Below are 224,204 nucleotides of genomic sequence, written 5' to 3'. Positions count from 1 at the left end.
GAACAATAATGTGGCAGACCGCGCCCGCCCGCGCAATCGGCTTGGTCCGGGGCGGCGAAGCAATGCGAAACGCGCCCGTTTTCCGCAGCTTTTCGAGGAACCGAAACGGTCGCCGAAACGTATGCAGAAAGACCCCACCATATGTAAGAAAGGCGACCGCGCCATGGCCAACAAGGTTCCCCCCACCACCACCGACGCCGGCATTCCGGTGCAGAGCGACGAGCATTCGCTGACGCTGGGACCGGACGGCCCGATCGTCCTCAACGATCATTACCTGATCGAGCAGATGGCGAACTTCAACCGCGAGCGGATTGCCGAGCGGCAGCCGCATGCCAAGGGTTCGGGCGCGTTCGGCCATTTCGAAGTCACCAATGACGTTTCGAAGTACACCAAGGCCAAGTTTTTGCAGCCAGGTGCGAAGACCGAAACGGCCATGCGCTTCTCCACCGTGGCGGGCGAGCGGGGCAGCCCCGACACTTGGCGCGATCCGCGCGGCTTTTCGGTGAAGTTCTACACCGATGACGGCAATTTCGACATGGTCGGCAACAATACGCCGATCTTCTTCATTCGCGATCCGTTGAAGTTCCAGCACTTCATCCGCTCGCAGAAGCGCCGTGCGGACAACGGCCTGCGCGATCACGACATGATGTGGGACTTTTGGACGCTGAGCCCGGAAAGCGCGCATCAGGTGACCTATCTGATGGGAGATCGCGGCGTGCCGAAGAACTGGCGCGAGATGAATGGCTATTCCAGCCACACCTATATGCTGATCAACGAAGACGGCGAGAAGTTCTGGGTGAAGTGGCACTTCCACACCAATGTGGGCGATGAAGGCGGCAACGCGCATTTCACGCAGGATGAGGCGGTCGAGATGGCGGGCAAGGACAGCGACTATCACCGCCGCGATTTGTTCAACGCGATTGCCGAGGGCAATGGGCCGAGCTGGACGCTGAAGTTCCAGATCATGCCGTTCGAGGATGCGAAAACCTATCGCATCAATCCGTTCGACCTGACGAAGACCTGGCCGCATTCCGATTATCCGCTGATCGAGGTCGGCAAGCTGACGCTGAACGAAAACCCGGTCGACTGGGATACGCAGATCGAGCAGCTGGCGTTCGAGCCGAACAATATGGTGCCGGGCATCGGCCTGTCGCCAGACAAGATGCTGCTCGCCCGCGGCTTCTCCTATTCAGACGCGCACCGTGCGCGCCTGGGGGTCAATTATAAGCAGATCCCCGTCAACAAGCCGAAGACGGAAGTGCATAGCTACTCGCGTGCCGGGCATATGCGCGTCGAGAACGCGGTTGATCCGGTCTATGCGCCGAACAGCTATGGCGGCCCCGCCGCGCAGCCCGAAGTGGGCGGCGAGGCGACCTGGTATGCCGATGGCGATATGGTGCGTCAAGCCTATACCCTGCGCGAGGATGACGACGACTGGAGCCAGGCCGCCGCGCTGATCAACGACGTGATGGACGATGCCCAGCGCGACCGGTTCGTCTCCAACGTCTCGGGCCATCTGGCCGACGGCGTCAGCGAAAAGGTGCTCACCCGCGCCTTCGAATATTGGCGCAATGTCGATGCGAAGATCGGAGAGCGGATCGAGAAATCGGTGCGCGACATGATCGGCGGCACATCGGAAGAGCCCGGCATGGCATCTGCCAAGGCGACGACGCCGGAAATGGAACCGGCCGAATAAGGCCCGCTTCCGGTTTGTAGATCACGAAAGGCCCCGCAGCGATGCGGGGCCTTTTCTTTACGGGCTGCCTGTCAACTTTCGTCCTATTTCCGATTTGGTCATCCGGGGCACTTTTCCGTCCACCGTTGGTTTGGATCATCACACCGATCGTGCTGTCCGGGGCAAACCAATTGGTAGCGCGCGAAGCCCATGATCTAGGAGAACATTGCCATGGCCAGGACCATGCACGACGCCCGATCTTTCATTCATCCTCTACACGCCATGTTGCTGGCCTTTCCGCTGGCGCTGTATAGCTCAGCACTGCTGTCGGACATTACCTATCTCAACACTGCCGTCGTCCAGTGGACCAACTTCTCCTCCTGGCTGATCGCGGGTGCGGATGTGTTCGCCGGCCTGGTGCTTGCATGGGCTTTGATTGGGCTGTTCGTCGGCCGCACCAGCAAGGCGCGCGGACGCGGTCTGATCTATCTGGCGCTCGTGGCGCTGATGTTCGTAACGGGCCTGATCAACGCATTCCAGCATGCGCGCGATGGCTGGGATTCGGTTGGAACGCTGGGTGTGACGCTGTCTGCGCTGTCCACCCTGTTCGCGCTTGCCGCCGCGTGGATCGCTTTTTCAGGATATGTGCACAAGGAGGTCCGCTCGTGATCCGCCAGGCCGCTTTTTCGCTCACCCTCGTTCTGGCGCTTGCCGCCTGTCAGAAGGACAGCAATCCCTCGCTCGATCAGACGGGGGAGCAGCCGCAGCTGCCCACCCAGAATGATGCGCTGATCCCGGCGATGACCATTCCCACGCCCGCAGGGTGGGACGGCGAACTGCCGACGGTGCCCGATGGCTTCACCATTGCGCCAATCGCCAAGGACCTCAAGATTCCGCGCCAGATGCTGGTGCTGCCCAATGGAGACATCCTCGTCGCCGAAGGGCGCGGGGGTCATGCTTCGCCGGTGCGACCGAAGGATGTGATCGCCGGGATCATCAAGAAGCAGGGCACCAGTGCGGTAAAGGGCGGCAACCGCATCACGCTGCTGCGCGATGCCGATGGTGACGGAAAGACCGATCTGCAGACCACCTTCATCAGCGGGCTCGATGCGCCTTATGGCATGGCACTCGTGGACGGCACGCTTTACGTCGCCAATCAGGGCAATGTGGTTAGCTTTCCCTACACCGACGGCGCCACGAGCATCGCCGGGCCGGGACGCGAGCTGACGAAGTTGCCGTCGCGGATCAACCATCATTGGACAAAGTCCATGACCGCAAGTCCCGACGGCTCCAAGCTCTATGTCGGCATCGGTTCCAACAGCAATGTCGGCGAGCGTGGTATGGATGTGGAAGAAGACCGCGCGGTGATCTGGGAGATCGACCGGGCCACGGGTGCCAGCCGCATTTATGCTTCCGGTGTGCGCAACCCCACGGCGCTCGCCATCAATCCGGCGACGAACCAGCTGTGGACAGTCGCGAACGAGAGGGATGAGTTGGGGCCGCAGCTGGTGCCCGACTATCTCACCTCGGTGAAGGAGGGCGCGTTCTATGGCTGGCCGTACAGCTATTACGGCCAGCACGTGGATCCGCGCATTCAGCCGCAGCGGCCCGATCTCGTTCGCAAGGCGATTGCGCCCGATTACGCGCTGGGCTCCCACGTCGCCGCGCTGGGGCTGGATTTCGCAAAGCAAGGAGGGTTCGGCGGCGCGATGAGCGAAGGTGCGTTCGTCGGCGAGCATGGAAGCTGGAACCGCCGCGATCCTTCGGGCTATAAGGTTGTGTTCGTGCCGTTTCGTGGTGGCCGCCCTTCGGGCAAGCCAATCGATGTGGTGGGTGGTTTCCTGAAGGGCGATCATGCGCGCGGCCGCCCGGTCGGCGTTGCGTTCGATCCAACAAGGCGCGCGCTGTACGTGGCGGATGATGTATCGAACACCGTGTGGCGGGTGGCGCCAAAGGCGGCGGCTCGTGCAGAGGCGGTGGCAAAGGGCGCTCGGGAACCTTCCTGAGCGCGTTTGCGCCGATCAGAACTGCTTGCGGAAATCGATCTCGATAAAGCGGCCCACGGGATCGACGAAGCCGGGCTGGTAGCGCAGCGGCGTGTTGCCGTCCGCGTCGCGCACATTCTGGATGCCGCCGAACAGATTGTCGACGCGGAGCGAAACGCGAGTACCCTTGAAGAAGCCCTTCTTCTTCTTCAGCACCTGCTCCAGATTGGCAAACAGCCGCAGATCGAAGGTCGCGAGATCGCCGAAGAACAGATCGCTCGAGCCGGTCAACGGATCGCCGTTGACGCGGGTCGCAGAGGCGTAGTTGCCGCGCAGGAACATGCCCATGCCCTTGTAGAAGATGCCGCCCTGCAGCTCTACCTTGTGACGCGGGCTGCCGCTCGCGCCGATCGCGTCTCCGTTCAGAAGGTCGAGCGGGGGCAGTTCGGGCCGGATCACGACTTCGTCCTGCAGCGTGTAGGTGTGGTATAGCGAGACGTTCCAGCGCGCCTTGCCGTCGTTGCCGCGGCCGAACATGCCCCCGCCGCGACGCCCGCCGCCCCGCTGCTGCCGCTGCTGGGGCCGCTCGGCCTGTTTCTCGCCGCCTTCACCCTCCGCCTTTTCGCCGTTCGCCGGTTTGCCCTCGGACTGTCCTTCGGCGCGTCCATTTCGTTCGCCGGACGGGGTGCTTCCCTGCTGTGCCACGCGCTTCGGAGAGGCCCGCCGCTCGCCGCCCGGTCCGCCGCGCCGCTCCTCGCCTTCATCCTTGTTGCCGCCGAATTCGCCGCGATAGTTGAGGCCCCAGCGGATACGCTCGGCATTCACTTCGCTGAAGGTGACGGGCCGGGCATCGAGCGCCAGCAGCGTCCCGTCCGGCCCGCGCGTCACGCGGTCCGGGAATGCGCCTTCGATGGCGGGAGTGAGCAGCGGAAAGGCGTTGGTCACATCGCGCGAGCGGTTGCGGTTATACTCCGCCTCGATCCGGAAATCGTCGAGGAAGGGCGGCTCCCAACCGATGTTGAACTTGATGTCATTGCGGCGCTCGGCGAGCAGCAGCGGGTTGCCGCCCGTCGTCCGGTCGATCAACACGGACTGGCCGGTGGTGAAATCGAATATCGGCACATTGGGCGTGACGATGATCGGCGCGCCTAGATCGGAAATGCCCGGCGCGCTTTCCTCGCCGATATAGCTGAACAGGATGCTGAGCCGCTCGGCCGGGGACCAGTTGAAGCCACCGCCGTAGCTGGCGATGCCGCCGAAATCGGTCAGCTGCCTGTAACCCGCATTGGCGTTCAGTGTGAGATCGCCGATTGCGTCCCACACGCCTTCGCGCCGGCTGCTGATGGGCAGCGAGACGTTGCCGCCCACGCTGGCCGTGCCGCGGCCGAGATCGGTGGCGAACGCCTCGCCCGATCGCAGCGCGGTTCCGCGGATATCCTCACGCGTGTAGCCGCCGTTGAGGTTCAGTTGCACCCCGCCGGCAGGCAGAGCGAACAGCTCGCGCGATCCCTCGGCAATCAGCGAAGCGGTGCTCGACAGGCTGGTGCTGCGATCGGGATAGGCGAAGGACAGGCCGCGCCCGATGTCCGCGCCGAAGGGATCGACGGCGCCGGCGGCCACCATGGCCTCCAGCGCTGCGCTGTCCAGCGCGCGGTTGGTGGTGATGTCGGTCTGATTTTCCGAATAATTGCCGTTCACCGACCAGCGGAAGCCTGAAGAGTCGCTGTTGAGCCCCGCGCTGGCCGACCGGGTCTGCACGGTCGAGTATCCGGCGAGGGGGCGGGGATCGGTGAAGGCGCGCGTCAGGACGGCGTCCTGCCCGGTCTGCGAAAAGGGGCTGGTGCCCGGCACGAACAAATCCACCGTGCCAAGGCCGTTGAGCGAATTGGAATCGGTCAGCTCGTAAGCGGCGTTGAGCGAGAGCTGGATCTTTTCGGTCAGGCTTTTGCTGTAGCTGCCGTTCAGTGAGAACTGGTCGCTTTGTGGCAGCAGGGTGCGGAAACGGCCGAGATCCACGCCGTCCGGCACCACGATATTGGTGGCCGCGCGCGCAATGCCGCGCTCCGCCTCGGTCAGCGAGGACTGGCTCGTATATTCGCCGTTGATGTTGAAGCGGAAATCGTCGCCGATGCGGGTGAGGCCTCCCTGCGTCTCCCATTTTGCGCGCCCGCCTTGCGAAGGCTGGCCATATTCCAGCTCCGCCGTCACGGACTTGAAATTATCGACCAGGATCATGTTGATGACGCGCTGATCGGGGCGATAGCCATATTGCAGCGCCAGCTCTTCGGGGAACACCTGCACCCGCTCGATCGCCTCGGGCGGAAGATCGCGCAGTTCGCGGAAGCTGGAGATGCGCCGTCCGTTCAGGAGGATCACCGGCCGCCCGCCGCCGCGCCCGCGCGCCGATCCGGTCTGCGGGCCCAGAAGATCGATCAGATCGCCGATCGAAGACGCGCCATAGCCTGCGATTTCCTCCGCACCGATCTCGTCCAGCACGGGAATGTCGGTATCCACCTCGCCGCGCAGCCGCGTGGCGCGCACCACTATATCCCCGCCGCTATAGATGCTTTGATCGGAAGCGTCCTGCTCATCCCCGCTATCTTGCTGCTCGCCTTGGGCGGGCACGGCATCGTCCTGCTCCTGCGCGGCGAGGGGGCCTGCCATCATAAGCGCGAACGGTGCCGCGGAGCAGATGAGGAGCCCCTTGGGCATAATGGAGGGCGCGGCTTGCGTCATGATCGGGAGAACTCTGCTGGCGTGGGGCGGGGATGGCCCGCCTGTTATTGTCTGCCCCGTTGGCCCATGGCTTAACCCGGCAATGATCGAAAAGTCGCGCGATATTCTGTAACCAATTGTCGCTGGTGGCTTCTCATCCCATGTTCATCGAATAGTGGCCCGCTTCCCTTTTGTTCCCAAGGCGGCTAGGGGGGCGAGCGAAACCGACGGCGCCGCCAAGCGGGGCCGCAAGCGATCAGGACAAGAATGGCGAAAGAAGAACTTCTCGAAATGCGCGGCGTGGTCCGTGAACTCCTTCCCAACGCGATGTTCCGCGTGGAGCTGGAGAACGGCCATGAAGTGCTCGGCCACACCGCCGGCAAGATGCGCAAGAACCGCATCCGCGTGCTGGTGGGCGACGAGGTGCTGTGCGAGATGACCCCGTACGATCTCACCAAGGCGCGCATCACCTATCGCTTCATGCCGGGACGCGGCGGCCCGGCACCGCGATAAGTTCCGGTGGGTGAAACAGCGCCCACGCTGATCCTCGCCAGCTCCAGCCCGCGCCGCCGCGAATTGCTGGGGCGTCTGGGCGTGACGCCGGACAGGATCGCCTCCCCCGATATCGATGAGACGCCGCTGAAGGGCGAGCTGCCGCGCGTCTATGCGCTGCGCATGGCCGAGGAAAAGGCCCGCGCCGTCGCGCGCTCCGATGGCGAGATGGTGCTGGCCGGCGATACCGCCGTGGCGCCCGGACGGCGCATTCTGCAGCAGGCCGAAGATGAGGCGATGAACCGGCGCTTCCTGGAGCTGCTCTCGGGCCGCCGCCACCGCGTCTACAGCGCGGTCAGCGTGATCGCGCCAGACGGCACGCAGCGCACCAAGGTTTCGGAAAATATCGTCAAGTTCAAACCGCTCCATGCCGACGAAATCGCCGCTTATGTGGAAAGCGGGGAGGGGATCGGGAAGGCCGGCGGCTATGCCATCCAGGGCCGCGCCGAATCGTTGATAACATGGATGTCGGGCAGCCACTCGGCGATCATGGGCCTGCCGCTTTATGAGACCCGGTTGCTGCTGAAGCAGGGAGGATATCCCCTTGGCTGAGTGGCTTTATGAAGACGGGATCGGCGAAGCGCGCGCTCTGATGCTGGAAGGGGGCCGTCCGGTCGAGATGCGGATCGAACGCCCAAGCCCCGCGCGGGCCGGTGCGGTGCGCGATCATGCCAAGCTGGTGAAGAAACTGGGCGCACGCGGTCTTGTCGAAATGGAATGCGGCCAGCAGATGCTGCTCGCCCCGCTGCCTAAAGGCGCAAGCGAGGGGCAGCAGCTGCGGGTCGAGGTGACGCGCGAATTGATGCGTGAACGGGGAAGGCTGAAGCTCGGTCTCGTACGCCCGACCGAAGAGCCGCGTCGCGACGGCCCGACATTGCGTGAACGCATCATGGGCGATCATGCAGTGCGCGTCGTGCGCGCTGCGGGGGCCGAGACGCTGGACGATCATGGCTGGCACGATCTGTTCGAGCAGGCCCGCCAGGGACTAGTTCCTTTTGCCGGCGGATCGCTTCGAATCGAGAGCACCTCCGCCTTCATCGCGATCGATATCGATGGCGATCTCTCCCCGCGTGAACTTGCCTTTGCCGCAGCGCCTGAGGTGGCCCGCGCGATTCGCCTGTTCGATCTGCAGGGCAGCATCGCGGTTGATTTTCCGACGCTCCCGGCCAAGGCGGACCGTGCCCGCATCGTCGAGCTGTTTGACGAGGCCGCCGCGTTCGACTGCGAACGGACGGCGGTGAACGGCTTCGGCCTGCTCCAGATCGTACGCCGCCGGGTGCGCCCTTCCGTGGTCGAGGAGCTTCAGGGCAATGACGTCGCTTCCGCAGCGCTGGCGCTGCTGCGCATCGGTGAGCGATCCGGTGGACGCGGGCAATTGATGTTGTCGGCCGCTCCCGCGGTCATTGATCGGCTCGAGCGTCGTTTCCATCTGGTGGAGGAACTGGCTCAGCGCATCGGCCGTCCGGTGGTGATGGAAAGCGATCCCGCCCGCGGACTGTGGCAAGGCGAGGCGGTGAACGAGGTGGAAACATGAGCGAACCCAAATGTCCCAATTGCGGCAAGCCGGTTGACCCGGATCACGCGCCTTTCTGCGGGCGCGGCTGTAAGGATCGCGATCTTCTGAACTGGCTTGGCGACGGCTATCGCATCCCGGGCCCCGCCGTTCCGCCGGAAAGCCTGCGCGCAGGAGAAGAAGAGGTTTAATCGGGGCTGGACAAGCCCCGGTACCCACGCCTATAGGCCCATCTCCCGCTCGCCGGCCGGCCCCGCGCCCGCCGAGTTCGAACGGATATGCCCGGGTAGCTCAGTTGGTAGAGCATACGACTGAAAATCGTAGTGTCGGTGGTTCGATCCCGCCCCCGGGCACCATAATTCTCCAATAAATCAACAGGTCCGCGTCCGCAGCGAGATTCGCGCAGCGCGCGGACGCACATGCGTTTCAGCCGCCTCTTCGAAGCAGCCGGTCTATTCGGAATGTCTGGGAAGTCGGCGCAGCGCCGGAAAGTGGAGGCCCGAGCCGGAATCGAACCGGCGTGCAAGGATTTGCAGTCCTCTGCGTAACCACTCCGCCATCGGGCCCCGGAGCTTGCGAGCGCCCGCCATTGTGGAAATGGCGCATGCTTGTCAAGCGCTGCTGCGGCACGCGATGGCTTCCGCGGCGTTTGCCCCCGCGCGGCGTACGTTCGTCCAAAAGCGGCTTGGCGCTGCCCGGACCCCTCGTTATGACAAAACAGGGATTAGCTGTATTGCAATACTAACACAGCTGTTGTAGGGCTTCGGATCATGACCAACGATAAGAGTTTTCAGGCGATGCGCGACGCGATGGTGGATAGCCAGCTGCGCCCCTCAGGTGTCAACGACCGCGATGTGATCCGTGCGATGGCCAGCGTGCCGCGCGAGGAGTTCGTTCCGGAGGTGCGGGCCTCGGTGGCTTATGCGGATCGCTCCGTGCCGCTGGGCAATGATCGTTATCTGGCACCGCCCGTCGCGCTTGGCCGCATGCTGGTGGTCGCCGAACCGCAGCGTAGCGACATCGCACTGATCGTAGGGGCGGGCACGGGCTATTCCGCCGCGGTTCTGGCGCGGCTGGCGGGCCCCGTTACCGCGCTGGAATCGGACGCAGAGCTGGCCGCTATTGCGCGCCCACGCCTGGAGGGCGGAAATTTCGATGATGCGAGCCTGATCCAGCTGGTCGAGGGCGACCTGACTGAGGGACATCCTGACGGCGCACCTTATGATCTCATCCTCATAGACGGCGCGGTCGAGACCGTGCCCGATGCGATTGCCGATCAGCTGGCCGAAGGCGGGCGGCTGGTCTGCGGCATCGCCGACAAGGGCCTGACGCGCCTCGCCATCGCGCGCAAGCGTGGCGGCGTGGTAAGTCCGGTGCCGTTCGAGGATAGCGAAGTGCCGGTGCTGCCCGGTTTCGAGCGCGCGAAAGCGTTCCGGTTCTAATCATGCGCAAGCGCAGCCGACTGCTCCTCGCCGCTTCCGCCGCGACGCTGCTTGCTGCGCCTGCAGCGGCCGACACGCTGCGCGAGGCGCTGGCCCAGGCCTATCTGAACAATCCGACGATCACCGGGCAGCGCGCCCAGCTGCGCGCGACCGACGAGACCGTGCCGATCACGAAGGCGGATGGCCGCCCGCAGCTCGGCGGGCAGGGCACCTATCAGGAGAGCGTCGACAATTCGAACCCGTTCTCCAACCGACAGGCGGTGGCGGCGATCGATCTGAGCGTACCGGTCTATTCCGGCGGCGCGGTGAAATATGGCGTGAAGGCTGCGGACAAGCGCGTGGAGGCGGGACGCGCCACACTGCGCGGGACCGAGAGCAGCATCTTCAGCCAGACCGTCGCGGCCTATATGAACGTGATTCGCGACGAGGCGATCGTGCGGCTCAACCGCGCCAATGTCGGCGTGCTGACGGTGAACCGGGAGGCGACAGGCGATCGGTTCCAGATCGGCGATCTCACCCGAACCGACGTGGCGCAGGCCGAAGCGCGTCTTGCCATCGCGACGAGCGATCTGGAGACCGCGCGGTCGAACCTGATCCAGTCCAAGGAAAATTACGTCCAGCTGGTGGGCGAGGCGCCCGATGCTTTGGAGCCGCCGCCGCCGCTGCCGAACCTGCCGGAAACGGCCAGCGCCGCCGTAGAAATTGCGCTCGATTCCAATCCGGATCTGATTGCCGCCCATGAACGGCGCAAGGCCGCTGCTTATGATGTGCGCGTGGCGCAAGCCGGGCGGTTGCCGAGGGTTTCCGCGTTTACGCAAGGCTCCTACGCCAATTTCCTGGGATCGGTGATCACGCCCGATTTCACTCCGATCGGCCCGCAAAATCCGGGCCAGCCGAATATTACGATCCCGGCCATCCCCAACTCGCAGCAGAATCTCGCCGTCGGCGTGCGCGCCAACCTTCCGCTTTATCAGGGTGGGCGCGTGCCCGCGCAGGTGCGCCGCGCGCAGGCGCTGCTGGGACAGGCCGAAGAGCAGGAGATCGAGGTCGAGCGATCGGTGATCGCGCAGGTCCGTGCTTCCTATGCCAGCTGGCGCGCCTCGCAGGAGGTCATTCAGGCTAGCCAGATCGCGGTCGAATCGAACCAGCTCGCGCTGGAAGGCGTGCGGGCCGAAAACAGCGTGGGAAACCGCACCATCCTCGACATTCTGAATGCCGAGCAGGAGCTTCTGAACGCGCAGGTTCAGCTCGTCGCGGCGCGGCGCAACGCCTATGTCGCTGGCTTTTCGTTGCTGGCGGCAATGGGGCGCGCGGAGGCGGCGGATCTCGGCCTCGACGGCGGCATCTTCTACGATCCGCTCGATTATTATGAGGATGTGCGCGGGCGGCGCAGTGACTGGACGTCGCGCCCCGATCCGGTGCCGTCTGCCACGCGCACCGTTGACACCGAGCCCCAGGCGGCTCCAATAGAACCGCTTCCGGAAACGATCGGGCCGGAAGCAGCCGCGCGCAACCTGTATGGGCCGCGCCAGCCGATCGATTGAGGGCCGATGGTCTCCGGGGGCGGGGCCTGGTTGACAGGGGATAAGGCGTGAGCGAGCACGAACCTTCGATGGAAGAAATTCTCTCCTCGATCAAACGCATCATCGCCGAAGATAATCGCCGCGAAAGCGCCGCGCGCTCATCGTCCGCGGCGCCAACGTCCAACGACTCGGTGCTTGAGCTGACCGAAGGCGACAGCGTCGAGGATTTCGATCGCGACGAAGCGGGCGACGACGATCTGCTCGACACAGCCAATGCGGAAGCGCTCAGCGCGTCTCTCAGCGCGCTGGCTACCTTGGCGGAACCCAGCGCGAAGCCGAAAATCGTGCGCTCGGGCGAAACGTCCATTGAGCAGCTGCTGCGCGAAATGCTGCGGCCCATGCTGAAAGAATGGCTCAACCAGAACCTGCCGCCGCTGGTCGAATCCATGGTGCGCAAGGAAATCCAGCGGATCACCCGTAAAGGCTGATGACCCTGGTCGCCGTCCTTTTCGGCGTATTCCTCATCCTCAAGGCTGCGCCCGATACGGCGATGGCGCGCTTTCTAAATCGCTGGTTGGTGCGCCAGCCCGCCGATGCGCTCAACCGCGTCTCTCGAGGCCAAGTGCTTGTAACATTGGCATTGGTAATCGTGGCAGGGCTGCTCATCTACGCCGAGTCGGGTGAGGGGCTGCGGCTGTTGGGGCTGGCAACGCCCGAATTGATGGGCTGGATCGCCGCCTTCGATATCGCCACCACCGCCGATCTGGCGATGGCTGGCTTCCTCGCATTTTCGGCGCGGTCGCGCGGCATGATGCGCGCATGGATCGGTGCGATCCGTCCGGCGCGGCGCGCAAAGCCACGAGCGAAGCGCAGGCAGTTGCGCACGCCGCCGAAACATGCCGCAAATGACGATGAGGACCGAAGACTGGCGACGCTTGCCGCCTGACCGTTCGAACCGGCTTGCCCGCCTGCCTGGCCCGGCTTAGCGTGGGCCCCCATGAAAACGCTTCTTCTGTCCGCCGCTGCCGCCGCGATCGCGATCGCCGCCGCACCGTCCCCCGCCGCCGCCCGGTCGATGACCGCAATCGACCTTAACGAAATGAAACGCCTCGGCGCGCCTGCGGTCAATCCGGACGGTACGGTGGCGGTGTATCAGGTGACGAGCACCGACATCTCGGAAAATAGCCGCTCGACGCAGCTCTACATGCTCGATCTGACCCGCCCGGAATCGCAGCCGGTGCTGATCGCGGACATGGACGGCGCTTCGGAAAGCGCGCCTGCCTTTGCGCCGGACGGATCGCTCTGGTTCATCAGCGACAAATCGGGCAGCGACCAGCTCTGGCGCGTGGCCATGCCGGGCGGCACGCCTGTGCAGGCGAGCGACTTCTCGGTCGGCGTTGCCGGGTTCAAGCTAGCGCCAACCGGAAACCGTGTAGCGGTTTGGAGCGCGATCCCGCGCGATTGCGCCGAATTCGGTTGCCCCGCACCCACCGCGTCTCCCGAGGAAGCCAAGGCGACGGGCCGCGAATATGACGAATATTTCGTGCGGCACTGGACCAGCTGGCGCGAGCCCGGCGTCTACAACCGCATCTTCGCCTTCGACGTGGCGAATGGGAAGGTCTCCGGCCTCGGCACCCCGCTGGACGGAAGCATCACCGGCAATGCGCCGACCGATCCCTTCGGCGGCGGCGAGGAGCTGAACTGGAGCACGGACGGCAACACGCTGTACTATACGCTGCGCGAGGCGAACGCGATGGAGCCGCGCTCCACCGATCTCGATATTTATTCCGCCGCGGCGGACGGCAGCCGGGTGGACAACCTCACCGATGCCAATCAGGCCACCGACACCATGCCCACGCCTTCGCCGGACGGGCGCTATCTGGCCTATGCCGCGATGGCGCGACCGGGCTATGAGAGCGACCGGCTGGTGCTGATGCTGCGCGATCTGGCGAGCGGCGAAACGCAGGCACTGACGCAGGGGTGGGACCGCTCGGTCGGCTCCATCGCCTGGGCGCCGGACAGCAGCCACCTGATCGTCACCGCGGGCGACACCCTGGACCATCCGGCTTACATGATCGCGTTGGACGGCACGGTCAGCCGCCTTACGCAGCGCGGCAATGTGGGCGATGTGATCCCCATGGCGGACGGATCGATGCTCTACACCAAAAACTCGATTCAGGCGCCGAACGACCTGTATCGTATGCTGCCCGGCGGCAACGAACGGCAGCTGACGGCGGTGAACGCCGATCTGTTCGCCGAGATCGACCCGGTTGTGGTCGAGCGGTTCAGCTTCAAGGGCGCGAACGGCGACACGGTGTGGGGCCAGGTGGTGAAGCCCGAAGGCGCGCCCAAGGGCACGCCGACGGCGTTTCTGGTGCATGGCGGGCCGCAGGGCAGCTTCGGCGACAGCTGGAGCTTCCGCTGGAACCCGAAGATCTTCGCCAGCCACGGCATGAGCGTGGTGACGATCGATTTCCACGGCAGCACCGGATACGGCCAGGCCTTCACCGATTCGATCAACAAGGATTGGGGCGGCAAACCGCTGACGGACCTGAAACTCGGCCTAGCCGCCGCGGCGAAATTCGACGGCGCGGTGACGCCGGACAATGCCTGCGCGCTGGGCGCCAGCTATGGCGGCTATATGATGAACTGGATTGAGGGCAATTGGCCCGATCAGTTCAAATGCATCGTCAACCATGCCGGTATTTTCGATACGCGCGCCTTCTATTATTCCACCGAGGAACTGTGGTTCCCCGAATGGGATTTCGGCGGGCCTTATTACGCGCAGCGCGAGCTGTATGAGAAATGGAACCCGGTGAACTTCGTCACCAACTGGAAGACGCCCGTCCTGTTCACCCATGGCGAGAAGGACTTCCGCATCCCCTACACCCAGTCGCTGATGGGCTTCACCGCCGCGCAGCGCCAGGGCATCCCGTCCAGCCTGCTGGTGTTTCCGGAGGAAAGCCACTGGATCAACAAACCGCAGAACTCCATCCAATGGCACCGCGACGTGTTCGACTGGCTGGACAAGTGGACGGGGCGGGGGACGCCTGCGCAGTAAGAATTCGTTATTGCGGACGGAGTGCAGCAATCCAGGGGTGCACACAGCGCTGTAACCGCCCTGGATTGCCGCGTCGCCTGCGGTTCCACGCAAAGACGACGATCTTCGACGGCTAATCACCGTTGCGATGGCGCGGGCGCGCTGCCATTGCTGCGGGCATGACCGACCAGACCCTGCCCAAAACCTTCGATCCCGCCGAGCTGGAAACGCGCTGGTACGCGCATTGGGAAAAGAACGGCCTGTTCCGCCCGCAGCGTGGCGACGCCGAGCCGTTCACCATCGTCAACCCGCCGCCGAACGTTACCGGCGTGCTGCACATCGGCCATGCGCTCGATAACACACTGCAGGACATCATGGTCCGCTATGAGCGGCTGCGCGGCAAGGACGCTTTGTGGGTGGTCGGCACCGATCATGCCGGCATCGCCACGCAGATGGTGGTCGAGCGCAATATGGCCGCGCAAGGGGAGAAGCGCACCGATTTGAGCCGCGAGGATTTCCTCGCGCGCGTCTGGGCATGGAAGGACGATAGCGGCGGCCAGATTACCCGACAGCTGCGTCGCCTGGGCTGCTCGATGGACTGGAGCCGTGAGCAGTTCACGATGGACCCGCATTTTTCCAAGGCGGTGACCCATGTGTTTGTGGAGCTGCACAAGCGCGGGCTGATCTACCGGGACAAGCGGCTGGTGAACTGGGATCCGGCGCTGAAAACCGCGATCAGCGACCTGGAGGTCGAGCAGCGCGAGGTGCAGGGCAAGTTCTGGCATTTCCGCTATCCGCTGGCGGACGGCGCGAAAACGGCCGCCGGCGCGGACCATATCGTGGTGGCGACGACGCGGCCCGAAACCATGCTGGCCGATATGGCGGTGGCGGTGCACCCCGAGGACGAACGCTATGCCTCGCTGGTGGCCGCAGGGGCCGAGGTCGAGCTACCGATCACCGGGCGTCGTGTGCGGATCGTGCCGGACGAACATGCGGATCCGGAGCTGGGATCGGGCGCGGTGAAGATCACGCCGGGGCACGATTTCAACGATTTCGAGGTGGGTCGGCGCGCCGGTATAGCGGCGGGCGACATGCTCAACATGCTGGATGCCGAAGCGCGCGTGGTTCAGGTGAGCGACGGCAAGATTCCCGATGATTATCTCGGCATGGATCGGTTCGACGCGCGCAAGAAAGTCGTCGCGGCGATGGACGAACTCGGCCTGCTCGGCGAGGTCGAGGACCGCGTGATCCAGACGCCCTTCGGCGATCGCGGCGGCGTCGTGATTGAGCCGTGGTTGACCGATCAATGGTATGTCGATGCCGAAAAGCTCGCCGCCCCCGCGATGGACGCGGTCCGCTCCGGCGCGGTGGAAATCGTGCCCAAGAGCTGGGAGAAGACCTACTTCAACTGGATGGAGAACATCCAGCCCTGGTGCGTCAGCCGTCAGCTCTGGTGGGGGCACCGGATTCCGGCTTGGTTCGATGCCGACGGCAACGTCTTTGTCGCGGAGACTGAGGAAGAAGCGCGGGCGCAGGCGGGCGAAGGGGCCGAACTCACGCGCGACGAGGACGTGCTCGACACCTGGTTCAGCTCGGCCCTCTGGCCGTTCGCGACGCTGGGTTGGCCCGAGGATGGCGCGCCGCTCGTCCAGAAACATTATCCCAACGACCTGCTCATCTCCGGCTTCGACATCCTGTTTTTCTGGGATGCGCGGATGTTGATGCAGGGCATCGAGTTCATGGGCACGCCGCCTTGGAAGCGGCTCTATCTGCACGGGCTGGTGCGCGCCGCAGACGGTTCGAAAATGTCCAAGTCCAAGGGCAATACGGTCGATCCACTGGGCTTGATCGATCAATATGGTGCGGATGCGCTGCGCTTCTTCATGGCGGCGATGGAGAGCCAGGGCCGCGACATCAAGATGGATGAGGGCCGCGTCGAGGGTTACCGCAACTTCGCGACCAAACTGTGGAACGCAGCGCGGTTCGCGCAGGCGAACGGCATCGGTGCGAGCGACAGCGTGGCGGCGCCCGAGGCAAAGCTGGCGGTCAATCGCTGGATCATCGGCGAGGTGGCGGAGACGGTGGCAAAGCTGGACCGTGCGCTTGCCGACTTGCGCTTCGATGCGGCGGCGGATGCGATCTATCACTTCGTGTGGGATCGTTATTGCGACTGGTATCTGGAGCTGATCAAGCCGGTGCTGGCCGGCAATGCGGGCGGTGCTGACGAAACCCGCCGCGTCGCCGGTTGGGCGTTCGATCAGATCCTGGTCATGCTGCACCCGTTCATGCCGTTCGTCACCGAGGAGCTGTGGCACGCCATGGGGGACCGGGGCGATCATCCGCTGATCACCGCGCGCTGGTGCGATCCGAAGGCGAGCGTGGATGCAGAGGCCAAGCGCGAGGTCGAATGGCTGATCGCGCTCGTGCGCGAACTGCGCGGTGCGAAGTCCGAACTCGGCATCCCGCCCGGCACGCGCATGACGGCTTATGCCGCGGAAGCGGACGAGCGTGTGCGCGCGCTGGTGGAGCGGCAGCAGCCGACGATCGACCGGCTTGCGCGGCTCGATGCGGTGCGCTTCGAGGCGCCGCCGGAGGGCGCGGCGGTGCAGATCCTGGTGGACGGCACCACCTTTGCGCTGCCGCTGGAAGGCGTGATCGATCTGGATGCGGAGCGCGCGCGTCTGGCCAAGGCGCGCGATGCGGCGATCAAGGAACGCGATTCCCTCGCCAAGCGGCTGGACAATCCGCAGTTCGTCGAGAAGGCGAAGCCGGAAGCAGTGGAAAAGGCCCGCGCGGACCATGCCGAAAAGGCGGGCGAGGCGGAGCGGCTGGAAGCGGCGCTGGCAAGGCTGAGTTGACCAACCCGGCCTAGCGGAGGATCGGCCTTAGCGGCCTTGGCTGCGCCAGCGTTTGACGATGCGCGGCATCATCTCTTCCTCGCCGCCGGACTGCTGCCAGAGAGCCGAGAAGATCGGATCTTCGGAGGCGGGGCGCTTTTCCTCCGCGAGCGTGTCGAGCGAGACGCGGATCGGAATCGCGACGCCTTCGCCGCAGACGATGCACTCACGGTTGCGCAGCGCCGGGATCGAATCGAGGAACCCGCGCGATCCTTCGGGCATGGCCGCGCGCACGAAGGCCTGATCGCGATCATTGTTGAGGCGCATCGAAATGATGGTGCCGCACTGGGAAAGTACGCCTTCGGACAGATCCGACGGCCGCTGCGTGATCAGCCCCAAGGATACGCCATATTTACGGCCTTCCTTGGCGATCCGGCTCAGCACATCCCGCACGGCGCTATGTTCCATCTTGCTGTCGGACGGGATGTAGCGATGCGCTTCCTCACACATCAGCAGGATCGGGCGTTGCGGCTCGTTGCGCGACCAGATGGCGTAATCGAACACCAGGCGGCTAAGCACGGCGACCACCGTTGAGGTGATATCGGAGGGCACGCCGGACACGTCGATGATGGAGATGGGCCTGCCTTCGCTCGGCAGGCGGAAGATCTTGGCGATGAACTGCGCCATCGTGTCGCCGACGAGCATGCCGGAAAACATGAAGTTGTAGCGCGGATCGTTCTTCATCTCCTCGATCTTGGACTTCAACCGCATATAGGGCGCGCTGGAGGTCGCTTTGTCGAGCTTGCCCATCTCGTTCTGCAGAATATTGATCAGATCGGACACGAGGTAGGGTACGGGGCTGTCGACCGTCAGCTTGCCGATGGTCTCGGCAATACGGTTCTTCGCGCGCGCCTGGATGAGGCAGCGGGCAAGAATATCCATATCTGTCTGCCGCTCATTGCCGCGTGTGGTGACGAACACCTCGCAATGCTCTTCGAAGTTCATCAGCCAATAGGGCATGGCGAGATTGTTCACGTCGAAGATCTTGCCATTACCCTTGAAGGCGGCCGAATATTCGCCGTGGGGATCGACCATGACGATATGGCCCTGAGGCGCCAGATCGCAGATGCGGTGAAGGATCAGTGCGGCGGCGGTCGATTTGCCGGTACCGGTGGAGCCGAGCAGCGCAAAATGCTTGCCCAGCATGGCGTCGACATACAGCGCGCCGCGGATATTGCTGGTGGGGAAGACGGTGCCGATCTCGATATGCGCGCGCGTATCGGCGGCATAGACCTGCTTCATATCGCCGGAGGTGACAGCAAATACCTCGCTTCCGGGCACGGGATAGCGGGTGACGCCGCGGCGAAACTTGTAGATGCGGCCTGTGAGCTTTTCCTCTTCGCCCTCACCGAGAAAATCGACCTTGGCGATGATCGCGCCGTCGCTTTCATGATCGAGCTTTTGCGTACGGATGCTGGCCAGCAGCCAACTATCGCCCACGCGAACCTTCACCTGGCTGCCGACCTGGCCGGCCATCGCGATGCTGCTATCGCTGTTTCTGGCAAGTTTCTTCAGCATATCGCCATCCAGCAGGATCGATGAACCCGATCCGGCGATTTCGATGACGTAGCCGATATGGACATCGGTTATCGGCCGCGCGCCTTGCGGTTTCTTGGTAGAGGCGGGCGCATCGGGGTGGAGCACTGGCCCACGGACCGGCTCAGCATTCTCGAAATTGCGACCGCTCATGTCCATCCTGCACATCCTGAATACCCAGATATGCGGCACGCTATATTGTGTTAGCGTAAATAAAGGCTTTAGCGCCCTTGGGACGCGCCAGCACAGCCCCGCTTGGCGGCGTCAGCGGCGGTGGAAGAGGGCACCCGCCGCCCAGCCAAGGCCGAGCGAGATCAACACCGCGACCAGCCCGTAGGCAAAGCCGTAACGGGCCGCCACGATCGAAACGAACTGTTCGAACCCGCGCTTGCCCACCACCACTTCGGTTTCCGCCACCGACACCACCTTTCCGTTCCGGATCAGGTAGGTGCTGGCATCATAGGTGCCCACCGGCACACTGGCCGGAATTTCTATGCGCGCCTGATAAAGCAGCTTGCGCGTGATTTGGACGCTTCCGGAGGATTGCGAATAGCTTCCGTCCTCCACATTGGTGGCGATCAGGCCGTCGCGGAAACGCAATTGCTCGCGCGTATCGCCCACTTGGATCGGCGATAGCTGGAGATGCTTCAGCCCGATTTCGTATACATAAGCCTCCCGCTCATCGATGATATCGGCGATCGGGCGGCTGGAGGCGACGGCGTAGAAGCTGGGTGCGGTGCGATAGCTGTTCGATTCCGCATTTACCCAGATGAGGCCTCCCAGCTTCGCTTTCTCGCGCACGGTGATGGGTTTGCGCGGCCCCTCGATTACCACGGCGATGTCGATCTGTCCTTCCGGAATACGGCCGCCGGGATAGGCGATGGCGCCGAACAACAGCAGCTCGGCGCCGGTAAAGCCCGATTGCAGATCGATCCGGTGCTGGCTGACGTCGGGTACCAGAAGGGGCGCGTTCTGCGCCGCGGCGGGCGCTGCCGCCAATAGAGCGAGCGCGAGGAACAGTAGGCGCTTCATAGCGGCACCACCGTGAAAATCTCTGACGGACGCCAGGTGAGGCCAATCGCCATGCGGATCGCCACCAGCAGCACGATGCAGGACAAGGCGAGGCGCAGATATTCGGGCGGCAACTTCTGCGCGAACCGCGCGCCGATCTGCGCGCCCGTAACGCTGCCGATCAGAAGCAGGATTGCCAGCACGATGTCCACCGCATGGGTGGTGAGACTGTGCATCATCGTAGAGGTCATGGTGACGAACAGGATCTGGAACAGCGAGGTGCCCACCACCACACGCGCTCCCATCCCCAGAATATAGAGCATAGCGGGCACCATGATGAATCCGCCGCCCACGCCTAGCAGCATGGTAAGGATGCCGGTCGCAAAGCCCAGTAGCAGCGGCGCGATCGGCGATATGTAGAGGCCCGAGCGATAGAAGCGCCAGCGCCAGGGCAGGTTCGCCACCAGCGGGTGGTGACGCCGTTTGCGCGCGGGCAGGGGCTTGCCGCCGCGAAGGGCGCGCACGCTGCGAAAGCTTTCCACCGCCATCGATCCGCCGATACTGCCCAGCATCACGACATAGACGATGTTGATCACCGTATCGATCTGCCCCAGCCGAGTGAGCAGCGCGAACAGCCATGCGCCCGCGCCCGTGCCGAAGATACCGCCGCAGACCAGCACAGCGCCCATGCGGAAATCCACGCCCCCCCGCTTCAGATGCGCGAACACGCCGGAGACGCTGGCCCCGGTCACCTGCGTAGAGGCGGACGCGGCGGCGACGGTGGGCGGAATGCCGTAGAAGATGAGGAGCGGCGTGGTCAGAAACCCACCGCCCACGCCGAACATACCCGACAAAAAGCCGACCAGTCCGCCCAGCAGGATGATCACCAGTCCGTTCACGGACAGGTTCGCGATCGGCAGGTAGATGTCCAAGGGGGCCGTCCTTCCAAGGACCGACTAGCCGTGTTTTGCGGCGCGATAAAGCGGGGAAGATGCTTAGGGGATCGCGTTGAACGGGAAGTGCCGCGAGGGCAGGGGACCGTTCTCCTAAAACCCCGCCGATAGCGTCAGCGTGGGGCCGTTGGCCGGTTCGGCGTTGCCCGCGATGCGCAGGCGGTAGTCGGCGGCGATGGTGATGCGGGTGTCGCCCAGCGGTGCGCTGGCGGACAGGCGAGGGCCGATGTCGAGGCGCCGGGTTTTATCGGTGCCGCCGGCCCAGCTTCCGGCGCCCGCTTCCAGCGCGAGGCCGCCGATATCCGCGATCGGGCGTGTGGCAGTAAGTTGGGCGTCCGCGAAGACGTGCGTACCCGCTTCGGCTCGTGCCCCGTCCTGCCGGTAAAAGCCTGCCTGACCAAAAGCGGCGAGGGTGAAGCCTCCGGGGAGCGCGGCCTGCGTGCTGCCCGCGGTATAAGCAATCGCGGTGCCTGTCCCGTCGGCGCGTCGGCGATATTCGGCTGCGACCGAGAGGTTTTGCCGCGGCGACCAGCGCAGGCCGGCGCCCGCCTCTAGCGAGCGGGGATCGTCTGGGGCGTAGTTCAGCCGCGCCAGCGCATCGATTTGCCCGGCGCGGGTCTGCACAAGGCGGCGATAGGCAATCGCGCCGATCTGCGAGCCGCCATAGCGGGTTTGGGCCAGATCGGCTGGGCTTCTGGCAAAGCGCAAAAAGGCGTAGGAATAGACCGACCAGTCATCCGTTTTCCGAGCCTCTCCAATGATGACCGGCAGCGGCGGCGGCGCGACGTTGCTGGGCTCTAACGGCAAGGCAGGGCGCTCTCCAGACGATACCGCGGTGCCGGAAAGAAGTGGCATTCGATCCGCTTCTCTGGGTGAGAAAGCACGAAACAGCGCGGCGGGTGCTGGCTTCGGGTTTAAACGGTCTGCAGCAGGTAGGGTATGCTGCCACGGGACGGTGATGATCGCCATCGCGGGAACAGCGCGATAAGCTTTCGGCTGCGGTGTCGCCGTCACTTCGAGAAGCTCCGTCGCCGCGACCGGCGCATCGCCCGGCCCCCAGAGCAGATAGATCCGCGCGCCGATCCACAGGGTCATGAGCAGGAATAGAAAGCGCAGCGCACGTCCGCGCTGCATTCTCATCGCACGTCCTGGGGATCAGGGGGGAAATGGTGCGTGGTCTTATCCCAGCGCAGCACGCCGCCGAAGCAATAAGAAATGTAGTTTTGCAGTGCCTTGGTTGCCGCGACGATCGCGATCAGATTGCCCATCAGCAGGCGTGGACCGCACCATAAGGCGGCGCGGAGGCCATAAACTCTCGCCACCATGATCGATCGGACCAGCAGCCGCCAGAGAAGCGCCGAAAAGGTGATGCCGGTTAGAACCAAAAGCTGGTCGCTCACCCCGATCGAAGGCTGGTTCGGTACGATCAGTCTCGTCAGCAGAAGTATCAGCGTGAGAAGGCCCGCTACATAGGCTGCCAGCAGCAAATAGGCGGCGAATATCGCGCGCCGATCACGGATGCGCATCCAGAGCTCCGAAGGATGGGCGCTCCAGCCCAGCCTGTCCCAACCGGCGAGCGCAATACCAGTGAGCCAGCGAGCCTTTTGCCGTGCGCTGGCGCGGAAATTGTCGGGGAAGCAGGAGCGGGTGCAGATCAGGCTGCCGTCGCGGCCCCGAATATGGGCGATGGTCTGCCGGCCACCCAAAGCGCGGACCTTGAGGCCAAGCTCATAGTCCTCGGTCAGACTCTCCGCGCAGAAAGGATCGCCGCCTTCCCGCATGGCGATTGTCTCCAGCATGCTGCGCGAGAAGGCGCAGCCGACCCCGGCAGCGGGAAGCCCTGCGCCCAGCCAGCTGCGCACCACAAGGACCTTGTCATGGGCCTCCACGAACTCATCGCAATAATGGCCGCTGACGAGCGGGGAACCGGGAACCGCTATCGCGCGGACCGGAAGCTGGACGAGGTCGAACCGCTCGATCAGAGTATCATAGAGCGCAATCTCATCCGGATGGACCAGATCCTCGGCGTCATGGAGCGCAACGGCCTTGGCAGTCTCGCCCGCGATCCGCTCCCGCCGGAGCAGCTCTTTCCAAAGGCTGTTCAGGCAATCGGCCTTCGTGGTGGGGCCGAGGCGGGCGTTGACGACGCCGACAATGCGCGGGTTTGATCGGCCAGCTGCGTCGACAGCGGCCAGCGTGGCGAAATCATTCGGGTAGCAGCCCACCAGCAGGAGGTAGTTCGCACCTGCCCAACGCTCGCTACAACGCGCGAGCATTTGTGCTGCGACGGCTCCCTCGTCCCACATCGGAATGAAGATGGCGATCAGCCCCGGATCGCGCGGCGGCTCCAGCTGGTGAAGATGCTGCGCCGGCTTCGTGCCGCGACACGCAAACCATGCGCGCCGCGTGAGCCACAGCACATCGATCGCCAGATCGTCGGCCGCGCCGACCAGAAACCAAATGCCGCAGAACAGCAGCAATTCGTGCTGCGCGGCCTCGGCCCAGAAGAGCCATTCCCCCATTTCGATTCCCCCCGGAATGGACAGAAAATTCACGCCGTTTCGGAGGGAATGTCAATCGGGTTAACGCTCGTGGCCCGGAAATCTGGACATCGTTTCGCCAGCGATTAAGGAGAGGGAATGGAAGATGGCCCCGACAAGATCACCACACCCGAACTCCAACAAGCCGAAGTGGTGCCGGATAAGGTAATTTCGGCGCTGCGCCAGTTTCTGCGCAGCGAGGCATCGGGCGGTGTGCTGCTGATGCTGGCGGCTGCGCTGGCGATGCTGATCGCCAATATCGGGCTCTACCGCGATTATCACGAGATCCTGCACGGTACGCTGCCCTGGACGCCGATCCAGAAGCTCGACACGCTGCATCTTTGGATCAACGACGGCCTGATGGCGATCTTCTTCTGCTATGTGGGGCTGGAGATCAAACGCGAGTTCGTCGACGGGCGCCTGTCCACCTGGGAGAAGCGGCGTCTGCCCGTGATCGCAGCCTTTGCGGGCATGGTGGCACCGGCGGTGATCTATCTCGTCATTGCGACCGGCAATCCGGAGATAGTCAATGGCTGGGCCATTCCCGCGGCCACCGATATTGCCTTCGCCATCGGTGTCCTTGCTCTTCTGGGTAAGCGCGCGCCGACATCGTTGAAGCTGTTCCTGCTCACCGTTGCGATTGTCGACGATATGGGCGCGGTTGCGATCATTGCCATCGCTTATACCGCCAATCTGAAGACCATCTTCCTGTTCTTCGCCGCTGCCACGATGGCGGTGATGTATTTCATCAACCGGATGAAGGTGCACGTTCTGTGGCCGTACATTATCCTGGGCGTGGTCCTGTGGTTTTTCGTGCTGCTGTCGGGTGTCCATGCGACCATCGCCGGTGTTCTTGCAGCGCTGATGATCCCGATCATCGTCACGCCCGGCGCGCCCGATTCAGAGGTTAGCCCGGTTCACCGGCTGGAACATTATCTCTCACCGTGGAGCGCCTATGTCATCATCCCGATCTTCGGTTTTGCCAATGCGGGCGTGGAACTTGGCGGCCTGACTTTGAAGGAAATCTTCGCGCCGCTGCCGCTCGGCATCGCCGCGGGGCTGTTCTTCGGCAAGCAACTGGGCATTTTTGCCTCGATATGGCTGTCGGTGAAGGTTGGCTTGGCGCACAAGCTGCGCGGGGCAACCTGGCCGCAGATCTACGGCGTTTCGATGCTCTGCGGTATCGGCTTCACGATGAGCCTGTTCATCAGCGAACTGGCGTTCGCGGGCAGCTCGTTGCTGCGCGAAGAAGCGAAGGTGGGCATCCTGATGGGCTCGATCCTGTCTGCCCTGGTAGGCTATGCGATCCTGCGCTTCACCCCACTGCATGAGAAGCATGACGAGATCGAGGCGCAGGAAGCGGCGGAGCAGGACGCGGATGGCGACGTAGCCGACACCAGTGAACCCGCTCCCGCGCGCGCGTGACCCGATCGGCCGGGCTGCGGTTGTCCCGCAGTCCGGCTGGCTCCCGCCGTCAGTTCGATTTTAGCTCGGCATTTCGAAACGGACGGTGCTGATAAAGTAGCCCGCCATGGCATTGCCGTCTGCGTCTAGCGCGGGTTCGAAGCGAGCGCGCTTGGTAATGCCGGAACAAACGGCTTCCTTGAATCCGTCGCCTGCGGTTGCCCCCTTGGATATGGCAATCGCTTACCCGCCCTTCTGCGTCGACCGACAGCCGGAAGTGGATGACTGCTTGTTGGCCGCTGCGCAACGCCTCGCTTGGATAGTCTTTTGAGACCACCCATTTGCCGGGACTGTTCACTGGCTTTGGATTTCGGATCCGGGCTTTATAACGATCGACGTCGACGCCCCAATGATGGACGAGTTCGTCCATACATTTGTTGAAAGCCGCAAACGGCTTGTCCAGCGGCCCAGTTTCCATCCGGATCGGCTTGATGAAAGATGCATCGACCTCGATCCATTGCATTGAGGCAAAGCGCGCAGCATTGCTGGCTTCGTCCTCTACAGAAGGTATGCCTTCGTCTTGAGCCGCTTCGCGGCGTTTTTCTTCCTCTTCGCTCAGCTTCCAGGGCGCGAAGGTGCCGAGGACCAGCATCATCGGTCGATCGCCAAGCTCACCGCGCACAAAATCGCGCTCCAGGGTTTCTTCCTGCGGGCCGAAGGTAATGTCCGCCTCGCTGCGGTCTTGGATAGGGCGCAGCGGCTTTCCGCTCAGCAACATTTCGGCCTCCACACCCGGATCGTAGCGGGTGAGAACCATCAGAACCTCGTCGTCGCCCTCGCCATATTGGCGGGCGAGGCGGCAGCTGTCGGGGGAATAATCGAGGTGCCACTTCGAAGACGGCTTGAGAACCAGGGGGTCAGCCTTGGCAAGCGCCGGTGTTCCTGAAAAACCTGCCGCGACGGTGGCAAGGCCCGCAGCCGTAAGCCAGCATCGGTTCTGAAATAGTCCCATGAAATCGCCCCCCTGATGATTGCTTCAGGATAGCCGGAGAAAGGCGGCGTGCAAGCCTATGCAGGGGGCGATGCGGCTATTGAAGCGCCCGCCTGCGTCTCAGTTGTTGGTTCCGCAAGCCTGGCAGTTCGGGTCCTTCGGCAAACGCATGGTGTACATCGAGGGCTTGAGGCCATCGATTACGTGCAGCTTGCCGCGCGCATCCTCCCCGAACCCGGCGACGGCGCGGATCGCTTCCATCGCGCCCATGCCGCCGACCATGCCGCACATCGCGCCGAGAACGCCTTGGTCCGCGCAAGTATCGCAATCGTCCGCGTCATGCGCATCGCCCACAAAGCAGCGATAACAGGGCGCCTCCGCTTCATGGCCGTAGAAGCTGCCGACCTGGCCCTGAAACATGCCGATTGCGGCGGACACCAGCGGGATGCGCGCGGCCACACAGGCGTCGGAAACCACCAGGCGCGTGGCGAAATTGTCGGTGCCGTCGAGCACGATGTCGGGCGCGGCTTCGGCGAGCAGGGTGGCGGCGTTTTCGGTGGTGATGGCTTCGGTAATGGCCGTAACGGAAACGTCCGGGTTGAGCTGGCGAACAGCGTCTGCGGCGCGCCCTGCTTTTGGCGCATCGACGTCTTGCTCGCCATAAAGGGGCTGGCGCTGGAGGTTGGAGAGGGAGACCGTATCCGGATCGACGATGGTCAGCCTGCCGATGCCTGCCGCCGCCAGATACTGGATCGCCGGACAGCCGATACCGCCCGCGCCGACGATCAGAATATGTGTGCCGAGCAGCTTCTTCTGCCCGGAACCGCCGATCTCGCGCAGCACGATGTGGCGGGCGTAGCGGTCCAGCTGGTTGTCGGTGAGGGTGATCATGCTGCGGGAGATAGGGTAAGACGCTTACCGATCACACCCCGGTCGATCCGAATCCGCCGTCGCCGCGAGCGGTATCGTCCAGATTTTCCACCTCGCGCATGATCCCGCGCTGCACCGGCGCGACGACGAGCTGGGCGATCCGGTCTCCCTTGCGGATGGCGAAATCGTCCTCGCCCAGATTGGCGAGCAGCACCTTCACCTCACCGCGATAGTCGCTGTCGATGGTGCCTGGCGTGTTGAGCACGCTGATACCTTGCTTGAAGGCGAGGCCGGAGCGTGGGCGCACCTGAATCTCATACCCTGGCGGGATGGCGACAGCGAACCCGGTGGCGACCAGCGCGCGGGCGCTTGGGCGGATGGTAAGGCTCTCGGCGGCGCAGACGTCCATGCCCGCCGCGCCGTCCGTAGCATATCCCGGCAGGTCCAGGCCTGCGCCATTGGGCAGGCGTTTGACCGCGATCTCAATCGGTTCGAAGCGCATCGGCGATCCTTTCCATCAGCTTGCGCGCAACCACGCCTTTGGGCGCGTTATCCCAGCTCTCGACGCCGCTGGATGTGACCAGATGCACGGCGTTGTTTTCGCCGCCCATCACGTCACCGGATACGTCATTTGCGACGATCCAGTCGCATCCCTTTGTTTCCAGCTTCGCGCGGGCGTGATCGATCACGTCGTTGGTTTCTGCCGCGAAGCCGACGAGCAGGGCAGGGCGCTGCTCGCTTCTCGCTAGCCCGGCCAGAATGTCCGGATTTTCGGTCAGCGCCAGCGGGGCGGGGCCGGTGCCCGATTTCTTGATCTTGCGATCGGCCTCTTCGGCAGCGCGCCAGTCGGCCACCGCGGCGACGAGGATCGCGGTATCGGCAGGCAGGGCGTCATCGACCGCCGCCTGCATCTCGCGCGCGGTATCCACATCGATCCGGATCACGCCGGGCGGCGTAGGGAGAGAGACCGGGCCTGCCACCAGGGTGACGTCCGCGCCCAGCGCCGCCGCTGCTTCGGCAATCGCGAAGCCCTGACGGCCCGAGCTTCGATTGGCGATGTAGCGCACCGGATCGATCGGCTCATGCGTCGGTCCGGCGGTAACGAGCACGCGCTTGCCGTGGAGGGGACGGTGCGCATCAGGCGCGAAGGCGGGCTGGTCCGCCAGCGGATCGGCGGGCTCCGTCGTCGGCGAGCGGGGCTGCGCCAGCGCGGGATCGAACGGATGGTTTAGCATCCGGCAAATCGTCTTGGCGATGTCCGGCGGTTCGGGCAGGCGGCCGGGGCCATATTCGCCGCAAGCCATGGATCCGCTGTCGGGCTCCATCACGCTGACGCCGTCGGCGCGCAGCTGCGCGATATTGCGCTGCGTGGCGGGATGCTGCCACATGCGCACGTTCATCGCGGGCACGGCCAGCACCGGCTTGTCGGTGGCCAGAAGTACGGTGGTCGCCAGATCGTCGCACAGGCCTGCCGCCATTTTGGACAGCAGATTGGCGGTGGCCGGGCAGACGACGATCAGGTCCGTCTGTCGCGAGAGCTGAATATGGCCGATCTCTCGCTCGTCCTTCAGATCGAACATGTCCGAATAGACATGATCCTCGGTCATTACGCCCAGCGAGAGCGGCGTCACGAATTCATGCGCGGACCGCGTCATCACCGCGCGAACGGCGATGCCCTGCCGCTTCAGGAAGCGCGTGAGTTCCAGCGACTTGTAGGCAGCAATGCCGCCGCCGACGATCAGGAGGATGGAGGGGCTGCTCATCCCGATCAGCCCAGCCAGGCCATGCCCGCCGCGCCAGCGGCTGCGGCGATGATCGCCGTGACGGTGAACGCGAGCGCGGTGCTGCGCGGACGATCGCGGTCCCAGATCAGCTTGACCTCGGGTAGCGGCGGGGCGGGCGGGGCGCCGCCTTCACGCGGCAATTGCGCATCGAGCCGCCGGACGAGATCGGGCAGCAGCGCCAGCGTTTCGAACTGCCGCCGGATTCCGTCCGCCGCCTTCGCTTCGGGGCCCAGCTCGGTGCGGATCCATTCGCGCACGAACGGGGCGGCGGTGTCCCACATGTTGATGCCGGGATCGAGCGAGGTCGCCACGCCCTCCACCATCACCATCGTCTTCTGCAGGAGCAGGAGATGCGGCTGCGTCTGCATGTCGAAATCACGGGTGATGGCGAACAGGCCGTCCAGCATCATGCCGACCGACAATTCGCTTACCGGCTTGCCGCGCATTGGCTCGCCCACCGCGCGCAGCGCCGTGGCGAACTCCTCCATATTATGGTGCGCGGGCACATATTGCGCCTCGAAATGAATTTCGGCGACGCGGCGGTAATTGCCGGTGATGAGGCCATAGAGAATTTCGGCCAGCCAGACCCGCGCCTTGCGGTCGATGCGGCCCATGATGCCGAAATCGATCGCGACGATCGTGCCGTCGGAACGCACAAGCAGATTGCCCTGGTGCATGTCGGCGTGGAAGAAGCCTTCCGAAATTGCCTGGCGGAGGAAGGCGTGGACCAGCCGGTTGGCCAGCACATGCGGATCATGGCCGGCGGCCAGAATGCCCTCGCGGTCGGCGATCTTGATGCCGTCGATCCAGTCGAGCGTCAGCACTTTGCCCGCCGTCCGGTCCCAATCGATTTCGGGCACCTCGTAAAACGGCTCGGACTGCATGGCGTCCTTGAGCTCGCTCGCCGAAGCGGCCTCGCGCCGCAGGTCAAGCTCGCGCAGCGTCCAGCGCTTGAAGTTGGCAATGGTGAGGCGCGGGCGAAGGCGCGCGGCCTCTCCGCCGAACGCCTCCAGATGCGCGGCGGCCCATTCATAAGTTTCGATATCGCGCAGGAAGCGTTTGTCGATGCCCGGGCGCTGTACCTTTACGGCCACGGTGCGCCCGTCGGTTGTTACAGCCTTGTGGACCTGCGCGATCGATGCGGAACCGATAGGTTCGGGGTCGATCGACTGGAAAAACTTGCCCCACGGCGCATCGAGCGCGCGCTCGATCTGCTCGCAAATCTTGTCGAAGGGTTCGGGCGGTAGGGCATCCTGAAGCCCTAAAAGATTATGCGTCGCATCTTCGCCGACCAGATCGGGCCGGGTGGCCAGCGTTTGACCAAGCTTGATCGCCGCCGGGCCGATCTCACGGAAAGCCGCGGCGTAATCTGGATGTTTGGGCTGGATCGTGCCGAACCGCGCGATGCGGCACAGGCGCCTGACCGGCAGCGGCGTCTGGCGTGCGTTCTCGATATCGCGCAGCGCCCCGTGGCGTGCGAGAATGCGGCCCCATTTCAGAAGCCGGAAGATATGGGTGCGGGCGGCGGTCATGCTGGCGCGCGGCCCCCTGTCACGCTTTCCAGCCGCTGTGGATCGCGACCAGTCCGCCAAGGATCGGCTCGGCCTTCACCTGAGTGAAACCGGCATCCTGGATCATGCCCTTGAAACGCTCCATGTCCGGAAAGCGGCGGATGGATTCGACGAGATAACGATAGCTGTCCTCATCGCGCGCGATCGCCTTTCCGATCTTGGGTACGAGGTTCATCGAATACCAGTCATAGACATCGGCAAAGCCCGGCCACAACGTGGTCGAGAATTCCAGGCAGAAAAAGCGTCCGCCGAAGCGCAGCACGCGGTGCGCCTCTGCCAGCGCGGCGGGAATGTCGGTGACGTTCCGGATGCCGAAGGCGATGGTGTAGGCATCGAAATGCCGGTCCGGAAAGGTCAGCGTCTCGGCATTCTGTTCGGTCCAGACCAGGCCGTCGCGTCCGCGCTTCATTGCGCGTTCCATGCCCACGGCCAGCATTTCCGGGTTGATGTCCGCCACCGTCACGTTCGCGCCGCGGTCTTGCAGGCGGAAGGCAATATCGCCGGTGCCGCCCGCCATATCCAGAATATCCTCGCCCTCGCGCGGTTTGACGAGGCGCACGAACCGGTCCTTCCACAGACGGTGCATGCCGCCCGACATCGCATCGTTCATTACATCGTAGCTGGAGGCGACGTTGGAAAAGACCCCGCCGACGCGCCGGGTCTTTTCTTCGGGCGCGACCTCTTCATAGCCGAAGGAGACGGTGTCGGTCATGGCGTGGTCCTCGAGTAAAAGCGGTGGATAGCGCCTTAGGGAGGCGGGCGCGCTTTTGCTAGATGGGTGGGACGAGCTTTGTGAACAATGCCGTCGTCGATGCGGGCGATGGAATTGATCGCCGTGAGGTCTATATCGCTTGCATGCCGGAATTACCCGAAGTCGAAACCACCGTGCGCGGGCTCGCTGCCGTAATGGAGGGGAAGCGTATCGCAGGCGTCGAGGCGCGCCGTGCGGATCTGCGGCGGCCTTTTCCTGAGGACCTGCGCCAGCGCCTCACCGGCGCCACCGTGTCCGCGCTCGGCCGCCGCGCCAAATATGGGCTGATCGAAACCGACCGCGGCGATACGATGATCTTCCATCTCGGCATGTCCGGGCGCTGGCGGATCGATCCGGAAGAACTGGGCACGCATGATCATCTGATCGTCGGTGTCGACAGTGGCCACATCCTCAGCCTCAACGATCCGCGCCGTTTTGGCTCGGTCGACCTATTGCCCACGGACGATATCGACGCCTGGCCGCCCTTTGCCGCCATGGGGCCGGAGCCGCTAGGACCGGACTTTACCGCAAGGCATCTGCAACAGGCGCTGGCAGGCCGCATTGCGTCCATCAAGCTGCTGCTGCTCGATCAGCGCATCGTGGCGGGGCTCGGCAACATCTATGTCTGCGAGGCGCTGAACATGGCCGGCATCGCCCCCGGGCGGCAGGGGGGCAGGATCGGCCTCAAGCGGCTGGAGCGGCTGGTAGAGGCGATCCGCACCGTCCTGCTGGCGGCGATCGACGCGGGCGGCAGCACCTTGCGCGATTATGCCCGGCCGGATGGCGAGCTTGGGTATTTCGCCAAGCAGTGGCGCGTTTACGGACGCGAGGGCCTGGAATGCCCCTGCGGCGGCATCGTGCGGCGGCGGACGGAGGGCGGCCGATCGACCTTCTATTGCGCCGATTGCCAGCGCTGACGCCATTTTCTTGCGTCGAAGGGTAGGCCCCGCCTTGCCTATTGCGGCCCGGTGCGTCAGGACGACGCGCATCGAATCCACACGCACCAAGAAGGCCCTCCCATGACCAGTATCGCCAAGATCGTCGGACGTGAAATCCTCGACAGCCGGGGCAATCCCACGGTGGAAGCGGAGGTGCATCTCTACGACGGCACGGTGGGCCGCGCCGCAGTGCCTTCGGGCGCATCGACCGGGAAATATGAAGCGATCGAGCTGCGTGACGGCGACAAGAGCCGCTACGGCGGCAAGGGCGTGCTGAAAGCGGTTGAGGCAATCAACGGCCCGATCGGCGATGCGCTGATCGATCAGGATGCGACGGATCAGGTGGGCATCGACCGCGCGCTGCTCGCGCTCGACGGTACGGAGAACAAGTCGAAACTGGGCGCGAACGCCATTCTCGGCGCTTCGCTCGCCACCGCGCATGCGGCGACCAATTTCCTCGGGCTTCCGCTCTACCGCTATGTCGGCGGGGCGAATGCCAAAACCATGCCGGTACCGATGATGAACATCGTCAACGGCGGCGCGCATGCCGACAATCGCCTGGACTTCCAAGAATTCATGATCATGCCGGTGAAGGCGGACAGCTTTGCCGAGGCGCTGCGGATGGGCACCGAGGTGTTTCACGGGCTGAAGTCTGCGCTGTCCAAGAAGGGGCAGAACACCGCGGTGGGAGATGAAGGCGGTTTCGCGCCCAATCTTGCTTCTGCCGAGGAAGCTCTCGATTTCATCATGGGCGCGATGAGCGATGCCGGTTTCGAGGCGGGCAAGGACATGGTGATTGCGCTCGACGTCGCGGCCAGCGAGTTCTTCAAGGACGGCGCTTATGTCTATGAAGGCGAAGGCGTGACCCGCTCGATCGACGAACAGGTGGCGTATCTGGAAAAACTGCAGGGCGCCTATCCGATCCTGTCCATCGAGGACGGGATGGATGAGGACGATTTCGACGGCTGGAAGAAGCTGACCGACCGCATCGGCGCGAAATGCCAGCTGGTCGGCGACGATCTGTTCGTGACGCAGGAAAAACGCCTGCGCGACGGCATCGATCGCGGCCTTGCCAACTCCATCCTGATCAAGGTGAACCAGGTCGGCTCCCTCACCGAGACGCTGGAGACGGTCGATATCGCGCATCGCCACGGCTACAGCGCCGTGATGAGCCACCGCTCGGGCGAGACCGAGGACACGACGATCGCGGACCTCGCCGTCGCCACCAATTGCGGGCTCATCAAGACCGGCTCGCTCAGCCGTTCGGACCGGACGGCCAAGTACAACCAGCTGCTGCGGATAGAGGAGCAATTGGGTGGTCACGCGCATTTTGCGGGCGCGGACTTCATGCGCCGTATGGGCCAGACCGGATAAAGGACAGACATCATGATCGAACGGGCAGGCCTTCAGGTCGACGAGCAGCTGGCGGACTTCATCGAAGGGCAGGCGCTGCCCGGAAGCGGCGTGGAAGCCCAGGCTTTCTGGGAGGGCCTGGCTGGATTGTACGAGCGTTTTGCAGGGCAGAATCGCGATCTCCTCGCCAAACGCGAAGAGCTGCAGCGTCAGATCGATGACTGGCACCGCGAACATGATGTGCGCAGCGAAGGCGAGGCCTATCGCGCGTTCCTGAGCGAGATCGGCTATCTGGTCGATGAGCCGGCTGCGTTCGACATCGGCACGGCGAATGTCGATCCGGAAATCGCGACGCTGGCCGGTCCGCAGCTGGTGGTGCCCGCACTGAACGCCCGCTTCGTGCTCAACGCCGCCAATGCGCGTTGGGGCAGCCTGTACGATGCGCTCTACGGCACCGACGCGATCCCCGGTGAGGCCGAAGGGCGCGGTTACGATCCCAAACGCGGCGCGAAGGTGGTGGCCTGGGCCAAGTCCTTCCTGGACGAAGCCGTGCCGCTTGCCGGCGGCAGCTGGGCGGATTTGACCGAAGGCGACATCGCGCTGGCCGACGACAGCCAGTTCGTCGGTACCAGCGAAGACGGCAAGGGCCGCCTGTTCCGCCATAACGGCCTGCATATCGAAGCGCGGTTCGACCGCGACCATCCGGTCGGCAAGGACGATCCGGCCGGCATCGCCGACGTCATCCTGGAATCGGCGCTGTCGACGATCGTGGACCTGGAGGATTCGGTCGCCGCGGTGGACGCGGAAGACAAGGTGCTCGGTTACACCAACTGGCTCGGCCTGATGACGGGCGAACTCAGCGAGACGTTCGAAAAAGGCGGCGAGCGCATGACGCGCACGCTGAACCCGGACCGGCGCTATACCGCGCCCGACGGCAGCGAGTTCACGCTGCCCGGCCGCAGCCTGCTGCTGGTGCGTAATGTCGGCCATCTGATGACGACGCCCGCGGTGCAGCTGCCGGATGGTAGCGAGGCGCCGGAGGGCATTCTCGACGCTGCCGTCACCGCGTTGATCGGCAAGCGCGACGGCACCGGCTCGGTGACGAACAGCCGCGCGGGCTCCATCTATATCGTGAAGCCCAAAATGCATGGGCCGGAGGAAGTGGCCTTCGCCGATGCGCTGTTCGCGGCTGTGGAGGACATGCTGGGGCTGGGTCGCAACAGGATTAAGATGGGCGTGATGGACGAGGAACGGCGCACGTCCGCCAACCTTGCCTCCTGCATCCAAGCTGTGAAGGACCGCATCTTCTTCATCAACACCGGCTTCCTCGACCGAACGGGCGATGAGATGCACACCAGTATGGTGGCGGGCGCTGTGGTGCCCAAGGGCGAGATGAAGTCCAGCGCGTGGATCTCGGCCTATGAGGACCGCAACGTCCAGATCGGCCTAGCCCACGGTTTCTCGGGCAAGGCGCAGATCGGCAAGGGCATGTGGGCCGCGCCCGATCGCATGGCCGAGATGCTGGAACAGAAGATCGGCCATCCGAAAACGGGCGCCAACACCGCCTGGGTGCCGAGCCCGACCGCCGCGACGCTGCATGCCGTCCACTATCATCGCGTGAACGTTTTCGACGTGCAGAAAGAGGTGGCGGGCCGGGAAACGCCGGGGCTCGACAAGTTGTTGACCGTGCCGCTCGCTACCGACACGAACTTCCCCGAAGAGGCGGTGGAGCACGAGCTGGAGAACAATATCCAGGGTATTCTCGGCTACGTCGTCCGCTGGATCGATCAGGGCGTAGGCTGTTCCAAGGTGCCGGACATCCATGATGTCGGCCTGATGGAAGACCGCGCGACGCTGCGCATTTCATCCCAGCATGTCGCCAACTGGCTGAAGCATGGCGTTGCCAGCCGAGAGCAGGTAGATGCGGTGTTCGGCCGCATGGCCGAAAAGGTCGACATGCAGAATGAGGGCGATCCCAGTTATCGTCCGATGGCGCCGGGGCTGGACGGTATCGCCTATCAGGCCGCCCGTGCGCTGGTATTCGAGGGCGAGGAACAGCCCAGCGGTTATACGGAGCCTCTGCTGCACGAATATCGCCGCAAGAAGAAGGCGGAGGGGTGAGCCTTCCTCATCTGGGGGCCGAAGCCCTGAGCTTGTCGAAGGGCGTCTGTCGGGTGAGCGCGGCCGGTAGTTGGCGCTGTATCTCGAAACGTGCTTCGGAGTCGAAGACGGCGCATGGCGCCACCGGCTCAGCACTTACGGGATTGGAACGGTTGGCGACTAACCCACGCTCGCATCAGGCTGGCGATCGGGATGCGCTGCCGCGATGCGTTCGTCCGCTAATACGCGCTCCGTTAACGCGCGCAGGCGTGGATAGGGCGTAATGTCCACCTCGAACCGCTCTGCGGCGTAGACCTGCGGGAGGAGATAGCATTCGACTAGGCCGGGCTCGTCCCCGAAGGCGAAGCCGCCGCCATGTTGGCGCACCATCACCTCCAGCGCGGCGAAACCGTCGCCGATCCATCGCGCGATCCAGGCTTTGATCGCTTCCGGCGGCGCATCCAGTTCGCCCTTCAGATATTGCAGGATGCGCAGATTGCCGAGCGGATGGACGTCGCAGCCAATCACCGCCGCCATGGCGCGCACCACGGCGCGCTGCTCCAGATCGGCGGGCAGCAGCGCGGGTTCCGGCCAGCGTTCCTCCAGATACTCGATGATCGCCGGGCTCTGCGTCAGCACATGCCCATCCACCTCCAGCGCAGGCACGAGACCCTGCGGCTGGAGCGAGCGATAGGCATGGCCGCGCTGCTCGCCTGCCAGTAGGTTCACGGCCCGATATTCGTACGCCAAACCTTTCAGCCCCAGCGCAATGCGCGTGCGATAGCTGGTGCCCGAGCGCCAATAGCCGTGGAGGATCAGATCGGTCATCGGCGCTCTCCTGTCTGAAAAGCGCTTTACGCGCGCGCCGGCATCACAACCGCGCGGCATTCGCCGAAGCCGATAGGCACTGCCCCGTCCGCCCGCGCAGTGGCTTTCAGGATGATCTCATCGCCATCCTCCAGGAAGCTGCGCGTTTCGCCATTCGGAAGCGTGATCGGCGTTTTGCCGCCCTGCGAGATTTCCATCAGGCTGCCCAGGCTCTCATCATTCGGGCCGGAAATCGTGCCGGTACCGAGAAGATCGCCGGGCCTCAGATCGCAGCCATTGGAGGCGTGGTGCGTCACGATCTGCGCGACCGTCCAGTACATATGTTCCGCCGCACTCTTGCTCAGGCGATGCGGCTCGTCACCCGCTTCGCGCATTTTGGCGGTGAGCAGGAAAGTGTCGAGCTCCAGTGCCAGCGCGCCGCGCGCCTGATCGTCCGCGTCGTTCAGATAATCCAGCGGTGCCGGATCGCCTTCGGGGCGCGGCGCCTGGGCTTTCCGGAACGGTTCCATCGCCTCCGCCGTCACCACCCAAGGCGAGACTGTGCTGTGGAAATTCTTGGCGAGGAACGGCCCCAGCGGCTGATATTCCCAACCCTGCAGATCGCGCGCCGACCAGTCATTGAGCAGGCCGAAGCCCGCGACATGATCGCCTGCATCGGCGATGGCGATCGGATGGCCCAGTTCGTTGCCCGGGCCGATCCAGACGCCCAATTCCAGCTCGTAATCGAGGCGGCGGGAGGGGCCGCGCGTCGGTGCATCCTCGTCCGGAGCCTTGCGCTGGCCGAGCGGGCGTACGACGGGTTCGCCCGACACGCGCACCGAGCTGGCCCGGCCGTGATAGCCGATCGGCACATATTTATAGTTCGGCAGCAGCGGGTTATCCGGGCGGAACTGCTTGCCGATGTTCATGGCATGATGAATGCCGACATAGAAATCGGTGTAATCGCCGATCCGCGCTGGCAGATGCAGCGTGCAGTCCGCCGCCTCGTGCAGCAGCGGCTCGACCTGATCGCGATGCTGTTCGTCGCTCAGAAGCTCGGACAGGCGCGCGCGGAAGGCGACGCGCGTTTCCTTCGGCAGCGCGAAAAAAGCGTTCAGCGTCGGGTCTTCCAGCGGCACTACATCGGCGCGCGGCAGCAGGCCGAGTTCGGCAACCGCCCAGAGATCGAGAACTTTGTCGCCAATCGCTGTGCCGGCGCGGGGACCTTCGCTGCCGACGCTGAAAATGCCGAGCGGCAGGTTCTGGATCGGGAAATCCGCATGGCCGTTGGCGCTTTTCACCCAGCTGGTGAGGTCGGGGCTGTGGGTCTGATCGGTCATGATAGCCTTTCCAGAGTAATTCAGGGGAGCTGCGCCTTGGGGAAGTCGGCCCAGGCCTCGTCATAATCGGGCTGCGCATGCTCCATGGCGTGAGGCGTCGGGCGATAGGGCCAGCAGCTTTCGACCATGAACGCCATTGTGCCGTCGATTTTCACGGGCTTCAGGTCGGCAGCGCTGGCTTTTTCCCAGCTCGCCTTGTCTGGGCCGTGGCCGGCGAGGAGATTGTGAAGCGAAAGGCCGCCCGGCTGGAAGCCGCCGCCTTCCTTCGCGTCATATTCGCCGTGGATCAGGCCCATCGCCTCGCTCATCACATTGCGGTGGAACCAGGGGGGGCGGAAGGTCTTTTCGGCCACCATCCAGCGCGGCGGGAAGATCACGAAGTCCGCATTGGCGCGGCCCGGCGTCTCGCTGGGGCTGGTCAGCACCGTGAAAATGCTGGGATCGGGATGATCGAAGCTGACCGTGTTGATCGTGTTGAACCGCGACAGATCATAGCGGAAAGGCGCGAGATTGCCGTGCCAGGCGACCACGTCGAGCGGACTGTGATCGAGCGTGGTGGTCCACAGGCTGCCCAGATATTTCTGGACGAGCTCGATTTCCTCGTCGCGGTCCTCATACCAGGCGACCGGCGTCTCGAAATCGCGCGGATTGGCGAGGCCGTTGGCGCCGATCGGCCCCAGATCCGGCAGGCGGAAAAGCGCGCCGTGATTTTCGGCGACATAGCCTTTGGCTGTGCCGTCCGGCAGCAGCGCGCGGAACCGCACGCCGCGCGGGATCAACGCGATCTCGCCAGGGCCTATCACCATGCGACCGAGTTCGGTCAACAGTTCGAGCCGACCTTCTTGCGGAATGAACAGAAGTTCGCCGTCGGCGTCCACGAACACGCGGGTCTCCATGTCCGCGCTCGCGGCGTAGAGATGCACTGCGACACCGGTCAGTTCGGAGGGATCGCGGTTGGTGAGCATGGTGGTCATGCCGTCGATCAGATCGACACCCGCCGCCGCTTCCGCCTGCGGGTCCCAGCGCAGGCGATTGGGCGCCAGCGGTTCGTTCGGAGAGGTGGCGCTGAAACGGCGAGCACTTTCATAGCGCACGAACGGCGGATGCTCCGCGCTGGGGCGCATCCGGTAAAGCCAGCTGCGGTGGTTTTCATGGCGCGGCGCAGTGAACGCGGTGCCGGAAAGCTGTTCGGCATAAAGGCCGTAAGGCGGCTGCTGAGGGCTGTTCTGGCCCTGGGGCAATGCGCCGGGAACGGCCTCGGTCGCGAAATGCGATCCGAAGCCGGTCATATAATCGGCCTCGCGCGACTTGGCGGCGATGGTGCGTTCGACGTTCATGATCCTCTCCGCAGTATTTTACGCCATCCCCCGGACCCGTTCGGGCTGAGCCTGTCGAAGCGCTGTCTTTTTCCATCGCACCGCGCTTTTCCAAGAAAAGTACGGCCCTTCGACAGGCTCAGGGCGAACGGTTCCGAGGGGCTAAGCCGTCAGCCTCAGGCCTCCGCTTTCTCGCCTTTGCCTTTCAGCTTGCCGCGCTGCATCTGATCGCGCTCGATGCTCTCGAAAAGGGCCTTGAAGTTGCCCTCGCCGAAGCCTTCGTCCTTCTTGCGCTGGATGATCTCGAAGAACACCGGGCCGAACATGTTGCCTGTGAAAATCTGCAGGAGCAGGCGCGGATCGCCCTCTTCGGTGGAACCGTCGAGCAGCAGGCCGCGGGCCTTCATCTCGTCCACCGGCTCGCCATGGCCGGGCAGGCGTTCCGCCAGCATCTCGTAATAGGTGTCGGGCGGCGGGTCCATGAAGGGCAGGCCGTTGGCGCGCAGCTGGTCGATGGTTTTGTAGATATCGGGCGTGGACATCGCGATGTGCTGGATGCCTTCGCCATTGAAATCGACCAGATATTCTTCGATCTGCCCGCCGCCGCCTTCGGCTTCCTCGTTCAGCGGAATGCGGATCTTGCCGTCCGGCGCGGTCATCGCCTTGCTGGTGAGGCCGGTATATTCGCCCTTGATGTCGAAATAACGAATTTCGGTGAAGTTGAAGAGGCGTTCGTAGAACTCCGCCCAGAACTTCATGCGGCCGCGATAGACATTGTGGGTGAGATGATCGACGATGGCGAGGCCGGCACCTTCCGGGTTCTTGTCGACGCCGTCGAAAAATTTGAAATCGATGTCGTAGATGTCCGCGCTGCCGTCCTGGCCGTAGCGGTCCACGAAATAGATGAGGCTGCCGCCGATGCCGCGGATGGCGGGGATCTTCAGCTCCATCCACCCGAGATCGCCGGTGACGGGTTCCGCACCGTTATCGACGGCGTGCTTGAATGCCGCGGCAGCGTCTTTCACGCGCCAGCCCATCGCGCACGCGCCGCCGGTGTGGTGTTCGCGCACAAAGTGCTGCGCCTGACTGCCGGGCTCATTGTTCAACAGGAAGTTGATGCCGTTCTGACGATAGAGCGTCACATCCTTGGAGCGGTGCTTCGCTACGGGCACGAAACCCATCTGCGTGAACACCTTGTCGATCTGCTTCGGATCGCCTGCAAATTCGAGGAACTCGAAGCCGTCGAGACCGGCGACATTCTCGGGGAGCTGCGTTACATCGGTTGGCATGGGTCGAGACTCCAATATCGTTACATTTGCAACTATCTTATCGCAATGAGCACCGAAGATCAATCCGGGGACGCTGCGGCGGACGAATTGCGGCTGGACCAGTTCCTGCCCTATCGGCTGTCGCTTGCGTCCAATCTCGTCAGTGAAACGATCGCTGCGACCTATCGATCCCATTTCGGGCTGACGATACCGGAATGGCGGATCGTGGCGGTGATTGCCGAAGGCGAGGGGATGACCCAACGTGACATCGTCCACCGCACGCGCATGGACAAAGTGACGGTCAGCCGAGCTGCCAAAGTGCTGGTAGGCCGCGGGCTAGTGGCGCGGCAGGTTCGTGAGGAGGACAGGCGCAGTCACGCACTGGTACTGACCGATCAGGGTAAAGAACTGCACCGGCGAATCGGGGCACAGGCGCGCGCGATGGAGCGCGCCATCTTCGGCCGGTTCGAAGCGGAGGAACTGGCGGCGTTCGAAGCGATGCTGCGCCGGATCGATGCCGCGGCGCTGGAGGTGCTGGAAGGGAAGGGGTGAAGAACCAATCCAGGGCGGTTGCGGCGTTGCAGCCACTCTAGATTGGTTCGTTGCCCTTCGGGTGCCTCGCAGTGACGGTGGTCTGTAGGCTTACCGGCCCTTCCAGTTTCCGTCGCGCTTCTCGATGAACGCCTTCATCCCTTCCACCTTGTCTTCGGTGGCGGTGAGGATCTGGAACAGGCGGCGTTCGTGCAGCAGGCCCTGGTCGAGCGTGGTTTCATAGGCCGCGTTCACCATCTCCTTGTTCACCATCGCGGCGAGCGGGGGCATGGCGGCGATCGTCGCAGCGCTTTTCATCGCCTCGTCCATCAGGTCAGCGGCGGGGATCACGCGGGCGACAAGGCCGGCGCGCTCGGCCTCTTCGGCGTCCATCATGCGGCCCGTCAGGCACATTTCCATCGCCTTCGACTTGCCGACCGCACGGGTAAGGCGCTGCGATCCGCCCATGCCGGGCGCAACACCCAGCTTGATTTCGGGCTGGCCGAATTTCGCGCTGTCGCTCGCCAGAATGAAATCCGCCATCATGGCAAGCTCGCACCCGCCGCCGAGCGCGAACCCGTTTACCGCAGCGATCCAGGGCTTGCGCACCGCCTTCACAATGTGGCTGGTCCACTTGGCGAAGAAGTCCTGCGAGTAGAATTCTGCGCTCGGCTTGTCGGCCATTTCCTTGATATCCGCACCGGCGGCAAAGGCCTTTTCGCCCGACCCCGTCAGCACCGCGCAGCGCTGGCTGTCGTCCGACTGATAGGCGGAGAAAGCGTCGATCAGCTCCTCCAGCACCTGCGTGTTGAGCGCATTCAGCGCCTTGGGGCGGTTGAGCGTGATCAACGTTACCGCATCGCGGGTTTCGGTCGTGATGGTTTCGTAGGTCATCGGGTTTCTCCGGATCAGTCTTCCAGCGGGTGCCATTCCTCGCCCGCAGGCATGGGCGCGAAAATCTCGTCGATGATAGCATCGGTGACGCCTTCGGGCGTTGGCGGATCCCATTTCGGGTGATTGTCTTTGTCGATGATCAGCGCGCGCACGCCTTCCAGAAAATCGTGCCGCCCGACGACATGCGCACCGATGGCATATTCCTGTTTCATCTGGCTGGCGAAGTCGGGCATCTCGGCGCCTTCCTTCAGCTGGCGCAGCGCTACCTTACAAGTCTGGGGGCTCTTGGTGCCGAGTGTATCGCGTTCCTTCTGCGCCCAATCGCTGTCGTCTTTTTCCAGCGCCTCGAGGATATCTTCATAGCGATCGCTGGCGAACAGGCGATTGATCTTGTCGATGTTCGCAGTGATGCGCGCGTCCGGCGCGGTGACCGAAAGATCGCCAAGAATTCCGGCGATGCGGCCCGGCCGCTCGGCAATGCGCTCCTTGGCTTCTTCCAGCTTTTCGGCAGGCAGATAATGGGTGGCGAGGCCGAGCGCGAGGCATTCCGCGCCATCGATGCGCGCGCCGGTGAGCGCGAGAAATTGGCCGACGCGGCCTTCCAGGCGCGGCAGATACCAGCCGCCGCCCACGTCCGGGAAAAGGCCGATGCCGGTTTCAGGCATGGCGAAACGGGTGTTCTCGGTTGCCACGCGAAAGCGCGCAGGCTGCGAAATACCCACGCCGCCGCCCATGGTGATGCCGTCCATGAACGCAACCACGGGCTTGTCATAGGTAAACAGCTGGTGGTTCAGGCGATACTCGTTCCAGAAGAACTCGCGTGCATCCTTGCCGTCTTTAGCACCGCTTTCCGCGAGCATGCGGATGTCACCACCCGCGCAAAAGCCGCGGCCTTCGCTGTGGTCAATGAGGATCGCCTGGACGGCGTCGTCATGTTCCCAAGCCTTGAGGGCCTCGGTCATACCAAAGCACATTTCGGTGGTGAGCGCATGGATCGCGGCCGGGCGGTTCAGGCTGATGCGGCCTGCGAACCCCTCGGTGCGGATGATGAGTTGGTCGGTCATGTCACTTTTCCAAATGCCGTGAGCCCTAGAACTTACGGAGATGATTACTGTCGCAGCAGATCGCGCGAGACGATCAGCCGCATGATCTGGTTGGTGCCTTCCAGGATCGAGTGCACGCGCAGGTCGCGCCAAAAACGCTCGATCGGATAGTCCATCAGATAACCGTAGCCACCGAACAGCTGCAGCGCGTCGTTGACGATCTTCGAGCCGCTGTCTGTGGAGAGACGCTTGGCCATGGCGGCGAAGCGGGTCTTGTCCGGCGCACCCTCGGTCACCTTGGCGGCGGCGAGGTAAAGCAGCGCACGCGCGGCTTCCAGATCGGTCGCCATATCGGCGAGCATGAACTGGGTGTTCTGGAATTCTGCGACGGGCTTTCCGAACTGCTGGCGATCCTTGGTATAGGCGATCGCCTCATCCAGGCAGCGCTGCGCCCCGCCGAGCGAGCAGGCGCCGATATTCAGGCGGCCGCCGTCGAGGCCCTGCATTGCGATCGAAAAGCCTTGGCCCTCTGCGCCGACGAGGTTTTCCACCGGCACGCGGACATCGTCGAACATCACCTGCGCGGTGGGCTGCGAATGCCAGCCGAGTTTCTTTTCCGGCGCGCCGAAGCTGACGCCTTCCATGTCTTTCTCGACCACGAGGCAGCTGATGCCCTTGGGGCCCGCATCGCCGGTGCGGACCATGCAGACATAAACCTCGTTCTCGCCGCCGCCCGAGATGAACTGCTTGGAGCCGTTCAACACATAATGATTGCCGTCCAGCCGTGCCGTGGTCTTCAACGCCGCGGCGTCCGAACCGGAGCCGGGCTCGGTGAGGCAATAGCTGGCGATCTTGTCCATCGTGACGAGCGAAGGGAGATATTTGTCCTTCACCGTCTGGCTGCCGAACGCATCGATCATCCAGCTCGCCATATTGTGGATCGAGATGAACGCGCTGGTGGAAGGGCAGCCATAGGCCATCGCCTCCATAATCAGGGCCGCGTCCAGCCGGCCGAGGCCGATGCCGCCCGATTCTTCGGAGACGTAGATCGAGGCGAAGCCGAGCTCGGCCGCCTTCACGATCGTCTCGCGCGGGAAGATATGCTCTTCGTCCCACTTGCCCGCATGGGGCGTAATTTCGTCGGCGGTGAATTTGCGCGCCATCTCCTGGATGGCGCGCTGCTCTTCAGTCAGATCGAATTGGGTCATGGCGACGCTTCTATTCAGATGCGCCGCCGCGTCCAGCCCCAACCGGGCAGGAAACCAGCGCGCGTCAGAGCGAGAGACGCAGGCTCACCCGGAAATCACGCCCAGCCAGCGGCGCATAGTCTTTGAGGAAACTCGCCGCACGGCGGGCCGTCACGTCGAAGATGTTGTTCGCCGACACAATGAGTTGTGTGCGGTTGCTGTCGAACGGACGGAAGGCGAGCGAGGCGTTGACCAGCGTGAAATCGTCGGTCGGCGTCTCGATCGGGGCCACGCGGGTCTGTTTTGCGTTATACTCAGCCTCGATGCGGCCGGTCAGCCGGTCAGACTGCGCTTCGATGCCGCCGAGGAGGCGGAGCGGAGGAATGCGCGGCGCGGGGCCGACATCGACGATGGTGGCGTGCACATAATCGGCAATACCGTCGACATTGATCGCATAATCGCCGAACTGCGCGAGACGCGCGGACGCATCGACTTCGAAGCCGTAATAGCGCGCCTCGGCCTGCATGAACTGGTAGACGGGCAGGCCGTCCTCCAGCTCGCCGGTCTGCTGATCGTAGATGAAGTTATCGAACCAGTTGTAGAAGCCGGAAACCGACAGATTATAGCCGTCGCCCTTGCCACGCAGCGAGGCTTCCAGCCCCTTGCTGCGTTCCTTGTCGAAATTCGGGTTGCCGATTTCGAAGGCCTGCGTGCCGGCGTGCGGCCCGTTGGGGAATAGCTCCTCGGCAGCCGGTGCGCGTTCCGTATAAGTGCCGCTTAGGCCCAGGCGCCATGCATCGGAAAGGCCGTAGCTCGCACCGAGTGATCCGGAGAATGCGTCAAATCGCCGCTCGATGAAGGGATTGCCGAGGTCCGTGTCGGGGAAAGCGTTGAGGATGCTATGTTCATAGCGCCCACCCGCTTCGGCGCGTAGCGGGCCGAGATCGAAGCTTTGCAGCGTGAAGATGCCATATTGCTGGGTGCGGTTGCGCGGCAGGAATTTCTCTTCGCCCACCACGTTGAAGTCGCGGATCAGCATCTGGCCGCCGATGGCACCTTCCCAGTTGCCGCGACGGGCCTGGACAAGCTCCAGACGCGCCTCGATGCCCTGATTGTAGAAGGTGGTGCCGACTTCGCCGGTATCCTCGATCTCGCTATGCTCGTAATCGGCGAAGCCCGCACGCAGCTTGATCTGCCGCAGGAAACCACCGCCGGTATCGACTTCGGCGCGCAGGTCCGCGCGGGTCTGCTTGACGTCCAGACGCACGGCTTCGGCATCTTCGCCGGGCTGCAAAGCATAACGGATCGGAACGCCGTAGAGGCTGTCATACTGGTTGACCGAGAAGCCGATCGAACCGCCTTCGTCGATAAAGGCAAGGCCGGCAGCCAGATCGGACGTTTCCGCCGCGCTGTTGGGCAACTTGCCTTCGAGGTCCGCCAGTGCGCGGATTTCGGGGTCGGCGCTAGCCGCAGCCTCGGCGCGCAAGGCGGGGGCCAGAATATAGCCGCCGGTCTCCAGATCGCCCGTTTTGGTGTAGCTCGCATCGGCATGGGCCACGAATTTGCCGCCGAAGGGCACGTCGACCGCACCGGAAACGGCGCGCTCGTCCGCCGCGCTGCCATAGGTGGCAAGGCCCTCCGCGTGCAGCGGCGATTCCGGTACGCGGCGCGGGATGCGCGAATCGATAACGTTAACGACGCCGCCGATGGCGGAGGAACCATAGAGCAGGGCCGACGGACCGCGCAGCACCTCGATCCGGTCCGCGGTTAGCGGGTTAATAACGACGGCATGATCCACGCTGGTGTTCGATACGTCGAAGCTGCCGATGCCGTCGGTCAGGATACGCACGCGGTCTCCCTGGAAGCCGCGCAATACCGGACGCGAGGCGTTGGGGCCGAAGGAGGTGGCCGAAACGCCCGGCTGCTTTGCCAGCGTATCACCAATAGTCGGGCGCAACTCGCGCGTCAGCTCGGTGCCGGTAAGGACCGAGGTGCCCGAAAGCACGTCGAGTCGGTTACGCTGGAACGGCGCGGTGACGATGATCTCGGTCGACGGTTCGTCATGATAAGCGTCTTGCGTCTGCGCGGTCGTACCGGCCTGCGGGGCAGGGACAGGAGCCGGCGCGGCGGCGTCCGGGGCTGCGGCGGGAACGTCGGGCGCCTTTTCGGCGGCGGCAAGCGGAGACGTGAGGACGGTTCCTGCAAGCAGGAAATAAGCGAATTTCATGTAGGATCGACCGTTCTTAGGGTGGAAGGATTGATCCGGCAGCCGTTACGCAATGATACATCATTACCATAATGCTGCGCGATGAACCGACGCCGAGGTGCGACGAACGGATTAGTTGTGTTCGGTGACCGCAGCCGGTGTTTGCGTGGTGGGGGGAGTGGTCATGCCGCGCACCTCCAGCTCTCGGTCCATCACCTGCATCTGCTCGTTCATTTTCGCGTCGAGCTTCCGGGCGCGCGCTTCGATTTCCTTGGCGGTGTTATCGTACTGCGTATCGAAGTCGGGCTCCTTCTCCTTGCAGCCTGCAAGGAGGACCAAGAGCAGCAATCCAGACGCCGCGGCGCGCATCAATAGTCCTTCTTGTAGCGCACGTTGACATTGGACTGGCCGAAATTGCCGAAGCTGCTCAGCACCGAGAGGGCGGGGGTGAGCGTCACTTCCAGCTGCGTCGCGGTGAAGCCACGCGCATCAGTGATGATCTCGATATAGACATCGTCCGTCAGATATTTGCCTGCCGCCAGCGCGGTACCGCGGCCTGAATTGTTGTCCGCGCCAAGGATGCGCAGGCGATCGATGCCGGTTGCCGCCTGAAGCTCACCCAGCGGATTGAACCCGCCCCCGCTGCCGCGCAGGCTGTTAAGCGAAGAAGCGAGCTGAACCGCCTGAATGGCCGAGAGATTGGCAACCGAACTGCCGAAAAGAATGCGGCTGATAATCTCGTCCTGCGGCAGAGCGGGCGTCGAGGTGAAGGAAATCTGCGGGTTCTGCGCGCGGCCGGTGACGTTCAAGATCGCGGTGACACCGCTGACATCGGCGGAGGCGGCTATCTTGATCGTCGGATTGGTAAGCTGGCCGCCATTGAAGGTGATCAGGCCCTCGGTCAGCGTGAAGCTGTTGCCGGCAAAGCCATAGGTGCCGCGAACAAGCGACACATCACCTGAAATGACCGGATTGGCGGTAGTACCGGTGATCCGCAGGTCGGTCGCCCATTCGGACTCCAGCCCCATGCCGGAAATGTAGATCTGGTCGTCCGCTTTGATCGTGACAGCCAGGTCGAACACCGTCGGCAGCGCGGCGCCGGGCTCCGGATCACCGGTTACCTTCTTCCGGCCGGTGGGCGGCATGCGGCGCACACCTGTCAGCTTGGGCACTTCAGGGCCGCCCTGGCGGATGATGCGATACCGTGTCTGCGGCAGACGGATGGTGCCTGCGATCTTCGCGTTCGATCCCGGCTGGTTGGTGATCCGGATATTACCGGTGGCAGTCGAACTGATATTGTCGCTGCGTGCCAAGCGGGCATCGTTCAGGTTCAGCTGCAGATCGAGCGGGAAACCCTTATCCGAACTCAGGCTGACGAAGCCCGATCCTTCGACGGTGCCATTGCCGGCCACCGCGCGAAGCGTATCGAGCTGGAAGCGATCATTGCTGAAGCTGCCCGCCAGCTTCATCTGGCTGAGGCGCGTGCCGTAGACCTCATTCTCATAAGTAAGATCGTTGGCGCGCACGAGGCCGTTGAGCTGCGGGCTCTGCACCCGGCCTGCGAAATCGGCGGCGAGGCCGATCGTGCCTTTAAGCGTCTGGTTCGGCACCGCGGCGAAGCTGAACAGCGTGCTCGCAGGGCCATTATAGCGGATGCCTCCGCCAAGTGGCGCAGCCAACAGACGCGTGGTCCAGCTGCCCGCACCGGGGGGCAGCGGATTGAGCGTGGCCACCATGCGGCCGATCACGGTGGAACCCTGCCGCAGCACCGCGCGCGCATCGCCTCCATCGGGCAGCAGCTTGCCGACGAAGTTGATGTCGACCGGTGTGGAAACCGCGGACAGGCTGGTGCGCGTGAAATTGTCGATGCTGAGCCGCGCATCGGCGCTGGGGAAGCTGGCACCGGAAGGCTGGCTGAAATCAAGGCTGCCGTTCGCTTTGCCGCCCAGACCCAGGCCGGGGCTGATGGTGTTGGCAATAGACAGGTCCACCCCGTTGAGGCGGCTCTGGATCTTCAGTCCGTCGCCATACTGACCCGCGAGTTGCAGCGATCCGCTCGACAGGAGCACGGTGACGGGCTGCAGCTGATAGCCACTCTTGTCCGGAATGATGCGTGCCGGATTCTTCGTTTTGAAATCGATGCCGTTGGCGCGCCCGTCCAGCGCAACGCGCCACAGATCGGGGCGCAGATCCGCATTGGCGCCAATCCGGAACGGGACGCCATTGCGCCCTTCGGCATAAAGCTGCGCCTGTCCGTTGCCGCCTTGATAGTTCACCTTGGCGCGCGCGGCGTTAATATCCAGTTCGCCATAACTGGTGTTCGCAAACTGCACGTCGGCGACCACCGATGGCTGGGCATAAAGCGTGACGGTGGCATCGATGATCGCCCTGCCGATCGACACATTATTTTGGCCGGGCAGCCGGGCATTGTTGGCGCGCGCATTGATGACGGCCTGCTGGACGCCGGAAACCGATGCCAGCCGTACAACGCCGTTGATACCCGATCCATTAGCGTTGAGCTGTCCCGCGAACGGACCCGCGGCGGTCTGCTGCACCCGCCCGTCGAAGGCGATGCCCGCGAAGTTTGCCCGGGCAATATCGATTGTCAGCGCATTACCGGTGATGACGTTGAGGTCTGCGTCAAACGGGCCGTAATCGGTGTCACCTTTGGCCAGCACGGCATAGCCTGCATTGCTACCCTTCACCTGTGCCCGGAAGTTGGCGAGGCCGATACCGAAACCTGGGCGGTCTGCGGTCAGCACGGCCGTCGGGTTGGTGAGCGTGCCGGTAAGCTGGAGGCCCAGCGGACCATATTGGCGGGACACACCCTGACCGCTGAAGCTGATCTGGCCGTCGGGCGAATAGCTGCCCGATCCGCCGGTCAGGCGGAAGGACGGGGAGGCGATATTGAGGTTGCGTACCCGCGCCACGCCGTCGCTGCCAAAGGCGAAATCGGTGGAAACCAGCGTGTTGCCGCCCAGGAAGTCGCGCGCGCTCTGGTTGAAGATCTGCGTGGATTGCACGCGGACCTTGCCGCCCAGCGTGAAGCCGCCCTGATTGTTCGCCTTCAGATCGGCATCGGTCCTGATGTTGAAGATGCCGACGCTGTCGATCCGGTAATTGTTGAGCTGACCCTGCAGCGCGCCGGTGTAGAGTCCGGTCTCCAGGTTCGCGAGGATCAGCGCGGTGGCCTGCAGACGATCGGACCGGATGCGCAGATTGTCGCTGAGAATGCGCGGCCCATCAATCGCGATGTCGCCGTTCAGGCGTACATTGGTGAGCAGTTCACCCGCCGTGGCGTTCAGCCCCGTGATCCGCGCAGCACTGGCATTGACCGGCACAAGAATGCGGTTCGAGTCCACCTTTGCCGAGCCTTCGGCAGAGAGGCGCTCAACCACGATATCGTTGAAGCCAAGCGCGGCGGCATTGAGTTTGTAGGCGACGGCGGGCGTCCGGAAATCGCCGTCGAGCACCAGATTGGCGCGAATGCCGCGGCCATTCAGATTGGGCGCCAGCGTGGAAGGTTTGTTCAGCAGGAAATCAAGCTTGAGGCCGTCGAACGCGTTCTTTCCAAGGTCGATCACGCCAGTGGTGGCAAGCGCAAAATTTTCGGACGACAGCGTGCCCTTCAGATCGTAGCGACTGTTATCGACAGCGGTTGTCAGATCGATCCGCGTGACGGGGGAGAGCAGGGCCTGGGTCGGCCCGGTCATGATCAGGCCGGGATTGGTATCGCCGCGCACGCGGAAGGTGCCGTTTCGCGCGGCAAGGTCCAGCGCCGCGATGCGGTCTCCACCCAGATTGGCAAGCAGACGCCCATTCCAGCGCTGCCAATCGCCTGCACCTTTCAGCTGCGCGGTGATCGGCTGCGCGATATTGGTATAGCTGGCGACGAGACCATCCGCCGGGGCGCTCAGATCGAGCGCGATATCCAGCTTGTTCTGTTCAGGCGCAGCGTCGAGGTTCACCATCAATCGGTCACCGCCGGCAAGCCCTTCCTTGCGCAGCGTCCGCGCGTTCAGGGCAAGCTTGGCCACCTGGTTGCGGATATTCACGCTACCATCGAGCGCGGCGATACTCCGCTTGCCGGCAATCGGTTGTTCCAGGATCAACTCATCGACCTTGAGCTTGTCGACCGTGATGTCGAAGCCCGGCAGCAGCGGGCCGCTTTTGTCTTCGGAGGGAATAAGCTCTGGCAGACGCAGCAGGCGGACCTGCGGCGATTCCAGCGCGTGGATGTCGAGCAGGTTTTGCGTGACGAAATGGAACGGGCTCCAGTCGACACGGACGCGCGGTGAAGTGGCGAACACGCCCTTGGGATCGCGCAGCGTCAGGCCGACCAGCGTCATATCGCCGTAAAGCGAGCCGTCGATCTTATCGACATGGATATCGAGGCCGGAGGCGAGCTCAAGATTGTTAATTTTGTTCACCGCAAAATCGCGGCCAGGCTGGGTGTTGAGCGCAAAAATAGCGGCCACCACCAGCAGGATGAGAGCGGCCACGATGATGCCGAGCCATTTCGCAGCTTTCAGCGCTCGGCGGCGTCCGCGATGGGCGCGCGGCTCATCATATTCGGTGACGGTCTCGGTCACTTCGACCGGTTCGCCTTCGGGCGCTCCGGGTTCCATCTCGTTTTCCTCGGCCATCAGAAGGCCTGCCCGATCGAAACATAGACGGATACGATGCTTTCACCCGGCTGGCGATTGATCGGGGTTGCGACATCCAGACGGAAGGGGCCGAAATTGGTATAGAACCGCCCGCCGATGCCCGCGCCGTAGCGCAGGTCCTTGCCCTTCGGCAGAACGCTTTCATAGACCTGACCCGCGTCGACGAAGGCGACAATGCCGTAATTGCCGAACCGATAGCGTCCTTCGATCGAGGCTTCATTGAGGCTGCGTCCCCCGATCGGGCGACCGTTCGGATCTTTGGGACCAAGCTGCTGATAACCATATCCGCGCACCGATCCGCCGCCGCCCGCATAATAACGGCGTGAGGGTGCAAGGTCGTTGCGATCGATCCCGGCAATCGCGCCTGCACGCACCCGGCCCGCCAGCACGAAACTTTCGCCGAACGGCTGATAAGCGGTCGCCTCCAGCAGCGTGCGCGCATAGGTGCGCGTTCCGTCGTTCAGCGCGACTTCGGGCGAAAGGCGTGCGGTGAGGCGATAGCCCTTGGTGGGGTTCAGCAGATCGTTCGACTGATCGAATGTCACCTGGCCCGGCAGCGCGCCGATGAAGTATAGCTCCTTCTCACGTGCGCCAAGCGCTTCGTTATAACCCTCTTCATAGGAGCCGACGAGTTCGAAGCCATAGCCATAGGTCAGCGGCTTCTGCCAGATCGGCGTGCTGTCATAGCTGATCCGTCCGGCAAGGCGGCCGGTGAGCGCGTTATAGGCGTCGAAGTCGTTGCGCAGGGCGTTCAGCGTTAGCTCGACCGTCCGGTCCCGCTTGCCCGCATTGGAGCGTCGGAAGGTGACGCCCGCGCCCTGTTCCTGCGTTCCCGCCACCGCATGGGCGATGAGCGCGCCCTCCGGTGGGAAGAGATTGCGGTGCTGCCAGCTGCCTTCCACTCGGAAGCCCTGGCCGGTGCCGTAGCCCGCGCTTCCCGCGATGGTGCGCGGCGGCCCCGCGTTCTGCACGACATCCAGCGTCACATATTCGGTGCCATCGGGCGCGGTTTCGCCGGTTTGCTTCGGCTCCACCGTGACGGTGTTGAACAGCCCGGTCGCGACCAGCGCCTGGCGCAGATCGTCGGTCTTGCGGCTATCGTACAGGTCTCCGCGCTCGAACCGGGCGAGCAGCGCGACATGTTCGGCATCAAAAGCCAGATCGCCGCTGGTTTCGAACCCGCCGAAGCTGGAACGGGCCCCGGGCGTGATGGGAAGCGTGTAGGCACCGGTCGCGGGCACGGAATCCAGCAGGATATCGCGCTGGCCGATCTCGAAGAAAGGATAGCCGTTTTGCGGCGCGATGACCGAGAGATTGGCCTCGGCCGCCAGGACGTTGGCCGCAATAATCGGATTGCCGACCTTCAGTCCGAAATTGCTGGTGAGCAAATTCGGCGGCACGATCGGCGGCGAATCCAGCGTGATCGAACCGAAAGTGTAACGCTCGCCTGGCTGCACGTTCAGGATGGCGGTGGCTTCGCCTCCTGCCTGCTGCGGAAGCTCGATCCCGCCGGTCACGCTGGCATCGTAATAGCCTTCGCTCTCCAAGATCGTGACCATCAGCTGCTGGTCGCTGGTGAGGCGCGCCTGCACCTGCGCGGCATTGGCGGCGGTGCCGTCGCCGTCCTTCAGCGCCGAAAGCTCGGCAAAGGTATCGCGGACATTGTTGTCTTCCACCGCCTTTTCGACCGGCTCCAGCCCTTCGATGCGGTAGGCATATTTGATTTCGACGTCTTGATTGTCGGGCGTCTCACCCTCAATCGTTACCGGCTCGACCTGGAAGTCGGCCAGCGCGGGGAGGGGGTCGTCGATCGCGGGATCGGTGATCGGCGCATCGGCAAGCTGCTCTTCGGCATCGCCGTCCTGCGCGGCGGGCAGCGCCTCGGCATTGCCGGCATCGGCTGCCTTGCGGTTCTGCTCCGCCTCGGCATCGAGCGCGTCCTGGCGCGCGGTGAAATCTTCCATCGATTCGAGCGGCGCATCCATCGTGGGATCAAGCTCGGGCACCACCTTTTCGAACTCCTCGTTCGAAATGATCGGGTCGGCCGGCTGCTGCCCGGAAGGATTTTCCGGCTGCTGCGCTGTACTGTCGGTGGATGCGCTAGCACCGCCGTCCTGCTGCGCCAGAAGCGCTGATGGCGCGGTGGCAATCGCACAGGCAAGAAGCAATTTTATGGAGCGACCTGCTCCCTCGCCGTCATACACCGGCCACAACCTCACCCCTGCTTGCATGGAACTTAGGCTCTTAGCATGGGGTTTCGTAAGCAACTACGCAAAAAAACGGGGAATTGTGAATGGAAGAAGCTGCGGCGCCGGAAGGCAACAATCGGGAGAGGGCGCAGCTTGAATATGGCATGGAAGCGCGCACGCCCTGGCAGTTGCCGATGCGCGCATGGTGGCAAATTCTGAAGCGCTGTTTCGTCATGAACGGCTTTCATAATCTTCCGCTACTGGCGGCGGGCGTCGCATTTTATACCTTCCTTTCCGTTACTCCTCTCCTTGCCTCCACTGTCCTGCTTTACGGCCTGATCGGTAATGCTCAGACGGTGGAAAAATCGATGCAGGCGATCATTCAGGTGGTTCCCAGCGATGCCGCGCGGCTGATCCAGGAACAGTTGAGCTCTGCGGTGGAAACCAGCGGCGGCGTGGCAGGCCTTGCCCTTGGCGTCAGTCTTTTCCTGGCGATTTTTGGAGCATCGCGCGCGTCGAAGGGGCTGATCGGCGCGCTCAACATCATCAACGAAGAGCATGAGACCCGCTCCATCATCCGCTTTAATCTCACCGCACTGGGATTAACCGTTGCGGCGATTTTCGTCGCGGTCGTCGGCATCGGTTCGGCATCGGTTTTCGCGGTCTTGCGCACTATCGATATCGGCGTGGCGGACAGGGCCATTTCTGGCCTGATCCAGGTCCTCACCTGGGTATTCGCGTTGCTGCTGGGAAGCTTCGGCTTCGGTCTCATCAACCGATTCGGGCCGGATCGGCGCGCGGCAAAGTGGCAGTGGCTGACGCCGGGATCGCTGATGTCCACGCTGCTCTGGATCGTGGTGAGCTTCGGTTTCAGCCTCTATGTCGCATTCATTTCCGACTACAACGCCACCTATGGTTCGCTCTCGGGCATCGTGGTGTTCCTGATGTGGCTCTTCCTCTCCTGCTATTCGCTGCTGCTGGGCGCGCTGCTGAATGCCGAAGCGGAACGGCAGACCGCGTTTGACAGCACAATCGGGCCGGCGCGGCCTGCGGGCGATCGCGGGGCGGTGCTGGCTGACCTGCATCTGGCCGACGAGGTTGATGCCAAGGTGCTCGAAAAGCGCCGGGTGCGCCGGGCGAACCGCGCTGCGCGAAAGGCCTCGCGCGATGGTGCAGACCTGGGGGATGAGGCACAGCCAAGCTGAATGGCTATTTCCTTCTGCGGGTGGGCGCGTGGAAATCGGGCGGTTTCCGAGCGATCCAGCACAGGAATTTCGCGATATCCGGGTGCGCGCGTAGCTTGTCCGGTTCGCTGAACTGCCGCTCCAGCTCTGCATTTGAGAACGTGGCATGCAGCGTCCGGTGGCAGATCGGGTGCACCGGGACGGTGGCCCGTCCGCCGCGGCTTTTGGGCACGGGGTGGTGATATTCCACCTTGCGGCCCAGTGGGCGCCCGCACAGCCAGCAGATCAGGCCTTCTTCTTCGATGCCTTCCGCTCCTCGGGCGATAAGGTTTTGGGTTTATAGCGGCAAAGGTCCGCGATGTGGCAGCGCCAGCATTCGGGCGTGCGCGCTTTGCAGACGTAGCGGCCATGCAGGATCAGCCAGTGATGCGCGTGAACGCGGAAGGGCGCGGGCACCGCCTTGTCGAGCTTCTTCTCCACCGCCAGCACCGTCTTGCCGGGCGCCAGGCCGGTGCGATTGCATACGCGGAAGATGTGCGTATCGACGGCGAAGGTTTCCGCCCCGAAGGCCGAATTCATCACCACATTCGCGGTCTTGCGCCCGACCCCAGGCAGGGCGGTGAGCGCGTCGCGGTCCTCCGGCACTTCGCCGTCATGATCGGCCACCAGCGCCTCGGACAGCGCAACAACGTTCTTCGCCTTGTTGTTATAAAGCCCGATGGTCTTGATGTGCTCTTTCAGCCCGTCGACGCCGAGATCGATCATCGCCTGCGGGGTCTTCACCTCCTCGAACAGCTTTCGCGTGGCCTTGTTGACGCCGACATCGGTGGACTGGGCGGACAGGGTGACCGCGACCAGAAGCTGGTAATCATTGCCATATTCCAGCTCGGTCACCGGCTCCGGATTGTCCTCGGCCAGCCGGGAGAAGAGATCGACGATATCGGCTTTTTTCATGCTGTTATTGTTTCACCCTGTTGCATTCGCCCGAAGCCCGATTGGCATCGCGAGTAGCACAAGCCCTCAAATCCCCAGCACATTGGTCATGTCATAGCGTCCGGCATCGCGGCCGGGCAGCCAGAGCGCGCCCTTCACGGCGCCGCGGGCGAAGATGACGCGGTCCTCCGCGATGTGGGCCAGTTCGATGCGCTCGTCCTGCCCTGCAAAGATTACCCGGTGGTCGCCCGCCACCGATCCGCCGCGTAAGGACGCAAAGCCGATCGCTCCGTCCGCGCGGGGTCCGGTAAGGCCTGCACGGCCTTCCTCGGTAACCTCGGCCAGCGAAACGCCGCGGCCTTCCGCCGCCGCCTCGCCCAGAAGGCGCGCGGTGCCGGATGGTGCGTCCACCTTGTGGCGATGGTGCATTTCCAGGATTTCGATGTCCCAATCTTCGCCCAGTCGCTCCGCTGTATCGCGCACGAGCGCGGCGAGCATTGTGACGCCCAGCGAGGTGTTGCCGGTCTGGATAATGGCGATATCGCGCGCGGCGTCGTCGATCAGATAGTGATGGCGCTCGGCCAGCCCGGTGGTGCCGATCAGGATCGGCGTGCCCGCAGCGGCGCAGGCGTCCAGCGTCACCTCCAGCGCATCGGGGGAAGAGAAATCGACCAAAACGTCTGCCGTCTTGGTGAGCGCCGCGACATCGCCTTCATGATCGACCCCGCCCGCCAGTTCGGCGCCTTGCGTTTCCTTGATGGCGGCGGCGATGGCGCGGCCCATGCGGCCTTGGCTGCCGACGATTCCAATGGCGGTCATGCGGTAATGTCCTTCAAGCTTCGGCGGGCTTGGCGCCGGGTGCGCTGTCGCGCAGGGTTTGCGTCTTCAGCGTCGGTTTTTCGGTCAGCCCGCCGCTCTCCATAATCTGACGCCGGTACTGATCGCGCTTGTCATGGATTGATGCGATCACCGGACCCATCGGCACGCCCAAGTCCACCAGCACCGCCTCCGACAATTGCAACGAGGATTCCAGCGTCTCGGGTACCGCGTCCGTCGCCCCGGCGCGATATAGCTCTGCGGCGTGATCGACATCGCGCGCGCGGGCGATGATCGGCAGGTCGGGTACCCAGCCGCGCACACGCTTCACCACCGCATTGGCCAGCACGGGCTCATCCATGGTAATGATGAGCGCGCGGGCATGACCCAGCTTCAGCCGGTCCACCATTTCGGGCCGGGCGACATCGCCGAAGATGATCGGATAGCCTTCCCGCCGGCCACCAGCCACGCAATCGATGTCCGAATCGACGCACAGAAAGGGCTGTTTGTGCGTTTTCAGCATGTCGGCCACCAGCCGCCCGACCCGTCCAAAGCCAATGACGATGGTGCGTGGTTCGTCCTCCGGCACTTCGTCCGGCTGATCATGCTGCTTCAGTTCGATCCGGCGGGACACGTCGTGGCCGACGCGCGCGAGGATCGGCGTGATGGTGAGGCCGATGGCGGTAACGATGGTCCAGAAAGCAGCGGTTTCGGGCTGGATCAGCGCGGCTTCGGCAGCGGCGGTAAGCACGATCAACGTGGTTTCTGACGGGCTGGACATCAACAGACCCGCTTCTGCCGAAGTGCCGGTGCGCGCGCCCGAGATTTTCAGAAGCGCGCCGGTGACGATCGTCTTCACCACCACCACGCCTATGACCGCGGTGACCAGCGACACCCAGTTGTCGGCGATGACCGCGAGATCGATCTGCATGCCGACGGTGATGAGGAACACGCCGAGTGCCAGGCCCTTGAACGGCTCGGTAATCACCTCGACTTCGCTGCGATATTCGGTTTCCGCGATCAGCAGGCCCGCGATCAGCGCGCCCACGATGGGCGAAAGGCCGACCGCGCTCGTGGCGAGGCTGGCGACGATCACGACAAGCAGCGATGCGGCGAGGAACAGCTCCGGGCTTTTGGTGCGCGCCGCCTGGCCGAACAACTTGGGCAGGATGAAGCGCCCCAGCACCAGCATGGCGGCGATGACGGCGGCGCCCATCCACACGGTCGTCATCAGCCCTTCGAGGCCGTCGGCGGATGCATAAGGTGCTAGCGCGCCGAGCATGAAGATGATCGGCACGATGGCGACATCTTCAAAGAGCAACATGGCGAGCGCCGAGCGCCCGACCTGACTGGTGGTGCCCGAAATCGGCAGCACCAGCGCAGTCGAGGAGAGGGCGAGCGCGAGGCCAAGGCCCAGCGCGCCGGCTGCGTTCTGGCCCATGGCGAACAGCGCCAGGCCGATGATCAAGCCCGATCCGATCAGCTCCGCCGCGCCGACGCCGAAAACGAGCGCGCGCATCTCCCACAATCGCTTGAAACTTAGCTCCAGACCGATGGTGAAGAGCAGAAGGATAATCCCGAACTCGGCGAACGGGGCGATCGCCTCACGGTCCGTGATCGTGATGTAATAGAGCCATGGTGCCTGATCGGTCAGGGAGCCCAGTCCTGCCGGGCCGACGAGCACACCGACCAGGATGAAGCCGATAATCGGCGTGATCCGGAACCGCGCGAACAGGGGAATAACGATCCCGGCCGCGCCCAAAATCACCAAGGCATCGCTGACCTGGTCGCTTAATCCACCGTGCATCATGGGGCTTGTTTACCCGCGCAGGCCGAATGCGCAACGCCCGCGGGACGTTTTCGGGAAAGCTGCCAAAGGTCGCACGGGTCCGGGGACATCCCCCTCGCAATTCCGGTGAGACGAGGGCCTGTGTCGGCGAATGGAATAGCGGGGAGGGCGGGCGGCTGGATTGTCACGCCGCCATATTACCCGTCGCGCGGCCTGTAGGACAGCGCGCCGGTTTGCCGCTCAGCCGCCGCCGGGGGTGGCCGGTCCGATCGGCTCGCGCCCGGTACGCGGGCGGCGTTCCTTGCCCACGCTCTTGTCCCATTCGATATGATAAAGGTCGAACCGGCGGTCGGTCAGGTTGCGCACCGTGCCTTCGCTGCGTGCCCAGGCAAGATCGGCCAAGTTCACATCGCTGATTGTCAGCGTCTCCACATTTTCGGTGGCTTCGGCGGCAATGCCGTCGCGCGCGAAGGGGAAGTCGCAGGGCGTCAGGATGCAGCTTTGCGCGTACTGGATGTCCATATTGTGCACGTTCGGCAGATTGCCGACATTGCCGCTCATCACGACGAAGCACTGGTTCTCGATGGCGCGGGCTTGGCAGCAATAGCGCACGCGCAGATAGCCCTGGCGGCTGTCGGTGCAGAAGGGCGTGAAGATGATCCGCGCGCCTTCGTCCACCAGGCGGCGGGCAAGTTCGGGGAATTCGCTGTCATAGCAGATCAGCACGCCGATCGGGCCGCAATCGGTCTGGATCACGTCGATGCTGTCGCCGCCCTTGATGTTCCACCAGTAACGCTCGTTCGGCGTGGGGTGGATCTTCTCCTGCTCGTGGATCGCGCCGTCGCGCAGGCAGATATAGGCGACGTTCTGGATTTCGCCGTCATCGGTACGCGTGGGGTGCGATCCGCCGATGATGTTGATGTTGTAGTTCATCGCCATGCGCGACAGTTCTTCGCGGATACGCGGCGTCCAGCGCGACAGGGCCTCGATCGCCTCCTGCGGCGAAAGCTCCTTCTCCTCGGAGGAAAGTAGCATCAGCGTGAACAGCTCCGGGAAAACGACGAAATCGCTTTCATAGTCGGCGGCAACGTCCACGAAATATTCGATATTCCCGATGAAATCCTCGAAATCCTTCACCGCGCGCGCCTGCAGTTGCACGGTGGCGAGGCGCACCTGCTCCACGTCGCGCGGCACGCGGAACTGCTTGGGGCTGTCATGGTCCACATAGGGGTTCTTCCAGACCATGTGCGCGGCATTGGCCTTGGACGCCTTGTCCTCGGGCAGATAGTTTTTCAGGACGCCCATCGGCTCGAACCCGTTGGCGAGCTGGAAGCCGATCACCGGATCGCGCAGCTTCTTGGCCTGCACCTGTTCGATATAGTCTTCCGGGCTTTCCACCTTCTTCAGGCGCTTGGCGCGGGCATAGCCGGGCATGCGGCCGCCGAAGACGATGCCGCGCAGCTCCAACCGCTCGGCCAGCGTGCGGCGCTCTTCGTACAGGCGCTTGCCGATGCGGGTGCCGCGCGTTTTGGGATCGACGCACATCTCATAGCCGTAAAGCCAGTCGCCCGCCGGATTGTGGCGCGAGCCGAAGCCGTTGCCGCTGATCTCTTCCCAGTCATGCGGTTGCAGCGCGATCGAGCCGGAGATGCGGGAGGACGCGCAATAGCCCACCAATTCGTCATCCAGAACCGCGACGAACTGCCCTTCGCGGAAATTGTTCATCTGCCCGCGCAGCTCGCCATGGGTATAGGGCGGCATGTCCTTGTACACCCGCCGGATCAGCTGCGCGATCGCGGGGATATCGGAGATCTTGGCCTGCCGGACTTCGAGCCGGGCCTTGGCGGTGCTGGACATGGGGCGTTCCTATATCAGAAATTCGAAAGCCCCGAGCGTGCCGGAAGGTGTCTCCGTGATAGAGAAGCGACCTTCGACGCGCTCGGGGCCATGATCATGGCTTAACTGGCAGCGGGCGAGAGATCAGGCCCAGTTGCCCATCTTGTCTTCCAGGCGCTTGCGGACGGCTTCGAAGAACTGCTCCGATGTCATCCAGCTCTGGTCTGGGCCGATCAGGATGGCGAGGTCCTTGGTCATCTCGCCATTTTCCACGGCTTCGACGCAGCAGGCTTCCAGCGTGTCGGCGAACTTCGAAACCTCGGGCGTCTCGTCGAAGATGCCGCGATAGCGCAGGCCGCCCGTCCAAGCGAAGATCGACGCGATCGGGTTGGTCGAGGTGGCCTTGCCCTGCTCATGCATGCGGTAATGGCGGGTCACGGTGCCGTGCGCGGCTTCCGATTCCACGGTCTTGCCGTCGGGCGCCATGAGGAGCGAGGTCATCAGGCCGAGCGAGCCGAAACCCTGCGCCAGCGTGTCGGACTGCACGTCGCCGTCATAGTTCTTGCAGGCCCAGACGAACTTGCCGGACCATTTCAGCGCGCTGGCGACCATATCGTCGATCAGGCGGTGTTCGTAGACGATGCCGAGCTTGTCGAACTTCTCCTTGAAGCCCTCTTCCTCGAACACCTGCTGGAACAGGTCTTTGAAGCGGCCGTCATATTTCTTCATGATGGTGTTCTTGGTGGAAAGATACACCGGCCATTCGCGCTGCAGACCGTAGTTGAAGCTGGCGCGGGCGAAATCGCGGATCGAATCGTCCAGATTGTACATCGCCATGGCGACGCCCGAGCTCGGGAACTGGAACACCTCTTCGTCCTGCACGCTGCCGTCTTCGCCTTCATAGACGAGGCGCAGCTTGCCCGGGCCGGGGATCAGCATGTCGGTGGCGCGGTACTGGTCTCCGAAGGCATGGCGGCCGATCACGATCGGGTCGGTCCAGCCGGGCACCAGGCGCGGCACATTGTCGATCACGATCGGTTCGCGGAAGACCACGCCGCCCAGGATGTTACGGATGGTGCCGTTGGGGCTCTTCCACATCTTCTTGAGGTCGAACTCCTCGACGCGCGCTTCGTCCGGCGTGATGGTGGCGCACTTCACGCCCACGCCATGCTCCTTGATGGCGTTGGCGGCATCGACCGTGATCTGGTCGTTGGTCTCGTCGCGCTTCTGCACGGAGAGGTCGTAATATTTCAGATCGATATCGAGATAGGGGAGGATCAGCTTTTCGCGGATCCATTCCCAGATGATCCGCGTCATCTCGTCGCCATCGAGTTCGACGACGGGGTTCTTTACCTTGATCTTCGCCATGTGCTGCTATCTTCCGCTGGAATGGGGCGTGCGAGCCGGGCTCACGCGCTGGATTTCGGGTTGCTGCGGGCTCTATGCAAGCGCCTCGCCATTTTCAACCATTTGAGCGGGCGGACGATCCATCGGGACGTGCGCGCTAACGTAGCGGAAGGCGATGACGCGGTTGCAGGCTTGGCGGGGGGCGTTTAGAACCCGATCGATGAAAGACCGTATGTTGACGAACCGGGGCGATGGCGATGCCAAATGGTCCTTCCCCCCGATCCATCCCGAGGGCCGCAAGTTCGGTCTGATCGCCGCGGCCATTACCGCGCTGTTCTTCATCTTGCTGCCCGACATCTTCGGCTGGCTGATGGTAGGCGTGACGGTGTGGACGGTCGCCTTTTTTCGCGATCCGGTGCGCGTAACCGCGCAGGGCGACCATCTGGTGACGAGCCCGGCCGATGGCCTGGTGACGCTGATCATCGAAGTGCCGCCACCGCCGGAAATGCGCGGGGCCGATGGGCTGGGCGAGGAGCCCATGATCCGCGTCTCCATCTTTATGAGCGTGTTCGACGTTCATGTGAACCGCGCGCCGATCGGCGGGACGGTGAAGCGCGTTGCCTATATCGCGGGCAAGTTCGTGAACGCCGATCTCGACAAGGCGAGCGAAGAGAATGAGCGTCAGCATGTTCTGATCGAGCGTGCTGACGGCACGCGGATCGGCATGACGCAGATTGCCGGGCTCGTGGCGCGGCGGATCGTCACCTATATCAAAGATGGCGACACGCTGGCGGCTGGCCAGCGCATCGGGCTGATCCGATTCGGGAGCCGGGTCGACGTGTATCTCCCCGCAGGCACGACGCCGCGCATCGTAAAGGGGCAGCGCGCGGTGGCGGGCGAAACAGTCATCGCCGAACTGGGGCAGAACAAGTTGATCGAGGGCATCGCCCAGTGATTCGGCAGGTCGCCGAACGGGGCAGGGGGGCAAACTGACATGGTCAAAGGTACGGCCTTTACGAATGCCATTCCGCTGCGGGCGCTCGTTCCCAACGCGGTAACGGCGCTGGCGCTCTGCACCGGTCTGTCCGGCGTCTGGTTCGCCATCTCGGAGCGCTGGGACATGGCGGTGGGCGCTATTATCGTCGCCGGTATTCTGGACGGGATGGATGGCCGCATCGCGCGGCTTCTGAATGGGCAGAGCAAATTCGGTGCCGAGCTCGATTCGCTTTCGGACAATATCGCTTTCGGGGTCAGCCCTGCACTCATCACCTATTTGTGGTCGCTCCAATATATGCCGAAATTCGGCTGGACAATTGCGCTGTTCTATGCGGTTTCCTGCGCCTTGCGCCTCGCACGCTTTAATGCGCGGATCGATATGGAAGCCCATCCGCGCAAGGAGATGGGGTTTTTGACCGGTGTGCCGGCACCCGCCGGTGCGGGATTGGCGCTCTTGCCGATCTTTATCTGGCTGGCTTTTGGCGTTGAAGAATCCAGAAGCTGGGTTGTTACCGGGCCTTGGCTACTTGCTTCAGCCGCGCTCATGGTATCGAGTTTGCCGACATTCAGCTGGGGCTCGCTGCGCTTGCGCCGGAGCATCCGGTTCGAGGCAATTGCAGTGTTCGTGCTTTTGGTAGCCGCGCTGATCGGCGCGCCCTTCATCACTTTGAGTGTAATCTGCGTCGTATATCTGGCGCTCGTTCCGCTAGCGTATCTCAGCTACAAAAAAGCTATGCGGCGGCGCGATGCGAAGCCGGGCGAAGCGGGGTAACCTTTACTGGCCGACGCACGTCGTTGACGCGCCGTGCCTTCATCGAAAGAGCCGGAACACTGGACTGCTTGCCGTAGAGCGCGGCAATCTGACCAGCATGGGTGCGCAACGTGTGAGCAATTGTCCAGACGGCCAGTGAAATGGCGGTGAGGAACAGGGCGGCAGCGATTGTCGAGACCATTTCCGTATCTTTCAAACGTGTCTGCTGTGTTACAGACCTGTGGATAATATGTGGAACGGCTGTTGGTTCCGGTCCAACTTACGGCTCGTCGAACTTAACCAACGATTTACCGACGATTTCGGCAATGTTCCGCAAACGTTCCGCGCCGTCAAGCTTGAAGTTTCTATTTTGTTCCATATTTAGCGCTTGCCAAGACGGCAGTGGCCCGATAACGGCCCGCACCATTCCACATGGGACGCACCATATCCGGTGCCGGCCCCGGCCTTTCAGGCGGGATCGTCGGTTCTTCAGCGGCCCAGAGGTATAACCGGTAAGGAGAAAGATTATGGCGACCCCTGTCGTCACGCTACAGCAATTGATTGAGGCCGGCGCGCATTTCGGCCACCAGACCCACCGCTGGAATCCGCGGATGAAGCCGTATATCTTCGGCGACCGCAACGGTGTTCACATCATCGACCTGTCGCAGACCGTGCCGCTGTTCGCGCGTGCGCTCGCTTTTGTGCAGCAGACCGTTGCCGCAGGCGGCAAGATTCTGTTCGTCGGCACCAAGCGCCAGGCGCAGCAGCCGATCGCCGACACCGCGCGCGCCTGCAACCAGCATTTCGTCAACCATCGCTGGCTGGGCGGCATGCTCACCAACTGGAAGACCGTGTCCGGTTCCATCAAGCGCCTGAAGACCCTGGAAGAGCAGCTTTCGGGCGACACCTCGGGCCTTACCAAGAAGGAAGTCCTGCAGCGCACGCGTGAGCGTGACAAGCTGGAGCTTTCGCTCGGCGGCATCCGCGACATGAACGGCATTCCCGATGTCATGTTCGTGATCGACGCGAACAAGGAAGAGCTCGCCATCAAGGAAGCCAATGTGCTCGGCATTCCGGTGGTCGCGATCCTCGACACCAATGTCGATCCCTCGAACATCGCCTTCCCGGTTCCGGCGAACGATGACGCCGCGCGCGCCATCCGGCTGTATTGCGAAGCGATCGCTCAGGCCGCCCAGGGCGGCAAGCAGGGCCAGATGGAAACGTCCGGCCAGGACTTCGGCGCTATGGCCGAGCCGCCGGCAGAGCCCGCGACCGCTGCCGAGCGTTATGCCGCCGAGGAAGCTGCCCAGAAGATCGAGGCGCTGGCCAAGAAGAACGAAGGCAACGCCCAGCAGGCTGCGCCCGCTCCTTCTGCCGTGCCCGAAGGCGAGAAGCCTTCCGCCGAGCATCCGGCCACCGAGACCGAGCCCAAGGCGGAATCCGCCGAGGAAGCGGCCAAGGTGCTGGAAAACGCGCCCAAGAGCGAAGGTTGAGCCGAACGTAACGGCATCGTTCGTGCGGCCCTTTCAAACCGTCGCACGAATGACCAGATAACCGCCTAACAGGGCGCGCGGGGTGACGATCCTTGGATCTCCCCCGCGCGCCATTTTCCGTATCGACAGATGAAGAAGGATGTAACAGCCATGGCCATTACCGCCGCCACCGTTAAAGAGCTGCGCGACCGTTCGGGCGCGGGCATGATGGATTGCAAGAAGGCGCTCGCCCAGACCGACGGTGACGTCGAAGCGGCGGTCGACTGGCTGCGCACGCAGGGTCTTGCCGCCGCGCAGAAGAAGTCCAGCCGCACCGCGGCCGAGGGCCTCGTTGGCGTCGCCACCGAAGGCACCAAGGGCACCGCTCTGGAAGTGAACAGCGAAACCGACTTCGTCGCCAAGAACGACAAGTTCCAGGAATTCGTGCGTAACGCCACCGAGATCGCGCTGAAGAAGGGCGCGAACGACGTCGATGCGCTGAAGGACGAAGGCTATCCCGGCGGCGGCACGCTGTCCGAGAAGCTGACCGACAACATCGCCACCATCGGCGAAAACCAGACGCTGCGCCGCGTTCAGACCATTTCGGTCGAGAAGGGGGCGGTGGTTTCCTACGTGCATAACGCCGCTGCGCCGAACCTCGGCAAGATCGGCGTGCTCGTGGCGCTGGAAAGCGAAGCCGGCGAAGACGTGCTGGAGCCGCTCGGCAAGCAGCTTGCCATGCACATCGCCGCGGCTTTCCCGCTGGCGCTGAATGCAGAAGGCCTCGACAAGGACACGATGGACCGCGAAGCGCAGATCGCGCGCGAAAAGGCTGCCGAGAGCGGCAAGCCCGCCGACATCGTGGAAAAGATGGTCGAAGGCTCGATGAAGAAGTTCGCGAAGGAAAACGCGCTTCTGAGCCAGGTGTTCGTGATCGACAACAAGACCGCGATCGCGGATGTTGTCGCGCAGGCCGGCAAGGAAGCCGGCAAGCCGATCACGCTGACCGACTATGTCCGCTTCCAGCTCGGTGAAGGCATCGAGAAGGAAGAGAGCGATTTCGCCGCCGAAGTAGCTGCCGCGGTAGGCAACTGATCGGGCGAATCGATCGCATACAATCAAGCGGTGAATTTTCCACCGCGGCCACTTGGCCTGAAGGCGCGTGCCCCCTAAGGTGCGCGCCTTCATCATGTCCGGGGTAGGGGCGCGTCATTGGCGCGGCGCCGCTGCGGAACGCGTAACACGAGGGGATCTCATGGGCGGCTTCAACCGCATCCTGCTGAAATTGTCGGGCGAAGCATTGATGGGGGACGGGCAGTTCGGCATCGATCCCGAAACCGTTGCCGCCATTGCCAAGGAGGTGAAGGCCGCCAAGGACAATGGCAGTGAGATCTGCCTCGTCATCGGCGGCGGCAATATCTTTCGCGGCATGGCAGGCGCCGCCAAGGGCATGGACCGCGCGCAGGCCGATTATATGGGCATGCTGGCAACGGTGATGAACGCGCTCGCCATGCAGAACGCGCTGGAGCAGCTGGGCGTGGGCACGCGCGTGCAGTCCGCCATCGAGATGGACCAGGTGTGTGAGCCGGTGATCCGCCGCCGCGCGCTGCGCCATCTGGAAAAGGGCCGCATCGTGATCTTTGCCGCGGGCGTCGGCAGCCCTTATTTCACCACCGATAGCGGGGCGGCTCTGCGCGCGGCCGAGATGAAGTGCGACGCGCTGTTCAAGGGCACCAGCGTCGACGGCGTCTACAATGACGATCCCAAGAAAAATCCCGATGCGGTGCGTTTCGAATCCGTGGGTTACGATCAGGTGCTGAGCGATAACCTGAAGGTTATGGACGCCAGCGCCGTCGCGCTGTGCCGCGATAACGACATTCCGATCGTTGTGTTCTCGATCCGCGAACGCGGAAATCTCGCCAAAGTACTGGCGGGCGAGGGGACGGCGACGATCGTCAGAAGCAAGGAGACCAACTGATGGCGCAATATGACAAGGCCGATCTCGAGCGGCGCATGAATGGGGCGGTCGAATCGCTCAAAGGCGATCTCGCTGGCCTGCGCACGGGCCGTGCCAATACCGCGCTCCTCGATCCGGTGACCGTGGAAGTCTACGGCTCCAACATGCCGCTCAATCAGGTGGCCACCGTTTCGGTGCCCGAGCCGCGCATGCTTTCGGTGCAGGTGTGGGACAAGTCGAACGTGACCCCGGTGGAAAAGGCGATCCGCTCCGCCGGGCTTGGCCTCAACCCGATCAACGACGGCACCACCATCCGCCTGCCGATCCCGGATCTGACGGAGGAGCGCCGCAAGGAACTGGCCAAGCTCGCCAGCAGCTATGCCGAAAAGGCGCGTATCGCGATCCGCAATGTGCGCCGCGATGGCATGGACATGATCAAGGCGGACGAGAACAAGAAAGAAATCGGCGAGGACGACGCCAAGCGTCTCGAGACCGAGGTTCAGAAAATGACCGACGATCACATCGCCGAGGCCGATGCCGCCGCCGAGCACAAGGAAAAGGAAATCCTGACCCAGTAAGCGCTGGAGGGGGTAGCCGGGCGAAGCCATTGGAACAGGGTGCATCAGCGACCGAAAGGGGCGGCGGAGACGCGGGCCCGAGGCACGTCGCCATCATCATGGACGGCAATGGCCGCTGGGCCAAGAAACGCCATTTGCCGCGGGTGATGGGCCATCGCCGCGGTGTGGAGGCGGTGCGCGAGATTGTCCGCGCGGCGGGCGATCTGGGGCTGGAAGCGCTCACCCTCTACGCCTTTTCCTCGGAAAACTGGAAACGGCCGCCCGACGAGGTCGGCGATCTGATGGGGCTGTTGAAGCGCTTCATCATCGCCGATCTGGAAGAATTCCGCGCCAATGGCGTGCGGCTGAAGGTGATCGGCCGCTACAAGGACTTGGCGCCCGACATCGTGGCGCTGATCGACGATGCCATCGAAAAGACCGCGCACAACACGCGCACCACGCTGGCCGTCGCGCTCAACTATGGCGGGCAGGACGAGCTGGTGCGCGCCGCCAAGGCGATGGCGCAGCGCATCGCGGATGGTTCGCTTTCGCCCGAGAACGCGGACGCCGATGCTTTGGCTGCAGGGCTCGATACCGCGGACATGCCGCCGCTCGACCTCTTGATCCGTACATCGGGGGAGCAGCGGCTTTCCAACTTTCTCCTCTGGCAGTGCGCCTATGCGGAGCTGTGGTTCACCGAAACGCTGTGGCCCGATTTCACGCCGGCGCATCTGGCCGAGGCCATGGCCGATTTCGCCGCCCGCGAACGGCGGTTCGGAGGGCGATGAGCCTGGCCGCCCATATCCGTCCGCGCTTCCAGCGCGAACTGACCCGGCGGATCACCGTCGGCATTGCGCTGATTGCGCTGGCACTGGGCGATATCTGGCTGGGCTGGCTGTATTTCTGGGCGCTGGTGTCGCTCGGCTCCATCCTGATGATGGGCGAATGGTCGGACCTGGTGAAGGAGGGCTATAAGCGCCGTCTTGCGCAGGCCGCCATTACCGTGCCATTGATCCTGCTGGCACCGCAGGCACCGTTTCCGGGGCCGTCGATCATCGTGATCCTTGTCTTCGCCGGCATGGCAGGCGCGCTCGCCATCGGGGCGCAATCGATCCGCCTGGCCCTCGGCATCTTTTACGCGGGCCTGCCAGCCGTGGCGCTGGTGTTCCTGAGAGAGCTCGATTTCGGGCATGAGATCGCGATGTGGGCGCTCTCGCTCGTCTGGGCGACGGACATCGGCGCTTTCTTCGTCGGCAAGTCGCTTGGCGGACCCAAGATATGGCCCGCAATCAGCCCGAAAAAAACCTGGTCCGGCGGCATCGGCGGCGTTCTGGCGGCGATCGGCGCGGGGCTGCTCTTTCACTATTTCGGTCGGCTACCGCTGGAGCTGGCGCTGGCGAGCGGCCTGCTTTCCGTTGTGGCACAGGCCGGTGATTTCTTCGAAAGCTTCCTGAAGCGCCGGGCAGGGGTGAAGGACAGCGGCGATCTGCTGCCCGGCCATGGCGGGGTGATGGACCGGCTCGACGGGCTGGTGCCGGTGGCCCCGCTCGTGGCATTGCTTTGGCTATGGTGGATGATGTGAACAAGCGGACGATCAGCATTTTCGGGGCGACCGGTTCGGTCGGTACCTCGACGCTGGACCTCGTCCGGCGTGACCGCGATGCCTATGACGTGCAGGCGCTGACGGCGCATCGCGATGTCGAGGGGCTCGCGAAGCTGGCGCGCGAGTTCGAGGCGCGCTTCGTCGTGATCGGCGATGAGGATTGCTTCGGCGCGCTGAAGGACGCGCTGAGCGATACCAATATCGGGGTGGCCGCGGGCACTCAGGCGCTGGTCGATGCGGCCGATCTCGATCCGGACTGGACGATGGCCGCGATCGTCGGCTGTGCCGGGCTGGAGCCGGTGATGGCGGCGATCGAAAAGGGCCGCACGGTCGCGCTCGCCAACAAGGAATCGCTGGTGTCGGCAGGCGCGCTGATGATGGCCGCAGTGGAGCGCAGCGGCGCGACGCTGCTGCCGGTCGATTCGGAGCATAATGCGCTGTTCCAGTGCCTCGCGGGCGGGCGCATCGAAGAGGTGCGCCGCCTGATCCTGACCGCCAGCGGCGGGCCGTTCCGCACGAAAAGCCTGGACGAAATGCGCGGCATGACGCCGGCGCAAGCGGTGGCCCATCCCAACTGGTCGATGGGCGCAAAAATCTCGGTCGACAGCGCGACGATGATGAACAAGGGGCTCGAGCTGATCGAAGCCTATCATCTCTTTCCGGTGGGCGAGGAGCGGATCGACATTCTGGTCCACCCGCAATCGGTCGTCCACTCGATGGTCGAGTATAAGGACTGCTCTACGCTGGCGCAGATGGGGCCGACGGACATGAAGGTGCCGATCGCCAGCGCGCTGGCTTGGCCGCGCCGGATCGAAACCGGCTGCGGTCCGCTCGATCTGGCCGCGATCGGGCGGCTCGATTTCGAAGCGCCGGATGAAAAGCGCTTTCCCGCGCTCCGGCTTGCCCGCGCGGCGCTCCGGCGTGGGGGGACGGCGCCCGCAACGCTGAACGCGGCCAACGAGATCGCAGTCGCAGCCTTCCTGGAAGAGCGCATCGGGTTTCTGGATATCGCCGCGCTGGTCGAGCGGGTGCTTGACGAAGCAGACATTGCCGAGCCGCGCGACCTTCAGGACATATTCACGGTGGACCGGGCAGTCAGGGCGCGTGCTTCTGAAATGATTGGAGAGTTTGCGCGTGGTGACTGAAGGCCCCGGCCTGCTGTTGACGCTGTTCGCCTTTGCGGTGGTGATCGGCTCGCTCGTGTTCGTGCACGAATATGGGCATTATTGGGCGGGGCGGCTGTTCGGGGTGAAGGCGGATGCCTTTTCGATCGGCTTCGGCAAGGAACTGACCGGCTGGACGGACAAACGCGGTACCCGCTGGAAGATCGCGATGCTGCCGCTGGGCGGTTATGTTCAGTTCGCCGGCGATATGGGTGCGGCGAGCCAGCCCGATCCGGAGTTCGAGCGTCTACCTGAGGCCGAGCGATCGCAGATGTTCCAGTCCAAGCCCTTATGGCAACGCGCGATCATCGTCGCGGCGGGGCCGGTCACGAATTTCGCCGTGGCGATCGCCATCTTTGCAGGCTTCTTCATCGCCTTCGGCCAGCCGGTAACGCCCAGCGTGGTACCGGAAGTCCCCGCCAACACCGCGGCCGCCGAAATCGGTCTTCAGCCGGGCGATGAGATCCTCGCCATCAACGGCAACCGCACCGAAACCTTTGGCGCGATGGCGCGCGAGGTCTCGATCCATCCTGCCGAGCCGGTGACGATCGCCGTCGAGCGGGCAGGGCGCGAGTTGCAATTGCAGGGTACGCTGGGCGTGCGCATCGAGCAGGACCGGTTCGGCAACCAATACAAGCTGGGCCTTCTGGGTATTCCCTGGCCGCAGCAGGTGATGCGCGATGTGCCGCTGTGGGAGGCCCCGATCGCAGCGACGAAGCAGACCGGCGATGTCGTTCGTCTGATGGTGACCACACTCGGCCAGGTTTTCACCGGGCGCCGTTCGGTCAAGGAGCTGGGCGGGCCGCTGAAGATCGCGCAGGTTTCGGGCGAACAACTGAGCCTTGGTCTTTACGCTTTCATCGGTTTTATCGCGCTGATCTCGATTAACTTGGGGTTCATTAACCTGCTGCCAATTCCGATGCTCGATGGAGGGCACCTCCTGATGTATGCGGTGGAGGCCGTGCGGCGAAAGCCCGTCGGTCCGCAGGCCATGGAATGGGCCTACAGGACGGGTTTTGCCGTCGTCATCGCCTTCATGCTGCTGGTGACCTTCAACGATCTGTCGTCCTTCGGCCTCTTCTAAGGCGAAGCTTTCTTGATCGGACCGCCTGCTTCGTGCAAGGCGGCGCCCGATTGAATAGGAGCCGGCCCCCATGCCGGCGGAATTGGGACCGGCGCGCGCCGCCGGTAAGGGAACGGGATTGATCCAGGTGACAGCACGTCATTGCACGAACGGTCGCACGCGCTTCGCTGCGGCGCTCCTCAGCGGCACCATCCTGGCGGGCATTGCCGCGCCAGCTTCCGCGCAGAGCGAGACCGCCCAGCCGGCCGCGACCGCGCCGGCAACGCAGCAGGCCGTTCAGACGGACGCAACCCGCCCCGGACAGGATGTGATCCGCACCATTTCCGTCGCGGGCACCCAGCGGCTGGAGCCCAATACGGTGCTCACCTATATCAAGCTGCGTCCGGGCCAGGTCTACACGCCGGAAGCGGCCGACCAGGCGCTGCGCGATCTGGCCGAGACCGAGCTGTTCGCGGATTATTCGATCCGCAACGATAACGGCAATGTGCTAATAACCGTGGTCGAGAACCCGGTGATCAACCGCATCCTGATCGAGGGCAATAAGCGCCTCAAGACCGATAAGATCACGCCGGAGATCAAGCTGGCGCCGCGCCAGATCTTCACCCGGTCCAAAGTGCGTGCGGACGTTGCGCGCATCATCGAGCTCTACAAGCGCCAGGGCCGCTTCGCTGCGAGCGTGGAGCCGAAGGCGGTGCAACTCGATCAGAACCGCGTCGATATCGTATTCGAAATCAACGAGGGGCCCAAGTCCAAGGTCCGCGCGATCAACATCATCGGCAATGAGGAGTTCTCGGACAGCGAACTTCGCAGCGAGATGTACACGAAGCAGTCGCGCTTCTTCCGCTTCTTCTCGTCGAACACCAGCTACGATCCGGATCGGCTTGCCGCCGACCAGCAGAAGCTGCGCCAGTTCTATCTGACCGAAGGCTATGCTGATTTCCGCGTCGTTTCCGCGGTTGCCGAGCTGACGCCGGACAAAAAGGACTTCATCATCACTTATGTGGTGGAGGAAGGAGATCGCTACAAATTCGGCGATGTGAAGGTCGAGAGCGAAATCCGCGACTTCGATAGCGAGGCGCTGACGCGCAATCTCGCGATCAAGAAGGGTGACTGGTTCAACGCCAAGCTGGTGGAAGACACGGTCGAGAGCCTGACCGAGACTGCCGGCCTGTTCGGTTATGCGTTTGCCGATGTCCGGCCGCAATATGATCCGAACCGCGAAGATCATGTGATGAACATCACCTTCCAGGTCGCCGACTCGGATCGGACCTATGTGGAAGAGGTGGAGATCAACGGCAATCGCATCACCGAAGACAAGGTGATCCGCCGTGAATTCCGTCTAGCCGAAGGTGATGCGTTCAACAGCTTCCAGGTGCAGCGTTCGGCCAACCGCATCAAGTCGCTCGGCTATTTCCAGGACGATCTGGAGATCAAGCAGCGCCAGGGCAGCGAGCCCGACCGGATCATCCTGTCGACCGACGTGCAGGAACGCTCGACCGGTGAGCTGACGCTGTCGGCGGGCTTCTCCTCGATCGAGAACTTCATTTTCCAGGGCTCGATCCAGCAGCGCAACTTCCGCGGCAAGGGCCAGACGCTGCGCGCCTCGGCCAGCTATTCGCAGTTCAACAAGTCGGTCCAGCTGGGCTTTACCGAGCCTTATCTGTTCGACAAGAACATCGCGATCAGCGGCGATATTTTCCGTAAGGATTACAGCAACTTCTTCTTCGGCGTGAACAACGACCGGCAGACGAACTTCAACCAGATCTCCACCGGTGCGCAGGTTGGCGTCGGCGTGCCGATCAACGAATATCTCTACGGCTCGCTGCGCTACAGCCTCGTCAACGACGATGTGACGGTGAACGATCGTTTCCGGTCCGACATCAATGGCGATGGCGTGCTGGAGTGCGATCCCAGCCTGATCAACCGCTATCTCTGCGATGCCGAGGGTAACCGCATCACCTCGCAGCTCAGCTATTCACTGAACTACGACACGCGCGACAACCGCATCCGTCCGCGACGTGGCCACTATGTCACGCTGACGCAGGACTTCGCCGGTCTGGGCGGTGATGTGAAGTTCATCCGAACCAAGGTTGAAAGCGGCAAATGGTGGAACGTCTATAACGGCTTCATCTTCTCCGTTCGCGCCGAGGGCGGGTACATCCATCCGCTCGAAAATCGTGGGCTCGAGTCGCAAGGGGTCGACGATATCCGTCTGACCGACCGCTTCTTCCTGGGTGAACCCCAGATCCGCGGTTTCGACATTCGCGGCATCGGCCCCCGCGTGCAGCGCGGCCCGGTGCTGTGCATGAACACTGCCGAAGGCGGCGGCGATCCCGTGGCCTGCAATTCGAACAGCAGCGCGGCCGATATCGTGCTCAACGATCAGGGTGAGCCGCTCTTCCCGACCGATCGCAACAGCATTCAGGACAGCGCCATTGGTGGCCGGGCCTATTATCTGGGCCGGTTCGAGCTGGAAGTTCCGCTCGGCTCGAGCGTGCGCGAGCTGGGCCTGCGCCCGTCGGTCTTCGTCGACATCGGCTCGGTCTTCGATATTACGCGGCCGCTGGTGGACAGCTTCCTGCCCGGCGATCCGCGCCTGACCACCACCCAGCGCTTCCCGTCGGGCAATGTCGCCTGCGCGGTTCCGGCGTCGGGTGACAATCCGGCGAGCACGGTGGAAGGCATGGGCGACACCTGCCCGGCCGGTGCCACCGTTCTCACCAGCACCGGCACGCCGTTCCAGGAACGGTTCGTCGGGGACAGCGCCAGCCCGCGCGTTTCGATCGGCGCCGGCGTCAACTGGAACTCGCCCTTCGGCCCGCTTCGCATCGACGTCGCAACGGCGCTGCTGAAGCAGGAGGGCGACGATACCAAGACCTTCACGTTCAACGTAGGAACCCAATTCTGATGAAACATCTGATCAAAGCCGCGTCGCTGGCTCTTGCGGCAACCACGGCCACCGTTTCGCTCGCCGCCCCCGTGGCCGCACAGCAGGTGAAGGGTATCGCCTTTGCCGATCTGGAAGCCGCCGCCCGCCAGTCGAGCGCGTACACGACCGCAGCTCAGCAGCGTCAGACCACTTATGCCGCGCAGATCCAGCAGGCGCAGTCCGCTCGCCAGGCCGCTGCGCAGCGTCTCGAGCCGCTGGCCAATCAGTTCAACACTGCGCGCCAGTCGGCAACGCCCGATCAGACCCAGCTGCAGACGCTCTACGGCCAGATCCAGCAGATCCAGAACGACAGCGAGCAGCAGCTGCAGCAGATTCTGCAGCCGGTCGCTTTGTCCGAAGCTTATGTGAATGAACAGATCAGCGATCAGCTGAAGGCCGCCGTAGACGCCGCCCGCGCCCAGGCGAAGGTGAGCCTCCTGCTCGGCGCCGGTTCGGTAATCGATGGCGATGACGCATATGACCTAACCGATGAGATCACGGCGCAGCTCAACCGCCTGATCCCCGCCGCGCAGATCGTGCCGCCCGCCGGCTGGCTGCCGCGTGCGCAGCGGGAGCGTCTTGCCGCGCAGCAGCAGGCACAGCCCGCCGCCGCCGCGGCACAGCCCGAAAGCCGCTGAAGCGACTGACCATGGCTGACGCGCTGGATTATGACGTTCGAAAGGTGATGGCGGTGCTCCCGCACCGTTATCCCATGCTGCTGGTCGACCGCGTGGTCGAACTGGAAAAAGGCGAAAGCATCAAGGCGGTGAAGGCCGTCACGATGAACGAAAACTTCTTCCAGGGGCATTTCCCCGGCCGTCCGATCATGCCCGGCGTGATGATCGTCGAGGCGCTGGCGCAGGCTGCCGGCGTACTGGCGATGGAAAGCTTCGATTTGGTCGGATCGAACAAGCTCGTCTATTTCATGGCGATCGAGAACGCGAAGTTCCGTGCGCCGGTGGAACCGGGCTGTTTGCTGGAGCTCAACGTCTCCTTCCTGCAGAAGCGCGCGCGCGTGTGCCGGTTCGAAGGCAAGGCCATGATCGGCGATCAGCTTGCCGCCGAAGCCAGCTTCACCGCGATGATCGCGGACCCGCCGTCCGCCAGCTGATCCGCTAAGAGCGTAGCACATCGCTTGCCAATTCCCGCGCGCGCCGTTAAGGCGCGCGCTTTCCTCCCCATGGCCGTTCGGAAACCGGCCTGCAATCGGAGCCTAAGCGCATGAAAAAAGATCTTCACCCCGATTACCACATGATCAAGGTCCAGATGACCGACGGCACCGTGTTCGAGACCCGCTCGACCTGGGGCGCGGAAGGCGACACGCTGCAGCTGGATATCGATCCCACCTCGCACCCGGCATGGACCGGCGGCAACCAGCGCCTGATGGATCAGGGCGGCCAGGTGGCACGCTTCAACAAGCGCTTCGGCGGGCTCAGCCTCAAGAAGTGATCCGGCGCGGGTTCTTCGCGAACCCCCGGTATCTTTTAAAACCGCCATCGCGGAAGCTTCGGCTGCCCGCGGTGGCGGTTTTTCTATAAGTGCAGCGAAGGCGTAAGCGCGCGCCACAGCAACAGCTTGCGCCGCAGGATTTCGGCGGCTCGCTCCGGGTCTGTGCGCAGGAACCGCACGCGGGTTCCGGGCCGCAGTTGGCCGATGCTGTGCCGGTCCGCGCGGATAACCTGCGCAATGCGCGGATAGCCGCCCGTGGTTTGCGCATCGACGCCCAACAAAAAGGGCTTGCCCGAAGGCGGCGCCTGTACGGTGCCCGGAAATACCGCCGCGCTGGTGATACCCGAAGGGGCGGGGCGCAAGGCCGTGTTCTCCAGCTCGCAACCGATACGATTGGCGCGGTTGCCGATCGTGAACGCATCCTCGAACAGCGCGCGCCGCCCCTCGGCATCCAGCCGATCGTATTCGGGCCCGGGCACGGCGTGGAGCCCGATCTCGTCCGTCATCGTCAGCCGGTAGCTGTCCGGCACATGCCGCTCCTCGCCCGCATCGCCGCGGGTAAAGCCTAGCTCCATTCCCGCGCGCAACAGCGGCTTGCCGATAGCCGCGGGCAGATAGGAGGAGGTGCCGCCGAGCAGTTGCGGCGCATCGAACCCGGCCGCAACGGCCAGATAGCTGCGCACGCCGCGCCGCGCGCCGTGGATATGCAGCACCGATCCCGCCTCAAGCCGGTGGCTGCGCTGCGTGTCCACGCCGCGCCCATCGATATCCGCACTGTCCGCCGCGCCGCAGACCGCGACCGTCGCCGGCGCATCGAATCGGACACTTGCGCCCGAAAGCGTGATCTCCAGCGTCGCGGCATCGGGCGCGTTGCCGACGCACCAGTTGGCGAGCGCCTGGCTCACCGGATCGGCGGGGCCCGCGCCGGGAAGGGCGATGTGCCGCCGCCCCGCCATTGGCCGACCCTGCAGGCTGGTCTGCAGGCCGCCATCAAGAATGTGCATCCGCGCCATCAGCGGCTTGCCATTTCGTCAAATTGCGCGCGATCGATCGCTTCAAACCGCACGCTAGTGCCAGCGGAGAGCAGGGCAGGTTGATCCCGCGATGCATCGAACAGCGCCAGCGGCGTGCGTCCGATCAGCGGCCAACCGCCCGGCCCCTCGAAGGGGTAAAGTCCGCACAGTCCGCCAAGCAGGCCTATCGAGCCGGCGGGAACGGATTGGCGCGGCTCGTTTAGGCGGTCGATGCCCGGAATATCGCATTCCGCGCGGCAATAGGCAAAACCGGGCTGGAAGCCGATGATGTCCACCGTCCATTCCTGCGCGGCATGCCAACGGGGTAGATCGTCCAACGCGATGCCAAGCCGGTCCGCCACCATGCCCGCATCGGGTGCGAACTGCGCATCGTAACATACTGCAATCACCTGCTCGCGGGCCGCAGCGGCGGCATGCGCATCGGACCGATCGAGCTGCCGGGAGAACAGCGCGCGCGCCGTAGCGGGATCGGTGCGTTCCGGATCGAACCGGACGCTCAGGCTGTCCAGCCCGGGCACGACCTCCTCCCAGTCATCGGCGCGCAGCAGATGTTCGGTGGCGGCGTGACGGCGGCTGCGATCCGGGATTGGCGCGCTCAGCCAATCGTCGGCGGTGAAAATGCTGCTCATCGACCGGCCGCCGGTTCGATCGTCAGGCCTGCCTCCTCCAGCGCCGCGCGGATCGCGGCGGCGCTTTCCAGCGCGGCGTCGCTATCGCTGTGAAGGCAGAGCGTGTCGGCCCGGATGCGCAGCGACGTACCGCCCTCCACCTCGATGGCCTCGCCCGTGGCGAGGGCGCGGGCTTGGGCGGCGCGGGCAGCGGGATCGGCGATCACCGCGCCGTCCCGGCCGCGTGGAACGAGCCGCGCGGCATCGGTATAGCGCCGGTCCACAAAAGCCTCGGCAATGAACGGAAGACCTGCGGAGTGCGCCGCCGCCTCAGCTTGCGAACCGGCAAGGCCCACCAGCGGCGTGCCGGGCGAAGCGGCGGCGCAAGTTTCGGCCACCAGTTTCGCCAGCGCCGCATCGTCCGCCATATCGTTGTAGAGCGCGCCGTGCGGTTTAATGTGGTGGATCGGCACCTCCGCTTGATCCGCCACGGCGGCAAAGGCGGCGATCTGCGCGCGCAGACTGTCCGTCAGCGAATCGGCAGAGATGTCGAGCGATCGGCGCCCGAAATGCTCGCAGTCCGGATAGCTCGGATGCGCGCCCGCTGCGACGCCGCGTTCCTTGGCCGCTGCCAGCATCGCCGCCATGCTCTGCGCATCGCCGGCATGGCCCCCGCAGGCGATGTTGCAGCTGGTTACGATGTTCAGGATCGCGATGTCGCGTGCGGCCGATTCGGGCATTTCGCCAAGGTCTGCATTGAGATCGATCTGTGCTGTCATGGCCATAACCCTAGCGCGCGGAGGACGAGACGGGTTCCGAGAAGCAGGCAAATCAGCCACACCAGCCCCGCACCCCACAGAAGAGGCGCGCCCGTGCTGCGCGAACGGTGGATCAACCAGACGAGGATACCGGCGACGATCGGCAGCAGCAGCCCGTTGGCCACCTGCGCGACCAGGATGATGGCCACCAGATCCGTTCCGGTCGCCGCGACGAGGGTGCCGATCAGGACGATCAGCGTTGCCGTAATGCGAAAGACGAGGCGCTTCGGATCTCCGCCGGGCCACAGTTCGGACAGAATGTAGCCCGTCGCCATCGGTGCGGTGACCGAAGAGGTCAGCCCCGCGCCGAACAGCCCTGCGCCGATGGCATAGCGGGCGAGGGGGCCGTAGACCGGCTCCACCTGCCGCGCGATATCGGCGGCATTGCCGATGCCGCCGCCCACGCCGCTCGCCGCCGCCGTTATCAGGATCGCGATCGAGACGAGCGCGCCGATGCCGATCGAAACGATCGTCTCCAGCCGCATTTCGGCAGGGTCTTCGTCCGCGCTCCAACGCTCGCGCGAGGCCGCGGCGTGTAGGAACAGATTGTAGGGCACGATGGTGGTGCCGATCAGCGCGATGGCGGTGAACAGGCCGCCTTCAGGAATGCGCGGCACGAGGCCGGCCAGAAGCGCGCCCGGATCGGGCCGCACCGCGATGCAGGCGATGAGGAAGGCAAGGCTCATCAGCATCACGAGTGCCACCAGCAGGCGCATCAACCATTTCACCTGTCCGAAAGCGAGCAGGCCTGCTGCCACCGCGCCGATGCACAGCGCCGGCCATGGCGCGGGTGCGTCCAAACCGAGCGCGCCGAGGCCCAGCGCCGCACCCCCGATATTACCGCTTTCATAGGCGGCATTGCCGAGGCCCAAGGCGACGACGATGAGGAGGCCGAGCGCCAGCTTGGCGGGCGCGGAACCGGCGCTGTCCACCATGGCGCGTGCCAAGCCCTGTCCGCGCAGCACGGCGACCCGCGCGGCGGCATATTGCAGCGTGATCGTCGCGATGCCCGCAAACACCAACGCCCAAAGCAGCGTCATGCCGAAATCGACACCCGCCACGGAACAGGCGGTAACGGTGCCGGGGCCGATGAACGCGGCGGCCACCAGCATGCCGGGCCCCGGTTTATAGCGCGCCATCGGTTCCCCTCCTCATTGCCTGCCCCTCGTTCGAACCCGCTTCGGGGTAGCCCGATGCACCCATGCTCGGCAACGGCCTTGCGCTCGGGCTCGCACGGCCTTACAGAGCGCCCTTCTCGGCAGCATGACTGCCCGTGGCGATCGTAGCTCAGATGGTTAGAGCGCCGGTTTGTGGTACCGGAGGTCGGGGGTTCGAGACCCCTCGATCGCCCCATTTTTCTCCTGTTCGTTGATTTCGATGATGACATCCGTTCGCAGCGGATGGCGACAAAGCGGTGACAAAGCTCGTCGGTATGATTATTGCGCGTTCGAGACCGTTAATTTCGATCACGACAGGACACCTCCGATGCAATCGCTCTGGTCACATAAGGATTACGACGCGCACGAGACCGTGCATTATGCCAATGACATCGGCTCCGGCCTGTCGGCTATCATCGCGGTGCATTCCACCCATCTCGGGCCCGGCACCGGCGGCACGCGCTTCTGGCATTATGCGGACAAGGCTGACGCGCTGACCGATGTGCTGCGCCTCTCGCGCGGTATGAGCTACAAGAACGCCATGGCGGGACTTCCGCTCGGCGGCGGTAAGGGTGTGATTCTGGCCGGCGAAGCGCGCGAGAAGACCAAGGACATGCTGGCCGCCTATGGCCGGGCCATCGATTCGCTGGGCGGTCGCTACGTCACGGCGGAAGACGTCGGCATCAACGACAGCGACATGGTCGAGATCGCCAAGCAGACCAAATATGTCTCCGGCCTGCCGCAGGAAGATGCGAGCGAGGCGGGCGGCGATCCCGGCCCGTTCACCGCGCGCGGCGTCTATCTGGGAGTGTGCGCAGCGGTGCGCCATAAGCTGGGCCGCGAATCGATGGACGGCGTACATGTCGCCATCCAGGGCGTCGGCAGCGTGGGCGGCGGGCTTGCCCGTCTGCTCGCCAAGGACGGCGCGAAGCTGACCATTGCGGATATGGACAAGGACCGCGCCGCCGCGCTCGCTGCTGAAACCGGCGCCGAGCAAGTGGGTCTGTCAGACATTATGCGCGTGGAGGCGGACGTGTTCAGCCCCAATGCGCTTGGCGCGATCCTTGACGAGGTTTCGATTGCGAACCTCAACGTGCCGATCGTAGCGGGCGGCGCGAACAATCAGATCGCCCGGCCCGACGATGCGCAGCGCCTGATGGACCGCGGCATCCTCTATGCGCCCGATTACGTGATCAACGCCGGCGGCGTCATCAATATCGGCCTGGAATATCTGGGCGAGGCGTCGGTCGACGAAGTCAATGCGCGGATCGACAAGATCCCCGAGCGTCTGGAAGCGATCTGGCAGCGCAGCGAGTCCGAGGGCGTTCCCTCTGCCAATGTCGCGGACCGCATGGCACGGGAATTGATCGGACGCTGAACTCATGCCCCGCGCCTCTGCTCCGGCGGCGGCGCGGGACCATGACGGCGGCTTTGTTGGATTCGTCTTTGATTCCGGCCCATCCGTCTTTCCTTGGCGCGCAAAACCGCCTAGTTTCGGCGCAAGCTCATGCATCGTTTCGCCAATCCCGCCAGATTTCTGAAAATCGCCCGTCCGATGACCGCGGTCCTGTTCTGGAGCGGGCTGGCATTGACCGTCGGTGCCTGCATCTGGGGGCTGGTCGTCGCACCTGCGGACAGACTGATGGGCGAGACGGTGCGTATCCTCTACATCCATGTGCCGACCGCATGGCTTGGCATGGGCGGCTGGGTGGCCATTGCCATCGCCAGCGTGGTCCAGCTGGTCTGGCGGCATCCGCTGGCCGGCATCGCCGCGCGCGCGGCAGCTCTGCCCGGCGCGGTGTTCGCGGGGTTGTGCCTGCTCTCCGGTTCGATCTGGGGCCGTCCGACCTGGGGCACATGGTGGGTATGGGACGGGCGGCTGACCTCGATGCTCGTGCTGTTTTTCCTCTATATCGGCTATATCGCGCTCGTCAGCGCGACCAGCGAGCGCGGCCAGACCAGCCGCATTGCCGCGATTTTCGGCATCATCGGCGCGGTCAACATTCCCGTTATCAACCGATCGGTGGTGTGGTGGCAGACACTGCATCAGCCGCCCAGCATCACCTTGTCCGGCTCAACGATCGACAGCTCCTTCCTGTGGCCGCTACTCGCCAGCGTGCTCGGCTTTTCGCTCCTTTTCGGCGCGATCGTGCTGATGCGCATGCGTGCCGCGCTTGCCGATATCCGCGTCGAGGCGCGGTTGCAGAGGCTCGCGGCGGCATGACTCAGTGGACCTATGTCATCCTCGCTTATGGCGCAGTGCTGGTCGGAATGGCCGGACTGGTGGTCGCCAGCTATGGTGCGATGCGCAGGGCGGAGCGCAGCGCGGAGGCTTTGAAGCGCAAATGAAGGCGAAGCATCAGCGCCTGACGCTCGTCGTCCTCGCCGTGGTCGCGCTGATCGGCGCGGGGCTGCTTGCCATGCTCGGCCTCAAGGACCAGGCCGCCTATTTCTATCAGCCCGCCGCGCTGGTGAAGGCGGACGTGCCGCCGGGCCAGGCGATCCGCCTGGGCGGGCTCGTCATGCCCGGCACGATCAAACATGCCGCAGACGGCGTCACCACCGATTTCCGCGTGGGCGACGGAGAGGCGACGGTGCCCGTCACCTATCGCGGCATCGTGCCGGATCTGTTCACCGAAGGATCGGGCGTGGTTGCTACCGGCCGCATGGATGGTAGGGGCACATTCGTGGCGGACAATCTGCTTGCCAAACATGACGAGAATTACGTCCCGCGTGAGCTTGGAAATATCGACAAGGCGGCGGTGATCAGCGAGAGTCAGACGCTGGTCAAATGATGGTCTTTACCTCATGATCGCCGAGGCCGGCCTTGCCGCCCTGTGGCTCGCCGCGGCGATGGCGCTGCTGCAGACCTTTGCGGGTTTTGGCGGTCTTGGGGATCGGCTGGCCCAGCTCACTGCATCGCTGCGCGGGTTCGCGGTGGCGCAGGGTCTGCTCAGCCTGACCGCCTTCGCGATGCTCCTATGGCTTTTCGCGCGCACGGATCTGTCGGTCGGACTGGTCGCGCTCAACAGCCATATCGACAAGCCGATGCTCTATAAAATTGCCGGTGCGTGGGGCAATCATGAAGGCTCGATGCTGCTCTGGGTCACGGTGCTGTCGCTCACCGGTGGATTGATCGCGCTTCTGGAGCGCAAGCTCGATGCGCGCAGCTTCGCTGCCACGCTGGGCGCGCAAGGCGTCATCGCCTTGGGTTTCTACGCCTTCCTGCTGTTCTCCTCGAACCCGTTTGCGCGGCTCAGCCCGCCTGCGCCGACGGGGCAGGGGCTCAATCCGCTGCTGCAGGACCCCGGCCTCGCCTTCCACCCGCCTACGCTCTACATCGGCTATGTCGGCCTGTCGGTGGCCTTTTCCTTTGCCGTGGGCGCGATGCTGACCGGCAAGGCGGGGCCCGCATTTGCCCGCGCGATGCGGCCCTGGGTGCTGATCAGCTGGATATTCCTCACCCTCGGCATCACCGCAGGCAGCTACTGGGCCTATTATGAGCTTGGCTGGGGCGGCTGGTGGTTCTGGGACCCGGTCGAGAACGCTTCGCTGATGCCCTGGCTCGCGGCGACGGCGCTCTTGCATTCGGTTTCCGTCCTCGCCGCGCGCGATGCGCTGCGCGCCTGGACGATCATGCTCGCTCTCACCGCCTTTGCCATGTCGATGATCGGCACGTTTCTGGTCCGCTCGGGCATCCTGACGAGCGTGCATGCTTTCGCCGTGGACCCGGAGCGCGGCACCTTCATCCTCGTCCTCCTCGCGCTTTACATCGGCGGCGCGCTGGTCCTGTTCGGCACGCGCATCGGCAGCGTAAGACAGGGAGCGCCCTTCCATCTGTTCAGCCGGGAAGGCGGGCTGGTTGCCAACAATATCCTTCTTTCCGCGATCCTGGCGATCGTCCTGATCGGCACGCTCTATCCGCTGATTGCAGAGGGTCTGTTCGGTGAGCAGCTCTCGGTCGGCCCGCCTTATTTCGACAAGACGACGGTGCCGGTCGCGCTGGTCTTGATGCTGTTCTTGGCCGCCGGGCCGTTGCTGCGCTGGCGGCGCGACGGATCGGGCAGCTTGCCGAGAAAGCTGGTGCTGCCCGCAGGGGCGAGCGTCGTCGCGCTGATCCTGCTGCTGGTGCTGGCGCCCGGAACGGGGATCCTGCCGCTGCTCGGGCTGGTCTTTGCCGCCGGACTCGCGGTGGCGAGCATCGTGCCGCTATGGGGCCGCAAGCTTTTGCGCACGCCGCTGCCGATCTGGGGCATGGTGCTGGCGCATCTGGGGGTCGCCGTCGCGGTTGTCGGCATGGCGTCTGAAAGCGGGTTCACGCAGGAACGTCTTGCTGCCGTGCGCTACGGCGAGGAGCTGGAAGTTGGCGGCTGGAAAGTGCAGCTGCTCGGCCTCGATCCGGTGGCGGGGCCGAACTGGACCGCGATCGAGGCGCGCGTGCTCGCCAAGAAGGGCGACGGGCGCTGGATTCTCCATCCGCAGTCGCGCAGCTATTCCTCACCCGTGATGCAGACCAATGAGGCGGCGCTTTTGAGCCGCTGGAACGGGCAGCTGTACGCCACGCTGGGCGCGCAGGATGAACAAGGGCGCTGGCAGCTCCGCCTCTGGTGGAAACCGTTCGTCTCGCTCATCTGGCTGGGCGGCGTGCTGATCGCGCTTGGCGGCGCCTTGGCGCTCATTGGCCGTGTCTGGCGCGGTTTCCGCGCCCGCTTCCCGAAGACGCAGCAGGAGGGTTTCGCATGAGCCGCCGCTGGGTCCTGTGGTTCCCGCTCGTCCTGTTCGGGTTGATCGTCATGCTGGTTCTGTGGGGTATGAACCGGGATCGCGATGACTTCGTGCGATCCCGCCTGATCGGACAGCCGGTGCCTGAATTCAGCCTGCCGCCCGCCGTGGAAGGCAAGCCGGGCCTTGCCAGCAACGATCTGGATGATGGCAAGCCGCAGCTCGTCAATTTCTTCGGCAGCTGGTGCATTCCCTGCCGCGCGGAGGCACCTCAGCTGGCCGCGCTGGCGGCGGCGGGCGTGCCGATCACCGGGATTGCCCTGCGCGACGATCCGGAGAATGTGCGCAAGTTCCTCGATCAATATGGCGATCCTTTCACGCGGATCGGCGCGGATCGCGACGGGCGCTTGCAGGTGGTCTTCGGCGCCAGCGGTGTGCCGGAAACCTATCTCGTCGCGCCCGACGGCACGATCCTCCTGCAGCATATCGGCGATATCCGAGCGGAGGATGTGCCCGAACTCCTCCGGGCTTGGAAGGACGCGTCATGATGCGGCTTTTCGCCCTGTTGGCGCTCGCCTTCTGCGTTGCCGCGCCGCTGGCCGCACAGAATGACGGCGGCGTCGACGCGCCGTTCGCCAATGAACAATTGTCCGATCCCGCGCAGGAAGCTGCCGCGCGCGATCTGATGTACGAAATCCGCTGCGTGCAGTGCCAGAGCCAGTCGATCGCGGACAGCGATGCGCCGATTGCCGGCGCCATGCGCAGCGAGGTACGCAGCCGCATCGCCGCGGGGCAGTCCGCCGACGATGTGCGCGGCTATCTCATCCAGCGCTATGGCGATTACATCACCTATGATCCGCCCGTCAGCCCGCTTACCTGGCCGCTCTGGTTCGCGCCGATCCTGATTATCGGCTTCGGCATCTGGCTTGCCTGGGGACGGTTCAAGCGATGATCGGCTGGGCCATCATGATTGCGCTGGCGCTGATGGTGTTTGCGGGCCTCTGGCTCGTCGGCGGCATGACGCGCCCGGTGTTCCAGCTGGTCGCCGCGGCCATCCTGCTCGCTTTTGCCGGCTATCAATGGCAGGGGCGGCCTGGCCTTCCCGGCGCGCCCGGACAGCCCGAAGAGGCGCGCGAAGAGGTGACGGCCTCGCTCATCGACGTGCGCAGCCTCATGGATCGCAATTTCACGCCGGCCAAACGCTATATTCTGCCGTCGGACGGCTATGCCCGGCGCGGGGATTATGAGGGGGCGGTGCAAATCCTGCGTGGCGGCCTCAAGACCGATCCGCGCAATGCGGACCTGTGGACGGCCGTGGGCCTCGATCTCATGATGGCATCGGACGGTAAACTGCCACCAGCAGCCAAGCTCGCTTTCGAGCGCGCCCGTGCACTCGATCCGCGCCATCCCGGCCCTGTCTATTTCACCGGGCTCGCCGCCCTGCGCGACGGCAATCCGGAGGATGCGCTGATCCTCTGGTCCAGCCTGCTCAACGGCGACTACCGCGCCGGCGAATGGCGCGAAAAGGTGCGGCCGCAGGCCGAGGCGCTGGCACAGATGCTATCGGGCGCCATGGCGGCCCAACAGGCCACACAGCAAGCGCCGTCACAGAGCGGGACAGCCGCGGACAGCCCCCGTTAGCGCGCAATTGCACAGACCATCGCGGCGTGCTAATTGCCGCGCTTCTCCGCCCTTGGCGGCGCAACGCAATGGCAAGCGATAAAGCGAGCCGATCCATGGTCCTCGGGGCAATTTCGTACATGACTGGCTGGACACTTCGTGCCTGACGATTCGCAGATGGTGAGCGCCCATGCGCGCCGAGACGCCCCCAGTGCCAAGGCGAAGCTCGCGTTCAGCGCTGTGGGCATCGTGTTCGGCGATATCGGCACCAGCCCGATCTACGCCTTCCGCGAAACCTTTGTCGGGCCGCACCCGCTCGCGATTGACCGCATCCATATCTTCGGAGTCGTCAGCCTGATCCTGTGGTCGATGGTGCTGGTGGTGGCGATCAAATATGTCATCATCCTGATGCGCGCCGACAATAAGGGGCAGGGGGGTACGCTCGCCCTGCTCGCGCTGCTGATGCGGCAGGTGAATTCGGCCAAGCGCGGATCACTGATCGTGATCCTGGGCGTCTTCGCGACTGCCCTGTTCTACGGCGACTCGATGATCACACCGGCCATTTCGGTGCTATCGGCGGTGGAGGGCATCACCGTAGTGCAGGCTGGCATGGAGCCGCTCGTAGTGCCCATCGCGGTGGTACTGCTGATCATGTTGTTCATGATCCAAAAGAGCGGCACCAGCAAAGTGGGCGCGCTCTTCGCGCCGGTGATGATCGTCTATTTCGTGACGCTGGCGGTGCTTGGGATCATCCAGATCGTCCAGAATCCGGTGATCCTCTATGCGATCAACCCCTATTACGCGTTGCAGTTCTTCCTGGTCGACAAGTGGATCGCGTTTCTGGCGCTGGGGTCGGTCGTCCTCGCGGTGACCGGGTCGGAGGCGCTCTATGCGGATATGGGGCATTTCGGCAAAGGGCCGCTGCGGCTCAGCTGGTTCGGCTTCGTAATGCCCGCGCTGCTCATCAACTATTTCGGCCAGGGCGCGATGATCGACGCGCTGGACGGCGCAGCGGCGCAGCAGGCGATGGAGAACCCGTTCTTCCTGCTGGCGCCCGATATGCTGCGGCTGCCGATGGTGATCCTTGCCACCATGGCCACCTTCATTGCCAGCCAGGCGGTGATCTCCGGTGCGTTCTCCGTCACCCATCAGGCAATCCAGCTCGGCTTCGTGCCGCGCCTTTCGACGCAGCACACCAGCGTCTCCGAACAAGGCCAGATCTACATCCCGATCATCAACTGGGTGCTGATGATCGCGGTGCTGCTACTGGTCGTTACCTTCCGCAACAGCTCCAACCTTGCCTCAGCTTACGGTATCGCGGTGACGGGGGCGATGCTGATCGACACCTGTCTGCTCGCCGTGCTTCTGGTCAGCGTATGGCGCTGGAAGCTGTGGTGGGTGGTGCCTTTGGTCGGCATCTTCTTCATCGTTGACGGCGCCTATTTTGCCGCGAACACCACCAAGATTCCCGATGGCGGCTGGTTCCCGCTGCTGGTCGGTGCCTTCGCCTTCACGCTGCTCACGACCTGGTCCAAGGGCCGCAAGCTGATGCGCGAGCGGATGATGGAGGTTGCGCTGCCGATCGAGATCTTCACCAAATCCGCGAAAAGCAGCGCGACGCGCGTGCCCGGCACCGCCATCTTCATGGCGTCGAGCACCCGCGGCGTGCCATCGGCGCTGCTCCACAACATCAAGCACAACAAGGTGCTGCATGAGCGCGTGGTCATCCTGACCGTGGAAATCCAGGACGTGCCCTTCGTGGATGAAAGCGAGCGGTACAATATGACCGATCTGGGCGACGGCTTCTATCGCATGATCCTGCATTATGGCTTCATGCAGGAAACCAATGTGCCGCTGGCGCTGCTCAACATCGACCATTGCGGCGGCGAGTTCGACATGATGCAGACGAGCTTCTTCCTGTCGCGCCAGACGCTACTGCCGTCCGAAAAGCCGGCAATGGCGGTATGGCGCGAGAAGCTGTTCGCCTGGATGCTCCGCAATGCGGCGACGGCGATGGAGTTCTTCCGTCTGCCCACCAACCGCGTGGTGGAACTGGGCAGCCAGGTTCGAATTTAGGGGAGGCCCCCCCCGCACGTTCGGGGGAAGCGTTAGAGCCGCAGTTCCAGCAGGAACTCGTCGTCACGATGATTGCCGACCCAGAAGTCGATATCGGCGATCTTCTTGAAACCGAAGCGCGCGTAGAAGGCCTGCGCGCGCACATTTTCCGCCCAGACCGAGAGCTGCACCGCGTCCGCGCCGCGCAGCCGCGCTTCGGCCAGCGCCCAGGCGGTAAGCGATGCTCCGATGCCCTGTCCGGTGCGATTCGGTGCGGTATAAAGCTGGCTCAGTGCAATCGGCTGCGCGGCGTCGCTATGTTCGCGAAATCCACTGTCGAGCGCGATCTTGCAGAAGCCCGCCAGACCGCCGCCATCTTCCGCCAGGCGATGAAGCAGCCGCGGATCGGCAATCTCGCTCGCCACCGCGTCGTCATTATAAACCGTCTCCAGAAAGGTCTGGAGGTCGGCGGGGTCGTAGAGATGCTCGAACGCAGCGCGGAAGCTGTCGCGGCCCAGAGCGGCCAGAGCGGCGGCGTCTTCGGGTCGGGCGTCGCGCAGGATCATGGTGAAAGGACGCGCCCCGCTCAGGCGAGCATCGAGCGCGCGCCCTTCACGAATTTGTCCGTGCCTTCCTTGCTCGAAACATCGGCACGTGGCGGCACCTGCATCGCCCGCTCCACCGCGGGGCGGGCGCGGATGCGATCATGCCAGGCTTTCAGCTTGGGATAGTCTTCCAAAGACAATTCGGGCCACTTATAGGCCGCTACCCAAGGGAAGCAGGCCATGTCGGCGATGCCGTAATCGGCACCGATATAACCGTCTTCGCCGAGATGTTTTTCGAGGACGCCGAATAGCCGGTAGCTCTCCCGCTCATAACGCTCGATCGCGGCGGGCAGCTTTTCCGGGAAGTAGCGTTTGAAGACGTTAAGCTGGCCCATCATAGGCCCAAGCCCGCCCATCTGCCACATCAGCCACTGCGTCTGGACCGAGCGTTCCTTGGGATCGGCCGGCCAGAATTTGCCAGTCTTTTCGGCGAGATAGAGGAGGATGGCGCCGGACTCGAACACTGCGAAATCGCCCGCGTCCCGATCGACGATGGCCGGGATGCGGCCATTGGGATTGATGGCCAGAAATTCCGGCGTCTTCTGATCATTGTCGGACAGCGACAGGAAATGCGGGCGATATTCGATGCCCGCTTCCTCCAGATAGATGGCGATCTTGTACCCGTTGGGCGTGGCGGCGGTGTAGAAATCGATCATTGAGGAACCTGCCATTCGCGTTGATTGGGCACCATCCGCGTCACGACCGGGGCATCGAACCCCTGTGCACCGATGGTGATTTGCTGTGGGCCGGTCTTGCCGCTGGCGGCAAGGCAGGCGGCGATTTCGAAGATCTCGTCGCGCGCATCATTGCTAAGCGCGTCCCAGCTTTCCTTGTCGACGATGGGATTGACGCCGCCCGAGATCCAGACGCCCAGATCCTGATAATATTTCTGGCGTGCGGTGCAGCCTTCCAACCGCTTCTGCTGGAAGTTCAGCTCTTCTTTCGCGGCCTGCGTCGGCACCGGGCCGAGCGCGGTCATGTCGCTGTTGTCCTTGGCGTCCTCGGCTTTCATCGCCGGCGAATCGCCGCAACTGCTCAAGGTCATTGCCAGCAGCGCGGCCGCCAGCATGCTCTTCCTGATCACGTGATTTTCCTCTCGCCGCATCACCGTTGCCCCATCGTCACAATGTGCCGGAGGCAGCAAAGTTTCATGCGCGATAGGCGGTGTCGAGCGCACCCTTGGCCGCGCGATATTCGCTCTCGATGCGATCCACCAGCTCGGCCACGCTGCCACGTGAGCGCACCGCGCCGATGCCTTGGCCCGATCCCCAGATGTCCTTCCACGCCTTGGCCTTGCTGTTGCCGCCCGAACCGAAGTTCATTTTGCTAGGATCGCTCTCGGGCAGATTGTCGGGATCGAGGCCCGATGCTTCGATCGACTGGCGCAGATAATTGCCGTGTACGCCCGTGAAGAGGTTGGAATAGACAATGTCGGAGGCGTTGGCCTCCACGATATTGTCCTTGTACCCCTCGGCCGCATTGGCCTCGTCCGTGGCGATGAAGGCGCTGCCGATATAGGCGAAGTCCGCGCCCATTGCCTGCGCGGCGAGCACCGAGCGGCCGTGCGCGATCGATCCGGAGAGCGCCACCGGCCCGTCGAACCATTCGCGAATTTCCTGCATGAGGGCGAAAGGCGAAAGCGTGCCAGCGTGGCCTCCAGCGCCCGCTGCCACGGGAATAAGGCCGTCCGCGCCCTTTTCGATCGCCTTATGCGCGAATTTGTCGTTGATCACATCGTGCATCACGATGCCGCCCCAATCGTGGATCGCCGCGTTCACTTCCTCGCGCGCGCCGAGCGAGCTGATCGTCAGCGGCACCTTCCACTTGGCGCAGGTGACGAGGTCTTCTTCCAGCCGGTTGTTGGTCTTGTGCACGATCTGGTTGACCGCATAGGGCGCGGCCGGTCGATCGGGATTGTCGCGGTTGTGCGTGGCCAGTTCTTCAGTGATCTGGTGCAGCCATTCGTCCAGCTGCGCCTGCGGACGGGCATTCAGCGCCGGAAAGCTCCCCACGATCCCCGCCTTGCACTGCGCGATGACCATTTCCGGGCATGAAACGATGAACAGCGGCGATCCGATGACCGGCAGGCGCAGATGGTCGAACAGCGGGGAGGGAAGGGACATGGGCTCTCCTAAAACCGATTGCGGATTGAAACTGACTTAAAGCGCAAGCCGAGTCATGTGTCAAAGAAGAGAAGTGGCGCATCGGTAAGGGGGTGTAAACCATCTTGAAATATCGCGGATGCCGGCTTCTCGAAGGAACAGACCTATGGTCTATCGCGTCATCTACATCAGCAGCACCCGCCGGGTGCAATCCAATGCGGAGATTGATGTGATCCTGCGTAAATCGCAGGAGAACAATCATCGCGACGGCCTGACCGGTCTGCTAATTTACGACGGAAAGCGTTTCTTTCAGTATCTGGAGGGCGAAGAGGCACAAGTCCGCCGCACCCTCGCGCGCATCCGCGCGGACGAACGCCATTACGCGCTGGTGGTGTTAAGCGAGAAGGAAACCGACCGCCGCCAGTTCGGCCAATGGTCCATGGCGGGCCATTATATGTCGCCCCGCGAAAATCTCGAGCAATGCGTGGAGCGTCTGACGACCGGTTGCGATCCGCATGTCGCTGCAGAACTGCGCGGTTTCGCAACCGTAAGAACGCGCGCGGCCTGAGCAGCTCGGCAGATCAGTCTCACTGCGTTGATTACGGCGTCAATCTCTTAAATAGGTCGATATAAAGCGGCGCGGCTCGCTGCGCGGTGAATTGCATGGCCCGCTCCAGCATGGCTGTGCGATCCGGCTTGGCATAGCGAAGCCATTCGAGGGCGCGGGCAAGGGCGGTTGCGTCCTGCACCGGCGTGAGCGTCCCGAAACCGGCAATCAGGTCCGCAATACCTGGCGCGCTGTTCGTCGTTGCGATCGGCAAGCCAGCGGCAAGCGCTTCGACCAGTACCGCCGGCAATCCTTCATAATTCGAGGCAAGGGCGAAAGCGTTGGCTTGCGCAAAAGCAGGGGCCGGGTCGGGATGATGGCCGAAGAAGCGAACATCGCCCTGATGCCGCGCGGCCTGCGCCTCGAGTCGCTCGCGCAAAGGACCATCGCCGACGATCGTCAGCCGATCATCGAACCGTGCAATGCGGCAAAAAGCTTCGATCAGCAAACTGACATTCTTTTGCGGGGCGAGGCGGCCCACAGTCAGCAGACGTAGAGAGGCGTTCGGTGTGTCGGCGAAGCCGCCACCGGCATTGTGCAGCCTCTTAAGATGCGCCGCATCCGCCGCAGGATTGGCGACGGTGGCGATCTTACCGGGGACGATCCCGATATCTGCCAGCAGCGCCGCGCTCGCACCATCTGGCGCGACGAAGCAATCGGTCCAAGCGCCTTGGGCTTTCAGCCAAAGCTGGCTCGCGCGCGTTGCAAGGGGATGGCCGGGGTGCAGCGGCGCGTTGGATAACTTCATGGCAAAGGGCAGCTTGCCGATCGCCCCGCGCCGCCGCGCCAGTGCAACGGGGAGCGCATAGGTTTGGCCGCCTGCGAACAGAATATCGGGGACGAAGTCCTTTGCGTCCTGACGCAGCTGCGTCGCCAGTTTTAGCGGACTTGCGCTCTGCTCCACTGGGCAGCGCACGTCATGGCCGAGATCGCGCCATGCCGCGACCAGACGTTCGAGCGCGCGCTCCGAGCCGCCACGATGGCGGCCATAATGGCCGGTGAGGATCCGCATAGAGTAAAAGGGTCGGTAAACCGGCGGGGTGCCGTGCTCAAGTAGCGGGCAGGGAGCCTGTGCTATCGGCGGCAAGCTCCGCCTTGACCGCTTCGCGTTGTTTTCGCTTGCGGATCGCTGCTCTGCGCTCGGCCGCGCGCTGCTTGGCACGGCTGGAACGGCGCTCTAGGAAAACCTTCAGCATCGCGACGATCGGATCGGCCAGCGCGAGCCCCAATAGGCCGAACAGCGTGCCGAACAGGATCTGCGCGCCGAGCACCAGCGCAGGGGCAAGATCGACAGCCCGTTTGGCCACCATCGGCACGATCACATAGCCGTCGATCCCTTGCACGATCAGATAGACGACAAGCGCATAGAGGCCTGTTTCGGTGCTGGTGGAAAATCCCACGAGAATGATCAGCGCTCCAGATATGATGGCCCCGATATTGGGCAGAAACGCCAGCAGGCCGGTCAAGATGCCGAGCAGCGCCGCCATCGGCACTCCGCCCGCAAACAGTAGCACCCAGGTGCCGATGCCCTCCACCGCCATGCCGATCAGGCGGCCGGCCATCAGTCGGCGCAGCGTCCAACCGATTTTCTCCATCGTGCCGTAGAAATGCTCGCGCTCGGCCATCGGCAGCATCCAGGCGAGGCCATGTTCGTAAAGACGCGGTTCGGCGGCAAAGAAGATCGCGAGTACCAGCATCATGGAGAGGCCGGCCACCGCGCCCACGAAACTCGTAACAGCGGCGGTGACGGGGCCGAGCGAGCTGAACGCCTGATCGGCGAAGCCCATCAGATCCTGCGGCTTGAACGCGAAGCCCAGAGAGCGAGCATAGTCGCCCGCCGCTTCCATCTGCACGAGCATCACCTCCTGCAGCGAACTGGCCTGCGCGCTCAGCTCCGATCCCATGCGGAACACCGTCCAGAGAATGAAGGCGGTGGCGGCCAGCACGACGATGGCGAGGCGTATGCCGCGCGGGGCAGGCATCACGCGTCCCAGAAGGCGTGTTCCTCCGTCGAGCATCGAACCAACGACGATGCCGCCGATAATCAGCAGGATCGGCTGGGCGAGATAGGCTGCAACGCCGATGGCCAGCGCGGTGCCGAGCCAGACGAGCGCGCGCTTGAATTCCGTTCGCAGGACCGGATCGTAGAGCTCGGTAGGGCCGACCGATTCGATATGGTCGTCGGCCTCCTCCGGCTCGTTCACTGCGGCGATCCGGGAAGCTGCCCCTGGCCTTGGGGACCATTGTCTATCGGAACGGGCACATGCGCGGGATGCAGGCTGCGCCAGGCGCGACCCTCACGCAGCGCGCCGAACCATGTGAGCGGGTTCCAGGTCTCGCTGCCGTCGAGCGAGAAGGTGATGAACTCCGCACGCCCCCCGATATTCTCGATCGGCACCGGTCCGCCCAGTCCCTCGGGCAGAGGCACGCGGCTGTCCGCGCTGTTGTCGCGATTGTCGCCCATCAGATAGACATGGCCTTCCGGAATAACGACCGGCGGCACGTTGTCGGTGCTCTGGCGGCGTGCATCGAGGATATTGTAGGTGGCGCCATTCGGCAGAGTCTCGCGCACCGTGTTGACATAACACAGCAATTTGCCGTCCGGGCCGGGCTGACGCGCGCCGGGAAATTCCTGTTCGGTGCAGGGATTGTTTTCATCCACCGGAATGGGATCGCTTGCCACCGATTCCTGCGGCACGGGTTTGCCGTTCAGGATGATCTGCCCCTCGCGCACCTCCAGGATATCGCCCGGCAGGCCGATGACACGCTTGATCCAGTCTTCCTTGCGCGGCCCCGGGGGGTTCAGGATCACGATATCGCCGCGCTCCGGTACGCTGCCGAACAGCCGGCCTTTCATCGGCGGCAGGATACGGAAGCTCGGGGAAACCCAGCTATAGCCATAAGGGAATTTGGAGACGATCAGCCGATCGCCCACCAAGAGCGTGTTCATCATCGAAGAAGACGGGATGTAGAACGGCTTTGCCACGAACGTGTGGAAGGCGAGCACCGCGATCACCAGGATCAGCAGTCCCTTGATCTCGCTCCACCAGTCGATCGGCGCCTTTTCCTTCTTGGCGCCTTTCGACCCGGTCGGCGCGGAGCCGTCGGTCGATTCGATGTCTGTGGCCTTGTCCGACAAGAAATTGCGAGCCTTCTAGAAGATGGGGAGCGCGCGCTTTACCGGCATCAGCCCCCTTTGGGCAACGCTTCGATGATCACGAAGGCCTGCGCCCATGGATGATCGTCGGTGAGCGTCAAATGAACATGCGCTTCGTGACCATCGGGTATCATTTTGTCCAGCGCCGCTTTAGCGCCGCCTTCAAGATGCAGCGTGGGCGCGCCCGAAGGTTTGTTGATCACGCCGATGTCCTTCATGAACACGCCGCGGCGAAAACCGGTGCCCACCGCCTTGGAAAAAGCCTCTTTGGCGGCGAAGCGCTTGGCGTAGGTGCCTGCGATTGTGAACGGCCGCCGCCGCGCCTTGGCGCGCTCGGTCTCGGTGAACACACGAGTTTCGAAACGTTCGCCGAAACGGTCCAGAGAATTCTGGATTCGCTCGATATTGCAGAGGTCCGAACCTAAGCCGACAATCATCAGCGTGCCTCGTCCATCAGTTCGCGCATGCGGCGCACGGCGGGCTCGAGCCCGGTAAAGATCGCCTCTCCGATCAGATAATGGCCGATATTCAGTTCGGCGAGCTGCGGTATCGCAGCAATCGGCGTGACATTGTCATAGGTCAGACCGTGGCCGGCATGCGGCTCGATACCGTTTTTCGCGGCCAATGCAGCGGCATTTGCGATCCGGGTGAGTTCCTGCGTGCGCTCTTCACCTTCTGCAAGCGCGTAGGCGCCGGTATGGAACTCGACGACGGGCGCGCCCAAACGGATCGCCGCCTCGATCTGGCGGGCCTCGGGTTCGATGAACAGGCTCACGCGGATGCCGGCGGCGCCCAGCCGATCGACATAGCGCACCAGCGTGTTGTGCATGGCGGCAGCGTCCAAGCCGCCCTCTGTGGTGCGCTCCTCGCGCTTTTCAGGAACGATGCAGGCGGCATGCGGCCGGTGGCGCAGCGCGATCTCCAGCATCTCATCGGTGGCCGCCATCTCCAGATTGAGGGGGAGGGCGGTGGCCTCCTGAATGCGCGCGATATCCGCATCGCGGATATGACGCCGGTCCTCACGCAGATGTGCGGTAATGCCGTCGCCCCCCACGCGCGCCACGATCTCGGCCGCGCGTACAGGATCAGGATGATCGCCGCCGCGCGCATTTCGCACCGTCGCGACATGATCGATATTGACGCCGAGGCGCAGGCGATTCGGGCTAGCCATGCAGGATGTCCCGGCTCAGCTCTTGCGGCTTCCGGGCTTTTCCGCCGGGATGGCGGCAAGCTCTTCGGGCACTTCTTCGGGCGCGTAGGTGGGCATGTTGATCGCCACCAGCGGGAAGAAGGGCACGCCCAGGTCTGCGCTTCCAGCAGAACGATCGACCAGAGAAGCCTCTGCGATTACGCGTCCGCCGGCAGCTTCGGCCGCCGCAATCGCCTCGCGCGAAGACTTGCCGGTGGTGACGACATCCTCCACCATCAGCACCTTCGCACCGGGCGCCAGCGAGAAACCGCGGCGCAGCTCGAACGTGCCCTCCGGTCGTTCCAGGAAGATAGCGTCCTTGCCCAGCGCGCGGCCGATCTCGTGTCCGATGATGAGGCCGCCCATGGCGGGCGACACGACCACGTCGATCTCGGAGCGAATGTCCCGCGGGATCTTCTGGATTGTCGCCAGCGCAAGCCGCGAGGCACGCTCCGGATTCATCAGCACGCGCGCGCATTGAAGGTAGTGCGCACTGTGGCGACCGGAGGAAAGGAGGAAATGTCCTTCCAGCAGCGCATCGCAGGCGCGGAATTCGGCAAGGACCTCGGTTTCGTCCATGGTGAGAGCGTCGCTCCATTATGATTCATGACGTTTCCGCAACGGAACGAGTCGCGGATTTCAGCGGAAAGTCGGGGGTTACCCGCTGACGAAAAAACGCCTAGTTAAGCTTGAGACGGGATGCAACCGTGGCTATAGGCCGCTTGCCTTCCGCTTCCGCATCAGTGCCATGGTCCGCGCCTGAAGGCTGCGGATGGGTGCGTCGGAAGCGGCAACGAATCAAAACGGGGAACCGGGATCTTCCGAATGAAAAGTCCAAAGACGCTATTGATCGCTTTCGCGCTGGCCCTGATGCCCGCGGCCGCTGGCGCCACGGTCTCGCCGGCCAACAGCGTGCCGGCTGAGGCTGCGCCGCAAGAAACGGCAGCGCCGTTGCCGCAGCCGGGCCAGGCTACCGAGGGTTCGATCGATACGCAGCCTGCGGCGGAAAATCCTGGCGACAATCCCGCGGCCGACGGCGCGCTGCCCGGTTATACGCCGATGAAGCCGACGCCCGGCATCGGCATGCCGGAATCGCAGGAGCTGAACTTCCAGGAACAGTTCAGCGACAACGGCAAATATGCCAAGAACATCAATACCTATGTGCTGCTGCCGCTCTGCATCATCATCTCTTTGGTGGTGCTTGCCCTTCTGGCCTGGGTGATCGTGCGCTACCGCCGCGGTGCCAATCAGGAGCCTTCGCGCACCACGCACAACACGCTGGTGGAGGTGATCTGGACGCTGGTTCCCGCGCTGATCCTGGTGGGTATTGCGATCCCATCGATCGACCTGCTGGCCAAGCAATATGATCCCGCGCCCAAGGATGCGGTGACGATCAAGGCTACCGGCTATCAGTGGTACTGGGGTTACAGCTATCCGGATAATGGCGGTTTCGAGGTAATCTCGAACATGCTGCCGGAGGATCAGGCCAAGGCGCGCGGTGAGCCCTATCTGCTCGCGGTCGACAATCGCATGGTCGTGCCCGCCGGCGTTCCACTGCGTATTCAGACCACCGGTGCGGACGTGATCCACAGCTTTGCCGTTCCTTCGCTCTGGTTTAAGCTCGATGCCGTTCCCGGCCGTCTGAACGAGAAGGAACTGACCATCACCAAGCCTGGCGTCTATTACGGCCAGTGTTCCGAGCTTTGCGGCGCCCGCCACGGCTTCATGCCGATCACGGTCGAAGCGCTGCCGATGCCGCAATTCGAAGCCTGGGTTCGCGCGCAGGGCGGTACCATGCCCGGCGACGAGACCGATCAGCCGACCACCGAGGCCGCCGATGCGCTGCCCAAGGAAGGCGGCGTTTCCACCAGCAATCCCGCGGCTCTCCAGCAGGAAGCCGGGCAGCCCGGCGCTGCCACGAACGTAGCCGAGTAAGGACCGCAAGCCATGACCACCATCGCTGCCACTCCGGGCGATTTTTCGCACGAACACGACCATCATGACGCGGACCACAAGCCTAGCTTCTTCGCGCGCTGGTTCATGTCCACCAACCATAAGGACATCGGAACGCTGTATCTGATCTTCGCGATTACCGCGGGACTGATCGGCGGCGCGATTTCCGGCCTGATGCGCGCCGAGCTCGCCGAGCCCGGCATCCAGTATCTGCAGACCTGGGCAAGCTGGCATAACGGCATGATGGGCGGTGCTGCCGCCAGCCTGGACGAAGCGTACCACATGTGGAACGTCCTGATCACGGCGCACGGCCTGATCATGGTGTTCTTCATGGTGATGCCCGCCATGATCGGCGGTTTCGGCAACTGGTTCATTCCGCTGATGATCGGCGCGCCGGACATGGCGTTCCCGCGCATGAACAATGTTAGCTTCTGGCTGACCGCGGTGGCATTCGTGATGCTGCTGGGTTCCAGCTTCGTGCCGGGCGGTACGGGTCTGGGTGCGGGCACCGGTTGGACGGTCTATGCGCCGCTTTCCACCTCGGGCTCGATCGGCCCGGCGGTCGATATGGCGATCTTCTCGCTCCACCTTGCGGGTGCGGCCTCGATCCTCGGTGCGATCAACTTCATCGCCACCATCCTGAACATGCGTGCGCCGGGCATGACCCTGCACAAGATGCCGCTGTTCGTATGGTCGGTTCTGGTCACCGCATTCCTGCTGCTGCTGGCGCTTCCGGTGCTTGCCGCGGCGATCACAATGCTGCTGGTCGATCGTAACTTTGGCGGTGCCTTCTTCGATGCCGCTGCTGGCGGCGATCCGATCCTGTATCAGCACCTCTTCTGGTTCTTCGGGCATCCTGAAGTCTACATCATGATCCTGCCCGGGTTCGGCATGATCAGCCAGATCGTGGCGACGTTCAGCCGCAAGCCCGTCTTCGGTTATCTGGGCATGGCTTATGCCATGGTGATGATCGGCGTGATCGGCTTCGTCGTCTGGGCGCACCACATGTTCACCACCGGCCTCAGCGTGAACGTGAAGATGTACTTCACGGCCGCGACGATGGTGATCGCGGTGCCCACCGGCATCAAGATCTTCAGCTGGGTCGCGACCATGTGGGGCGGTTCGATCAGCTTCAAGACCCCGATGGTCTGGGCGCTGGGCTTCATCTTCATGTTCACCGTGGGCGGCGTGACGGGCGTCGTGCTCGCCAATGGCGGCATCGACGATGCGCTGCACGACACCTATTATGTGGTGGCGCACTTCCACTATGTGCTCTCGCTGGGTGCGGTGTTCTCGCTCTTCGCCGGGTTCTACTACTGGTTCCCGAAAATGAGCGGAAAGATGTACAGCGAGTTCCTCGGCCAGCTGCACTTCTGGGTGTTCTTCATCGGCGTGAACATCATCTTCTTCCCGATGCACTTCCTTGGCCAGTCGGGCATGCCGCGCCGTATCCCGGACTATCCGCAGGCCTTTGCCTACTTCAACAACATCGCTTCGATCGGTTACATGATCATGGCGGTGGGCGTGGTGATCTTCCTCGTGAACATCATCTACTCGCTGGCTGCCGGCCGCCGCGCTGAGGGCAATCCTTGGGGCGAAGGCGCAACGACGCTGGAATGGACGCTGTCCAGCCCGCCGCCGTTCCACCAGTTCGAGACGCTGCCGCACGTCAAGTGAGGCGCTACCTCGAACGCTAGTTAGAGCCGTTCGGGCCGGGTCTGTCGAAGCTGGCTCATTCCTTAGGGAGTGAGAGGTTCGACAGGCCCGGCATCGGCGGTTACGGTACGATAGGTATGAACACAGGCGAGAAACCTTTTGCCATGACGGGCGTGTCGGCGCGTGACGCCGCAATGCCGTCTCACTGGCGGGATTTCTGGGCGCTTACCAAGCCCCGGGTGATGAGCCTTGTCGTGTTCACGGCGCTTTGCGGACTTCTCGCTGCGCCGGGCCATATCCACCCGGTTCTGGGTTTCACTGCGATTCTGTGCATCGCGGTCGCCGCCGGCGCCAGCGGCGCGCTCAACATGTGGTACGAGGCGGATATCGACGCTAGGATGAAGCGGACCAAGGGCCGCCCGCTGCCCGCTGGCCGCATGAACCGCGATGCCGCTTTGCAATTCGGCTTGATCCTCTCCGGCTTCTCGGTCGCGACGATGGGACTGGCCGTGAACTGGCTTTCTGCCGGACTGCTCGCCTTTTCGATCTGGTTCTATGCGGTCGTCTATACGATGTGGCTGAAGCGCGCGACGCCGCAGAACATCGTGATCGGCGGCGCGGCAGGCGCATTTCCGCCGGTGATAGGCTGGGCCGCGGTGACGGGTGACGTCACGCTGCTGCCGATTTTGATGTTCGCGATCATCTTCCTCTGGACGCCGCCGCATTTCTGGTCGCTCGCGCTGTTCGTCAACGCCGACTATACCGAAGCCGGTGTTCCGATGTTGCCGGTGGTGAAGGGCCGTCAGGCGACGCGCCATCAGATTTTCTGGTACAGCTTCCCCATGGCCGCCGCGGCAATCGCGCCCGGGCTGCTCGGTATGACGGGCTGGCTTTATCTGGGTGGTTCGATCGCTCTCAACGCGGTGTTCCTCGTCTATGCTTTTGCCGTCTGGCGCAACCGGGCGGAAAACACGTCCGAGATGAAACCGGAAAAGAAGCTGTTCGGCTATTCGATCCTCTATCTTTTCGCTTTGTTCGCGCTGCTTGCGGCGGACCGGATGATCTTTGCATGACCGAACCGGACGATCACGATTTCACCCGCGAAGAGTCCGAGCGTATCCGTGCCGGACAGCAGTCGCGCGCGAACATGCTGGCCATTGTCCTGCTGGCGCTCGCCGTGCTGTTTTTCGCGATCACCTGCGTCAAGATCGGAGGGTGGCTATGAGCACACAGCCCGTCGATTCCGCCGCCGCGCGCCGTAACAAGCGCACCGGCTTCGTCATGGCCACGGTTGCCGCCGGCATGGTAGGCTTGGGTTTCGCATCGGTGCCGCTTTACCGCATCTTTTGCCAGGCGACCGGCCTCAACGGCACGGTAAGCCGCGCAGAGGCGAGCGAACTGGACTTCAGCAAGGCCATTGAAGGCAACACCATGCAGGTGCGCTTCGATGCCAATCATCGCGGTGACCTGCCCTGGAATTTCCGGCCCGAGCATCCGACCGACACCGCCACCATCGGCGCGCGCGACATGGCGATCTTTATTGCCAAGAACAACTCTGACCATGCCGTCACCGGCACGGCCACCTACAATGTCACGCCCGAGCAGGCGGCCAAATATTTCACGAAGATCCAGTGTTTTTGCTTCACCCAGCAGACGCTGCAGCCCGGCGAGCAGGTGCGCATGCCGGTGATTTTTCACATCGACCCGAAGATCATGACGGATCCTGACACCAAGACGGTGGAAGAGATCACGCTGAGCTACACCTTCTACCCGGTAGACCCGGACAAACAGGGCGGCTAAGGCTGCCATCAACACAGCACGCGCGCATCGAACGAACGCGCGAAAAAGGACCACAGGGAAGCGACACAGACCATGGCTGGTACCAAGAACCACGATTATCATATTCTGCCGACCTCGCCCAATCCGCTGATCGGCAGCGTAGCGGCGATGGTCATGTTCTTCGGCCTTGTCCGCTGGATGCATGACATGCCTTATGGCGTGGCGATCTGGGCGGTCGGCGTCGTCGGCGTGATTTACACCTTCTTCGCCTGGTGGGGTGATGTGATCGCGGAAAGCCATGCGGGTGATCACACGCCGGTGGTTCAGCTGCACCTACGCTACGGCATGATCCTGTTCATCGCCTCCGAGGTCATGTTCTTCGTGGGCTGGTTCTGGGCCTGGTTCGACTTTTCCCTGTTCCCCTCGGCCGCAGAAGTGGTTGGTGGCCAGTGGCCGCCGGCAGGCGTCGAAGTGCTCGATCCGCTCAAGCTGCCGCTGCTCAACACGCTGATCCTGCTGTGCTCGGGTACCACCGTTACCTGGGCGCACCATTCGCTGCTGCACGGAGATCGTCAGGGCCTGATCCGCGGCTTGGGCCTCACCATCATTCTGGGCATCGCCTTTTCGACCTTCCAGCTGGTCGAATATATCGAGGCGCCGTTCTCCTTCGCGGGCCTCAACTACGGCTCGGCCTTCTTCATGGCGACGGGTTTCCACGGCGCGCACGTCCTGATCGGCACCATCTTCCTGATCGTCTGCCTGGTTCGCGCGATCCGCGGCGACTTCACCCCGGAAAAGCATTTCGGCTTCGAAGCAGCGGCCTGGTACTGGCACTTCGTTGACGTCGTCTGGCTGTTCCTCTTCATCGTGATCTACGTGTGGGGCGGCTGGGGCGCACCCGTCTACGGCGGGTGATCGCGCAGCGTCGGAATGCCTGATGGCGGATGAGCCGCCACGCCTGATCGATGCAAGCCTGAAGGGTCTGTGCCCCCGTTGCGGAGCGCGGACCCTTTATGCAGGGCTGCTGCGCTTCGCGCCCAAATGTTCGAACTGCGGCCTGGACTATAGCCGCTTCAATGTCGGCGATGGCGCGTCCGCCGCGCTGATCCTGTTGATCGAGACGCTGTTCGTGATTGCCGCGATCATCGTTCAGCTCAGCTTTTCGCCGCCCTTTTGGGTGCACATCATCCTGTGGGTGCCTCTCGCGACGGCAGCCACCATCCTTGCGCTGCGCGGCAGCAAGGCCGCGATGCTGTGGCTGGAATATAAGAATGATGCGGGTGAGGGGCGTTCGGGATGAAGTTCCCGCTGATTCCAACCATCTTGGTCGGTGCCGCAGTAGCGCTGATGATCGGCCTCGGCATCTGGCAACTCCAGCGCAAGGCTGAAAAGGAAGCGCTGCTCGCCAGCTACGCCGCTGCCGAAAACCAGCCGCCGGTCAGCTGGCAGGCGAGCCTGCCGCCCGCCGAGCCGAAGCTCTATCGCCGCAGCAGCGTCAATTGCATCGGCGTCGTCGGCTGGCAGACGGTGGCTGGGCGCAGCGTAGACGGGGAGGCGGGATTCGCGCAAATCGCGGAATGTCGCACCGGCGGTATGGAGGGGCCGGGCGCGAAGGTGGCTGTTGGCTGGACCGAGCGGCCGGAGCAGCCGAAATGGACCGGCGGCATCGTCGATGGTGTGATCGCCCCCTTCGGGAAGGAGATCAAGCTGGTCTCCGATAGCGCAGTCCCCGGGACCAAGCCTCTGGCACCACCTTCGCTGGAGGACGTGCCGAACAACCATCTGAGCTATGCCGTGCAGTGGTTCCTCTTCGCAGGGATCGCAGCGCTGATCTATGTGTTGGCGCTGCGGCGCAAACAGCGGGACGAAGGATAGTTTCCGGCAGCGACCAGCCGTGACGATCGCGCCCTAATGCAGCGCTGACTTGCCGCTCCGGTGAGTCGGAGCTAGTCCAGCGCGCATGAACTATATCAGCACCAGGGGGAACGCGCCCGCGCTCGATTTCGAGCAGGTGACGTTGGCGGGGCTCGCGAGCGACGGGGGACTCTATGTCCCGCGCACATGGCCAAAATGGAGCGCGGCCGATTTCGAGGCGCTGCGCGGCCTTTCCTATATCGAAACCGCGGTGCGCGTCATGGGCGCGTTCACTGGCGATGCGCTAACCGAAGACGAGCTGCGGGCGCTGGCGACCGAAGCCTATTCCGGTTTTGCGCATGATGCGGTCACGCCGCTGAAGCAACTCGACGGGCGGCAGTGGCTGCTGGAGCTGTTTCACGGCCCCACGCTGGCCTTTAAGGATGTGGCCCTGCAGATGCTGGGTGGTCTGTTCGAGACATTTCTGGCGCGCAGCGGCAAGGCGCTGACCATCGTCGGCGCGACGTCCGGCGATACCGGATCGGCGGCCATTCAGGCGCTGGCGGGCCGCGAGAATATCGAGATCTTCATGCTGCATCCGCATGAGCGGATCACCGATGTGCAGCGCCGCCAGATGACGACGATCCACGCGCCCAATGTCCACAACATCGCGATCCAGGGCAGTTTCGACGATGCGCAGGCGATGGTGAAGCGCGTCTTCGGCGATGAGGACATGCGCGCGAAGTTCACCATCTCGGCGGTCAATTCGATCAACTGGGCGCGGCTGATGGCGCAGATCGTCTATTATGTCTGGGCCGCCGTACAGCTGGGCGCGCCGCATCGGCGCATCGCCTTTTCCGTGCCGACCGGCAATTTCGGCGATGCGTTTGCCGGCTATGCCGCAGCGCAAATGGGCCTGCCGGTAGAGCGCATCATTGTCGCAACCAACGCCAACGATATCATGCACCGCGCCTTTTCGAGCGGCGACTATTCGAAGGGCGACGTGCAGGCCACCGTCGCGCCGTCCATGGACATCCAGATCGCCAGCAATTTCGAACGGCTGCTGTTCGATATGGAGGGTCGCGACGGCAGGAAGACCAAGGCGCGCATGACCGATTTCGACGGCAGCGGGAAGATGGCGATCGGTGCCGATCTGCTGGAAAAGGCCACGCTCTTTTCCTCCGCACGTGCGGACGGAGACGATATGGCCATGGCGATGCGCTGGGCGCAGGAACATTGCGGCGAGCTGATCGATCCGCACACTGCCGCCGGCCTCCATGCCGCGCGCGCCGCCGATCTGCCGGACGGTGTGCCGGTGGTGACGCTGGCGACCGCGCATCCCGCCAAGTTCCGCGAGGCGGTTGAGCGTGCCACGGGCGTGCGTCCCGCGCTGCCGGGCCGCGTCGGCCACCTGTTCGAGCGGGAGGAGCGCTTCGATATCCTGCCCGCCGATTATGACGCGGTGAAGGATTTCATCGCCGGCAAGGCCGTGCCGTCCGTCTGATGGCCGATTTCCTCACCATGATCTCCGAGCCGCGCGGCGATTACCGGCTGCTCGACAGCGGCGGCGGCCGCAAGTGGGAGGCTTATGGAGACGTTCGCGTCATCCGCCCCGAACCGCAGGCGCTATGGACATCTGCGAGCGAAAACTGGTCCGCCGATGCCGAGTTCGTGCCCGGCGCGGATGAGGATGGCGGCGGACGTTGGGAGCATCGCGGGGGCAAGGCTTCGGGCGAATGGACGCTCGGCTGGGAAGAGGTCCGTTTCGCCGCGCACTGCACGCCGTTTCGGCACCTCGGCTATTTCCCGGACATGGCGCCGGTGTGGCACTGGATGCGTGCGCGCATCGCGGACAAGGCCGATCCGGAATGCCTGAACATGTTCGGCTATACCGGTGTCGGCACGCTTACGCTGTCCGCCGCGGGCGCGCGGATGGTGCATGTCGATGCGTCCAAGAAATCGGTGAAGGCCGCGCGCGAGAATGCCGCGCTGTCCGGCATGGAAGACCGGCCCGTCCGCTGGATCGTCGAGGATGCGGCCAAGTTCGCCGCGCGTGAAGTGCGGCGCGGGCGGCGCTATGACGGGATCATCCTCGATCCGCCCAAATATGGCCGCGGGCCGGGCGGAGAGGTCTGGCAATTGGAGGAAGGCCTGCCCGGCCTCATCGCCGATTGCCGCGCGCTGCTGGATGTGGACAGCCGCTTCTGCTTCCTCACCGTTTATGCGGTGCGCATGTCCGCGCTCGCCATCGGCGGGCTGATGCAGGATCATTTCGGTGATCTTCCCGGCAAGGTGGAGTTTGGCGAACTCGCGGTGCGCGAAGAGGCGAGGGGGCGGCTGTTGCCGACCGCCATCTTCGCGCGGTGGAGCCGCGACTGAAGCCTTTCAGAAGGTGGTGAAGCGAGTTTCAAAACCGCGCCCGAACGGCTAAGCGGTGGCACTTCGTCAACCGCCATCCGAACGGGTATTCCTTGACCGACCGCCTCACCCTTGAAGTGCATGATCTCGATGTGGATGTGCTGACCGGCATCTACAGCCAGGAAACGCACCTGCCGCAGCCGCTGCGCATCTCGATCAGTGCGGACCTGGCGATTCATCCGCATTACGAGCCCGCCACGCCGCTGTCCGCCTCCAAAAACTATATGGACCTTCGCGAGGCGGCGACCGAGCTGCCCAAGGGCGTGCATTTCACGCTGGTGGAGGCCGTGGCGGACCATATCATCGACCGTGTAATGGAGGGAGACGAGCGTGTGAAGCGGGTGAAGGTGAAGATCATCAAGCTTGCCATCGCAGAAGCGGGCGAGGCGATCGGCATCACCATGGAGCGGGTGCGCAAATGACCGGCGAAGGCCGAACAGCTCCGCTCGCCATTGTGACCGGCGGCACCAAACGCGTGGGCGCAGCGATCGCGGCGCGGCTGGCACGGGAGGGCTATGCATTGGCGCTCACCAGCCATAGCGGCAGCGATCCGGAGGACGATCTGGCCGCCGTGCTTAAGGCCGAAGAGACCGACTGGAAGCTTTTCGACTGCGACCTTTCCGTAACCGAAGAGACCGAGGCCCTGATAGGGCAGGTGACAACGCATTTCGGCCGCGCGCCGGACCTGCTCGTCAACAGTGTGTCGCGTTTTGAAGACGATGACTGGACCGATATCGAGGCGGACCATCTGGACGATCTATTCGCGGTGAACCTCTATGCGCCGGTGCTGCTCGCCCGCGCGCTGGTAAAGGCCGCGCCTGCTGATAGCACCCCGTGCATCGTCCACATCCTCGATCAGCGCGTACGCAACCCGAACCGCGATCAGCTGAGCTACACGCTTTCCAAACAGGCGCTGGCCGAATCGGTGCGCACGCTCGCGGTACAATTCGGCGCGCGCGCACGCGTCGGCGGAGTGGCACCCGGCTTAGTCCTGCCGACGGATGATTATGAGGAAGGGCAGCTCGATTATATCGCGGGCAAGATGCCGCTCGGGGTGCTGCCCGATCCGGAGGATATTGCGCAGGCGGTTTTCTATCTGGCGCGCGCACGGGCGGTGACCGGACAGACGATTTTCGTCGACGGCGGCGCGCATCTGACCCATTTCTCGCGCGATTTCGTGCATATGAAGCCGTCATGAGAGGGGCGTTCCTGCTGATGGCCGGGGCCTGCGCGCTGGCATCCTGCGGCGGAGACCCGATCGAGGCGGGCAGCGGCGCAAATGCGCAGCCCAAGGACAAGGATGTCGTCACGCCGGTGGTCCACGAAATCAAGATTGTGGATGCGCTCGCGACGCTGCGGCAGCACCCCGATTTTACTATTTTTGCCGACCTTGTCCGTCGATCCGGCCTCACGCCGAGGCTGACCGGCAAGGCACCGGTCACCGTGTTCGCGCCGACCGACAGCGCCTTCGACAAGCTGAGCGAGGAGCGGCGCAAGGCGCTGCTCGATCCGGCGCAACGTCCGGCACTCGCCGCGTTCGTGGCTGCCCATATCCTGGTGGGGAGAGCCAGTGCGCGCGATCTTTCGGAAGCGATCCGCCGTGCTGGGCAGACGGGTCAGCCCGCACAGTTCCGCACGCTCGCGGGCAAGGTGATGACTGTCACGCGCACCGATCTCAATACGGCAGAAGCGCCGCCTGCGGGCGAGACGGACGTGCCCGAAGCCGTGCCCAGCGAAGCAACGAACGAACTTCAGGTCAGCGAGGAAGGCGGCGGCACGTCTCTGGTGACCGCCACCGATATGGAAGCGACAAACGGCGTCGTGCACGCCCTGGAAAGCGTCCTTTAGTCCTGACGGACGCGGGCCAGCAGCTCGTTCAGTTTTTGGCCGCCCCCCGCGCAGGCAATCTGTTGGGCTGGATCCCGCCCTTACGCCTTGATCAGCCCGATTTCGCGCAGGCGCTGTTGCAAATAATCATCTGCCGTAATCGGTTCGGGATAGCGATTGGGCCGATCCTCACTGATGCAGCCGGGCAGCGTCTCGATTGCGAAGTCCGAGCGCGCATGCAGGAAGAAGGGCATCGAATAGCGGTGGTGATGCGCGCGCTCACCGCTGGGGTTGCGCACGCGGTGCGTGGTCGAGGGCAGGACGTGGTTGGTGAGCCGCTGCAGCATGTCGCCGACATTCACCACCAATGCGCCTTCAGGCGGATCGACCGCGATCCATTCCCTGTCCTTGCCGAGAATTTCGAGGCCTGCTTCTTCGGCACCGAGAAGCAGCGTGATGAGGTTGATGTCCTCATGCGCGCCCGCGCGGATCGCACCTTCGGGATCGCCCTCGATGGGCGGATAATGCAGCAAGCGCAGGACGCTGTTGCCGTCCTCGATCGCGTCGTCGAACCAGTCGGCAGGCAGATCGAGATAGCGCGCGATGGAAGTGAGAATGCGCGCGCCGACCGCGTCCATGTCCGGGAACAGCGTCTCGAACGTCTCGCGGAAGCCTTCCGGACGATCCGGCCAGATATTGGGCGGCATCGATCCTGCCAGGCGGTGCCCTTCGGGCAGCTCACGCCCAATATGCCAGAACTCCTTCAGATCGTGATGCGCCGCGCCCTTGGCGATTTCCGTCTTGAACGGCGTGTACCCGCGTGCGCCGCCGATTGCGGGATCGTGAAACTTGCGCTTTTCCGCATCTTCTTGCTCATAAAGGCGTTCCGTCAGGTCCCAGGCTTTCTCCACCAGCTGCGCATCCAGCCCATGATCCTTGACCATGGCGAAGCCGAAGCGGTGGAAACTGTCACCAAGCGCCTGTCCCAGCGCGTCGGCATCCTGTGTATCGAGCGAAATCAGCGGTATCTGTGTCATCGCCGCGCCATAGCAAATCGAAGGATTGAATCATGCCCCAATTTTGGCTCCTGAAGTCTGAGCCCGACGAATATGGCTGGGACGATCTGGTGGAGAACGGTTCGGCCATTTGGGAGGGTGTGCGCAATCATCAGGCTGCGAACAACCTGCGCGCGATGGAGGTTGGCGACGAAGCGTTCTTCTATCACAGCGCAATTTCGCAGCCCGCGGCGGTGGGCATTATGAAGGTGAGCGAGGCGGCGTTCGACGATCCGACGGACGAAAGCGGGAAATGGCCCGCGGTACGGGTGGAGCCGGTGCGCAAACTGGCCCGATCGGTGACCTTGAAAGCGATGAAGGGGGAGGGCGCGCTATCCGATCTGGCGATCATCCGCCAGTCCCGTCTTTCGGTAGCGCCGGTCCGCGCGAAGGAATGGGAAATCATCCTGAGGATGGCGGAGAAACGGAGCTAAATGTGACAAACCGTTGGCCGCAAACCGGGAACAAAGGGGAAAGATCGACGTTTTTCTGACATGGATCGACGTGATCCAGAGAGAGAAAGGATTTTCCCCATGGGTGAACTGACCGACAAGATCAAAGGCAACGCCAACGAGGCCGCCGGCAAGGTCAAGAGCGCCGTTGGCAAGGCGACGAATGACCGGGAAATTGAAGCCGAAGGCAATGCACAGCAAGCCCAGGGCAAGGGCCAGCAGTTCAAGGGCGAAGTGAAGGGCAAGCTCGGCGACGACATTTGATCGGCGCAAAAGTAATTTGAAAAAAGCCGTTCCATCTGGGGCGGCTTTTTTCGTTCAGGCTCGCGTCCCTCGGACTCGTCACGAGCATCGGCTACCGGCGGGGGTGCGGTCCTACCGATCTATGCCGGGTGTCGTGCCGGGTCTGGCTATCCGCTAGCGGTACGAGCGTTAGGCCCGTGCCCGCAGCCCGCTCACCGTGGCCCCACCAGCGCTCAGCTTCTCGATATCCGTCTTGGCATGGATCAGCCGCAGGCCGCTCGCCTCCCGCGCGGCTTCCAGCGCCTCGACGAAGCCGTCGGTGGTCTCTGCTGTCCATACCTGCGCCCCGAAGGCAGCGCCGAAGGCAGCGAAATCGGGGTTGGTCAATTGCGTGCCTGAGACCCGGCCGGGATATTCGCGCTCCTGATGCATGCGGATCGTGCCGTAATTGCCGTTATCGACCACGATGACGGTAAGGTTCGCGCCATATTGCGCGGCCGTCGCCAGCTCCTGACCGTTCATCAGGAAGTCGCCGTCTCCCGCCACCGCGACCACCGCGCGTTCCGGAAAGCGCAGCGCGGCGGCGACGGCAGCGGGGACTCCATAACCCATCGCGCCCGCGGTCGGCGCAAGCTGGCTCGGCATGTCGCCATAGCGCCAGAAGCGGTGCCACCAGCCCGAGAAGTTGCCCGCGCCGTTGCAGATGATCGTGTCCGCCGGCCAACTCTCGCGCATCGCCTTGACGCCCAGGCCGAGGTCCAACGCTGCGTCATTGGCCTCCGGTTCGTTCCAGGCGAGCCATTCGTCATGCGCGGCCTTGCCCGCATCGAAGCTGAGCAGATCGTCCTCCCACAAGGCGGCCTGCTCGGCGAATTCGTCCATCGCGGCGCAGATCGGCAGGTCGGCGCGATAGACGCTGTTCAGCTCGTCCGGATCGGGATGGATATGGACCAGGATCTGGTCCGGATGGTCGGGCGTGATCAGTTCGTAGCCTTCGGTCGTCGCCTCGCCCAGCCGCGCGCCGACGGCGATGACGAGGTCCGCCGCCTTAACCCGCTCCACCAGCTTGGGATTGGGGCCATAGCCCAGATTGCCGGCATAGACCGGGCTTTGCCAGTCGATTGCGTCCTGACGGCGAAAGGCGCAGGCGACGGGCAGGCCCAGCCGTTCGGCCCATTCGGCGAAGTAGTGGCGCGTCTTGGCGTTCCAGCCCGCGCCGCCGACGATGCAGACCGGATTGGTCGCGTCGTTGAGGAGGTCGACCAGCGCCATCATCGCTTCGGCGCAGAGCGGCTGGGTGGGCGGCTGGACGAGCGGACGGTCGATCGCCTCCACCTCGTCGCGCAGCATGTCCTCGGGCAGCGCGAGCACCACGGGGCCGGGGCGGCCCGATATGGCGACGGCATAGGCCTTGGCGACGAACTCCGGAATGCGCGCCGCACTCTCGATCCGCGCGGCCCATTTTGCCATGGGCGCGAACATGGCCGGGAAGTCGATCTCCTGAAAGCCTTCGCGCCCGCGCATCTCACGGTCCACATCGCCGATGAAAAGGATCATCGGCTGGCTGTCCTGCATGGCAACATGCACGCCGATGGAGGCGTTGGTCGCGCCCGGTCCGCGGGTGGCGAAGGCGATGCCGGGCCGCCCCGTCATCGCACCGTCCGCGCACGCCATGAACGCCGCGCCGCCTTCCTGACGACACACCACGGTCTCGATCGCGTCGTGTCCGTGCAGCGCGTCGAGCACCGCGAGGAAGCTTTCGCCGGGTACGGTGAACAGCCGATCGCAGCCCTGGATGGCAAGCTGGTCGACGAGGATCTGGCCGCCGGTGCGGGTCATAGGGGTCTCCGGTGCTTCACAGTGCTTCACACTGTCCTGCTGCGTTAATGCAGCCCCCCGAGAGCCACCCAGTGCGGAATGCACAATGGCGGTTGGAGGGGAGGCGACAAGTCATGCTATCCCGAGTGACAGACAAATTCCTACTTTGGAAGGGGTGAGCCAAGCGAAGGGATCGCCCAATACCGGGAGTTTCCGGCAATCAGCTTTTTGGTGGACGCAGCGGGCCGCCCTTGTCCAGCATGGTTTGATAGGCCGGGCGCGCGATCATGCGTTCGCGATAGGCGGAGAGCGCCGGGCGATCCTTCAAGAGGCCGGTCGCGTGCATATGTTCGGCCAGATAGCCCATGTTCACGTCCGCGCCGGTGAAGACATCGCCGAGCAGCCAGTCCCGATCCTTCATATGATCCTCGAGATAATCGAGCTGCTTGGTCACTTCGGCCGAAACGAAGCCCTTCAAACGGTCGCTATAGCCGCCGAACATGGGCTCCAGCGAATTGAGGATCAGCGGCATCGCCAGCGTGCCTTCGGCGAAATGCAGCCATTCCAGATATTCCGCGCGGCAATCGTCCGGGGGCGTCAGCTTGCCGCCGCCATTCCGCTCGACCAGATATTCGATGATCGCGCCGCTCTCCACCATCACCCGGCCCTCGACCTCCACCGTCGGCGCCTTGCCCAGCGGATGAACCTCGGCCAGCTCCGGCGGCGCGCGGAATTCCGGCGTCCGGTCATAGCATTTCAGCTCATAGTCGGCACCCATCTCCTCCAGCAGCCAGATGATGCGCGAAGAGCGCGAGATGCGCAGATGGTGAAGGGTGATCATGAAAATTTACCTCTCAAGGGTGTGACGGGCCGTTTCCCTTTCACAATGAACGGATCGAACGATCGTTCAAATCCCGGATATGATTCCCTTTGCGGCCGAGAAGCCAGCCCGCTTCGCAACTTCCTTCTCGCGCTGATCTGATCCGTCTGGTCGCGCTTCTCGGCTTTCAAACCGTGGATGGTGCGCAACCAAATTTAGGCCTCAGTGGCCGACGGTGCCGAGGCTCTTGAACGGCTTGTCGTGCTCGCCGAACTTTTCCACCATTGTCGCGCTGGCTTCGTTGAGGCCGATCACCTCCACATTCTTGCCCTCGGCGCGTAGCCGCAGCACTACCTTGTCCAGCGCGCCGGTGGAACTGATGTCCCAGAAATGCGCGTGGGTGACGTCGATGACGACATTGTCCACGCCGTCCTCATTGAAATAGGCCGCCTCGGTCACGCGGTCGGCGCTGGCGAAGAAGATCTGGCCGGTGAGGGTGTACCGGCGCGTGGCGCCCTCCCGCTCGCTGGTGATGGTCATCAGCTCGCGCACCTTGCCGGCGAAGAAGATGCCGCTGAGCAGCACGCCGACGAGCACGCCGATCGACAGATCGTGCGTCCAGACCACGGTGACGACGGTCGCCAGCATGACGGTGGTGGACTGCCAGGGATGATGGCGGATTTCGAGGAAGCTCTGCCAGCGGAAGGTGCTGATCGAGACGAAGATCATGACGGCGACGAGCGCGGGCATCGGTACGCGCGCGACCCAGGGGCCCAGCACCACGATCAGGAACAGCAGCATGGCGCCCGCCACGAAGGTGCTGAGGCGGCGGCGGCCACCGGACTTCACGTTGATGACGGACTGGCCGATCATCGCGCATCCTCCCATGCCGCCGATCCAGCCGGTGAAGAAGTTGGCGATGCCCTGACCCAGCGTTTCGCGGCGCTTGTCGCTGCGCGTCTCCGTCATGTCGTCCACGATCGAGGCCGTCAGCAGCGATTCGAGCAGGCCGACCGCGGCCATGGCGAGCGAATAGGGCGCTATGATGCGCAGCGTTTCGAAGGTGAACGGCACCTCAGGGATGTGCAGCAACGGGATGCTGTCGGGCAGCGCGCCCATATCGCCGACGGTGAACACGTCGACGTTGAAGAGGACTGCGACGACGGCGAGCAGCACGATCGCGGCCAGCGGAGCGGGCACGACGCTGGTGATGCGCGGCAAGCCGTAGATAATGGCGAGGCCGGCGAGCACCATGGCATAGGTTTCCCAGCCCACGCCCGTCAGCTGCGGCAGCTGCGCCATGAAGATCAGGATCGCGAGCGCATTGACGAAGCCGGTGATGACCGAGCGGGAAACGAAGCGCATCAACAGGTCCAGCCGCAGCAGCGCCGCGATGCCCTGAAATACGCCCATCAGCACCGTGGCCGCGAACAGATATTCGACGCCGTAATCGCGCACCAAGGGCAGTACGAGCACGGCAACGGCGGCGGTGGCCGCGCTGATCATGCCGGGCCGCCCGCCGGTGATGCTGATGATCACCGCGATCGAGAAGCTGGCATAAAGCCCGACGCGCGGATCGACCCCGGCGATGATCGCAAAGCCGATCGCCTCCGGGATCAAGGCCAGCGCGACGACGAGGCCGGCGAGAAACTCGGTCTTCGGATTGCTCAGCCAGTCGCGGCGGATGTTGTTCTGAATGGGCATATCGGGCTCGCAAAGCGTTGAGGCGCAGGCCGGGCCGGCGCGCTGGCATCAAAATGTCGGATTTGCTGCAGTGCAGCGTGGCGGACTATTAAGGCCGGGGAGCGCGAAAGGCAACCCGGGGGCCAGATCGCTATGGTTGCGCGAAGATGGGGAGACCGCTTGGCAATTTCCGGCGGCACTGAGTGTCCGTTATCGGGCGGGGGTGCGAACTACGCCCGGTGACTGAACTTGGGGTGGGAAGCGAACGTTTAGGCTTGGCCAAGCAAGATATCGGCGATTTCTCCGAGATCTCCGACCAACCTAGCGTTCCAGTGGATGTTAACTTGCCCGTATGGTGACACGACAGACATCCAATGCATAGGCGCGCCAACATCTATGTTTCCCGAGGTTTGAGTTTCCCGCTGATATATTTCTTTTGACTGAATTAATCGGTCAAGCGCTTGCCCTTGGGAAACCGAAATGTCTCTTTCCCTAAAATACTCGAGTTCTCGTTGGATCGGGAGCAACCCACCGGGACCGCGCTCACTAGCTTGGCTCCAGTGCCAGCGTCCGTCATCGTCTCGCCAGGCTATTGTACTTGCTTCACTATAAGTATGATGGACTGCAACGCTGTCGATATAAATAATGGTCGCACTTTCCGGCGTCGAGATTCCGTTACGATCTCGCAGGTCCAAAGACCTTGAAATCTCGGGACTTAGCGTGAAGCTGCTCGATTCAAGAACGCTCGATCTCGCCGTTACACATCCCGCGGTCATGCAAGCACAAATGAAAAGGAATAAGTAACGCACCAGTTTTCGCTATAAGAAAATCAATATGCCCGCAATGGAAACGTTTCCCAACGGACCGATTTCGAAAAAGAAAGCGCTGACAGCGGACAGGGAAGCGGCAAACAGAATTCGCTCCCGCGACTTACGGCATCCGCGCCTTCAGGAACGCCGCGCTGTCGGACAGCACCGGGCCCTTGCCACGGAAGGTGGTGGATAGCGCCATCGCTACCTCCTCATGCGTCAGGCCCGGATAATCCTTCAGCTCCACCGGCACGCCCGCCGCGCGCATTGCCTTGGCGAGATTATAGGCGTTGTAGGGCCGCACCACCGTGTCGTCGGTCGAGGTGACAAGTAGCAGCGGGGGATCGCCTGCGCTCACCTGGTTGATCGGCTGGGTGCTTTCGGGATCGGGCGTCCCGGCAAAGGCGTCGATCGAGCGTTTCTGGTCGAACGGATAGAAGTCGTAAGGTCCGCTGAGGCCCACGCCCGCCTTGATCGTGCCGTCCGGCACCCCTTCGGCCTTCGTCCAGCGCGGATCGAGCGCCAGCATGACGGCGATATAGGCCCCCGCGCTGTGCCCGGCGACGCCGATGCGGTTCGGATCGCCCCCGAAATCGGCTGCATGGTCGCGCGTCCAGGCCACCGCCTGCGCGCCATCTTCCAGAAAGGCGGGGTAGCGCACGTCCGGTACCTTTCGATAATCGGGTAGCACCACGGTAAAGCCTTCATCGGCAAAGGCTCGGGCAGCAAATCCATATTGCTGGCGCTTGCCTTCTGCCCAGCCGCCGCCATACCAGAAGATGAGGACGGGGCGGCCATTCGCGGGCGGCGCGCCGTCGGGCACCCAGATATCGAGCTTCTGACCGTGACTGCCGAAGGAAACGCCCTCCGCCGCGCGGTGCACGCCCGATCCGCCGCCGGTGATCCCGTCGACGCTGTTGAGCAGGCCCGGTCCGCTGCATGCCGTGGTTGCGAGCAGCAACAAACCGCCGATCCAGTGCCGCAGCTTCGTCACCGCTTTTTCCGCCGCGCCGGGGCCTCGGCGACATCGCCCGAATGGACGTCCTCCGCGGCGATATCCTGCGGGTTCGTCTGCGCGGGCGCGGCACCTGCGGGCAGGATGGTCGAGCCCGGCGGCAGATCGAGCCAATCGGTCGGCTCGATCCGGTAATAATTGTCGAACAGCTCCAGCGGGAAGGCGAAGGGGCGGCCCCAATTGCTGTTCCACAGCATCACGATGCCGGTCTTTTCCTTGGGATCGTACACCATGGTGGATCGGTATCCGTCCACCGCGCCGCTATGGCCCTGCAGCAAATGCCCCTGATAGGTGAAGCTGCGCCAGCCCAGACCATAGCCCGGATCGTCCAGCGCGCGGGCGAGGCGTCCGGCATAGACGCGGTGCGTGGGCACCCAGACGCGGTGCGCCTCGTTCAGTACGTTTGGCGACAGAACCTTGGGCCACAGCCCCATTTGCGCTTCCATCCAGCGTTCCAGATCGAGGATGCTGGAGCTGACGCCCGCGGCGGCGGGCACGCGGAAATAGGATTCCACCACCGGGCGTTCCTGATGTCCGCGATGCGGCTTGGCCCAGTTCTCGGAGCCGATCAGCGCGTCCATACCCACACCCGCGCGCTTCATGCCGAGCGGCTCGAACAGCTTTTCCTCGACAAGCTGGCCATAGATCTTTCCGCCCGCCTTGCCCTCGATCTCACTGGCCGCATCGAAGGCGACATTCTGATAGCTGTGGCAGGTGCCCGGCGCGCATTGCTGCGGCGCGGCGGCAAGCCCCATGCGCAGCGCCGCTGGATTGGCGCCGCCCTCCAGCCGTCCGTCATAGGCGTTCTTGGTGAGGCCGGTCTGATGCGACAGGAGCTGGCCGATCGTCAGCTTCTGTTCGGCGCCGCCCGGCAGGCGCAGCGTGCTGCCCCATTGCGCGACCGTATCGTTCAGCGAGAGCTTGCCCTCGGACGCCAGCAGCGCCGCCATGGTGCCCGCGACGCCCTTGGAGAGCGATGCCCAGCGGAAAACGGTGCCCGGCGCGATCGGCGTGTTCGTCTCGAAATCGGTGACGCCGTAGCCCTTCACGAAGCTCAGCTTGCCATCCTCTACAATGGCAACGGCAAGGCCCGCCATTTCGGGCTGGGCGGCAAGGGTTTGCAGCCGCTGGTCGATCAGCCTGTAATCGATTCGCCCGTGCCAGAGATCGGGCGTGGTGGGCAGCGGGGGCGGGGGCTTGCCGATCACCGATGTGGCGACCGGGGCCCATGCCTCATCCTGATGCGCGAAGGCCCGGTAGAAGGTCCAGGCGACTAGGAGCAGCGCCGCCGCGGCAATCGCATAGGCGATCATGCGGGCGTTCAGACGGAAGGGCGCGCTCTCCCTGGCTCCGGCGGGAACGGCTTCGTCAGCCAAGAGAGCCGGCCAGAAAACCGACGCGGTACGCCAGTTCGTAGATCAGCACGAGCGCCGCCACCGTCAGGATTGCGCCGCCGCTCCATCGGATCGCCGATTTCGTCACTTCGATACTCCCAGCCGCGCCGGCTCCCCCGAGCCCGGCGCTCACCCCTCCATGGGGGTGTAGCGTGCGGTGGTCTTCTCGGCAACTTCCTCCGCCGTCACGCCCGGTGCCAGCTCGATCAGCCGGAACGGGCTGTCATGGTCGGGCCGCTGGAACACGGCGAGGTTGGTGATGATCATGTCCACCACATTGGTGCCGGTCAGCGGCAACGTGCATTCGGGAATGAATTTCGGGCTGCCGTCCTTAGCGTTGTGATCCATCACCACGATGATCTTCTTGACGCCCGCGACCAGGTCCATCGCGCCGCCCATGCCCTTGATCATCTTGCCGGGGATCATCCAGTTGGCGATATCGCCATTTTCGGCCACTTCCATCGCGCCCAGCACGGTGAGGTCGATATGCCCGCCCCGGATCATGGCGAAGCTCTGGTCCGATCCGAAATAGACCGACTGCGGCAGTTCGCTGATGGTCTGCTTGCCCGCATTGATCAGGTCCGCATCCATGTCTTCCTTATATGGGAAGGGGCCGATGCCGAGCATGCCGTTTTCGGACTGGAGCGTCACCTCGACGCCGTCCGGAATATGGTTCGCCACCAGGGTCGGGATGCCGATGCCCAGATTGACGTAATAGCCGTCCTGCAGCTCCTTCGCGGCGCGCGCGGCCATCTGATTGCGGTCCCAGGTCATTGCGTATCTCCGGATGAAGGCGGGGTGGTCGTGGTTGCGGGTTCCCAGCGGACATTGGCCGGGAAGGTTTCGTCCAGTTTGCCGGCGAGGGAAGGGCCGTAGACGGGGTTGGGCAGGACGAACCAGCCTTCGCCCCACAGGCGCTGCGCCGGAGCGCCGGAACCGGCCAGTGCGCGGCGGGCGCCGCTCGCCAGCGTCTTGGCGTTGAAGGCGTCCGAGAAGTCACCGAGATTGTCGCCGCCCATCGCGACCACGCAATAACGGCTGGCGATGATCGCGCGGCGCGGGTCCTTGGCGCTGCCGCCGGGCGCATCGCCGCTGAGGAACAGCGTTTCGCCATGCACCGCGGGGCCGAGTCCAGCGTTCACCAGCGCGCGCTCGGTGGAAGCGGCGTTGGCGGTCTTGCGATTGGTGATGAAGACGACGGTGATGCCAGCGTCGCGCAAGCGGCGCAGCGCGGTGACCGCGCCGGGGACAGGGGCGACGGCGTCGTAGCCGGTCCGCTCCCACTCGTCCCACACTTCGGATACATAGCCGCGACGCGTCTTCGTAGCCCAATATTCATAGCCGAGGTTCATGAGGACGGTTTCGTCCACATCGAACACGGCGGCTTTTGGCTTGTTGCGGCAGGGCACGAAGCGCGGCAGGTCCGGCGTCGCTCCCTCGGCCAGGATCACGCTGTCGACGGGGTTCGACGCGGCAGCAGCGATCGCGTAATCCGCCAAACCGCGAAAGACCTGAATCGACAGCGCGGCAGCCTCGCCCGAACCGTAGAGCCAGCGCATCGTATCGGGCGCTTCATCGACGGGCGGGGCTTCGGGCAGCAGCGGCGCAGCGGCCGCCTGCTGGCGCTGCCCCATATTGCGCGCCACCGCCTCAGCCGCATAGGGCAGTGCGCCCGCGACGCAGCCGGACAGCAGCGTGGCCGCGCCCAGCGCCGCCAGCGAAAGCGCAGCGCGGCGCATCAGGCGTCTTCGCGCTCGCGCACGGTCTCGAACTCGATCTTCTTGTCGTAGGGCGCGCCCACGATCATGCGGTTCACGTAGATCGAGGGCAGGTGGATGCAATCGGGATCCAGCTCGCCGACCTCGACGATTTCCTCCACTTCGGCCACGCAGACCTTGCCCGCGGTGGCCATTGGCGCGTTGAAGTTGCGCGCGGTTTTGCGGAACATGAGGTTGCCCGCCTTGTCCGCCTTCCAGCCCTTCACGATGGCAAGATCGGCGAAAATGCCGCGCTCCAGAATATAGTCCTGCCCGTCGAAGGTCTTCACTTCCTTGCCCTCGGCCACCTGCGTGCCGACGCCGGTCTTGGTGTAGAAGCCGGGAATGCCCGCGCCGCCTGCGCGGCAGCGTTCGGCCAGCGTCCCCTGCGGGCAGAACTCCACCTCCAGCTCGCCGGCCAGGAACTGGCGTTCGAACTCCTTGTTCTCGCCGACATAGGAGCTGATCATCTTCTTCACCTGCCGCGTGCGCAGCAGCTTGCCCAGGCCCTCATTGTCGATGCCCGCATTGTTGCTGGCGATGGTGAGGTCCTTCGTGCCCGCATCGCGGATCGCGTCGATCAGCCGTTCGGGGATGCCGCAAAGGCCAAAACCGCCCGCGCAGATCTGCATGCCGTCGAACAACAGGCCGTCCAGGGCGGCGGCGGCATCGGGATAGATTTTCTGCATGGGGAAGCTCCGCTGTGGCGTTACAGGCGGAGGCGATACAGGCGGAAAGGCGGGCGGGTCAACAACGCCTAGTCCGGTTCAATAGACCAGCTTCAGCCCCGGCCGCGGCCAGCGCATCTTCGCAAGCTTTCCGGTGCCCGAGAGCGTGATGTACGCATCGCGTCGGTCCGCGCCGCCCCAGCAGATGTTGGTGGTGAAGATATCCGGCGTTTCGACGAACTCGACCAGCTCTCCTTGCGGGCTGATCACGCTGATGCCGGATTCGCCGATGGTGGCGACGCAGATATTGCCGCATTCCTCCACGCCCAGGCTATCGAAGAATTTGTAGCCCGCGGGGCGGTACACCGGAATGCCGGGGCCGCCGGGCCCTGCGGCATCGTCCACCTTTCCCGGTGCGATGACGTTGAACGCCATCAGGCGGCAGGTGTAGGTTTCGGCCGCGTACAGCGTCTTGCCGTCGGGCGAGAGGCCGATTCCATTGGGGTTCATGGAGGGGAAGATCACCTCTTCCAGATGGCTGCCGTCGGTCTTGGCGTAGAAGATGCCGACTACGTCATGGCAGCGCGCGTCATAATCCACCTTGCCGTGATCGGTGAACCAGAAGCCGCCATGCGCATCGAACACGATGTCGTTGGGGCCGCGCAGGGTGCAGCCATGATCGCCGGACTTGTAGAGCACTTCCACCGCGCCAGTTTCCAGGTCGATCCGTTCGATCCGCCCGCCGCTATAATCGGCAGCGATGCCGTGGGGGGCCAGCGTCTCGCCGCTCTCCGCCCAGGCGAAACCGCCATTGTTGCAGCAGTAAAGTTTGCCGTCCGGACCCATCGCCAATCCGTTCGGGCCGCCGCCGGGCTCGGCCACCGTCTCGGTCGATCCGTCCGGTTTCACGCGCGTGATGCGGCCCGCGGCGATCTCCACCAGGATGACGCTGCCGTCCTCCATGGCCACGGGGCCTTCGGGAAAACGCAATCCTTCTGCGACGATATCCATGGGGCAGCTCCTCTCTCCGGCGCGCGGGGCGCCCTTTTTGTTCTCGTCGCGACTGTGCGTCGTCGCGGGAGAAAAATCAAAGAGGGATCGCGCGAAGTCGCAAAGACGCGAAGGGGCGTTCAAACGCTGCGCGCGGTTGGGCGCTCAGATTTTGGTACGGAGCCGGGCTTTGCCGCTGTCGCGCTGGGCGGCGAGTTCCGCCTTCAGCTTGGCGGGGCTGCGCGCGATCATGAAGCCGAAGCTGACGCCGCCTTCCTTGCCGATGGTGGCATGGTGCAGCTTGTGCGCCTGGACCAGGCGCTTGGCATAGCCGCGCTTGGGAACCCATTTGAAGAAGCGCTGATGCACCAGCCCGTCATGAATGAAGGTGTAGATGATGCCGTAAAGCAGCACGCCCACGCCCATCCAAAAGGCCGGGGGCCAGGCCGCGTCGCCGATCACCAGCGGATTGCCGATCGTGAACAGCGCGATGGAAAGCGCAGCGCCGAAAATCCCGAACAGATCGTTCTTTTCCAGCTTGTTGTCGTGCGGTTCGTGATGATCGCGGTGCCAGGCCCAGCCGAAGCCGTGCATGATATATTTGTGGCTGAACCACGCCACGAACTCCATGGCCGCGGCGGTGGCGAGCGTGATGAGCGTTGCGGAAAGCCAGGTCATATCGTTCGTCTCGGTTGTTCGCCCCGGTCGCGGCGCAGGGCCGGCAGGCCCCACCACGGCGTTTTCGGAGCGATGTGATGCTCCCGATGATAGCCGAAATGGAAACAGCTCGCCAGCGATGCAAGCCAGGAATAATCCAGGCTGCGCGCATTGTGCCTGTCGGCAAAGCGATCATCCTCGTGCCGGTGCGGGCGGTAGGTGCCGAAGTAGAACAGCTGCACGCTGCTGAGGATCGCCGGGATGCCGTAGAAGACGGTCACGTTCCACAGGCTTGCGCCCAGCAGCACGACATAGCTCGTTACAGCGGTGCTGACATACAGCACGCTGAGCCAGCCGAAATAGCGCTTGAAAAAGGTGACGTACCAGCGCGCTGCGCTGCGCGGATGATCGGCATCGAAATCAGGATCGCCCGGCGTTCCGGAATGCTTGTGATGGTCGAAATGCGCGCCCCGCAGCTTGCCATAGGCGAAACCCGCATAGAGAAACAGAAGGATGGTCCCGATGCGGTCGTTCAGACGCGGGCGCCCGGGGGCGAGTGATCCATGCATCGCGTCATGCGCGATGATGAACAGGCCCACGAAGCACCAGCTCTGCAGCGCGATCAGAAACGGCGCCGCCAGCCAGTTCCAGCCTTCCAGCGGAAAAAAGAACACGCCGTAGATATGGCTCGCCAGCCAGAGGCCGAAAATCCCGGCGGCAAGCGACAGCCCGACCAGCGTTTGCAGGCGCGCAGGCTCGCTTCGGTTCGTGTGGGCGGTCATCGGGGCGGGCATCACTACGGAATGTAGGATGTTTGGCGGGGCGATGATAGCGCCAAGTCTTTTCGAAGTCTTTTGGGCGGCCGATTTCGCAGCATCGAAGTCCGCTCGTCCGGCGCTGTACAGATCGCATCCGCAATCGCTTGCCAGCGCCAGGTCCACCGCCTACGGCAGCGCCATACCGAATACAGGAGAAGCACGCATGAAGGCCCTCATCTCGCGCGAAACCGGCGGACCGGAAACCTTGGAATTCGGGGAGTTGCCCGATCGCGAACCGGGCAAGGGCGAGATCCTGATCGACGTGAAGGCCTGCTCGATCAACTTCCCCGATACGCTGATCATCGAGGACAAATATCAGGTGAAGCCGCCGCGGCCCTTCGCGCCCGGCAGCGAAGTGGCGGGCACCGTCGCCAAGCTGGGCGAGGGCGTGGAAGGCTTTTCCGTGGGAGACCGGATCATCACCGGCACCGGCTTCGGCGGCCTCGCCGAACAGGCGATCGGGCGTGCGGCCAATTGCTATCATCTGCCCGAAAAGTTCAGCTTCGCGCAGGGCGCATCGCTGCTGATGACCTACGGCACCTCGATCCACGCGCTGAAGGATCGCGGTCGCATCGCCGAAGGGGACGAGGTGCTGGTGCTGGGCGCGGCGGGCGGCGTCGGCATTTCCGGCGTGGAGCTGGCCAAGGCCTTTGGCGCGCGCGTCGTCGCGGGCGTGTCGAGCAAGGAAAAAGCGCAGATGGCGCGCGATGCCGGGGCGGACGCCGTGGTGATCTACGACCGGGCGCCGTTCGACAAGGATGCCTCCAAGGCGCTCGCCAACAAATTCAAGGAAGCGTGCGAGAAGGACGGATACGACATCGTCTACGACATCGTCGGCGGCGATTATTCGGAGCCCGCGGTGCGCGCGATCGGCTGGGAAGGGCGGTTCCTGGTCACCGGTTTCCCGGCGGGCATCGCCAAGCTGCCGCTGAACCTGACGCTTCTGAAAAGCTGCGACGTCTGCGGCGTGTTCTGGGGCGCCTTCGCCGCGCGCTTCCCCGACAAGAACCGCGCCAACATCGCCGAGCTGTTCGAACTGTGGGAAGCCGGCAAGATCGCGCCGCCAGTGTCCGAAACCTATGCCTTCGAAAATGCGGCCGAAGCGATCCGCAAGGTCGGCGCGCGCGAGGCGGTGGGCAAGCTGGTGGTCGAGATCGGCTAGGGTCTCGGTCTTTTCCGCACGTCACGCGCTTGTCGAAGCGCTGCACTTGCGCCATGGGGCGGTGGAACGGCCCCGGCTTTGTTGGCTGGGGCCGCACCGATATAGCTGCTTCAAGGGAATAGATCGATGACCGGTTTCGATGATCGTGAAAAGGCGTTCGAAAACAAGTTCGCGCGCGATGAGGAAATGCAGTTCAAGGTCATGGCGCGCCGCAACCGCCTGCTTGGCCAGTGGGCGGCAGGCAAGATGGGCCTGACGCCCGAAGAGACGGACAGCTATGCGCGCGAAGTCGTTCAGGCCGATTTCGAGGAAGCCGGCGACGACGACGTGTTGCGCAAGGTGCTGGGCGACCTTACCTCCGCCGGAGTAGAGACTGATGCGGCGACGGTGCGTCAGGCGATGGACGAAAAGCTCATCGAAGCGCGCCGCCAACTCATCGAAGGCAGCTGAAGGACAGGTTTAACGATATGCCGATGGCAGCAGACGACATCGAGAAGCTGATCAAACAGGCGATTCCGGACGCGAATGTGCGGATCGACGATCTGGCGGGCGATGGCGATCATTATGCCGCGCATGTCGAGGCCGAAAGCTTCCGGGGCATGAGCCGCGTCAAGCAGCATCAGGCGGTTTATGCCGCGCTGGGCGGCCGCATGGGTGGGGAGCTGCATGCGTTGCAACTCACCACCGCGGTGCCCGCCGGTGCGTCCGCATCCCAAGGAGAATAATTCATGGCCGACGACATCAATTCCCGTATCGACAGCATGGTGAAGGCCAAGGACGTGGTCCTTTTCATGAAGGGCACGCCGCTGTTTCCGCAGTGCGGGTTTTCCAGCCGCGCGATCGCGATCCTCGATCATCTGGGCGTGGACTATGACAGCGTCGACGTGCTGCAGGACATGGACGTTCGCCAAGGCATCAAGACCTATTCGGACTGGCCCACCATTCCTCAGCTTTATGTGAAGGGTGAATTCGTCGGCGGATCGGACATCATGATGGAGATGTACGAGGCGGGCGAGCTGAAGAGCCTGATGGACGAAAAATCGGTCGCGCGCGCCGAATGACGCCCCGGCGGCGCGCCGAATAAGACGGCACGCCATAATTGCACCACAAAATCGTCGTTCCCATGCTGTTAGGGCGGACGCCCTGACGGCGAAATCGGTTCGCCCGAACAGGAGGGGCGAACTTTTGCGATCCATCGATGGAATGCTGCTGTGCGACGTGACGCAGGGCTGGTCCGCCTCGGGTGGTGGAATCGGCAGCTATATCCGCCGCAAACAATCCTGGATCGCCGACAACAGCGATGCGCGCCATCTGCTGGTGGTGCCGGGCGAGGAAGACCGGATCGTCGAGAACGGGCGGTTCGTGCGCGCGGAGGTGAGAAGCCCCACGCTGCCGCATTCCCCCAATTACCGCTTCCTCCTGCGCAACGGCGCGGTGCGCGAAGTGTTCGAGCGGTTTCGTCCTGATCTTATCGAGACCTTCGATCCCTATAATCTGCCCTGGGCGGCGTTGAAGCACCGCAAGCGGCATCCTGAAACCACTGTAATCGCGGGTTACCACACCGATTTTCCGCGCGCTCACATCGGTGAATTCTTCATCCATGACTTTCCGCTCGGCGGGCGCGCCTTCGCGCCCACATCCGCGCGGATTGCCGATGCTTATGCGGGCAAGCTTTACCGGCAGTTCGACAATGTCTTCGGCCTTGGCAGCGACAGTGTGGAGCGGCTGCGTGCGGTGGGTGTGGATAATGTCGAGCGCATGCCGCTGGGGGCTGATCTTTCGCAGTTCCAGCCGAGCCGCCGCAACATGGAATTCCGCCGCAAGCTCGGCGTGCCGGACGATGCGCCCTTGCTGGTCTATGCTGGCCGCCTGGACCGTGAGAAGCGCGTTGCCAAGGTTTGGGAAGCGTTCAAGCTGCTGCCGCCCGAGCTCGGCGCGCATCTGCTGATCCTGGGGCAGGGCAAGTGGCGCGACGACCGGATTGCGGACGGCACCAACGGCGTGCTGCACATGCCGGGCTATCTCGACAATCGCGAGGCGCTGGGCGAGGCGCTGGCTTCGTCTGACATCTATGTGTCCGCGCACCCTTATGAAACGTTCGGCATGTCGATTGTCGAGGCGCAGGCGGCGGGGCTTCCCATCGTCGGCGTGCGCAGCGGCGCGATGATCGACCGTGTGCCCGAGGGCGCCGGGCTGCTCGGCCCTATCGACAATCCGTCCGCTATGGCGGCCAACATCCGCAAGGTGTGGCATGGCAATCGCGCCGCGATGGGTGAGGCCGGCCGCGCATTGGTAAGCGAGCGCTTCACCTGGCAGAAAACCTTCGATACCCTGTTCAACCGTATCTATCCGCACGCTTTTTCTGCGCGGGATGAGCGCCTGGCCGAACAACGCCGCGGCGTGCTGGACTGGTTTGCAAAGGGGGGTGTCGCGGGTACGGAAGGGCGCGAGACCAGAAAATAGCGGCCCGCCGGACACCCGCGACTGGAAGCAAACTTCATCGTGCACACTTTGTGCCATTTGCCCGAAGTTCGCTTCTTCAAGCATTTAGACGGTTAATTTTGGATTAAATATTATGTGGCTGTCAATATTTCCGACAGTGGCCATGGTGGACCGATCGGGGCTGCCTGGCCCGGGTCGGTAGATGCCATGTGCCCAAAGCCCGCGCGCCTTTTTGCGATCCGTCCCTTCCATCGCACCGTTGCAACTGCCACATCGGTCTCATGAAATGGCCAGACAGCATCCATGCCGGGGAGACCGAGCAGCTTGAACCGCTGGTGCGCCGCGTGCTTGCGCCCAACCCATCGCCTTACACCTATACCGGCACCCAAACCTGGCTTGTCGGCGCGGGTGAAGAGCTTGCGGTGATCGATCCCGGCCCGGCGGATGAGGAGCATATTAATGCGATCCTGCGCGCCGCGGGTGATGCTGCGATCACCGCGATCCTCATCACCCACACGCACCGCGATCACAGCCCCGGTTCACGCCCGTTGAAGGCGCGAACGGGCGCGCCGATCATGGGCTGTGCGCCCCTGGTGTTGGAAGATGACGGCCCGCGCGCGGATGCCGCGTTCGATAGGGATTATGCCCCCGACCATGTGATGCAGGATGGCGAAGTCGTGACCGGCGACGGCTGGACGCTGGAAGCCGTCGCGACGCCCGGCCACACGTCCAACCATCTGTGCTTCGCGCTCCGCGAGACCAAGGCGCTGTTCACGGGCGATCATGTGATGAAATGGTCCACCAGCGTGGTCAGCCCGCCCGATGGCGACATGGGTGATTATATGGCGAGCCTGAAGAAGCTCTATGAGCGCGATGACCGTGTCTATTATCCTGCCCATGGCCCTGCGGCGGAAAAGCCGCAGCAACTCGTGCGCGGCATGATGGGCCATCGCAAATCGCGCGAAAAGCAGATCCTGAAGCTGACCGGCGAGGAGGCGCGGCCGATCGCCGCTTTGGTCGACATTATGTACAAGGGCCTCGATCCGCGCCTCCACGGCGCAGCGGAGCGATCGGTCCTCGCCCATCTGGTCGATCTGGAGCGGCGCGGCATGGTGGCGCAGAAGGACGGTGCGGCATGGACGGCAAGCTGAGCAACAGCGTCTTTCGCGGCGTCGTGATCGCGTTTCTTGCGCTTAGCGCAGGCCTGCTCGCTTGGCTGGTGTGGAGCAACTATCAGGAACGTTATACGGTAACGCAGGAGGATAACGGCACCTCCATCACCCGGCTCGTCTCCGCCAAGATGAGCGGCGTGAGCCAGCTGAAGGTCGCCACGCTGAACGGCACGGTGCAGGCCAATGCGCAGGATGTGCGGGGCTTCGGGCTGTTGAAGTCCGAGCAGATCGTGAAGATGCCCTATAGCGTGGGCTATTATGTCGATCTTTCAAAGCTTTCCGAGGGTGATCTCGAATGGGTGCCCGATACGCGCACGCTGATCGTCGATGCGCCGGATGTGACGGTGGAAAAGCCCAATATCGACGAAGGCGCGCGCTCGCTGGTGCGCACCGACGGGTTGATCGTGACGCGCGAGGCGGCGGAAGCGCTCAGCAAACGCACCTCTGCCGGGGCGTCGGGCAAGGTGGCGCGCGAGGCTCAGTCACCCGAACGCATGGCGCAGGCGCGCGAGGCGGCCCGCTCTGTGGTCGCCCGCACCATGCGTTTGCCGCTGGATACGCTGGGCTATGGCGATGCACGGGTGGTGGTGACTTTCCCGCAGGAACGCCGCGATGCCGCGCGCGACGCGGTAGATGTCAGCCGGCGGCCCGAGGATGTGTACCGCGAGGCGAAACAGCGATAGCGCGCCAACGCTCCCAAGGGCTGCGGAAGACGTGTAAAACTCTTGATGGAACGCGCGCGGGCGCTCACATGTTCATGAAGCGAAAGGGCAATTCATGAACGCACAGACCGGACAGCGCGAAAGTTTCGCAGGCGTGGACATTCGCGCCGAAATCGACAGGCTGCGCAAGGAGCGCAATGCCGTCATCCTCGCGCATTATTATCAAAAGCCGGAAATTCAGGACCTTGCGGACTTCGTCGGAGATTCTCTCGAGCTGAGCCGCAAGGCTGCCGAGACCGAGGCCGACGTCATCGCCTTTTGCGGCGTGAAGTTCATGGCCGAGACGGCGAAAATTCTCTCGCCGGAAAAGACGGTGATTCTGCCGGATCTGAAAGCCGGGTGCAGCCTGGAAGATAGCTGCCCGCCGGAAAAATTCGCCGAATTCCGCCGCCAGCATCCCGATCATATCGCGCTGACCTACATCAACTGCTCTGCGGCGGTGAAAGCGCTCAGCGATATCATCGTCACGTCCAGCTCGGCCGAGACGATCATTCAGCAGATCCCTGAAAGCCAGCCGATCATCTTTGGGCCGGACCGGCATCTCGGCGGCTATCTGAACCGCAAATTCGGCCGCGACATGCTGCTATGGCCGGGCGTGTGCATCGTGCACGAGGCGTTCAGCGAAACCGAGCTGTTGAAGCTGAAGGCTGAGCACCCGGACGCGCCGATTGCGGCGCATCCCGAATGCCCGCCCTCGATCATCGATCATGCGGACCATGTCGGATCGACCAGTTCGATCCTGCAATTCAGCAAGGATACTGACAGCGACACAGTGATCGTGGCCACCGAACCGCATATCATCCACCAGATGGAAAAGGCGGTTCCGGAGAAAACCTTCATCGGCGCGCCCGGTGCGGACGGAAACTGCAATTGCAACATTTGCCCCTATATGGCGCTCAACACGCTGGAAAAGCTGTATGTTTCGCTGCGTGACCTGCGACCGCAGATCGAGCTGGACGAGGATATGCGGTTGAAGGCGAAGAAGAGCCTGGACCGGATGCTGGAGATGGCATCGGGCACCGTGGGCAAGGGCGATCTCGGCGAAATGGGTCTGAAGCCCGCTCCGCAGTCCTGACGCTTCGTAGATAAGGGCAGACGGTATGCGCGCCTGGTTGCGTCAGACGGCGATCAAGCTGCGCGGCAGCTATTGGTTTCTGCCGGCAGTGCTGACGCTGGGCGCGCTTTTGCTGTCCATCATCACCTATTATGTCGATACCAAGATGGGCTCTACTTGGCTCGACAATGTGAGCTTTTTGCGCGCCACCAAGCCGGAAGGCGCGCGCTCGCTGCTCTCCACCATTGCAGGATCGACCATCGGCGTCGCGGGCACCGTGTTTTCGATCACCATTGCGGCGGTGGTCTATGCGTCCGGCAGCTACGGCCCGCGGCTGCTCAGCAACTTTATGAACGATCGCGGCAACCAGTTCACGCTGGGTATTTTCATTGCGACGTTCGTCTATTCCTTGATGATCTTGCGCGTCGTCCGGCTGGCGAACAGCAATGGGTTCTTTTCGGCGCCGAGCGGCCAGTTCGTTCCGCAGATATCGATGCTGGTGGCACTTGCGCTGGCGCTGCTGTCGGTGGCGGTGCTCGTCTATTTCCTCCACCATGTGCCGCACAGCATCCAGATCAACAATGTAGTTGCCGAGATCGGGCGATCAGCGATCAGCCGGATCGAAAAGCGCTATCCGGACGAACATGACGGCGCGGACTGGACTGAGCGCGACACCCGGATCGGCGAGCCGGTGCGCGCACATCGGACCGGTTATGTCGAGGTGATCGATTACGAAACGCTGGGACAGGTTGCCCAGTCGCAGGGCATTACCGTGCGCCTCGCGCTGAGGGCGGGCGATTTCGTGCATCCCGGTGTCGATCTGCTTTGGGTGGAGGGCACCATGGGTGAGGATAGCCCCGGCCTGCTCCGCGGTGCCTTTGCCGTGGGTACCAGTCGCACGCAGTCCCAGGATATCGAATTTGCGATCGACGAGCTGGTCGAGATCGGTCTGCGCGCGCTGTCGCCCGGCATCAACGATCCGTTCACCGCAATCACCTGCATGCACTGGCTCTCCGCGGTGCTGGTCGCGCTGGTCGACCGCGATCTGGACCGGGATGCGGACGGGCGGCCTTATGGCGAAGACGGTGTTTACTGCCTTGCCGACGATTTCGCTCATTTCGTGGAGCGCAGCTTCGGCGCGATGCGCGCCAGTGCCGCCGCGAACGATCTGGCATCCAAGCTCTATGTCGATGCGCTGGGATCGGTGATGCTTGTGGCCGAGAAGAACGGAAGGGATGAACCACTCCGCATGCAGGTACGCCGGCTGCTGGATCAGGCGCGCGAGGCGCTCAATGGTCCCGCGCTCTATGAACTGGAGAAGCGCGGGGCGGCGCTGCTCGCAAATGATCGCAGCCCGCCTTTCGGAAGCACGAGCGGACATGACGTTCCGTGAGCCGATTTGCTTGAAAGATCCTAGGTCATGAAGCGCTCCAGCCGTTCTCCGCTGCAATGGCTTATCGCTCTGGTAGTGGGGAGCTTCTGGTTCCTGCCGATCCTGATATTGCTCGCCTCTCTGGTGGTAGCAGGCGGGCTATTATACGCAGACGCCGCGGGTCTTTCTGCATGGCTTGGCGCCCAGGACTGGCCGTTCTCCATGGCTGGCAAGAGCGCGCAGGAACTCGCAAGCACGCTGGTGGGCGTCCACGCCGCGTTCCTGACGCTGTATTTCTCGATCACGCTGCTGGTGCTGACGCTTGCAGCCAGCAATCTTGGCATCCGCCTGATAGACCGCTGGATCGCGCGGCGGATGACGCGGTTCACGCTGGGGTTGCTGCTGGGCGGGCTCGGCTGGGCGCTGATGACATTGTGGGCGGTCGATCCGGATGCAAGCGGCGCCCATGTGGCGCGCGGCACGCTGACGGCGCTCTTGATTTACACGCTATTGGTGATCGGCTGGCTTGCCGCGGCGCTCCACGACCTCGCCCGTGCGATCCATGTCGATACCGCCGTAGCCGAGCTGGGCAAGGACGGAAGCGCCGATCGCGGTTTCTTCCAGGAAACCGAGCCGGGTGCGCGGCCCGATTTTGCCGGCGCACCGATTATGGCGGTACGCGAAGGCTATATCGAGGGCATCGATTTCGATCGCATAATCGAGATCGCGCAGGAGCATGGCCGCCGGCTGCGCCTGGACATCGGCGTGGGCCGCTATGTGCTGAAAGGCGAGCATCTCGGTCGGTTCGAAGATCATCGCGATCCGGAAAGCTGCATGCAGATTGCCCGGCAATTCTCCTATGGCGATTTCAGGGCCGATGCCCAGGGCGTAGTTTTCCAGTTGCGGTTGCTGGTCGAGATTGGTGCCCGCGCGCTGTCTCCTGCGATCAACGATTTCTATACCGGGATCGCCTGTTGTGACCGGCTCGGCGCAGTGCTGGCGGCGCAGGCGCGCGCCGCACGGCAGCCGGGCTGGATCGGCGGGCGGGTCTATCTGGCCGATCACAGCTTCGAGGGCCTGTTCGCGCACCCGATCGCGGCGTTCCGTCAGGCCGCTGCGGATTATCCGAGCGTCGCGGTGCGGTTTATCCAGATGCTTGGGCGGGCGGCGACGATTTGCGAGCGGGACGAAGTGCCCGCCGATATTCAAAAACTGATGATCGACTGGGCCGGCCAGATGCGCGATCATGCTCAACTGCGCGCAAGCCTGGACGCGGACCGCTGCGATATCGCAGCAGCCTATGCCGCTGCGGCCGCAGCGGTTGAAGAGAAGCGTTCGCGCGCCTAGGCCGGTGCGCATGATCGATCATTTTGATTGCGACGCCTTCGTCTCCTCGGTGCTGGAGGAGGACCTGCTCGGCAAAACCGATGTAACGTCCGAGGCCGTTATCCCAGCGGACACGCGGTTCCGCGCGGTGATGGACAGCCGTGACGATGCCGTGATCGCCGGCCTTGCGATTGCGGAGGCATTTTTCCGCCGGCTTGATCCCGATGTCGAGATCGACCGGTTGCTGGAAGACGGCGCGCATGTACCTGCTGGCACCGATCTGATGATGCTGTCCGGCAAGGCGCGGGGGATGCTGACGGCGGAGCGCGCCGCGCTCAACACCGTGCAGCATCTCACCGGTATCGCCACGATGACGCGTAGCTATGTGGATGCGATCGATGGCACCGGCTGCATCCTGCTCGATACGCGCAAGACCATTCCCGGCCTCCGCGCGCTGGAAAAATACGCCACCCGCATGGGCGGCGCGCAGAACCATCGCATGGGCCTGTGGGACGCGGCGATGATCAAGGACAATCATGTCGCCGTCGCGGGCGATGTCGCCACCGCGGTGAAGCGCGCGGCGGATGCGGGCATCGCGGACATTATCGTCGAAGTGGACCGGATCGATCAGATCGCGGCCGCGCTCGATGCCGGCGCGACGCATCTCCTGCTCGATAATATGAACGTGCCCACCTTGCGAGAGGCGGTGGACAAGGTAGGCGGGCGCGTGCCGACAGAAGCCTCGGGCGGGATCACGCTGGAAACCATCCGCGACAAGGCGGCGACGGGCGTCACCTATGTTTCGGTGGGGCGGCTTACCCAGTCGGCCCCGGCTGCGGATATCGGCCTGGATTACGCCCCCGCTTGATCGCGCGCGCTTTTGCGGGCACGTCAGGCTCCTGTTCAAGGCGTCTGAAAAGGGGAGGTGCCGATGCGCCCGGAATCCATCAAGAAATTCGATATTCTCTATCTGGCGAGCATCCTCGTCGGACTGATCGGCACCATCATGAATTTCAGCAGCATCGAAGTTCAGGCCGCGGGCACGATGCTGACGCCGACGACACTCGTGGTCATCACCGTCATCACTTACGCGCTGACATTGCTGCTTTGGTATTTCATTTCGCGGCGGGCGAGCAACATTGCCAAGTGGATCCTCGTGGTCCTGACGCTCATCGGTCTGATCGGTCTGCCGTCCATTTTTGTGGGTGAGTTCAACCTCAACAAGTTCATCGGGCTGGCGAGCACGATCCTGAGCGTCGCCGGTGTCTACTTCCTCTTCAAGCCGGACGCGCGGGCGTGGTTCGCGGGAGAAACTGTGGACGATCCGGAAACGCTCGACCGGACGTTCGACTGAGCGATGTCGGGGCGCGCGATGCTCCGTCTGGCATCGCTTGCGCTGTTGACCGCCGCTGGCCCCGTTGCCGCGCAGGGCTGGCAGTGCCGCGCGCCTCGATCGCTTCCACGCAGTGAAGCGGCCCCGCGTCCGCCCGCCGAGCCGGTGCGGCGGGTGCCGACAGGCGGCTATGTGCTCAGCCTGAGTTGGTCGCCCGAATATTGCCGGACGCGCACCAGCAGCGCACGCGACGCCCTGCAATGTTCGGCGGGGCGGATCGGCGATTTCGGTTTTGTCCTGCACGGCCTGTGGCCGCAGGGGCGGGCCCGGGCGCCGTGGCCGCAATATTGCCGATCGGTAAAGCCGGTGCCGCCCGCCGATCTTCGCGAACAAATCTGCCGCACGCCCTCGGTTGGCCTGCTCAACCACGAATGGGCCAAGCACGGAAGCTGCATGACCGCGCGCCCGAGCGCCTATTTTCGCGCCTCCGCCGTGCTGTTCGATGCGCTGGAATTTCCCGACATGGACCGTCTTAGCAGAAAGGAGCCGACGGCTGGCTCCGTTCGGGCGGCGTTTGCCCAAGCCAATCCCGGCCTGCCGGAAAGCGCCGTGCGGCTGAAACTGAACCGGCGCGGCTGGCTCACGGAAGTACGGCTGTGCCTCGGCCTGCGTTTTCGCCCTACGGCCTGCGCTGCGCCTTCTCAACCCGGCACCACAAAGGTAAAGATCTGGCGCGGCGGCTAAGCGCCGGAAGGTCAGCCCTCGATCACCACCGTTTGCGGGTGATGCTTGTCGAGATGCTTCCGGATGATCCGAAGGTTCTTGGTGTTCGAGCGGTAGAGAAGGTCGAACGCGTCACCCACGAAGGGGACCGCACCGATCAGCGTATCGATACCGATATTGCCGGCCATGCGTGCCAGATGAAATTTGGACATGCCCAGATTGCGCGCTTCCCAGACGATATAAGCACCCATCGCGGCAGTGACGATGTCGCCGATTACCGGAATGAGGCCGATGATCGAATCGAGCCCAATGCGACGTTTGATGCCCGGCAGGACGAACATGCCCTCGAGCAGATGCTCCATGATCTCGATACGTTGCCTGATCGCATGCGGATCGCGCGCAGCCGAACCCATTAGTTCGCTGAAGCGGTCCATCTGTGCGCTGTTGACCTTCATTGCGTGATCATTCCTCCCGATCAATCCGGATGTCGATGATCAGGAAATGGGTCCGCCGCCAAGATATTGCAACAGATGCCACCCGCGTGAATTGGGCGCGTGCCCTTCGATTCCCGGCCGCACCAGCGAGAAGCGAAGCGGTGTGGCGATGGGAATGAACCGGTTCGCGGCCTGGATCTGCGCGGCCGCATCGCGCAGCAGCAGCCGGCGCTCGGCAAGCGACGGCGCGGCAAGGGCCTGCTCCACCCGCGCATCGGCTTCCTCATCGCACAGCGGTGTGGCGGGGCAGGTGAGGCGGGCAAGATACCAGATCGGCCCGTCATAATCGGCTACCTGATCAATGAGGCGCAGGTCAGCGTCTTCTTGCGGCCCCACGCGGCGGGTGGCGAGGCCGATGGCGGCAAGGTCCGCCGCGATCCGGGCGTACAGCATGCGTCCGCCCGCGCCCTTGGGCATTGCGATCCGCAGCGTCGGCGGTGCCTGATTTTCGGCGGACCATGAGGCGATGCGCCGCGCGCCTTCCGCTGCGCGATCGGGCACGCTCAGCCCGGTCCACTCCGGGGCCGGCAGGGCCAGATTACCGAAAAGGCCGTCCGGAAAAATGTTCTCCCGCGCTGTCCATTCGGGTCGCTCGAAATCGGCAAGCGCCGTGCTGCGATCGATGGCCATGGCGATGGCGGCGCGGTTGCTGCTGTCGGCCAGAAACGGGCTGTCGTTGACCACCATCAGGCCGAACAGGCCGTCGGTCGGGTCGATACTGATCGCTGCGGCTTCGATCTGACCCGCCGCAGCCAAAGGCAGTTCCTGAAAGCGGCCGCCTTCCACCACATCGGCGACGCCGGAAAGATAGGCGGCAACGGCACGGGCAGCCTCGCGCCGCCTCAGCCGTATGCGCGGCGGCACCGCGTCCTCCCCGCCGTCTTCCAGATTGAAGCTGCGGTGGAGGAGCGTCATCCCCTTGCCCTCGCGCGCGGAGATCATCGGACCGGAGCCGTCGCTGCGCCGCACGATGCCGAATTCCGGCTGAGCGAGCAGTTCGAGCAGATTGGGGCGCGGGCGCTCCAGCTGGATTTCCAGCACATGCCCGGTGATCGCGTTGATATCGCCTATCAGCGCCAGGTCTTCGGAAAAGCCGCCGCGGCGTAGCTCGCCAATGCGCTGGCGCAGGATCGTCGCCACCTGCCGGGCGCTCACCTCGCCGCCGTCGATCCATTGCGCATCGCCGATGCGAAAGATGTAGCTAAGGCCGTCCTCGCTGGCGATCCAGCGTTCGGCGAGGCCGGGGTTGATGCGGCCCTCTTTGTCGAAGCTCACCAGCCCCTGCGCCGTAGCCGCGCGCAACAGTCCCGCCCCGGTGCCGAGCGGAAGCCGCCCGATATTGAGGTCCTTTTCGCCCCGGTCGATCGCGGTGACGGCAATACTTTCATTGTCCACCGCGCCGCCGCAGCTTGTCAGGATCAGAACGGCGCCGATGGCTAACGAGAGGACAGGGCGGCTCATGCCATCGCTGTAGCGCAAGCCGGGGCTCCTTGCATCAGGATGCGCGCCGGCTGCTTTCATTCTGGTGCGGACGGCGGGACTCGAACCCGCACTGCACTGGGCAAGCGGATTTTAAGTCCGCAGCGTCTACCATTCCGCCACGTCCGCATATGTCGTGGGCTTGATGCCGAATGGCTGCACAAGGCCTGCGCGGTCAAGCCCCCCTTGTCGGTCAGCGCAATAGCGCAGGGTCCAGTGTGCCGGTCTCGAAAGCTTGCCAGACGAACGGGGCGAGCTTGGTCATGTCGATTTCGTGGCCGCCGTTCGGCAAGGGGAGCAGCTGGGCTTCTGGCGCTGCGGCAGCAAGCCTTTCGGCCTGCTCGAAGGAGACGACCTTATCGGCCGTCCCGTGAAACAGGAAAATCGGCGCGTGGACCAGCTTGATAGTTTTCAGATTGTCGAACTGGTCGGGAAGCAAGGCCTGGGTAACAACAGTCGCCATCGCAGCGAGCTTGGAAAAGGCCCCCAAGGTTGCCACGCCGCTAACATTGTGGCGCGCGCCCATGGCTATTGCCACCGCTCCCCCTAATGAATGGCCAAATACGAACATCTTGGAGCCCGGAGCGAGTTCATGCGCTTTGGTAAACCACGCATCGCCGTCGGCGATCAGGCCTTCCTCGCTGGGTTTTCCGGGGTTCGCGCCATAACCCCTGTAAGACGCGACGAGAAGGCCATGCCCATCCTCCGATAACGGCTGCGCCTTCTTCGCGGCGACCAGCGCGTTGTTGCCATTGCCATGAAAGTAGATAACGACATCGCCGTTTGGATCGCGCGGTGCCCAATAATAGCCGTAAAGAACCAGCCCGTCCGCAGTGGTCGTGGAAACCTGCTGCGGTACGCTACCTTCAAAAGTAACTGGAGTTCGATCAAGTGGCACGGGCTTATAGATATGCTCGCGGACCTGCGGCGCGCAGCCGGAGTGCGCAGAAAGAATAAAAAGCAGGCCAAGCCCGATAAGAAATTGACGCACCACCATTACCTCCACCGGGCTCGATGGTGGATTGATTGGCTGGGGAGGTCGGCATGGTCAAGGCGTCTATGCGGAGGCGCGCGCACCGAGTAAGGGGCAGACCATGGCCATCCTAGAAATCAGCGGACTTTCCAAAACCTATTCCGGTGGCACGGTTGCACTGGATCATGTCGATCTGTCGATCGAGCGGGGCGAGATCTTCGCGCTGCTCGGCCCCAATGGCGCGGGCAAGACCACGATGATCGGCATCGTCTGCGGGCTGGTGACGCCCACATCAGGCAGCGTGACGGTGGAGGGAGAGAATTGGCGCTCTGACTATCGCAAGGTGCGACGGAAGATCGGGCTCGTGCCGCAGGAACTGCACACCGATGCGTTCGAAAAGGTGCTCGATACCATCAATTTCAGCCGCGCCTTGTTCGGCAAGCCCGCCGATCCGGCCTATATCGAGCAGCTGCTGCGCGACCTTTCGCTGTGGGACAAGCGCCGCGCGCAGGTGCAGGAGCTGTCCGGCGGCATGAAGCGCCGCTTGATGATCGCCAAGGCGCTGAGCCACGAGCCCGATATCCTGTTCCTGGACGAGCCGACCGCGGGCGTCGATGTCGAGCTGCGCCGGGACATGTGGCGCATGGTGGGCGGCCTTCGGGAGCGCGGCGTCACCATCATCCTCACCACCCATTATATCGAGGAGGCAGAGGAAATGGCCGACCGGGTGGGCGTCATCACCGGCGGCAAGTTGATCCTGGTGGAGGAGAAAAACGCGCTGATGCAGAAGCTCGGCCGCAAGCGGCTGACGCTGAACCTCGATACGCCGCTGGACGCCGTGCCGCCCGATCTGGCCGAATGGAACCCGCAGCTGGCGGGCGAGGGGCATGAGTTGGTCTATGAATTCGATGCGAAGGCAGAGCATACTGGCGTGCCGTCGCTGCTGCGCCGCGTGAGCGATCTCGGCATCGGCTTTTCGGACCTCAACACGCGGCAAAGTTCGCTCGAAGATATTTTCGTGGAGCTGGTCCACCGGAAGGAGGACGCGGCATGAGCGACAACAATCTTCGCGGCGTCTGGGCGATCTACAAGTTCGAACTCGCCCGTTTCCGCCGCACCTTCTGGACATCGCTGGTGCTGCCGGTGCTCACCACCGCACTCTATTTCATCGTGTTCGGCTCCGCGATCGGCGGGCGCATGGGCGATGTGGGCGGCACCAGCTACGGCGCGTTCATCGTGCCCGGCCTGATCATGCTGTCGATGTTCACCGAAAGCATCAGCAATTCCAGCTTCGGCATCTACATGCCCAAATGGACGGGCACGATCTACGAGCTGCTGTCCTCGCCGCTCAGCGCGTTCGAGACGGTGCTGGCCTATGTGGGCGCCGCGGCCACCAAATCCGTCATCATCGGCCTCATCATCCTGGCCACCAGCACGGCCTTCGTGGAGCCGCGGATCGACCATCCGGTGCTGATGCTGGGCATGATGATCCTGATCGCCATCGCCTTCTGCCTTTTCGGCTTCATCATCGGCATCTGGGCGAAGAATTTCGAGCAGTTGCAGGTGATCCCGCTGCTCGTCGTCTATCCGCTCACCTTCCTCGGCGGTGCGTTTTACAGCATCAACATGCTGCCGCCTTTCTGGCAGACGCTGACGCTGTTCAATCCGGTGGTCTACCTCATCAGCGGCTTCCGCTGGACCTTTTTCGGGTCGGGCGACGTGTCCATCGGCGTCAGCCTGGGCGCGCTGGCGCTGTTCCTGATCCTGTGCCTAGCCGTCATCTACTGGATGTTCCGCACCGGATATCGCCTGAAGAGCTGAGCCGGCCCGCGTCCGTTTCGGCAATTGCGCGATGGCGCACCGGCCCGTAGCATCCGTTTCGAACGGAGGGTGCGGGATGAGAACGGGCTGGATCGGTACGCTTTGCCTGGCGCTGGTTGCGAGCGGGGCGGGGCAGGGGGCTTTGGCGCAGGACTATCGTCCGAGCTTCCAGCCCGGCGCGATGACGGATCACCCTGCGGGCCAACCGAACGAGGTGCTGGTGCTTGGTACACCGCATCTCTCCAACCTGCCCGACAGTTTCCAGCCGGACATGGCCGAGCCGCTGGTTGAGAGGCTTGCTGCCTGGAAGCCCACGGCCATTGCGGTCGAGCAGCTTTCCGGTCTCTTGTGTCATAGCATGCGGGCGCAGGCCCCGCGCTTCGATCCGGCGGATATCGAAACCTATTGCTACGATCCCAGCGCGGCCGGACGAGCCACGGGCCTGGATGTACCCTCGGCCAATGCGCAGGCGGCGCGGATGCTTGCGGAGTGGCCTGCCGATCCCGCGCCCGCGATGCGCCGCAAACTCGCGGCAGTCTTCCTCGCGGCGGGTGAGCCGGGGTCCGCGCTCGTCCAGTGGCTGCGCCTGCCCGAGAGCGAACGCCATGCCGGGGATGATCTGAACGACGACCTGGTCGCCCAGCTCGAGAAGCGGATGGGGCGGAAAAACGAGACCGATCTGGTGGCCGCCCGCGTCGCTGCCCAAGCGGGCCTCGAACGCTTATGGAGCGTCGACGATCAGGCCACCGACATGGGCCCGCTCGACGATGAAGAGGCCTATGGAAAGGCCATCATGGCGGCGTGGGACAATCCCGCCACCAAGGCGCGGCAGGAGGAGAGCGACGCGCTGAACGCACGCCTGGGCGAGCCGGGGGCGCTGCTGGCGCTGTACCGCGCTTCCAACGATCCGTCCTATGCCGCGCAGGCCTATCGTTCGGATTGGGGCCCCGCACTCGCCGAGCCGTCGCCGCAGGGCTATGGGCGGCGCTATGTCGCCTATTGGGAGACGCGCAACCTGCGCATGGTCGCGAACATGCGCGAGGTGCTTGGGCGCCGACCGGGCACGCGGATGCTGGCCATCGTGGGCGCGTCCCACAAAGGCTATTATGAGGCCTATCTTGGCGTGATGCGCGATGTGAAGCTGGTCGATGTCATGCCGCTGCTTCGGTAGCGGGCGCGGAGACGGGGAAGGGCTCACGCAAAGCCGCAAAGACGCGAAGGCCTCAAGCGGCGGCGCGCCGTCCATGCCAAACCCCGTCACCCCGGACTTGATCGGGGGTCCAACTTATCGGCCTTCGGCGGCATAAATCATGAGGGGCGCCGCGTCATAGCAGGCCGTGGGCCGCGCTAGCTTACATGGAGAGGGGCAGGAGTTCTTCGAGCAGGTATATTCCGTTCACTCGGCCCACTTTGCCCTCAGTCGTCGTTCAGTTTCTCGCGGATTTCCTTGCCTGGTTTGAAATAGGGCACGCGTTTGGCTGGCACGTCGACCGTCTCTCCCGTGCGCGGATTGCGGCCCTTTCGCGGGTCGCGCTGGCGGGTGGAAAAGGCCCCGAAACCGCGCAGTTCCACGCGGCCGCCGTCGGCCAATCGCTGAACGATCTGATTGAAAAACAGATCGACGATCTTCTCTATCTCCTGAGCCTTGAGCTCAGGATTTTCGTCTTCCAGTTTTTTGATCAGTTCAGATCTGATCATTCGCGGTTACTCCACGCGCTTAGGGATGCCAAAAATTCCGTCGCCCCCTAACATGGATTAGCGCCGGTGCAATCGTTTCCCCTCCGCTACGATCATACAGGTTGGAGCGACGCTCGTCTAAACAATACGCAGTTGCCCCGTCGTAAACGCGAAACGGCCCGCCTCTCGGTGGAGAGGCGGGCCGCTTATGTTCGATCCTGTCAGGGATCAGTCTTCTTTTTTCTTCAGCGCTTCGCCGAGGATATCGCCGAGCGATGCACCCGAGTCGGTCGAGCCGTACTGCTCGACAGCCTGCTTCTCTTCGGACAGCTGCAGCGCCTTGATCGAGAAGTTGGGCTTCTTCGAACGATCGAAGCCGGTGACCATGGCGTCGAACTTCTGGCCGACCTGGAAGCGCTCCGGACGCTGTTCGTCGCGGTCGCGGCCAAGGTCGCTGCGCTTGATGAAGCCGGTGGCGCCATCGTCGCCCGCCTGAACCTCCAGGCCGCCGTCGCGCACTTCGAGCACGGTGACGGTGGTGGTGGAGCCGCGGCGCAGATCGTCGCCGGCGCCGGCCTGAGGCGCACCGCGCTCAAGCTGCTTGATGCCGAGCGAAATGCGCTCCTTCTCCGGATCGACGTCGAGCACGACGGCTTGGACCATCTCGCCCTTGCGGTGCAGGTGCAGCGCGTCCTCGCCCGAAATGCCCCATGCGATGTCGGACATGTGAACCATGCCGTCCACATCGCCGTCGAGGCCGACGAACAGGCCGAATTCGGTGGCGTTCTTGACTTCGCCCTCGACCGTGGAGCCCACCGGATACTTCTCGGCGAAATCGTCCCACGGATTGCCCTGCGCCTGCTTGAGGCCGAGCGAGATGCGACGCTTTTCGGTATCCACCTCGAGCACGACGACTTCGACTTCCTGGCTGGTCGAGACGATCTTGCCGGGATGCACGTTCTTCTTGGTCCAGCTCATCTCGGACACGTGGACGAGGCCTTCGATGCCCGGCTCCAGCTCCACGAACGCACCATATTCGGTGATGTTGGTGACGGTGCCGTTCAGCTTGATGCCTTCCGGATACTTCGCCTGCGCGCCGTCCCAAGGATCGGCTTCCAGCTGCTTCATGCCCAGGCTGATGCGCTGCGTCTCGCGGTTGATGCGGATCACCTGCACCTTCACCGTGTCGCCGATGTTCAGGATCTCGGTGGGGTGGTTGACGCGCTTGTAGCTCATGTCGGTGACGTGGAGCAGGCCGTCGATGCCGCCCAGATCGACGAACGCACCGTAATCGGTGATGTTCTTGACCACGCCCTCGATCACCTGACCTTCGGTCAGCGACTGGATGAGGCCCGAACGCTGCTCGGCGCGGGTTTCTTCCAGAATGGCGCGGCGCGAGACGACGATATTGCCGCGGCGACGGTCCATCTTGAGGATCTGGAAGGGCTGCGGAATGTCCATCAGCGGGGTGACGTCGCGCACGGGGCGCACATCGACCTGGCTGCCGGGAAGGAAGGCCACGGCGCCGCCGAGATCGACGGTGAAGCCGCCCTTCACGCGGCCGAAGATGGTGCCTTCGACGCGGGCGCTCTGGTCATATTCGGCTTCCAGCTTGTCCCAAGCGGCTTCGCGGCGGGCGCGATCGCGGCTGAGCTGAGCTTCGCCATGCGCGTTTTCGACGCGGTCGACATAGACCTCGACTTCGTCGCCAACGGAAATTTCTGCTTTCTGGCCGGGGCTGGCGAATTCGCGTAAGGGAACGCGACCTTCGGACTTCAGGCCTACGTCGATCACGGCGAGGTCATTCTCGATGCCGGTGACGGTGCCCTTCACGACGCGGCCTTCGAAGCCCTGATCGGAAGGAAGTGTTTCTTCGAGCATCGCTGCGAAATCGTCGCGGCTCGGATTTGCCATAGTGGCCATAGAGTTACGGTCCTTGTTCACATTTTGCTGGCCAGCCGGTTGAATCCGGCGGTCTTTGGCCAAACTGCCACCCGCGCCGAGTGCGGCAGGCGGCATCCTTCGGGCAAAATTCCGGGCGGGGCGAAAGCCTGGGACGGCGCGGATCGCTGCGCCTTTTCCAAAGCCAAAAAGGCGCGTCAGGCAGACCTCCGAGTGGGAAGCCGCCGCGCACCTTGTCGTGATCGGGCCGGATTAGCGCCGGCTCTCTGTCTTTCGCTCCACCAGGGCAATCGCCTGCCGGACGGCTTCGTCTATAGTCATGTCCGAAGTATCGAGCAAGAGCGCATCGTCGGCGGGCTTGAGCGGCGATGCCGCGCGTCCGCTGTCGCGCGCATCGCGGGCGCGCAGATCATCGGCGATGGCTGCCAGCGTCACATCCTCGCCGCGCTTCTGCATCTCCTGAAAACGCCGCCGTGCGCGTGCATCGACCGATGCGGTGACGAACAGCTTGGCGTCCGCATCCGGTGCAATCACCGTGCCGATGTCACGCCCGTCGAGCACCGCGCCGCCGGGCTGCGCCGCGAACGCCACCTGCCGATCGAACAGCGCCTTTCGCACCTTCGGATGCGCGGAGACCTTGCTGGCAAAGCCGCCGATCCGCTCGGACCGCAGCGCCGGATTGGCGAGCAGCGCGTCCGGGAAATTGACATGCGCGAGGGCCGCCTCTTCATCCTCCGCATCCGCTCCGGCCTCTGCAACGCCACGGCCAACCGCTCGGTAGAGCAGGCCGGTGTCGAGGACGGGCAGGCCGAAATGCTCACCCAAAGCGCGGGCGATAGTGCCCTTGCCGGACGCGGTGGGGCCATCGACGGCGATGATCATGATGTCGGCTCCTCGGCCCGGTCTAGGCGCTCCATCCAGGCGCGCAGCATGGCCTCGGTTTCGATCGGCCGTTCGCTCGGGAAGGCGTGCGAACCGCCGGGAACGACGCCGAATTCCGCGCCCGGAGTCAACTTGACGAAATTCTGCACCGTATCGAGCCGCGCCTCGTCATACTGGCCGATCAGGAACAGGATGCGCTTGCCGTCCACTTCGGAGAGCAGCGGCACGTCGTTATAGGTCAGCAGCGTGCCGGTCGCCGAAAACTCGCTCGGCCCCCACATGTAATTGTAGAGGTCCGCGTTGAAGCCCTGGCCCCCATAGGCCGCGCGATAGGCTTCTTCGGCGGCGGTGGGGGCAGGGCGATCGGGGCGGCCATTATAGGCGGCGTAAAAGGCGCGGTTGGCCGCCGTGCAGGTGGCATCGTCCGGCGGGCTATCGCTCTCGCACGCGATCAGGTCCGCCTGCACAGCATCGGGCAGATCGCGGATCAGGAGGTTCGTGCCCATGATCCAGTGCGGGGTGGAGATGAAGGTGCCCATCAGCACTGCGGAGGCGGTGTGATCGGGATATTCGGCGGCATAGCGCAGCGCGATGGCGGAACCCCAGCTGTGGCCGATAACGTGCCAGCGTTCGATGCCCAGCGTCTCGCGGATCGTCTCCAGCGTGCGCACGAAGCGATCGACATCGCCGCCGTTCGTGAAGTCCGCCGGATCATCCGGCCGATCGGACAGGCCGCTGCCGAGCTGATCATAGGCGATCACCGGGCGCTCGTCGGCCAGACCGAACAGCTTGCCGAAGGTCATGTGCGTGCCGCCCGGCCCGCCATGGATCATGATCGCGGGCACCGCGCCGCTGGCCAGATCGCCGTCGATCCGCACCCAGACGCGCCCGCCCTCGACCGGGATCATCATCTCGCGCTGCGGCTTGGACCATGCCGCCGGACTTGGGGGAATAGTCGAGGCGGCAGTTTGCGCCGCCGATGTTTCCTGCCGCGTGGCAGCGGGAGCGGCGCTGAACGCCAACAGCGCCATCAGCGAAAAAATTAGATGTTTCATACCGCTTGCTCCTCACCTTGCGCGCTTGTCCTGCTGCGCGCGGCCTTGATCAGGCCGTAGATCGCGATGGCACCCCAAAAACCCTCCAGCACCAAGCTGGGCCAGTTGGTGTGCACCCACAATGATATGGCGAGCAGCACCGCGCCCGCCAAATTGGTGCCGTGCAGCACCCAGGGGTTCGGGCTCTTCTGCCAGGTCAGATAGGCATAGGCCGCCACGATGCAGGCCATGCCGACAAAGCCGATCAGGGTGTAGATATCGAAATCGCTCATGCTTCTGCCAGCCCGCGCAGCATCGGCTCGAACGTCGGAAAGCTGGTCTGCACCGGATGCATGTCGTCCACGCTCGCGCCATCCCGGCAATGTAGCCCGGCGACGGCAAAGCTCATCGCGATCCGGTGATCGAGCGAACTGGCGATCGGGTGGGCGGAGCCAGGCAGCATATCGCCGGACGTGCCGATGATCGTCAATCCATCCTCGGCCTCCTCCACCTGCGCCCCAATTTCGGCGAGGCCCGCCGCCATCACAGCGATCCGGTCCGATTCCTTGACGCGCAGTTCGTCGAGCCCGCTGGTGCGCGTCGTGCCCTTGGCGAAGGCGGCGGCGACGAACAGCACCGGAAATTCGTCGATCATGCTCGGCGCGATGTCCGGCGGCACGTCGATGCCGGAAAGCGCGCTGTGGCGTACGCGCAGGTCGGCCACCGGCTCGCCGCCCACCTCCCGCTCGTCCAGCGTCTCGATATCGCCGCCCATGTCGCGCAGCACGCCGATCAGCCCGGCGCGGGTGGGGTTCATGCCGATGCCCGTCAGCGTTACGTCCGATCCCGGAACGATCAGCGCGGCAACGATGGGGAAGGCGGCGGAGGAGGGATCGCCCGGCACCGCGATGGTCTGCGGCTTCAACTCCGCCTCGCCGGTGATGGAGATGATGCGTGCGCCGTCTGCATCGGTCTCCACAGAAATGTCCGCGCCGAAACCTTTCAGCATCCGCTCGCTATGATCGCGCGTCGCCACCGGTTCGATCACGCGGGTGACACCCGGTATGTTGAGCCCTGCCAGCAGCACCGCGGATTTCACCTGCGCGGAGGCGACGGGCAGGCGATATTCCAGCGGCACGGCGGGGGCGAGGCCGCGCACCATCAGCGGCAGGCGGCCACCGGGCGAGGCGCTGACATCCGCGCCCATCGCGCTCAAAGGCTCGATCACGCGGCCCATCGGGCGATGGCTGAGCGAAGCGTCGCCGGTGAAGGTGCAGGTGATCGCATGGCTGGCCACCAGGCCCATCAGCAGGCGCGTGGAGGTGCCGCTATTGCCCATGTCGAGCGCTTGCCCAGGCTGCATCAGACCGCCCACGCCCACGCCATGCACCGTCCACACGCCGTCATCGCCGCGCAGGATGTCCGCACCCATGGCGCGCATGGCGGCGGCGGTGGCCAGCACGTCCTCGCCCTCCAGCAAGCCGGTGATGCGGCTTTCCCCCACCGCAAGCGCGCTCAGCATCAGTGATCGGTGCGAAATGCTCTTGTCGCCGGGAACGGAGACGGTGCCGGTCAGCGGGCCGGAAGGGGCGAAACGGGTGGGCGCGGTGGTCATGATGGCGCCAGTGCTTCGCGGCGCGGCGCGGCGCTGTCAACGCCGACGGAGCTTGCCATCTGCGGAACCCCCCTTGCCAAAGCGCCCTTGTCATTTAAGAGCGCGCGCGCCACTTACTGTTTCACACGCCGCTGCGATCCCGCGCGGCCACCAATCTTCACGTTCAAGGAAAGAGAGCCACATGGCCAAAGCCGAATGGGGACAAAAGCGGACCTGCCCGAACTGCGGCACGCGCTTCTACGATCTGGGCAAGGACGATCCCGTCGAGTGCATCGAGTGCGGCGAGAAGTGGGAGCCCGAGCCCGTCCTGAAGTCCAAGCAGCCGATTCCCTATGAGGAAAAGGACAAGAAGAAAGAAAAGGACGAGGATCAGGACGACGATCTCGACATCGATGTCGACGAAGTCGATTCGGACGACACGCCCGACAGCGACGTGGACCTGGGCGACGACGACGATCTGGGCGTCACCAAGTCCAGCGACGACGACGACGACAAGGACGAGTGATCGAAGGGCAGGGCGCAGGCCCTGCCTGACGACATCTGCGACAAAAGCGAGCGCCGGGCCGTTTGGTCCGGCGTTTTACGTTTGGGGGCGGGGGCGGGACGAGAAGAACTAACCGCGTTCCGCAAGGGCTGAGCCTGTCGAAGCCCGGTTTGCCTTGAACCTTGCCGAAATGGCAAAACCCGTTCGCCGTGCACTTCTCGTAATTAAAAAAACCCGTTCGCCCTGAGCTTGTCGGAGTCGCAGACGGCGCGCAGCGCCTACGGCTGTACTGTTTCCGCTATTGTCGCGGAAGAAGGACGGGGCTTCGACAGGCTCAGCCCGAACGGATGATGGGTCGGTGAGGTGCTGCGATGCCCAGCGTTCCACTCGGAACTTCATCTAAGCCGTGTTGGCAAATTCCGCTCGCCATCCCCCTGTCCGCTATCACCGCTTTCTGTACCGAAACCAGCCCTTCGGGACACGCCCCCACACGGACATTCTCTCCTCTCCCGTTTTAATCTCCGTTTCGCCAGCGCCAATCGTCATCGGATCGCAAATAGGCGACCACCAAGACGATCGGCGTGAGGACGAGTAGAACCACGAGTGAGGCCGCTTCAGAATGAAGCAACGCCGTCATGAGAATGGTGAAAATGTAGCCGAAAAGAAGAAGCCAGCCTTGCCATGAAATTGGCAAGCCCACGCCATAGCCGTGCTTCTTGACCCGAAACCATGGTTTTTCGAGATTGCTCGGCATCCGTTGCTTTCTCTGATTTTGCTTGGCAAAACATGCTGCGTTTGCCCTCCCAAATCAATGTCCGCTTCCCACCCAATTTTCGGTCATCGGGCGTCATCTGTAGGTTGCTCGATGGCGGACAATCGATACGGGCGAATTTGTCGACACCGCCTTGCGAAATATCGCGTAGCCCAGCCGGATGCGGCCGCTGACTTCCGATATGGCCTGTGCAGGATTCTCTTCGGCAAAAGGGGAGGCCCGGCGCTTCGCTCGGGATTTCCGACCGAAAGCCATCCCCCGGATGGTTTTCCGTAGTCGGAAATGGTGGAGCCTAGCGGGATCGAACCGCTGACCTCTACAATGCCATTGTAGCGCTCTCCCAGCTGAGCTAAGGCCCCGTGCGCCACAAATCGGAGCGGCTATGTCCCTTGGGAGCGACGCCTCTACTCCGGGCGATGCCGGGATTGCAAGGGGGAAATTGAAAACTTCGCGCTTATCGCTGTCCTACAGCATAGCCGCGGTGATATTCAGGGGCTTATGACGCGCGCCGCCCTCCTTTCGCCATTCCAGCGCCGCGACCCGGAAGGCATTTGTTGCGAACGTCTTCGCGCGAAACCGCGTGCCGGCGACAAGCGTGACAAGCCAAACGGCCCCGCTCCGCAGCGCTCGCGCATTGACGTAAACGTCAAGTGGCCTGTAGGTTGCACGCAGAAACCGAATCCGGTCATCACGAGGAGAGCCCCATGCCAGAAGCCTATATCGTAGACGCCATCCGCACCGCCGGAGGCAAGCGCGGCGGCAAGCTGGCGGGCGTGCATCCGGTTGATCTCGGCGCGCATGTGCTGGACCAGCTGGTCGCGCGCACGGGCATCGATCCCAAGGCGATTGAGGACGTGGTCACCGGCTGCGTGATGCAGGGCGGCGAACAGGCCGTGCATGTCGGGCGCAACGCAGTGCTTGCCTCCAGCCTGCCCGAAAGCGTGCCCGCGGTGACGATCGACCGGCAATGCGGCAGCAGCCAGCAGGCGATGCAGTTCGCAGCCCAAGCGGTGATGAGCGGCACGCAGGACATGGTGATCGCCAACGGCATCGAGAGCATGACGCGCGTGCCGATGGGCTCCACCGCCTCGCTCTACATGAAGGAAGGGATGGGCAACTACAAAAGCCCGAGGCTGGAGGAAGCCTATCCCAAGGTCATGTTCAGCCAGTTCATGGGCGCGGAGATGATCGCCAAGAAGCACGGCTTCACCAAGGACGATCTCGACGAGTTTGCGCTGGAATCGCACCGCAAGGCCGCCGAGGCTTCCAAGGCCGGACGCTTCGCCAGGGAGATCGTCGGCATCGAGGTGGAAACGCCCGAGGGCGAGATTTGCCACGATGTGGACGAGGGCATCCGCTTCGACGCGACGTTGGAGGGCATTCAGTCGGTCAAAACGCTGCAGGAGGGGGGCATGATCTCCGCTGCCAATGCCAGCCAGATCTGCGACGGTAGCTCGGCCGTGCTGATCGTGTCGGAGCGCGCGCTGAAAGAGCATGGCCTGACGCCGCGTGCACGCATCCACAACCTCACTATCACCGCGGGCGATCCGGTCATCATGCTGGAAGAGCCGCTGTTCGCGACCGAGAAGGCGCTGGAGCGCGCAGGCCTCAAGATCGGCGACATCGATCTGTATGAGGTGAACGAAGCCTTTGCGCCGGTGCCGCTGGCCTGGCTCAAGCACACCGGCGGCGATGCCTCCAGGCTGAACGTCAATGGCGGTGCCATCGCGCTCGGCCATCCGCTAGGCGCCAGCGGCACCAAGCTGATGGCGACGCTGCTCAACGCGCTGGAACAGAAGGGCGGCAAATACGGCCTTCAGACCATGTGCGAGGGCGGCGGCCAGGCCAATGTCACCATCATCGAACGGCTCGGTTGAACGGACCGAGCCTTCAAAACACCGTTAGCCCTGAGCTTGTCGAAGGGTGTCTATCGGCCGAGATACGTGCTTCGACAGGCTCAGGACTTCGGCTCACCATCAGGAGACATACAGTATGATCATCAACGACCAGATCGCCGCCATCGTGACCGGCGGTGCCTCCGGCCTCGGCGCCGCCACCGCCCGTCTTCTCGCCAGCAAGGGCGCCAAGGTGGCCCTGTTCGACATGAACGCGGAGAAGGGCGAGGAAGTCGCCAAGGAAATCGGCGGCGTGTTCTGCAAGGTCAACGTCACCAGCGATGAGGATGTGGACGCGGGCTTCGAGAAGGCGCGCGCCGCGCATGGGCAGGAGCGTATCTTGGTTAACTGTGCGGGCGTGGGCAACGCGATCAAGACCGTGAAGCGCGACCGCGAGACGGGCGAGGTGAAGGAATTCCCCGTCAGCGCGTTCGACTGGGTGGTGCAGATCAACCTCGTCGGGACGTTCCGCTGCATCGCCAAATCGACCGCGGGCATGCTGACGCTCGATCCGCTGGAAGATGGCGATCGTGGGGCCATCGTGAATACCGCCAGCGTCGCGGCCGAGGACGGCCAGATCGGACAGGCGGCTTACTCCGCTTCGAAGGCGGGCGTCGTCGGCATGACGCTGCCCATCGCGCGCGATCTGATGAACGAGAACATCCGCATCAACACGATCCTGCCCGGCATCTTCGAGACGCCGCTGCTGCGCGGCCTGCCGGAGAAGGCGATCGAGGCGCTGAACGCCTCCGTGCCGTTCCCCAAGCGCCTTGGCCAGCCGGACGAATATGCGCATCTCGCGCTGACGCTGCTGGAGAACAACTACATCAACGGCGAGGACATTCGCCTCGACGGCGCGATCCGCATGGCACCGCGTTGATCGCCCGCTGAACCGACCCCGCCGCCTTGCCTCATGCTTAGGCGGCGGGGAAACTTGCGCTACTCGCCCTTCTTGATCTCGGTATCATGCTGCCCAAGCCGCGGCGGATCGCCGTAGGTGTTGGCGGGCGTGGCTGAGAAGCTGACCGGGTGCCGCATGGAGCGATAGCGGCCCATATGCTCGCCTTCGCGGCGCTCGAAAAAGCCCGTCGCCGCCAGATGCTCCTCTTCCAGCACATCCGCCATCCGGTTGTAGCGCATCGCCGGGATGTTGTTCTCGTCGAGCACCGTCATCCATTCGTCCGTCGTCTTGCTGGCCGCCACTTCCTCGATCAACGAGTAGAGCTCGGCGGTATGCTCGGTACGGCGCGGATAGGTGGCGAAGCGCTCGTCCTCCATCGTGCCGGGCCGTCCGCCCAGTTCGAAAAAGGTGGCCCATTGCTTGTCCGAATAGGGCATGATTCCGATGAAGCCGTCCGCCGTGGGGTAGGGGCGGCGCCGTGGGTTGATGCTGCGCGTATAGCCCAGCTTGCCATCGCCTTCGTCGAACGTGGCACCGTAGAGGTTCTCCGCCATGTTGAACCAGGTGAAACTTTCGAACATCGGCACCTGCACGAACTGGCCCTCGCCGGTTCGCTCCCGGTGTAGCAGCGCCGCCAGCGTCGCATTGCTGGCGAACAGCCCCACCGTCTTGTCCGCCAGGAGCGAGGGCGCATAAGCCGGGCGTCCGCCGTCGCGCTCCTCGAACAGGGAGGCGAAGCCGGACGCGCCCTGGATCAGATCGTCATAGGCTTGGCGGTGCTCATGCGGTCCGCCCGCGCCAAAGCCTGCGCAGTGGACGTAGACGATACGCGGATTGATGGCCTTCACCGCCTCATAATCGAAGCCAAGCCGTTCCATCCCGGCCATGCGGACATTGTGGAAGAACACGTCCGCATCCCGGATCAGATCGGTGAGGAGGCGCTTGCCCTCCTCATCCTTCACGTTCAGTTCCAGACCCTTCTTGTTGCGATTGAGCGCCGAAAAGATCGGCCCCAGATCGCCGGTGGGGGACCAGCCGGCATAGCGCATCATGTCGCCCGGCGTGTTGCCCTGCCGGTTCTCGATCTTGATCACCTCCGCGCCCATGTCCGCCATCATCAGCGTGGCGAGCGGGCCGAGCACCACCGTCGACATGTCGACCACGCGGATGCCTTTCAGAGGCCCGGTCGGCTGCGTTTCCCAATCGAGTTTCGGCCAGGGCATATCAGAACGCCGCGATCCCGGTGATTGCGCGGCCCAGGATCAGCGCATGGACATCGTGCGCGCCTTCATAGGTGTTCACCGTCTCCAGGTTCACCATGTGGCGCATCACATGATATTCCGCGCTGATGCCGTTGCCACCGTGCATGTCGCGCGCCATCCGCGCGATATCGAGCGCTTTGCCGCAATTGTTGCGCTTGACGATCGAGATCATCTCCGGCGCGAAGGTGCCCGCGTCCATCTGCCGCCCGACTGCAAGGCTGCCCTGCAGCCCCAGCGCAATCTCGGTCATCATGTCCGCAAGCTTCTTCTGATAGAGCTGGTTGGATGCCAGCGGCCGGGTGAACTGATGGCGTTCCAGGCCGTAGGAGCGTGCGGCGTGGAAGCAGAATTCCGCCGCGCCCATCGTGCCCCAGCTGATGCCGTAACGGGCCCGGTTGAGGCAGGAGAACGGGCCCTTCAGCCCTTCGACGTCGAGCAGCGCGTCCTCGCCAACCTCGACCTCGTCCATCATGATCATGCCGGTGGTGGAGGCGCGAAGGCTCATCTTGCCTTCGATCTTGGGCGCTTCCAGGCCCTTCATGCCCTTTTCCAGCACGAAACCGCGGATCTTGCCGCCATGCGCTTCGGATTTTGCCCAGACGACGAACACATCCGCGAAGGGCGCGTTGCTGATCCAGGTCTTGGAGCCGGAAAGCTTGTAGCCGCCGTCTACCTTTTTCGCGGTGGTGCGCATGCCGGCCGGATCGCTGCCCGCATCGGGCTCGGTCAGTCCGAAGCAGCCGATATATTCGCCTGATGCCAGCTTGGGCAGCAGCCGCTTCTTCATCTCTTCCGAACCGAACGCCTGGATCGGATACATGACGAGCGAGCTCTGCACGCTCATCATCGATCGGTAGCCCGAATCCACCCGCTCCACTTCGCGCGCGACCAGACCGTAGGAGACATAGGACGCGCCCGCGCCACCATATTCTTCCGGCACGGTGATGCCGAGCAGGCCGAGTTCACCCATTTCGCGGAAGATCGCGACATCGGTCTCTTCCTTCTCGAACGCTTCCAGCACGCGCGGCTGCAGCTTGTCCTGCGCATAGCCATTTGCGGTGTCGCGGATCATCCGCTCGTCATCGGTCAGCTGCTCGTCGAGCCGGAAGGGGTCTTCCCAGTCGAAAGGGGCCATGCCCGCCATATCACTCTCCATCGGATGGGGCGCCGCGATGCCGAATGGCGGGGACGCCGGATGCCATACCGGCATAGGAGCGGGGCGGGGGGATGCCAAGGGGCGGGGTGCGGGCAGGGCGATGATTCGGGCCGCGAGTGCCCACGGGCTGCGAACCGAAAGGTCGCACCGGTCATGGGACACCCCCCTCATAATTCGGGCGAGGCGAGTGCTGTCGGCGGTGAGTGGAGGGTCGCTGAATCCGCAGAAAATGAGGGCGCTGCATCGGGCCGGTCTAGCCGATGACGACGAGTGTAGGACAGCGCGCGGTCTGCCCAGCGGTGGAGTTCGCCCAATTCATGGTCTTGGAGACATGTCCGCCATCGGGCGGTATGGGCAAAGCATGGCCCGGCTGCTTCTGTTCAACAAACCCTTCGGCGTATTGTCGCAATTCACCGATCGCGGATCGCCGACGGTGCGCGCGACCTTGTCGGATTTCATTGCGGTAAAGGGCGTCTATCCCGCCGGGCGGCTGGACCGGGACAGCGAAGGCCTGCTTCTGCTGTGCGATGACGGGCGGCTGCAGGCGCGGATTGCCGATCCGCGGTTCAAGCTGCCCAAGACCTATCTGGTGCAGGTGGAAGGCGATCCGCAGGAACCGGCGCTGGATCGCTTGCGGCAGGGCGTGCAGCTGAAGGACGGCATGACCTTGCCGGCCGAAGTGGCCCGTATCGACGCGCCGGATCTGTGGCCGCGCAATCCGCCGATCCGCGAGCGCAAATCGATCCCCGACAGCTGGCTGAAGCTCACCATCCGCGAAGGGCGCAACCGGCAGGTGCGCCGCATGACGGCTGCCGCCGGCTTTCCAACCCTCAGGCTCGTCCGCTGGTCGATCGGCGACTGGACGGTCGACGGAATAGAGCCGGGCAGTTTCGCTGAGGTCTCCGCCTAGGCACAGACGACCGATCGTTCACGACCATCGTCAGGACTTTGAATTTTCATGAACTATCGCCATTCCTTTCACGCCGGAAACAGCGCAGATGTCGTAAAGCACAGCCTGCTGATCGCGCTCGTCCGGGCCTTGCAGATCAAGCCGTCTGCGCTGACCCTGATCGACACCCATGCCGGCTGCGGATTGTACGACCTTCAGGGCGATGAGGCCGGGCGAACGGGCGAGGCCACGCACGGCGTGCTGCGCGCCTTTGCCGACCGGAACCCCTTGCTGGACGATTACCGCGCGGCCGTGGAGGCCGTGAACGGCGGGGCGGATGGGGCCGTGGGCCCGCGCCTTTACCCCGGATCGCCGCAGGTTCTCGCGCAGCTCCTTCGCCCGCAAGACCAGCTGATCCTGAATGAAAAGCATCCCGAAGACGTGCAGGCGCTTTGCCGCGCGATGCGCGATACGTCTGCGGCCATTCACCAGCGCGATGCCTATGAGCTGTGGCTGGCGATGTTGCCGACCAAGACGCCGCGCGGCGTCGTGGTGGTCGATCCGCCCTATGAAGAGACGGACGAACGCGAGCGCATCACCGCCACGCTCGCCGCCGCCCAGCGCAAATGGGCGCATGGCGTGACGGTGATCTGGTATCCGCTGAAAGACCGCGGAACGCATCGGCAGTGGAAGAACAAGCTGCGCAATCTGGGCATCCCGAAATTCTTCAATGTCGAGCATTGGCTGTACGATGCCGATCAGCCCGATATCTACAACGGCGCCGGTCTTTTCATCGTCAATCCGCCCTATGCCTTCACGCAGGCGCTGGCGCCGCTGATCGATGCTCTGCGCGCGGCGCTGGCACCGGAAGGACACAAGGGGAAGATTTCCGCGGACTGGTTGAGCGATTAGAGGCGGGTCACATCAAAAATGTGAAAGGGGCCTTGCACTTCTCACATTGCGCTGTGATATCGCGCCCCATGACACAGACACTCCGCTCTCGCCTCACCGCCCTCGTCGATTCCGGTCGTATGACCCGCGCAGGGCTTGCCCGCGCCGCCGGGCTTCATGCCAACACGCTGCGCCATCTCGGCACGCCCGACTGGAACCCGAGCGGCGAAACGCTCGACAAGCTGGAGGCCTATCTTGCCAGCGACGGCGGCAGCGTGATGGCGACGCCAGAGGAAATCATTAACGAGGCGGTGAACGGACGTATGTTCATCCTGGTCGATGACGAGGACCGGGAGAATGAGGGCGATCTCGTCATCCCCGCGCAGATGGCGACGCCCGATGCGATCAACTTCATGGCAACCCATGGCCGCGGCCTCATCTGCCTGACGCTGACGAAGGAGCGCGTGGACGAGCTGGGCCTGGACCTGATGGTCCGCCGCAACGAGGACCGCATGTCGACCGCCTTTACCGTCTCGATCGAAGCGAAAGAGGGGGTGACCACCGGCATCTCCGCGGGCGACCGGGCGCGCACCATCAATGTCGCGATCGACCCCAATCGGGGGCGCGAGGATATCGTGACGCCGGGCCACGTCTTCCCGCTGGTGGCGCGCGAAGGCGGCGTACTGATCCGCGCCGGCCATACCGAGGCGGCGGTGGACGTTTCGCGCCTTGCAGGGCTCAACCCGTCGGGCGTGATTTGCGAGATCATGCGCGATGACGGCACCATGGCGCGGCTCGACGATCTGGTCGGCTTCGCGCGGCGGCATAATCTGAAGATCGGCACCATCCGCGATCTCATCGCCTATCGGCGCCAGCATGACCGGCTGGTGGAGAAGCGCGCCGAAGAACGGTTCGAAAGCCGCTGGGGCGGGGAGTGGACCTGTACGGCCTATTACAACAAGGCCACCGGTACCGAGCAGACGGCGCTGGTGAAAGGCAAGATCGATCCCGAAAAGCCGACGCTCGTGCGCATGCACCAGCTCTCTCCCTTCGCCGACATCCTGGGGGAGGCGGGGGATCGCAGCCGGATGCTGGCCCGGTCTATGGAGCTAATCGCGGAAGAAGGCGCGGGAGTCGTCGTGATCCTGAACCGCGCCACACCGACCTATATGAGCAAGGCGATCGATGCGCGGCAGGGCAAGCCGACCGCCCAGCCCGAAGAACTGCGCGATTACGGCGCCGGCGCCCAAATCCTGAGCGAACTGGGCGTGCACGACATGATCCTGCTCACCAACTCGCACCACAGCCTGGTCGGCCTGGATGCCTACGGCCTCTCCATCGTCGGCGAGCGTGCGATTGAATGATACCAGGCATCCGGGGAGAAATTGGTGTGCTCCTGACGCTATCTATCAAGTCGCTCCGACTTGGTGGCTAATTGTTACCATCGGTTGAATAGTACTAACTTGACCGACATTGGTCCATATCCGAGTAAAGTAAAACGCTAATGGATCATTCTCTTAGTGGGAAATGTTGACGGTCTGAAGCTTAAGATCATACTCATTTCTCCAGAAGCATTTTTTATGCTTCTTTTAAGAGGAGGAAATAATGGACAGAAATGTGCTCGAAAGTATTGAGGCTTCGTTGGAAGGGGCTTCGCAGGACCGCATGCAGGTTCTTACTGGTGCGGAACTCGACCACGTTGCCGGCGGATTGCAATCCGAGGCATCGATTGGTTGCACGTGCGGCACCAAATCGATCTGCCATATTGATGGCACTGACGACGCCGACTGAGTCCATTGAGGGGAGGGGTTCCGTCGGAACCTTTCCCCCTTTGACCTCGCCAGATGCCCAGTCAATTAAACCCAGCGAACGCGCCGGTCCTGATTTTCAGTAAATTACGCGACCCATCCACCAATGGAGTTTGCGACTGGCTGCGCTTTATGAATGTGCCCATATTTCGCATCAATGAAGACGCGCCATCTTCTTCAATCAATGATGTTATACTACGCGATGCCGATGTCACTATAAAGGCGTACGACCAAAGTTGGACACTCTCGGATTTTAGGTCGGTATGGTTTCGTAAGGGAAACTTCTCGCCCTTGTATCCGGCAGAACCGAAGCAATCTCGAGAACTGCTGCTTAAAAAGTCTTTCCCGCATCAGATTGCTCTTGCCGATGCTCTGGCAAAGAAATGCGCCGCTGAGGGTCGGGTTGCTAGAGAATATTTTCACCATGCCGTGATGAATTCCGGCATCAGGGTTTTGGGGAACCCGTTTCTTGGTGATCCAAACAAGTTGATCGTCTCGCATGAAGCGCGCCGCGTGGGGCTTCGCACACCTGAATTTGAGGTCTCGCAAAGTCTGAGCGATGACCATACCGCGGATCCGGAAAGGTATGTGACAAAATCTTTGGCGAATGGCCTTTACCTTTGGGACTTTGACGGCGCCGGCAAAGCCTATTTCAGCTACACTGAAAAATTATCCGATGTTGCCAGCGGTACCACACTTCCACGCAGCTTTCCCTCGTCGCTCGTTCAACGGAAGATTGAAAAACAGTACGAAATCAGATCGTTCTTCTTAGAGAGCAAATTCTATTCGTTTGCGATTATTTCTCAGAATGACGAGCAAACAGCGATAGACTTCAGGAAGTATAACTATGATTCTCCAAATCGGAATGTCCCGGTCGATCTTCCGCGAGATGTTGAACAAAAACTAGATAACCTCATGAAGGAACTCAAAATAAATACGGGTTCGATAGACCTAATAGTCGACGAAAATGGGGAATACATCTTCTTAGAAGTGAATCCGGGTGGCCAATATGGTCCGCTGGACGAGATATGCAACATGGCGATCGATCGATTGATCGCAGAATGGCTTAGAAAGGGCGAAACCGATGGAAGACCTTGATCGCTTGCAGATACCTGATGCTTTCCTGCAGGTAATTCCGTTATCATTTCACGTAATCTACACAAAGAAAATCGAAGAAAACAATTCCCAACGCGGTCAGTATTATATCCCATCGCTGTCCTCAGCGGTTGTTCCCTCGCTGGGCGGCTCCAAGCCGATCTCGAGAATATGAGGGAGAAAGTGTTGGGCGCTGCTGAGGAGGCGGATAAGCGATTCTACCTTTTCCCGACCTGCCGTCTGGTCCACGGTTCGGCATTCTCTGCGATTTACGATTTTGATCGTTATCGCTTACTGCGCTTTGACTCGGCCTATGCACCTCTCATCGCGCTCGCTGCGCGGCCCTCAGGTTTGTCGATGAAAGATGTTGATGGACTCGGACATGTTGCCAAGAAAAATGCTCAGGCCATTCTATTGTTTCTAGAACGCAATGAGGTTGGGCAGATACTCAAGCCTGAAATTGCCAACGCCTTCCGCCCTCCTGAGACGGACTGGTCGGCACCACATGGAATATTGAACAGTGTCGTTGACGTGAACGAACAAGACCATCCGTGGCAGAGCATTATCGATCAGCTGGACGAGGTTCACTGTCCCGCGATCCAAATTAGAGGTTTTGGTCCCCTATTGAATTCCCAAAAAACGAGAGAGCTTCTGCATATCATAGATGGAACGTCGATAAGGCATGTGCAACTCTTGGCTGTGTGGTCAGAAGAGTGGTCTGACGATTCAACAAGAGCTCTCTTCGAGCAGTTCACCAATCTAGTCTCCCTTGTGCTGCACGGCGCTCCCAAAGACCGACTTTTGGAGATGTCGCAAGTTTCTGCATTCGGTGGTAAACTATATCGCTGGCAGGAAAGAAAACTGAACGGTGCTTCGGATTGCGGTGCCATTACCGAGGGCTCTCTCTGTGCGCCGTCGGCCAACCTCTTCGCTGAATTAAATCATTTCAACGGCTGCCTGAATAGGAAGCTGTCCATTCGGTCCGACGGCAGTATTTGTAACTGCCCCTCCATGAAAAAGTCGTTCGGTAAGGATGTAAATCGCATAAACAATATAGTGCGAACAAGCGAGTTCACAAGGGTCTGGGATTTGGCAAAAGATAAGATAGACGTTTGCAGAGATTGCGAATTTCGATACGTCTGCACCGATTGTCGTGCGTATCTGGAGAGCGATGACAGCACATCAAAGCCATTAAAATGTACTTATGACCCCTATTCTGGGAGTTGGTCCGACTGATCGGTGCAGTTCGCTAGGCGATAGGCGGCATTGTTGGGGTGCGATTATGCTGAGAACATTCGCTCGATGGCTTCTTCTCTGCGCATGTGTAATAACGGCGGGGTGTTCTCCGCGTCCGCCGAAGCTAGCGTTGATGCATCAAGCTAGCGAAAAATCCCGTCAGGATGCTAATGCTTCCGCGCTGTCTGTAACGACGAAGACACTTTGCGGGCGGAACAGCGTAATGCTGGGCGAAGGAGCTAACCATGGTGATGGTGCGACGGAACAGTTTAAAGCGCAACTTGTAAGGGAGCTGATCGAAAAATGCGGTTTTGATACCGTTTTGTTCGAAGCCAGTTTTTACGAGTTTAACGAGCTCAATCGGCAAGTTTCCCTCGGTGATCGCATCGACGAAAATACACTGCGAGCCGCTTTAGGCGGATTGTGGAAAGACGACAGTGAAATCCAGCCACTTATCAAATTCTTGGCTGATAAAGCCAATGGAAAACAGATCTTTCTGGGTGGTCTGGATGATCAGTTAGGCGCGGCTGGCCAGCAATTTTCCAACGACTTGCTGGGGCTGCAGCTGTTCGCTGCTTTACCATTAGCACGTAGTGAAGAATGTGCAGCGAGGCTTCGCCAGCGCGTCTATTTCGATTTTCCGACAGAGCAAGCCTATCGCCCTTCGGAGCAGCTGGCATTGTTCGAATGTATTGACGAGGCTGTCGTTGCTATGCGCCGTGGAAAACGGACCGATCTGCTTGTGCAAGCTCGTGGCCTGCGCAGGTGGATCGGTCGCGACTTCATGGATGAAGAACAGAAGATCCAGGGACGCGAAGAATCGATGTTCTGCAATTTCAAGTGGTATGAAAAGCGCAAAGGTAAGGGGAGCAAGATTATCATTTGGGGGGCTACCGTTCACCTCGCTAAAGCATCTGCGCGTGGTACAGCGCGGCAGCCGCTTGGAGCGCTAATTGCACAGCATTTCGGTGATGGCGCTTCGACGATCGGCTTTACAGCACTTGGCGGTTCGGTGCGGCAGGGCAAACGTCAGATCATCGACCTGCCGTCTCCTCCGCCAGGATCGCTCGAAGACCTCGCTTCGTCGGAAATGAACGGTGAAGCAGCATTCTTTGGACATGGATGGCTGGCCAGGGCGGGTACCGTGGAAAGTGCCGCCCTTCGCCATCGGTTCCAAACAGAGAATTGGAGCCTTATCCTCGACGGAATCGTTGTTTTTCGTAAAGAGCAGCCAACGACCCTGATCGACCGATGAACAGCGATCGGGCGTAGGAGCCGAGCGCAGGCGGCAAGCCAGTTTGATTGGCTGCCCCCTGCACCGATTTGCCGCTAAGCCCTACTTCGTCGGGTCGATCAGATATTTCTCGCCCGTCGATTTGCTTTGATAGGCGCGGATCATGTCCGGCTTCAGCGCTTCGGCGAGTGAGATTGTCTGGGTGTAGCTGCTCGCGAAGGTGGTCTTCAGCTCATCCTTGACGCGGCTGCGCATGCGCAGGGCGGTGTCCATGCCGGCGCGGCCGAGGAAGTGGGGGAGCAGCCAGCCGCCGATGCTCCAGGCCATGCCGAAGCCACGCTCCAGCACAGTCGGCGAGGTGTCCAGCACGCCGTAGAGATAGACCTGCTTCGCCTGGTCCGATCCGTAGCGGCTATATTCGGTCATGCTGCGCTGGGATGCCGCTTCCATCGCGGTCAGGATTTGTCCGGCAAGCTTGCCGCCGCCCACCGCGTCGAAGGCGAGATAGGCTTCGGTTTCCGCGATCGCGTCGGTCAGCTTGGCCATGAAATCTGGCTCGCTGGAGTTGATGACGATCGGCGCGCCGATGTCCTTCAGGATTTTCACCTGCTCTTCCTTGCGCACGATGTTCACCAACGGAATGCCGTCGGCCAGGCAGATCTTGTTGAGCATCTGGCCAAGATTGGAGGCGGCAGCGGTGTGGACGAGGCCCTTGAACCCGTCCATCTTCATCTGCTCCGTAAAGGCGAGCGAGGTGAGGGGGTTCACGAACATGGACGCACCGTCCTCGGCGCTGGCGTCCTCAGGCAGCACAATGGCGTCCCTTGCCTTCACCTTGCGATACTGAGCGTACATGGCGCCGCCCATCATGCCGACCTTCTTGCCCATCATGTCCTGCACGTCGTCGCCCGCCGCGACCACGGTTCCCGCGCCCTCATTGCCCACCGGCATGGACTGGCCCACGCGCGCCTTCACGCCACTCATTCCGCCGTCGATCAGGTCCGCGGTCACTTCGGGGCGATCCTCGCTGCCGCCGCTTTCCATGGTCGATAGCTTGGCCGGGCCGAGCAGCAGGCCGAGGTCCGACGGATTGATCGGCGCCGCCTCCACGCGCACGACGATCTCATCGGCGGCGGGCGCGCCGACAGACACCTCTTCAAGGTTCAGCTTCAGCTTGCCGTCTTCGGTGATGGTGGAACGCAGTTCCAGGCCCTTGTGCTCGCTCATTCGGTCTCTCCCGTAATTGGTTTCTGACGAGCCGTTCATGTGGGACGGAACAGCCCGTAGCGCAATGCAACCCATCATGAGCGGTGCAGCAGGTGAGACATAAATTCGTTAACCCTTTTCGGAAGGGGTTTGGTTGGGGACTTGCATGCTAAATGGCGGAAATCGTGCGTTTGATAGCCGAAAGGCTTTCAGCGGAGGCTGCAAGAATTTGCCGCCCGGCAAGCGATCGCAAGATTTTGTTAACCATATTGCCGCAAAACGGTTTCGACGGAGCGGCGCGGCGGAAACGCCGGACACCAATCCGCCAGGGGCAGGAACGAGGACAGGGTAGTTTGAACATGCCGGAACAGATGATCTCCGAAATGGTAGTGGGCAGCAGCGATGCGATCGCATCGGTGCGCACGATGATCCGTTTCTCGGTGAACGCTTCTGCTTCGGTCCTGATCACCGGCCCTTCCGGCTGCGGCAAGGAAGTCGTCGCCCGCGCGATCCATCAGGCATCGCAGCGCAAGGACGGACCCTTCGTCGCCATCAACAGCGGCGCGATCCCCACCGAGCTGATCGAATCCGAGCTGTTCGGCCATGAAGGCGGGAGTTTTACCGGCGCTTCCAGCCGCCACATCGGCCTGTTCGAGCAGGCGAACGGCGGCACGCTGTTCCTGGACGAAATCGGCGAAATGCCGCTCGCGCTGCAGGTGAAGCTGCTGCGCGTGATCGAAGAGCGTTCGATCCGCCGCGTCGGCGGCACCAAGCAGATTCCGGTCGATGTCCGCATCGTCGCGGCGACCAACCGCGACCTTCATCACCAGATCGCCTGCGGCGAGTTCCGCGAGGACCTGTTCTATCGCCTCTGCGTCATTCCGATCTGCATTCCCTCGCTCGCCGAGCGCCCCGAAGACATCCGTTCGCTGGTCGACCATTTCCTCGGCAAGATCGATAGCGGCGCTGAGCGTCCGGTGATCGCCGACGAAGCCATCGCCCGGCTGGAAGCTTATGGTTGGCCCGGCAATGTGCGCGAGCTGCGCAACGTGATCGAACGGGCTGCGATTTTCTTCCCCGGCCAGACCATCGGCCAGGAAGAAGCAGAGCTTCTCCTCACGCATCGCAGCGTCGGTGCCGTTCACCAGCCGGTCGCTGCTCCCGCTGCTGCGGAAGCGGCTCCCAAGGTCAGCCTGTCGGACGGTTTCTCGCTGCAGAACCACCTGCAGCAGGAAGAGCGCCGCCTGATGATCGAGGCGCTGATCGAATGCGGCGGCGTGATCGCCAAGGCTGCGCGCCTTGTCGATGTTCAGCGCACCACCTTCGTGGAAAAGATGCGCCGCCACGGCATCAGCCGCGAAGACCAGCAGGCAGCGTAAAAAGCTATAGCGGCCGCAGGCTCCGCCGGCCGGCCGCTTCCTTCATTACAATTTCATCGAGACAAGCTGCACGGCAATCCCGATATTCGGCAGCGGACACCATGTCCTTTCCGCTCCGGATCGATCGGCCCTGTCCGCGCGCCCGGATGATGCTCTTCAGCTGAGCGCGCCCGTCCTTGCCCTGCCGGCAAGCGCTTCTCAGCGCTTGCCGATCTGATTCCAGGCGTCCGCGATTTCCACGACGATCTCACGCGCGGCAGCCAGTCGCTCCGCGGTCTGCTCACCATGCGCGTTGGCAAGACGGTTGGATGCCTCGCGGTAGACGATGGCGAGGGTGGTCGCGATCTCTCCGCCACGCTCGAAATCCAGGCTTTCGTCCAGCGCGTTCAGGATATCCATGGCCTTGGCGCGCGATTCGAACATGCCCGCCATGTCGCCCCGGTCCACGCAGCGCGCCGCGCGGTCGATCCGCAGGAGAAGCTGCTCGAACAGGATCGAGACCAGCTCGTGCGGGCTGGCCGCTGCGATCCGGCTGTTCTTGTCCACCGCTCCGTAAGTTTGGGCCATGGCGCGGCTGGGTGAATAATACATGGTCGTGGTTTCCCGTGCTTCTAATTAACTGCCGTACGTTCGATCGGTCGGACGGCGCTCAGTCGTAATTACCGTTCCAGATCTTGGTCTGCTGCTCGACATATTGCTGGGTCTGCTTCAGCACCGCGAGCTGGCGGTCCATGTTGGAGAAGGTCTGCTGAAGGCTGGTCTGATAGCGCTCGATGTCACTATTCAGCTTCTCGCGCATTTCGGTAAGCTGCTTGCTCACCGCCTCAAACCGTGCCTTGGCGAGGGTCAGCGGACTGTTCTTGTCCTGCAGCGCGGTTTTGACATCTTCCAACACGCCCGCGATCCCGCGATTATTGGCGTCGGGCTTCAGCGGATCGAGCATCGAGGCCACGGCCCCGGCATCGGTCGCCATTGCCTTGTCGAACGTGGCGCTATCCAGTGTCAGCGTGCCGTCGCGCTCGGTACGAACGCCGATATCGGCCAGCGTGCGGAACGGCCCGTCGGTCGAAAGCATCGTGGAGCTCATCCGGCCAAGTCGCGCGGCCATGTCGCGAATGGCGCTGTTGCCGGCCAGCGGCCCGCCGGCCTCTCCGTCCACACCGGGAGCAGTGGCAGAGTTGAGGCCACGCTTCAGGGTGTTGAAGGCATCGATAAATTCGGTGACGAGATCGCGCGTCGTCGCCTTCGGCTTGTCGCTGGAAATCGTGATTTCTTCGCCTGGCTTGGCGGCCAGCAGGTTCAGGCGCACGCCCTCGATCGCGTTTTCAATCTGGTTGCCGCTGTTAATAAGCTCAACGCCGTTAACGACCACGATGCTGTCGGTGGCACCGGAGAGCTTCGTCAGGCCGGTCGTCGCGCCGTCCGCGTAGGCGAAATCTTCCAATCCGCCCGCGGTTGCCGATATGGTGTAGCCCTGATCGGCACCCTTGGTGCCTTCCAGCACCAACCGCGTGCCGCGATTGTCGGTCATGATCCGCGCAGTGACGCCGGTTTCCGCGTTATTGATCGCATCGCGCAGTCCGGTGAGGCTGTTGTTGCTGTCGTCGATCGTGATGTCGAACGAGCCCTTGCTCGTTGCCAAAGTGAGCGTGCCCGTGCCTACCGCATCCGCCGATGTCGTAAAGTTGCGTGAGAGCAGACGCTGTTCGGACGCCAGCTGCTTCACTTCCATGGTGACGGGCAGACCGCTCGGCGTCTTTCCATCGATGAAGCTGGCCGTGGCAATGCCGCCATTGCTGGAGACGAGGTCTCCCAGAAAGCGCTTGCCGTCCAGGATTGCGCTCAAGGCGTCGGAAAAGGTGTTCAGCGAAGAGGAGGCCGAAGCGAGTGCAGAGATGCGCGCGCTGTTCAGCTGCTGCTTCTGATTGATCTGCGCCTCGCGCGGCTGGCGCGTTGCGTTGACCAGGTCGTTGACCAACTGGGCCGAGTTGATACCCGACTGGCCGCTGATGAGATTGGAGATACTGGAAAGCATGGGCGCCCTTTCTTGGAATGGGTAACGGCAGCTCGCGGTGAAACTTTAGGGCGAAAGTCGACCGTCTGCGTCGAAGCGCAATTCGTCGGGGACGGCGATGTCCGGCTTGTCGGCGCGGGCGATCTCTCCGTCGAGGCGGAACAGGAAGGCGAGCAGGGCGGCAACGGCCATGTACAGCCGCTCGTCGACGATATGGTTGGGCTTGGACGTGTAGTAGATTGCGCGCGTCAGCTCCGGATAATGGAGCACGGGCACCTTCGCCTCCTCGGCCAGCGAACGCATGACGAGCGCGAGCTCGCCGCGGCCGCGGAACAGTACGACGGGCGCCGCGTCCCGCTCCTGATCGTACCGGAGCGCGACGGCGAAATGGGTCGGGTTGACGAGCAGTACGGTGGCATCTTCCACCGCCTTGCGCGCCGATCCGCTCATCAACGCGTGCTGGCGCTGGCGGATCGCTTGCTTGACCTCGGGCGAGCCTTCGCTTTCCTTGTGTTCGTCCTTCACCTCTTGCTTGGTCATCTTCAGCTTCTGCGAGCGCTGAAACATTTGCGCCGGCACGTCGATCATCGCGATGAAGACCAGGCATCCCGCCATTACGAGCAGCGTCCAGGTGAAAAGCGATCCGAAGGCGAACAGGCTTTCGCGGATATCGCCCAGCCCCAATTGCACCATCTGCCGGATCGAGTTGAAGATGATGACGGCACCGACCGCACCCATCACGCCGACTTTCGCCAGCGCCTTGGTGAGTTCGATCAGCGCATGCGTGCCGAACATGCGCTTTAGGCCCGATGCGGGGTTCATCTTGGAGGGTTTGGGTGCCATTGCGGACCAGCGAAAGCCCAGCGAGCCGAGCATGGCGGGCGTGCCGACCGCCGCAATCAGCAGCAGCAGCGCCAGACCGCCGAAGGGAAGGGCCAGCGGCGCGATCAGCTTGAGCGTCCGCTCGCTCATATCGAACTGTTCGATGTCGCTCGGGCTGAACATCAGTCCGGAGCGTACAACGTCCGATGTGGCGCCGAGCAGTTCCCCGCCGAACAGCGAAAACATCGCCGCGCCGCCAATCATGACGAGCGCGACGCCCAGTTCCTTGGACTGGAGGACATCGCCCTTCTTGGCGCTGTCCTTCAGCCGCTTGTCGGTTGGGGCTTCGGTTTTTTCACCGCCACCGGGAGGGGAGCCGCTCATATCAGCCTATCCCCGCTACCATGCTGGACTGGTCCAGGCCCTCGCCCAGTGCGCGCATGATGCCATCGGCAATCACCGGTGCGGCCATGGCGAGGAGGACGAGGCCGGATAGCAGCGCGACCGGCAGGCCGACCGCGAACAGATTGAGCGCCGGGGCGGAGCGCGCGAGCATGGCCATGACCACCTGAATCAGGATCAGCGCCGCGCCGACCGGCAGAGCGATTAGGAGACCCATGGAAAACAGCGATCCGCCGAACTGCAACAGCCCGTCGATTGCCGCGAAACCCGGAAAGGCGTTGCCCGGCGGCAGCGTGCGATAGCTGTCGACGATGATCGAGATCAGCATGAGATGGCCGTCCATCGCGAGCAGCAGCAGCGTCGCGATAATCGAGAGGAACTGGCCGAGCACCGGGGTCGATCCGCCCATCTGCGGGTTGTTCATGGTGGCAAAGCCAAGGCCCATGGCGTTGCCGAGCGTCTCACCGGCCACAAAGGCCGCGGAAAAACCGATCTGAACGGCAAAGCCCATGGCAAGTCCGGTAACGACTTCACCAGCCAGAAACAGAAAGCCGGCGAAGCTCGCCAGCGTTTCCGTCGGCATCGTCGCGCCGGCAGGGCCGGTGGCGGCGATGCCGATCATCAGCGCCAGGATGATGCGCAGCGGAAGCGGCACCTGCTGCGCGCCAAAAATCGGCGCGGCGATTAGGGCGGCACCGGGCCGGATCATCGCCATGGCCCATTGCCACAGCTGATCCTCCGCACCGGCGAAGGCAGGGGCGATCACACCAGCAGCTCCGGGATACGGTTGAAGGTGTCGATCGTGAAATCGGCGATCAGATAGAGGATCGACCCGCCGAACAGCGCCAGCATCATCCCGACCACGAACAGCTTGGGTACGAAGCTCAAGGTCGCCTCGTTGATCGAGGTGGCGGCCTGTACCATGCCCAAGAGGATGCCGACCACAAGCGCGGGGATCAGGAGCGGCGCGGCGGCGAGGGCGGTGACCCACAGCGTCTGCTGCGCGATGCCGATGAAGAAATCCGTCTGTTCCATTTGGCAATCCTCAGGTGACGAAAGAGCCGGCGAGCGAGCCCATGGTGAGCGCCCAGCCGTCGACCAGGACGAAAAGGAGAAGCTTGAACGGCATCGATATGATGGTGGGTGAAAGCATCATCATGCCCAAGGCCATCAGCGTGGAGGCGACGACCAGATCGATGATCAGGAAGGGCAGGAAGATCATAAAGCCGATCTGGAAGGCGGTTTTCAATTCGCTGGTGACGAAGGCCGGCAGCAGGATCGAGAAGGGGATGTCCTGCGGGCTGGCGACCGCGTCCACCTTGGCAAGGTCCATGAACAGCTTGAGATCGGTCTGGCGGGTCTGCTTCACCATGAAGGCGTGGAACACCTCGCCCGATGTCGCGACCGCCTGTTCCAGCGTCACCTGATCGGCGCCATAAGGCTCGATAGCGCGCGTGTTGATCTGTTCGATCGACGGAGCCATCACGAACAGCGAGAGAAACAGCGACAGGCCGATCAGCACCTGGTTCGGCGGGGTCTGCTGCAGACCGAGTGCCTGGCGCAGGATCGACAGGACGATGATGATCCGCGTGAAGCTGGTCATCATCAGCACCAGCGAGGGCAGGATCGTCAGCAGCCCCATCAGGATCAGGATCTGGAGGCTGAGCGTCAGCGGTGCGCCGTCACCCGACACATCGTCGAGCGCGCGGGTCAGCGCCTGCGATGCATTGGGCGTGTTGGCTGGCGCGGCCGGTGCGGTCTGTTCAGTTTGCTGCGCCGGGGCCTCCTGCGCGGCGGGCGCGGCGGGGGCGGCGGGAGCGGGCACCGCTGCCTGTGCGGCCAGCTGCGTGGGGATTGCCAGCAGCAACGCGGCCAGGATCGGTTTGATGGCGGCGCGCAGCGCCGATGTGCGGAAAAATGCGGGCATCGGATCAGGCCCGCTTGGAGGAGGAGCGCGAAGAGAGCGCTTTGTTCATGATCGATGCGAAGCCGCTTTCGCCGCCGGATACGCCTGCATCGTCACCATATGCGGGAGCATGCGATGCGGCGGCGGATTTCTCTTCGTCGGTCATGGCCCGGGCGGTGATCGGTTCGATCTTGCCGCGCGTCGCCGAGAGCAGGATGCGCTGATCGCCGAATTCGACGACCGCGAGCTTGCCGGACGTGCCCATGGAGAGCGTCTCGACCAGCCGGAGATCCTGCTGGCGTGCGCCTTGGGCCAGGCCCGGCTGATATTTACGATATAACCACAAGGCCCCCACGATCATGCCCGCCATCAGCGGCAGCATGATCACCAGCTTGAGGATATAGTAGGTCACTAGGCACGCCTTTCAACTTTCGCACCTCCGACATTCTTGGAAACGACTTCCGCGACGCGGATGCCGAAACGGCCGTCGATGGTTACGACCTCACCCTTTGCAACCAGCGTGCCATTTACGTTGATATCGAGAAGTTCGTTCGCCTGGCGACCCAGTTCGACGACCGATCCTTCGGCCAAGTCCATGATTTCACAGAGCTTTAAAGATACCGCACCGACTTCCACCGAGAGTCGGACCGGAATGTCCGCAAGGAAGCGGTAGTGCTCCGCGCTTTCGTCGGCAAAACTATGGTTACCGTCGCGGCAAGAAATTGCCGCCCCGTTGCCGCCGCCCTGCCGGGCTGCATCGGCGAGGCCGGCTGCCTCTGTCATGTCATTCATGGAATGATCCTTTCTCGATAGTGTCGATGCGGAAGGCGGCGAGACCGTTCTGTTCGCCGAGGCTTCCGCGCGCGAAGGTGCGATCCCCGATCAGCAGCGGCAGGTTGCGCGCGGGGGGTATGGGAATGATGTCGCCGGGCTTCAGATTGGCTAGCTCCGGAAGGGTCATGGTCGGGCGGGCAAGGACCGAGCGGACAGGCAGGAAAACCTCGTTCAGCGCGCGGCCCAGGTCCTGCCGCCACATGGGGTCGGCGGGCATGGTTTCGGCAGACGGCGCACCGGCCAGTTCCTCACGCGCCGACTGGATCATGTCGACCGGGTAGACGAGGTCGATGATGAAACGGACATTGCCGGGATAGGAAAGCTCGAACGGCTGAATCAGCAGTTCGTCCTCATCGCGCTTGGCCAGCCTGGCTTCATCCGGATCGTCCGTCAGTCCTGCCGAAAGACAACGGAACGGACCGAACTCGGCCCAGGCCGCGCCAAGCTGCGGAGCGATGGCTCCGGCAATGCGGTGCATCAGACGCAGGTCGGTGGCGCTGTAATCGGCTTTCTTGGATTTGCCGCGCGCGATCGACCCGCCGAAGAACGCATCGACCAGAGCCGCGATCAGATCGTGCGGCAGACGCAGCGCCATACGGCCCTTCATCGGCGGCAACTGGTAAAAGGCGAGCCCCATCGAGCTGCCCTGCGCGGAAAGCCAGTCGCGATGGATCTCCAGCCGCGCTTGATCGGGGGTCACGTTGAGCCGCTCATTGGCCAAAGGTTGCAGCGCCGTGCGCAGGCCGCTGGCAAGGCGTTTCGCGGTGCGCCGTGCGATCGGCATTACATCCGCTTCGCTGCTGTCGCGGCGCGGGAAGTGGTGCGCGGCGCTCGCGGGCATGGCGGCGCTCTTCTCTTCGGAAGTTTCGGAGGCGGCGGCGTCGGTCATGGAATTACTGCAGCACCAGCTTGGTGAAATAGACCTCGTCGATGCCGCCGAAGCCGGTCTTCTGCTTCAGCACATCGTTGATGCTGTCGCGCAGGCGCGCAGCAAGCTGCTCCTTGCCCTGAATCGTTTCCAGCTCCAGCGCATCGGTATCGGCCAGCTGCATCACGATGGCATTGCGCACCGCAATGTCATGCTCGGTCAGCGCTTCGACCACGCTCTCGTCGTAGAAGGTGGAAACCGCCATCTGCGCCTGAGCAAAGCCGGAGCCGCCGCGCAAATTGGTGGTGAAGCTTTCCTCGATCGGAAAATAGGTCGACTTGTACATGCTGATGTCGTGGACCTTGCCATCCTTGGGACCATCGACCTTCGTGCCGTCCTTCAGGACGAGCTTGGGCAGATCGGGATCCACATGGCTTTGCTCATGCTCACCGAACATGTCTGCATAGAAATAGCCCCCCGCGCCGCCCGCGCCGCCGATGATGACGATCGCGGCGAGCGGAAGCAGCAGCTTCTTCATCTTGCCCTTTTTCTTGGGCTTTTTCTCATCGGACATTGTTCAGGTCTCCGGGTTTGCGCGCTGGTGTCAGGCGTAAAGAATATTGGAAGAGGGACGGCCGGTAGGCCGGCTGGGAGTATCGATCTCAGGCCCGCCGCGGCGGCCGTCGATCCCCATACGACCGAAGGATTGCTGCGCAGCATTTTGCTGGCCGCGCTGCTGGTCGTTACCGGCTTGCGGCTGATTTTGGTTCTGGCCCTGGCCGGTGCCCGTCGAGGCATCGCGCGTCGCCACATCGATGGTGCCGATGCGCTGACCCGCGGCGCGCAGTTCCTGCTCGATCCGGCTATGCGCCTGCGCAATGGCACCGCGAACGCTCTCGTTTTCAGTCGTGATCTGCAGCCGCTCGCTGGCCCGGTCGATCGCGATTTCGATCCGGCCGAGACGCTCCGGACTGATCTGCAGCATCAACGTGCCGTCCTGCACCGTCATGGCGTTCATCGCCGCGCCGATCGCCGCGCTCACGCGCTGGCCGAACTGGGCATCGAACGGAACGGGTGCCGGGGCGGTGAAGATAGGGTTGGAGGCATTTGTCGCCTGGTTCTGCGTAGCGGAGACGGCTTGCGTTGCCGTCTGAAACAGCGACGCCGCTTCGCTAGAATTCTGCATCGGCTGAATACTCGACTGCACGTCCGCGGCTTGACGTGGAAGCGCGCGATCATCGGCCCCGTCGGCTTGGTTGCTCTGAAGAACCGGGCGGGCTGCAGCCTCTCGCGAGGAGAAGGCGGTATCAGTCGCTTCATCTGCCTTGCCAGCGCGCGGATCCATTTTTGGACGTTGAGAATTTTTCTCGTCCGTCGAAAGTGTTCCGGATCCACCGGTTTTTGCGGAAATCGTCGATGCTTGGCCTTGACCAACTTCTTTCACAGCATTTGCGGCCTGCTCCGGTGCCCGATCGGGCGTCGTCACCGCGCTTTTCGTCATTTGTTGCAGGGCGCTGCCGTTTCGTGCCACGGCCTCACCGGATGCGACGGGCCGAGACGTCAATTTCCGATCCACTCTGTCGAGGGGCACGTCGGCTAAGCGTGGGGTGGTGCGTTGTAGAGCGGGAAGTATGTCATCGCTCACGACTCCCATGCCCGGTTCAGAGGTATTTTGTGGAGCGCTGCGAAGCGGCGGGGCACCAGTTGGTGCTTTGGAAGCCGGATCGCCGGGCACTGGGGAAATGCCAGTTAGCGCGCTGGAGGCCTGATCTCTGGCCAGCGATTGCTCACTCTGGGAAGATACCTGCGGACCGGCGACGAACTGCGCCGCGAGCGGCAGGGATGGTGCTGCGACGGGCGCAGCAGCGCGCGATGCTTCCAATATGGAGATGCCACTCGCGCTGGCGGGCGCGCTATAGTGGGGCATATCGACGAGTAGAGGCAAGCCAAGAATGCCTAACCGGTCCTCGCCATCATCATCGTCCTTCGCGCCGCCATCGGCTTCTTCGCGGGTAGGCAGATCTGCGAATTCTGGCTCTGCAGTGCCTAGCTCCATCGGGGGTAGTTCGAATGTCAGGCCTTCGGCGGTCACCGAAGTGAGGCCGATTGCCGCGAGCGGCGCGGTGGATGCCTCTAGCTGGAGGCGAAGGGGAAGTGCATTGCCAATCATCGATCTAACCTATGCAGATAGCGTGCCAGTTTTGCTGAGCGCGGAATGCAGAGCGTTCGGCAAGAGTGAGGGGGCCAGCGCTCACGCACTGCGCTCCATAACGCGGCGCGGCAAAGCGCGGGGTTGTTCGCTGAGCTTACGGTCGGTCTCGGCTTCCACACTGGTTTTCGCCCGCCCAACGAGACGGTCGGCCATCTCGCGCTTTTGATAAGCGGCAATCCGTTGCCGCTCCATCCGGGCAGTATGTTGCCGGGCCTGGCCGATTGCGGTTTCCATCTGGTCCCCGGCGCGCTGCAGGCGTTCGACCAGCTCGAGCTGCGCATGGAGCGAGCGGCCCTCGCGGCAGTCATTGCCGGCCTTGTGCATGTGGACGGAGAGCGCCTTTAGCTGATCGCGGCGCTGCTCCAGATTGGTCTCGCTACCGCGCGCGGCGGCGCTTTCCCCCTTGGCGATGCGTAGCTGCGTCTCACGCATCCCAAGAATGCGTTGGCGGCTTTTCAGAATCTTCTTCATGCATGTGCGCTTTCAAAACCGAATTGCTGGCGGAGTTGTCCGACGCTTTCGTCCATCGGCACGGCTTCCTTGGCACCTTGCCGGACAAAAGCGAGCAGCTCGTCATGGCGGGCGACGGCCTCGTCGATCGCGGGATCGCTTCCCTCCCGATAGGCGCCCATCAAAAGGAGGTCGCGGTTCTCCTCATAGGCGGACCAGAGGCGGCGGAAATTGGTCTGCGCTGCGCGGTGTTCGTCCGAAATAATGTCGGCGGCGACGCGGCTGAGCGATTTGCCGACGTCGATCGCGGGGAAGATGCCCTGTTCGGACAACAGGCGCGACAGGATGATGTGCCCGTCCACGATGGCGCGAGCGGTGTCGACCACCGGGTCCTCCATGTCGCCGCCATCGGCGAGGACGGTGTAGAGCGCGGTGATGGAACCGCCGGTCGTGTTGTCATTGCCCGCCCGCTCGATCAGCCGGGGGATGAGAGCGAGCGCGGAAGGGGGGTAGCCTTTCATGGTCGGCGGCTCGCCCATCGACAGGCCGATTTCGCGCTGCGCATGCGCGATGCGTGTCAGGCTGTCGATGATCAGCAGGACGCGCTTGCCCTGGCTGCGGAAATGTTCGGCGATCGCGGTGGCGCGGGCGGCGGCGCGCAGGCGCAGCACAGGCGAATAATCGGCCGGTACGGCAACGGTAACGGTGCGTCCTCGCATCGGGCCGTTAAGCTTGGTCTCGACGAAATCGCTGACCTCGCGTCCACGCTCGCCGATCAGGCCGACTACGGCCACGTCGACATCGGCATGTGCGATGATCTGGCCGATCAGCACCGATTTGCCGACGCCCGAGCCCGCCGCGATGGCGATGCGCTGCCCGTAACCGGCGGTCAGCAGTCCGTTGATCGCCCGCACGCCAAGGTCAATCGGTTTGGTCACGCGTCCGCGATTGAGAACGTTGGAGCGTTTGCCCGCAAGCGGCCAGAGCGCATTGGCGACGATCGGGCCGCCGCCGTCCAGCGGTTCGCCCATCGGGCCGATGACCCGGCCGAGCAGACCATCGCCGACCTGCGCCTGGCTGGATTGCATGTCCGGCTCCACTCGGGCACCGTTCTTGACCGCGCCGTCGCTTTCCAGCGGGACCATCAACGCGCGGCTGCCGCGAAATCCGGCGATTTCCGCCTTCATGGTGCCGCCATCTGCAGTGTGGATGGTGCCGCCGAAGCCGATCGGGTGGTTGAAGCCGGTCACCTCCAGCATCCCGGCATCATGCGCCACCAAGCGGCCGATGCGGCGCGGACCCGCGCCGATTGCCTCGATCCGGCCGAGGAGGCTGGTAAGGCCTTTTTCCTGTGCAGGAATCATGATGCGTTGCCCAGCGAGGCGATCATCGCCTCCAGCTCGTCGAGTACGGGCTGCGTACCCTGTTCGATCCAGCCATCGCTGTGCGAAAGGCTGAGCGTGCCGCGCACCAGCGAGGGGTCTTCCTCGATCGCGAGGCCGAACGTTTCCTCGCCCAGCAGCATCCGGTCCAGCGGATGGATGTGCAGGACGGCGTCGGCGCAGTCTTTCTTGGCGAGTGCGGCCAGCGAGGCGCAATGCTGCTTCAGGGTTTCCGGATTGGGTTCGGCAAATCCTGCGGTCCGCTCCAATAGCGTGCGAATGGTGCGCATCAGCGTCTCGCATAGCGCATCGCTGGGCTGCGCGCGCAACGTGGCGGCGGACTGCGCCAGCCGGTCGGACGCGGCAATCAGTTCCTCATTCGCCTCGGCAATCGCGGCCTGGCCGTCGGCGAAGCCCCTGCGGTAGCTGTCGTCCAGCTGCTCGCGAAAATAGGCCTCGGCTTCCGCCTGCTCGTCAATCTCATTCGGTGCTGCATCGTTATCAGCGCCGCTCCGGAACGCTTGTGCAGGCGTCTGCCAGACAGGGCGAAAGGTGGAAACTTCCGGCGCGAAGGAGCGCTGTGCGAACCCATTAGACATAATCGTCGCCTCCTCCGCCGATCACGACATCGCCGGCATCGGCAAGCCGGCGCGCCTGCGCGACGACGCTCTTCTGTGCTTCGATCACTTCGGACATCGGCATGGGGCCGCGCTCGTTCATCTCGTCTTCCAAAGTCTGCGCGGCGCGGCTGGACATGCAGCCCAGAATCTTGGCGCGCAGTTTCTCGTCCGCGCCCTTCAGCGCCGGGACCAGCTGCGTGTTGTCCACGCTGCGCATAATGGTTCCCAGATCCTTCGGCTCGACCGTGATGAGGTCGGCGAAGGTGAACATTTCATCCTCGATCGTGCCGGCCAGCTTCTTGTCGCGCTTGGCGAGCGCCTTGATCATCCGAGCGCTGTTCTTCTTGCCGATCTGGTTCATGATCGCTGCGACTTCGGACGGATCGCCCTTGGTGGCCACGGTGCCGGAGCCCTTGGGCGCGTGGAACGCGGTGAGAAGGTGCTCGATCGTCTCGATCGCGTCGTTGCTCACCTGGCCGAGCGTGGCGAGCCGATAAACCACATCGTCCTGCATGTCGGAGGGCAGAAGGCTGAGGACGGCGGCGGCATTGTCGGTCGACAGGAAAGAAAGCACCAGCGCTGCGATCTGCGGATGCTCCTCCTCGATCATCGCGGCGATCTCTTCGGGTGCCATCCATTTGAGCGCTTCCAGGTTCGGCGCGGGTTTTTTCGGCGCGGTCCGGCTGATCATCACTTCGGCGCGCTGCTCACCGAGAGCCGCGGTCAGCATCGCCTGAATCTGAATGTCCGAGCGATAGCCGATGGTGGTGCGGTGGCGGGCACGATCGACGAAGCGATCGAGCACGGTGTTGATCTCGTCCGCGCCGATATCGGCAACCGAATACATCACGCTGCTGAGCTGCTCGACTTCGTTCGGCTCAAGCCGCGAAAGAATGCCCGAGGCTTCGTCCTCGGAAAAGAGGAGGAGAAGGATTGCTGCGGCCTGTTCATCGCCCAGGCTGGGCAGATCGGGCATCGCTGCTGCGAGCGCTTCGGCGGCGCCGTCGATCGCCGCTGCTTCAGGTTCCATTACCTCAGCCATTTACTGCTTCCTTGGGGGCCTTCGCCGATTTCAGCAGGTCGCGGACGACCAGGGTGGCGTGTTCGGGGTTCTGTTTGACGAAATTCTGGATCAGCAGCGCGCGTTCCTGATAGCTGTGCGCTGCGGTGATCATGTCCAGCGTCACCGGCTCGTCTTTGCGCGCCTCATCCACGGAGCGGGCGAGGGCAGGGGCTTCGCTGGCCTCTGCTGCCGGAAGCGCCGGTGCGTTCTTCAGTTCCTTGCGGCGCTTCAGCAAGGGGCGGCCGATGAAGAAGATAAGAGCAAGGGCAACCAGCAGACCAGAGACGTTGCGCACCAGAAGCGACACCCAGCTTGCCTCGTACCAAGGCGTTTCTTCGGTGACGATCGGCTGGAAAGCGCGCGAGCTGATCTCAACCTGGTCGCCGCGCTGGGCATTGAAGCCGATCGCGCCTTTTACCAGCTTTTCGATCGCGGCGATCTCAGCGGGGCTACGCGGCTTGCCGTCGGGGCCGTTGGCGATGGCCACCGCCACCGAAACCCGGCTGACCACGCCGCTTGCATCCTTGGTGACGGCGATCTGGCGGCCGAGCTCATAGTTGCGGTTCACCTGCTCCTGACGCTTTTGCATGTCGGCGGGGACGGCGGGATCACCCATCTGGTCCTGCGCGGTGCCGTTTTCGGGCGGCTGATCGGACAGTGCGCCGGGGATGCCGCCGGGCGTGCCGTTGGCGCCGTCAGTCTGCGCGGTCCAGCTGCGCTGTTCGCTGCGCACGACCGATTCATCCTTGGGGAAGGTCTCGCTGGTCGCCTGACGCTCGGAGAAATCGAGATCTGCGGAAACTTCCGCGGCGAAATTATTGGCGCCAAGGATCGGCGTGAGCAATGCCGTCAGGCTGCGACGATAGCGGTCCTCGACCTGCTCCTGCACCGCCAGCTGTTTGCCGGTTTCGCCCAGCGGACCGTTCTCAGCGGTTTCGGAAAGAAGCCGTCCGTTCTGGTCCACCACCGAAACCCGGTCCGCGTTGAGGCCCGAGACGGAACTGGCGACGAGGTGCGTGATCGCCTGCACCTGTTCATTGCCTAGCGTCGTGCCGGGTTGCAGGTTCAGCACCACCGATGCGGCAGGCTCGTTCCGCTCGCGGATGAACACGCTGGGCGGATCGACGGCCAGATGCACGCGCGCCGTGACGACCGTATCGATCGCCTCGATCGAACGGGCGAGATCGGCCTCGCGCGCGGCGCGCAGCTTTTCGGTCTCTACCGCGCGGCTGGCGCCCATCGGCATGGAGCTGATCATGCTGTCTCCGTCCGGCGCGCTCTTGGGCAGGCCCTGCGCGGCGAGCAGCATCTTGGCGGCGTAATAATCATCTTCGCTGACGGTCAATGCGCCGGTGCTGTTGTCCAGCTGATAGGGGATCGAATTGCTGTCGAGCGCCTGCGCCACGGCGGCCTTGTCGCTTTCCGGCAGGCCGCGGAACAGATCGCGCTGGGGCGGGGATTGCAATGCGAGCCAGGCGGCAGCGGCCATGGCGGCCACCGCGATGAAGCCGAGCAGCGGCAGCGATTTCGCCACCGCCGGCTGCGACAGGAAGTCGCGCGCGCGGTCCATGAAGCCGCCGCCCATGCCGCCATTGCTGCTGGAGCTGAAACCGATCGGCTTCAGGCGCTGGGTGGGGCGGGCTGCTGCGCCGCCGGCGTTGCCGTCGATCGGCTGGGAGATCGTCATGTCGTTCATATCACACCGGCATGTTCATGATGTTCTCGTAGGCCGAGAGCAGCTTGTTGCGGACCTGGAGGGTGGCTTCGAAGCCGACCGACGCCTTCTGCTTTGCCAGCATCACAGCGGCGATGTCGGTCGTTTCACCGGCATCATAAGCGGACGCCGCGTTGGAGGCGGCGGTCTGTGCCTCGTTCACCTGCGACAAGGCATCGCGCATCGTGGCGGAGAAGGGGGTTTCTACGCCCCCTTTGTCTCCAACCAGCGATCCGCCGAGCGGCTTGGACGTCTCGGTGACGTTCTGGAGCGTCTTGTTCTGCTGAAGGATCGCGTTGCGCGCCGCCAGCAAACTGTTGGTCATCGGTTGCATCGGTCAGTCCCTCTCAGGCGGCTTCAGCCAGCTCGCGCATATCGGCGAGACGATAGCGCAGCGTGCGCTCGGAGATGCCGAGCAGTTCCGCGGCGCGGCGGCGGTTGCCGCTGGTTTCTTCCAGGGTAGCGGTGATGGCTTCGAATTCGGCCAGGCGGGCGCGGCTCTGAAGGTCGCGGCCGCGCAGCACGGGGTTGATCGCCGGGGTGGGGTCGGCGCGGGGGGTGGTGGGCGCAGCCTTGATGGTAGCGGCTGCGGGGGTGAAGACGGGGGCGGGGGTAAGATTGAGATCGGCGGCGCAGATCGCATCGCCTTCGCGCAGGACGAGGGCGCGCTGCAGCATGTTGCAAAGTTCGCGGACATTGCCGGGGAAGGCGTGCGCCATCAGCGCCTCAAGCGCATCGGCCTCGATCCAGGCGAAGTCCGCGCCATCCTTCTGCATGGCGAGCAGCATGGTCGCGGCGATGGCGCACACGTCCTGGCGGCGCTCGGCGAGCGGGGCGATCTCGATCGGCATGACGTTGAGACGCCAGTAAAGGTCTTCGCGGAAGCGGCCCTCGGCCACCTCCGCTTGGAAATTGCGGTTGGCGGCGGCGACGATGCGGATATCGACCTTGACCGCGGTTGTCTCACCCACGGGAAGCACTTCGCCTTCCTGCAGCGCGCGCAGCAGCTTCGCCTGCAGTTCGAGAGGAAGTTCGGTAATCTCGTCAAGGAACAGCGTGCCGCCGTCGGCTGCACGGAACAGGCCCTCGCTTTCGCCGCTGGCGCCAGTGAACGCGCCGCGCTTGTGGCCGAAGAGCATCGCCTCGACCATGGTCGCGGGCAGCGCTGCGCAGTTCACTGCGATGAACGGACCTTCCGCGCGCGGCGACTGCGAGTGGACGAAACGGGCCATGCCTTCCTTGCCGACGCCGGTATCGCCCTGGATCAGGACGGCGGCTCCGCTGGCGGCAACGCGCGCGGCATAGCGCATCAGGCGGGCGCTCGCATGCTCACCGATGGCAGGGCCGCCATTGCGGACGGCTTCCGCGATAAGCGCGTGGCCCAGCTTCATATCTGCTGGGCCGAAGGCGATGTGCATCGGCTGGCCATTCGCGGCGGGCACCAGCTCGGGCGCGCCGTCGCGGAAATCGACGATGATGTCACGGTGACAGGCAAGCGCCATCTCGTCCCCGGTCAGGATGCGGATGGGGCGCGTGCGCGGTGAACCGTCTTTCGTATCGATCGCAACGGTCTCGATCAGAACGGCATTCAGATATGTCGAAAGCGTCGGCAGCTTGCTGGCGGCACCGTCGCTGATGGCGGTCTTCGAAACGAACATTCTTGTATTCCCCAATCTTTCGCGGCCTACCCACCGCATTCCCACGCAAACGATAATGCAAGCGGCGTGCCAAACGCGAAAAGCGCGGATTTGCGTGGGGTGAACAAAGGGGGAGGGGGATTTGCGTCAGCGGGCCGTCAGCCGCCCGGCGGAAACGTCAAAAATTTGGCGCCCTATATATAAAGCCGGAAAATTGGCGGCGCGGGGCCGGTCGATTTTTTTGTTTAATGGCCCCGGAACCTGACCGTTACCCATTTCGAACCGGCGAACAAACAGACCGGTCTGGGAACAACGTAAAGGAATTTATCATGACCGTCATCGGAACCAACATCTCCGCAATGCGCGCCGCCACTGCTTCGAACCGCGCCGAAATGGGCCTCAGCAAGGCGATGGAACGCCTGTCGACCGGCCAGCGCATCAACACCGCTAGCGACGACGCAGCAGGCCTCGCCATCTCCACCAAGATGACTTCGGAAGTGCGCGGCCTTACCATGGCGATCCGCAACTCCAATGACGGCATCTCCCTGGCGCAGACCGCCGAAGGCGGCATGAACCAGATCACGAACATGCTGCAGCGTATGCGGGAACTGGCCGTGCAGTCGGCCAACGGAACGCTGGGCAATGACGATCGCGTCAACCTGCAGAAGGAAGTGTCCGCCCTGATCAGCCAGATCGGCGACATCACAGCCAACACGAAGTTCAACGACGTCGATCTGCTGAAGGGTGGCGCGATCAACATCCAGACCGGCGCGCAGGTTGGTCAGAATGTAGTGATCACGCTCTCCGACGTGCAGGCAGCCACGCTCGGCTCCTATGAGGCCGACGGAACGACCAAATCGAAGCAGAAGGACGCAGCCGGCGCGGATACCGCGGTCGATGCCACGGTCGATCAGGTCAATATCGACACCACGCTCGGTGCGCAAAACGCGCTGTCCATTTTGGACGATGCCCTGAAGTCGGTGACTACCGCACAGGCTGATCTGGGTGCTTCACAGAACCGCCTGCAAGCCACGGTCAGCAGCCTCACCGACCGCGTGACCAACCTTTCCGAAGCGCGCAGCCGCATCCAGGATGCCGACTTCTCGCAGGAATCTACGCAGCTCGCCAAGTACAAGATCCTGAATGAAGCATCGACCGCGATGCTGGCGCAGGCCAACCAGAGCCAGCAGGGCGTCCTGAGCCTCCTGCGCGGGTAAGGACACTGATCAAAAGGGCGGGCTGGTATCCGCCCTTCACAGTCTCGATACGTCTGTCCGGAAGCCGGGCAGGCGTTCGAGGCAGTAGAGAATTGTTATTCGGTTCGGTTGACGCCTATTAAAACGTCTTAACTATATCCGATATACTTTTGAAAAAAAATAATATTTCGGCTTAAGTTTCAGATTTCACGACCGTTACAGTTTCCGAGGCGTCCCTAACCGGTCGCCCCACCAAGGGAAAAAGGAACAAACATGACTGTTATCGGAACCAATGTTTCCGCGATGCGCGCCACCACGGCGTCCACGCGGGCCGAAATGGGCCTCAGCAAGACGATGGAACGTCTGTCGACCGGCCAGCGCATCAACTCCGCCAGCGACGACGCTGCCGGCCTCGCTATCGCCACCAAGATGACTTCGGAAGTGCGCGGCCTCAATATGGCCAAGCGCAATGCGAACGACGGTATCTCTCTGGCCCAGACGGCCGAAGGCGGCATGAATCAGATCACCAACTCGCTGCAGCGTATGCGTGAGCTGGCGGTTCAGTCAGCCAACGGCACGCTCGGCGATGCGGACCGCGCGAACCTTCAGAAGGAAGTTGCCGCGCTGAAGGATCAGATCACCAGCGTCGCCGACAACACGACCTTCAACGGCGTTAGCCTCCTGAAGGGCGATGGTGCCGGCGGTGCGAAGTCGGTCGCGATCCAGACCGGTGCGGGTGCGGGCCAGCAGGTCACGATCAACATCGCTGATGTTCAGACCACCTCGCTCAAGCAGTTCCAGGCTGACGGTACCACCCAGGAGACGTTTAAGGCAGCCGATGGAACGACCGATGTCGACGCCATCGTTTCCAACATCGATATCTCCTACGGTGCAGGTGCTACCGCGGCCCTGGGCATTCTCGATGCCGCGCTGAGCACGGTGACCACCGGACAGGCCGATCTCGGTGCCTCGCAGAACCGCCTGCAGGCAACCGTCAGCAGCCTGGACGACCGCGTCACGAACCTGTCGGAAAGCCGCAGCCGCATCCAGGATGCCGACTTCTCGACCGAGTCGACCGCAATGGCGAAATTCCAGATCCTGAACCAGGCATCCACTGCGATGCTGGCGCAGGCCAACCAAAGCCAGCAGGGGGTTCTCAGCCTGCTGCGCTGATCCTTCGGGGTGGCGGGTCGGTCCTTCGGGATCGATCCGCTCCGGAGACGATACTGGCGTCCGTCGGTCTGTCCGGCGGGCGCCTTTTTTTTGGTATATAATAGTTAGTCTTTTATTAACCATAAGAAAACCTCATCTAATCAATAAAAGAGCTTAAAAATAACGGACATGTCCCGTCAAATAACATGAGGCGAATACTGCTAGACTTGTCGCCGCAACGGGAAAAGGAACGAACATGACTGTTATCGGAACCAATGTTTCGGCGATGCGCGCCACCACGGCATCAACACGAGCCGAAATGGGCCTCAGCAAGACGATGGAACGCCTGTCGACCGGGCAGCGTATCAACACCGCCAGCGACGATGCCGCCGGCCTTGCCATTGCCACTAAAATGACTTCGGAAGTGCGCGGCCTCAATATGGCCAAGCGCAATGCGAATGACGGTATTTCGCTCGTTCAGACCGCCGAGGGCGGCATGAACCAGATCACCAACTCGCTGCAGCGTATGCGCGAGCTAGCAGTGCAGTCTGCCAACGGCACGCTGGGCACGGCTGACCGTGCCAACCTGCAGAAGGAGGTTGCCGCGCTCAAGGATCAGATCACCAGCATTACCGACAATACGACGTTCAACGGCGTCGATCTTCTGAAGGGCGATGGAGTTACCGCTGGTGCGGCGAAGTCGGTCGCCATCCAGACCGGTGCAAATGCGAACCAGCAGGTTACCGTCAGCATTGCAGATGTTCGTACGTCGCAGCTTACCGATGGTACCACGACCGTGGCCGCCATCGACATCAGCACTGATGTTGGCGCTACCGCCGCGCTGAGTTCGCTCGATGCCGCCCTCAGCACGGTGACCACCGCACAGGCCGGTCTTGGTGCCTCGCAGAATCGCCTGCAGGCTACCGTCAGCAGCCTGGACGACCGCATTACCAACCTGTCCGAAAGCCGCAGCCGTATCCAGGACGCGGATTTCTCGCAGGAATCGACCGCAATGGCGAAGTTCCAGATCCTGAACCAGGCATCCACCGCGATGCTCGCACAGGCCAACCAGAGCCAGCAGGGCGTCCTCAGCTTGCTGCGTTAAGCGCAAGACGGTCTCGATCCTCTCAAATTTTACAAAAAAGCCCCCGCCGGTCGATCCGGCGGGGGCTTTTTGATGATGTCTTTAAAGACGCTCATTCGATAAAAAGAGCGTGCCCGTTCAGCCCATCTGAGCCGCCAGTCGCTTGCGCATGGTATCGAGCGCGGCTTTCTTGATCTGACATACGCGCGCGGCAGTTACGCCTAGGACGGCGCCGATTTCTTCGAGGTTCAGTTCTTCGACGAAGAACAATTGCAAAACCATTTGTTCACGCTCGCTGAGCGTACCGATCCCGGCCTGGACGAGCTGCTGCAGCTGATCGCGTTCCAGCGCCACATCCGCGCCATCCTCCTCGGAGGCGAACCAGACGCTGTGTTCGGAATATACCTCGTCCATCGATTCCATCTGGACGTCGGCCGCCTGATCGAAGCGGGCCAGAAATTCTGATGCGCCCAAGCCCATTTCGGCGGCCAGTTCGCTTTCGCCCGGCTCGCGCCCCAGCTGTCCCATCAGCTTTTCCTGCGCCCGGCGCAGATCGCGCCGGAATTGCAGGGCGGATCGGCAGAGATTGGACTGGGCGCGCAGATGATCCATCATCGCCCCTCGAATGCGCGTGCCGGCATAGGTGGAAAACTGGTGGCCCTGATCTTCATAGCGCCGCGCCGCTTCGATAAGGGCGATCAGGCCGATCTGGATCAGGTCCTCCACCTCGATACTGGATGGCGCACGGCCTGAGACATGCCAGGCGATCTTGCGCACCAGCGGAATGTGATCCTCGACCAGCTGCTGCGGTTTTTGCCGGGACGGCGTGCGACCGTAGGTAAGGCTGTGCTGGGGCTGAAAAGTCATCGTCACGGCCTCCTGTTAAAGCTGTGTGAAGCTGTGCTTGGCTTGCGGGGCGGGTGCGGGTGCCGGCACTGCCTCCTGCTGCCCGCCGACCGTGGCGATCACCTCGACCGGTTTGTCGTCGGGCAATTCGCGGAAGGAAAGCACGGGGGTGTCGGGGAAGCGCGGACGGAGCAGGTCCGACAACGCCTTGCGGGCGGCGGGCGAGGTGACCAGCGCAAAGCTCTGTTGGCGCAGCATCAGCCGTTCGCTCGATTCCTCGATGGCGGCAAGGATGCGCTGGCCGAGGCCCGGCTCGATCGGGAAGCTGGCATCGCCCGCCACCTTGATCGACTGGCCGATAAGACCTTCCAGCTCCGGGTCGAGCGTGACCACCGGCAGCGGCATGCTGACGGGAACGAGCGACTGGATGATGATGGAACCGATACGCTGGCGCACGCGCTCCACCACCGTCGGGATATCGGTGCAGCCATCGCCGGTGGCCTCGACCATGGCCGAGCAGAGGCGGCGGAAGTCCTTCAGCGGAACGCCTTCGATCAGCAGCGCGCGGCAGACCGCGGATACCGCGAAGAGCGACAGCGCCTTGGGGGTGAGCCCTTCGACGAGCTCCGGCGCGCGCTCCTTCAAGTTGTCTAGCAGCATCTTGGTCTCGTCCATGCCGAACAGCTGCGCGGCGTTGAGACGGATCATGTGGTTGAGATGTGTGGCGAGTACGGTGGAAGCGTCGACCACAGTGTATCCAGACACGATCGCCTCGGGCCGTTTGTCGGGCGAGATCCAGCGGGCATCCATGCCGAAGGTAGGGTCCTTGCAGACGCGGCCTTCGATCTCCTCGTCGATATCGCCGCTGTCGATGGCCAGCATATCCTCGGGCCAGATCACGTCTTCGCCGATTACCGTGCCGCCGATTGTGATGCGATAGGCGTTGGGATCGAGCGTCAGATCGTCCTTGATCCGCACCAGCGGGATTACGAAGCCGAGCTCTTTGGACAGCTGCTTGCGGATGCCGGTCACGCGCTTCATCAACGGCGCATCCTTGCGCTCATCCACCAGCGCGGTGAGCGCGTAGCCGACTTCGATACCGAGCATCGCTTCGTCGGAAACATCGCTCCAGTTGATGAGATTGGGATTGGGCGGGGGCGCGTCTTCGACCTCTTCCTCTTCCGGCGCAGGGCGCGAGAAGCGATAGGCGAAGTAGGCGGCAACGCCGGCTGCCGGCAGGATGATCATATGCGGCATGCCGGGCAGGACGCCCAGGATCGTCAGGATTGCCGCCACGGGAATCCAGGCCTTGTGCGATCCGAACTGAGAGGAAATCTGGCCGCCAAGATCGAAGGGCGAGGAAACGCGGGTGACGATGGCCGCCGCCGCAATCGACAGCAGCAGGGCTGGCACCTGCGCCACCAGCGCGTCGCCGATGGCGAGCATGGTGTAGGTGGACGCCGCATCGCCGAGCGCCATGTCATGGCTGGTAACGCCCAGCACGATACCGCCGACGATGTTGATCACGAGGATCAGCACGCCGGCAATGGCATCGCCCTTCACGAACTTGCTGGCACCGTCCATCGATCCGTAGAAATCGGCTTCAGTGGCAACGTCCACGCGGCGCTGCTTGGCTTCTTCCGGCGTGATGAGGCCGGCGCCCAGATCGGCGTCGATCGCCATCTGCTTGCCGGGCAGGGCGTCCAGGGTGAAGCGAGCGCTGACTTCCGACACGCGGCCCGCACCCTTGGTGATGACGACCATGTTGATGATCATCAGGATCGCAAACACGAACAGGCCGACGACATAGTCGCCGCCGATCAGCATCGAACCGAAGGCTTCGATCACATGGCCCGCGGCGTCACCACCCTCATTGCCGGACACCAGCACGACGCGCGTCGAGGCGACGTTGAGGCCAAGGCGCAGCAGCGTCGCGAACAGAAGGACCGTCGGGAAGCTGGAGAAATCGAGCGGCTTGGTGGCGTTCAGCGCCACCATCAGAACTGCGAGCGAGATCATGATGTTGGTGATGAAGCCGACGTCCAGCACGAAGGCGGGTACCGGCAGGACCAGGAACACGACGAGCAGGAGCGTCGCCAGCGGCAACAGCGCCGAGCGGATATCGAGCAGAGCGAGAAAGCCATTGCCGGGCTTGGTGGATTGGGCGTTCATACGAGCGATCAGGCTCCCATCGATGCGAGCAGCATGTAGGCAAGGCGCGCATTGTCGTTACGGTTGAGGTCGGTTCCGGAAGGTGCCTGGCGCTGACTGGCGAGGCGAAGATAGTCGGCAGGCTGGACGTACGGCATGTCGTTGCCGCCCGGCGCATTGTTGCCGCCCATCGGCATATTCGCGCCGTCACCCAGCTTGGCGGCGAAGCGGCTGCGGATTTCGTCGAAGCTGCGCATGCGCCCGCCCGAGGCGTAGAAGATGTTGCGGTTGGCGCTTGCCGCCTTGCCGAAATGGGGCGCGGCGGCTGCATCCGGGTTCGATGCGTGGGCGGAAAGAAACTTCGCCGCCCCGCCCGCACCCAGGAAGTGGGCGAGGTAGAGATCGACGGGCGCCATCTCCCGGCCCAGCCGGCTTTCGAGGTAATCCTTGTTGTCGGACGCGAACTCCCCGGCCATCGCAGCGGCGACTTCCGGGTTCTTGCGCAGATCGAGGATCGCCTGGCGCATGCCGGGATCGGACACGGTGTAGCGGCCGCGTGAATCCTTGCCGATGGCGTTAGCCGCCCAGTCGAGCCCATGGTTCGCGCCATGCTGATCGACCACGGCCAGCCAGCTCTGGCTGATGAACTGATAGAGGCCGGTGGCCGAGCTGGTGGGTGCCTTAGCGTTTGGGTTCATGCCGCTTTCGATGCGGGCCTGACCCATCAGATAGTCGAAATCGACACCGGTTTTGCGCGCCGACTGCGCGATGGCACGGGTGATGCGGTCACCCCCCATTCTCGCGTAGTTGCTGATTTCCGATGGCATTTGCCGTCTCCTGTTTCGGTGGAAGATCAGCAAGAGTTGTGCCAATTCAGTGAAATGATTCCGCTCAACGGTCCTGATTAACTATCTGAACGGATATGTGGCCCATCACGACAAAAGGCCGCGCAAGGCGGCCCCGATATTCGTGATAAAACTGTCGGTCAGGCGGCGCGGGGGCCGTAGCGCAAGCGCCGATCTTCGTGGCCGAGCAGCTCAAGCTTCTGACGCGTATGATCGGTCAGCATGCGCAGCCGCAAGGCAGCGGCGTGGGATAGCTTGTCGATCCGCTCAAACGCTTCGCGCGTGTCGTTGTCGGCATAGATCGCCGGCAGATCACGCAATTCATCGATCAGCGTGGAAAGTTCGCCCGTGGCGGTCATGATGTCCTGCGCGTCACCGGCGTCGAGCGCGGCGATCAGACGTTCTTGCGCGGTCTGGATCGAAAGGATCGGCATATGCCGCGTCAGCCTTCGCTATAGAGGTCGAGCGCGATCATTTTCTGCGCAAGCTTTTGCGGATCGACGATGTAGCTTCCCTCCGCGATGGCGGCGCGGATTTCGGCGATCTTGGCCTGATCGACGGGCGCGCCTTCGCTGGCGATCGTCGCTGCGTCGGATTGACGCACCGAAGTCTCGTTGCTGGCGGGGCGGCCCGCGCCGATGGAAGAAACCGCCTTGGCACTGCCGCCTCGCAATGCCGCCGTGGAAACGGGGCTGTAGCCGGTGGTACGATCGAGTTTCATGATAACCTCTTTCAGTGTCTCGGTACCGGTAACGGCAGCTGAGGTTGGACTTTAAGAAAAACTTTAAAAAAAATTCGGCGCTCGCGGAAGCGGGGCTCAGCTGCCCGGAACCGACACCTCGCCGATATCGACGACACGCGCCAGAATGGGCTTGGCCATCCGGTCCGCGCGGACCGAGATCATGTCGCCGATCTTGCCGTTCTTGTCTGCTATCATGGTGCGGGAAATAGCGAAGCCGGCGCCCTCTACGGTGAGCCGGACGGCCTGGCCGCGGCTGACGGCGTCTTCTTCCTTCACCCTTACGGCAGGCGATGCTGCGGAGCTGCGCGTCGCTGCGTCGAGCTTCAGCGGTACCCGGATCGACCAGCCGACAGGCTCGCAGCGGACGATCGCGGCGCCGAGTACGGGGCCGGATACGGCAGGTGCCTCCGGGCAGGCTTTCAGCTTCAGACGGCGGTCGACCGGCGCGCGTGCACCGCCCGGCTCACCAATTTCGGCGCCCATATGGGCGGCCACCGCCACGTCGAGATCGGTCAGATTCTGGAAGCCGGCGGCTGCGGCCGGTGCAATGGCTATTGCAGCGGCGGCGGCGATTGCGGTCGGAAGAAGGGCAGGGCGCATGGGTTCGAATCCTCGGATCGAAAAGACTGTCGGTCATTCCAAAGCAAGGGGCATGCCAAAATTTCAGCCGCTAATCGTGACGGTGATTCCTTCTGCACCGCCAGCATGAGGCGGGACGGTCGGATCAATATGATCGGACGGTACGCCGCCGCGTTCGAGCGCGTACATGATCGCGGCGGTCCGCGCGGCGGCCTGTTCCCAGCCGTCGAGACGTGCATTGCCGTGACGATCGTCGATTGCAACCCGAACGGAAACGCGCTGCCCGCCGGCGGTGCGCGCCATGTTCCGCACCCAGCTGTCGCCCTGTACCGAAAGGCGTGCCTCGCCCGGTTCGAACAGGCGGCCGATAGCGACGGTCACGCTGTTGCCGCGTTCCATATCCTCGCGCCTGCTCACCAGAGGATGGTCGACGAGTTCGCGCTGGTGCAGTTCGCCGATCAGCGCGACGGAACCGAGCAGGATCAGCGACAGGTCAATAAATCCGACCATGGAGCGTTTCGATGTCATGGAGTGGCCGCTTCCTTTGGCTGGAGCGTATCGGGCGGATCGCCCAGGATTGGCACCACAGGCCGCCGCGGCGCGCGATCGGGATATTCGGCGCGGGCCAGCGCAAGCATGCGATCGCTGATTTCGGTCTGCCAGGCCGCCTCGCGCCCGCCCAGCATTTGGAGGCGGCGCGCGATCGGTCCGGCGATCAGATGCGCAAAGGCAAGGCCGTACAGGCTGGTAAGCAGGCATAGTGCCATCGCAGTGCCAAGGCCCTCGACGCTCTCCATGCGCCCGAACATCTCGACCAGGCCGATGACGGTGCCGAGCATGCCGAGCGCGGGCGCCGCATCGGCGATATCCTCCCACATCTGAACCGCGACCGCGCGCGCCGCGTTGCGCGTGGCGCTGTCCTGCGTGACGATATGGGCGAACGCCGCGAAGTCCGGCGCATCGGACATCTCACTGGCGAGCTTGGCGGTATAGGCGCAGGCCAAAGCCGGCCTGTCGGCGCAGCTCACCCCGCGGCGGCGGACGATGTCTTCCACGATAACGCTGGAAAGCCGCGCCTGTTCGCCCGCGTCCGCGGTTCGGTGAAGCGATAGCGATGTCGCAAAACCAATCATGATGCCGCGAATGCCGTTCTGCACCAGCGCGACCAGCAGGCAGCCGAGGCCGACCAGCAGAAGCGCGCCCGGATCCAGGAAGCGGGCCCATTGGATCGACATCATATTGCGGTCCTCACTCACCCGGCAAAAACTTGCCGGGCGGCAAAATGCTGCCGCCCGGATGGCAATGGCCCCCCCAAACCGCTCGAAAACAGATCAAAGCCGCTCAGGCGCGTGTTTGGCACGCCCTTTGCTTAGTCATGCTCGGCAGTCCGATCGCCACAGGTCGTCAACGGCAGATGGCGAGCGGGATTAAGCAGGAAATGATATTATGGCAGACAAAATTTTCGGCATTCACGGGGACGCGCTTCAGCTGCGATCGCAGCGGCTGTCGATGCTGGCTTCCAATATCGCGAACGCCGCCACGCCCGGCTACAAGGCCCGCGACCTCGATTTCGAGAAGGCGATGAGCCAGGTCCGCAAAAGCGGATCGGATGCCACGCAGGCGATGGAAGGCAATGCCGGCTACCGCGTCCCGCTGCAGACCTCGCTCGACGGCAACACGGTCGAGCTTTCCACCGAACAGACGCTCTTCGCCGAGAACGCGGTCGGCTATTCGACCACGCTCTCTTTCCTAGAGGCGCGCGTGAACACGCTCACCCGCGCGATCCGAGGAGAATAACCCATGCCCGGACCGATGAATATCTTCGACATATCCGGCCGCGCGATGTCCGCGCAGCTGACGCGCATGAACACCACCGCGTCCAACCTCGCCAATGCGCGCACCGTCTATAAGAGCGCCGAGGAAGCTTACCGTGCGATCAAGCCGGTGTTTCGCACGGCAACCGGCGGAGACGGCATCGCCACGGTGGATGTCGAGAAGGTGGTGAAGTCCAACACCGAACCGCGCATGCGGCACGATCCCACCAATCCGCTGGCCGATGCCGACGGCAATGTGTGGGACGCCGGCGTCGACGAGGCGGCCGAGTTGATCGATATGATCGAGACCGCCCGTCAGTATCAGAACAATGTGCAGGTGATGCAGACCGCCAAGTCGCTGATCCTCGATACCGTGAAGATGGGCCAATGAGTACGATCGATAACACGCTCCCCGCCAGCCTGACGCGGGCGCAGCCGATGAACGCCACCGGCGGCGGCACGCTCGATCAAAGCAGCTTCCTGAAGCTGATGACCGCGCAGATCAAATTCCAGGATCCGTTCAAGCCGGTCGATAACCAGCAGATGGTCGCGCAAATGGCGCAGTTTTCCAGTGTTGCGGGCATCGCCGAGATGAATCAATCGTTGAAAAATATTTCCGAGGCGTTCTCCACGTCGCGGCTGTCCGAGGCGTCGCAGTTCATCGGCAAGAATGTGCTCGCCAAAGGCGATGTTGCAGCGATGGATGCAAACGGCCTGTATCGCGGCGAGGTCGTGCTTCCCGGCAGCGCCGATCGTCTCACGATCGAGCTGGTGGACGCCGATGGCCGCGTGGTGGATTCCAGCACGAGCGGTTCTCTCGAGGCCGGCCCTGTGCCTTTCGCTTTCAAGAGCGTGGACGAGAACGGCCAGCCTCTGAACCGCGGCAATCTGAAGGTGCGGGTATCCGGTGCCATCCCGTCTTCAACATCAACTTGGCTGCCCGTGTCGGCAGTCGGCGTCTCGAAAAGCGGATCAGGCGCAATTTTGAAAACCCCCGCCGGTCAAATCGATGTCGCCGACGTCCGCGGCGTAGGCTGACGCGATCGAAAACTTTTCCAAACAGAAATACCCCCAAGGAGAATAGCTCTCATGTCCTTCCTTACCTCGCTCAGCGGCCTGAAAGCGGCACAGTCCGATCTTTCGGTGGTCTCGAACAATATCGCCAACAGCAGCTCGACTGGTTTCAAGAAGAGCCGCGCGCAGTTCGGTGACCTGTTCGCCGCATCGCCGACGCAGACCACGAAGATGATTGCCGGTCAGGGCGTGCAGCTGCAGGGTATTACCCAGCAGTTTACCCAGGGCACCCTGGAATCGACCGATCGCACGCTGGATTTGGCTGTCGCCGGTGACGGGTTCTTCACCGTCAAAAGCCCCGCCACGAGCGGAGCGATCACCTACACTCGAAATGGGTCGTTCAGCGTGAACAACCAACGTGAGGTGGTCGATTCCACAGGTAACATCGTGCAGCTGCTGCCCGTGGATGCTGATGGCATCATCACGTCCAGCGACAGCGCCGACATGGTCAATCTCGTCCTGCCGGACACCGACCCCAATGATGCCAACGCGGTGCTGGCCAATATTGCGGTCGGTAGCAATGGTGTGATCACGGCCACCTACTCGAACGGCAACCAGCAGCCATTGGGTGCGCTCGCGATGGCGAGCTTCGACGCGGTTGAGAACCTGCGCCCAGTGGGCGATGCACATTGGCAAGCGACCGGACTTTCCGGAACTGCAAAGCTATCGCAGGCCGGCACCGGTCCGCTCGGCACGGTGCGCTCCGGTTCGCTTGAGACGGCGAACATCGACATCACCGAAGAGCTCGTCTCGCTCATCGCCGCACAGCGCAACTTCCAGGCGAACGCGCAGGCGATCGAGACGGCCAACAACATGACGCAGACGATCGTCAACCTGCAGGTCTGATCGGCCTGACGGTTAAGTAGCTGGTTTTGTAGGAGTAAACCCATGGACCGGATGATCCATCTCAGCCTTCGCGCCATGCAGGGGGTGATGAATCGCCAGACCGCGATCGCGCATAACATGGCGAACGCGGACACGACCGGCTTTCGCGCCGAGATCGTGAGCGCCCAGGCGCAATATCTCCATGGGGAGGGCCTGCAAAGCCGGGCGAGCCCGAACGAATATGTGCTGACGGCCGATCTCAACCCCGGCGCAGTGGAACAGACCGGCCGCCCGCTCGACATCGCAATGAACGGGCAGACCATGCTCGCCGTGCAGGCACCCAATGGGGATGAAGGTTACACCCGCCGCGGCGATCTGATGATGAACGAGACCGGCCTGCTCACGACGGGCGATGGCTTCCCGGTGCTGGGGGAGGGCGGCCCGCTGATCGTGCCGCCCGCCGACAGCATCCAGATCGCCGAAGACGGCGGCGTATGGGTGGTGCCCAAGGGGGGCGATCCCAACCAGCCGCAGCAGATCGATCGCCTGCGCCTCGTCAATCCGAAAGGCAGCGAGGTGGTTAAAGCGGAGGATACCCTCTTCCGGGTTAAGAACGGCGGCGCTCTGCCGTCTGATCCTGATGCAAGGCTGCAAAGCGGCGCGCTGGAAGGATCGAACGTCAACATGACCCAGGCTCTGGTCGATATGATCGAAACGAGCCGCGCTTACGAAGCGCAGGTCAAGCTGATGCAGAGCGCCAAGGAAATGGACGATGGCGGCGCCAGCGTCATGCAGCTGCCGCGCTGATCCGCGGCACGATTATTCGCCGCGATAAGCGGCGCGAACGGAGACTGAGTAAATGAGCAATTCAGCCTTGCAGGTCGCCCGCACCGGGCTCGACGCACAGAACACCAAGATGCGCGTGATCGCCAACAACCTGGCGAACGTGAACACCACCGGCTTCAAGCGGGACCGCGCGCAGTTCGAGACGCTGGCTTATCAGCAGGTCGTCCAGAAGGGCGCGGCGGCGGACCAGCAGAACAAGTTCGCCACCGGCCTGTCGCTCGGCACGGGTGTGGCGGTCGCGGGAACCGCGCGCATCGATACGCAAGGGTCGCTTCAGACCACCGGCAATTCGATGGACATCGCGATCCAGGGGTCGGGCTATTTCCAGGTGCAGATGCCCGACGGTTCCACCGCTTATACCCGCGCGGGCGATTTCAGCATCACCGCTGAGGGCGCGATGGTGACCTCGGAAGGTCTGCCGCTGCAGCCACAGATCCAGGTGCCGCAGGGCGCCACCGCGATCACCATCGGCGCAGACGGCACGGTTTCCGCGACGCTTGCCGGGCAGGCTGAGCCCAGCGAACTGGGTCGGATCGAGATCAGCAATTTCATCAATTCGGCCGGTCTCGAATCGATCGGCAACAATCTTCTGAAGGAAACCGCAGCCAGCGGCGCGCCGATTACGGGCGCGGCAGGCGAGGAAGGGCGGGGCGTTCTGCGCCAGGGCATGCTCGAGGGATCGAACGTCAACATTGTCGAGGAGCTTGTTGACATGATCGAAACCCAAAGGGCGTACGAAGTGAACTCCAAGATGATCAAGGCGACGGACGAAATGCTCCAGTTCGCCAATCAGCAGCTGTGAAGGTGATGACGAAAATGAAGAACATGCTCGTCCTTTTCGCCGCTGCGCCGCTACTCTCGGCCTGTTTCGCCAGTCAGCAGGCACGGCCCGATCCGGCCTATGCCGCCACGCTTGCACCCCCGCCGGTGCCGCAGCCGGTCGCCGCGTCGAACGGCTCCATCTTTCAGGCAGCGAACGGCTATGCCGCGCTCACCAGCGGCGCGCGCGCCGCTCGGATCGGGGATCTTCTCACAATCGCGCTGGTCGAACGCACCCAGGCGGTGAAAACCAACAGCGCGAATGTGGATCGCAATGGCAGTTTCGGCATCACGCCGCCCGCCACCGGCCCGTTCGCTTTGTTCGATCCGAGTGATGTCAGCGTTTCCGGGGGCACCAAATTCAAGGGCGGTGGTAGCGCGCAGCAGAGCAACGCGCTGACCGGACAGATCAGCGTGACCGTGGCGGAAATCTTTCCCAACGGCACCATGCTGGTGCGCGGCGAGAAGCTGATCCGTCTGAACCGCGGCGACGAATTTGTCCGCTTCAGCGGCCTGGTTCGCATGGCCGATATCGGCCCGGAAAATGTCGTGCCCTCCACCCGCGTTGCGCAGGCCCATATCGATTATAGCGGCAAGGGCGAAATCGCCCAAGCCAGCAAGCAGGGCTGGCTGCAGCGCTTCTTCAACATTGTGAGCCCGTTCTGATGAACCGTTTTGCAAACCTCATCGCCCGCATCGGCCTGATTCTTTCGGCTGCGCTTCTGGCGGCCGCTCCGGCATCGGCGGACCGGATCAAGGATCTCGGCAGCTTCCAGGGTCTGCGCTCAAACCAGCTGACCGGCTACGGAATCGTGGTCGGCCTGGCCGGCACAGGTGATGACAGCCTGGAATATGCCACTGTCGCCATGAAGGGCGTCACCACGCGCTTCGGCTTGACGCTGCCACCGGGCATCAATCCGGCCACCAAGAACGCCGCTGCCGTCATGGTCACCGCCGATCTTCCGGCGATGGCCAAGCCTGGCCAGCGCATTGATGTGACCGTGTCGGCGATCGGCAAGGCAAAGTCTCTGCGCGGCGGCACGCTCATCATGATGCCGCTCTTAGGCGCCGACGGACAGATCTACGCCATGGCGCAAGGTAATCTCGCGGTTGGCGGCCTGGGCGTGGAGGGACGCGACGGCTCGACCACCACGGTGAACATTCCGTCCGTAGGCCGCATCGCCGGCGGTGCATCGGTCGAGCGTGCGGTGGCGACCGGGTTCGAGCAGAGCCCGTTCCTGACCTTCAACCTTGCCGAGGCCGATCTTACCACCGCGCTGCGCGTTGCAGATGCCATCAACGGTCAGGTCGGTGAGGATCTGGCAACCGCCAGCGATGCCGTTTCCATTGCGATCCGCGCGCCGCTCGATCCTCAGTCGCGGGTCATGCTGATGGGCGCGATCGAGAATATGGAAGTAACGCCCGCCGAAGCGCCCGCCCGCGTCATCGTGAACGCGCGCACCGGCACCGTCGTCATCAACGGCGCGGTGCGGATCAGCCCGGCCGCGGTCAGCCACGGCTCGCTCACGGTCCGTGTGCAGGAAAGCCCGGTCGTCGTGCAGCCCGAACCGTTCAGCCGCGGCCGTACCGCGGTAGAACCGCGCAGCGACATTGCCATCAGCGAAGAACCGGCGAGTGCCTTTATCACCCGCGGGGCTTCGCTCTCCGAGATCGTTCAGTCGATCAACGCGATCGGCGCCTCTCCCAGCGATCTTCTGGCCATCCTCGATGCGCTGAAACAGGCCGGCGCGCTGAAAGCGGAGCTTGTAATTCTGTGACCGATATCACCGCCTCGACTGCCCTGATCAGCGCCGTTTCCGGCACCAGCCCCTCCGCCCCCGCCAAGTCTGGCAAGCATGAGGAGCTGGAAGCCGCCGCGAAGGCGTTCGAGTCGGTATTCCTGCGTCAGATGCTGGGTTCGATGCGCAGCGCCGGGCTCGCCGATGATCTGTTCGGCAATCAGGCAACAGAGCAATTTCGCGACATGCAGGACTCCAAACTGGCCGATTCCATGGCCGGTGACTTCGGCATCGCGGATCTTCTGCTGAAGCAGTTCGAGGGTAAGATATGAGCGGGCTTTTTTCCATCGGCCGGTCTGCGCTGCGCGGTTATACTGCGGCGCTCGACACCGTGTCCCAGAACATCGCCAATTCGGAAAACGGCGACTACGTCCGCCGCGCCGTACGCCTGGGCGACGCCACCATCACCGGATCGCTGAACCCGCTCTACTCCGTGCAGAGCGGGCTGAACGGCGTAGCGGTCGGCGAAATTGCCCGCTCGGGTGACGAATTTCTGGAAGCCTCCGTCCGCATGAGCGGCGCTGCGCTGGTGCGCGCCGAAACCGCAACCAGCTGGCTCGGCGCCATCGAGTCCGGGCTCGACAATGCCGGCGAACATGTCGGCAAGCGGCTGACCGAATTCTACACCCGCGCGCAGGAGCTTTCCGCGGTTCCCTTCGACAGTGCGCTTCGCGTCACCTTCATCAACGAGATCAACAGCACCGCCGAAACCTTCCGCCGCACTGCCGATACCATGAACCTGACCAAGGATCAGATCGGCTCGCGCGCTTTGTCCGAAGTCAACGGCATGACGCAGAGCCTTGAGGCGCTGGCGAGCATCAATCTGGATTTGCGGCGCACGCAGCCCGGCACGCAGGCCCATGCCGGCCTGCTCGACAATCGCGACTCCGTGCTCGCCGTTCTGAGCGAGCGGCTGGATGTGAAAATCTCACTCGGCGATAATGGCATCGCCACCGTCAGCTATGCCGATATGGAAATCGCCGGCATCGCCACATCGGCCAAGCTCACCATGGTCGATCGGCCCGATGGCAGCTTCCGCATCGATGTAAACGGGCAAGAGGGCAAGGTTCCGGCCAATGGCATGTTGGCCGGCCTCAGCCGCACGCGCAGCGCCGTGACGACCGAACTGGCCCAACTCGACCAGCTGGCCGAGGATTTTGCGACGCAGGTGAACAGCTGGCATGCCGGAGGGGTGACGGATGCAGGAGCGGCCGGAAAGCAGCTCGTGACCACCGGGGGCGGCGCGGCCGGGATCCAGCTGATCGCCACGAAGCCGGAAGAACTCGCGGTGGCGGACAGCACCGGCAAGCCCAACGGCAATCTCGTGGCGCTGGCTGGTCTGCGAACCAGCGGTGGTATCGAACAGAACTGGAACCAGCTGATCGCGGGGCATTCCAATCTGGTGCTCGCCGCACAGAACGAGCAGGCCGCCGCCACCGCGCTGGACCGCAACTCGCGCAGCCGCCGCGATGATGTGGCGCGCGTCGACCTGGACCGCGAGACTGCCGATCTCATCCGATTGCAGCAGTCTTATGATGCCGCCAGCCGAGTCATCCAGGTCGCGCGAGAAACCACCCAGTCGATCCTGTCTATCTTCTGACCGGCGCGTCTTTCGCGCGCATAAGGAACCAAGCTTATGGTCCAGTCCATCAATCGCAATCGTCCGCGGGACGCGGTGCAGGCCCAGCTCAATCTGGGCAAGGCGATCGCCGAGCAGCAGGAGGCTATTTCCAGCGGCAAGCGGCTGGTGCTTCCTTCGGACGATCCGCAGGGCTGGCTGGAACTCTCGCTCATCGCGCGACAGCAGACAGACGAGGCGGCGTCCACGGCCAATATTGGACGTGCCGAAACCCGCGCCGTTCAGGCGGAATCGAGCATGAACGAGATCGCAGCGGGCCTTACGCGCGCAAAAGAACTGATCGTGCTTTCGAACAATGATTCGGTCAGCGCCGTGGACCGGGAGGGCATTGCGATCGAGCTGGAAGGCATCCGGGCCAACTTCCGGGATATCCTCGACCAGGGCGATCCGTTCGGGGGCAAGTTGTTCGGGACGATCGCGATTGAAGTTCCGATCGGCGGGACCCGCAATGTCGTCGCTTCCCCGACCTATGCCCGTATCGCGGAAAACATTCCGGACGGAAGCGGCGGTACGACATCGATCGAACAGCTGTTTCAGGATGCGATCGATGCGATGCGCACCGGCACGCAGCCGGAACGCGAAGGCATGCTACGCCCGGTCGACAAGGTCATCGATCACATGACCCAGATGCTGACCGAGCAGGGCGTCGTGAAGGGCCGTCTCAACAGCGCGCGCGAGCAATATTCGGAAAGCCGCATCGTTCTCGCCAGTCGCCGCAAGGAGATTGAGGAGGTCGATGTCAGCGAAGCGATCACCCGTCTCCAGGCGCTCCAGGTTTCGCTGGAGGCGGCACAAGCGGTGTATGCGAAAATCGAGCAGAGATCGCTGATGGATTATCTCCGCTAATCGCCGCCCGCGGTCTGAAAACAGCCTTAATGGAAGGACGCGGTGGCCGTTAACCTAGTCGACCCGGCTGCCGTTCAGCCGATCACTGCCGGACGGATCATCCGTTCCCGGCGATCTACAGGGATTTATCCGTCATGATGGTTGCAATCGGTCTCGTCATTCTTCTGGTTATGGTGTTCGGAGGGTTCATCATTTCCGGTGGTGATATCGGCGCCGTGCTTCATGCGCTCCCCATCGAAATGATGGTGATCGGCGGGGCGGCGGTGGCCGCAATCGTGATCGGCAATAGCGGGCCGGACCTGAAAGCGCTCGGCGGCGGCTTCGCCAAGGTCTTCAAGGGGCCGAAATACAAGCGGCAGGATTATCTGGATTGCATCTTCCTGTGCGGAAAGCTGACGAAGATGATGCGTTCCGAAGGGCCGGTGGCCCTGGAGCCGCATGTCGAAGATCCCCAGAATAGCGCAGTTTTTGCTGAGTTCCCGCGTTTGCTTGCGGACAAGACATTGGTGGCGCTGATTTGCGATAGCCTGCGCCTCGTGGTGGTGTCTTCGGGCGACCTCGATCCTCATTCGGTCGAGGATGTGGTCGATCAGCATCTGAAATCGCATCATCATGAAGCGATGGGCCCTGCGAACAATCTGCAGTGGCTGGCCGACGCGTTGCCCGCGCTCGGCATCGTTGCCGCCGTGCTCGGCGTCGTGAAGACGATGGGTGCGATCGATCAGCCGCCGGAAGTTCTGGGCGAGATGATCGGCTCGGCGCTGGTCGGCACCTTTCTCGGCGTGCTTCTGGCTTACGGCATCGTCGGCCCGATCGCGAACCGGGTGAAAGCGATCATCGAGGAAGATCACAAAATCTACGAGACCGCCAAGCAGATCATCGTTGCCACCTTGCACGGCCATCCGCAGCCGCTGGTGATCGAGGCCGCACGTTCGGGCCTGAACCACGCCAACCAGCCCAGCTTCGCCGATGTGTTCGACGGCCTGAGGGCGCGCTGAGGCCATGGCTAGCGCTCCCAAAGGGGACAATCTGCGCCCCATCATCATCAAGAAAATCATCGAGGATGGCCATGGCGGCCATCATGGCGGCGCGTGGAAGGTGGCCTATGCCGACTTCGTGACGGCGATGATGGCGTTCTTCCTGCTGATGTGGCTGCTTGGCGCGACGGATGAGGACCAGCGCAAGGCCATCGCGGACTACTTCGCACCCACGCTGGTGGAAATGAAACAGGGCAGCGCCGGCTCCAATGGTTTGTTCGGCGGCGAATCCGTCGTTTCGCGCGATGATTATCCCCATGCGCCGGGCCAGACCGGAACCCGCACGTTGACCATCCCCAAGGATGCCACCGGAAGCCGCGACGGCGCGGACCTTGCCTTGCGCAAGGAGGAGCAGAAACGCTTCGACGCGATCGAGAAGGAAATCCGCAAGCGGCTCCAGGAAAAGGCAGAGCTGCGCAACCTGTCCGAAAACATCAAGTTCATCCGGACGACGGAGGGGCTACGGATCGAGGTTGTCGATGCCGCGGACTTTGCCATGTTCCAGCTTTCGAGCAATCGGCTGGTTCCCCGCGCTGCCAAGCTATTGCAAGAAGTGGCGGGCGCGATCCGTGACCTACCGAACGCCATCGCCGTGCGCGGCCATACGGACAGTCTGCCTTATGCATCGGGCAAGACAATGAACAATTGGCTACTCTCCGCGGCACGTGCCGAAGCAACCCGGCAGGGCCTGCTTTCCGGCGGACTGAAGGAGGACCGTTTCGACAAGATCGAGGGTGTGTCGGACCGGCAGCCCTACAACGCAGGCGACGCAGCGGACCCGCGCAACCGGCGCATGTCGATTACGCTCTTGACCCAGGCCAGCAGCGGGCGTGCGATTAGTGAAGAAGTCGCCGAAGGGCTTTCGTCTTCCAGCATACGCTCAAAGTAATCCTTCAGGAATTACTTCGTCGTTTACCTGCTATTTACCACCTTGTCCTATCCAGTACTCCAGTTCCGTGCATTGGCTTTGCAAGAAATTCTAGCCATTGCCGAGAGTTGAGTGGGGGAATTGATGATAAGCTGGTTTAAAGAAAAAGCGCCGATCAGGAGGAAGTTTACTGTCCTTCTTTGTATCCACGGCGTCTTGGCTGCGATAGTCGCCGGTGCTGTTTTCGCTTCCATGCAGGCCTGGATTTCGCCGGTTGCTGCGTTCGGCGTCGCGATCGGAAGTTTGATCGCTCATATCGCCGTGGTCCTGGTCGCGAAGAAACTGATCTGCGATCCGTTTGTGGAGACGGTCGTGCGTATGGAGGGGCTTGCCGACGGTGATCTCGCCAGTCCGGTCTTGCACACGCAGCATGCCGACTGTGTGGGACGCTTGACCCAGGCCATGGACGTCTTCCGCGCCAATGCCGAGAAAGTACAAGACGCTACCGAGATTGAGCAGGTTGTCAGCGTGCTCAGCGACGGTTTGCACAAGCTGGCCGACGGCAACCTCAGCTACCGCATCGAAGACGCGTTCCCTGGCGTTTATGAAGAACTGCGCACCAACTTCAATCAGGCTTTGATTTCGATGTCCGAAGTCATCTCGGCCGTGGTTGGATCGGCCGCCAACATCAATAATGGCGCCGCTGATATCCGGCACGCTTCGGACGATCTTTCGCAGCGCACGGAGCAACAGGCTGCGAGCCTTGAGGAAACCGCCGCGGCGATGGATCAGATCACCTCGACCGTACGCGAATCCGCTCAAGACGCCAAACGCGCCAATGAGGTGGTGGGTGCCACATGGACCGAAGCCGAAGAATCGGGCCATATCGTGCATCGTGCGGTCGAAGCGATGAACGGAATTGAACGCGCCTCCGCCGAAATCAACGACATCATTTCGGTGATCGACGGGATTGCCTTTCAGACCAACCTACTGGCTCTGAACGCAGGGGTTGAGGCAGCACGCGCTGGCGACGCGGGCAAGGGCTTTGCCGTGGTGGCATCCGAAGTGCGCGCCTTGGCGCAGCGCTCGGCAGACGCTGCGAAGGATGTGAAATCGAAAATCACCGCTTCCACCGAGCAGGTCGATTCCGGAGTGGCGCTTGTCAGCGAGACGGGTGCCTCGCTTGAGCGGATTATCGGCCGGATCAAGGAGGTCAGCGATCTGGTTTCTTCGATCTCGACATCGGCTGAGCAGCAAGCCAACGGCCTTCAGCAGGTCAATACCGCCGTTTCTGAAATGGACGGCGTGACGCAGCAGAACGCCGCCATGGTCGAGCAAGCCACCGCAGCGGCCAGAAGTCTGGCAGAGGAAGCGGACTCGCTTGCCCGCCAGGTTGCAGGGTTCCAGATCGAAACGAAGCCAGAACGCAGCGCGCCGTCTCCGGTGCATGCGCTTCAGGATCGGGCCGCCCGCCAGATGGCAAAGCCGGCGCTGACGGCGCGTGTCGTCGGGAACACTGCTTTGGCGCAGGACGACTGGTCCGAATTCTAACCGCCCAAAATGACCCACAGTCCTTCGCCTGTGTGCCCTATAACCAGAGAACGCAAATGAGGGTTAATGCTTCGAACGGAAGGATCGAAGGAAGACTGAATTACCCCCCAGCAATGCCTAATTAGTATCACATCGTACATAAAATGTAACGTAAACGGTTTGTTTACGCGTCGGTCATATCGAGGTCTCCGATGTGGGGGGAAAGTTGTCGCAAACATCAAATTTGCGGGAGCACGGCAATAGAGGGATAATACCATGCTGCGCTGGTTTAAAGAAACAGCACCCATCCGGACAAAATTCAACGCACTATTCTGGGTGCATACCGCGATTACGGCTTTCGTCGCGGCAACCGCATTCGGCATCGAATTCGGCTGGATCTCAGGAGAAGTGATGCTGGGCATCGCGTTTCTTGCAGTCATTGCGCAAGCGATCGTGGTCTTAGTATCCAAAAAAGCGATCTGCGATCCTTACGTCGAGACCGTGGAACGCATGGAATCCCTTGCCGCCGGTGATCTCTCAAGTCCGATCGCTCATCAAGAGCATCAGGACTGCGTCGGTCGCATGACTCGGGCGATGAATGTCTTCCGTCTGAATGGCGAAAAGATTCAGACATCCAATGAGGCTCAGGAGCAGGTTGTCGACGCTCTCAGCGACGGTCTGCGCAAGCTGTCCGACAGCGACCTGACTTACCGCATCGAAACGCCGTTTCCTGAAGGCTATGATCAGCTGCGGAACTATTACAACGAGGCGCTGCAGTCGCTTACCGAAGTCATATCCGCGGTCATCGACGCTGCCAGCAGCATCAACAACGGTTCCGCCGATATCCGTCAGGCATCGGACGATCTGTCCCAGCGCACCGAACAGCAGGCCGCCAGCCTGGAGGAGACGGCCGCCGCCATGGATCAGATCACTTCCACGGTCCGCGAGGCGGCGCAGGATGCCACCCGGGCCAATCAGGTGGTTATCGAAACGCGCTCGGAGGCCGAACAGTCCGGCGACGTCGTGCAGCGCGCCGTAGAGGCCATGAACGGGATCGAGCGCTCTTCCGCGGAAATCAGCGAGATCATTTCGGTAATCGACGGTATCGCCTTCCAAACCAACCTGCTCGCATTGAACGCCGGCGTTGAAGCGGCGCGTGCCGGCGATGCGGGCAAGGGCTTTGCCGTGGTCGCATCCGAGGTTCGGGCCTTGGCGCAGCGCTCTGCGGATGCAGCCAAGGATGTGAAGTCGAAGATCACGGCGTCCACGGGGCAGGTGGATGCAGGCGTGCAACTGGTTAGCGAGACCGGTGCATCGCTGGAACGTATCATCAACCGGATCAAGGAGGTCAGCACCCTCGTCTCCTCGATCTCGACCTCCGCAGAACAGCAGGCCAATGGTTTGCAGCAGGTGAACACCGCCGTGTCCGAAATGGACGGCGTGACGCAGCAGAACGCAGCCATGGTGGAAGAAGCGACGGCAGCTGCCCGCAGCCTGGCCGAAGAGGCAGATGTGCTTGCCCGTCAGGTTTCGCAGTTCCGGGTTTCTGGCTCTGCTCAGCGCAGCCCTGCCGCATCTCCTGTGCACCAGTTGCAGGCGCGTGCGGCCCGTCAGATGGCCCAGCCGGCCGTAACGGCCCGGGTCGCCGGTAACACGGCCCTGGCCGACGACGACTGGTCCGAGTTCTGATCGCCGATTTTTCCATGTAGTCTCCCAAGGGACAGTACCATGAACCAACCGCTCCCAGCCACATTGAACAGCGCCGCATCAGGTTTGCTACGCTGCAGCTTGAGGCAGGCCATCGGAAATGCCCAGCCGGTCATACTTTTGGCCGATCAGGTAGAGCAGATCGGTCTGGCGGGCCTGCAGGTCCTGCTTGCCGCGCGCAAGGCGGCTGGAGATGCGCGGGTGGAATTTCGCATCGATCAGCCAAGCGATGCGATGGTGAACATGGTCAAACTTTCCGGTCTGGACGTCTTGCTAGAACCTGCTGAAGAAGAGGCGAGCGCGTGAATATCGAGGAAATCCAGGCCATCTTCTTCCAGGAATGCGAAGAAGGACTGAACGAGATGGAAACGGCGTTCGCCGAAATTCGTCCCGACAGCTACGATGTTGAAACGATCAACACCGTGTTCAGGGCCGTGCATTCGATCAAGGGCGGGGCAGGGGCCTTCGGGCATGAGCGTCTGCAGGCGTTCACCCACGAATATGAGACCCTGCTGGACTATCTGCGCAACGGCACGCTGTCCCTGGACCAGTCCGTACTCGATACTGTCCTCGCGGCGTTCGATTTATTGTCGGATCATGTCGCTGCGGCACGGGATGGCCAGGAGGCACCTGCCGACGGGCCGATGCTCGAACGCCTCAAGCAGGCGGCGGATGTCAACGCGGCGGCAGCCGAGGCTCCTGCCGAGCCTGAGGCCGCTCAAGCCGAAGTGGCCCAGGAAGCGCCCGCTGCTGATGATGATTTCGATGATTTGATGGCGATGCTGGGCGGCCCCGCGTCCGCACCGGAAGAAGCCGCCTCCGACGAAGCGCCGATCGAGCCGATAACGGCTGAGCTGAACGATGCGTCGACAGCCGAGGTTGCGGGAGAGGCGGACTGGCGACTTTCGATGCGCCCCGCGCCGAACGCATTCGACAATGGCGGCGAACCGCTTTTGTTGCTGCGCGAGCTGGAGCGCCTGGGTGCGAAACTGCACGCAGTCGATCTGTCCGCCCTTCCGTCGCTGGACGCGATGGATGCCGAATGCTCCTATCTTGCCTGGCACCTGAACATTCCCGGTGCTCTTTCGGAAGACGAGATCGTGGGCGTGTTCGATTTCACCGATGGCTATGGGCTGGAACTCCAGCGGATCGGTGAGATTTCGGACGATGCTGCAGCGCCCGAGGCGGACGTGGCTCTCCCTCCTGCCGCACAAGATGCTCCGGCGCCCGCTCCGGCACCCGTAGCGGCCCCGGTGGCCGCCCCGGCACCGGTGCAGCCCGCACCGGCGTTGCAGGCGGTTCCGCCCGCTCCCGTTCCCGCGCCCACCTCGGCACCTGCGCCAAGCCAAGCGCCAGCGCCCGCCGCCGCTGCGGCGCCGAGCGCGGCGGCTGCTCCTGCTCCCAGCGCACCCAAGGTGGCGGCTTCGCAGACCATTCGTGTGGACTTCGACCGGCTCGACAGGCTGGTCAATCTGGTCGGCGAGCTTGTGATCACGCAGGCCATGCTGACCCAGCGCCTCAGCGATTATGATCTGAACGGCATCGGCGAACTCAGCGATCTCGATCATCTGACGCGCGAGCTTCAGGAATCGACGATGGCGCTGCGCGCCCAGCCCATGCAGACGGTGTTCAGCCGCGTGCCACGGATCATCCGCGAACTGGAGGGCGAGACCGGCAAGCGCGTGCGCCTCGAGATCGAGGGCGAGATGACGGAAGTCGACAAGACGGTTGTCGAGCGTATCGGCGAACCGCTAACCCACCTGATCCGCAACGCCGTGGACCACGGCCTGGAAAGCCCGGAAAAGCGCGTCGCCGCCGGCAAGTCGGCTGAAGGTGTCGTTCGGCTTTCGGCCGCGCACCAGTCCGGCCGGATCGTCATCACCGTCGCGGACGACGGCGCCGGTATCAACCGCGATCGGGTGCGGCAGCGCGCTGTCGAACGCGGTATCGTCGCGCCGGATGCGGCACTGAGCAATGAGGAGATCGACAATCTGATCTTCGCACCGGGCTTCTCGACCGCCGAGACCGTGTCCAACATTTCGGGACGCGGTGTCGGCATGGACGTCGTGCGCCGGAACATTCAGGCGCTGGGCGGCCGCATCGGCATCCAGTCCAACGAGGGTACCGGATCCAGCTTCTCGCTCAGCCTTCCGCTCACGCTCGCCGTGCTTGACGGCATGATCGTGAAGGTCGGCGCACAGACATTCGTGATCCCGCTAACTCATATCGTCGAGAGCCTGCGCCCGGAAGAGCGTGCCGTGAACGGCATCGGTCTGGACGCCGCGCTGCTGGACGTACGCGGACAGCATGTTCCGCTGCTGCGTGTGGCCCGCCAGCTGGGCATTCCCGATGGCGAAACCGATCCGCGCAGCGGCGTGCTGATTGTGGTTGACGGCGATCACGGCCCTGCCGCCCTGATGGTCGATTCCATCCAGGATCAGCGCCAGGTTGTCGTGAAGAGCCTTGAGGCGAACTACCGCGCCATCGACGGGCTGGCCGGCGCGACGATCCTGGGCGATGGCCGCGTGGCCCTGATCCTGGATATCGACACCTTGACGGCCCGCCGCCCCGGGGCCGTGCCCATGGAACTGGCCGCGTGAACGCGCTCGCTGCCATCAGCACGGATAGCAGACGGCGGGAGTTCAAGTTCAGCCTGGAGGATCATCGTGCGATCTCCAAGCTCGCCTATAAGATCGCGGGCATTCTGCTGCCCGACAGCAAGGCGCAGATGGTCTACGGACGCCTTGCGCCGCGAGTGCGGGCGAACGGTCTTCAGTCGGTCTCAGACTATCTGAAGCTGATTGAACGTGATGAAACCGAGCGCGACCGTGCGATCGATATGCTCACGACGAACCACACCAGTTTCTTCCGTGAGAAGCACCATTTCGAACATTTCTCAGCGGAAGTGTGGCCCACGCTACTTGAACGGTTGCGGGCGGGCAAACGCGTTCGCCTGTGGTCGGCTGCCTGTTCCAGCGGGGAAGAGCCCTATACCTGGATGATGGCGATGCTGGGCGCGCAGCGCGCCGAGGCGGAGCGTATCCTGCAACTGGACCTGCGGATGCTGGCCACCGATCTTTCGGCCAGCGTGCTCGATGTCGCGCGCGCCGGAATCTATCCGCACGAAACAGTCAAACCCGTCCCCGAGCCGCTGGCCAAAAGCTGGCTGCAAAAAGCGGGGGATTCCATGCAGGTCGATCCCGCGCTGCGCGCGCCGATTTCCTTCCTTCCGCTCAATCTGCTTGGCGAATGGCCGATGCGCAGCAAGTTCGATGTGATCTGCTGCCGCAATGTGATGATCTACTTCGATGGTCCCACCAAGGCACGGCTGCAGGCCCGCATGGCGGATCAGCTGGAGCAGGGGGGAACGCTCTATATCGGGCATTCCGAACGGCTCGACGAGATCGTGGCCAGTCGCTTCGAATGCGTCGGCAACACCACTTATCGGAAAATTGCGCCATGACCGTACGTGCAGTCGTTATCGACGACTCCTTTGTCATGCGCAGCCTGGTCTCGCATACGCTGCAGCAGGACCCGGAGATCGAGGTGGTCGGTACGGCCTGCGACGTTACGTCCGCCCGCCAGATCATCAAGAGTCTGGATCCGGATGTGATTACGCTCGACGTGGAAATGCCGGGCATGGACGGCATCAACTTTCTGGAGCGACTGATGCGGCTGCGGCCGATGCCGGTGGTGATGCTGTCCACGCTCACTTCGCGCGGTGCGGACGCCACCCTGGCAGCTCTGGAGCTGGGCGCATTCGACTGTGTCGACAAGGCAATCCTGAGCGACACCGGCAGCACCAGCCTGGCCGATACGGTGAAGGCTGCGGCCTCTTCACGGCGGCTTGCAAGCAGCGTCCAGAAACCCGCGCAGGTGGGCGACACGTTCCGTCCGCGGTCCGACGCGTTGATCGCGATCGGGGCTTCCACGGGCGGCGTCGAGGCGCTGATCGAGCTGCTGCGCGGCTTCCCCGAAAATTGCCCGCCGACGATGATCGTGCAGCACATGCCCGCCACGTTCACGGCAAGCTTCGCCGCCCGGCTGGATCGGCTGTCCAAGCCCAAGGTGGAAGAAGCCAGGGCCGGGTCACCATTGACGACCGGCAAGGTTTATCTGGCGCCCGGCGGCGAAAATCATCTGGAGATCGCCGGCGTGCCGGGGCGTTTCCATTGCCGTCTGGTGCAGGGAGACCGGGTGAGCGGTCACCGCCCGTCGGTCGACCGATTGTTCTCTTCCGTGGCGCGCCACGCCGGTGCCGCCGCGACGGGCGCCATTCTCACCGGAATGGGCGCGGATGGCGCCGTTGGGCTAAAGGCGATGCGCGATGCCGGGTCGGCCACGGTCGGCCAGGATCAGGCCACCTCGGTGGTCTACGGCATGCCCGCTGAGGCCCATCGCATGGGGGCCGTCACCATGCAGCTTTCGCTGAATAGAATTGCAGCGCAGCTGATGAAGGAATGTTCGGCATGACGAGCGGCGCTGAAACATCCTTTCGGTCCGTGAACGTATCGCAGGGAGAAACCCGCGTTTCCCGCGATCCCGAAATCGTGCTCACGACGTTGCTGGGAAGCTGCGTCGCGGCCTGTCTTTACGATCCGTTCGCGCGGGTGGGCGGGATCAACCATTATCTGCTGGCACACGGCAAGGTCGAAAACGCGGCGTCGATGCAGCGTTATGGTGTGCATGCCATGGAAATGCTGATCAACGAAATGATGGCCCATGGCGCCATGCGCAGCCGTATGAAGGCCCGGATTTTCGGCGGTGCCACGATGAACGCGCATTACAGCGATATCGGCGGGGACAATATCGCCTTCGCCCGCGCTTTTTTGAAGGCCGAAGGTATTCCGCTGGTGGGCGAAGATGTGGGCGGCAGTGCGGCGAGGCGCGTCCAGTTCCGCGCTGCTCTGGGCCTCGCGCGATGTCGCAAGGTTGAGGATGTCCAGCTTTCTCGCGTTGCAGCGCAAGTCCCCACTCCACCCGCAAAGCCGGTTTCCATCGGCGATGTCGAACTTTTCTGATGAATGCCGTCAAGGAGCTAGCCCGTGCAGAAGTCCATTCTAACCGTCGATGATTCGCCCAGCATGCGCATGCTGCTGCGCGCTGCGCTTGACGATCTCGGCTATCATGTGATCGAAGCCGAAGATGGCATCGACGCTCTGGAAAAGCTGGGCAGCATTAAGCCGGACGTCATGATCACCGATATCAACATGCCGCGCCTAGACGGTTTCGGGCTGATCGAGCGCGTGCGCGGCGAAGGCGAGCGGGAAATGCCCATTCTGGTGCTGACCACCGAAAGCTCCGACGAGAAGAAACAGCGCGCGCGCAATGCCGGTGCCACCGGCTGGATCGTCAAGCCGTTCGATCCCGAAAAGCTGGCCTCCGCGCTTCGCCGCGTGATGCATTGAGCCGATTGAAGAGGACATCTAAAATGAGCCGCCAACTTATCACCTTTCAGCTGAGCGATCAGGTGCTCGGTATCGATATCATGGCCATTCGGGAAATCCGCGCATGGTCGCCCGCAACGCCGCTTCCCAACGTTCCGGAATATGTCCGCGGCGTGGTAAATCTTCGCGGCGTCGTACTGCCGGTGCTGGACCTGCGCCATCGGCTGAACTGGGGCACGACCGATACCACCGCGCGCCATGTGATCATCGTCGTCCAGATCGGCGAGCAGCTGCAGGGCATCATCGTCGATGCGGTTAACGACATCGTTACCGTTAGCGAGGATGGTCTGCAGCCATTGCCCAACATGGGCGACACCATCGCCGCCAGGTTCCTCGAAGGTCTCGTCAACATCGACGAACGTCTGATCCTCGTATTGTCGCTCGAGCGTCTCGTCGAGCAATTGCCGCACGGTGCGGCATCCCATCCGGAGTAAGTTTCATGGCCCGCACCAAAGTCCTTGTCGTCGACGACTCGCTTACCATGCGCGCGCTTTTGTGCGGCGCGCTGGAGCGTGTGCCGGGCGTGGAGATTGTCGGGCTGGCGGACGGCGCTGCCGAAGCCCGTGAGATGGTTCAGTCGCTCAAGCCGGAAGTGATGACGCTCGATATCGAGATGCCCGGAATGAGCGGCCTCGAATATCTGAAGGAGATCATGGAGAACAAGCCGATGCCGGTGATCATGTTCTCCACCCGCACGACCGATGGCGCATCCGAATCGATCGAGGCCCTGCGCCTCGGTGCGGTCGCCTGTCTGCCCAAGCCCAAGGTTGCCGCCCCCAAGGAGTTGGATGCGATCATCGCCAAACTGGGCAAGATCATCGGCACTGCGAAGAACGCACGGCTGCCCACCGTGGGCGGTGCGAAAAGCACGGGCAAATCCGCACCCATCAACTGGAACGGCCGCCTGACGGTTGTCGGTGCCGATGCATCGGGCACGCAGTCGCTATTCAACCTGTTCGAGCAGATGCCCGAAGACTGCCCGCCCATGCTGGTCGTACAGCATCTGGAGCCGGGGATGGTGCAGGGCATGGCGGAGAAGCTCGACAGCCAGATCGCGCCGCGTGTCCTGGTTGCCGATGCCGATATGCCGATTGAAAAAGGAACGATCTATTTTGCACCGCAGGGAGAGGCCCACATGGTCGTTTCAGCTTGGCCCGATGGGCAGTTGAAACTGCTGCCGCGCGATCCCGTGGCTGGCGAGCGCCCGTCCATTTCGCTGCTCTTTGCGTCAGCCGCCAAGGCTGCCACGGTCGATACCGTGGGTCTGTTGCTGTCCGACAGCGATGACGCCAAAGGCGGCGCGAACGCGATCTCGGGCGTGCGCGGACATTGCATCTCGGCCAATGCGGGCGGCGGATACACGCTGGAACGCGGCTTTGCATCGCAGGAAGTCAAGCCCGCGGACCTGACCAAAACGCTGATCGGACTGCTATCCAAATGAGCTATATGGAACCCATTAGGGCAGAACCTAGCTCCGAAGATGCGCTGCTCGATATCGTGCTGGCGGAGGAGCTGGTGAACATCACCCGGCTGCTCGGCAATCTGGCCTATGATTTGGGCAGCGATCCGGAAACCCTTCGGCGGCACATGAAGAGCTTGCAGAAGATCGATCACATCACACAGATGCAGCTCGCAATCGCCCAGATGCTGCGTTCGCGCGAACCGGCGAGCGAGCGGATCGCGGCGGTCACGCTGCAGGACATGGCGACCCGGCTTTCGGACATGCTGGAGAAACTGAAGGCAGGCGAAAGCCTCCTGCATATAGCTTGAACGACGCGGACATTGCCGGTGCGGTTCCGGAAAGGCGCGCGCCCTCTTGCGCAAGTGCGCGCAACTTGCCAAATCCCGTCCTGACATGGCCGCGAACGTTCATCTGCTGAAACCGGGCCGTGCGGCCTCCCTGGAACCGATGATGGCGCTTGTCGCCAGCGACATGAATCGCGTGAACAGCGTGATCCTGGATCGCATGCAATCGGACATTCCATTGATACCTGAACTGGCCGGCCACCTGATCGCGGGCGGCGGCAAGCGGCTGCGTCCCATGCTGACGCTCGCCTGCGCGGCGCTGCTCGATTATCCGGGGGACCGGCATCACAAGCTTGCCGCGTCGGTGGAGTTCATCCACACCGCGACGTTGCTGCACGACGACGTCGTTGACGGGTCGGACATGCGCCGGGGCAAGACCGCCGCGAACCTCATTTTCGGCAACCCGGCAGCCGTTTTGGTGGGCGACTTCCTGTTTTCGCGCAGTTTCGAACTGATGGTCGAGGATGGCTCGCTGAAAGTACTCAAGATCCTCAGCAATGCCTCTGCCGTCATCGCCGAGGGCGAGGTGGATCAGCTTACTGCGCAGCGCCAGCTGGCGACGAGTGAGGAGCATTATCTCGATATCATCGGCGCGAAGACGGCGGCGCTGTTCGCCGCCGCTTGCCGCATCGCCGCGGTGGTCGCCGAGCGCGACAACGCCGTGGAAGAGGCGCTGGATCGCTACGGCCGCAATCTCGGCGTCGCCTTTCAGCTGGTCGACGACGCGATCGATTACGCCTCGGACAGCGCAACAATGGGCAAGGGTGTCGGCGATGATTTCCGCGACGGAAAGATCACGCTTCCTGTCATCCTCGCCTTTGCGCGCGGTGACGCGGAAGAGCAGGCGTTCTGGCGTGAGGCGATGGCCGGACGGCGCGTGTCCGATGAGGATCTGGCGCACGCAACCCGGCTGATCGAACGGCACGATGCCATTTCGGACAGCATCGACCGGGCGCGCCATTACGGCCAGCGCGCGATCGATGCCATCGCGGCGTTCCCGGCAGGGCCGGCCAAATCGGCGCTCACCGAGGCGGTGGAGTTCGCGATCAGCCGCGCCTATTAGGCGCCGGACATGAACGACATCGCTGCCACCCGCCCCGCCGGATCGTTCCGGCGCGAAGGCCTCATGACGCTGCGCCTGGCGCTGCCGCTCGTTATCGGCAATCTGGCGCAGGCGGCGATCAACACCACCGATGTGGTCATCCTCGGACGTTACGACGTCGATGCGCTGGCCGCGGCGGCGCTCGGCGTGAACCTCTATTGGGTGTTCGGCGTGTTCTGCATGGGGCTGGTCACCGCCGCCTCTCCGCTGATCGCGGCGGAATATGGACGGCGCGCGAACAGTGTGCGCGATGTGCGCCGCACGGTGCGTCAGGCGATCTGGGCTTCCGCCGCCATCTGCGTGCCCGTCTGGGCGATCCTTTGGAATGCGGAGGCCATCTTCCTCGCCCTCGGCCAGACCGCCGATCTTTCCGCCGCCGCCGCGCCGTTCGTGCGTATCGCGATGTGGGGGCTGTTCCCCTGGCTCGTCGGCCTGATCCTGCGCTACTATGTCACGGCGCTGGAGCGCCCGATGTGGGGCGTCTACATCATGGCGGTGGGGCTGATCTTCAACGCGGTTGCTTGCTGGGCGCTGGTGTTCGGTCATCTGGGCCTGCCCGAACTCGGCCTAGAGGGCGCGGCGATCGCGAACGCACTGTCGCAGCTCGTCCTCGGCCTCGGCGGCGCGCTCGTGGTGACCGGTGTACGCCGCTTCCGCCGTTATCGCCTGTTCGGCAACTTCTGGCGGCCCGACTGGCCGCGCTTTCGCGCCATCTTCGCCGTGGGCCTGCCGATCGCCTGCACCTATGCGATGGAAGTGACCGTGTTCTCCGCCGCGGTGTTCCTCATGGGCCTGATCGGCCGCGCCTCGCTCGCCGCTCATAGCGTCGCCATCCAGATCGCCGCGCTCGCCTTCATGGTGCCGCTGTCGATCGGGCAAGCGGCGACGGTGCGCGCGGGCATCTTCCACGGGCGGCGCGATCCTGCCGGCCTTTCGCGCGTCGGCAAGGTGGCGCTGGCACTGGGCCTTGCTTCGGCGGCTTTCTCCTCGGCGCTGATGTGGCTGATCCCCGGTCCGCTGGTCGGGCTGTTCGTGCAGCCGGTGACGCCAGAAGATGCCGAGGTGTACCGGCTCGCGGTCGCCTTCCTTGGCGTGGCCGCCCTGTTCCAGCTGGTGGATTCGCTGCAGGCGGTGGGGGCAGGGCTGCTGCGCGGCATCCAGGACACGCGGGTGCCGATGGTCTTCGCAGCGCTGGGATACTGGGCGATCGGCTTCGCGCTGGGCTGGTTCCTGGCGTTCCATGCAGGCCTCGACGGGGTCGGGGTGTGGCTAGGCCTCGCGGGCGGGCTCGCGGCGACAGCGGTGCTGATGTGCGGACGCTGGTTCCTGCGCGAAAGGCTCGGCCTGACGACGAGCGAGGCGTGAGCGCGCTGCCGATCGAGGCGGTGCTGCCCGATCTGAAGGCGGCGCTGCGCGCGGGCACCAATGCCGTGCTGGTCGCGCCGCCGGGGGCCGGCAAGACGACGATGGCAGCGCCCGCCTTGCTCGGTGAGGAATGGTGCGACGGCGAGATCTGGCTGCTCAGCCCGCGGCGGCTGGCGGCGCGCGCGGCGGCGGAACGCATGGCGGAGCTGGCCGGGGAGCCGGTGGGGCACACCATTGGATACGCCACCCGCATGGACACGAAGCGCTCCGCGAGCACGCGCATTCTGGTGCTGACCGAGGGTATCTTCCGCAATCGCATCATCGCCGATCCGGAGCTGACCGGCATCGCCGCCGTGCTGTTCGACGAGGTGCACGAGCGCAGCCTCGACAGCGACTTCGGCCTTGCGCTCGCACTCGAAGCCCAGGGGGCGTTCCGGCCGGACCTGCGCCTCCTTGCCATGTCGGCCACGCTGGACGGGGCGCGCTTCTCCGCGCTGATGCATGGCTGCCCGGTGATCGAGAGCGAGGGGCGCAGCCATCCGCTGGAGCTGATCCATATCGGCCGCCGCGCCGAACGGCGCATCGAGGACGAGATGGCGGGCGCCGTGCTGCGCGCGCTGGCCGAGCGCGAGGGCGACCTGCTCGCCTTCCTGCCGGGCGTGGGCGAAATCGATCGGACGGCGGATCGGTTGGCCGAGCGCATGCCTTCCAGCGTCCGCGTGCTGCCGCTCCACGGCTCGCTCGATCCGGCGGAGCAGCGCGCGGCGATCCGGCCCGATCCGGAGGGGCGGCGCAAGGTGATCCTCGCCACCAGCATCGCGGAGACCAGCCTCACCATCGATGGCGTGCGCATCGTGGTCGACAGCGGCCTCGCGCGGCGGCCCCGGTTCGACCAGGCGGCGGGCACGCCGCGGCTGGTGACCGAGCGGGTGAGCCGGGCAGGCGCGATCCAGCGCGCAGGCCGCGCGGCGCGGCAGGCGCCGGGCACGGCGTACCGGCTGTGGGAGGAGGCGGCGACCGGCGGTCTGATCCCGTACGACCCGCCCGAGATCCTGGAGAGCGACCTATCGCCGCTGGTGCTCGACTGCGCCAAGTGGGGCGAGGCCGACCCGGCTGCGCTGCGCTGGCTCGACCCGCCGCCCGCCGCCGCGCTCGCCCAGGCGCGCAAGGCCTTGCAGGCCATCGATGCGCTGGACGACACCGGCCACATCACCGCGCATGGCGAGACGCTGGCTGCGCTGCCGATGCCGCCGCATCTGGCGCACATGCTCGTCATCGCAGGGGCGCATGGCCAGGCGGAGGAGGGCTCGCGCGTCGCGGTGTTGTGCCAGGAGCGCGGACTGGGCGGTCGCGGCGAGGACCTGGAGGCGCGGCTGCAGCGCTGGCGCGGCGAACGCGGGCGTAAGGCGGAGGCGGCGCGCGGGCTCGCCAAGCGATGGGCGGCGCTGGTGCCGGCAGGGCAGGACGAAGCGCTGTCGATCGGCGCGCTGGTGGCGCTGGCCTTCCCGGACCGCGTGGCGCGGCGGCGGGGCAGCGACGGAGTGGAGTGGATCGCAGCGGGAGGTCGCGGCTTCCGGCTCGATCCCGCATCGCCGCTGGCCCGCCACGCGTGGCTGGCCGTGGCCGACGTGCAGGGGGCGGCAGGCGGGGCGCGCATCCTCTCCGCCGCGCCGGTGGAGGAGGAAGAGTTGCGGCGGCTGTTCGTGGGCCGCATCGAGACGCGTCGCACCGTGCGTTTCGATGCCAAGGCTGGCCGCATAGAGGCGCTGCGCGAGGAGCGGCTGGGCGCGATCGCGCTCAGGCGCGGGCAGGACGATTCGCCCGATCCGCAGGCGGTGCGCGCCGCGCTGCTGGAGGCGGTGCGGAGCCATGGCCTCGGGCTGCTGCCCTGGGGCGCGAAGGCCGAGGCGCTGCGCCGCCGCGCCGCCTTCGCCGGATCGGAGGCGCTGACCGAGCCTGCGCTGCTGGAGGCGCTGGACCGGTGGCTGGAGCCGCTGCTGGACGGCGTCACCCGCTTCGACGCGCTGGACCGCGGCGCGCTGCACGGCGCGCTTGAAGGGCTGCTCGGCTGGGACGAGAGCCAGCGCATCGCTGCCGCCGCGCCGCCCGAGTTCACCACGCCCGCCGGCACCACCCATGCCATTGACTATGCCGCTGAGGCCGGGCCGACCGTGGAGGCGCGGGTGCAGGCCTTCTACGGACTGTCAGAGCATCCCGTGGTGGGCCGCCCGCCGGTGCCGCTTGTCCTCTCGCTGACCAGCCCGGCGGGCCGCCCGGTGCAGACGACGCGCGATCTGCCCGCCTTTTGGCGCGGCAGCTGGGTGGACGTCGCCAAGGATATGCGCGGGCGTTACCCCAAGCACCATTGGCCGGACGACCCGGCCAGCGCGGTGGCGAGCCTGAAGACCAAGCGCGCTCAGGCGCGCGGGGGCTAGCTTCACACGGCTTCACACTGTCCTGAGCGGGGAAGTGGGGGCGCCGGAATGCCCTAATTCTATTCGTCATTGCGAAGAGCCGGAGGCGACGCGGCAATCCAGGGCGGATGCAGCGCTGCGCACGCCCTGGATTGGTTGACCTGCGGTCGCCTGCGGCCCGCTTCGCTCGCAATGACGTAGGGAGAGGCGGAGCGCTTTGCATCTCCCCAACCTGCCGCCCGATCTCCTACATTGCCAGAACAAACACCGAACTCGCACCCGCCGCGCCCGATCCATCTTGATTTTGCGCCGCGCCGGGGGCAGGGAAAAACCATGACCGCCCGCATCTATCAGCGCCCCAAAAGCGCCATGTCCTCCGGCCGCGCGCTTACCGACCGCTGGATTCTGGAATATGATCCGGCCGAGGCGAAGCGCCCCGATCCGCTTACCGGCTGGGCTGGTTCAGGCGATACCAAGCAGCAGCTCACGCTGCGCTTCCCCAGCTGCGAGGCGGCCAAGGCCTATGCCGAAAAGAACGGCATCGAGGCGCATATCGTGCAGACGCCCACCAAGACGCTGAAAATCCAGGCCTACGCCGACAATTTCCGCTGATCGCGCGGCGGCCTGCGCCGCACTCTGCGATCACGAATGCAGCGTCCGGGCGCGCGATGCGTTGTGGGGGTGCATGACCGAAACGATCGAACAATTGCGTGACGAAATGCGCCGCGCCGCTGCGGATGACGATTTCGAGCGGGCCGCGCGCCTGCGCGACCGGATCAATCTGCTGCGCGGCGGCGCCGATGGCGAGGACGTCGCAAAGGCTGATACCAGCGGCATCACGCGGCAGAAGCCGGGCGCCATGGGCTTGGGCACCAGCCGCCAGAGCGTTTCCCCGCCCGAGGGCTGGAAGCCGCCCAAAAAGCCCGATCCGATGACCAGCGGCCGCAGCAAGCGGCGCGGCGGGAAATAGCTATCATGCCCGCGCCGTGCTTGTGAAACCCGCGCTATTCCACGCGGAAGTCGAGAAGCGTGAAGCGCGCTGGCCCGGTTGCATATACTCCATGACCACGACCGCTCGCCGAGCCGAATACCAGCCCAATATTGTCGATGTCGGCCAGGGCGCTTTCGAACATTTGCGGATATTGCGCGCCGCTTTTGCCGTAAACCGAGCCCCAGGCTCCATCCAGTGCGACCCGCATTTCGTGAACGCCCGGAGCAAGCGGCTGAACAGTGGCGGGAGGGGCGTACCAGCGGAAGAACTGGTAAGGTCCCTTCGCACGCCAATTGTCGCCGCGACGCTGAAAATATAGCGAGACCGTGGCTGTTTCAGACGGCGTTTCCTGCGCGATGAAGCGCGCGCCGGGCGCGGCGTCGATCCGGTATCGTACGATGATGTGGCGCGCGCCTACCAGAGGGCGGGAGCGCGTAGTCACATAATGAAGCTCGCCGGGCTGGCGAGGATCGGGAAAATCGATCGACCAGCCACGCGCGGTGCGCTCGGGATGGCGCGGCAGGTTTACCGAATAGTTTCGGCCATCGATGACGGGACCGATGTCCCAGTCCACCGCTGCTCCTCGCGTCTGGGCGGAAGCGGATGTGGCGGCGGACGGTGCGAGCGCCAGGCCGGTTCCGGTGGCGATGAGCGCGGCGGTGCCGATGAGCCAGGTTCGCATGTCGGTCTCCCTGTGAAAGTTCAGGGCAGTATTGTTCAGGCTTCTTTGATCTAAGCTGAACATGCGGATGGGCGTAATCACAGCGCGCGATGGCCGACCTTAGGTTCAATCGATCCAGTCGGCCATCAGCAGGCTCATCACGCGCACGTCGATGGCGACGCCGCGCGCGCGGGCGGCGGCCACGAAATCCTCGACTCGGCCGAGCGGTACGCGATGGACGGTAATGTCTTCGGACCCGACGCCGCCGCCTTCGCCGATCTGGGTGAGCCCGTGGGCGCGCACCAGCGTGAAGCTCTCGCTCATCATGCCGGGTGAGGAGAAGAACTCGCCGAGCGACTCCATTTCCTCCGCGCGATATCCGGTTTCTTCCTCCAGCTCGCGCGCGGCGGCTTCCAGCACGTCCTCGTCGCCCGAATCCTCATCGCCGACGAGCCCGGCGGGCAGTTCCAGACAGGGCTTGCCGAGCGGCACGCGAAACTGCTCGACCAGCAAGATCTCGCCCTCGTCCACCGCCAGGATGACGGCGGCGCGGATGCCGCGCGGGCGGCCGACATATTCCCACGTGCCGCGCTGGCGCACGACGATATAGTCCCCCTCCCACTGCGTGCTTTCGGGCTCTTCCATCATCTGTTCGTTCATGGGGGCAGCGCTCATAATTCGATCAGGCGGTCCGGCAATTCATTGGGATTGCCTTCGCTCTTGGGGAAATGTTCGGCCAGGATCGCGCCGACCTGCTCCACTGCGGCGATCATGCCCTCGGCGGGGCGATCCTCCTTCACCTGGTCGATCAGCGCGGCCATCGCCTCGGCCCATCGGGCGGGCTCCACCTTTTCGGCAATGGCGCTGTCCGCGACGATCTCGGCGCGGTGCTCCATGGTCGAAAGATAGAGGAGGATGCCGGTGCGCCCGTCGGTGCGGCTTTCGGTGCCCACGCGGAACAATTGCACGGCGCGCGCACGGACGCGGTCTTCCTTCACATTAGGGGGCGTGAGGAACAGCCGCAGGTTCATATTCTCCAGCATCAGCGTGGCGACGAAATAGAGGAACACCGCCGTCGCCGCGATCGCGGTGAGGAGGGCTGCCGGGCTGTAATCCTGGGACCAGCCGCTGCTGACCAGCTCCATCGCGCCGCGCCAGAAACCGGGCGCGATGGGAAGAGCGATGAGGAACAGGAGAGCCATCGCCGCCGCCCAGCGGCTGGAAATGTCCTGATAATGATCGGACAGTTCGCTGACGATGGTCACGATCTCGCCGTCGCTGTGCCGTTCGGCGTTCGACACGGCATCGCTGATCCTACGATGGTCCTCGGCGGAGAGCTGAATGGTTCTGGCCATCACCAGCCCCCCGATGCGCCGCCGCCGCCGAAGCTGCCGCCGCCGCCGGAGAAGCCGCCGCCGCCAAGGCCCCCACCGCCGCCGAAGCCTCCGCCGCCGAAGCCGCCGCCGCCATGCCGTCCGCTATCGCCCATGCCGCTGAGTATGCCCCACAGGATCACATCGCTCATCCCCGCGCCGCGGCGATAGCGCGAACGGCGTCCGCGCCCGCCTGCAATCAGCGGACCGATGAACATGAAGGCGAAGAAGCCCAGCCAGATCAGGCCCGCCCAGGGGAAGCCGCCTTCCTGACGCTTACGCGCCTGCGCATCGGCTGCGGCCACGCGCTTGCGCGCTTCCTCGGGCGGCAGTTCGAGCTGGCTGGCGATGGCTTTGACGCCGGCCTGGATGCCGCCCGAATAGTCGCCATCGCGGAATCTGGGGATGATGACGCCCTGCACGATGGTGCTGGCGAGCGTATCGGTCAGCACCGGTTCCAGGCCGTAGCCGACTTCGATGCTCACCTGCCGCTCCTCCGGCGCGACGAGCAGAAGGACGCCGTCATTATTCTCTTTGCTGCCGATGCCCCAGGTGCGGCCAAGCTGATAGCCGAAATCTTCGATCGGATAGCCTTGCAGGCTGGGCACGGTGGCGACCACGACCTGACGCCCGGTACGCAGCTCGAGCGCGGCGAGTTGCTGTGTCAGCGACACCTCGTCGGCATCGTCGAGAATCCCCGCCTGATCGACCACGCGGCCGGTGAGCTTGGGAAAGTCCTGTGCCGCAGCGGGGGTGAGGGCGGCGAAGAACAGCGCGAAAAGGAGCAGGAACCGCGCCGCCAGCCCCTGTGCTGCGGCGAAGAGGTGTCCTTCCCCCACCCGGGGGGAAGGGTTGCTGTTTGCTTCACCCATCAGCTCTTGCCGAAGACTTCCGGGGCCTTTTCCGCGCCGGCGTCGGCCTCGAAGGGCACGAGCGGCTCGGCGCCGTGGATGATCTTCGCGCCGATGATGTCCGGGAAGGTGCGGATGGTCGTGTTATACTCGCGCACCGCTTCGTTGTAGTCGCGCCGGGCGATATTGATGCGGTTTTCGGTGCGCTCCAGCTCGTTTTGCAGAGCCAGGAAGTTCTGGTTGGACTTGAGGTCCGGATAAGCCTCGAAGCTCGCCAGCAGGCGGCCGAGGGACTGGCCGAGCTGCCCTTGCGCCTGCGCGAAATTCTGCAGCGCCTGCGGATTGTCCAGATCGTCGGCGTTCACCTGCACCGATGTGGCGCGCGCGCGGGCCTCGGTCACCTCGGTCAGCACGTTGCGCTCCTGCTCGGCATAGCGCTCGGCGGTGTTGGCGAGATTGGGGATGAGGTCGGCGCGGCGCTGATAGGCGGCCTCCACATCGGCCCAGCGCGCCTTGGCGTTCTCTTCGGCGGTCGGCACGCTGTTGATGCCGCAGGCGCTGAGCAGGCTCGCGGCAAGCGCGGCGATCAGCAGCTTGGGTAAAAATTTCGGAAGGGCAGGTCGCATGGATCGTCCTTTCGTGGAAATGCGTTGGGCCCATCTAATCGCAAAGACCCATGGCCCGCCACCGCCAATCGACAAGCGGCGGCCGGGGCGGCATAAACATATGACAGGATTTCAGCAGGGAGACCCGAATGTTCGCCGAGTTCAAGAAATTCGTCCTGCGCGGCAATGTGCTCGATCTGGCGGTGGCCGTCATCATCGGCGCCGCGTTCGGCAAGATCACCACGTCATTGACCGAGGACGTCATCATGCCGGTGGTCGGCGCGATCTTCGGCGGCTTCGACTTCTCCCGCTATTTCATCCAGCTTGGCCCGGTGCCAGAGGGGTATAAGGGTTCGCTCACCAACTATGCCGAGCTGAAGGAAGCGGGCGTACCGCTGCTGGGATACGGCCAGTTCGTCACGGTAACGATCAACTTCCTGATCCTGGCCTTCATCATCTTCCTGCTGATGCGCAGCGCCAACAAGATCATGTCCGAGTTCGAGAAGAAGGACGAGGCAACGGCCACGCCGGGCCCGAGCGAGGTGCAGCTGCTGAAGGAAATCCGCGACGAGCTGAAGAAGCGCAACGCGGCCGATACGCCCCCGGCCTGACCTGACCTAGTCCCGGTAAGCCGCGCCCATCGCGCGGATCGCAGCGACCTTGGCGGTGAGCGGGGCCCAGTCGTCGTCCTCGGCGATGCGTGCCCAGATCGCCTCCACCTCCTCGATATGCATCGAGCAGGGCTCGCCGGACCAGTAGGCGTGGGTGCGAGCGCGGGCCGGTTCATAGGCGGAGGCGCGGGTGCGGAAATGGGCGAAGGCTTCGCCAGCATAGGCCGGATCGACCCACTGCGGGCGGCCCATCCAGTCGAAGAAGAACCGGTCGATCAAAACGCCGCTTTCGGTCAGCGCCTTTTCGGCTGCGGCGACGAGGTGCAGGTCTTCCTCGCTCCCGCGCGGGGCGAAGCCGAGCCGCCACAGGAACTGGGAGACGAAATGCTCCCGGTAGCGGTCCGGGAAGCGATCGAACGCGGCCTTCAGCGGGTCCGATTCGCCGATGAGCGTCAGGCATCCTGCCAGCTGCGCCAGGTTCCAGTGGATCGCCTCGGCCTGCCGCCCGAAGGCATAGAGCCCGCCTTCATCGAAATAGGCGGCGGTGAAGCCCGGCGTCCATTTCGGGGTGAAGCGCCAGGGGCCGTAATCGAAGCTTTCGCCGGTGATGTTGATATTGTCGCTGTTCAGCACGCCGTGGACGAAGCCCGCCACGGTCATACCCGCCGCCTGCCGCGCACAGGCGTCGACCGCGCGTTCGAGCAGCGCGGCACCGGGATCGTCTACATCCGGCGCGCCGTAATATTGGTCGAGGCAGTAGCGCGTCAGTTTGGCAACGAAATCCTCGTTCCGCTCGAACGCCGCGCGCTGGAAGGTGCCGATGCGGATATGGCTGTGCCCCAGCCGCACGAGCACGGCGGAGCGGGTGGGCGAGGGCTCGTCCCCGCGGTGGAGCTGTTCGCCCGTCTCGATCAGCGAGAAGGTCTTGGACGTCTCCACGCCCAGCGCCTCCAGCATTTCCGTCGCCATGATCTCGCGCACGCCGCCCTTCAGCGTCAGCCGACCATCGCCGCGGCGGCTGTAGGGCGTAGTGCCTGATCCCTTGGTGGCGAGGTCCAGCAGCCGCCCTTCGCCGTCGCGCAGCTGCGCGAAGAGGAAGCCGCGCCCGTCGCCGATTTCCGGATTGTACACGCGGAACTGGTGCCCGTGATAGCGCAGCGCCAGCGGCTGAGGCAGATTGTCCGGCAGCGGCTCGAACCGCCCGAAATGGCGCACCCAGTCTTCGTCCGACAGGCTTTCCAGCCCCACCGCAGGGGCCCAGCGATCGTTGCGAAAGCGCAAGACGGTTTCGGGAAAGTCGGCCGCCGTCACCGGATCGCCGATCGCATCGCCAAGACTGGCGATTTGAACGTCGGGCCTATAGGGAGCGGGTTTCGGTTCAATCACATCCATGCCCTGCGAACTGGGCATGGCCGGGGAGAATGGCAAGCATGGCCGCATATTCGGACGGCTACTGGTGGTCGCGCGACGGGCTTCGGCTCCACTATCGGGATTATGGCGCCAACAGCGCTTTGCCGCCGGTGATCTGCCTGCCGGGCCTTACCCGCAACGCGCGCGATTTCGAGGATCTGGCCGCGCATCTCGCGCCGGGCTGCCGGGTGATCTGCCCCGAATATCGCGGGCGGGGCGAGAGCGCCTATGCCAAGGACGTGATGACCTACATGCCGCTCAGCTACATGCAGGATATCGAGGCGCTGCTGGAGGAACTGCACGTCACGCGCTTCGCCGCCATCGGCACTTCGCTGGGCGGGATCGTATCGATGCTGCTCGCCTCCACCTGGCCCAAGCGCGTGGAGGGCGTGGTGCTGAACGATGTCGGCCCCGAAATCGCGCCCGAGGGGCTGGCGCGCATCCAGGGCTATGTGGGCGAGGGGCGCAGCTTCGACAGCTGGGCTCATGCCGCCCGCGCGCAGGAAGAACTGAACGGGGAAATCTACCCCGCCTGGCAGCTGGCCGACTGGATCCGATTTGCCAAGCGCACGCACAAGCTGAACGCCAAGGGCCGCGTGGTGCAGGATTACGACACGCGCATCGCCGAACCGTTCGAGGTGCCGGGCAGCGCCACCGGCGTCGATCTCTGGCCCGCGCTGAAGGCGATGGTGGACATTCCCGTGCTGATCGTCCGCGGCGAAAACAGCGATATCCTGTCGCCCGCGGTGGGGGAGCGGATGCTGGACATGCTGCACGACGCGCGGCTGGAAACCGTGCCCGGCATCGGCCACGCGCCGACGCTAGACGAGCCGCCGGTGCGCCGCGCGATCGACGGCTTCCTGGCGCGTATCTCGGCGGAGAGCGCCGCTTCATGAGCCGTCCCATCCGGCTGCTCCATTGCCATGGCAGCTTCGATCTTGGCGGCAAGGAAGCGCGCACCGCGCGGCTGATGAATCGCTTCGGTGCAGACGCGCACCATGTCGTGCTGGCTGCCAATGGCGAATTCGGCGCGCGCAAGGCGATCGATCCCGCCATTCAGGTGGACTTTCCGGACGATGCGCCTTCGCTGGCGGGCAAGCCCGGGCTCGGCCGCTATCGGCGGATCGGCGCCTATATGAAGCGCTTCGATCTGGTGCTCAGCTATAATTGGGGATCGATGGACGCCGTGATGGCGAACACGCTGCTCGGTTCCTCCATGGGCCTGCCGCCGCTGGTGCATCATGAAGACGGGTTCAACGCGGACGAGGCGGAGCGGCTCAGTCGAAAGCGCAACTGGTTCCGCGCGCTGGCGCTGACGCGGGCCAAGGCACTGGTTGTGCCCTCGGTACGGCTGGAACAGGTCGCGCAGTCCGCCTGGCACCAGAGTGCGGACAAGATCCACCGAATCGCCAACGGCATCGATACCGATCTGTATGAAAAGAAGCCGCAGCGCGGCGCAATCCCCGGTTTCAAGCCCGCGCGCGGCGCGGTGACCGTGGGCACGATTGCAGGCCTCCGGCCCGTGAAGCGGCTCGATCGGCTGGTGCGCGCGGTCGGCGCCGCCGGGGACGGCATCAGGCTCGTCATCGTGGGGGAGGGGCCGGACAAGGACCGGATCGCGGCCGAGGCGGCTTCGCTGAACATGACGGACCGCCTGTTGATGCCCGGCTTTCTCGATCGGCCGCACCGCTTCGCCGGGTTGTTCGATATCTTCGCGCTGTCTTCGGATAGCGAGCAGTTTCCGATCTCGGTGGTGGAGGCGATGGCCGCGGGCCTGCCCGTAGCCGCACCCGCGGTGGGCGATATTGCGGATATGGTGAGTGCGGCGAACGCCCCCTTCATCACCCCGCCGGGCGATGAGGCCGCGTTGGCGCAGGCGATCGCGACGCTCGCCGCCGATCCCAAGAAACGCGCCAGCGTGGGGGAGGCGAACCGGGCCAAGGCGCAAGCGCAGTATAATGAGGACCGGATGGTAGCGCGCTATCGCCTGCTCTACGCATCGGCGATGGGGCGGCCGGACTTCGCGCAGGGCTATTGAAGAATAGCGGCACGGCAGCTGCGTCCCTGGGGCCGGGCGGGTCGTTTCTCTTTTTGCGGGACATCGCCGCGCGATTGCCCTAGCCCGGCGCGAAATTTGCGTTTTGAGTATGGCAGCCCATGTTCGATGAGGGATCGGGCAATGGGGCCCGCCGACGGGAGAGCTAAGTACAGTGTTCAAGGGTCTGAAACCCATTCAATATGCCGGGCGCGAAGTCTGGCCGCTGATCGAAGGCGGCAAGGGCGTCTCGGCCACCAACCATGCCTCCTCCGGCGCCTGGGCGGCGGCCGGCGGCATCGGCACTGTGTCCGCGGTGAACGCCGATAGCTATGATGAGGACGGCAATGTCATCCCCCAGGTCTATGAAGGCCGCACTCGGACCGATCGCCATCAGGAGCTGATCGATTACGCGATCGAGGGCGCCGTCGCGCAGGTCGAGCGCGCGCACGAGATTGCGGGCGGCAAGGGCGCGATCAACATCAACGTCCTGTGGGAAATGGGCGGCGCGGAAGCGGTGCTCCACGGCGTGCTGGAACGCACCAAGGGCAAGGTGGCGGGCGTCACTTGCGGCGCAGGGATGCCGTACCGGCTGAGCGAGATCGCCAAGCAATATGGCGTCTATTATCTGCCCATCGTCAGTTCCGGCCGCGCCTTTCGCGCGCTGTGGAAGCGCGCCTATCACAAGGTGCCGGAGCTTCTGGGTGCGGTGGTCTATGAAGACCCCTGGCTCGCGGGCGGCCATAACGGTCTCTCCAATGCCGAGGACCCGACCAAGCCCGAGGATCCGTTCCCGCGCGTGAAGCAGCTGCGCGAGATGATGCGCAAGGAAGGGATTTCGGACGATATCCCGATCGTGATGGCCGGCGGCGTCTGGTTCCTGCGCGACTGGAACGACTGGATCGACAATGACGATCTGGGCAAGATCGCCTTCCAGTACGGCACGCGCCCGCTGCTGACGAAGGAAAGCCCGATCCCCGATATCTGGAAGGACGAGCTGACCAAGATCGAGGAGGGCGACGTGCTCCTCCACAAGTTCAGCCCCACCGGTTTCTATTCCAGCGCGGTGAAGAACCCGTTCCTGCGATCGCTGCAGGGCCGTTCGGAGCGGCAGATCCCGTTCAGCACGGAGAAGGCCGGCGAGCATACCCATCAGCTCGACGTAGGCGTGAAGGGCAAGAACTTCTGGGTCGCCGCGGGCGATCTGCTGCGCGCGCGCGAATGGGATGGCCAGGGCTTCACCACTGCACTTAAGACGCCGGACAATACGCTCGTCTTCGTGACGCCCGAAGAGCGCGCGATGATCCGCAAGGATCAGGCCGACTGCATGGGCTGCCTGTCGCATTGCGCCTTTTCCAGCTGGAAGGACCACGACAATTATTCGACCGGGCGGCTCGCCGATCCGCGGTCCTTCTGCATTCAGAAATCGCTGCAGAACATCGCGCACGGGGCCGATCCGCACGAGAACCTGATGTTCGCAGGGCATGCGGCCTATAATTTCAAGACCGATCCTTTCTATTCCAACGGCTTCGTGCCCACGGTGAAGGAACTGGTCGATCGTATCCTGACGGGGGATTGAAGTCGGAGTTCACGCAGCGGCGGGGTCGAGGCCGCGGGCCTCCTCCTCGCTGCTGACGCGCATCGGCAGCGCGGCCGAGACGGCATAGCCCAGGATCAGCGTGGCGAAGGCGGTCCAGATCGTGACCGCGCCGATGGCGACCAGCTGGATGACGAGCTGCGATCCGATCCCTGCACCCTCGGCATAGCCCACGCCGTCGAAGGCGGAAGCGGAGAGGACGGCGGTGAGGATCACGCCCACAATTGCGCCGATGCCGTGGGCGGCGAACACGCCCATCGCATCGTCGATCCCCAGCTTGCTTCGCACCAGCGCCAGCATGAAGCGGCTGGCGGGCGCGACGGCAAGGCCCAGGATCAGCGCGCCCAGCGGGCCGATCGATCCGGCGGCAGGGCTTGCGGCGACGAGGCCCGCGATGGCACCCATGGCGAAGCCGGATGGAGTGACGCGGCCCAAAGCGCGCCGGTCCAGCGCGGCCCAGACGAGCGCGGCGACCGATGCACTAAGATGCGTGTTGATGATCGCGCTGCCCGCGCCGAGGTCGGTCGCGGCGAAATCGGAACCGCCGACAAGGCCCAGCCATCCGATCCAGACGAGGCCGAGCCCGCCGAACGCGACCAGGGCCGACGATCCTTCGCGCGGCTCCTCGGCCAGCTTGCGCCGCCCGATCATCAGCGCGGTAACCAGCCCCGCGACGCCTGCGGTCAGATGGACGGTGAGGCCGCCCGCATAATCGATCACGCCCATGTCCTGCAGCCAGCCGCCGCCCATCACCCAGCGCGCGATCGGCGCGTAGACGATCAGCGACCAGAGACCCGCAAACGGCACCACCCAACCGAAGCGCGCACGCTCCGCCACCGTGCCCAGCAGGATCACCGGCGCCAGCACGGCGGGCAGCATCTGGAACAGCGCAAACACGATCTCGCCGATCGACTGCCCATCGCGCACGGCCAGCGTGTCCGCCAGCATGATATTAGCCGCAGACCCTATCCAGTTGCCGCCGTTTGCCGAGAAGGCGATCGAATAGCCGATCAGGATCCACAAGGTCGAAACCACCGCCAGCACCGCACCCGTCTGCAGCGGCATCGAAAGCCGGTTCCGCGGCGCAACGCGGCCCGCGTAGAACAGCGCGAAACCAGGGATGATGGTAGTCAGCGCGAACAGCGTTGCGGACAGCACCCAGGCGGTGTTGCCGGTATCGGTCAGCACCTCCGGCCCCTGCGCCGCGGCGGGCGCGGACAGCAGGGCGGCGGCGAGGGGGATCAGCTTGAGAGCGCGCATGGACCGGCCTTTGGACGAGAATATTCGCCTGCCGGTCTAGCGTGCGAGGCGCTGCGATTTGGTTAATCGTTCGCAGGCCAGGCGAGGGGCTCATTCTCTGTCCATTGCACCTCGCCCAAAACCCGTAAGTGCTGAGCGTGTCGAAGCACGTTTGTCGGCGGCAGCGCTAAGCTGAGAAACGCCGTTGGCCCAAGGGGCCGTCTGCGACTCCGACAGGCTCAGGGCTACGGAATTCGGGTAGGCTTGGGGGCGCTCTCAGCTCAGCCCGGTCAACACCTGGTCCGGAGGCCGGTGGCCGTCTGCCCAGATGCGGATATTTGCGATCACGCGTTCGCCCGAAGCCTCGCGCCCCTCAAACGTCGCGCTGCCAAGGTGCGGGAGCAATACGACATTGTCGAGCGCCAGCAAGCGCTCGTCCACCGCGGGTTCGTGGGTGTAGACGTCCAGCCCCGCGCCGCCGATGCGGCCCTCTTCCAGCGCCTCGATCAGCGCGCCTTCGTCCACCATCTCGCCCCGCGAGGTGTTGATGAGATAGGCGTTCGGCTTCATTGCGCGTATGCGGTCCGCGTTGATCAGCCCGCGGGTCGCCTCGGTCAGCGGCGCGTGGAGCGAGACGATGTCGCTGCGTGCGACCAATCGGTCCAGATCGGGTTCGAACGTGACGCCCAGCTCTTCTTCCAGCATCGGCGGCAGGCGGCGGCGCTTGTTGTAAAGGATCTTGAGATCGAATGCGCGCGCGCGCCGTGCCACCGCTTCGCCGATCCGGCCGAAGCCGATGATGCCCAGCGTCTTGCCGCCCACGCGGTGGCCCAGCATGCCGCTTGGCCGCCAACCCTTCCATTGCCCGGAACGCACCAGCTTCTCGCCCTCGGCCAGCCGCCGGGGGACGGACAAGATCAGCGCCAGCGTCATGTCCGCCGTGTCTTCGGTGAAAACGCCCGGTGTATTGGTGACGGCAATGCGTTTGTCCTGCGCGGCTTTCAGGTCGATGTGATCCACGCCCGCGCCGAAATTGGCGATCAGCTTCAGCCGCTCCGGCGCCGCGGCAATCAGATCGGCATCGATCCGGTCGGTCACGGTGGGGACGAGCACGTCGCAGTCCGCCATGGCGGCGGCCAGTTCTTCCCGGCTCATCTGGTGATCGTCTGCATTGAAGCTGACGTCGAACAGTTCGGCCATGCGGGCCTCGACACTGTCCAGCAATTTGGCGGTCACGATGACGCGGGGCCTGGCGATGCGCGGATGATCGGTCATGTTTCATTCGCTACTGCCCCGGCCTGGATCAGGCAAGCGCGCCAAGGATCGGACGCGGCCTTGCCGGGCGGCGGGGCGGGCCGCTATGAGGCTGGGCAGTCAGGGAGTTACCGTCCGCGTCATGCAGTTTCGATCCGCCTTCATCGCCGTGGCGCTAGCCGCCTCGCTCGTGCCCGCCGCGCAGCCGCTGCGCGCGCAAAGCGATCCGCAGACGCCCTATTGGGCGTCGATCGATGTCGACGAGGCGCGGATGCGGGCGGGGCCGTCCACCGAATTTCCGATCAAATGGCTCTACAAGCGCAAATATCTGCCGGTGAAAGTGATCGACCGGATGGAGGGCTGGCGCAAGGTGGAGGACCCGGATGGGGACCAAGGCTGGATGCACAGCCGCCTTCTGAGCGCGGACCGCACCGCCATCGTCACCGGGGCAATCCGCGCGATGCGCAGCAGCCCGGCGGCCAATTCCCGTATCACCTGGCGCGCCGAGCCGGGGGTGGTCGGCCGGATCAGCGATTGCGCGGACGGCTGGTGCCTGTTCGATGTGGCAGGGCAGACCGGCTGGATCCAGGCAGGCGATATCTGGGGCGAGGAAGAACTGATCCCGGACGAGAAGTAAGACCGCGTCGTCCGCGTCTCGATAATCCTTCTGGAGAGGCGCAAGAAAAAGGGCGGCGGGACCGATGGTCCGCCGCCCTTTCGCATTTCCAAAGCCGATAAGGCTTAGTCGATCAGCTCGACCGCCACCGCCGTGGCTTCGCCGCCGCCGATGCACAGGCTGGCGATACCGCGCTTCTTGCCCTGCGTTTCGAGCGCGCCGAGTAACGTGGTGATGATGCGCGTGCCCGAGCAGCCGATAGGATGGCCGAGCGCGGTGCCGCCACCGTTTACGTTGATCTTGTCATGGGAAATG

At 63.5% G+C, this 224,204-nt stretch carries 225 protein-coding genes, 5 tRNA genes and 1 pseudogene (1 of these 231 only partly in view); 124 read left to right on the top strand and 107 right to left on the bottom strand.

All coding sequences use genetic code 11. The features are described 5' to 3' along the window. Positions 1–163: 163 nt before the first annotated feature. The 3 genes from H7X45_RS07715 (at position 164) to H7X45_RS07710 (ending at position 3,681) form a co-directional block, all read left to right on the top strand. Complete coding sequence (locus H7X45_RS07715) at positions 164–1,696, top strand: catalase (protein WP_187334340.1); 1,533 nt, start codon at positions 164–166, stop codon at positions 1,694–1,696. Positions 1,697–1,906: 210 nt separating this feature from the next. Further along, positions 1,907–2,344 (top strand): DUF2231 domain-containing protein, encoded by a 438-nt coding sequence (locus tag H7X45_RS15180; protein WP_214645477.1) that lies wholly within the window; start codon positions 1,907–1,909, stop codon positions 2,342–2,344. After that, positions 2,341–3,681, top strand: coding sequence for a PQQ-dependent sugar dehydrogenase (locus tag H7X45_RS07710; protein WP_214645476.1), 1,341 nt, complete (start codon positions 2,341–2,343; stop codon positions 3,679–3,681). Before H7X45_RS15180 ends, H7X45_RS07710 begins: the two co-directional genes overlap by 4 nt. A 15-nt stretch (positions 3,682–3,696) precedes the next feature. On the opposite strand, the gene H7X45_RS07705 is transcribed toward H7X45_RS07710, so the two are convergent. Further along, positions 3,697–6,396 (bottom strand): TonB-dependent receptor, encoded by a 2,700-nt coding sequence (locus H7X45_RS07705; RefSeq protein ID WP_187334338.1) that lies wholly within the window; start codon positions 6,394–6,396, stop codon positions 3,697–3,699. A 246-nt stretch (positions 6,397–6,642) separates the two neighbouring features. Between H7X45_RS07705 and infA the strand changes: the two genes are divergently transcribed. The 5 genes from infA to H7X45_RS07680 all read left to right on the top strand — a co-directional run bounded on the left by infA (position 6,643) and on the right by H7X45_RS07680 (position 8,796). Continuing rightward, positions 6,643–6,888: a translation initiation factor IF-1 gene (infA, locus tag H7X45_RS07700; RefSeq protein ID WP_187334337.1), complete on the top strand. Its 246-nt coding sequence runs from the start codon at positions 6,643–6,645 to the stop codon at positions 6,886–6,888. Between the two features lie 6 nt (positions 6,889–6,894). Beyond that, a complete protein-coding gene (locus tag H7X45_RS07695) occupies positions 6,895–7,479 on the top strand; it encodes a Maf family protein (protein WP_187334336.1) in 585 nt (194 codons plus the stop codon). After that, the gene (locus tag H7X45_RS07690; protein WP_187334335.1) at positions 7,472–8,461 is read left to right on the top strand and encodes a ribonuclease E/G; all 990 of its coding nucleotides are present in this window, start codon (positions 7,472–7,474) and stop codon (positions 8,459–8,461) included. The genes H7X45_RS07695 and H7X45_RS07690 overlap by 8 nt, the downstream gene beginning before the upstream one ends. Then, complete coding sequence (locus H7X45_RS07685) at positions 8,458–8,631, top strand: DNA gyrase inhibitor YacG (protein WP_187334334.1); 174 nt, start codon at positions 8,458–8,460, stop codon at positions 8,629–8,631. The genes H7X45_RS07690 and H7X45_RS07685 overlap by 4 nt, the downstream gene beginning before the upstream one ends. An 89-nt stretch (positions 8,632–8,720) precedes the next feature. After that, positions 8,721–8,796: transfer RNA gene (locus H7X45_RS07680), tRNA-Phe, on the top strand. A gap of 136 nt (positions 8,797–8,932) precedes the next feature. On the opposite strand, the gene H7X45_RS07675 is transcribed toward H7X45_RS07680, so the two are convergent. Then, positions 8,933–9,006 (bottom strand) — tRNA-Cys (locus tag H7X45_RS07675). A gap of 204 nt (positions 9,007–9,210) precedes the next feature. On the opposite strand from H7X45_RS07675, the gene H7X45_RS07670 reads away from it, so the two are divergent. From H7X45_RS07670 to H7X45_RS07645, 6 genes are all read left to right on the top strand, one after another. Next, entirely contained in the window at positions 9,211–9,882 is a 672-nt protein-coding gene (locus H7X45_RS07670; RefSeq protein ID WP_187334333.1) for a protein-L-isoaspartate O-methyltransferase family protein, read from the top strand. Between the two features lie 2 nt (positions 9,883–9,884). Continuing rightward, entirely contained in the window at positions 9,885–11,426 is a 1,542-nt protein-coding gene (locus tag H7X45_RS07665; RefSeq protein WP_187334332.1) for a TolC family outer membrane protein, read from the top strand. A gap of 47 nt (positions 11,427–11,473) precedes the next feature. Then, positions 11,474–11,893: a DUF2497 domain-containing protein gene (locus H7X45_RS07660; protein WP_281385125.1), complete on the top strand. Its 420-nt coding sequence runs from the start codon at positions 11,474–11,476 to the stop codon at positions 11,891–11,893. Next, positions 11,893–12,351: a hypothetical protein gene (locus H7X45_RS07655; protein WP_187334331.1), complete on the top strand. Its 459-nt coding sequence runs from the start codon at positions 11,893–11,895 to the stop codon at positions 12,349–12,351. The genes H7X45_RS07660 and H7X45_RS07655 overlap by 1 nt, the downstream gene beginning before the upstream one ends. A gap of 51 nt (positions 12,352–12,402) precedes the next feature. Further along, a complete protein-coding gene (locus H7X45_RS07650) occupies positions 12,403–14,466 on the top strand; it encodes a S9 family peptidase (RefSeq protein ID WP_187334330.1) in 2,064 nt (687 codons plus the stop codon). Between the two features lie 158 nt (positions 14,467–14,624). Continuing rightward, positions 14,625–17,303, top strand: coding sequence for a valine--tRNA ligase (locus tag H7X45_RS07645; RefSeq protein WP_187334329.1), 2,679 nt, complete (start codon positions 14,625–14,627; stop codon positions 17,301–17,303). Positions 17,304–17,330: 27 nt separating this feature from the next. Here the strand turns inward: H7X45_RS07645 and H7X45_RS07640 are convergent, their stop codons facing one another. The 5 genes from H7X45_RS07640 to H7X45_RS07620 form a co-directional block, all read right to left on the bottom strand. Next, positions 17,331–19,031: an ATP-binding protein gene (locus H7X45_RS07640; protein ID WP_187334328.1), complete on the bottom strand. Its 1,701-nt coding sequence runs from the start codon at positions 19,029–19,031 to the stop codon at positions 17,331–17,333. Between the two features lie 111 nt (positions 19,032–19,142). Continuing rightward, positions 19,143–19,910, bottom strand: a complete 768-nt coding sequence (locus tag H7X45_RS07635; protein ID WP_187336894.1) for a TIGR02186 family protein — start codon at positions 19,908–19,910, stop codon at positions 19,143–19,145. Further along, on the bottom strand, positions 19,907–20,821 hold the full coding sequence (locus H7X45_RS07630; RefSeq protein ID WP_187336893.1) for a sulfite exporter TauE/SafE family protein: 915 nt from the start codon (positions 20,819–20,821) through the stop codon (positions 19,907–19,909). The genes H7X45_RS07635 and H7X45_RS07630 overlap by 4 nt, the downstream gene beginning before the upstream one ends. 114 nt (positions 20,822–20,935) lie before the next feature. After that, positions 20,936–21,982, bottom strand: coding sequence for a hypothetical protein (locus tag H7X45_RS07625; RefSeq protein WP_187336892.1), 1,047 nt, complete (start codon positions 21,980–21,982; stop codon positions 20,936–20,938). Beyond that, positions 21,979–23,364 (bottom strand): glycosyl transferase family protein, encoded by a 1,386-nt coding sequence (locus tag H7X45_RS07620; RefSeq protein WP_187336891.1) that lies wholly within the window; start codon positions 23,362–23,364, stop codon positions 21,979–21,981. Before H7X45_RS07620 ends, H7X45_RS07625 begins: the two co-directional genes overlap by 4 nt. 117 nt (positions 23,365–23,481) lie before the next feature. On the opposite strand from H7X45_RS07620, the gene nhaA reads away from it, so the two are divergent. Then, positions 23,482–24,807, top strand: a complete 1,326-nt coding sequence (nhaA, locus tag H7X45_RS07615) for a Na+/H+ antiporter NhaA (RefSeq protein WP_187336890.1) — start codon at positions 23,482–23,484, stop codon at positions 24,805–24,807. Positions 24,808–24,856: 49 nt separating this feature from the next. On the opposite strand, the gene H7X45_RS07610 is transcribed toward nhaA, so the two are convergent. The 6 genes from H7X45_RS07610 to H7X45_RS07585 all read right to left on the bottom strand — a co-directional run bounded on the left by H7X45_RS07610 (position 24,857) and on the right by H7X45_RS07585 (position 30,714). After that, positions 24,857–25,603: an energy transducer TonB gene (locus H7X45_RS07610; RefSeq protein ID WP_187336889.1), complete on the bottom strand. Its 747-nt coding sequence runs from the start codon at positions 25,601–25,603 to the stop codon at positions 24,857–24,859. Between the two features lie 294 nt (positions 25,604–25,897). Further along, positions 25,898–26,668: a HesA/MoeB/ThiF family protein gene (locus H7X45_RS07605; protein WP_187336888.1), complete on the bottom strand. Its 771-nt coding sequence runs from the start codon at positions 26,666–26,668 to the stop codon at positions 25,898–25,900. A gap of 31 nt (positions 26,669–26,699) precedes the next feature. After that, positions 26,700–27,149: a dUTP diphosphatase gene (gene dut, locus H7X45_RS07600; protein ID WP_187336887.1), complete on the bottom strand. Its 450-nt coding sequence runs from the start codon at positions 27,147–27,149 to the stop codon at positions 26,700–26,702. Beyond that, entirely contained in the window at positions 27,130–28,410 is a 1,281-nt protein-coding gene (locus H7X45_RS07595; protein WP_187336886.1) for a bifunctional phosphopantothenoylcysteine decarboxylase/phosphopantothenate synthase, read from the bottom strand. Before H7X45_RS07595 ends, dut begins: the two co-directional genes overlap by 20 nt. Before the next feature lie 5 nt (positions 28,411–28,415). Then, on the bottom strand, positions 28,416–29,963 hold the full coding sequence (gene ubiB / locus H7X45_RS07590) for a 2-polyprenylphenol 6-hydroxylase (protein WP_187336885.1): 1,548 nt from the start codon (positions 29,961–29,963) through the stop codon (positions 28,416–28,418). Positions 29,964–29,982: 19 nt separating this feature from the next. Beyond that, the gene (locus tag H7X45_RS07585; protein WP_187336884.1) at positions 29,983–30,714 is read right to left on the bottom strand and encodes a class I SAM-dependent methyltransferase; all 732 of its coding nucleotides are present in this window, start codon (positions 30,712–30,714) and stop codon (positions 29,983–29,985) included. A 143-nt stretch (positions 30,715–30,857) separates the two neighbouring features. Here H7X45_RS07585 and mutM point away from each other — a divergent pair, with 143 nt between their 5' ends. From mutM to H7X45_RS07570, 3 genes are all read left to right on the top strand, one after another. Next, entirely contained in the window at positions 30,858–31,670 is an 813-nt protein-coding gene (mutM, locus tag H7X45_RS07580) for a bifunctional DNA-formamidopyrimidine glycosylase/DNA-(apurinic or apyrimidinic site) lyase (protein WP_187337045.1), read from the top strand. A 102-nt stretch (positions 31,671–31,772) separates the two neighbouring features. Next, on the top strand, positions 31,773–33,065 hold the full coding sequence (eno, locus tag H7X45_RS07575) for a phosphopyruvate hydratase (RefSeq protein ID WP_187336883.1): 1,293 nt from the start codon (positions 31,773–31,775) through the stop codon (positions 33,063–33,065). A 12-nt stretch (positions 33,066–33,077) separates the two neighbouring features. Further along, positions 33,078–35,165, top strand: a complete 2,088-nt coding sequence (locus tag H7X45_RS07570; protein WP_187336882.1) for a malate synthase G — start codon at positions 33,078–33,080, stop codon at positions 35,163–35,165. Positions 35,166–35,324: 159 nt separating this feature from the next. Here the strand turns inward: H7X45_RS07570 and maiA are convergent, their stop codons facing one another. From maiA to hppD, 4 genes are all read right to left on the bottom strand, one after another. After that, entirely contained in the window at positions 35,325–35,972 is a 648-nt protein-coding gene (gene maiA / locus H7X45_RS07565) for a maleylacetoacetate isomerase (protein ID WP_187336881.1), read from the bottom strand. A gap of 26 nt (positions 35,973–35,998) precedes the next feature. Continuing rightward, positions 35,999–37,291 (bottom strand): fumarylacetoacetase, encoded by a 1,293-nt coding sequence (gene fahA, locus H7X45_RS07560; RefSeq protein WP_187336880.1) that lies wholly within the window; start codon positions 37,289–37,291, stop codon positions 35,999–36,001. 20 nt (positions 37,292–37,311) lie between these two features. After that, positions 37,312–38,628 (bottom strand): homogentisate 1,2-dioxygenase, encoded by a 1,317-nt coding sequence (gene hmgA / locus H7X45_RS07555; RefSeq protein WP_187336879.1) that lies wholly within the window; start codon positions 38,626–38,628, stop codon positions 37,312–37,314. Between the two features lie 155 nt (positions 38,629–38,783). Beyond that, the gene (gene hppD / locus H7X45_RS07550) at positions 38,784–39,896 is read right to left on the bottom strand and encodes a 4-hydroxyphenylpyruvate dioxygenase (protein WP_187336878.1); all 1,113 of its coding nucleotides are present in this window, start codon (positions 39,894–39,896) and stop codon (positions 38,784–38,786) included. A 45-nt stretch (positions 39,897–39,941) separates the two neighbouring features. Here hppD and H7X45_RS07545 point away from each other — a divergent pair, with 45 nt between their 5' ends. Then, positions 39,942–40,427, top strand: coding sequence for a MarR family winged helix-turn-helix transcriptional regulator (locus H7X45_RS07545; protein WP_187336877.1), 486 nt, complete (start codon positions 39,942–39,944; stop codon positions 40,425–40,427). A gap of 90 nt (positions 40,428–40,517) precedes the next feature. Here the strand turns inward: H7X45_RS07545 and H7X45_RS07540 are convergent, their stop codons facing one another. The 7 genes from H7X45_RS07540 to H7X45_RS07510 form a co-directional block, all read right to left on the bottom strand. Continuing rightward, entirely contained in the window at positions 40,518–41,300 is a 783-nt protein-coding gene (locus H7X45_RS07540) for an enoyl-CoA hydratase-related protein (protein ID WP_187336876.1), read from the bottom strand. 14 nt (positions 41,301–41,314) lie between these two features. Next, positions 41,315–42,364 carry an enoyl-CoA hydratase/isomerase family protein gene (locus H7X45_RS07535; protein ID WP_187336875.1) on the bottom strand — a complete coding sequence of 350 codons (1,050 nt, stop codon included), beginning with the start codon at positions 42,362–42,364 and terminating at the stop codon, positions 41,315–41,317. A gap of 44 nt (positions 42,365–42,408) precedes the next feature. Continuing rightward, the gene (locus tag H7X45_RS07530; protein ID WP_187336874.1) at positions 42,409–43,551 is read right to left on the bottom strand and encodes an acyl-CoA dehydrogenase family protein; all 1,143 of its coding nucleotides are present in this window, start codon (positions 43,549–43,551) and stop codon (positions 42,409–42,411) included. 64 nt (positions 43,552–43,615) lie between these two features. Continuing rightward, positions 43,616–45,757, bottom strand: a complete 2,142-nt coding sequence (locus H7X45_RS07525) for a TonB-dependent receptor (protein ID WP_187336873.1) — start codon at positions 45,755–45,757, stop codon at positions 43,616–43,618. Between the two features lie 111 nt (positions 45,758–45,868). After that, positions 45,869–46,105 carry a hypothetical protein gene (locus H7X45_RS07520; protein WP_187336872.1) on the bottom strand — a complete coding sequence of 79 codons (237 nt, stop codon included), beginning with the start codon at positions 46,103–46,105 and terminating at the stop codon, positions 45,869–45,871. Continuing rightward, a complete protein-coding gene (locus tag H7X45_RS07515; RefSeq protein WP_246449799.1) occupies positions 46,105–50,382 on the bottom strand; it encodes a translocation/assembly module TamB domain-containing protein in 4,278 nt (1,425 codons plus the stop codon). The genes H7X45_RS07520 and H7X45_RS07515 overlap by 1 nt, the downstream gene beginning before the upstream one ends. Further along, entirely contained in the window at positions 50,382–52,634 is a 2,253-nt protein-coding gene (locus H7X45_RS07510) for an autotransporter assembly complex protein TamA (RefSeq protein ID WP_187336871.1), read from the bottom strand. Before H7X45_RS07510 ends, H7X45_RS07515 begins: the two co-directional genes overlap by 1 nt. Positions 52,635–52,696: 62 nt before the next feature. Between H7X45_RS07510 and H7X45_RS07505 the strand changes: the two genes are divergently transcribed. Then, entirely contained in the window at positions 52,697–53,797 is a 1,101-nt protein-coding gene (locus tag H7X45_RS07505) for a YihY/virulence factor BrkB family protein (protein WP_187336870.1), read from the top strand. 4 nt (positions 53,798–53,801) lie between these two features. Here H7X45_RS07505 and H7X45_RS15230 read toward each other — a convergent pair whose 3' ends face one another. The 6 genes from H7X45_RS15230 to H7X45_RS07480 all read right to left on the bottom strand — a co-directional run bounded on the left by H7X45_RS15230 (position 53,802) and on the right by H7X45_RS07480 (position 60,518). Further along, positions 53,802–54,080, bottom strand: coding sequence for an HNH endonuclease signature motif containing protein (locus H7X45_RS15230; RefSeq protein ID WP_246449845.1), 279 nt, complete (start codon positions 54,078–54,080; stop codon positions 53,802–53,804). After that, positions 54,062–54,730: an endonuclease III gene (nth, locus tag H7X45_RS07500; RefSeq protein WP_187336869.1), complete on the bottom strand. Its 669-nt coding sequence runs from the start codon at positions 54,728–54,730 to the stop codon at positions 54,062–54,064. The genes H7X45_RS15230 and nth overlap by 19 nt, the downstream gene beginning before the upstream one ends. Positions 54,731–54,796: 66 nt before the next feature. After that, the gene (dapB, locus tag H7X45_RS07495) at positions 54,797–55,528 is read right to left on the bottom strand and encodes a 4-hydroxy-tetrahydrodipicolinate reductase (RefSeq protein WP_187336868.1); all 732 of its coding nucleotides are present in this window, start codon (positions 55,526–55,528) and stop codon (positions 54,797–54,799) included. A gap of 13 nt (positions 55,529–55,541) precedes the next feature. Further along, positions 55,542–57,332, bottom strand: a complete 1,791-nt coding sequence (locus H7X45_RS07490) for a cation:proton antiporter domain-containing protein (RefSeq protein ID WP_187336867.1) — start codon at positions 57,330–57,332, stop codon at positions 55,542–55,544. Between the two features lie 222 nt (positions 57,333–57,554). Further along, complete coding sequence (locus H7X45_RS07485) at positions 57,555–59,171, bottom strand: GNAT family N-acetyltransferase (protein ID WP_187336866.1); 1,617 nt, start codon at positions 59,169–59,171, stop codon at positions 57,555–57,557. Between the two features lie 123 nt (positions 59,172–59,294). Beyond that, complete coding sequence (locus tag H7X45_RS07480) at positions 59,295–60,518, bottom strand: NADP-dependent isocitrate dehydrogenase (RefSeq protein ID WP_187336865.1); 1,224 nt, start codon at positions 60,516–60,518, stop codon at positions 59,295–59,297. A gap of 199 nt (positions 60,519–60,717) precedes the next feature. Here H7X45_RS07480 and H7X45_RS07475 point away from each other — a divergent pair, with 199 nt between their 5' ends. Together H7X45_RS07475 and H7X45_RS07470 are read left to right on the top strand one after the other, a co-directional pair. Next, positions 60,718–61,452, top strand: a complete 735-nt coding sequence (locus H7X45_RS07475) for a phosphatidylserine decarboxylase (protein ID WP_187336864.1) — start codon at positions 60,718–60,720, stop codon at positions 61,450–61,452. Positions 61,453–61,491: 39 nt separating this feature from the next. Next, on the top strand, positions 61,492–62,265 hold the full coding sequence (locus H7X45_RS07470) for a CDP-alcohol phosphatidyltransferase family protein (RefSeq protein ID WP_187336863.1): 774 nt from the start codon (positions 61,492–61,494) through the stop codon (positions 62,263–62,265). Here H7X45_RS07470 and H7X45_RS07465 read toward each other — a convergent pair. Continuing rightward, positions 62,225–62,446 (bottom strand): hypothetical protein, encoded by a 222-nt coding sequence (locus tag H7X45_RS07465; protein ID WP_187336862.1) that lies wholly within the window; start codon positions 62,444–62,446, stop codon positions 62,225–62,227. The two genes, H7X45_RS07470 and H7X45_RS07465, sit on opposite strands and share 41 nt — an antisense overlap. Positions 62,447–62,771: 325 nt before the next feature. Here H7X45_RS07465 and rpsB point away from each other — a divergent pair. The 12 genes and pseudogenes from rpsB to rpmE form a co-directional block, all read left to right on the top strand. Then, a pseudogene (rpsB, locus tag H7X45_RS07460) lies at positions 62,772–63,521 on the top strand (30S ribosomal protein S2); the annotation flags it as partial. Between the two features lie 366 nt (positions 63,522–63,887). Then, the gene (gene tsf, locus H7X45_RS07455; protein WP_187336860.1) at positions 63,888–64,811 is read left to right on the top strand and encodes a translation elongation factor Ts; all 924 of its coding nucleotides are present in this window, start codon (positions 63,888–63,890) and stop codon (positions 64,809–64,811) included. Between the two features lie 160 nt (positions 64,812–64,971). Beyond that, on the top strand, positions 64,972–65,694 hold the full coding sequence (gene pyrH, locus H7X45_RS07450; RefSeq protein WP_187336859.1) for a UMP kinase: 723 nt from the start codon (positions 64,972–64,974) through the stop codon (positions 65,692–65,694). Further along, positions 65,694–66,251: a ribosome recycling factor gene (gene frr, locus H7X45_RS07445; RefSeq protein ID WP_187336858.1), complete on the top strand. Its 558-nt coding sequence runs from the start codon at positions 65,694–65,696 to the stop codon at positions 66,249–66,251. The genes pyrH and frr overlap by 1 nt, the downstream gene beginning before the upstream one ends. Before the next feature lie 98 nt (positions 66,252–66,349). Next, positions 66,350–67,018: a polyprenyl diphosphate synthase gene (gene uppS, locus H7X45_RS07440; protein WP_187336857.1), complete on the top strand. Its 669-nt coding sequence runs from the start codon at positions 66,350–66,352 to the stop codon at positions 67,016–67,018. Continuing rightward, positions 67,015–67,812 carry a phosphatidate cytidylyltransferase gene (locus tag H7X45_RS07435; RefSeq protein ID WP_187336856.1) on the top strand — a complete coding sequence of 266 codons (798 nt, stop codon included), beginning with the start codon at positions 67,015–67,017 and terminating at the stop codon, positions 67,810–67,812. The genes uppS and H7X45_RS07435 overlap by 4 nt, the downstream gene beginning before the upstream one ends. Further along, positions 67,809–68,978: a 1-deoxy-D-xylulose-5-phosphate reductoisomerase gene (locus H7X45_RS07430; protein ID WP_246449797.1), complete on the top strand. Its 1,170-nt coding sequence runs from the start codon at positions 67,809–67,811 to the stop codon at positions 68,976–68,978. Before H7X45_RS07435 ends, H7X45_RS07430 begins: the two co-directional genes overlap by 4 nt. After that, on the top strand, positions 68,971–70,080 hold the full coding sequence (rseP, locus tag H7X45_RS07425) for an RIP metalloprotease RseP (RefSeq protein WP_187337042.1): 1,110 nt from the start codon (positions 68,971–68,973) through the stop codon (positions 70,078–70,080). The genes H7X45_RS07430 and rseP overlap by 8 nt, the downstream gene beginning before the upstream one ends. A gap of 70 nt (positions 70,081–70,150) precedes the next feature. Then, a complete protein-coding gene (bamA, locus tag H7X45_RS07420) occupies positions 70,151–72,988 on the top strand; it encodes an outer membrane protein assembly factor BamA (RefSeq protein ID WP_187336854.1) in 2,838 nt (945 codons plus the stop codon). Then, complete coding sequence (locus tag H7X45_RS07415) at positions 72,988–73,647, top strand: OmpH family outer membrane protein (protein ID WP_187336853.1); 660 nt, start codon at positions 72,988–72,990, stop codon at positions 73,645–73,647. Before bamA ends, H7X45_RS07415 begins: the two co-directional genes overlap by 1 nt. 11 nt (positions 73,648–73,658) lie before the next feature. After that, positions 73,659–74,120 (top strand): 3-hydroxyacyl-ACP dehydratase FabZ, encoded by a 462-nt coding sequence (gene fabZ, locus H7X45_RS07410; RefSeq protein ID WP_187336852.1) that lies wholly within the window; start codon positions 73,659–73,661, stop codon positions 74,118–74,120. 110 nt (positions 74,121–74,230) lie between these two features. Then, complete coding sequence (gene rpmE / locus H7X45_RS07405) at positions 74,231–74,458, top strand: 50S ribosomal protein L31 (protein ID WP_187336851.1); 228 nt, start codon at positions 74,231–74,233, stop codon at positions 74,456–74,458. A gap of 83 nt (positions 74,459–74,541) precedes the next feature. Here the strand turns inward: rpmE and H7X45_RS07400 are convergent, their stop codons facing one another. Genes H7X45_RS07400 through H7X45_RS07385 form a run of 4 tightly spaced genes read right to left on the bottom strand, consistent with a single transcriptional unit; the run spans position 74,542 to position 78,057 of the window. Continuing rightward, entirely contained in the window at positions 74,542–75,471 is a 930-nt protein-coding gene (locus H7X45_RS07400) for a 5-oxoprolinase subunit C family protein (RefSeq protein WP_187336850.1), read from the bottom strand. Continuing rightward, positions 75,471–76,121: a 5-oxoprolinase subunit B family protein gene (locus H7X45_RS07395; RefSeq protein ID WP_187336849.1), complete on the bottom strand. Its 651-nt coding sequence runs from the start codon at positions 76,119–76,121 to the stop codon at positions 75,471–75,473. The genes H7X45_RS07400 and H7X45_RS07395 overlap by 1 nt, the downstream gene beginning before the upstream one ends. Beyond that, the gene (gene pxpA / locus H7X45_RS07390; RefSeq protein WP_214645530.1) at positions 76,118–76,879 is read right to left on the bottom strand and encodes a 5-oxoprolinase subunit PxpA; all 762 of its coding nucleotides are present in this window, start codon (positions 76,877–76,879) and stop codon (positions 76,118–76,120) included. The genes H7X45_RS07395 and pxpA overlap by 4 nt, the downstream gene beginning before the upstream one ends. Then, on the bottom strand, positions 76,876–78,057 hold the full coding sequence (locus H7X45_RS07385; RefSeq protein WP_187336847.1) for an NRAMP family divalent metal transporter: 1,182 nt from the start codon (positions 78,055–78,057) through the stop codon (positions 76,876–76,878). Before H7X45_RS07385 ends, pxpA begins: the two co-directional genes overlap by 4 nt. 137 nt (positions 78,058–78,194) lie before the next feature. Between H7X45_RS07385 and H7X45_RS07380 the strand changes: the two genes are divergently transcribed. The 10 genes from H7X45_RS07380 (at position 78,195) to H7X45_RS07335 (ending at position 86,493) form a co-directional block, all read left to right on the top strand. Then, positions 78,195–78,271 (top strand) — tRNA-His (locus H7X45_RS07380). Positions 78,272–78,403: 132 nt separating this feature from the next. Then, on the top strand, positions 78,404–79,453 hold the full coding sequence (locus H7X45_RS07375; protein WP_187336846.1) for a Glu/Leu/Phe/Val family dehydrogenase: 1,050 nt from the start codon (positions 78,404–78,406) through the stop codon (positions 79,451–79,453). A 129-nt stretch (positions 79,454–79,582) separates the two neighbouring features. Next, positions 79,583–80,299, top strand: a complete 717-nt coding sequence (gene ccmC, locus H7X45_RS07370; protein WP_187336845.1) for a heme ABC transporter permease CcmC — start codon at positions 79,583–79,585, stop codon at positions 80,297–80,299. Next, entirely contained in the window at positions 80,296–80,424 is a 129-nt protein-coding gene (gene ccmD, locus H7X45_RS07365; RefSeq protein WP_187336844.1) for a heme exporter protein CcmD, read from the top strand. Before ccmC ends, ccmD begins: the two co-directional genes overlap by 4 nt. Continuing rightward, positions 80,421–80,870, top strand: coding sequence for a cytochrome c maturation protein CcmE (gene ccmE / locus H7X45_RS07360; protein ID WP_187336843.1), 450 nt, complete (start codon positions 80,421–80,423; stop codon positions 80,868–80,870). Before ccmD ends, ccmE begins: the two co-directional genes overlap by 4 nt. Before the next feature lie 13 nt (positions 80,871–80,883). Continuing rightward, complete coding sequence (locus tag H7X45_RS07355) at positions 80,884–82,818, top strand: heme lyase CcmF/NrfE family subunit (RefSeq protein WP_187336842.1); 1,935 nt, start codon at positions 80,884–80,886, stop codon at positions 82,816–82,818. Then, on the top strand, positions 82,815–83,345 hold the full coding sequence (locus H7X45_RS07350) for a DsbE family thiol:disulfide interchange protein (RefSeq protein ID WP_187336841.1): 531 nt from the start codon (positions 82,815–82,817) through the stop codon (positions 83,343–83,345). The genes H7X45_RS07355 and H7X45_RS07350 overlap by 4 nt, the downstream gene beginning before the upstream one ends. Beyond that, entirely contained in the window at positions 83,342–83,749 is a 408-nt protein-coding gene (locus tag H7X45_RS07345) for a cytochrome c-type biogenesis protein (RefSeq protein WP_187336840.1), read from the top strand. Before H7X45_RS07350 ends, H7X45_RS07345 begins: the two co-directional genes overlap by 4 nt. Next, on the top strand, positions 83,746–84,438 hold the full coding sequence (locus H7X45_RS07340) for a tetratricopeptide repeat protein (RefSeq protein ID WP_187336839.1): 693 nt from the start codon (positions 83,746–83,748) through the stop codon (positions 84,436–84,438). Before H7X45_RS07345 ends, H7X45_RS07340 begins: the two co-directional genes overlap by 4 nt. A 156-nt stretch (positions 84,439–84,594) precedes the next feature. Beyond that, on the top strand, positions 84,595–86,493 hold the full coding sequence (locus tag H7X45_RS07335; protein WP_187337040.1) for a potassium transporter Kup: 1,899 nt from the start codon (positions 84,595–84,597) through the stop codon (positions 86,491–86,493). Between the two features lie 32 nt (positions 86,494–86,525). Here the strand turns inward: H7X45_RS07335 and H7X45_RS07330 are convergent, their stop codons facing one another. The 4 genes from H7X45_RS07330 to H7X45_RS07315 form a co-directional block, all read right to left on the bottom strand. After that, positions 86,526–87,038 carry a GNAT family N-acetyltransferase gene (locus H7X45_RS07330; protein WP_187336838.1) on the bottom strand — a complete coding sequence of 171 codons (513 nt, stop codon included), beginning with the start codon at positions 87,036–87,038 and terminating at the stop codon, positions 86,526–86,528. A 20-nt stretch (positions 87,039–87,058) separates the two neighbouring features. After that, a complete protein-coding gene (locus H7X45_RS07325) occupies positions 87,059–87,748 on the bottom strand; it encodes a glutathione S-transferase family protein (RefSeq protein WP_246449795.1) in 690 nt (229 codons plus the stop codon). Then, positions 87,730–88,161, bottom strand: a complete 432-nt coding sequence (locus H7X45_RS07320; protein ID WP_187336837.1) for a hypothetical protein — start codon at positions 88,159–88,161, stop codon at positions 87,730–87,732. The genes H7X45_RS07325 and H7X45_RS07320 overlap by 19 nt, the downstream gene beginning before the upstream one ends. 64 nt (positions 88,162–88,225) lie before the next feature. Beyond that, positions 88,226–89,200: an NAD(P)H-dependent flavin oxidoreductase gene (locus H7X45_RS07315; protein WP_187336836.1), complete on the bottom strand. Its 975-nt coding sequence runs from the start codon at positions 89,198–89,200 to the stop codon at positions 88,226–88,228. Positions 89,201–89,345: 145 nt separating this feature from the next. On the opposite strand from H7X45_RS07315, the gene H7X45_RS07310 reads away from it, so the two are divergent. After that, the gene (locus H7X45_RS07310; protein ID WP_187336835.1) at positions 89,346–89,747 is read left to right on the top strand and encodes a BLUF domain-containing protein; all 402 of its coding nucleotides are present in this window, start codon (positions 89,346–89,348) and stop codon (positions 89,745–89,747) included. 31 nt (positions 89,748–89,778) lie between these two features. On the opposite strand, the gene H7X45_RS07305 is transcribed toward H7X45_RS07310, so the two are convergent. From H7X45_RS07305 to pyrE, 6 genes are read right to left on the bottom strand one after another with little or no spacing between them, the layout of a single operon-like run. Beyond that, a complete protein-coding gene (locus H7X45_RS07305; RefSeq protein WP_187336834.1) occupies positions 89,779–90,798 on the bottom strand; it encodes a glycosyltransferase in 1,020 nt (339 codons plus the stop codon). Between the two features lie 37 nt (positions 90,799–90,835). After that, positions 90,836–91,990 carry an AI-2E family transporter gene (locus tag H7X45_RS07300; protein WP_187336833.1) on the bottom strand — a complete coding sequence of 385 codons (1,155 nt, stop codon included), beginning with the start codon at positions 91,988–91,990 and terminating at the stop codon, positions 90,836–90,838. Further along, the gene (gene lepB / locus H7X45_RS07295) at positions 91,987–92,925 is read right to left on the bottom strand and encodes a signal peptidase I (protein WP_425498185.1); all 939 of its coding nucleotides are present in this window, start codon (positions 92,923–92,925) and stop codon (positions 91,987–91,989) included. Before lepB ends, H7X45_RS07300 begins: the two co-directional genes overlap by 4 nt. A gap of 47 nt (positions 92,926–92,972) precedes the next feature. Next, positions 92,973–93,380 (bottom strand): holo-ACP synthase, encoded by a 408-nt coding sequence (gene acpS / locus H7X45_RS07290; RefSeq protein ID WP_187336832.1) that lies wholly within the window; start codon positions 93,378–93,380, stop codon positions 92,973–92,975. Next, entirely contained in the window at positions 93,380–94,114 is a 735-nt protein-coding gene (locus H7X45_RS07285) for a pyridoxine 5'-phosphate synthase (RefSeq protein WP_187336831.1), read from the bottom strand. Before H7X45_RS07285 ends, acpS begins: the two co-directional genes overlap by 1 nt. 15 nt (positions 94,115–94,129) lie before the next feature. Beyond that, positions 94,130–94,711, bottom strand: coding sequence for an orotate phosphoribosyltransferase (pyrE, locus tag H7X45_RS07280; RefSeq protein ID WP_187336830.1), 582 nt, complete (start codon positions 94,709–94,711; stop codon positions 94,130–94,132). A 246-nt stretch (positions 94,712–94,957) separates the two neighbouring features. Between pyrE and coxB the strand changes: the two genes are divergently transcribed. The 13 genes from coxB (at position 94,958) to H7X45_RS07215 (ending at position 105,640) form a co-directional block, all read left to right on the top strand. After that, positions 94,958–96,067, top strand: coding sequence for a cytochrome c oxidase subunit II (gene coxB, locus H7X45_RS07275; RefSeq protein ID WP_187336829.1), 1,110 nt, complete (start codon positions 94,958–94,960; stop codon positions 96,065–96,067). Between the two features lie 12 nt (positions 96,068–96,079). Then, on the top strand, positions 96,080–97,762 hold the full coding sequence (gene ctaD, locus H7X45_RS07270) for a cytochrome c oxidase subunit I (protein ID WP_187336828.1): 1,683 nt from the start codon (positions 96,080–96,082) through the stop codon (positions 97,760–97,762). A 116-nt stretch (positions 97,763–97,878) separates the two neighbouring features. Next, positions 97,879–98,814: a heme o synthase gene (locus tag H7X45_RS07265; RefSeq protein ID WP_425498184.1), complete on the top strand. Its 936-nt coding sequence runs from the start codon at positions 97,879–97,881 to the stop codon at positions 98,812–98,814. Then, on the top strand, positions 98,811–98,966 hold the full coding sequence (locus H7X45_RS07260; protein WP_187336827.1) for a hypothetical protein: 156 nt from the start codon (positions 98,811–98,813) through the stop codon (positions 98,964–98,966). The genes H7X45_RS07265 and H7X45_RS07260 overlap by 4 nt, the downstream gene beginning before the upstream one ends. After that, on the top strand, positions 98,963–99,541 hold the full coding sequence (locus tag H7X45_RS07255) for a cytochrome c oxidase assembly protein (protein WP_187336826.1): 579 nt from the start codon (positions 98,963–98,965) through the stop codon (positions 99,539–99,541). Before H7X45_RS07260 ends, H7X45_RS07255 begins: the two co-directional genes overlap by 4 nt. A gap of 72 nt (positions 99,542–99,613) precedes the next feature. Then, complete coding sequence (locus H7X45_RS07250) at positions 99,614–100,435, top strand: cytochrome c oxidase subunit 3 (RefSeq protein ID WP_187336825.1); 822 nt, start codon at positions 99,614–99,616, stop codon at positions 100,433–100,435. Between the two features lie 22 nt (positions 100,436–100,457). Continuing rightward, the gene (locus H7X45_RS07245) at positions 100,458–100,820 is read left to right on the top strand and encodes a DUF983 domain-containing protein (RefSeq protein ID WP_187336824.1); all 363 of its coding nucleotides are present in this window, start codon (positions 100,458–100,460) and stop codon (positions 100,818–100,820) included. Next, a complete protein-coding gene (locus H7X45_RS07240; RefSeq protein ID WP_187336823.1) occupies positions 100,817–101,395 on the top strand; it encodes an SURF1 family protein in 579 nt (192 codons plus the stop codon). Before H7X45_RS07245 ends, H7X45_RS07240 begins: the two co-directional genes overlap by 4 nt. 85 nt (positions 101,396–101,480) lie before the next feature. Then, positions 101,481–102,878, top strand: a complete 1,398-nt coding sequence (gene thrC, locus H7X45_RS07235; protein ID WP_187336822.1) for a threonine synthase — start codon at positions 101,481–101,483, stop codon at positions 102,876–102,878. Beyond that, complete coding sequence (locus H7X45_RS07230; protein ID WP_187336821.1) at positions 102,878–103,753, top strand: RsmD family RNA methyltransferase; 876 nt, start codon at positions 102,878–102,880, stop codon at positions 103,751–103,753. Before thrC ends, H7X45_RS07230 begins: the two co-directional genes overlap by 1 nt. A gap of 92 nt (positions 103,754–103,845) precedes the next feature. Continuing rightward, the gene (locus H7X45_RS07225) at positions 103,846–104,214 is read left to right on the top strand and encodes a dihydroneopterin aldolase (protein WP_187336820.1); all 369 of its coding nucleotides are present in this window, start codon (positions 103,846–103,848) and stop codon (positions 104,212–104,214) included. Then, positions 104,211–104,990 carry an SDR family oxidoreductase gene (locus H7X45_RS07220; RefSeq protein WP_187336819.1) on the top strand — a complete coding sequence of 260 codons (780 nt, stop codon included), beginning with the start codon at positions 104,211–104,213 and terminating at the stop codon, positions 104,988–104,990. The genes H7X45_RS07225 and H7X45_RS07220 overlap by 4 nt, the downstream gene beginning before the upstream one ends. Further along, on the top strand, positions 104,987–105,640 hold the full coding sequence (locus H7X45_RS07215; RefSeq protein WP_187336818.1) for a fasciclin domain-containing protein: 654 nt from the start codon (positions 104,987–104,989) through the stop codon (positions 105,638–105,640). Before H7X45_RS07220 ends, H7X45_RS07215 begins: the two co-directional genes overlap by 4 nt. 80 nt (positions 105,641–105,720) lie before the next feature. Here the strand turns inward: H7X45_RS07215 and H7X45_RS07210 are convergent, their stop codons facing one another. Beyond that, positions 105,721–106,656, bottom strand: a complete 936-nt coding sequence (locus tag H7X45_RS07210) for an isopenicillin N synthase family dioxygenase (protein ID WP_187336817.1) — start codon at positions 106,654–106,656, stop codon at positions 105,721–105,723. Between the two features lie 32 nt (positions 106,657–106,688). On the opposite strand from H7X45_RS07210, the gene H7X45_RS07205 reads away from it, so the two are divergent. Further along, positions 106,689–107,108 (top strand): EVE domain-containing protein, encoded by a 420-nt coding sequence (locus tag H7X45_RS07205; RefSeq protein WP_187336816.1) that lies wholly within the window; start codon positions 106,689–106,691, stop codon positions 107,106–107,108. A gap of 99 nt (positions 107,109–107,207) precedes the next feature. Beyond that, positions 107,208–107,390: a CsbD family protein gene (locus H7X45_RS07200; protein WP_187336815.1), complete on the top strand. Its 183-nt coding sequence runs from the start codon at positions 107,208–107,210 to the stop codon at positions 107,388–107,390. Positions 107,391–107,558: 168 nt separating this feature from the next. On the opposite strand, the gene H7X45_RS07195 is transcribed toward H7X45_RS07200, so the two are convergent. The 11 genes from H7X45_RS07195 to H7X45_RS07145 all read right to left on the bottom strand — a co-directional run bounded on the left by H7X45_RS07195 (position 107,559) and on the right by H7X45_RS07145 (position 119,762). Next, the gene (locus H7X45_RS07195; protein ID WP_187336814.1) at positions 107,559–109,208 is read right to left on the bottom strand and encodes a thiamine pyrophosphate-binding protein; all 1,650 of its coding nucleotides are present in this window, start codon (positions 109,206–109,208) and stop codon (positions 107,559–107,561) included. Between the two features lie 199 nt (positions 109,209–109,407). Beyond that, complete coding sequence (locus H7X45_RS07190) at positions 109,408–110,028, bottom strand: glutathione S-transferase family protein (protein ID WP_187336813.1); 621 nt, start codon at positions 110,026–110,028, stop codon at positions 109,408–109,410. A gap of 201 nt (positions 110,029–110,229) precedes the next feature. Next, positions 110,230–111,711: a SulP family inorganic anion transporter gene (locus H7X45_RS07185; RefSeq protein WP_187336812.1), complete on the bottom strand. Its 1,482-nt coding sequence runs from the start codon at positions 111,709–111,711 to the stop codon at positions 110,230–110,232. A gap of 909 nt (positions 111,712–112,620) precedes the next feature. Further along, entirely contained in the window at positions 112,621–113,493 is an 873-nt protein-coding gene (locus tag H7X45_RS07180; protein ID WP_187336811.1) for an alpha/beta hydrolase, read from the bottom strand. Continuing rightward, the gene (locus H7X45_RS07175) at positions 113,490–114,890 is read right to left on the bottom strand and encodes a serine hydrolase domain-containing protein (protein ID WP_187336810.1); all 1,401 of its coding nucleotides are present in this window, start codon (positions 114,888–114,890) and stop codon (positions 113,490–113,492) included. The genes H7X45_RS07180 and H7X45_RS07175 overlap by 4 nt, the downstream gene beginning before the upstream one ends. A gap of 147 nt (positions 114,891–115,037) precedes the next feature. After that, complete coding sequence (locus H7X45_RS07170; protein ID WP_187336809.1) at positions 115,038–115,682, bottom strand: 3-oxoacid CoA-transferase subunit B; 645 nt, start codon at positions 115,680–115,682, stop codon at positions 115,038–115,040. After that, the gene (locus H7X45_RS07165; protein WP_187336808.1) at positions 115,679–116,647 is read right to left on the bottom strand and encodes a 5'-nucleotidase, lipoprotein e(P4) family; all 969 of its coding nucleotides are present in this window, start codon (positions 116,645–116,647) and stop codon (positions 115,679–115,681) included. The genes H7X45_RS07170 and H7X45_RS07165 overlap by 4 nt, the downstream gene beginning before the upstream one ends. After that, on the bottom strand, positions 116,647–117,354 hold the full coding sequence (locus H7X45_RS07160; RefSeq protein WP_187336807.1) for a CoA transferase subunit A: 708 nt from the start codon (positions 117,352–117,354) through the stop codon (positions 116,647–116,649). The genes H7X45_RS07165 and H7X45_RS07160 overlap by 1 nt, the downstream gene beginning before the upstream one ends. Before the next feature lie 78 nt (positions 117,355–117,432). Next, positions 117,433–118,344, bottom strand: a complete 912-nt coding sequence (locus H7X45_RS07155; protein ID WP_187336806.1) for an SMP-30/gluconolactonase/LRE family protein — start codon at positions 118,342–118,344, stop codon at positions 117,433–117,435. Between the two features lie 144 nt (positions 118,345–118,488). Next, a complete protein-coding gene (locus H7X45_RS07150) occupies positions 118,489–119,001 on the bottom strand; it encodes a sterol desaturase family protein (RefSeq protein ID WP_187336805.1) in 513 nt (170 codons plus the stop codon). Then, positions 118,998–119,762 (bottom strand): fatty acid desaturase, encoded by a 765-nt coding sequence (locus H7X45_RS07145; RefSeq protein ID WP_187336804.1) that lies wholly within the window; start codon positions 119,760–119,762, stop codon positions 118,998–119,000. The genes H7X45_RS07150 and H7X45_RS07145 overlap by 4 nt, the downstream gene beginning before the upstream one ends. 199 nt (positions 119,763–119,961) lie before the next feature. Between H7X45_RS07145 and H7X45_RS07140 the strand changes: the two genes are divergently transcribed. From H7X45_RS07140 to H7X45_RS07080, 13 genes are all read left to right on the top strand, one after another. After that, positions 119,962–120,960 (top strand): NADPH:quinone oxidoreductase family protein, encoded by a 999-nt coding sequence (locus H7X45_RS07140; RefSeq protein WP_187336803.1) that lies wholly within the window; start codon positions 119,962–119,964, stop codon positions 120,958–120,960. A 126-nt stretch (positions 120,961–121,086) separates the two neighbouring features. Further along, the gene (locus H7X45_RS07135) at positions 121,087–121,410 is read left to right on the top strand and encodes a DUF1476 domain-containing protein (protein ID WP_187336802.1); all 324 of its coding nucleotides are present in this window, start codon (positions 121,087–121,089) and stop codon (positions 121,408–121,410) included. A 17-nt stretch (positions 121,411–121,427) separates the two neighbouring features. After that, on the top strand, positions 121,428–121,685 hold the full coding sequence (locus tag H7X45_RS07130; protein WP_187336801.1) for a BolA/IbaG family iron-sulfur metabolism protein: 258 nt from the start codon (positions 121,428–121,430) through the stop codon (positions 121,683–121,685). Between the two features lie 3 nt (positions 121,686–121,688). Next, entirely contained in the window at positions 121,689–122,021 is a 333-nt protein-coding gene (gene grxD / locus H7X45_RS07125; RefSeq protein WP_187336800.1) for a Grx4 family monothiol glutaredoxin, read from the top strand. A gap of 124 nt (positions 122,022–122,145) precedes the next feature. Next, complete coding sequence (locus H7X45_RS07120) at positions 122,146–123,423, top strand: glycosyltransferase (protein ID WP_187336799.1); 1,278 nt, start codon at positions 122,146–122,148, stop codon at positions 123,421–123,423. 260 nt (positions 123,424–123,683) lie between these two features. Beyond that, positions 123,684–124,553: an MBL fold metallo-hydrolase gene (locus H7X45_RS07115; protein WP_187336798.1), complete on the top strand. Its 870-nt coding sequence runs from the start codon at positions 123,684–123,686 to the stop codon at positions 124,551–124,553. Next, complete coding sequence (locus tag H7X45_RS07110) at positions 124,538–125,257, top strand: DUF4230 domain-containing protein (protein ID WP_187336797.1); 720 nt, start codon at positions 124,538–124,540, stop codon at positions 125,255–125,257. The genes H7X45_RS07115 and H7X45_RS07110 overlap by 16 nt, the downstream gene beginning before the upstream one ends. Before the next feature lie 94 nt (positions 125,258–125,351). Continuing rightward, positions 125,352–126,371 (top strand): quinolinate synthase NadA, encoded by a 1,020-nt coding sequence (gene nadA / locus H7X45_RS07105; protein ID WP_187336796.1) that lies wholly within the window; start codon positions 125,352–125,354, stop codon positions 126,369–126,371. Between the two features lie 25 nt (positions 126,372–126,396). Further along, a complete protein-coding gene (locus tag H7X45_RS07100) occupies positions 126,397–127,743 on the top strand; it encodes a DUF2254 domain-containing protein (RefSeq protein WP_187336795.1) in 1,347 nt (448 codons plus the stop codon). 27 nt (positions 127,744–127,770) lie between these two features. Next, positions 127,771–129,069, top strand: coding sequence for a DUF2254 family protein (locus H7X45_RS07095; protein ID WP_187336794.1), 1,299 nt, complete (start codon positions 127,771–127,773; stop codon positions 129,067–129,069). 10 nt (positions 129,070–129,079) lie between these two features. Continuing rightward, positions 129,080–129,916, top strand: coding sequence for a carboxylating nicotinate-nucleotide diphosphorylase (gene nadC / locus H7X45_RS07090; RefSeq protein WP_187336793.1), 837 nt, complete (start codon positions 129,080–129,082; stop codon positions 129,914–129,916). Positions 129,917–129,979: 63 nt separating this feature from the next. Further along, positions 129,980–130,402: a hypothetical protein gene (locus H7X45_RS07085; RefSeq protein WP_187336792.1), complete on the top strand. Its 423-nt coding sequence runs from the start codon at positions 129,980–129,982 to the stop codon at positions 130,400–130,402. Positions 130,403–130,420: 18 nt separating this feature from the next. Then, positions 130,421–131,125: a ribonuclease T2 family protein gene (locus H7X45_RS07080; protein ID WP_187336791.1), complete on the top strand. Its 705-nt coding sequence runs from the start codon at positions 130,421–130,423 to the stop codon at positions 131,123–131,125. An 11-nt stretch (positions 131,126–131,136) separates the two neighbouring features. On the opposite strand, the gene H7X45_RS07075 is transcribed toward H7X45_RS07080, so the two are convergent. The 4 genes from H7X45_RS07075 to H7X45_RS07060 all read right to left on the bottom strand — a co-directional run bounded on the left by H7X45_RS07075 (position 131,137) and on the right by H7X45_RS07060 (position 134,074). Further along, entirely contained in the window at positions 131,137–131,559 is a 423-nt protein-coding gene (locus tag H7X45_RS07075; protein ID WP_187336790.1) for a DUF4112 domain-containing protein, read from the bottom strand. A gap of 39 nt (positions 131,560–131,598) precedes the next feature. Beyond that, entirely contained in the window at positions 131,599–133,077 is a 1,479-nt protein-coding gene (locus tag H7X45_RS07070) for an ABC transporter substrate-binding protein (RefSeq protein WP_187336789.1), read from the bottom strand. Positions 133,078–133,121: 44 nt separating this feature from the next. Beyond that, positions 133,122–133,206: transfer RNA gene (locus H7X45_RS07065), tRNA-Leu, on the bottom strand. 64 nt (positions 133,207–133,270) lie between these two features. Beyond that, positions 133,271–134,074 (bottom strand): alpha/beta hydrolase, encoded by an 804-nt coding sequence (locus H7X45_RS07060; protein WP_246449841.1) that lies wholly within the window; start codon positions 134,072–134,074, stop codon positions 133,271–133,273. A gap of 97 nt (positions 134,075–134,171) precedes the next feature. Between H7X45_RS07060 and H7X45_RS07055 the strand changes: the two genes are divergently transcribed. The 3 genes from H7X45_RS07055 to H7X45_RS07045 all read left to right on the top strand — a co-directional run bounded on the left by H7X45_RS07055 (position 134,172) and on the right by H7X45_RS07045 (position 137,042). Next, entirely contained in the window at positions 134,172–135,104 is a 933-nt protein-coding gene (locus H7X45_RS07055; protein WP_187336787.1) for an ABC transporter ATP-binding protein, read from the top strand. Then, positions 135,101–135,871, top strand: coding sequence for an ABC transporter permease (locus H7X45_RS07050; protein WP_187336786.1), 771 nt, complete (start codon positions 135,101–135,103; stop codon positions 135,869–135,871). The genes H7X45_RS07055 and H7X45_RS07050 overlap by 4 nt, the downstream gene beginning before the upstream one ends. Positions 135,872–135,947: 76 nt before the next feature. Then, the gene (locus H7X45_RS07045; protein WP_187336785.1) at positions 135,948–137,042 is read left to right on the top strand and encodes a DUF5694 domain-containing protein; all 1,095 of its coding nucleotides are present in this window, start codon (positions 135,948–135,950) and stop codon (positions 137,040–137,042) included. 245 nt (positions 137,043–137,287) lie between these two features. On the opposite strand, the gene H7X45_RS07040 is transcribed toward H7X45_RS07045, so the two are convergent. The 6 genes from H7X45_RS07040 to aroA form a co-directional block, all read right to left on the bottom strand. Beyond that, positions 137,288–137,569, bottom strand: a complete 282-nt coding sequence (locus tag H7X45_RS07040; protein WP_187336784.1) for an integration host factor subunit beta — start codon at positions 137,567–137,569, stop codon at positions 137,288–137,290. A 207-nt stretch (positions 137,570–137,776) separates the two neighbouring features. Then, on the bottom strand, positions 137,777–139,471 hold the full coding sequence (gene rpsA / locus H7X45_RS07035) for a 30S ribosomal protein S1 (RefSeq protein ID WP_232343450.1): 1,695 nt from the start codon (positions 139,469–139,471) through the stop codon (positions 137,777–137,779). Positions 139,472–139,702: 231 nt separating this feature from the next. Beyond that, positions 139,703–140,332 (bottom strand): (d)CMP kinase, encoded by a 630-nt coding sequence (gene cmk / locus H7X45_RS07030; RefSeq protein WP_187336782.1) that lies wholly within the window; start codon positions 140,330–140,332, stop codon positions 139,703–139,705. After that, on the bottom strand, positions 140,329–141,387 hold the full coding sequence (locus H7X45_RS07025; protein WP_246449791.1) for a proline iminopeptidase-family hydrolase: 1,059 nt from the start codon (positions 141,385–141,387) through the stop codon (positions 140,329–140,331). Before H7X45_RS07025 ends, cmk begins: the two co-directional genes overlap by 4 nt. Further along, positions 141,384–141,659 carry a CBU_0592 family membrane protein gene (locus H7X45_RS07020; RefSeq protein ID WP_187336781.1) on the bottom strand — a complete coding sequence of 92 codons (276 nt, stop codon included), beginning with the start codon at positions 141,657–141,659 and terminating at the stop codon, positions 141,384–141,386. The genes H7X45_RS07025 and H7X45_RS07020 overlap by 4 nt, the downstream gene beginning before the upstream one ends. Continuing rightward, a complete protein-coding gene (gene aroA / locus H7X45_RS07015; protein WP_187336780.1) occupies positions 141,656–142,981 on the bottom strand; it encodes a 3-phosphoshikimate 1-carboxyvinyltransferase in 1,326 nt (441 codons plus the stop codon). The genes H7X45_RS07020 and aroA overlap by 4 nt, the downstream gene beginning before the upstream one ends. 181 nt (positions 142,982–143,162) lie before the next feature. On the opposite strand from aroA, the gene H7X45_RS07010 reads away from it, so the two are divergent. Next, the gene (locus H7X45_RS07010; RefSeq protein WP_187336779.1) at positions 143,163–143,486 is read left to right on the top strand and encodes a TIGR02300 family protein; all 324 of its coding nucleotides are present in this window, start codon (positions 143,163–143,165) and stop codon (positions 143,484–143,486) included. A 493-nt stretch (positions 143,487–143,979) separates the two neighbouring features. On the opposite strand, the gene H7X45_RS07005 is transcribed toward H7X45_RS07010, so the two are convergent. Both H7X45_RS07005 and H7X45_RS07000 read right to left on the bottom strand, forming a co-directional pair. Beyond that, on the bottom strand, positions 143,980–144,219 hold the full coding sequence (locus H7X45_RS07005; RefSeq protein WP_187336778.1) for a hypothetical protein: 240 nt from the start codon (positions 144,217–144,219) through the stop codon (positions 143,980–143,982). A 301-nt stretch (positions 144,220–144,520) separates the two neighbouring features. Next, positions 144,521–144,596 (bottom strand) — tRNA-Ala (locus H7X45_RS07000). A gap of 345 nt (positions 144,597–144,941) precedes the next feature. Between H7X45_RS07000 and H7X45_RS06995 the strand changes: the two genes are divergently transcribed. Both H7X45_RS06995 and H7X45_RS06990 read left to right on the top strand, forming a co-directional pair. Continuing rightward, on the top strand, positions 144,942–146,114 hold the full coding sequence (locus tag H7X45_RS06995) for an acetyl-CoA C-acetyltransferase (RefSeq protein ID WP_187336777.1): 1,173 nt from the start codon (positions 144,942–144,944) through the stop codon (positions 146,112–146,114). A gap of 115 nt (positions 146,115–146,229) precedes the next feature. Further along, entirely contained in the window at positions 146,230–147,012 is a 783-nt protein-coding gene (locus tag H7X45_RS06990; RefSeq protein WP_187336776.1) for an SDR family NAD(P)-dependent oxidoreductase, read from the top strand. A 59-nt stretch (positions 147,013–147,071) separates the two neighbouring features. Here the strand turns inward: H7X45_RS06990 and H7X45_RS06985 are convergent, their stop codons facing one another. Next, entirely contained in the window at positions 147,072–148,256 is a 1,185-nt protein-coding gene (locus H7X45_RS06985) for a CaiB/BaiF CoA transferase family protein (RefSeq protein WP_187336775.1), read from the bottom strand. Position 148,257: 1 nt separating this feature from the next. Continuing rightward, complete coding sequence (locus tag H7X45_RS06980; RefSeq protein WP_187336774.1) at positions 148,258–149,439, bottom strand: acyl-CoA dehydrogenase; 1,182 nt, start codon at positions 149,437–149,439, stop codon at positions 148,258–148,260. A 373-nt stretch (positions 149,440–149,812) separates the two neighbouring features. On the opposite strand from H7X45_RS06980, the gene H7X45_RS06975 reads away from it, so the two are divergent. From H7X45_RS06975 to H7X45_RS06945, 7 genes are all read left to right on the top strand, one after another. Next, entirely contained in the window at positions 149,813–150,361 is a 549-nt protein-coding gene (locus tag H7X45_RS06975) for a pseudouridine synthase (protein ID WP_187336773.1), read from the top strand. A gap of 48 nt (positions 150,362–150,409) precedes the next feature. Beyond that, positions 150,410–151,252, top strand: coding sequence for a 23S rRNA (adenine(2030)-N(6))-methyltransferase RlmJ (locus H7X45_RS06970; protein WP_187336772.1), 843 nt, complete (start codon positions 150,410–150,412; stop codon positions 151,250–151,252). Positions 151,253–151,320: 68 nt separating this feature from the next. Beyond that, a complete protein-coding gene (gene ribB, locus H7X45_RS06965) occupies positions 151,321–152,595 on the top strand; it encodes a 3,4-dihydroxy-2-butanone-4-phosphate synthase (protein ID WP_187336771.1) in 1,275 nt (424 codons plus the stop codon). 241 nt (positions 152,596–152,836) lie between these two features. Continuing rightward, complete coding sequence (locus H7X45_RS06960; protein ID WP_187336770.1) at positions 152,837–153,022, top strand: hypothetical protein; 186 nt, start codon at positions 152,837–152,839, stop codon at positions 153,020–153,022. 53 nt (positions 153,023–153,075) lie between these two features. Beyond that, entirely contained in the window at positions 153,076–154,137 is a 1,062-nt protein-coding gene (gwsG, locus tag H7X45_RS06955; protein WP_187336769.1) for a grasp-with-spasm system ATP-grasp peptide maturase, read from the top strand. Positions 154,138–154,305: 168 nt separating this feature from the next. Then, positions 154,306–155,370: a grasp-with-spasm system SPASM domain peptide maturase gene (gene gwsS, locus H7X45_RS06950; RefSeq protein ID WP_187336768.1), complete on the top strand. Its 1,065-nt coding sequence runs from the start codon at positions 154,306–154,308 to the stop codon at positions 155,368–155,370. A gap of 223 nt (positions 155,371–155,593) precedes the next feature. Beyond that, positions 155,594–156,625, top strand: a complete 1,032-nt coding sequence (locus H7X45_RS06945; RefSeq protein ID WP_187336767.1) for an erythromycin esterase family protein — start codon at positions 155,594–155,596, stop codon at positions 156,623–156,625. A gap of 81 nt (positions 156,626–156,706) precedes the next feature. Here the strand turns inward: H7X45_RS06945 and H7X45_RS06940 are convergent, their stop codons facing one another. Continuing rightward, positions 156,707–157,831: a zinc-binding dehydrogenase gene (locus tag H7X45_RS06940; RefSeq protein ID WP_187336766.1), complete on the bottom strand. Its 1,125-nt coding sequence runs from the start codon at positions 157,829–157,831 to the stop codon at positions 156,707–156,709. A gap of 338 nt (positions 157,832–158,169) precedes the next feature. Between H7X45_RS06940 and H7X45_RS06935 the strand changes: the two genes are divergently transcribed. Beyond that, positions 158,170–159,189 (top strand): sigma-54 interaction domain-containing protein, encoded by a 1,020-nt coding sequence (locus H7X45_RS06935; protein ID WP_187336765.1) that lies wholly within the window; start codon positions 158,170–158,172, stop codon positions 159,187–159,189. 198 nt (positions 159,190–159,387) lie between these two features. On the opposite strand, the gene fliS is transcribed toward H7X45_RS06935, so the two are convergent. The 18 genes from fliS to H7X45_RS06845 all read right to left on the bottom strand — a co-directional run bounded on the left by fliS (position 159,388) and on the right by H7X45_RS06845 (position 175,134). Beyond that, positions 159,388–159,756 carry a flagellar export chaperone FliS gene (fliS, locus tag H7X45_RS06930; RefSeq protein WP_232343449.1) on the bottom strand — a complete coding sequence of 123 codons (369 nt, stop codon included), beginning with the start codon at positions 159,754–159,756 and terminating at the stop codon, positions 159,388–159,390. Between the two features lie 82 nt (positions 159,757–159,838). Next, the gene (fliD, locus tag H7X45_RS06925; RefSeq protein WP_187336763.1) at positions 159,839–161,224 is read right to left on the bottom strand and encodes a flagellar filament capping protein FliD; all 1,386 of its coding nucleotides are present in this window, start codon (positions 161,222–161,224) and stop codon (positions 159,839–159,841) included. A gap of 45 nt (positions 161,225–161,269) precedes the next feature. Then, on the bottom strand, positions 161,270–162,409 hold the full coding sequence (locus tag H7X45_RS06920) for an EscU/YscU/HrcU family type III secretion system export apparatus switch protein (protein WP_187336762.1): 1,140 nt from the start codon (positions 162,407–162,409) through the stop codon (positions 161,270–161,272). Between the two features lies 1 nt (position 162,410). Continuing rightward, positions 162,411–163,193 (bottom strand): flagellar biosynthetic protein FliR, encoded by a 783-nt coding sequence (gene fliR, locus H7X45_RS06915; protein ID WP_187336761.1) that lies wholly within the window; start codon positions 163,191–163,193, stop codon positions 162,411–162,413. Next, positions 163,190–163,462 (bottom strand): flagellar biosynthetic protein FliQ, encoded by a 273-nt coding sequence (locus H7X45_RS06910; protein ID WP_187336760.1) that lies wholly within the window; start codon positions 163,460–163,462, stop codon positions 163,190–163,192. The genes fliR and H7X45_RS06910 overlap by 4 nt, the downstream gene beginning before the upstream one ends. Before the next feature lie 10 nt (positions 163,463–163,472). After that, on the bottom strand, positions 163,473–164,354 hold the full coding sequence (gene fliP / locus H7X45_RS06905; RefSeq protein ID WP_246449787.1) for a flagellar type III secretion system pore protein FliP: 882 nt from the start codon (positions 164,352–164,354) through the stop codon (positions 163,473–163,475). A 4-nt stretch (positions 164,355–164,358) separates the two neighbouring features. Continuing rightward, positions 164,359–164,745, bottom strand: coding sequence for a FliO/MopB family protein (locus H7X45_RS06900; RefSeq protein WP_187336759.1), 387 nt, complete (start codon positions 164,743–164,745; stop codon positions 164,359–164,361). Further along, the gene (fliN, locus tag H7X45_RS06895; protein WP_232343447.1) at positions 164,745–165,125 is read right to left on the bottom strand and encodes a flagellar motor switch protein FliN; all 381 of its coding nucleotides are present in this window, start codon (positions 165,123–165,125) and stop codon (positions 164,745–164,747) included. Before fliN ends, H7X45_RS06900 begins: the two co-directional genes overlap by 1 nt. Next, positions 165,118–166,056 carry a FliM/FliN family flagellar motor switch protein gene (locus H7X45_RS06890; RefSeq protein ID WP_187336758.1) on the bottom strand — a complete coding sequence of 313 codons (939 nt, stop codon included), beginning with the start codon at positions 166,054–166,056 and terminating at the stop codon, positions 165,118–165,120. The genes fliN and H7X45_RS06890 overlap by 8 nt, the downstream gene beginning before the upstream one ends. 4 nt (positions 166,057–166,060) lie before the next feature. Next, positions 166,061–166,609 carry a flagellar basal body-associated FliL family protein gene (locus H7X45_RS06885; protein WP_187336757.1) on the bottom strand — a complete coding sequence of 183 codons (549 nt, stop codon included), beginning with the start codon at positions 166,607–166,609 and terminating at the stop codon, positions 166,061–166,063. Positions 166,610–166,639: 30 nt separating this feature from the next. Further along, complete coding sequence (locus H7X45_RS06880) at positions 166,640–167,917, bottom strand: flagellar hook-length control protein FliK (RefSeq protein ID WP_214645528.1); 1,278 nt, start codon at positions 167,915–167,917, stop codon at positions 166,640–166,642. Positions 167,918–168,286: 369 nt separating this feature from the next. After that, positions 168,287–168,718: a hypothetical protein gene (locus tag H7X45_RS06875; RefSeq protein ID WP_187336755.1), complete on the bottom strand. Its 432-nt coding sequence runs from the start codon at positions 168,716–168,718 to the stop codon at positions 168,287–168,289. Continuing rightward, positions 168,715–170,061 carry a FliI/YscN family ATPase gene (locus tag H7X45_RS06870; protein ID WP_187336754.1) on the bottom strand — a complete coding sequence of 449 codons (1,347 nt, stop codon included), beginning with the start codon at positions 170,059–170,061 and terminating at the stop codon, positions 168,715–168,717. Before H7X45_RS06870 ends, H7X45_RS06875 begins: the two co-directional genes overlap by 4 nt. Then, positions 170,058–170,678: a FliH/SctL family protein gene (locus tag H7X45_RS06865; protein ID WP_187336753.1), complete on the bottom strand. Its 621-nt coding sequence runs from the start codon at positions 170,676–170,678 to the stop codon at positions 170,058–170,060. Before H7X45_RS06865 ends, H7X45_RS06870 begins: the two co-directional genes overlap by 4 nt. Next, entirely contained in the window at positions 170,671–171,675 is a 1,005-nt protein-coding gene (gene fliG, locus H7X45_RS06860; RefSeq protein ID WP_187337030.1) for a flagellar motor switch protein FliG, read from the bottom strand. Before fliG ends, H7X45_RS06865 begins: the two co-directional genes overlap by 8 nt. A 58-nt stretch (positions 171,676–171,733) precedes the next feature. Continuing rightward, positions 171,734–173,458, bottom strand: a complete 1,725-nt coding sequence (gene fliF, locus H7X45_RS06855; RefSeq protein ID WP_187336752.1) for a flagellar basal-body MS-ring/collar protein FliF — start codon at positions 173,456–173,458, stop codon at positions 171,734–171,736. Between the two features lies 1 nt (position 173,459). Next, the gene (gene fliE / locus H7X45_RS06850; protein WP_425498183.1) at positions 173,460–173,801 is read right to left on the bottom strand and encodes a flagellar hook-basal body complex protein FliE; all 342 of its coding nucleotides are present in this window, start codon (positions 173,799–173,801) and stop codon (positions 173,460–173,462) included. A gap of 22 nt (positions 173,802–173,823) precedes the next feature. Further along, complete coding sequence (locus H7X45_RS06845; RefSeq protein ID WP_187336750.1) at positions 173,824–175,134, bottom strand: sigma 54-interacting transcriptional regulator; 1,311 nt, start codon at positions 175,132–175,134, stop codon at positions 173,824–173,826. A 308-nt stretch (positions 175,135–175,442) separates the two neighbouring features. On the opposite strand from H7X45_RS06845, the gene H7X45_RS06840 reads away from it, so the two are divergent. The 3 genes from H7X45_RS06840 to H7X45_RS06830 all read left to right on the top strand — a co-directional run bounded on the left by H7X45_RS06840 (position 175,443) and on the right by H7X45_RS06830 (position 178,566). Beyond that, positions 175,443–176,330, top strand: coding sequence for a flagellin N-terminal helical domain-containing protein (locus tag H7X45_RS06840; RefSeq protein ID WP_187336749.1), 888 nt, complete (start codon positions 175,443–175,445; stop codon positions 176,328–176,330). Between the two features lie 252 nt (positions 176,331–176,582). Further along, positions 176,583–177,482, top strand: coding sequence for a flagellin N-terminal helical domain-containing protein (locus H7X45_RS06835; protein ID WP_187336748.1), 900 nt, complete (start codon positions 176,583–176,585; stop codon positions 177,480–177,482). A gap of 235 nt (positions 177,483–177,717) precedes the next feature. Then, positions 177,718–178,566 carry a flagellin N-terminal helical domain-containing protein gene (locus H7X45_RS06830; RefSeq protein ID WP_187336747.1) on the top strand — a complete coding sequence of 283 codons (849 nt, stop codon included), beginning with the start codon at positions 177,718–177,720 and terminating at the stop codon, positions 178,564–178,566. A 117-nt stretch (positions 178,567–178,683) separates the two neighbouring features. Here the strand turns inward: H7X45_RS06830 and H7X45_RS06825 are convergent, their stop codons facing one another. The 8 genes from H7X45_RS06825 to H7X45_RS06790 all read right to left on the bottom strand — a co-directional run bounded on the left by H7X45_RS06825 (position 178,684) and on the right by H7X45_RS06790 (position 184,946). After that, the gene (locus H7X45_RS06825; RefSeq protein WP_187336746.1) at positions 178,684–179,412 is read right to left on the bottom strand and encodes a sigma-70 family RNA polymerase sigma factor; all 729 of its coding nucleotides are present in this window, start codon (positions 179,410–179,412) and stop codon (positions 178,684–178,686) included. 15 nt (positions 179,413–179,427) lie between these two features. Continuing rightward, complete coding sequence (gene flhA / locus H7X45_RS06820; RefSeq protein ID WP_187336745.1) at positions 179,428–181,563, bottom strand: flagellar biosynthesis protein FlhA; 2,136 nt, start codon at positions 181,561–181,563, stop codon at positions 179,428–179,430. A gap of 8 nt (positions 181,564–181,571) precedes the next feature. Next, positions 181,572–182,369 (bottom strand): transglycosylase SLT domain-containing protein, encoded by a 798-nt coding sequence (locus H7X45_RS06815; RefSeq protein WP_187336744.1) that lies wholly within the window; start codon positions 182,367–182,369, stop codon positions 181,572–181,574. A gap of 158 nt (positions 182,370–182,527) precedes the next feature. Further along, on the bottom strand, positions 182,528–182,821 hold the full coding sequence (locus H7X45_RS06810) for a hypothetical protein (RefSeq protein WP_187336743.1): 294 nt from the start codon (positions 182,819–182,821) through the stop codon (positions 182,528–182,530). An 8-nt stretch (positions 182,822–182,829) separates the two neighbouring features. After that, on the bottom strand, positions 182,830–183,108 hold the full coding sequence (gene flgM, locus H7X45_RS06805; protein WP_187336742.1) for a flagellar biosynthesis anti-sigma factor FlgM: 279 nt from the start codon (positions 183,106–183,108) through the stop codon (positions 182,830–182,832). A 96-nt stretch (positions 183,109–183,204) separates the two neighbouring features. After that, complete coding sequence (locus H7X45_RS06800) at positions 183,205–183,729, bottom strand: flagella basal body P-ring formation protein FlgA (protein ID WP_187336741.1); 525 nt, start codon at positions 183,727–183,729, stop codon at positions 183,205–183,207. A gap of 63 nt (positions 183,730–183,792) precedes the next feature. After that, on the bottom strand, positions 183,793–184,236 hold the full coding sequence (locus H7X45_RS06795; RefSeq protein ID WP_187336740.1) for a uroporphyrinogen-III synthase: 444 nt from the start codon (positions 184,234–184,236) through the stop codon (positions 183,793–183,795). After that, entirely contained in the window at positions 184,233–184,946 is a 714-nt protein-coding gene (locus H7X45_RS06790; protein ID WP_214645527.1) for a MotA/TolQ/ExbB proton channel family protein, read from the bottom strand. The genes H7X45_RS06795 and H7X45_RS06790 overlap by 4 nt, the downstream gene beginning before the upstream one ends. Before the next feature lie 208 nt (positions 184,947–185,154). On the opposite strand from H7X45_RS06790, the gene flgB reads away from it, so the two are divergent. The 29 genes from flgB (at position 185,155) to H7X45_RS06645 (ending at position 211,616) form a co-directional block, all read left to right on the top strand. Then, positions 185,155–185,505: a flagellar basal body rod protein FlgB gene (gene flgB / locus H7X45_RS06785; protein ID WP_187336738.1), complete on the top strand. Its 351-nt coding sequence runs from the start codon at positions 185,155–185,157 to the stop codon at positions 185,503–185,505. Positions 185,506–185,520: 15 nt separating this feature from the next. Continuing rightward, positions 185,521–185,913, top strand: a complete 393-nt coding sequence (gene flgC / locus H7X45_RS06780; RefSeq protein WP_187337029.1) for a flagellar basal body rod protein FlgC — start codon at positions 185,521–185,523, stop codon at positions 185,911–185,913. A gap of 47 nt (positions 185,914–185,960) precedes the next feature. Then, the gene (locus tag H7X45_RS06775) at positions 185,961–186,560 is read left to right on the top strand and encodes a flagellar hook assembly protein FlgD (RefSeq protein ID WP_187336737.1); all 600 of its coding nucleotides are present in this window, start codon (positions 185,961–185,963) and stop codon (positions 186,558–186,560) included. Positions 186,561–186,611: 51 nt separating this feature from the next. Beyond that, entirely contained in the window at positions 186,612–187,442 is an 831-nt protein-coding gene (locus H7X45_RS06770) for a flagellar hook-basal body complex protein (RefSeq protein WP_187336736.1), read from the top strand. A 42-nt stretch (positions 187,443–187,484) separates the two neighbouring features. Next, positions 187,485–188,228: a flagellar basal body rod protein FlgF gene (locus H7X45_RS06765; protein ID WP_187336735.1), complete on the top strand. Its 744-nt coding sequence runs from the start codon at positions 187,485–187,487 to the stop codon at positions 188,226–188,228. Positions 188,229–188,280: 52 nt separating this feature from the next. Then, positions 188,281–189,069, top strand: a complete 789-nt coding sequence (flgG, locus tag H7X45_RS06760) for a flagellar basal-body rod protein FlgG (protein ID WP_187336734.1) — start codon at positions 188,281–188,283, stop codon at positions 189,067–189,069. A gap of 14 nt (positions 189,070–189,083) precedes the next feature. Then, the gene (locus H7X45_RS06755) at positions 189,084–189,752 is read left to right on the top strand and encodes a flagellar basal body L-ring protein FlgH (RefSeq protein WP_187336733.1); all 669 of its coding nucleotides are present in this window, start codon (positions 189,084–189,086) and stop codon (positions 189,750–189,752) included. Beyond that, positions 189,752–190,864 carry a flagellar basal body P-ring protein FlgI gene (locus H7X45_RS06750; protein ID WP_187336732.1) on the top strand — a complete coding sequence of 371 codons (1,113 nt, stop codon included), beginning with the start codon at positions 189,752–189,754 and terminating at the stop codon, positions 190,862–190,864. Before H7X45_RS06755 ends, H7X45_RS06750 begins: the two co-directional genes overlap by 1 nt. Continuing rightward, positions 190,861–191,157 (top strand): rod-binding protein, encoded by a 297-nt coding sequence (locus H7X45_RS15225; protein WP_246449783.1) that lies wholly within the window; start codon positions 190,861–190,863, stop codon positions 191,155–191,157. Before H7X45_RS06750 ends, H7X45_RS15225 begins: the two co-directional genes overlap by 4 nt. Further along, positions 191,154–192,485 carry a flagellar hook-associated protein FlgK gene (locus tag H7X45_RS06740; RefSeq protein ID WP_187336731.1) on the top strand — a complete coding sequence of 444 codons (1,332 nt, stop codon included), beginning with the start codon at positions 191,154–191,156 and terminating at the stop codon, positions 192,483–192,485. The genes H7X45_RS15225 and H7X45_RS06740 overlap by 4 nt, the downstream gene beginning before the upstream one ends. A gap of 36 nt (positions 192,486–192,521) precedes the next feature. After that, positions 192,522–193,370, top strand: coding sequence for a flagellin (locus H7X45_RS06735; RefSeq protein ID WP_187336730.1), 849 nt, complete (start codon positions 192,522–192,524; stop codon positions 193,368–193,370). A gap of 134 nt (positions 193,371–193,504) precedes the next feature. Then, entirely contained in the window at positions 193,505–194,368 is an 864-nt protein-coding gene (gene motA / locus H7X45_RS06730; RefSeq protein ID WP_187336729.1) for a flagellar motor stator protein MotA, read from the top strand. Positions 194,369–194,372: 4 nt separating this feature from the next. Continuing rightward, positions 194,373–195,296, top strand: a complete 924-nt coding sequence (locus H7X45_RS06725; RefSeq protein ID WP_187336728.1) for a flagellar motor protein MotB — start codon at positions 194,373–194,375, stop codon at positions 195,294–195,296. Between the two features lie 111 nt (positions 195,297–195,407). Continuing rightward, on the top strand, positions 195,408–196,826 hold the full coding sequence (locus H7X45_RS06720; protein ID WP_343061128.1) for a methyl-accepting chemotaxis protein: 1,419 nt from the start codon (positions 195,408–195,410) through the stop codon (positions 196,824–196,826). A gap of 255 nt (positions 196,827–197,081) precedes the next feature. Continuing rightward, entirely contained in the window at positions 197,082–198,494 is a 1,413-nt protein-coding gene (locus tag H7X45_RS06715) for a methyl-accepting chemotaxis protein (RefSeq protein WP_187336727.1), read from the top strand. 39 nt (positions 198,495–198,533) lie between these two features. Beyond that, positions 198,534–198,818: an STAS domain-containing protein gene (locus H7X45_RS06710; RefSeq protein WP_187336726.1), complete on the top strand. Its 285-nt coding sequence runs from the start codon at positions 198,534–198,536 to the stop codon at positions 198,816–198,818. Beyond that, positions 198,815–201,112, top strand: coding sequence for a chemotaxis protein CheA (locus H7X45_RS06705; protein WP_187336725.1), 2,298 nt, complete (start codon positions 198,815–198,817; stop codon positions 201,110–201,112). Before H7X45_RS06710 ends, H7X45_RS06705 begins: the two co-directional genes overlap by 4 nt. Beyond that, entirely contained in the window at positions 201,109–201,975 is an 867-nt protein-coding gene (locus H7X45_RS06700) for a CheR family methyltransferase (protein WP_187336724.1), read from the top strand. Before H7X45_RS06705 ends, H7X45_RS06700 begins: the two co-directional genes overlap by 4 nt. After that, on the top strand, positions 201,972–202,985 hold the full coding sequence (locus H7X45_RS06695; protein WP_187336723.1) for a protein-glutamate methylesterase/protein-glutamine glutaminase: 1,014 nt from the start codon (positions 201,972–201,974) through the stop codon (positions 202,983–202,985). Before H7X45_RS06700 ends, H7X45_RS06695 begins: the two co-directional genes overlap by 4 nt. After that, positions 202,982–203,533 (top strand): chemotaxis protein CheD, encoded by a 552-nt coding sequence (locus tag H7X45_RS06690; protein ID WP_187336722.1) that lies wholly within the window; start codon positions 202,982–202,984, stop codon positions 203,531–203,533. Before H7X45_RS06695 ends, H7X45_RS06690 begins: the two co-directional genes overlap by 4 nt. A 24-nt stretch (positions 203,534–203,557) precedes the next feature. Then, complete coding sequence (locus H7X45_RS06685) at positions 203,558–203,920, top strand: response regulator (RefSeq protein WP_187336721.1); 363 nt, start codon at positions 203,558–203,560, stop codon at positions 203,918–203,920. Positions 203,921–203,943: 23 nt separating this feature from the next. Next, positions 203,944–204,393 (top strand): chemotaxis protein CheW, encoded by a 450-nt coding sequence (locus H7X45_RS06680; RefSeq protein WP_187336720.1) that lies wholly within the window; start codon positions 203,944–203,946, stop codon positions 204,391–204,393. A 5-nt stretch (positions 204,394–204,398) separates the two neighbouring features. Further along, positions 204,399–205,400 (top strand): chemotaxis protein CheB, encoded by a 1,002-nt coding sequence (locus tag H7X45_RS06675; protein WP_187336719.1) that lies wholly within the window; start codon positions 204,399–204,401, stop codon positions 205,398–205,400. Continuing rightward, a complete protein-coding gene (locus H7X45_RS06670) occupies positions 205,397–205,729 on the top strand; it encodes a hypothetical protein (RefSeq protein WP_246449780.1) in 333 nt (110 codons plus the stop codon). Before H7X45_RS06675 ends, H7X45_RS06670 begins: the two co-directional genes overlap by 4 nt. 85 nt (positions 205,730–205,814) lie before the next feature. After that, the gene (locus H7X45_RS06665) at positions 205,815–206,828 is read left to right on the top strand and encodes a polyprenyl synthetase family protein (protein ID WP_187336718.1); all 1,014 of its coding nucleotides are present in this window, start codon (positions 205,815–205,817) and stop codon (positions 206,826–206,828) included. A 9-nt stretch (positions 206,829–206,837) separates the two neighbouring features. Further along, on the top strand, positions 206,838–208,232 hold the full coding sequence (locus H7X45_RS06660; RefSeq protein WP_246449778.1) for an MATE family efflux transporter: 1,395 nt from the start codon (positions 206,838–206,840) through the stop codon (positions 208,230–208,232). Beyond that, positions 208,229–210,667: an ATP-dependent helicase HrpB gene (gene hrpB / locus H7X45_RS06655; protein ID WP_187336717.1), complete on the top strand. Its 2,439-nt coding sequence runs from the start codon at positions 208,229–208,231 to the stop codon at positions 210,665–210,667. Before H7X45_RS06660 ends, hrpB begins: the two co-directional genes overlap by 4 nt. 312 nt (positions 210,668–210,979) lie before the next feature. After that, a complete protein-coding gene (locus H7X45_RS06650) occupies positions 210,980–211,258 on the top strand; it encodes an ETC complex I subunit (protein ID WP_187336716.1) in 279 nt (92 codons plus the stop codon). Positions 211,259–211,331: 73 nt separating this feature from the next. Beyond that, positions 211,332–211,616 (top strand): UvrB/UvrC motif-containing protein, encoded by a 285-nt coding sequence (locus tag H7X45_RS06645; RefSeq protein WP_187336715.1) that lies wholly within the window; start codon positions 211,332–211,334, stop codon positions 211,614–211,616. Between the two features lie 34 nt (positions 211,617–211,650). Here H7X45_RS06645 and H7X45_RS06640 read toward each other — a convergent pair whose 3' ends face one another. From H7X45_RS06640 to H7X45_RS06620, 5 genes are all read right to left on the bottom strand, one after another. After that, positions 211,651–212,319 (bottom strand): hypothetical protein, encoded by a 669-nt coding sequence (locus tag H7X45_RS06640; protein WP_187336714.1) that lies wholly within the window; start codon positions 212,317–212,319, stop codon positions 211,651–211,653. 105 nt (positions 212,320–212,424) lie between these two features. After that, positions 212,425–212,958 (bottom strand): NUDIX hydrolase, encoded by a 534-nt coding sequence (locus H7X45_RS06635; protein ID WP_187336713.1) that lies wholly within the window; start codon positions 212,956–212,958, stop codon positions 212,425–212,427. 11 nt (positions 212,959–212,969) lie between these two features. Further along, positions 212,970–213,653, bottom strand: coding sequence for a TPM domain-containing protein (locus H7X45_RS06630; protein ID WP_187336712.1), 684 nt, complete (start codon positions 213,651–213,653; stop codon positions 212,970–212,972). Then, entirely contained in the window at positions 213,653–214,543 is an 891-nt protein-coding gene (locus tag H7X45_RS06625; RefSeq protein WP_187336711.1) for a TPM domain-containing protein, read from the bottom strand. Before H7X45_RS06625 ends, H7X45_RS06630 begins: the two co-directional genes overlap by 1 nt. Beyond that, on the bottom strand, positions 214,543–215,148 hold the full coding sequence (locus H7X45_RS06620) for a LemA family protein (protein ID WP_187336710.1): 606 nt from the start codon (positions 215,146–215,148) through the stop codon (positions 214,543–214,545). Before H7X45_RS06620 ends, H7X45_RS06625 begins: the two co-directional genes overlap by 1 nt. 128 nt (positions 215,149–215,276) lie before the next feature. On the opposite strand from H7X45_RS06620, the gene mscL reads away from it, so the two are divergent. Beyond that, on the top strand, positions 215,277–215,738 hold the full coding sequence (gene mscL / locus H7X45_RS06615) for a large conductance mechanosensitive channel protein MscL (RefSeq protein WP_187336709.1): 462 nt from the start codon (positions 215,277–215,279) through the stop codon (positions 215,736–215,738). Positions 215,739–215,744: 6 nt separating this feature from the next. On the opposite strand, the gene H7X45_RS06610 is transcribed toward mscL, so the two are convergent. Further along, on the bottom strand, positions 215,745–217,130 hold the full coding sequence (locus tag H7X45_RS06610) for a protein adenylyltransferase SelO family protein (protein WP_187337020.1): 1,386 nt from the start codon (positions 217,128–217,130) through the stop codon (positions 215,745–215,747). 38 nt (positions 217,131–217,168) lie between these two features. Between H7X45_RS06610 and H7X45_RS06605 the strand changes: the two genes are divergently transcribed. The 3 genes from H7X45_RS06605 (at position 217,169) to H7X45_RS06595 (ending at position 220,762) form a co-directional block, all read left to right on the top strand. Next, entirely contained in the window at positions 217,169–218,044 is an 876-nt protein-coding gene (locus tag H7X45_RS06605; RefSeq protein WP_187336708.1) for an alpha/beta fold hydrolase, read from the top strand. Continuing rightward, the gene (locus H7X45_RS06600; RefSeq protein WP_187336707.1) at positions 218,041–219,186 is read left to right on the top strand and encodes a glycosyltransferase family 4 protein; all 1,146 of its coding nucleotides are present in this window, start codon (positions 218,041–218,043) and stop codon (positions 219,184–219,186) included. Before H7X45_RS06605 ends, H7X45_RS06600 begins: the two co-directional genes overlap by 4 nt. A gap of 172 nt (positions 219,187–219,358) precedes the next feature. Next, entirely contained in the window at positions 219,359–220,762 is a 1,404-nt protein-coding gene (locus H7X45_RS06595) for an NAD(P)H-dependent flavin oxidoreductase (RefSeq protein ID WP_187336706.1), read from the top strand. 9 nt (positions 220,763–220,771) lie between these two features. Here the strand turns inward: H7X45_RS06595 and H7X45_RS06590 are convergent, their stop codons facing one another. Continuing rightward, a complete protein-coding gene (locus H7X45_RS06590; protein ID WP_187336705.1) occupies positions 220,772–222,040 on the bottom strand; it encodes an ammonium transporter in 1,269 nt (422 codons plus the stop codon). A gap of 255 nt (positions 222,041–222,295) precedes the next feature. Continuing rightward, positions 222,296–223,294: a 2-hydroxyacid dehydrogenase gene (locus tag H7X45_RS06585; protein ID WP_187336704.1), complete on the bottom strand. Its 999-nt coding sequence runs from the start codon at positions 223,292–223,294 to the stop codon at positions 222,296–222,298. A gap of 121 nt (positions 223,295–223,415) precedes the next feature. On the opposite strand from H7X45_RS06585, the gene H7X45_RS06580 reads away from it, so the two are divergent. Next, a complete protein-coding gene (locus H7X45_RS06580; protein ID WP_187337019.1) occupies positions 223,416–223,910 on the top strand; it encodes an SH3 domain-containing protein in 495 nt (164 codons plus the stop codon). A gap of 104 nt (positions 223,911–224,014) precedes the next feature. Here the strand turns inward: H7X45_RS06580 and H7X45_RS06575 are convergent, their stop codons facing one another. Continuing rightward, on the bottom strand, positions 224,015–224,204 hold the 3' end of the coding sequence (locus H7X45_RS06575; protein WP_187336703.1) for a thiolase family protein. 1,001 nt of this gene lie beyond the right edge of the window; 190 of the gene's 1,191 nt are visible here — the last part of the coding sequence; the start codon falls outside the window, past its right edge; its stop codon occupies positions 224,015–224,017.

Source organism: Novosphingopyxis iocasae (assembly GCF_014334095.1).
GTDB classification, from domain to species: Bacteria; Pseudomonadota; Alphaproteobacteria; order Sphingomonadales; family Sphingomonadaceae; genus Novosphingopyxis; species Novosphingopyxis iocasae.
The sequence above is the reverse complement of the archived record's forward strand: the minus strand, read 5'-3'. Positions and strand labels throughout refer to the sequence as shown.

Excerpts from the sequence above, each read along its gene's own strand:
- H7X45_RS07250 (WP_187336825.1), top strand. The coding sequence starts at position 99,614 with ATGGCTGGTACCAAGAACCACGATTATCATATTCTGCCGACCTCGCCC.
- ccmC (WP_187336845.1), top strand. The coding sequence starts at position 79,583 with ATGCATCGTTTCGCCAATCCCGCCAGATTTCTGAAAATCGCCCGTCCG.
- H7X45_RS07645 (WP_187334329.1), top strand. The coding sequence starts at position 14,625 with ATGACCGACCAGACCCTGCCCAAAACCTTCGATCCCGCCGAGCTGGAA.
- ccmD (WP_187336844.1), top strand. The coding sequence starts at position 80,296 with ATGACTCAGTGGACCTATGTCATCCTCGCTTATGGCGCAGTGCTGGTC.
- H7X45_RS06970 (WP_187336772.1), top strand. The coding sequence starts at position 150,410 with ATGAACTATCGCCATTCCTTTCACGCCGGAAACAGCGCAGATGTCGTA.
- H7X45_RS07155 (WP_187336806.1), bottom strand. The coding sequence starts at position 118,344 with ATGGATATCGTCGCAGAAGGATTGCGTTTTCCCGAAGGCCCCGTGGCC.
- H7X45_RS07385 (WP_187336847.1), bottom strand. The coding sequence starts at position 78,057 with ATGGCGCGCTATAAACCGGGGCCCGGCATGCTGGTGGCCGCCGCGTTC.
- H7X45_RS06795 (WP_187336740.1), bottom strand. The coding sequence starts at position 184,236 with ATGACATCGAAACGCTCCATGGTCGGATTTATTGACCTGTCGCTGATC.
- H7X45_RS07150 (WP_187336805.1), bottom strand. The coding sequence starts at position 119,001 with ATGACCTGGCTTTCCGCAACGCTCATCACGCTCGCCACCGCCGCGGCC.
- H7X45_RS06890 (WP_187336758.1), bottom strand. The coding sequence starts at position 166,056 with ATGACCGACGCCGCCGCCTCCGAAACTTCCGAAGAGAAGAGCGCCGCC.
- H7X45_RS07220 (WP_187336819.1), top strand. The coding sequence starts at position 104,211 with ATGACCGGCGAAGGCCGAACAGCTCCGCTCGCCATTGTGACCGGCGGC.
- cmk (WP_187336782.1), bottom strand. The coding sequence starts at position 140,332 with ATGATCATCGCCGTCGATGGCCCCACCGCGTCCGGCAAGGGCACTATC.
- H7X45_RS07260 (WP_187336827.1), top strand. The coding sequence starts at position 98,811 with ATGACCGAACCGGACGATCACGATTTCACCCGCGAAGAGTCCGAGCGT.
- H7X45_RS06770 (WP_187336736.1), top strand. The coding sequence starts at position 186,612 with ATGTCCTTCCTTACCTCGCTCAGCGGCCTGAAAGCGGCACAGTCCGAT.
- flhA (WP_187336745.1), bottom strand. The coding sequence starts at position 181,563 with ATGAACGCCCAATCCACCAAGCCCGGCAATGGCTTTCTCGCTCTGCTC.
- H7X45_RS06690 (WP_187336722.1), top strand. The coding sequence starts at position 202,982 with ATGACGAGCGGCGCTGAAACATCCTTTCGGTCCGTGAACGTATCGCAG.
- H7X45_RS07650 (WP_187334330.1), top strand. The coding sequence starts at position 12,403 with ATGAAAACGCTTCTTCTGTCCGCCGCTGCCGCCGCGATCGCGATCGCC.
- H7X45_RS07185 (WP_187336812.1), bottom strand. The coding sequence starts at position 111,711 with ATGCCCATTCAGAACAACATCCGCCGCGACTGGCTGAGCAATCCGAAG.
- H7X45_RS07470 (WP_187336863.1), top strand. The coding sequence starts at position 61,492 with ATGGTCAAAGGTACGGCCTTTACGAATGCCATTCCGCTGCGGGCGCTC.
- H7X45_RS07010 (WP_187336779.1), top strand. The coding sequence starts at position 143,163 with ATGGCCAAAGCCGAATGGGGACAAAAGCGGACCTGCCCGAACTGCGGC.
- H7X45_RS07395 (WP_187336849.1), bottom strand. The coding sequence starts at position 76,121 with ATGAGCAGCATTTTCACCGCCGACGATTGGCTGAGCGCGCCAATCCCG.
- H7X45_RS07020 (WP_187336781.1), bottom strand. The coding sequence starts at position 141,659 with ATGAGCGATTTCGATATCTACACCCTGATCGGCTTTGTCGGCATGGCC.
- H7X45_RS06910 (WP_187336760.1), bottom strand. The coding sequence starts at position 163,462 with ATGGAACAGACGGATTTCTTCATCGGCATCGCGCAGCAGACGCTGTGG.
- H7X45_RS06740 (WP_187336731.1), top strand. The coding sequence starts at position 191,154 with ATGAGCGGGCTTTTTTCCATCGGCCGGTCTGCGCTGCGCGGTTATACT.
- H7X45_RS07160 (WP_187336807.1), bottom strand. The coding sequence starts at position 117,354 with ATGCAGAAAATCTATCCCGATGCCGCCGCCGCCCTGGACGGCCTGTTG.
- H7X45_RS06935 (WP_187336765.1), top strand. The coding sequence starts at position 158,170 with ATGCCGGAACAGATGATCTCCGAAATGGTAGTGGGCAGCAGCGATGCG.
- H7X45_RS06870 (WP_187336754.1), bottom strand. The coding sequence starts at position 170,061 with ATGATTCCTGCACAGGAAAAAGGCCTTACCAGCCTCCTCGGCCGGATC.
- fliF (WP_187336752.1), bottom strand. The coding sequence starts at position 173,458 with ATGAACGACATGACGATCTCCCAGCCGATCGACGGCAACGCCGGCGGC.
- H7X45_RS07060 (WP_246449841.1), bottom strand. The coding sequence starts at position 134,074 with ATGGTGGTGCGTCAATTTCTTATCGGGCTTGGCCTGCTTTTTATTCTT.
- H7X45_RS06725 (WP_187336728.1), top strand. The coding sequence starts at position 194,373 with ATGGCTAGCGCTCCCAAAGGGGACAATCTGCGCCCCATCATCATCAAG.
- H7X45_RS06625 (WP_187336711.1), bottom strand. The coding sequence starts at position 214,543 with ATGGGTGAAGCAAACAGCAACCCTTCCCCCCGGGTGGGGGAAGGACAC.
- H7X45_RS07145 (WP_187336804.1), bottom strand. The coding sequence starts at position 119,762 with ATGACCGCCCACACGAACCGAAGCGAGCCTGCGCGCCTGCAAACGCTG.
- dapB (WP_187336868.1), bottom strand. The coding sequence starts at position 55,528 with ATGACCGCCATTGGAATCGTCGGCAGCCAAGGCCGCATGGGCCGCGCC.
- H7X45_RS07610 (WP_187336889.1), bottom strand. The coding sequence starts at position 25,603 with ATGGTTCTCACCCGCTACGATCCGGGTGTGGAGGCCGAAATGTTGCTG.
- H7X45_RS07190 (WP_187336813.1), bottom strand. The coding sequence starts at position 110,028 with ATGATCACCCTTCACCATCTGCGCATCTCGCGCTCTTCGCGCATCATC.
- bamA (WP_187336854.1), top strand. The coding sequence starts at position 70,151 with ATGCCGGCGGAATTGGGACCGGCGCGCGCCGCCGGTAAGGGAACGGGA.
- H7X45_RS07330 (WP_187336838.1), bottom strand. The coding sequence starts at position 87,038 with ATGATCCTGCGCGACGCCCGACCCGAAGACGCCGCCGCTCTGGCCGCT.
- thrC (WP_187336822.1), top strand. The coding sequence starts at position 101,481 with ATGAACTATATCAGCACCAGGGGGAACGCGCCCGCGCTCGATTTCGAG.
- H7X45_RS07210 (WP_187336817.1), bottom strand. The coding sequence starts at position 106,656 with ATGACACAGATACCGCTGATTTCGCTCGATACACAGGATGCCGACGCG.
- H7X45_RS07350 (WP_187336841.1), top strand. The coding sequence starts at position 82,815 with ATGAGCCGCCGCTGGGTCCTGTGGTTCCCGCTCGTCCTGTTCGGGTTG.
- H7X45_RS07310 (WP_187336835.1), top strand. The coding sequence starts at position 89,346 with ATGGTCTATCGCGTCATCTACATCAGCAGCACCCGCCGGGTGCAATCC.
- H7X45_RS06675 (WP_187336719.1), top strand. The coding sequence starts at position 204,399 with ATGGCCCGCACCAAAGTCCTTGTCGTCGACGACTCGCTTACCATGCGC.
- H7X45_RS06980 (WP_187336774.1), bottom strand. The coding sequence starts at position 149,439 with ATGGCGGGCATGGCCCCTTTCGACTGGGAAGACCCCTTCCGGCTCGAC.
- H7X45_RS07435 (WP_187336856.1), top strand. The coding sequence starts at position 67,015 with ATGAGCCTGGCCGCCCATATCCGTCCGCGCTTCCAGCGCGAACTGACC.
- H7X45_RS06580 (WP_187337019.1), top strand. The coding sequence starts at position 223,416 with ATGCAGTTTCGATCCGCCTTCATCGCCGTGGCGCTAGCCGCCTCGCTC.
- H7X45_RS06800 (WP_187336741.1), bottom strand. The coding sequence starts at position 183,729 with ATGCGCCCTGCCCTTCTTCCGACCGCAATCGCCGCCGCCGCTGCAATA.
- H7X45_RS07400 (WP_187336850.1), bottom strand. The coding sequence starts at position 75,471 with ATGGCGCGGATGCACATTCTTGATGGCGGCCTGCAGACCAGCCTGCAG.
- H7X45_RS07635 (WP_187336894.1), bottom strand. The coding sequence starts at position 19,910 with ATGAAGCGCCTACTGTTCCTCGCGCTCGCTCTATTGGCGGCAGCGCCC.
- H7X45_RS06610 (WP_187337020.1), bottom strand. The coding sequence starts at position 217,130 with ATGGATGTGATTGAACCGAAACCCGCTCCCTATAGGCCCGACGTTCAA.
- H7X45_RS07135 (WP_187336802.1), top strand. The coding sequence starts at position 121,087 with ATGACCGGTTTCGATGATCGTGAAAAGGCGTTCGAAAACAAGTTCGCG.
- H7X45_RS06835 (WP_187336748.1), top strand. The coding sequence starts at position 176,583 with ATGACTGTTATCGGAACCAATGTTTCCGCGATGCGCGCCACCACGGCG.
- H7X45_RS07205 (WP_187336816.1), top strand. The coding sequence starts at position 106,689 with ATGCCCCAATTTTGGCTCCTGAAGTCTGAGCCCGACGAATATGGCTGG.
- ccmE (WP_187336843.1), top strand. The coding sequence starts at position 80,421 with ATGAAGGCGAAGCATCAGCGCCTGACGCTCGTCGTCCTCGCCGTGGTC.
- mutM (WP_187337045.1), top strand. The coding sequence starts at position 30,858 with ATGCCGGAATTACCCGAAGTCGAAACCACCGTGCGCGGGCTCGCTGCC.
- H7X45_RS07670 (WP_187334333.1), top strand. The coding sequence starts at position 9,211 with ATGACCAACGATAAGAGTTTTCAGGCGATGCGCGACGCGATGGTGGAT.
- H7X45_RS06995 (WP_187336777.1), top strand. The coding sequence starts at position 144,942 with ATGCCAGAAGCCTATATCGTAGACGCCATCCGCACCGCCGGAGGCAAG.
- H7X45_RS06640 (WP_187336714.1), bottom strand. The coding sequence starts at position 212,319 with ATGCGAACCTGGCTCATCGGCACCGCCGCGCTCATCGCCACCGGAACC.
- dut (WP_187336887.1), bottom strand. The coding sequence starts at position 27,149 with ATGCGCTTCGAACCGATTGAGATCGCGGTCAAACGCCTGCCCAATGGC.
- H7X45_RS06750 (WP_187336732.1), top strand. The coding sequence starts at position 189,752 with ATGAACCGTTTTGCAAACCTCATCGCCCGCATCGGCCTGATTCTTTCG.
- flgC (WP_187337029.1), top strand. The coding sequence starts at position 185,521 with ATGAATATCTTCGACATATCCGGCCGCGCGATGTCCGCGCAGCTGACG.
- pxpA (WP_214645530.1), bottom strand. The coding sequence starts at position 76,879 with ATGACAGCACAGATCGATCTCAATGCAGACCTTGGCGAAATGCCCGAA.
- H7X45_RS06975 (WP_187336773.1), top strand. The coding sequence starts at position 149,813 with ATGGCCCGGCTGCTTCTGTTCAACAAACCCTTCGGCGTATTGTCGCAA.
- pyrH (WP_187336859.1), top strand. The coding sequence starts at position 64,972 with ATGGGCGGCTTCAACCGCATCCTGCTGAAATTGTCGGGCGAAGCATTG.
- H7X45_RS07245 (WP_187336824.1), top strand. The coding sequence starts at position 100,458 with ATGGCGGATGAGCCGCCACGCCTGATCGATGCAAGCCTGAAGGGTCTG.
- nth (WP_187336869.1), bottom strand. The coding sequence starts at position 54,730 with ATGAAAAAAGCCGATATCGTCGATCTCTTCTCCCGGCTGGCCGAGGAC.
- nadC (WP_187336793.1), top strand. The coding sequence starts at position 129,080 with ATGATCGATCATTTTGATTGCGACGCCTTCGTCTCCTCGGTGCTGGAG.
- fabZ (WP_187336852.1), top strand. The coding sequence starts at position 73,659 with ATGGCTGACGCGCTGGATTATGACGTTCGAAAGGTGATGGCGGTGCTC.
- H7X45_RS07525 (WP_187336873.1), bottom strand. The coding sequence starts at position 45,757 with ATGAAATTCGCTTATTTCCTGCTTGCAGGAACCGTCCTCACGTCTCCG.
- H7X45_RS06755 (WP_187336733.1), top strand. The coding sequence starts at position 189,084 with ATGAAGAACATGCTCGTCCTTTTCGCCGCTGCGCCGCTACTCTCGGCC.
- H7X45_RS06600 (WP_187336707.1), top strand. The coding sequence starts at position 218,041 with ATGAGCCGTCCCATCCGGCTGCTCCATTGCCATGGCAGCTTCGATCTT.
- H7X45_RS06635 (WP_187336713.1), bottom strand. The coding sequence starts at position 212,958 with ATGAACGAACAGATGATGGAAGAGCCCGAAAGCACGCAGTGGGAGGGG.
- H7X45_RS06815 (WP_187336744.1), bottom strand. The coding sequence starts at position 182,369 with ATGCCATCGGAAATCAGCAACTACGCGAGAATGGGGGGTGACCGCATC.
- H7X45_RS06630 (WP_187336712.1), bottom strand. The coding sequence starts at position 213,653 with ATGGCCAGAACCATTCAGCTCTCCGCCGAGGACCATCGTAGGATCAGC.
- coxB (WP_187336829.1), top strand. The coding sequence starts at position 94,958 with ATGAAAAGTCCAAAGACGCTATTGATCGCTTTCGCGCTGGCCCTGATG.
- H7X45_RS07240 (WP_187336823.1), top strand. The coding sequence starts at position 100,817 with ATGAAGTTCCCGCTGATTCCAACCATCTTGGTCGGTGCCGCAGTAGCG.
- H7X45_RS07340 (WP_187336839.1), top strand. The coding sequence starts at position 83,746 with ATGATCGGCTGGGCCATCATGATTGCGCTGGCGCTGATGGTGTTTGCG.
- motA (WP_187336729.1), top strand. The coding sequence starts at position 193,505 with ATGATGGTTGCAATCGGTCTCGTCATTCTTCTGGTTATGGTGTTCGGA.
- ctaD (WP_187336828.1), top strand. The coding sequence starts at position 96,080 with ATGACCACCATCGCTGCCACTCCGGGCGATTTTTCGCACGAACACGAC.
- gwsG (WP_187336769.1), top strand. The coding sequence starts at position 153,076 with ATGCCCAGTCAATTAAACCCAGCGAACGCGCCGGTCCTGATTTTCAGT.
- H7X45_RS07215 (WP_187336818.1), top strand. The coding sequence starts at position 104,987 with ATGAGAGGGGCGTTCCTGCTGATGGCCGGGGCCTGCGCGCTGGCATCC.
- H7X45_RS07485 (WP_187336866.1), bottom strand. The coding sequence starts at position 59,171 with ATGTCCAGCACCGCCAAGGCCCGGCTCGAAGTCCGGCAGGCCAAGATC.
- H7X45_RS06765 (WP_187336735.1), top strand. The coding sequence starts at position 187,485 with ATGGACCGGATGATCCATCTCAGCCTTCGCGCCATGCAGGGGGTGATG.
- fliN (WP_232343447.1), bottom strand. The coding sequence starts at position 165,125 with ATGAATGACATGACAGAGGCAGCCGGCCTCGCCGATGCAGCCCGGCAG.
- fliP (WP_246449787.1), bottom strand. The coding sequence starts at position 164,354 with ATGCCCGCATTTTTCCGCACATCGGCGCTGCGCGCCGCCATCAAACCG.
- H7X45_RS07605 (WP_187336888.1), bottom strand. The coding sequence starts at position 26,668 with ATGATCACCCTCACCGACAACCAGCTGGACCGCTACGCCCGCCACATC.
- H7X45_RS07480 (WP_187336865.1), bottom strand. The coding sequence starts at position 60,518 with ATGGCGAAGATCAAGGTAAAGAACCCCGTCGTCGAACTCGATGGCGAC.
- H7X45_RS07055 (WP_187336787.1), top strand. The coding sequence starts at position 134,172 with ATGGCCATCCTAGAAATCAGCGGACTTTCCAAAACCTATTCCGGTGGC.
- H7X45_RS07355 (WP_187336842.1), top strand. The coding sequence starts at position 80,884 with ATGATCGCCGAGGCCGGCCTTGCCGCCCTGTGGCTCGCCGCGGCGATG.
- H7X45_RS06825 (WP_187336746.1), bottom strand. The coding sequence starts at position 179,412 with ATGACTTTTCAGCCCCAGCACAGCCTTACCTACGGTCGCACGCCGTCC.
- H7X45_RS07315 (WP_187336836.1), bottom strand. The coding sequence starts at position 89,200 with ATGTCCCTTCCCTCCCCGCTGTTCGACCATCTGCGCCTGCCGGTCATC.
- mscL (WP_187336709.1), top strand. The coding sequence starts at position 215,277 with ATGTTCGCCGAGTTCAAGAAATTCGTCCTGCGCGGCAATGTGCTCGAT.
- maiA (WP_187336881.1), bottom strand. The coding sequence starts at position 35,972 with ATGACCGATCTGATCCTCCACGGCTATTGGCGCTCGGGCACCAGCTAT.
- H7X45_RS07620 (WP_187336891.1), bottom strand. The coding sequence starts at position 23,364 with ATGGGGGAATGGCTCTTCTGGGCCGAGGCCGCGCAGCACGAATTGCTG.
- ubiB (WP_187336885.1), bottom strand. The coding sequence starts at position 29,963 with ATGACCGCCGCCCGCACCCATATCTTCCGGCTTCTGAAATGGGGCCGC.
- H7X45_RS07545 (WP_187336877.1), top strand. The coding sequence starts at position 39,942 with ATGAGCACCGAAGATCAATCCGGGGACGCTGCGGCGGACGAATTGCGG.
- H7X45_RS06810 (WP_187336743.1), bottom strand. The coding sequence starts at position 182,821 with ATGCCGATCCTTTCGATCCAGACCGCGCAAGAACGTCTGATCGCCGCG.
- H7X45_RS07170 (WP_187336809.1), bottom strand. The coding sequence starts at position 115,682 with ATGACCTGGGACCGCAATCAGATGGCCGCGCGCGCCGCGAAGGAGCTG.
- H7X45_RS07530 (WP_187336874.1), bottom strand. The coding sequence starts at position 43,551 with ATGACCCAATTCGATCTGACTGAAGAGCAGCGCGCCATCCAGGAGATG.
- H7X45_RS06840 (WP_187336749.1), top strand. The coding sequence starts at position 175,443 with ATGACCGTCATCGGAACCAACATCTCCGCAATGCGCGCCGCCACTGCT.
- H7X45_RS07475 (WP_187336864.1), top strand. The coding sequence starts at position 60,718 with ATGAAAGACCGTATGTTGACGAACCGGGGCGATGGCGATGCCAAATGG.
- nhaA (WP_187336890.1), top strand. The coding sequence starts at position 23,482 with ATGGAAGATGGCCCCGACAAGATCACCACACCCGAACTCCAACAAGCC.
- H7X45_RS07285 (WP_187336831.1), bottom strand. The coding sequence starts at position 94,114 with ATGGCTAGCCCGAATCGCCTGCGCCTCGGCGTCAATATCGATCATGTC.
- H7X45_RS06670 (WP_246449780.1), top strand. The coding sequence starts at position 205,397 with ATGAGCTATATGGAACCCATTAGGGCAGAACCTAGCTCCGAAGATGCG.
- H7X45_RS07375 (WP_187336846.1), top strand. The coding sequence starts at position 78,404 with ATGCAATCGCTCTGGTCACATAAGGATTACGACGCGCACGAGACCGTG.
- H7X45_RS07515 (WP_246449799.1), bottom strand. The coding sequence starts at position 50,382 with ATGGCCGAGGAAAACGAGATGGAACCCGGAGCGCCCGAAGGCGAACCG.
- H7X45_RS06885 (WP_187336757.1), bottom strand. The coding sequence starts at position 166,609 with ATGTCCGATGAGAAAAAGCCCAAGAAAAAGGGCAAGATGAAGAAGCTG.
- H7X45_RS07665 (WP_187334332.1), top strand. The coding sequence starts at position 9,885 with ATGCGCAAGCGCAGCCGACTGCTCCTCGCCGCTTCCGCCGCGACGCTG.
- H7X45_RS07080 (WP_187336791.1), top strand. The coding sequence starts at position 130,421 with ATGCTCCGTCTGGCATCGCTTGCGCTGTTGACCGCCGCTGGCCCCGTT.
- H7X45_RS07005 (WP_187336778.1), bottom strand. The coding sequence starts at position 144,219 with ATGCCGAGCAATCTCGAAAAACCATGGTTTCGGGTCAAGAAGCACGGC.
- rpmE (WP_187336851.1), top strand. The coding sequence starts at position 74,231 with ATGAAAAAAGATCTTCACCCCGATTACCACATGATCAAGGTCCAGATG.
- acpS (WP_187336832.1), bottom strand. The coding sequence starts at position 93,380 with ATGATTGTCGGCTTAGGTTCGGACCTCTGCAATATCGAGCGAATCCAG.
- H7X45_RS06645 (WP_187336715.1), top strand. The coding sequence starts at position 211,332 with ATGACCGAAACGATCGAACAATTGCGTGACGAAATGCGCCGCGCCGCT.
- H7X45_RS07230 (WP_187336821.1), top strand. The coding sequence starts at position 102,878 with ATGGCCGATTTCCTCACCATGATCTCCGAGCCGCGCGGCGATTACCGG.
- H7X45_RS07140 (WP_187336803.1), top strand. The coding sequence starts at position 119,962 with ATGAAGGCCCTCATCTCGCGCGAAACCGGCGGACCGGAAACCTTGGAA.
- H7X45_RS06660 (WP_246449778.1), top strand. The coding sequence starts at position 206,838 with ATGAACGACATCGCTGCCACCCGCCCCGCCGGATCGTTCCGGCGCGAA.
- H7X45_RS07050 (WP_187336786.1), top strand. The coding sequence starts at position 135,101 with ATGAGCGACAACAATCTTCGCGGCGTCTGGGCGATCTACAAGTTCGAA.
- H7X45_RS06715 (WP_187336727.1), top strand. The coding sequence starts at position 197,082 with ATGCTGCGCTGGTTTAAAGAAACAGCACCCATCCGGACAAAATTCAAC.
- H7X45_RS07465 (WP_187336862.1), bottom strand. The coding sequence starts at position 62,446 with ATGGTCTCGACAATCGCTGCCGCCCTGTTCCTCACCGCCATTTCACTG.
- pyrE (WP_187336830.1), bottom strand. The coding sequence starts at position 94,711 with ATGGACGAAACCGAGGTCCTTGCCGAATTCCGCGCCTGCGATGCGCTG.
- H7X45_RS07415 (WP_187336853.1), top strand. The coding sequence starts at position 72,988 with ATGAAACATCTGATCAAAGCCGCGTCGCTGGCTCTTGCGGCAACCACG.
- H7X45_RS07345 (WP_187336840.1), top strand. The coding sequence starts at position 83,342 with ATGATGCGGCTTTTCGCCCTGTTGGCGCTCGCCTTCTGCGTTGCCGCG.
- H7X45_RS06875 (WP_187336755.1), bottom strand. The coding sequence starts at position 168,718 with ATGAAGAAGATTCTGAAAAGCCGCCAACGCATTCTTGGGATGCGTGAG.
- H7X45_RS07715 (WP_187334340.1), top strand. The coding sequence starts at position 164 with ATGGCCAACAAGGTTCCCCCCACCACCACCGACGCCGGCATTCCGGTG.
- H7X45_RS07305 (WP_187336834.1), bottom strand. The coding sequence starts at position 90,798 with ATGCGGATCCTCACCGGCCATTATGGCCGCCATCGTGGCGGCTCGGAG.
- aroA (WP_187336780.1), bottom strand. The coding sequence starts at position 142,981 with ATGACCACCGCGCCCACCCGTTTCGCCCCTTCCGGCCCGCTGACCGGC.
- H7X45_RS07595 (WP_187336886.1), bottom strand. The coding sequence starts at position 28,410 with ATGAGCAGCCCCTCCATCCTCCTGATCGTCGGCGGCGGCATTGCTGCC.
- H7X45_RS06790 (WP_214645527.1), bottom strand. The coding sequence starts at position 184,946 with ATGATGTCGATCCAATGGGCCCGCTTCCTGGATCCGGGCGCGCTTCTG.
- H7X45_RS06710 (WP_187336726.1), top strand. The coding sequence starts at position 198,534 with ATGAACCAACCGCTCCCAGCCACATTGAACAGCGCCGCATCAGGTTTG.
- gwsS (WP_187336768.1), top strand. The coding sequence starts at position 154,306 with ATGAGGGAGAAAGTGTTGGGCGCTGCTGAGGAGGCGGATAAGCGATTC.
- hppD (WP_187336878.1), bottom strand. The coding sequence starts at position 39,896 with ATGCCAACCGATGTAACGCAGCTCCCCGAGAATGTCGCCGGTCTCGAC.
- H7X45_RS06990 (WP_187336776.1), top strand. The coding sequence starts at position 146,230 with ATGATCATCAACGACCAGATCGCCGCCATCGTGACCGGCGGTGCCTCC.
- uppS (WP_187336857.1), top strand. The coding sequence starts at position 66,350 with ATGGACGGCAATGGCCGCTGGGCCAAGAAACGCCATTTGCCGCGGGTG.
- infA (WP_187334337.1), top strand. The coding sequence starts at position 6,643 with ATGGCGAAAGAAGAACTTCTCGAAATGCGCGGCGTGGTCCGTGAACTC.
- H7X45_RS07130 (WP_187336801.1), top strand. The coding sequence starts at position 121,428 with ATGCCGATGGCAGCAGACGACATCGAGAAGCTGATCAAACAGGCGATT.
- rpsA (WP_232343450.1), bottom strand. The coding sequence starts at position 139,471 with ATGGCCACTATGGCAAATCCGAGCCGCGACGATTTCGCAGCGATGCTC.
- H7X45_RS07115 (WP_187336798.1), top strand. The coding sequence starts at position 123,684 with ATGAAATGGCCAGACAGCATCCATGCCGGGGAGACCGAGCAGCTTGAA.
- H7X45_RS06735 (WP_187336730.1), top strand. The coding sequence starts at position 192,522 with ATGGTCCAGTCCATCAATCGCAATCGTCCGCGGGACGCGGTGCAGGCC.
- H7X45_RS06650 (WP_187336716.1), top strand. The coding sequence starts at position 210,980 with ATGACCGCCCGCATCTATCAGCGCCCCAAAAGCGCCATGTCCTCCGGC.
- H7X45_RS07195 (WP_187336814.1), bottom strand. The coding sequence starts at position 109,208 with ATGACCCGCACCGGCGGCCAGATCCTCGTCGACCAGCTTGCCATCCAG.
- H7X45_RS07520 (WP_187336872.1), bottom strand. The coding sequence starts at position 46,105 with ATGCGCGCCGCGGCGTCTGGATTGCTGCTCTTGGTCCTCCTTGCAGGC.
- H7X45_RS06590 (WP_187336705.1), bottom strand. The coding sequence starts at position 222,040 with ATGCGCGCTCTCAAGCTGATCCCCCTCGCCGCCGCCCTGCTGTCCGCG.
- H7X45_RS06845 (WP_187336750.1), bottom strand. The coding sequence starts at position 175,134 with ATGTTCGTTTCGAAGACCGCCATCAGCGACGGTGCCGCCAGCAAGCTG.
- H7X45_RS07655 (WP_187334331.1), top strand. The coding sequence starts at position 11,893 with ATGACCCTGGTCGCCGTCCTTTTCGGCGTATTCCTCATCCTCAAGGCT.
- H7X45_RS06620 (WP_187336710.1), bottom strand. The coding sequence starts at position 215,148 with ATGCGACCTGCCCTTCCGAAATTTTTACCCAAGCTGCTGATCGCCGCG.
- fliE (WP_425498183.1), bottom strand. The coding sequence starts at position 173,801 with ATGACCAACAGTTTGCTGGCGGCGCGCAACGCGATCCTTCAGCAGAAC.
- H7X45_RS06865 (WP_187336753.1), bottom strand. The coding sequence starts at position 170,678 with ATGTCTAATGGGTTCGCACAGCGCTCCTTCGCGCCGGAAGTTTCCACC.
- H7X45_RS07490 (WP_187336867.1), bottom strand. The coding sequence starts at position 57,332 with ATGCACGGTGGATTAAGCGACCAGGTCAGCGATGCCTTGGTGATTTTG.
- fliS (WP_232343449.1), bottom strand. The coding sequence starts at position 159,756 with ATGGCCCAAACTTACGGAGCGGTGGACAAGAACAGCCGGATCGCAGCG.
- H7X45_RS07025 (WP_246449791.1), bottom strand. The coding sequence starts at position 141,387 with ATGAAACATCTAATTTTTTCGCTGATGGCGCTGTTGGCGTTCAGCGCC.
- ribB (WP_187336771.1), top strand. The coding sequence starts at position 151,321 with ATGACACAGACACTCCGCTCTCGCCTCACCGCCCTCGTCGATTCCGGT.
- H7X45_RS06605 (WP_187336708.1), top strand. The coding sequence starts at position 217,169 with ATGGCCGCATATTCGGACGGCTACTGGTGGTCGCGCGACGGGCTTCGG.
- H7X45_RS07685 (WP_187334334.1), top strand. The coding sequence starts at position 8,458 with ATGAGCGAACCCAAATGTCCCAATTGCGGCAAGCCGGTTGACCCGGAT.
- H7X45_RS07200 (WP_187336815.1), top strand. The coding sequence starts at position 107,208 with ATGGGTGAACTGACCGACAAGATCAAAGGCAACGCCAACGAGGCCGCC.
- H7X45_RS06920 (WP_187336762.1), bottom strand. The coding sequence starts at position 162,409 with ATGAGCGGCTCCCCTCCCGGTGGCGGTGAAAAAACCGAAGCCCCAACC.
- H7X45_RS07625 (WP_187336892.1), bottom strand. The coding sequence starts at position 21,982 with ATGAGAATGCAGCGCGGACGTGCGCTGCGCTTTCTATTCCTGCTCATG.
- tsf (WP_187336860.1), top strand. The coding sequence starts at position 63,888 with ATGGCCATTACCGCCGCCACCGTTAAAGAGCTGCGCGACCGTTCGGGC.
- H7X45_RS07570 (WP_187336882.1), top strand. The coding sequence starts at position 33,078 with ATGATCGAACGGGCAGGCCTTCAGGTCGACGAGCAGCTGGCGGACTTC.
- H7X45_RS07640 (WP_187334328.1), bottom strand. The coding sequence starts at position 19,031 with ATGAGCGGTCGCAATTTCGAGAATGCTGAGCCGGTCCGTGGGCCAGTG.
- flgM (WP_187336742.1), bottom strand. The coding sequence starts at position 183,108 with ATGAAACTCGATCGTACCACCGGCTACAGCCCCGTTTCCACGGCGGCA.
- H7X45_RS06985 (WP_187336775.1), bottom strand. The coding sequence starts at position 148,256 with ATGCCCTGGCCGAAACTCGATTGGGAAACGCAGCCGACCGGGCCTCTG.
- H7X45_RS07095 (WP_187336794.1), top strand. The coding sequence starts at position 127,771 with ATGAAGCGCTCCAGCCGTTCTCCGCTGCAATGGCTTATCGCTCTGGTA.
- eno (WP_187336883.1), top strand. The coding sequence starts at position 31,773 with ATGACCAGTATCGCCAAGATCGTCGGACGTGAAATCCTCGACAGCCGG.
- H7X45_RS06940 (WP_187336766.1), bottom strand. The coding sequence starts at position 157,831 with ATGAGCGAGCACAAGGGCCTGGAACTGCGTTCCACCATCACCGAAGAC.
- H7X45_RS07040 (WP_187336784.1), bottom strand. The coding sequence starts at position 137,569 with ATGATCAGATCTGAACTGATCAAAAAACTGGAAGACGAAAATCCTGAG.
- H7X45_RS06945 (WP_187336767.1), top strand. The coding sequence starts at position 155,594 with ATGCTGGGCGAAGGAGCTAACCATGGTGATGGTGCGACGGAACAGTTT.
- H7X45_RS07265 (WP_425498184.1), top strand. The coding sequence starts at position 97,879 with ATGAACACAGGCGAGAAACCTTTTGCCATGACGGGCGTGTCGGCGCGT.
- H7X45_RS07705 (WP_187334338.1), bottom strand. The coding sequence starts at position 6,396 with ATGACGCAAGCCGCGCCCTCCATTATGCCCAAGGGGCTCCTCATCTGC.
- fliG (WP_187337030.1), bottom strand. The coding sequence starts at position 171,675 with ATGCCCGATCTGCCCAGCCTGGGCGATGAACAGGCCGCAGCAATCCTT.
- H7X45_RS07110 (WP_187336797.1), top strand. The coding sequence starts at position 124,538 with ATGGACGGCAAGCTGAGCAACAGCGTCTTTCGCGGCGTCGTGATCGCG.
- H7X45_RS06585 (WP_187336704.1), bottom strand. The coding sequence starts at position 223,294 with ATGACCGATCATCCGCGCATCGCCAGGCCCCGCGTCATCGTGACCGCC.
- H7X45_RS07535 (WP_187336875.1), bottom strand. The coding sequence starts at position 42,364 with ATGACCGACCAACTCATCATCCGCACCGAGGGGTTCGCAGGCCGCATC.
- fliD (WP_187336763.1), bottom strand. The coding sequence starts at position 161,224 with ATGCTTTCCAGTATCTCCAATCTCATCAGCGGCCAGTCGGGTATCAAC.
- H7X45_RS06665 (WP_187336718.1), top strand. The coding sequence starts at position 205,815 with ATGGCCGCGAACGTTCATCTGCTGAAACCGGGCCGTGCGGCCTCCCTG.
- H7X45_RS07255 (WP_187336826.1), top strand. The coding sequence starts at position 98,963 with ATGAGCACACAGCCCGTCGATTCCGCCGCCGCGCGCCGTAACAAGCGC.
- fahA (WP_187336880.1), bottom strand. The coding sequence starts at position 37,291 with ATGACCGATCAGACCCACAGCCCCGACCTCACCAGCTGGGTGAAAAGC.
- hmgA (WP_187336879.1), bottom strand. The coding sequence starts at position 38,628 with ATGAACGTCGAACGCACCATCGCCGCCAAGTCGCGCGAGGCCGATTAT.
- grxD (WP_187336800.1), top strand. The coding sequence starts at position 121,689 with ATGGCCGACGACATCAATTCCCGTATCGACAGCATGGTGAAGGCCAAG.
- H7X45_RS07505 (WP_187336870.1), top strand. The coding sequence starts at position 52,697 with ATGGAAGAAGCTGCGGCGCCGGAAGGCAACAATCGGGAGAGGGCGCAG.
- flgG (WP_187336734.1), top strand. The coding sequence starts at position 188,281 with ATGAGCAATTCAGCCTTGCAGGTCGCCCGCACCGGGCTCGACGCACAG.
- H7X45_RS07100 (WP_187336795.1), top strand. The coding sequence starts at position 126,397 with ATGCGCGCCTGGTTGCGTCAGACGGCGATCAAGCTGCGCGGCAGCTAT.
- H7X45_RS07085 (WP_187336792.1), top strand. The coding sequence starts at position 129,980 with ATGCGCCCGGAATCCATCAAGAAATTCGATATTCTCTATCTGGCGAGC.
- H7X45_RS07165 (WP_187336808.1), bottom strand. The coding sequence starts at position 116,647 with ATGCGCCGCGCTGCGCTTTCGCTGGCGGCGCTGGGCGCGGCCACGCTG.
- H7X45_RS07335 (WP_187337040.1), top strand. The coding sequence starts at position 84,595 with ATGGTGAGCGCCCATGCGCGCCGAGACGCCCCCAGTGCCAAGGCGAAG.
- H7X45_RS06830 (WP_187336747.1), top strand. The coding sequence starts at position 177,718 with ATGACTGTTATCGGAACCAATGTTTCGGCGATGCGCGCCACCACGGCA.
- flgB (WP_187336738.1), top strand. The coding sequence starts at position 185,155 with ATGGCAGACAAAATTTTCGGCATTCACGGGGACGCGCTTCAGCTGCGA.
- H7X45_RS07325 (WP_246449795.1), bottom strand. The coding sequence starts at position 87,748 with ATGGCAGGTTCCTCAATGATCGATTTCTACACCGCCGCCACGCCCAAC.
- H7X45_RS07540 (WP_187336876.1), bottom strand. The coding sequence starts at position 41,300 with ATGACCTACGAAACCATCACGACCGAAACCCGCGATGCGGTAACGTTG.
- frr (WP_187336858.1), top strand. The coding sequence starts at position 65,694 with ATGGCGCAATATGACAAGGCCGATCTCGAGCGGCGCATGAATGGGGCG.
- H7X45_RS15180 (WP_214645477.1), top strand. The coding sequence starts at position 1,907 with ATGGCCAGGACCATGCACGACGCCCGATCTTTCATTCATCCTCTACAC.
- H7X45_RS06775 (WP_187336737.1), top strand. The coding sequence starts at position 185,961 with ATGAACGCCACCGGCGGCGGCACGCTCGATCAAAGCAGCTTCCTGAAG.
- H7X45_RS07075 (WP_187336790.1), bottom strand. The coding sequence starts at position 131,559 with ATGAAGGTCAACAGCGCACAGATGGACCGCTTCAGCGAACTAATGGGT.
- H7X45_RS07045 (WP_187336785.1), top strand. The coding sequence starts at position 135,948 with ATGAGAACGGGCTGGATCGGTACGCTTTGCCTGGCGCTGGTTGCGAGC.
- H7X45_RS07510 (WP_187336871.1), bottom strand. The coding sequence starts at position 52,634 with ATGCAAGCAGGGGTGAGGTTGTGGCCGGTGTATGACGGCGAGGGAGCA.
- H7X45_RS06680 (WP_187336720.1), top strand. The coding sequence starts at position 203,944 with ATGAGCCGCCAACTTATCACCTTTCAGCTGAGCGATCAGGTGCTCGGT.
- nadA (WP_187336796.1), top strand. The coding sequence starts at position 125,352 with ATGAACGCACAGACCGGACAGCGCGAAAGTTTCGCAGGCGTGGACATT.
- H7X45_RS06695 (WP_187336723.1), top strand. The coding sequence starts at position 201,972 with ATGACCGTACGTGCAGTCGTTATCGACGACTCCTTTGTCATGCGCAGC.
- H7X45_RS07585 (WP_187336884.1), bottom strand. The coding sequence starts at position 30,714 with ATGACCGACACCGTCTCCTTCGGCTATGAAGAGGTCGCGCCCGAAGAA.
- H7X45_RS06960 (WP_187336770.1), top strand. The coding sequence starts at position 152,837 with ATGGACAGAAATGTGCTCGAAAGTATTGAGGCTTCGTTGGAAGGGGCT.